Annotated in this window: 170 protein-coding genes, 3 tRNA genes and 5 pseudogenes (2 of these 178 running past the window's edge); 72 read left to right on the forward strand and 106 right to left on the reverse strand. The window is 49.4% G+C overall.

From position 1 onward, the window contains the following. The 4 genes from ACDC99_RS09920 to ACDC99_RS09935 all read right to left on the reverse strand — a co-directional run. Positions 1–130: the 5' end (the start) of an OmpA family protein gene (locus ACDC99_RS09920; protein WP_022316861.1), read on the reverse strand. Its footprint begins 722 nt before the window's first position; 130 of the gene's 852 nt are visible here — the first part of the coding sequence; it begins with the start codon at positions 128–130; its stop codon lies off the left edge, out of view. Between the two features lie 302 nt (positions 131–432). Continuing rightward, on the reverse strand, positions 433–1,200 hold the full coding sequence (locus ACDC99_RS09925; RefSeq protein WP_370756673.1) for a PDDEXK nuclease domain-containing protein: 768 nt from the start codon (positions 1,198–1,200) through the stop codon (positions 433–435). Positions 1,201–1,343: 143 nt separating this feature from the next. Further along, a complete protein-coding gene (locus ACDC99_RS09930; RefSeq protein WP_052484730.1) occupies positions 1,344–2,897 on the reverse strand; it encodes an IS1182 family transposase in 1,554 nt (517 codons plus the stop codon). A 393-nt stretch (positions 2,898–3,290) separates the two neighbouring features. Further along, positions 3,291–4,496, reverse strand: a complete 1,206-nt coding sequence (locus ACDC99_RS09935; RefSeq protein WP_042517111.1) for an ISL3 family transposase — start codon at positions 4,494–4,496, stop codon at positions 3,291–3,293. 137 nt (positions 4,497–4,633) lie between these two features. Between ACDC99_RS09935 and ACDC99_RS09940 the strand changes: the two genes are divergently transcribed. The 3 genes from ACDC99_RS09940 to ACDC99_RS09950 all read left to right on the forward strand — a co-directional run bounded on the left by ACDC99_RS09940 (position 4,634) and on the right by ACDC99_RS09950 (position 8,818). Then, positions 4,634–6,877, forward strand: a complete 2,244-nt coding sequence (locus ACDC99_RS09940) for an endonuclease/exonuclease/phosphatase family protein (protein WP_370756674.1) — start codon at positions 4,634–4,636, stop codon at positions 6,875–6,877. A gap of 53 nt (positions 6,878–6,930) precedes the next feature. After that, positions 6,931–7,116, forward strand: a complete 186-nt coding sequence (locus tag ACDC99_RS09945; RefSeq protein WP_278841424.1) for a hypothetical protein — start codon at positions 6,931–6,933, stop codon at positions 7,114–7,116. A 550-nt stretch (positions 7,117–7,666) separates the two neighbouring features. Then, on the forward strand, positions 7,667–8,818 hold the full coding sequence (locus ACDC99_RS09950) for an MFS transporter (RefSeq protein WP_370756675.1): 1,152 nt from the start codon (positions 7,667–7,669) through the stop codon (positions 8,816–8,818). 506 nt (positions 8,819–9,324) lie between these two features. On the opposite strand, the gene ACDC99_RS09955 is transcribed toward ACDC99_RS09950, so the two are convergent. Next, positions 9,325–10,305, reverse strand: a complete 981-nt coding sequence (locus tag ACDC99_RS09955; RefSeq protein WP_370755793.1) for an IS982 family transposase — start codon at positions 10,303–10,305, stop codon at positions 9,325–9,327. Between the two features lie 53 nt (positions 10,306–10,358). On the opposite strand from ACDC99_RS09955, the gene ACDC99_RS09960 reads away from it, so the two are divergent. The 4 genes from ACDC99_RS09960 to ACDC99_RS09975 all read left to right on the forward strand — a co-directional run bounded on the left by ACDC99_RS09960 (position 10,359) and on the right by ACDC99_RS09975 (position 16,179). Then, on the forward strand, positions 10,359–10,799 hold the full coding sequence (locus ACDC99_RS09960) for a hypothetical protein (RefSeq protein WP_022316858.1): 441 nt from the start codon (positions 10,359–10,361) through the stop codon (positions 10,797–10,799). Positions 10,800–11,127: 328 nt separating this feature from the next. Continuing rightward, entirely contained in the window at positions 11,128–14,916 is a 3,789-nt protein-coding gene (purL, locus tag ACDC99_RS09965; protein WP_044072897.1) for a phosphoribosylformylglycinamidine synthase, read from the forward strand. A 134-nt stretch (positions 14,917–15,050) separates the two neighbouring features. Beyond that, positions 15,051–15,593: a chromate transporter gene (locus tag ACDC99_RS09970; protein ID WP_022316856.1), complete on the forward strand. Its 543-nt coding sequence runs from the start codon at positions 15,051–15,053 to the stop codon at positions 15,591–15,593. A 10-nt stretch (positions 15,594–15,603) separates the two neighbouring features. After that, positions 15,604–16,179 (forward strand): chromate transporter, encoded by a 576-nt coding sequence (locus ACDC99_RS09975; protein ID WP_044064606.1) that lies wholly within the window; start codon positions 15,604–15,606, stop codon positions 16,177–16,179. 63 nt (positions 16,180–16,242) lie between these two features. Here ACDC99_RS09975 and ACDC99_RS09980 read toward each other — a convergent pair whose 3' ends face one another. The 7 genes from ACDC99_RS09980 to ACDC99_RS10010 form a co-directional block, all read right to left on the reverse strand. After that, positions 16,243–16,851, reverse strand: a complete 609-nt coding sequence (locus ACDC99_RS09980; RefSeq protein ID WP_370756676.1) for a phosphatase PAP2 family protein — start codon at positions 16,849–16,851, stop codon at positions 16,243–16,245. A 1,048-nt stretch (positions 16,852–17,899) separates the two neighbouring features. Next, positions 17,900–18,988: a transposase gene (locus ACDC99_RS09985; RefSeq protein WP_370756677.1), complete on the reverse strand. Its 1,089-nt coding sequence runs from the start codon at positions 18,986–18,988 to the stop codon at positions 17,900–17,902. Between the two features lie 58 nt (positions 18,989–19,046). Next, the gene (locus ACDC99_RS09990; protein WP_370756678.1) at positions 19,047–19,379 is read right to left on the reverse strand and encodes an ISAon1 family transposase N-terminal region protein; all 333 of its coding nucleotides are present in this window, start codon (positions 19,377–19,379) and stop codon (positions 19,047–19,049) included. 151 nt (positions 19,380–19,530) lie between these two features. Beyond that, on the reverse strand, positions 19,531–22,329 hold the full coding sequence (locus ACDC99_RS09995) for a M6 family metalloprotease domain-containing protein (RefSeq protein ID WP_288762139.1): 2,799 nt from the start codon (positions 22,327–22,329) through the stop codon (positions 19,531–19,533). 449 nt (positions 22,330–22,778) lie between these two features. Further along, positions 22,779–28,466 carry a carboxypeptidase regulatory-like domain-containing protein gene (locus tag ACDC99_RS10000; protein WP_370756679.1) on the reverse strand — a complete coding sequence of 1,896 codons (5,688 nt, stop codon included), beginning with the start codon at positions 28,464–28,466 and terminating at the stop codon, positions 22,779–22,781. 57 nt (positions 28,467–28,523) lie between these two features. Then, the gene (locus ACDC99_RS10005; protein ID WP_370755793.1) at positions 28,524–29,504 is read right to left on the reverse strand and encodes an IS982 family transposase; all 981 of its coding nucleotides are present in this window, start codon (positions 29,502–29,504) and stop codon (positions 28,524–28,526) included. 15 nt (positions 29,505–29,519) lie between these two features. Then, a complete protein-coding gene (locus ACDC99_RS10010; protein ID WP_370756680.1) occupies positions 29,520–30,491 on the reverse strand; it encodes a choice-of-anchor J domain-containing protein in 972 nt (323 codons plus the stop codon). Between the two features lie 264 nt (positions 30,492–30,755). Here ACDC99_RS10010 and ACDC99_RS10015 point away from each other — a divergent pair, with 264 nt between their 5' ends. After that, complete coding sequence (locus ACDC99_RS10015; RefSeq protein WP_370756681.1) at positions 30,756–32,261, forward strand: tetratricopeptide repeat protein; 1,506 nt, start codon at positions 30,756–30,758, stop codon at positions 32,259–32,261. 797 nt (positions 32,262–33,058) lie between these two features. Here ACDC99_RS10015 and ACDC99_RS10020 read toward each other — a convergent pair. Further along, positions 33,059–34,348, reverse strand: a complete 1,290-nt coding sequence (locus tag ACDC99_RS10020) for an IS1380-like element IS612 family transposase (protein ID WP_005814044.1) — start codon at positions 34,346–34,348, stop codon at positions 33,059–33,061. 145 nt (positions 34,349–34,493) lie between these two features. On the opposite strand from ACDC99_RS10020, the gene ACDC99_RS10025 reads away from it, so the two are divergent. Then, on the forward strand, positions 34,494–34,784 hold the full coding sequence (locus ACDC99_RS10025; protein WP_044080349.1) for a hypothetical protein: 291 nt from the start codon (positions 34,494–34,496) through the stop codon (positions 34,782–34,784). A 116-nt stretch (positions 34,785–34,900) separates the two neighbouring features. Here the strand turns inward: ACDC99_RS10025 and ACDC99_RS10030 are convergent, their stop codons facing one another. Continuing rightward, positions 34,901–36,838: a DEAD/DEAH box helicase gene (locus ACDC99_RS10030; RefSeq protein WP_288771880.1), complete on the reverse strand. Its 1,938-nt coding sequence runs from the start codon at positions 36,836–36,838 to the stop codon at positions 34,901–34,903. A gap of 188 nt (positions 36,839–37,026) precedes the next feature. Between ACDC99_RS10030 and dut the strand changes: the two genes are divergently transcribed. The 8 genes from dut (at position 37,027) to ACDC99_RS10070 (ending at position 47,084) form a co-directional block, all read left to right on the forward strand. Further along, on the forward strand, positions 37,027–37,464 hold the full coding sequence (gene dut, locus ACDC99_RS10035; protein ID WP_044072900.1) for a dUTP diphosphatase: 438 nt from the start codon (positions 37,027–37,029) through the stop codon (positions 37,462–37,464). Further along, positions 37,461–39,269 (forward strand): tetratricopeptide repeat protein, encoded by a 1,809-nt coding sequence (locus ACDC99_RS10040; RefSeq protein ID WP_370756682.1) that lies wholly within the window; start codon positions 37,461–37,463, stop codon positions 39,267–39,269. The genes dut and ACDC99_RS10040 overlap by 4 nt, the downstream gene beginning before the upstream one ends. Then, the gene (lolB1, locus tag ACDC99_RS10045) at positions 39,266–40,198 is read left to right on the forward strand and encodes a lipoprotein insertase outer membrane protein LolB1 (RefSeq protein ID WP_370756683.1); all 933 of its coding nucleotides are present in this window, start codon (positions 39,266–39,268) and stop codon (positions 40,196–40,198) included. Before ACDC99_RS10040 ends, lolB1 begins: the two co-directional genes overlap by 4 nt. Before the next feature lie 45 nt (positions 40,199–40,243). Next, on the forward strand, positions 40,244–41,887 hold the full coding sequence (locus ACDC99_RS10050; RefSeq protein WP_370756684.1) for a murein hydrolase activator EnvC family protein: 1,644 nt from the start codon (positions 40,244–40,246) through the stop codon (positions 41,885–41,887). 342 nt (positions 41,888–42,229) lie between these two features. Next, complete coding sequence (gene sufB, locus ACDC99_RS10055) at positions 42,230–43,678, forward strand: Fe-S cluster assembly protein SufB (protein WP_044064614.1); 1,449 nt, start codon at positions 42,230–42,232, stop codon at positions 43,676–43,678. Positions 43,679–43,722: 44 nt separating this feature from the next. Beyond that, positions 43,723–44,478, forward strand: a complete 756-nt coding sequence (gene sufC, locus ACDC99_RS10060) for a Fe-S cluster assembly ATPase SufC (protein ID WP_044064615.1) — start codon at positions 43,723–43,725, stop codon at positions 44,476–44,478. Between the two features lie 3 nt (positions 44,479–44,481). Then, positions 44,482–45,825: a Fe-S cluster assembly protein SufD gene (sufD, locus tag ACDC99_RS10065; RefSeq protein ID WP_044064616.1), complete on the forward strand. Its 1,344-nt coding sequence runs from the start codon at positions 44,482–44,484 to the stop codon at positions 45,823–45,825. 44 nt (positions 45,826–45,869) lie between these two features. Continuing rightward, positions 45,870–47,084 (forward strand): aminotransferase class V-fold PLP-dependent enzyme, encoded by a 1,215-nt coding sequence (locus ACDC99_RS10070; protein ID WP_042517947.1) that lies wholly within the window; start codon positions 45,870–45,872, stop codon positions 47,082–47,084. 165 nt (positions 47,085–47,249) lie between these two features. Here the strand turns inward: ACDC99_RS10070 and pnp are convergent, their stop codons facing one another. From pnp to ACDC99_RS10120, 10 genes are all read right to left on the reverse strand, one after another. Next, the gene (pnp, locus tag ACDC99_RS10075; RefSeq protein WP_044064618.1) at positions 47,250–49,595 is read right to left on the reverse strand and encodes a polyribonucleotide nucleotidyltransferase; all 2,346 of its coding nucleotides are present in this window, start codon (positions 49,593–49,595) and stop codon (positions 47,250–47,252) included. Between the two features lie 194 nt (positions 49,596–49,789). Continuing rightward, positions 49,790–50,665: an AraC family transcriptional regulator gene (locus ACDC99_RS10080; protein ID WP_044064630.1), complete on the reverse strand. Its 876-nt coding sequence runs from the start codon at positions 50,663–50,665 to the stop codon at positions 49,790–49,792. Positions 50,666–50,901: 236 nt separating this feature from the next. Next, positions 50,902–53,112: a M6 family metalloprotease domain-containing protein gene (locus ACDC99_RS10085; protein ID WP_370756685.1), complete on the reverse strand. Its 2,211-nt coding sequence runs from the start codon at positions 53,110–53,112 to the stop codon at positions 50,902–50,904. 216 nt (positions 53,113–53,328) lie between these two features. Next, on the reverse strand, positions 53,329–54,588 hold the full coding sequence (locus ACDC99_RS10090; protein WP_370756686.1) for a hypothetical protein: 1,260 nt from the start codon (positions 54,586–54,588) through the stop codon (positions 53,329–53,331). 90 nt (positions 54,589–54,678) lie between these two features. Further along, complete coding sequence (locus tag ACDC99_RS10095; protein WP_288762159.1) at positions 54,679–56,067, reverse strand: DUF4302 domain-containing protein; 1,389 nt, start codon at positions 56,065–56,067, stop codon at positions 54,679–54,681. A gap of 17 nt (positions 56,068–56,084) precedes the next feature. Then, on the reverse strand, positions 56,085–57,011 hold the full coding sequence (locus ACDC99_RS10100; protein WP_044072906.1) for a zinc-binding metallopeptidase: 927 nt from the start codon (positions 57,009–57,011) through the stop codon (positions 56,085–56,087). Positions 57,012–57,032: 21 nt separating this feature from the next. After that, on the reverse strand, positions 57,033–58,613 hold the full coding sequence (locus ACDC99_RS10105; protein WP_370756687.1) for a RagB/SusD family nutrient uptake outer membrane protein: 1,581 nt from the start codon (positions 58,611–58,613) through the stop codon (positions 57,033–57,035). 30 nt (positions 58,614–58,643) lie between these two features. Next, positions 58,644–61,955, reverse strand: a complete 3,312-nt coding sequence (locus ACDC99_RS10110) for a SusC/RagA family TonB-linked outer membrane protein (protein ID WP_370756688.1) — start codon at positions 61,953–61,955, stop codon at positions 58,644–58,646. Positions 61,956–62,558: 603 nt separating this feature from the next. Continuing rightward, positions 62,559–63,719 (reverse strand): thioredoxin-like domain-containing protein, encoded by a 1,161-nt coding sequence (locus ACDC99_RS10115; RefSeq protein WP_044080361.1) that lies wholly within the window; start codon positions 63,717–63,719, stop codon positions 62,559–62,561. A 90-nt stretch (positions 63,720–63,809) separates the two neighbouring features. Beyond that, the gene (locus ACDC99_RS10120) at positions 63,810–64,205 is read right to left on the reverse strand and encodes a VanZ family protein (protein WP_022316834.1); all 396 of its coding nucleotides are present in this window, start codon (positions 64,203–64,205) and stop codon (positions 63,810–63,812) included. 118 nt (positions 64,206–64,323) lie between these two features. Here ACDC99_RS10120 and ACDC99_RS10125 point away from each other — a divergent pair, with 118 nt between their 5' ends. Next, positions 64,324–65,685 (forward strand): sodium-dependent transporter, encoded by a 1,362-nt coding sequence (locus ACDC99_RS10125; RefSeq protein ID WP_042517935.1) that lies wholly within the window; start codon positions 64,324–64,326, stop codon positions 65,683–65,685. 815 nt (positions 65,686–66,500) lie between these two features. Here the strand turns inward: ACDC99_RS10125 and ACDC99_RS10130 are convergent. Together ACDC99_RS10130 and ACDC99_RS10135 are read right to left on the reverse strand one after the other, a co-directional pair. Beyond that, positions 66,501–68,624 carry a M6 family metalloprotease domain-containing protein gene (locus tag ACDC99_RS10130; RefSeq protein ID WP_370756689.1) on the reverse strand — a complete coding sequence of 708 codons (2,124 nt, stop codon included), beginning with the start codon at positions 68,622–68,624 and terminating at the stop codon, positions 66,501–66,503. A 6-nt stretch (positions 68,625–68,630) separates the two neighbouring features. Beyond that, on the reverse strand, positions 68,631–70,340 hold the full coding sequence (locus tag ACDC99_RS10135; protein ID WP_370756690.1) for a M6 family metalloprotease domain-containing protein: 1,710 nt from the start codon (positions 70,338–70,340) through the stop codon (positions 68,631–68,633). Positions 70,341–70,845: 505 nt separating this feature from the next. On the opposite strand from ACDC99_RS10135, the gene gpmI reads away from it, so the two are divergent. Further along, entirely contained in the window at positions 70,846–72,372 is a 1,527-nt protein-coding gene (gene gpmI / locus ACDC99_RS10140) for a 2,3-bisphosphoglycerate-independent phosphoglycerate mutase (protein WP_044064627.1), read from the forward strand. Between the two features lie 1,080 nt (positions 72,373–73,452). Then, positions 73,453–74,478, forward strand: coding sequence for an IS110 family RNA-guided transposase (locus ACDC99_RS10145; RefSeq protein WP_042517114.1), 1,026 nt, complete (start codon positions 73,453–73,455; stop codon positions 74,476–74,478). A 145-nt stretch (positions 74,479–74,623) separates the two neighbouring features. Here the strand turns inward: ACDC99_RS10145 and infB are convergent, their stop codons facing one another. The 7 genes from infB to ACDC99_RS10180 all read right to left on the reverse strand — a co-directional run bounded on the left by infB (position 74,624) and on the right by ACDC99_RS10180 (position 82,361). After that, entirely contained in the window at positions 74,624–77,455 is a 2,832-nt protein-coding gene (gene infB, locus ACDC99_RS10150) for a translation initiation factor IF-2 (RefSeq protein WP_370756691.1), read from the reverse strand. 186 nt (positions 77,456–77,641) lie between these two features. Then, the gene (gene nusA / locus ACDC99_RS10155) at positions 77,642–78,904 is read right to left on the reverse strand and encodes a transcription termination factor NusA (RefSeq protein WP_042517916.1); all 1,263 of its coding nucleotides are present in this window, start codon (positions 78,902–78,904) and stop codon (positions 77,642–77,644) included. Positions 78,905–78,907: 3 nt separating this feature from the next. Further along, positions 78,908–79,375: a ribosome assembly cofactor RimP gene (rimP, locus tag ACDC99_RS10160; RefSeq protein WP_370756692.1), complete on the reverse strand. Its 468-nt coding sequence runs from the start codon at positions 79,373–79,375 to the stop codon at positions 78,908–78,910. A gap of 333 nt (positions 79,376–79,708) precedes the next feature. After that, the gene (gene gyrB, locus ACDC99_RS10165) at positions 79,709–81,682 is read right to left on the reverse strand and encodes a DNA topoisomerase (ATP-hydrolyzing) subunit B (RefSeq protein ID WP_042517912.1); all 1,974 of its coding nucleotides are present in this window, start codon (positions 81,680–81,682) and stop codon (positions 79,709–79,711) included. Between the two features lie 67 nt (positions 81,683–81,749). Then, positions 81,750–81,908, reverse strand: coding sequence for a hypothetical protein (locus ACDC99_RS10170; protein WP_370756693.1), 159 nt, complete (start codon positions 81,906–81,908; stop codon positions 81,750–81,752). 98 nt (positions 81,909–82,006) lie between these two features. Continuing rightward, positions 82,007–82,261, reverse strand: a complete 255-nt coding sequence (gene rpsT, locus ACDC99_RS10175; RefSeq protein WP_022316040.1) for a 30S ribosomal protein S20 — start codon at positions 82,259–82,261, stop codon at positions 82,007–82,009. Between the two features lie 28 nt (positions 82,262–82,289). Further along, positions 82,290–82,361: transfer RNA gene (locus tag ACDC99_RS10180), tRNA-Glu, on the reverse strand. Between the two features lie 149 nt (positions 82,362–82,510). Here ACDC99_RS10180 and recO point away from each other — a divergent pair. The 15 genes from recO to ACDC99_RS10255 all read left to right on the forward strand — a co-directional run bounded on the left by recO (position 82,511) and on the right by ACDC99_RS10255 (position 101,435). Further along, entirely contained in the window at positions 82,511–83,236 is a 726-nt protein-coding gene (gene recO, locus ACDC99_RS10185; protein WP_042517908.1) for a DNA repair protein RecO, read from the forward strand. Between the two features lie 903 nt (positions 83,237–84,139). Beyond that, the gene (gene mraZ, locus ACDC99_RS10190) at positions 84,140–84,637 is read left to right on the forward strand and encodes a division/cell wall cluster transcriptional repressor MraZ (RefSeq protein ID WP_370756694.1); all 498 of its coding nucleotides are present in this window, start codon (positions 84,140–84,142) and stop codon (positions 84,635–84,637) included. A gap of 20 nt (positions 84,638–84,657) precedes the next feature. After that, on the forward strand, positions 84,658–85,587 hold the full coding sequence (gene rsmH, locus ACDC99_RS10195) for a 16S rRNA (cytosine(1402)-N(4))-methyltransferase RsmH (protein ID WP_278841127.1): 930 nt from the start codon (positions 84,658–84,660) through the stop codon (positions 85,585–85,587). A gap of 18 nt (positions 85,588–85,605) precedes the next feature. Further along, positions 85,606–86,208: an FtsL-like putative cell division protein gene (locus ACDC99_RS10200; protein ID WP_052484710.1), complete on the forward strand. Its 603-nt coding sequence runs from the start codon at positions 85,606–85,608 to the stop codon at positions 86,206–86,208. Next, a complete protein-coding gene (locus ACDC99_RS10205; RefSeq protein ID WP_022316035.1) occupies positions 86,205–88,364 on the forward strand; it encodes a penicillin-binding protein in 2,160 nt (719 codons plus the stop codon). Before ACDC99_RS10200 ends, ACDC99_RS10205 begins: the two co-directional genes overlap by 4 nt. Positions 88,365–88,476: 112 nt before the next feature. After that, positions 88,477–89,931 carry a UDP-N-acetylmuramoyl-L-alanyl-D-glutamate--2,6-diaminopimelate ligase gene (locus tag ACDC99_RS10210; RefSeq protein ID WP_022316034.1) on the forward strand — a complete coding sequence of 485 codons (1,455 nt, stop codon included), beginning with the start codon at positions 88,477–88,479 and terminating at the stop codon, positions 89,929–89,931. 101 nt (positions 89,932–90,032) lie between these two features. Then, on the forward strand, positions 90,033–91,304 hold the full coding sequence (locus tag ACDC99_RS10215; RefSeq protein ID WP_022316033.1) for a phospho-N-acetylmuramoyl-pentapeptide-transferase: 1,272 nt from the start codon (positions 90,033–90,035) through the stop codon (positions 91,302–91,304). Positions 91,305–91,354: 50 nt separating this feature from the next. Beyond that, the gene (gene murD, locus ACDC99_RS10220; RefSeq protein WP_370756695.1) at positions 91,355–92,686 is read left to right on the forward strand and encodes a UDP-N-acetylmuramoyl-L-alanine--D-glutamate ligase; all 1,332 of its coding nucleotides are present in this window, start codon (positions 91,355–91,357) and stop codon (positions 92,684–92,686) included. Positions 92,687–92,736: 50 nt separating this feature from the next. Further along, entirely contained in the window at positions 92,737–94,041 is a 1,305-nt protein-coding gene (locus ACDC99_RS10225) for an FtsW/RodA/SpoVE family cell cycle protein (RefSeq protein ID WP_022316031.1), read from the forward strand. A 136-nt stretch (positions 94,042–94,177) separates the two neighbouring features. Continuing rightward, on the forward strand, positions 94,178–95,296 hold the full coding sequence (murG, locus tag ACDC99_RS10230; RefSeq protein ID WP_044080369.1) for an undecaprenyldiphospho-muramoylpentapeptide beta-N-acetylglucosaminyltransferase: 1,119 nt from the start codon (positions 94,178–94,180) through the stop codon (positions 95,294–95,296). Between the two features lie 104 nt (positions 95,297–95,400). Then, positions 95,401–96,780, forward strand: a complete 1,380-nt coding sequence (gene murC / locus ACDC99_RS10235) for a UDP-N-acetylmuramate--L-alanine ligase (protein ID WP_042517901.1) — start codon at positions 95,401–95,403, stop codon at positions 96,778–96,780. A 64-nt stretch (positions 96,781–96,844) separates the two neighbouring features. After that, positions 96,845–97,999: a cell division protein FtsQ gene (locus ACDC99_RS10240; protein WP_370756696.1), complete on the forward strand. Its 1,155-nt coding sequence runs from the start codon at positions 96,845–96,847 to the stop codon at positions 97,997–97,999. Positions 98,000–98,042: 43 nt separating this feature from the next. Then, a complete protein-coding gene (gene ftsA / locus ACDC99_RS10245) occupies positions 98,043–99,557 on the forward strand; it encodes a cell division protein FtsA (RefSeq protein ID WP_022316027.1) in 1,515 nt (504 codons plus the stop codon). 72 nt (positions 99,558–99,629) lie between these two features. Continuing rightward, entirely contained in the window at positions 99,630–100,961 is a 1,332-nt protein-coding gene (ftsZ, locus tag ACDC99_RS10250; protein ID WP_044074240.1) for a cell division protein FtsZ, read from the forward strand. Between the two features lie 27 nt (positions 100,962–100,988). Then, on the forward strand, positions 100,989–101,435 hold the full coding sequence (locus ACDC99_RS10255; protein ID WP_022316025.1) for a GatB/YqeY domain-containing protein: 447 nt from the start codon (positions 100,989–100,991) through the stop codon (positions 101,433–101,435). A 209-nt stretch (positions 101,436–101,644) separates the two neighbouring features. Here ACDC99_RS10255 and ACDC99_RS10260 read toward each other — a convergent pair whose 3' ends face one another. Next, the gene (locus ACDC99_RS10260; RefSeq protein WP_370756697.1) at positions 101,645–103,582 is read right to left on the reverse strand and encodes a helix-turn-helix domain-containing protein; all 1,938 of its coding nucleotides are present in this window, start codon (positions 103,580–103,582) and stop codon (positions 101,645–101,647) included. A gap of 73 nt (positions 103,583–103,655) precedes the next feature. Further along, complete coding sequence (locus tag ACDC99_RS10265) at positions 103,656–104,180, reverse strand: NUDIX domain-containing protein (RefSeq protein ID WP_042517895.1); 525 nt, start codon at positions 104,178–104,180, stop codon at positions 103,656–103,658. 199 nt (positions 104,181–104,379) lie between these two features. Here ACDC99_RS10265 and ACDC99_RS10270 point away from each other — a divergent pair, with 199 nt between their 5' ends. Next, a complete protein-coding gene (locus ACDC99_RS10270) occupies positions 104,380–105,207 on the forward strand; it encodes an alpha/beta hydrolase (RefSeq protein ID WP_044072919.1) in 828 nt (275 codons plus the stop codon). An 18-nt stretch (positions 105,208–105,225) separates the two neighbouring features. Here the strand turns inward: ACDC99_RS10270 and ACDC99_RS10275 are convergent, their stop codons facing one another. Then, on the reverse strand, positions 105,226–105,756 hold the full coding sequence (locus ACDC99_RS10275; RefSeq protein WP_288762103.1) for an LOG family protein: 531 nt from the start codon (positions 105,754–105,756) through the stop codon (positions 105,226–105,228). A gap of 206 nt (positions 105,757–105,962) precedes the next feature. Here ACDC99_RS10275 and dgt point away from each other — a divergent pair, with 206 nt between their 5' ends. Beyond that, complete coding sequence (gene dgt, locus ACDC99_RS10280) at positions 105,963–107,300, forward strand: dGTP triphosphohydrolase (RefSeq protein WP_044072920.1); 1,338 nt, start codon at positions 105,963–105,965, stop codon at positions 107,298–107,300. Positions 107,301–107,464: 164 nt separating this feature from the next. Here the strand turns inward: dgt and ACDC99_RS10285 are convergent, their stop codons facing one another. Further along, complete coding sequence (locus ACDC99_RS10285) at positions 107,465–108,073, reverse strand: ribonuclease HII (protein ID WP_042519778.1); 609 nt, start codon at positions 108,071–108,073, stop codon at positions 107,465–107,467. A 288-nt stretch (positions 108,074–108,361) separates the two neighbouring features. Then, positions 108,362–109,006 (reverse strand): hypothetical protein, encoded by a 645-nt coding sequence (locus ACDC99_RS10290; protein ID WP_370756698.1) that lies wholly within the window; start codon positions 109,004–109,006, stop codon positions 108,362–108,364. 935 nt (positions 109,007–109,941) lie between these two features. Between ACDC99_RS10290 and ACDC99_RS10295 the strand changes: the two genes are divergently transcribed. Next, positions 109,942–110,238, forward strand: a complete 297-nt coding sequence (locus ACDC99_RS10295; protein WP_022317374.1) for a hypothetical protein — start codon at positions 109,942–109,944, stop codon at positions 110,236–110,238. A 133-nt stretch (positions 110,239–110,371) separates the two neighbouring features. On the opposite strand, the gene ACDC99_RS10300 is transcribed toward ACDC99_RS10295, so the two are convergent. The 9 genes from ACDC99_RS10300 to ACDC99_RS10340 all read right to left on the reverse strand — a co-directional run bounded on the left by ACDC99_RS10300 (position 110,372) and on the right by ACDC99_RS10340 (position 122,243). After that, positions 110,372–112,498 (reverse strand): S46 family peptidase, encoded by a 2,127-nt coding sequence (locus ACDC99_RS10300; protein WP_022317375.1) that lies wholly within the window; start codon positions 112,496–112,498, stop codon positions 110,372–110,374. Between the two features lie 122 nt (positions 112,499–112,620). Continuing rightward, positions 112,621–114,120: an oligosaccharide flippase family protein gene (locus ACDC99_RS10305; RefSeq protein WP_044072944.1), complete on the reverse strand. Its 1,500-nt coding sequence runs from the start codon at positions 114,118–114,120 to the stop codon at positions 112,621–112,623. Positions 114,121–114,223: 103 nt separating this feature from the next. Beyond that, complete coding sequence (locus ACDC99_RS10310) at positions 114,224–115,453, reverse strand: nucleoside recognition domain-containing protein (protein WP_287072640.1); 1,230 nt, start codon at positions 115,451–115,453, stop codon at positions 114,224–114,226. A gap of 89 nt (positions 115,454–115,542) precedes the next feature. Beyond that, positions 115,543–116,475, reverse strand: coding sequence for a helix-hairpin-helix domain-containing protein (locus ACDC99_RS10315; RefSeq protein ID WP_370756699.1), 933 nt, complete (start codon positions 116,473–116,475; stop codon positions 115,543–115,545). An 86-nt stretch (positions 116,476–116,561) separates the two neighbouring features. Next, entirely contained in the window at positions 116,562–117,068 is a 507-nt protein-coding gene (locus tag ACDC99_RS10320) for a CYTH domain-containing protein (RefSeq protein ID WP_022317379.1), read from the reverse strand. Positions 117,069–117,085: 17 nt separating this feature from the next. Further along, complete coding sequence (locus ACDC99_RS10325) at positions 117,086–117,226, reverse strand: hypothetical protein (RefSeq protein ID WP_156132550.1); 141 nt, start codon at positions 117,224–117,226, stop codon at positions 117,086–117,088. Positions 117,227–117,332: 106 nt separating this feature from the next. Continuing rightward, positions 117,333–118,457, reverse strand: a complete 1,125-nt coding sequence (gene prfB, locus ACDC99_RS10330) for a peptide chain release factor 2 (RefSeq protein ID WP_278841152.1) — start codon at positions 118,455–118,457, stop codon at positions 117,333–117,335. Between the two features lie 30 nt (positions 118,458–118,487). Beyond that, positions 118,488–120,299, reverse strand: coding sequence for an AMP-dependent synthetase/ligase (locus tag ACDC99_RS10335; RefSeq protein ID WP_278841154.1), 1,812 nt, complete (start codon positions 120,297–120,299; stop codon positions 118,488–118,490). Between the two features lie 207 nt (positions 120,300–120,506). After that, positions 120,507–122,243, reverse strand: a complete 1,737-nt coding sequence (locus ACDC99_RS10340) for a S41 family peptidase (protein ID WP_370756700.1) — start codon at positions 122,241–122,243, stop codon at positions 120,507–120,509. Between the two features lie 360 nt (positions 122,244–122,603). Between ACDC99_RS10340 and ACDC99_RS10345 the strand changes: the two genes are divergently transcribed. Beyond that, positions 122,604–122,677 (forward strand) — tRNA-Asn (locus ACDC99_RS10345). Positions 122,678–123,007: 330 nt separating this feature from the next. Next, positions 123,008–124,039, forward strand: coding sequence for a Holliday junction branch migration DNA helicase RuvB (gene ruvB / locus ACDC99_RS10350; RefSeq protein ID WP_042519782.1), 1,032 nt, complete (start codon positions 123,008–123,010; stop codon positions 124,037–124,039). A gap of 16 nt (positions 124,040–124,055) precedes the next feature. Here the strand turns inward: ruvB and ACDC99_RS10355 are convergent, their stop codons facing one another. The 3 genes from ACDC99_RS10355 to ACDC99_RS10365 form a co-directional block, all read right to left on the reverse strand. Then, positions 124,056–124,844: a CPBP family intramembrane glutamic endopeptidase gene (locus tag ACDC99_RS10355; RefSeq protein WP_370756701.1), complete on the reverse strand. Its 789-nt coding sequence runs from the start codon at positions 124,842–124,844 to the stop codon at positions 124,056–124,058. A 73-nt stretch (positions 124,845–124,917) separates the two neighbouring features. Then, positions 124,918–126,486 carry a riboflavin biosynthesis protein RibF gene (gene ribF / locus ACDC99_RS10360; RefSeq protein WP_370756702.1) on the reverse strand — a complete coding sequence of 523 codons (1,569 nt, stop codon included), beginning with the start codon at positions 126,484–126,486 and terminating at the stop codon, positions 124,918–124,920. Between the two features lie 57 nt (positions 126,487–126,543). Further along, positions 126,544–129,171 (reverse strand): calcium-translocating P-type ATPase, PMCA-type, encoded by a 2,628-nt coding sequence (locus ACDC99_RS10365; RefSeq protein ID WP_370756703.1) that lies wholly within the window; start codon positions 129,169–129,171, stop codon positions 126,544–126,546. Between the two features lie 238 nt (positions 129,172–129,409). Between ACDC99_RS10365 and ACDC99_RS10370 the strand changes: the two genes are divergently transcribed. Then, a tRNA-Ile gene (locus tag ACDC99_RS10370) sits at positions 129,410–129,483 on the forward strand. Between the two features lie 143 nt (positions 129,484–129,626). On the opposite strand, the gene ACDC99_RS10375 is transcribed toward ACDC99_RS10370, so the two are convergent. The 5 genes from ACDC99_RS10375 to ACDC99_RS10395 form a co-directional block, all read right to left on the reverse strand. Further along, the gene (locus tag ACDC99_RS10375) at positions 129,627–130,031 is read right to left on the reverse strand and encodes a hypothetical protein (RefSeq protein ID WP_370756704.1); all 405 of its coding nucleotides are present in this window, start codon (positions 130,029–130,031) and stop codon (positions 129,627–129,629) included. Next, the gene (locus tag ACDC99_RS10380; protein ID WP_370756705.1) at positions 130,028–130,504 is read right to left on the reverse strand and encodes an RNA polymerase sigma factor; all 477 of its coding nucleotides are present in this window, start codon (positions 130,502–130,504) and stop codon (positions 130,028–130,030) included. Before ACDC99_RS10380 ends, ACDC99_RS10375 begins: the two co-directional genes overlap by 4 nt. A 7-nt stretch (positions 130,505–130,511) precedes the next feature. Beyond that, entirely contained in the window at positions 130,512–130,961 is a 450-nt protein-coding gene (locus ACDC99_RS10385; protein ID WP_370756706.1) for a hypothetical protein, read from the reverse strand. Positions 130,962–131,082: 121 nt separating this feature from the next. After that, positions 131,083–131,988: an ORF6N domain-containing protein gene (locus tag ACDC99_RS10390; RefSeq protein ID WP_370756707.1), complete on the reverse strand. Its 906-nt coding sequence runs from the start codon at positions 131,986–131,988 to the stop codon at positions 131,083–131,085. 57 nt (positions 131,989–132,045) lie between these two features. Further along, entirely contained in the window at positions 132,046–133,497 is a 1,452-nt protein-coding gene (locus tag ACDC99_RS10395) for a phage integrase SAM-like domain-containing protein (RefSeq protein WP_302749060.1), read from the reverse strand. A 720-nt stretch (positions 133,498–134,217) separates the two neighbouring features. Between ACDC99_RS10395 and ltrA the strand changes: the two genes are divergently transcribed. Next, on the forward strand, positions 134,218–135,624 hold the full coding sequence (ltrA, locus tag ACDC99_RS10400; RefSeq protein WP_044075172.1) for a group II intron reverse transcriptase/maturase: 1,407 nt from the start codon (positions 134,218–134,220) through the stop codon (positions 135,622–135,624). A 101-nt stretch (positions 135,625–135,725) separates the two neighbouring features. Next, a pseudogene (locus ACDC99_RS10405) lies at positions 135,726–136,071 on the forward strand (nucleotidyl transferase AbiEii/AbiGii toxin family protein); the annotation flags it as partial. Positions 136,072–136,126: 55 nt separating this feature from the next. Here ACDC99_RS10405 and ACDC99_RS10410 read toward each other — a convergent pair. The 3 genes from ACDC99_RS10410 to coaD are packed head-to-tail and all read right to left on the reverse strand — an operon-like array spanning position 136,127 to position 138,402. Further along, complete coding sequence (locus ACDC99_RS10410; protein ID WP_370756708.1) at positions 136,127–137,488, reverse strand: DUF4421 family protein; 1,362 nt, start codon at positions 137,486–137,488, stop codon at positions 136,127–136,129. A gap of 20 nt (positions 137,489–137,508) precedes the next feature. Continuing rightward, on the reverse strand, positions 137,509–137,934 hold the full coding sequence (ybeY, locus tag ACDC99_RS10415) for an rRNA maturation RNase YbeY (protein ID WP_370756709.1): 426 nt from the start codon (positions 137,932–137,934) through the stop codon (positions 137,509–137,511). Positions 137,935–137,964: 30 nt separating this feature from the next. Continuing rightward, a complete protein-coding gene (gene coaD, locus ACDC99_RS10420) occupies positions 137,965–138,402 on the reverse strand; it encodes a pantetheine-phosphate adenylyltransferase (protein ID WP_022317392.1) in 438 nt (145 codons plus the stop codon). A gap of 550 nt (positions 138,403–138,952) precedes the next feature. On the opposite strand from coaD, the gene ACDC99_RS10425 reads away from it, so the two are divergent. Then, positions 138,953–139,378, forward strand: coding sequence for an Hsp20/alpha crystallin family protein (locus tag ACDC99_RS10425; protein WP_370756710.1), 426 nt, complete (start codon positions 138,953–138,955; stop codon positions 139,376–139,378). A 91-nt stretch (positions 139,379–139,469) separates the two neighbouring features. On the opposite strand, the gene ACDC99_RS10430 is transcribed toward ACDC99_RS10425, so the two are convergent. The 5 genes from ACDC99_RS10430 to ACDC99_RS10450 form a co-directional block, all read right to left on the reverse strand. Beyond that, positions 139,470–140,735 (reverse strand): class I SAM-dependent methyltransferase, encoded by a 1,266-nt coding sequence (locus ACDC99_RS10430; protein WP_022317394.1) that lies wholly within the window; start codon positions 140,733–140,735, stop codon positions 139,470–139,472. Between the two features lie 104 nt (positions 140,736–140,839). Then, the gene (locus ACDC99_RS10435; RefSeq protein ID WP_370756711.1) at positions 140,840–142,450 is read right to left on the reverse strand and encodes a calycin-like domain-containing protein; all 1,611 of its coding nucleotides are present in this window, start codon (positions 142,448–142,450) and stop codon (positions 140,840–140,842) included. A 36-nt stretch (positions 142,451–142,486) separates the two neighbouring features. After that, positions 142,487–143,098 (reverse strand): calycin-like domain-containing protein, encoded by a 612-nt coding sequence (locus ACDC99_RS10440; protein WP_278841170.1) that lies wholly within the window; start codon positions 143,096–143,098, stop codon positions 142,487–142,489. Positions 143,099–143,250: 152 nt separating this feature from the next. Next, entirely contained in the window at positions 143,251–144,003 is a 753-nt protein-coding gene (locus ACDC99_RS10445) for a porin family protein (RefSeq protein WP_044072931.1), read from the reverse strand. A gap of 58 nt (positions 144,004–144,061) precedes the next feature. Further along, positions 144,062–145,213, reverse strand: coding sequence for a PCMD domain-containing protein (locus ACDC99_RS10450; RefSeq protein ID WP_370756712.1), 1,152 nt, complete (start codon positions 145,211–145,213; stop codon positions 144,062–144,064). Between the two features lie 348 nt (positions 145,214–145,561). On the opposite strand from ACDC99_RS10450, the gene dapB reads away from it, so the two are divergent. From dapB to ACDC99_RS10470, 4 genes are all read left to right on the forward strand, one after another. Beyond that, entirely contained in the window at positions 145,562–146,320 is a 759-nt protein-coding gene (dapB, locus tag ACDC99_RS10455) for a 4-hydroxy-tetrahydrodipicolinate reductase (protein ID WP_022316102.1), read from the forward strand. 155 nt (positions 146,321–146,475) lie between these two features. Next, entirely contained in the window at positions 146,476–147,912 is a 1,437-nt protein-coding gene (gene lepB / locus ACDC99_RS10460; protein ID WP_022316103.1) for a signal peptidase I, read from the forward strand. A gap of 91 nt (positions 147,913–148,003) precedes the next feature. Continuing rightward, a complete protein-coding gene (locus ACDC99_RS10465) occupies positions 148,004–148,681 on the forward strand; it encodes a S26 family signal peptidase (protein ID WP_022316104.1) in 678 nt (225 codons plus the stop codon). A 36-nt stretch (positions 148,682–148,717) separates the two neighbouring features. After that, positions 148,718–149,356 (forward strand): WbqC family protein, encoded by a 639-nt coding sequence (locus ACDC99_RS10470; protein ID WP_022316105.1) that lies wholly within the window; start codon positions 148,718–148,720, stop codon positions 149,354–149,356. Positions 149,357–149,785: 429 nt separating this feature from the next. Here ACDC99_RS10470 and ACDC99_RS10475 read toward each other — a convergent pair whose 3' ends face one another. Next, positions 149,786–150,958: an ATP-binding protein gene (locus tag ACDC99_RS10475; RefSeq protein ID WP_303221729.1), complete on the reverse strand. Its 1,173-nt coding sequence runs from the start codon at positions 150,956–150,958 to the stop codon at positions 149,786–149,788. A 442-nt stretch (positions 150,959–151,400) separates the two neighbouring features. Here ACDC99_RS10475 and ACDC99_RS10480 point away from each other — a divergent pair, with 442 nt between their 5' ends. The 7 genes from ACDC99_RS10480 to ACDC99_RS10510 all read left to right on the forward strand — a co-directional run bounded on the left by ACDC99_RS10480 (position 151,401) and on the right by ACDC99_RS10510 (position 158,843). Beyond that, positions 151,401–151,805 carry an acyl-CoA thioesterase gene (locus tag ACDC99_RS10480; RefSeq protein WP_022317473.1) on the forward strand — a complete coding sequence of 135 codons (405 nt, stop codon included), beginning with the start codon at positions 151,401–151,403 and terminating at the stop codon, positions 151,803–151,805. A gap of 10 nt (positions 151,806–151,815) precedes the next feature. Further along, complete coding sequence (gene dprA, locus ACDC99_RS10485) at positions 151,816–152,949, forward strand: DNA-processing protein DprA (RefSeq protein ID WP_022317474.1); 1,134 nt, start codon at positions 151,816–151,818, stop codon at positions 152,947–152,949. Between the two features lie 58 nt (positions 152,950–153,007). Further along, on the forward strand, positions 153,008–153,982 hold the full coding sequence (gene dusB, locus ACDC99_RS10490) for a tRNA dihydrouridine synthase DusB (protein WP_044065649.1): 975 nt from the start codon (positions 153,008–153,010) through the stop codon (positions 153,980–153,982). Between the two features lie 128 nt (positions 153,983–154,110). After that, the gene (locus ACDC99_RS10495) at positions 154,111–155,124 is read left to right on the forward strand and encodes a uroporphyrinogen decarboxylase family protein (protein WP_370756924.1); all 1,014 of its coding nucleotides are present in this window, start codon (positions 154,111–154,113) and stop codon (positions 155,122–155,124) included. 963 nt (positions 155,125–156,087) lie between these two features. Beyond that, on the forward strand, positions 156,088–156,825 hold the full coding sequence (locus tag ACDC99_RS10500; RefSeq protein WP_022317477.1) for a (Fe-S)-binding protein: 738 nt from the start codon (positions 156,088–156,090) through the stop codon (positions 156,823–156,825). After that, positions 156,822–158,195, forward strand: coding sequence for a lactate utilization protein B (locus tag ACDC99_RS10505; protein ID WP_370756713.1), 1,374 nt, complete (start codon positions 156,822–156,824; stop codon positions 158,193–158,195). The genes ACDC99_RS10500 and ACDC99_RS10505 overlap by 4 nt, the downstream gene beginning before the upstream one ends. Positions 158,196–158,219: 24 nt before the next feature. Further along, positions 158,220–158,843 carry a LutC/YkgG family protein gene (locus ACDC99_RS10510; RefSeq protein ID WP_044072938.1) on the forward strand — a complete coding sequence of 208 codons (624 nt, stop codon included), beginning with the start codon at positions 158,220–158,222 and terminating at the stop codon, positions 158,841–158,843. A 143-nt stretch (positions 158,844–158,986) separates the two neighbouring features. Here the strand turns inward: ACDC99_RS10510 and ACDC99_RS10515 are convergent, their stop codons facing one another. The 5 genes and pseudogenes from ACDC99_RS10515 to ACDC99_RS10535 all read right to left on the reverse strand — a co-directional run bounded on the left by ACDC99_RS10515 (position 158,987) and on the right by ACDC99_RS10535 (position 169,113). After that, the gene (locus ACDC99_RS10515; protein ID WP_370756714.1) at positions 158,987–160,591 is read right to left on the reverse strand and encodes a sodium:solute symporter; all 1,605 of its coding nucleotides are present in this window, start codon (positions 160,589–160,591) and stop codon (positions 158,987–158,989) included. 94 nt (positions 160,592–160,685) lie between these two features. Next, a pseudogene (locus tag ACDC99_RS10520) lies at positions 160,686–163,700 on the reverse strand (homocysteine S-methyltransferase family protein); the annotation flags it as partial. A gap of 148 nt (positions 163,701–163,848) precedes the next feature. After that, on the reverse strand, positions 163,849–166,101 hold the full coding sequence (locus tag ACDC99_RS10525) for a glycoside hydrolase family 31 protein (protein ID WP_370756715.1): 2,253 nt from the start codon (positions 166,099–166,101) through the stop codon (positions 163,849–163,851). Between the two features lie 35 nt (positions 166,102–166,136). Then, positions 166,137–167,981, reverse strand: a complete 1,845-nt coding sequence (locus ACDC99_RS10530) for a right-handed parallel beta-helix repeat-containing protein (protein ID WP_288745208.1) — start codon at positions 167,979–167,981, stop codon at positions 166,137–166,139. A 220-nt stretch (positions 167,982–168,201) separates the two neighbouring features. Then, a complete protein-coding gene (locus ACDC99_RS10535) occupies positions 168,202–169,113 on the reverse strand; it encodes a helix-turn-helix domain-containing protein (RefSeq protein ID WP_052485427.1) in 912 nt (303 codons plus the stop codon). Between the two features lie 510 nt (positions 169,114–169,623). Here ACDC99_RS10535 and ACDC99_RS10540 point away from each other — a divergent pair. Further along, entirely contained in the window at positions 169,624–170,319 is a 696-nt protein-coding gene (locus ACDC99_RS10540; protein WP_042518115.1) for a vitamin B12 dependent-methionine synthase activation domain-containing protein, read from the forward strand. Between the two features lie 687 nt (positions 170,320–171,006). On the opposite strand, the gene ACDC99_RS10545 is transcribed toward ACDC99_RS10540, so the two are convergent. The 8 genes from ACDC99_RS10545 to topA all read right to left on the reverse strand — a co-directional run bounded on the left by ACDC99_RS10545 (position 171,007) and on the right by topA (position 180,873). Then, positions 171,007–172,005, reverse strand: a complete 999-nt coding sequence (locus ACDC99_RS10545) for a GNAT family N-acetyltransferase (protein WP_022317487.1) — start codon at positions 172,003–172,005, stop codon at positions 171,007–171,009. Positions 172,006–172,082: 77 nt separating this feature from the next. After that, positions 172,083–172,907 carry a glycerol acyltransferase gene (locus ACDC99_RS10550; protein ID WP_042518113.1) on the reverse strand — a complete coding sequence of 275 codons (825 nt, stop codon included), beginning with the start codon at positions 172,905–172,907 and terminating at the stop codon, positions 172,083–172,085. 207 nt (positions 172,908–173,114) lie between these two features. Next, complete coding sequence (locus ACDC99_RS10555; RefSeq protein ID WP_044072967.1) at positions 173,115–174,344, reverse strand: M16 family metallopeptidase; 1,230 nt, start codon at positions 174,342–174,344, stop codon at positions 173,115–173,117. 365 nt (positions 174,345–174,709) lie between these two features. Continuing rightward, positions 174,710–175,177: a pyruvate ferredoxin oxidoreductase gene (locus tag ACDC99_RS10560; protein WP_370756716.1), complete on the reverse strand. Its 468-nt coding sequence runs from the start codon at positions 175,175–175,177 to the stop codon at positions 174,710–174,712. After that, complete coding sequence (locus ACDC99_RS10565) at positions 175,167–175,682, reverse strand: RNA polymerase sigma factor (RefSeq protein ID WP_042518111.1); 516 nt, start codon at positions 175,680–175,682, stop codon at positions 175,167–175,169. The genes ACDC99_RS10560 and ACDC99_RS10565 overlap by 11 nt, the downstream gene beginning before the upstream one ends. A gap of 242 nt (positions 175,683–175,924) precedes the next feature. Next, entirely contained in the window at positions 175,925–177,817 is a 1,893-nt protein-coding gene (gene speA / locus ACDC99_RS10570) for a biosynthetic arginine decarboxylase (RefSeq protein WP_022317492.1), read from the reverse strand. Between the two features lie 184 nt (positions 177,818–178,001). Continuing rightward, a complete protein-coding gene (locus tag ACDC99_RS10575; RefSeq protein WP_044065675.1) occupies positions 178,002–178,529 on the reverse strand; it encodes a shikimate kinase in 528 nt (175 codons plus the stop codon). A gap of 19 nt (positions 178,530–178,548) precedes the next feature. Next, complete coding sequence (gene topA / locus ACDC99_RS10580; RefSeq protein WP_288772104.1) at positions 178,549–180,873, reverse strand: type I DNA topoisomerase; 2,325 nt, start codon at positions 180,871–180,873, stop codon at positions 178,549–178,551. A gap of 238 nt (positions 180,874–181,111) precedes the next feature. On the opposite strand from topA, the gene ACDC99_RS10585 reads away from it, so the two are divergent. Next, complete coding sequence (locus ACDC99_RS10585) at positions 181,112–181,777, forward strand: uracil-DNA glycosylase (protein WP_042518107.1); 666 nt, start codon at positions 181,112–181,114, stop codon at positions 181,775–181,777. 65 nt (positions 181,778–181,842) lie between these two features. Beyond that, entirely contained in the window at positions 181,843–182,469 is a 627-nt protein-coding gene (locus ACDC99_RS10590; RefSeq protein WP_370756717.1) for a DUF3109 family protein, read from the forward strand. A 659-nt stretch (positions 182,470–183,128) separates the two neighbouring features. Here ACDC99_RS10590 and ACDC99_RS10595 read toward each other — a convergent pair. The 3 genes from ACDC99_RS10595 to ACDC99_RS10605 form a co-directional block, all read right to left on the reverse strand. Then, on the reverse strand, positions 183,129–183,884 hold the full coding sequence (locus tag ACDC99_RS10595) for a succinate dehydrogenase/fumarate reductase iron-sulfur subunit (RefSeq protein ID WP_022317193.1): 756 nt from the start codon (positions 183,882–183,884) through the stop codon (positions 183,129–183,131). A 94-nt stretch (positions 183,885–183,978) separates the two neighbouring features. Further along, entirely contained in the window at positions 183,979–185,961 is a 1,983-nt protein-coding gene (locus ACDC99_RS10600) for a fumarate reductase/succinate dehydrogenase flavoprotein subunit (protein WP_022317194.1), read from the reverse strand. A gap of 36 nt (positions 185,962–185,997) precedes the next feature. Then, positions 185,998–186,675 carry a fumarate reductase cytochrome b subunit gene (locus ACDC99_RS10605; RefSeq protein ID WP_022317195.1) on the reverse strand — a complete coding sequence of 226 codons (678 nt, stop codon included), beginning with the start codon at positions 186,673–186,675 and terminating at the stop codon, positions 185,998–186,000. A gap of 326 nt (positions 186,676–187,001) precedes the next feature. Between ACDC99_RS10605 and mnmG the strand changes: the two genes are divergently transcribed. The 8 genes from mnmG to ACDC99_RS10645 all read left to right on the forward strand — a co-directional run bounded on the left by mnmG (position 187,002) and on the right by ACDC99_RS10645 (position 197,243). Further along, entirely contained in the window at positions 187,002–188,873 is a 1,872-nt protein-coding gene (gene mnmG / locus ACDC99_RS10610) for a tRNA uridine-5-carboxymethylaminomethyl(34) synthesis enzyme MnmG (RefSeq protein WP_370756718.1), read from the forward strand. Positions 188,874–189,078: 205 nt separating this feature from the next. Beyond that, positions 189,079–189,609, forward strand: coding sequence for an adenine phosphoribosyltransferase (locus ACDC99_RS10615; protein WP_042518100.1), 531 nt, complete (start codon positions 189,079–189,081; stop codon positions 189,607–189,609). A 2,133-nt stretch (positions 189,610–191,742) separates the two neighbouring features. Then, positions 191,743–193,575 (forward strand): excinuclease ABC subunit UvrC, encoded by a 1,833-nt coding sequence (gene uvrC / locus ACDC99_RS10620; protein WP_370756719.1) that lies wholly within the window; start codon positions 191,743–191,745, stop codon positions 193,573–193,575. Positions 193,576–193,645: 70 nt separating this feature from the next. Continuing rightward, positions 193,646–194,098, forward strand: coding sequence for a D-aminoacyl-tRNA deacylase (dtd, locus tag ACDC99_RS10625; RefSeq protein WP_370756720.1), 453 nt, complete (start codon positions 193,646–193,648; stop codon positions 194,096–194,098). A 57-nt stretch (positions 194,099–194,155) separates the two neighbouring features. Further along, positions 194,156–194,404, forward strand: a complete 249-nt coding sequence (locus ACDC99_RS10630; RefSeq protein ID WP_370756721.1) for a hypothetical protein — start codon at positions 194,156–194,158, stop codon at positions 194,402–194,404. Further along, a complete protein-coding gene (locus ACDC99_RS10635; protein WP_022316886.1) occupies positions 194,401–194,769 on the forward strand; it encodes a nucleotide pyrophosphohydrolase in 369 nt (122 codons plus the stop codon). Before ACDC99_RS10630 ends, ACDC99_RS10635 begins: the two co-directional genes overlap by 4 nt. A gap of 41 nt (positions 194,770–194,810) precedes the next feature. Beyond that, positions 194,811–195,749 (forward strand): deoxyribose-phosphate aldolase, encoded by a 939-nt coding sequence (gene deoC, locus ACDC99_RS10640; protein WP_042518125.1) that lies wholly within the window; start codon positions 194,811–194,813, stop codon positions 195,747–195,749. A 105-nt stretch (positions 195,750–195,854) separates the two neighbouring features. Then, positions 195,855–197,243: a hypothetical protein gene (locus tag ACDC99_RS10645; protein ID WP_370756722.1), complete on the forward strand. Its 1,389-nt coding sequence runs from the start codon at positions 195,855–195,857 to the stop codon at positions 197,241–197,243. A gap of 143 nt (positions 197,244–197,386) precedes the next feature. Here the strand turns inward: ACDC99_RS10645 and ACDC99_RS10650 are convergent, their stop codons facing one another. Further along, positions 197,387–198,364 (reverse strand): polyprenyl synthetase family protein, encoded by a 978-nt coding sequence (locus tag ACDC99_RS10650; RefSeq protein WP_044065683.1) that lies wholly within the window; start codon positions 198,362–198,364, stop codon positions 197,387–197,389. A 206-nt stretch (positions 198,365–198,570) separates the two neighbouring features. Here ACDC99_RS10650 and polA point away from each other — a divergent pair, with 206 nt between their 5' ends. From polA to ACDC99_RS10665, 3 genes are all read left to right on the forward strand, one after another. Beyond that, on the forward strand, positions 198,571–201,336 hold the full coding sequence (gene polA, locus ACDC99_RS10655; protein WP_370756723.1) for a DNA polymerase I: 2,766 nt from the start codon (positions 198,571–198,573) through the stop codon (positions 201,334–201,336). A 160-nt stretch (positions 201,337–201,496) separates the two neighbouring features. Continuing rightward, positions 201,497–201,832: a hypothetical protein gene (locus ACDC99_RS10660; protein WP_022316891.1), complete on the forward strand. Its 336-nt coding sequence runs from the start codon at positions 201,497–201,499 to the stop codon at positions 201,830–201,832. 54 nt (positions 201,833–201,886) lie between these two features. After that, a complete protein-coding gene (locus ACDC99_RS10665) occupies positions 201,887–203,371 on the forward strand; it encodes an oligosaccharide flippase family protein (RefSeq protein WP_044074427.1) in 1,485 nt (494 codons plus the stop codon). 55 nt (positions 203,372–203,426) lie between these two features. On the opposite strand, the gene ACDC99_RS10670 is transcribed toward ACDC99_RS10665, so the two are convergent. The 4 genes from ACDC99_RS10670 to aroQ all read right to left on the reverse strand — a co-directional run bounded on the left by ACDC99_RS10670 (position 203,427) and on the right by aroQ (position 208,425). Further along, positions 203,427–204,434, reverse strand: a complete 1,008-nt coding sequence (locus tag ACDC99_RS10670) for a glycosyltransferase family 2 protein (RefSeq protein WP_370756724.1) — start codon at positions 204,432–204,434, stop codon at positions 203,427–203,429. Between the two features lie 121 nt (positions 204,435–204,555). Further along, entirely contained in the window at positions 204,556–205,110 is a 555-nt protein-coding gene (locus ACDC99_RS10675) for a GNAT family N-acetyltransferase (protein ID WP_370756725.1), read from the reverse strand. 7 nt (positions 205,111–205,117) lie between these two features. Continuing rightward, on the reverse strand, positions 205,118–207,745 hold the full coding sequence (gene mutS, locus ACDC99_RS10680; protein ID WP_044065687.1) for a DNA mismatch repair protein MutS: 2,628 nt from the start codon (positions 207,743–207,745) through the stop codon (positions 205,118–205,120). Positions 207,746–208,008: 263 nt separating this feature from the next. Next, the gene (gene aroQ, locus ACDC99_RS10685) at positions 208,009–208,425 is read right to left on the reverse strand and encodes a type II 3-dehydroquinate dehydratase (RefSeq protein ID WP_042518082.1); all 417 of its coding nucleotides are present in this window, start codon (positions 208,423–208,425) and stop codon (positions 208,009–208,011) included. A 169-nt stretch (positions 208,426–208,594) separates the two neighbouring features. Here aroQ and xerA point away from each other — a divergent pair, with 169 nt between their 5' ends. Next, a complete protein-coding gene (gene xerA / locus ACDC99_RS10690; RefSeq protein WP_042518080.1) occupies positions 208,595–209,512 on the forward strand; it encodes a site-specific tyrosine recombinase/integron integrase in 918 nt (305 codons plus the stop codon). Between the two features lie 335 nt (positions 209,513–209,847). Here the strand turns inward: xerA and ACDC99_RS10695 are convergent, their stop codons facing one another. The 19 genes and pseudogenes from ACDC99_RS10695 to ACDC99_RS10780 all read right to left on the reverse strand — a co-directional run bounded on the left by ACDC99_RS10695 (position 209,848) and on the right by ACDC99_RS10780 (position 227,766). Then, entirely contained in the window at positions 209,848–210,384 is a 537-nt protein-coding gene (locus ACDC99_RS10695) for an RNA methyltransferase (RefSeq protein ID WP_042518078.1), read from the reverse strand. Beyond that, positions 210,381–210,809 carry a SufE family protein gene (locus ACDC99_RS10700; RefSeq protein WP_044074431.1) on the reverse strand — a complete coding sequence of 143 codons (429 nt, stop codon included), beginning with the start codon at positions 210,807–210,809 and terminating at the stop codon, positions 210,381–210,383. Before ACDC99_RS10700 ends, ACDC99_RS10695 begins: the two co-directional genes overlap by 4 nt. Before the next feature lie 54 nt (positions 210,810–210,863). Beyond that, positions 210,864–212,117, reverse strand: a complete 1,254-nt coding sequence (locus tag ACDC99_RS10705) for a peptidase U32 family protein (protein WP_370756726.1) — start codon at positions 212,115–212,117, stop codon at positions 210,864–210,866. Between the two features lie 113 nt (positions 212,118–212,230). Next, on the reverse strand, positions 212,231–212,791 hold the full coding sequence (locus ACDC99_RS10710) for a hypothetical protein (RefSeq protein WP_370756727.1): 561 nt from the start codon (positions 212,789–212,791) through the stop codon (positions 212,231–212,233). A 130-nt stretch (positions 212,792–212,921) separates the two neighbouring features. After that, the gene (locus ACDC99_RS10715; protein WP_022316903.1) at positions 212,922–213,923 is read right to left on the reverse strand and encodes a 2-oxoacid:ferredoxin oxidoreductase subunit beta; all 1,002 of its coding nucleotides are present in this window, start codon (positions 213,921–213,923) and stop codon (positions 212,922–212,924) included. 26 nt (positions 213,924–213,949) lie between these two features. After that, positions 213,950–215,800 carry a 2-oxoacid:acceptor oxidoreductase subunit alpha gene (locus tag ACDC99_RS10720; RefSeq protein WP_044073565.1) on the reverse strand — a complete coding sequence of 617 codons (1,851 nt, stop codon included), beginning with the start codon at positions 215,798–215,800 and terminating at the stop codon, positions 213,950–213,952. Between the two features lie 684 nt (positions 215,801–216,484). Next, positions 216,485–217,573 (reverse strand): transposase, encoded by a 1,089-nt coding sequence (locus ACDC99_RS10725; protein ID WP_288967559.1) that lies wholly within the window; start codon positions 217,571–217,573, stop codon positions 216,485–216,487. After that, positions 217,563–217,940, reverse strand: a complete 378-nt coding sequence (locus tag ACDC99_RS10730) for an ISAon1 family transposase N-terminal region protein (RefSeq protein ID WP_303221763.1) — start codon at positions 217,938–217,940, stop codon at positions 217,563–217,565. Before ACDC99_RS10730 ends, ACDC99_RS10725 begins: the two co-directional genes overlap by 11 nt. A gap of 63 nt (positions 217,941–218,003) precedes the next feature. Next, the gene (locus ACDC99_RS10735; RefSeq protein WP_370756728.1) at positions 218,004–218,405 is read right to left on the reverse strand and encodes a hypothetical protein; all 402 of its coding nucleotides are present in this window, start codon (positions 218,403–218,405) and stop codon (positions 218,004–218,006) included. 15 nt (positions 218,406–218,420) lie between these two features. Further along, entirely contained in the window at positions 218,421–218,651 is a 231-nt protein-coding gene (locus ACDC99_RS10740) for a hypothetical protein (protein WP_288967562.1), read from the reverse strand. Positions 218,652–218,956: 305 nt separating this feature from the next. Beyond that, the gene (locus ACDC99_RS10745; protein ID WP_370756729.1) at positions 218,957–220,351 is read right to left on the reverse strand and encodes a leucine-rich repeat domain-containing protein; all 1,395 of its coding nucleotides are present in this window, start codon (positions 220,349–220,351) and stop codon (positions 218,957–218,959) included. A 188-nt stretch (positions 220,352–220,539) separates the two neighbouring features. Further along, positions 220,540–223,200 carry a C13 family peptidase gene (locus ACDC99_RS10750; RefSeq protein WP_370756730.1) on the reverse strand — a complete coding sequence of 887 codons (2,661 nt, stop codon included), beginning with the start codon at positions 223,198–223,200 and terminating at the stop codon, positions 220,540–220,542. A gap of 398 nt (positions 223,201–223,598) precedes the next feature. Next, positions 223,599–223,760 (reverse strand): annotated as a pseudogene (locus ACDC99_RS13120) (IS256 family transposase, variant Zn-binding type); the annotation flags it as partial. A 193-nt stretch (positions 223,761–223,953) separates the two neighbouring features. After that, on the reverse strand, positions 223,954–224,664 hold the full coding sequence (locus ACDC99_RS10755) for a hypothetical protein (protein ID WP_370756731.1): 711 nt from the start codon (positions 224,662–224,664) through the stop codon (positions 223,954–223,956). Positions 224,665–225,020: 356 nt separating this feature from the next. Next, positions 225,021–225,389 (reverse strand): annotated as a pseudogene (locus ACDC99_RS10760) (MvaI/BcnI family restriction endonuclease); the annotation flags it as partial. 12 nt (positions 225,390–225,401) lie between these two features. Continuing rightward, entirely contained in the window at positions 225,402–225,803 is a 402-nt protein-coding gene (locus ACDC99_RS10765; protein WP_370756732.1) for a hypothetical protein, read from the reverse strand. Positions 225,804–225,815: 12 nt separating this feature from the next. Then, positions 225,816–226,940, reverse strand: a complete 1,125-nt coding sequence (locus ACDC99_RS10770) for a type I restriction endonuclease (protein ID WP_370756733.1) — start codon at positions 226,938–226,940, stop codon at positions 225,816–225,818. A gap of 18 nt (positions 226,941–226,958) precedes the next feature. Beyond that, a complete protein-coding gene (locus ACDC99_RS10775; RefSeq protein WP_022315542.1) occupies positions 226,959–227,531 on the reverse strand; it encodes a DNA cytosine methyltransferase in 573 nt (190 codons plus the stop codon). A 10-nt stretch (positions 227,532–227,541) separates the two neighbouring features. Next, positions 227,542–227,766, reverse strand: a complete 225-nt coding sequence (locus tag ACDC99_RS10780) for a helix-turn-helix transcriptional regulator (RefSeq protein ID WP_022315541.1) — start codon at positions 227,764–227,766, stop codon at positions 227,542–227,544. A gap of 171 nt (positions 227,767–227,937) precedes the next feature. Here ACDC99_RS10780 and ACDC99_RS10785 point away from each other — a divergent pair, with 171 nt between their 5' ends. Together ACDC99_RS10785 and ACDC99_RS10790 are read left to right on the forward strand one after the other, a co-directional pair. Continuing rightward, complete coding sequence (locus tag ACDC99_RS10785; protein WP_288176820.1) at positions 227,938–228,318, forward strand: protein NO VEIN domain-containing protein; 381 nt, start codon at positions 227,938–227,940, stop codon at positions 228,316–228,318. 8 nt (positions 228,319–228,326) lie between these two features. Further along, a pseudogene (locus ACDC99_RS10790) lies at positions 228,327–228,492 on the forward strand (IS982 family transposase); the annotation flags it as partial. Positions 228,493–228,997: 505 nt separating this feature from the next. On the opposite strand, the gene ACDC99_RS10795 reads toward ACDC99_RS10790, so the two are convergent. Together ACDC99_RS10795 and ACDC99_RS10800 are read right to left on the reverse strand one after the other, a co-directional pair. Beyond that, positions 228,998–230,131 (reverse strand): glycosyltransferase family 4 protein, encoded by a 1,134-nt coding sequence (locus ACDC99_RS10795; protein WP_370756734.1) that lies wholly within the window; start codon positions 230,129–230,131, stop codon positions 228,998–229,000. Continuing rightward, positions 230,128–230,686, reverse strand: the 3' portion of a protein-coding gene (locus ACDC99_RS10800; protein ID WP_370756735.1) for a lysophospholipid acyltransferase family protein. 380 nt of this gene lie beyond the right edge of the window; 559 of the gene's 939 nt are visible here — the last part of the coding sequence; the start codon falls outside the window, past its right edge — the gene reads right to left on this strand; the stop codon is at positions 230,128–230,130. The genes ACDC99_RS10795 and ACDC99_RS10800 overlap by 4 nt, the downstream gene beginning before the upstream one ends.

Below are 230,686 nucleotides of genomic sequence, written 5' to 3' on the forward strand. Positions count from 1 at the left end.
TGGAATCCTGATAGTTCTTTGTCAGCTCCTTATTCTCGTTCTGACAGTTCTCAAGGTCTTTCTTGCTGGCACAGCTACCCAACACGAGACAGCCAACAGCAAATGTCATAGCTAAAATTTTCTTGTTCATAGTTATTTTCCTTTCTTTTTTTGTTATCAATGTTTTGTGGCTTTCCCATCCCTCAAAAGGCCTCAACGGGGGATGACACGGGAATCGCGCCACGAATTTATTAATAAAGACGTGCATAACCGCTTTTTATTTACTCTGCTTAAAACATTTTAACCTGAAAACGATTAAGTTATCGTATATTAACCAAAAAAGGAGGGCTTATCCCGAATCAATCATTAGGGCTTGCCTGTATTTTGCTCTTTTAGAAGAGTGGTTTTAAATCTATAAACTTATATATCTTTTTGGCCATAAAATTTTTATTTCTACATTAACTCTTTCAGTCCTTCCAATCCTCCAAGGACTTCTCCATACTCTTCCGGCAGCTCATTTGCAGCCCGATATGTTGCAACGCCCATAGGCTTTCTTGTGTCTCGCAGAGCATACTCCACCGTCCGTTGCTTTTGTCCTCGACAAAGAATAATTCCGATGGACGGATTTTCATTGGGCAAGCGCACAAGGTCATCAAGGGCAGAGAGGTAGAAGTTCATCTTTCCAACAAATTCAGGCAGAAACTCTGTCCACTTCAACTCTATCGCCACCAAACATCTTAATCTACGGTTGAAGAAAAGGAGGTCTATGAAATATTCCTTGTCATCAACGATTAATCTGTACTGGTTGCCCATATAAGAAAAGTCGGCACCAAGAGCCATGATGAACCGCTTTATATTTTCAACGATCTTGGTTTCCACTTTGTGCTCATCCCATTCATCTACATCATCAATCTCTATGAAATCAAGTTTGTAGTTCTTGCGAAACGCCCTCATTGCCTTTTGTTTCTGTTCGCCATCATGCAAAGTTACAGCAAAATTATTGGGCATTGTGCCTTCCTTCAAATACAGTTGCTCACGTATATTATATTTAAGTTTGTCAACACTCCAAAACTCACTTGCAACACGCCTTATATAAAAAAGATGTTCATTAATTGACTCTGATCGTCTAAGTATCTCATAATGATGGGTAAACTGCACTGTAAGGAAAGCTTCCAGTGTTGCTTTATCAAATGAGGGTGTGTCATAATTGACTATGGTCATTTATGGTGCACCCTCCTTTTGTATATCGTTTAGCGAGAGCAAAACCAAAGTTTTTTATTTATTTTTGTTATATGGTGCCCCATTGTCTTAAAATTGCCATCCAGACACTCTACGAAACAGAAAATATGGCAAACACAGGCCCATTATACCGCCTTTTTCAACTTTCTACACATTTTCTTCAGATTGAAGGCAATGGCAAAGAAGGCAAAGTCCATTTCGACCTTGTCTTTTCCAAAATGTCTGAATCGTTTGTAGCCGTAGTCAGCCTTCATCTGCCCAAAGACCGCCTCTGGTTCGATGCACCTACGACCTCGATGCTTTATTCCATCCTCAGATGTCAGCCTTTCTGATGCTTTGCGCTTGTATTCCTTCAAGCGGTGATTGACTTCTATGACTCTGTTGCCTTTAGCCTTGAAACAAGATCCTCTAAGCGGGCATCCTTCGCAGTTTTGGGCTCTGTACCTTACGCTTTCCGTCTGGTATCCATTTGCTGTCTTGTCGAGCTTGGTGCCAATGCGTTCCATGTGCTGCCCCATCGGGCATACATAATAGTCTTGTTCGGCATTGTAGAAGAAGCTGTCCTGATGAAATGGACTTGGAGCATAGTGCATACGCTGCTCCTTGTGGAACATGTTGTATTTGACGTAGGCCTCGATACCGTTCTCCTCCATAAAGCGGTAGTTTTCCTCAGAACCGTAGCCAGAGTCAGCAACCTCAGTACTTGCCAGATGTCCATAGCGTGCAGCAAAGGAGTACATGAATGGAATGTATGTCAGAGTGTCTGTGGGATTGGGGAACAAGGCGTAGTTGAGAATGAACTGATTCTCGGTGCCTATCTGCAGATTGTATCCAGGTTTGGTCTGTCCATTGTTCATCGCATCCTCCTTCATGCGCATGAAGGTGGCGTCGGGGTCCGTCTTGCTGAAGGAGTTTCTCTTGCCGAGCGTTTCCTTCTTCTGTTCATAATCTGCAAGAGAGACCGCCTTTTTCTCTATCTCCTTTATCTGCTTCTTTTTCTCACGCAGTGCTTTCTTCGCCTCTTTTGCCTGTGGCGCCTCTTTCGATAACTCCTCTTTCAGACGTGATGTTATCTCGCAGATAATGGCTGGGGTTATCTCGATTGACTCGGTCTTGATTGCATTGTCCTGGGCTATAGCGTCGTCTACCTGAGACAGGAGCACGGCAAGCTGACGCTTGAGCTTGTCTATATTGCGTTCCACGTTCTTGCGCCAGACAAAGGTGTACTTGTTGGCCTTGGACTCTATCTTCGTGCCGTCGACATACTCCACATCAAGTGTGATAAAACCTTTCTCTGCCAACAGAAGAACCAACTGTGTGAACACGTTTGAAATCTCGTCTTTCACACGGTTGCGGAAGCGGTTGATGGTGATGAAGTCAGGCTTGTTGTAGCCTGCAAGCCAAATAAAGTGGATATCGCGTTTTAGCAATTCCTCTATGCGGCGACAAGAATAAATATTGTTCATGTAGGCGTAGATGATCACCTTGAGCATCATACGGGGATAGAATGCATTACGCCCTTTTACATGATAAAGTTTCAATATGTTGCTGATATCAATCTTGTCAAGCACCTTGTCGATAATGCGTACTGGAGCGTCATCGGCGATATCTTCGTCGATTCTTGAAGGAAAAAGCAGGATTTCCTTGCTTAGATTGGGAATAAATTGTACCTTTGACATATTAGAAATTTCTTTCCATAAAGGTACAAAAAAAATATGGAATAGCAAAGCCCGAGCTTGTGAAAGTTCGGGCTTTGTGATATTTTAAAAGAGGGTGTGAATTTTGACACACCCCCATTTTGTTTTCTCCTCATTCTTCGTTTTCTCTGCGTGGCGTAGCCCGAGCAAGTTGGGCTCTTTACCTTTAGCTCAACCAAAACAATCTTGTCTCCCTCATGTTTCCTTCATGTTACGTTCGTGTTACATTCGTGTCCCGTTTGTGTAACTTTTTTCATCTTTTCCGCTTATCTGCTTGCGAGATTTTGCCAATATATGTAACTTTGCAGTTGGATTAATAGTCATCAAAAATGTGTTCGACCCGTGAAGGGCCCCTGCAAAAAAAAGGTTCTTCCGTTAAATGCGTAGACGCTTGTCGTGTAGAGCGTATAGCTTTAACGTGAAGAATTCATCATTTCTGAATCCATACATTTGTCTTTTCAGCACTTTAATCTTGTTGTTTATACCTTCAGTAGGGCCATTTGATATCGGGTAGTCATACCATGCAAGTATATATGGCTTGTAGGCCCGCAAGGTAGCAGCCATTTTGACCAATGGCTGTATTTTTGAATCCATGGCCTGCCGCACCCATTCGTTTAGCACCAATTCTGCATCATCCTTGTTGGTTTGGTTCCATATTTCCCTCAAGTCTTCTTTCAGGTAATATGCAATCATCAACGGTTCATTCAAGTTCAGCACATTGTCAAGTCTTGTCTTGTATTTTGCGTCAAAGATGTCGTTGCCGTTTCTCAGCAATATCCAGCGCGTGCCCTTGATTACCTTACGCTTGTTAACGTCTTTCTCAGCATGCCACAACTGGCGGCGCAACTGGTCTATCCTTTCATTCATGAGCTTTACCACATGAAAATGATCCACGACAAGAGAGGCATTGGGGAGATTTGCCGTTACCGCCCCCGTATAAGCAGACGACAAGTCTGTGCATACGGCTTTTATGTCATTCTTTCTGTCTCCGAGCTTGTTCCAGAATTCCTCAAGCGAAGCCTTGCCGTTACCGTCACCTACAAAGACAATCCGCCCGGTTTCCAAGTCTACGACTATCGTCTTGTAAACTTGTCCCTTGTGGGTAGCGAACTCGTCTATGGATATGTATCTGAGGTTTGAAAGGTCAGGGCTGCCATACTCCTTTTGCAGGAACTCCATCTGTATGTTCCGCACCATGTCCCAAGATACATCCAGGAACCATGCAATGTCCTGTATAGTTGCAAAGCGCGACAAGTCTATAACCATATTGGCGAAAGCGGTCGTATGCCTGCGCTTGCCTTTTGCGAAATCGACATCCTCGTTCTTTATGCAGCCACAATCAGAACATTTGACACGTTGGATCTTCATCTCGACGAAAGTCTTTGAACAACCTATCGGCACGCTCACAAAGCGTCTGGCCGTGAAACCATTACGGACTACATTATGGCTTCCACACTCCGGACAGCAAAGTTTGTCTGATGGAGTTTGGATATTCAAAACTATTTTATTACTTTCGCAACGCATATCCAAACATTCTTGCAAGGATATGCCAAAAGCTTTATGCATTATGCTGGCATTCATTTATCATTGAGTTTGGTCACTACAAAGATAGATGATGCCAGCTTTATTTTTATCATAATATAAAATTTTTTTTTCTATCTATGCATTTAACGGAAGAACCAAAAAAAAGAACTTTAGAATACTATAACTATAAAAAGATGAACTTAACTATCAAAAATGTGTTTCGCAAGGCACGGCGTGCCTTGTTGACTGCCGTAGCCTTGCTTTCCGTTGCAAGCGCTTCAGCGCAGACCACCGTGCAGACCACCTTCAAGGTGTGCCCGCTCAATGTGGACGGTCTTCCCCAGAAATTTGCAGGAATCAATCTCAACCCTGACGGACCGGGTTCCGAGGGAACGCAGAAGATTGCCCAGTACATTGTGAAGAGTGGCATCGATGTGCTCGGATTGAGCGAGGATTTCAACTACAATGGCGACCTGAAGGTGGGTCTCGATGGCCAATACCAGATGGGCACATGGCGCGGACGCATCGCGCTGAACAACGAGGGTAACGTCGACCTGATGAAGCTGCGTTTCCCTACCGACGGCCTTCAGTTTCTCGTGAAGAACAGTTACTCGTTCGATGCTGAGAGGTGGGCTCCGTGGAACCAGAACTATGGTCACTTCTCTGATGGCGCCGACGAGCTCATCACCAAGGGCTACCGTTACTACCGCGTCAACTTCGGCCAGAACATCGTTGTGGAGTTTTATATCATGCACATGGATGCTGAGACCTCCGATGCCGACAACAAGGCGCGCGCCTCACAGTGGGAGCAGCTTCGCGATGCCATCATTGCCAACAACAGCGGTCTTCCGAAGATTGTGATGGGCGACACCAACAGTCGTTACACTCGCGACGACATCCTCAACCTCTTCACCAATCCCATCGTGGCCGATGGCAACTACACCGTGAGCGATGTGTGGGTGGAGAAGTGCAAGGGCGGCCTCTATCCTGAGCTGGGTAGCGAGGCGCTTGTCGTTCCTGAGGCCGACCGCACCAAGTCGAGCGCTTATGTTGCCAACGAGATTGTGGATAAGGTTCTCTATCTTAACCCCACCCACGGTGGCATGCAGCTCACCCCCAACTCCATCGTGTTCGATGCCGACAATTATCTCAAGGCCGACGGCACCCTGCTGGGCGACCACGTGCCTGTGGTCGTTGAGTTCCGCGCTGAAGGCACAACCTACGCTCCCGCCACCTCCGATTCGTTCTGGCGCGGTGAGACATGGGTGGGCAACGATCAGGCGGTCTATCTTTATAATGTGGGTAGCCACTATTTCGTGTCCAACGACTTTGCCCCCGTGGTCACCAACATCACGCAGGCTCCCATCTGGCATATCTATGGGGGCGATCAGTTTACCATCAGCAATGAGGATGGTTATCGTCTGCAAATGGGACAGTTGAAATCACACCAAGGTGTGGTGTCAGAAACTGGTGCCACCACGTTCAACAACCACGAGCCAGGTATTACCGCTGGTAGCCACCGCATCGGATTGAAGGATTTTGGGACTTTTTTAGATACGCGCACCCACTTCTTTACCGTTGCCACGGAGAAAGGAAAGAAAATATATACCGCTGCTGAGACCAAAGATGTCTACAACGACTGGCTTCTCATCTCTGAGGAACAGAAGCAGGCTTATCTCACCTATGTGGGCCTCTACAACAAGGCGCTCAGCTTGCTCGGCACTCGCGAGGACCTCGACGCCCTGCTCTCATCCGTCCTTCAAGACACCCAAAACTCCAACTACTCTCGCAGCGCCGACGACATCAAAAAGTTGCAGGATATGATCGCCGAGTATGAGCGTCTCAACGTGAAGATCACCGACGCCAAGTTTGCCACCACATGCCTGCCTTGGAACGGCATCGTGCCTGCGGGTGTCAAGGTGTTTACCGCCACGAAGTACGACGACAAGGCCACTCCCTGCTCGGTGATCCTTAAAAGCTATGAGGGCGACGTGCTGCCTCAGGGCGTTGGCGTAGTGCTCTTCTCTGAGACTCCCGGCACCTACACCTTCACACGCACCGACGCTGAGGCTGCGGCTCCCGCCGACAACATCCTGAGTGGCACCTACAAGCGCATCGCAGGCGGCAACCTCGATTTTGAGAACCACAACTATATGTTGCTTGGCAACAAGACCGCTGGCGTGGGCTTCTATCGCTTGGCCGAAGATTCCTACATTCCTGCCTATCGTGCTTACATCCTTCGCGACAAGACGGCTGCGAGCCTCATGGCCAAGGTGGTTTTCAGCGACGCCACGGGTGTGGCCCAGGTGGAAATGCCCACCAACGCCAAGGCCACAGGCGTCTATGGCATTGCCGGCGACAAGCGCAGTAAGATGGTGCGCGGCATCAACATCGTTCGCATGAGCGACGGCTCGGTGCGCAAGCTACTGGTGAAGTAACTTCCATCTCATGAAATTAGGATAACATCAAGCAAACTATAGCATCATTGGTTATGAATAATAAGAAAACATATATCTGCCGCCCTCAGACCGTAGTGGTGAGAGTGGCCGTAAGCAACATGATATGCACGTCGATTCCTTCACACGACAAATCTACCGACGAGACGATCAAAGGTGAGGAGTCGCTCTCCAAGGAGAACGTCAACGCATGGAACATGTGGGACGACGAGTCCAAATAATATCTAATAAAGATCCCTTTTTTCCAATGGCATCTCCAATCCCCGGGGATGCCATTTTTTTCATTTCATTAGTAAGCAGTTTGTGTCAAGCACAATCTTTCTCATTTGCGAGAAGCTCGTAAATGTTCATTTCCCCATGAAGGAGCGTCAAAAGGCAAATTACGCGGGCTGAAAGCCCAATGACCTCCATAGCCCAGGGCGTCGCTTCGCTTGCCCTGGGCTATGAACTTCTGTCCCTTCGGGACGTGCTGGTTTGACTTTCGACACACCCTCATTGTAATTTCATCATTGTCTGCCGAAACAGGTGAGATTTTATTTGATGTTACACTATTATTCCCTTTAAAGAATATTATTCCAACATACTATATAGCCGGTACCTTCACGTGTCTTTGAGGATAATGGGCGACACGGGAAAACATTCTTCCGCCTGGTGCCTCGTTTTTGATAGTTTTGTCGTAATTTTGCAGCCGGTAAGAAGACAGCGCCCTGAAAACGACAACAAACTACAGCCGGGGCGGAATGCAAAATCGGATAACAACAACAAAAGACAATGAAAAAGAGTTTGATAGCCCTTGCCTTCGGAACGCTGGCACTGGGAATGACGGAGTTTGTGATGATGGGCATCCTGGCCGACGTTGCCAATGCACTGGGCATAACCATTCCGCAGGCCGGACATCTGGTGTCGGCATACGCCCTGGGAGTGACCTGCGGCGCACCGCTGCTTGCCGTGGCGAAACAGTTCCGGCCCAAGAGCATACTGCTGTTTCTGGTATGCCTGATATTCATCGGAGCGCTGATATCATCGGTGGCACAGAGCTATGAGATGCTGCTCGTGGCGCGTTTCATCTCCGGACTCCCCCATGGAGCATACTTCGGAGTGGCATCTATCGTTGCCGTGCGCCTTGCCGACGAGGGTCACAAGACGGGTGCCGTGTCTACGATGATTGCCGGCATGACGGTGGCAAACCTGCTGGGAGTGCCGCTCGAAACGGCGCTCAGCGCCCACATCTCATGGCGCATGCCGTTTATAATCATATCTTTCTACTCGCTGCTCGTGATATATTATATATGGAAATGGGTGCCTCAGCTGGAGGTGACACCCAGCAACGGATACAAGGGACAGTTCCGCTTTCTGAAGACCGGTGCGCCGTGGCTCATTCTCGGTGCCACGATGCTCGGCAACGGCGGCGTGTTCTGCTTCTACAGCTACGTCACCCCGATACTGACCAGCGACGGCGGCATACCATACGAATATATGTCGGCGATAATGATTCTCGCCGGTTTCGGCATGGTGGTGGGCAATCTCGTCAGCGGAAAGCTCAGCGACCGCTACACTCCGGGCAGGGTGGCCACGGCGATGATGCTGTTTGCCGCCGCATCACTGATGTCGGTATTCATCTTCGCCCACAACGGCTGGGTGGCAGCAGCGTTCACCGTGTTCTCGGTGCTCAGCATGTTCGCCATGAGCAGTCCTCAGCAGTATCTCATCCTCAAACACGCTCCCGGCGGCGAGATGCTCGGCGGCGCCTGCATACAGATGGCGTTCAATATGGGAAACGCTGTGGGGGCTTTCCTTGGCGGACTGCCTATAGAGGCAGGTCTCGACGACAGGTATGCGGCGATTGTGGGAGCTCCGATGGCACTTGGTGCGGCTGTGCTGATGACGGCGTTTTGTGTAAAGTATGAAAAGAACAAAGTCTGAACATCATACTTTTACCTGTTTCCCCAAGACGGAATGAAGATACTTGAGTCTCAATGTTTTTTATGAGTAATAGTTGCCCATATCGCTGAATCTCAGCAAAATCGAGAATTTCTGAAAAACTGTCAGATTGTCTGGTTTTTTACTGTAATATTCTGACAAACAGAAAGTTAACCGTCTGGCGATTGTCAGGCAATTGTCTGGATGGTTTACTGATGAGAGGAATTGTCAGATGGATGGAATTGCATGCGTTGGCTGAACTCCGTAAATGGGAATGTATCGGGCTGGTATCGGAAACCAAATCTGCCCATCCGGGGCAAGCAGCGTGCCCATGATGAGAAAGCAGCTTACCCCAGTTGGGCAAGCAGCGTGCCCAATTTTAACCAGAATCGGTCATTAGAATTAAGCATGCACTAAATTGATTCCGCCAACGGGTTATCCTGTTAAGGATATTGACTGGTTTAATAATTTAAGGCTTAAAATGGCCAATTCTCTACCTGTTGGCGGAATTAATTTAGTGCATACTTAATTCTGCCAATGGGCTTGTCGTTAATGAAGTTTACGTATTGCAGAATGGTAAGTGCACTAATTTTGCCAATGATTCTGGCAAACAAACCATTCGTTATTTTCGCGTAGTTCCTGATGACCAGAAACTGGTCTGTAAGTTGTGAGAATATTGTCTCAATCCTCTTTCTTGCCTTTGCAAACGGGATGAATGTCGGTTTCCAGTCCTTTTGGTTGAGCCGATACGGACACTCCAGTCTTATGTGTGCGGTTTCGAACAAGTCAAGCTGTACGTCAGCTCCAATATACCCTTTGTCACCATAGATGCTACAGTCGTGATAAGTATGTTTTACATCCTTCATATAATGGAGGTCAGCCACACTTGCCTTTGACAGATCATAGGAATGGATAACTCCACTTAACCCACAGAGAGCGTGTAACTTATAACCAAAATAATACGTATTCTGCGAAGCACAGAAGCCGAAGTCGGGAGCTTGCGAGAAATTTCCGGTACGTCCCATCTTGCAACGTTTTCCTCTTGCAACCCTACAAACCTTTATCGGCTTGGAGTCAACAAAGAATTGTTCCTCTCCGCCATCCATTTCCATGGCAATCCTCTTGCGCAGTTCCTCACACAGGCCTGCCGTTTTCTTCCTGCGGTCATTGAACTGTCTCCTTGATATGAGATTGGGAATGTTGTCCTTGTATTCTTGCAATTTATAGTCGAACAACCACTTCTCACTATCAATGCTCTCGGTCTCTGCCGTCAAGGATAGCGCCACCACTTCCAAATCCGAAAACTTGGGAACAGGACCACGACGTGGAACATTACCCGATTCATTGACGAGATTTTCAGAGAATTGCTTGCATATCTCAAGTATTTTGACGAATTTTGTATAAAGGTTGTACATACGATGGTTTGAACTTAATGTTTTGAGCACCACTAAGTTACTAAAAATCAGCGATATGTACAACTTTTTACTCATATTTATCAACTTAAATTAATTCCGCCAACGGGTATTCTCTATATTAAAAGAAGATGAAAAATATATTTATTGCATTCTTTATTTTCACAATAATTAGTTGTTGCAGCTGGTCTACGACAATATGTGTTATAAACAAGTCAAGAAATAATTATCTTGGATGTTATTCCTATACCGATTCTTTTGGCAATAACAATATGGGGTATGACAATATTGCAGAATTTGACACATGCAAGCAGAAATCACTTGAATGGCTTAGATTTGCACATAAATATTGTCACAAAGGCGATACTTTATATTTAAAATTCCAAACACGAAGTCTTGACGAGATTTTTGAAAAATCAATAGACGGGAAAGTACGTTTCTTTTTTATCAAGGATAGTGTCTATCTGAATACCCCTTGGGATTCAATCGTAAAATATCAAATATGTGATAAAAAATATATATTCAACAAAAAAGAATTTAATCAGATCGGGCAGAAGATTGTATTAAAGTAATCAGAAATTACTGGAAACCATGGTAAATATACTATTTCATTAGTGTCCCGTTAAAATCAGGACACTAATGATGGAAAATATGAAAACAAGCATCCGATGATAGTTGTAGGTCTTGAAACAGAACGGAAGATGAAGGATTTTGGATTGAAAGGCATTGATTTTGATAATGTTTATGGCTGATAATGTATTATCAGGAAAATGTATATGGAGGTATAAAGCACATTTTCTTGCCACCAATTGTTTCAGTCTGCAATATTTTTTTTACCTTTGCACGCATAACATTTGTTAGTAAGACAAACAAACATATTAAAAGATATCTATAAACGTTATGATTCTTTTTTTCAGAACTCCTTCAAAGAGCGTGATAGCAACACAGGTTGACCATCAGCTCGACAGCAATGAGATTAACGAACTTTGTTGGCTCTTCGGAGACGCCGTGCTCGAAAAGGCAGACAGCCTCGAGGGTTTCTTCGTGGGACCACGCCGTGAAATGATTACTCCTTGGAGTACGAATGCCGTTGAGATAACACAGAACATGAATCTCCACGGCATTTCGCGTATTGAGGAGTATTTCCCCGTGAGCTCGGCCGACGCTGACCACGACCCGATGCTGCAGCGCATGTACGACGGCATCGGACAGGACGTGTTCACCGTAAATCACGAGCCGGAGCCTATCAAGCGCATCGACAACCTCGAGGAGTATAACGAGCAGGAAGGTCTTGCCCTCTCGCCAGAGGAAATAGAATACCTGCACAAAATCGAGAAGCAGCTGGGCAGACCGCTGACCGACTCTGAAGTGTTCGGCTTCGCACAGATCAACTCGGAGCACTGCCGCCACAAGATTTTCGGCGGTGTGTTCATCATCGACGGCAAGGAGATGGAAAGTTCGCTCTTCGCCATGATCAAGAAGACGACAAAGGAGAACCCCAACAAGATTCTCTCGGCATACAAGGACAACGTGGCGTTCTCGCAGGGACCGGTTGTGGAGCAGTTCGCACCGGCAGACCAGTCTACGTCTGACTACTTCCAGGTGAAAGACGTGGAGAGCGTTATCTCGCTGAAGGCGGAGACACACAACTTCCCTACTACAGTGGAGCCTTTCAACGGTGCCGCTACGGGTACGGGCGGTGAGATCCGCGACCGTATGGGCGGCGGTGTAGGCTCATGGCCTATCGCCGGAACAGCCGTTTACATGACAGCCTATCCTCGTCTGAAGGAAGACGAGCTAAGCCTCAAGGCGAGCAAGGTGGCACGTGGCGAAGACGCCGCCAAGGAATACACCGGCGAGCGCGACTGGGAAGACATCATGCCGGTGAGAAACTGGCTGTATCAGTCGCCAGAACAGATTCTCATCAAGGCATCAAACGGCGCTTCCGACTTCGGAAACAAGTTCGGCCAGCCGCTCATCTGCGGTTCGGTGCTCACATTCGAGCATCAGGAGCCTACCACTACCGACGAGGCAGAAACGAAATATGCCTACGACAAGGTGATCATGCTTGCCGGCGGTGTGGGCTACGGCACCAAGCGCGACTGTCTGAAGAAAGAACCACAGAAGGGCAACAAGGTTGTCGTTGTGGGTGGCGACAACTATCGCATCGGTCTCGGTGGCGGTTCGGTATCATCAGTAGACACCGGCCGCTACAGCAACGGCATCGAGCTGAACGCCGTACAGCGTGCCAACCCGGAGATGCAGAAGAGAGCCTACAACCTCGTGCGCGCGCTCTGCGAAGAGGACACCAACCCTGTTGTCAGCATCCACGACCACGGATCGGCAGGCCATCTGAACTGTCTGTCGGAGCTGGTTGAGGAATGTGGTGGACGCATCGACATGACCAAACTGCCTATCGGCGACAAGACGCTGTCGGCAAAGGAGATAATAGCCAACGAGAGCCAGGAGCGCATGGGACTGCTCATCGACGAGAAACACATCGAACACGTGCGCAAGATTGCCGAGCGCGAGCGTGCTCCGCTGTATGTTGTCGGCGAGACTACCGGCGACGCACACTTCTCATTCGTGCAGGGCGACGGTGTGAAGCCTTTCGACCTGGATGTGGCTCAGATGTTCGGACACTCTCCTGTGACATACATGAACGACGTGACAGTGGAACACCACTATCAGGACGCCACATACTCTCTGAAGTCTATCGACGAATACGTGGAGCGTGTGCTCCAGCTGGAGTCGGTGGCATGCAAGGACTGGTTGACCAACAAGGTAGACCGCTCCGTTACCGGCAAGATCGCCCGTCAGCAGTGTCAGGGCGAGATACAGCTGCCACTCTCCGACTGTGGTGTAGTGGCTCTCGACTACCGCGGCCACAAGGGTATCGCAACAGCTCTCGGACACGCTCCGCAGGCTGGACTCGCCAACCCGGAGGCAGGTTCAGTATTGTCGGTGGCTGAATCACTGACCAACATTGTGTGGGCTCCGCTCGCCGACGGCATGGACAGCCTCAGCCTGTCGGCAAACTGGATGTGGCCCTGCCGCTCACAGAAGGGCGAGGACGCCCGTCTCTATGCTGCCGTGAAGGCGCTCAGCGACTTCTGCTGCGCTCTACACATCAACGTGCCTACAGGAAAGGACTCTCTGTCGCTCTCTCAGCAGTATCCTAACGGCGAGAAGATCATCTCTCCGGGAACTGTCATCGTGACGAGCGGCGGCGAAGTGAGCGACGTGCGCAAGGTGGTATCGCCGGTGGTAGTGAACGACAAGAATTCTTCTATCTATCATATCGACTTCTCGTTCGACGAACTGATGCTCGGCGGAAGTGCTTTCGCACAGAGCCTCGGCAAGGTGGGCGACGACGTGCCTACGGTGAAGAACCCGGAGTATTTCGCCGATGCATTCAACGCCGTGCAGGAGATGATAAAGAGGGGCTGGATAATGGCAGGCCACGACATCAGCGCCGGTGGTCTCATCACCACACTGCTTGAGATGTGTTTCGCCAACGCCAAGGGCGGTATGCACATCAACCTGCACGACATAGCAGGCGACGACGTGGTGAAGATGCTTATGGCTGAGAACCCGGGAGTGGTGGTACAGATTTCTGACGACCACAAGCAGGAGTTCAAGGAATTCATGGACGAGGCAGGCGTAAGCTTCGCCAAGATCGGATACCCTACTCCTAAGGAGCGCACCATCACGGTGAAGGCTGGCGACTACAAGCATGAGTTCGACATCGACAAGCTGCGCGACGTATGGTATAAGACTTCTTATCTGCTCGACCGCGACCAGAGCATGAACGGATGTGCTGCAGAGCGCTACAACAACTATAAGGAGGAGAAGCTGGAGATGAAGTTCAACAAAGACTTCACCGGCAAGCTCGAGCAGTATGGCATCTCTGCCGACCGCCGCACGGCGTCTGGCGTGAAGGCTGCCATCATCCGCGAAAAGGGAACAAACGGTGAGCGCGAAATGGCTTACTCTCTGTATCTCGCCGGATTCGACGTGAAGGACGTGATGATGACCGACCTCGTGAGCGGCCGCGAGACTCTGGAGGATGTCAACATGATTGTGTTCTGCGGTGGATTCTCTAACTCCGACGTGCTCGGTTCTGCCAAGGGATGGGCAGGTGCATTCCTCTTCAACCCTAAGGCTAAGGAGGCACTCGACAAGTTCTATGCCCGTGAGGACACCCTGTCGCTCGGTATCTGCAACGGATGCCAGCTGATGGTGGAACTCAACCTCATCAACCCTGAGCACAAGCAGCGCGCACGCATGCTCCACAACAAGTCGCACAAGTTCGAGAGCAACTTCCTCTGTCTCACCATACCGGAGAACAACAGCGTGATGTTCAATACTCTGAGCGGCAACAAGCTGGGTATCTGGGTGGCCCACGGCGAGGGCAAGTTCTCGCTGCCTGAGGCTGAGTCGGAATACAATGTGATTGCCAAGTACAGCTACGCCGGATATCCTGGCAACCCTAACGGTTCGGACTACAACGTGGCTGGTATCTGCTCTAAAGACGGCCGCCATCTGGCTATGATGCCTCACTTGGAGCGTGCCATCTTCCCATGGCAGAACGCCTGGTATCCTGCCGACCGCCGCAACGACGACGTGACGCCATGGATCGAGGCATTCGTGAACGCACGCAAGTGGATTGAGAACAAGACGAAGTAAGAGGAAACGAATCTTACGGACGGAACCGCAGCGCGCGGAATAACCGCACTACGGTTCTACTGACATAAGGAAACGACGACCCTCCCCTCGAAGGCTAACACACTGAGGGGAGGGTTCTTTTAATAATACAAGATATGAACCTGTATCTGACCTTTTTCAAGACTTTCTTCAAGATAGGACTGTTCACCCTCGGTGGCGGATATGCCATGATTCCGATAATAGAGAAGGAAGTGGTGGACAACTACAAATGGATAAAGAGGGAAGACTTCATCGACATCATCGCCATAGCGCAGAGCTGTCCGGGAGTGCTAGCCATAAACATGAGCGTGTTTATCGGCTATAGGCTGAAGAAACTGCCCGGCGCCCTCGTGACGTGTCTTGCCACGGCACTGCCTTCGTTTATCATCATACTGCTCATCGCGATGTTCTTCCATCAGTTTGAACACAACAAGGTGGTGGAGGCGATGTTCCGCGGAATACGCCCTGCCGTGGTGGCTCTCATTGCCGCCCCTACATTCAAGCTGGCGAAGTCGGCTAACGTTACGCTTAACAACTGCTGGATTCCGATCGGATGCGCCTTGGCGATATACCTAATGGGAATATCACCGATATTGATAATACTGCTCGCCGGAATATGCGGATATGTCTACGGACAATATATCAAGCCCACGGAATAAAAATAATATTATGCTATACCTGAAACTATTCATAACGTTCTTCCAGATAGGACTCTTCGGATTTGGCGGCGGCTACGGTATGCTGTCGCTGATACAGACGGAGGTGGTACACAACCATCACTGGCTCACGACAGCGGAGTTTACCGACATCGTGGCGATAAGCCAGATGACACCGGGACCGGTGGGAATAAACTCGGCTACCTACTGCGGATACACGGCGGCTCACAATGCCGGATACGGCGAGGGAATGTCGGTGCTCGGAAGCGTAACGGCAACGACGGCTCTGGTATTGCCGTCGCTGATACTGATGATACTGATAGCGAAGATGTTTCTGAAATATATGAGCACCACTCCCGTGCAGAGCGTGCTCAGCGGACTGCGTCCTGCCGTGGTGGGACTGCTCGGCGCTGCCACATTGCTGCTGCTGTCGAAAGAGAATTTCAGCACTCCCGACATCAACCCATGGCAGTTCGGCATCAGCTGCTTCCTGTTCATCGCCACTTTCATTGGCACATACTTCATGAAGATAAACCCGATAAAGATGATAGTATATGCAGCTTTTGCAGGACTGGTGCTGCTGTATTAACCCCAATCGGTCATTAGGGCTTTGTCTGATGACCGATTCGGGTTTACTATTGTCCGCCTCCGGCTATAGCTTTATCACCATAGCCAGACCATCGGGCGACACACCAATCTGCACCTTCTGTTCATCGTCGGCTGGCACCACGCCATCAACCTTCTTTTTTTTCTTTCCGGCAATCTTCTCCACTATCCAATAGCCAGCCTCAGCAGAGAGGAAACCGATGGCTGCTCCTGCCGCCACGTCTCCCCAACGATGACGGTTGCGACGCACGCGGTCTACTGCCGTTGCCGTAGCCACTGCATATCCTGCAACGCTGATCCAGGGACTCACCTTTCCATATTCCTTATGCAGCACCGTAGCGCCACAGAAAGCCACTGCCGTGTGACCAGAAGGGAAAGAACGGTTGTCTGTGCCGTCGGGACGGCGTGAGTGGATAGTATGCTTCAGAGCGTATGTCGTGCCGGCACAGAGAAGAAAAGTGGCTCCAGACTTATATATGCGCTGTTCCCACGAACTGCGGCTCGGCACGCCAGCCATCTTGAGGATAAACGAAGCTGCCATCGGAGTATATTGCAACACATCATCGATACCGTCGCCGTGGTATCTTTTGTTTTGTGCCGTAGCGCCAAGACAGACGCTGAAGGCAAAGAATAGTAAGATCAGTCTATTTTTCATGTCGGCAAAGGTAGTGCAAAAAACTGATTAAGCGAGAGAAATGGGAATTTATTCACATTTCCGAGCGAGAAGTTTTTATCCAAATCGAGAGCAATGCAAAATAAATTCATTAATTTTCATTGCCGGGATGCAGCCTACCTTATCTAAAGGTAATCCAAAAAACTGATTAAACGAGAGAAATGGGAATTTATTCACATTTCCGAGCGAGAAGTTTTTATCCAAATCGAGAGCAATGCAAAATAAATTCATTAATTTTCATTGCCGGGATGCTACATACCAATATATATGAATAAAATAAGCCCGGCACAATACCGGGCTCATTATTATAAAGAAGTTGATCAGATATTTATCTTACCACGATTTTCTTGCGCCAGTTCACCGACTATTAGCATAAACTCAGGTGACTGCGGCAGTATAATCTTTCTGTTGATTAAACTCAAAATACAAACAAGGTCTAATGACCGATTTGGATTAAAATTGGGCACGGTGCTTGCCCAACTGGGGCACGGTGCTTGCCCATCATGGGCACGGTGCTTGCCCCTGTTGGGCAGATTTGGTTCCCGATACCTGCCCATTTACGGAGTTCAGCCAACACATGCAATTCCATCCATCTGACAATTCCTCTCATCAGCAAACCATCCAGACAATTGCCTGACAATCGCATGACAGTCAACTATCTGTATGTCAGAATATTACAGCAGAAAACCAGACAATCTGACAGTTTTGACGATTTTCCATGATTTATTTGCAAATCTCAATTATTTTTCCGAATATTGCAAAAACAACCTTAATTCATATCGTTATGTAAAAACATAAATGAATATTTCACAGAGTCTGCCACACAATCTTCCAACGGCCGCAACCAGTACATGCGAGAAAGCATGTGCATCATAAAGAAGCCGAACGGAGAGGTGAAGACCTTCATCGTGGGCGACTCAATACTGATGAATGATAATCTGCTTGAACATTACTGATCATCACAAGCGGATGAGGGGAAAATAGAAATTTTCTGGCGCCACCGACAAACCCTGTGGAGTGCGTACAGTCGCTAACCCAAAACTGTTGCTAAACGGTACATGAAGAAAGGGATATCTCTAACTCCTTTCACCTGCGACCGGAAGCATTTGATCTTTGAGTTGAGTGACTCAGCTGATGCGTTTGTCTTTCGCCCATTAAAGTAGTTCAATATCTCATCCTCATAAAACTTGATAGTATCGCGTACGGACTTGATTTCACGTAGGGTGCATCGAGCAACTTTCTCATACCATTCTTCAAACTTCTCCTTTGCGGTTTCCTTAGTGAGTTTCTTGTTGCGGAATATGGCTCTGAGGGAACCCGTCAGGTTGTATGCCTGTTCCAGCTTTGGGTATAGCTCAAAGAGTATCTTGGCTCGCTTTTCTTGTGTTACACTCCATTTCTCACGGCTCATGGACAGTTGCTTACGACACCTCGTCAATGCCTCTACGAGTGTCTCTGCGTTTGCAAGCCTTGGAGGCTCAAAGCGGGTGTTCAGTCTCTTGGGCTTCCTGCCACGCCTGCTTTTCTTCCACTTCTTTCCGTGTTTCTCTTTCATTCTTTTTCGATAGGACTTTCTCTGCGCAGCCAGTCCTTCGAGATATTTGCGCCACTCAGCCTTCTGCCTGTTCAGTTCCTTTACTGCCTCTCGTTTCAGGTGCAGACGTATCTCCTCGCATCCTTCGCCGCCTCGTTTGACGACATGGAAGCAGTCACGGACAACTGTGGCTTTAGGGAATGCTTCTCTTGCGATGGCACGCATACAATCAGAAAGATCCATCGTGATGCTCTCAACCATTTCCCGCTTGTCCTCAGGAAGTTGCATGAGCACTCTCAGCACATCTGCAGGGTTTGTTCCCTTGACAACCGCAACGATTGCTCCCTTGCGACCATGGGCTTCCTTGTTGTGGACAATGGTGTACAACTCGCCTTGGAGGGAGGTCTCGTCTATGCCATGTTCCGTGCCAATGTTTTGCGGAAGCAGAATCCATTCGGAGGCATGCTTCTTCTGTTCCCACGTCTCGAAGTCACTCAGGGCGTCCTTGTATCTCTTCGCGAACGTGGCACCGTTAATCATGTATGTATAGCCTATCTGACGGGCGGTTACCGTCTCATTGTCCATCCGCCTTCTTTAAAAAAAGCGCGAAGTCTTTAGAGTATCGCGTGCCGGGATGCTTCAGCTATATCTTCCTGTCGAGATCCACAGACTTGGTTGTACCGTCTGGCATTGTCCAACGACGCCTGCGTACATGGAGGACTGTTTTCCTGTCACGTGTGGGAAAATCCAGAAGGCATGACTCTTCGCCAAAACCATCACTTACTGAACCTCTCATCTCAGGAGTGCGATTGTCACGTTCATCAAGATAAATGTGAAGCTCGGTTGTATACAGAACTTCGGTGTCCTGTGTCGGAACCTCAGCGAAATCAGTCACCTCAAAGTACTCCAAGACACCAGTAGGAAGGAAATATGAGGCAAGACCCTCATACATATTTATATTGCCGCTACGATTCATGACGCAAAGGTAAGAACTTTTCTCCAATCATGTACCGTTTAGCAACATGTTTTTGGGTTAGCGACTGTACGCACTCCACAGGGTTTGTCGGTTGCGCCGGATGTTTCTGCATTTTGATTTTTTCGGCAGAATTTTTATCTTACCACAATTATTATCTTACCACAATTTTTCTCCCTCTTATTATGTACACACCTCTAGGCAAAACTGCTTCCGGTCGTATGCCGTTGCCTATTGTGCCTACTTGTCGCCCTTGCAGGTCAAATACAGCCATGGAGGATGATGTATCTATGGCTATCCCTCTGATGGCATCTACCACGCCAGTAGTGTCGACACTGACTGTATCCGACATAGGCGATAAGCGGCTGTCGTAGAAGGCAATTATGCTGTAGGCATAAGCAGTATCAGGGTTAAGGTCGTTGACAGTGTAGCTCAGTACCGATCCATCTGCTGACGGTTGAGGTGCATGATCTCCATTCACAGTAGTACTAATGGTTCTCAGCAGATGGAAGTTGTCGGACATATAGCAAGCGTATACATCATCGAGGAGGATATATCCTCCTGTCACACCCTCAGAACGTGTTATCATGAATCGCAGGCTGTCCACTCCGTCGGTGAAAATATTCTTTGTCGACTTCATTTTCTGTTCTGATTCATACTGCCACAGATTGTTCCATGTATGATCTTTATAGCCATCAACACTGAGAATGAGTCCAGCCTTACTCTCATAATGCCAGAAACTTACGGAGTCGATCTTGTTTCCTGGAATAGAAACTATGAGCTGTGCGCTGTCGGCACGCAGTCGGATGGACGGAGCATCTTTGCCATAGTCCACATCATTGCGCCCCTGTTTGGCTGTTACCGACCATCCCTCGGGCAGTCCAGGCACAGAAGTCGTGAAGTTGTCGAAGCCAGTCCCCACCACTCCCTTCTTATCGTGGGTGCGAGTATAAATATTTATGTCGTACCTGTCAGCATCAGTCACCGGTTGCCACCTTGCTTTGAACGAGCGTCTTGTAACATCAGAAGGTTCGAGGGCAATGGGTTTCTGCTCCTCTATCTGCAGAGGTAGGGTAGTGAATGTGAGGCTCACGGTGTCGGAGTGCACGGTATTGAGCGTTGCTACCACACAAGCGGTGTATTCAGTCTGCGGCGTCAGATCAGTGAACATGGCACTACCTGGTTCTCTAGAAGAGATAGAGTCGACACGTTCGCAGCCCTTATAGAGCATTACGTTGTAGGCAGTAGCCAGATTGCTGGCAGTCCACGCCACCCTCGCTTTTGTGCCCATGATACTGTCAACGGCTATGGACGGCGACGGCAGACGGTAGTTGGAATTGGAAAGAATGAATGATGTCAGCCCTCCGGCATCCTCGTCTACCCAGTCGAAGCCGAAGACGGTAAGACCATTCCACTGAGTGAAACTGAAGTTTCTCACGTTAGCTGCCCCCGGGAAGGGATCAGTGGCAAGACCAGTGGCAGAAGGCGTGCGTCCTGCCTCCACGATATCCACGTGCTGGTGGTTCTGGTCGGCGTTGGGCTGGTTCTTGTCCCATAGGCTCTGGTTCTCGTCGATGTGCCAAACGAGCACGCCGTGGCCCGGCAGAAATTCATCCCACGATTTCTGCTGGCGGTTTTCGATGAGGAAATACTCGTTGCTCTTGCCCGGCACAGAGATGCGGTAGCTCAGTCCGTTGTCCTCATACGGTGACAGGGCGACCAGGGAGTCGATGGTAGCTGAAAGCAGCACAGGCGTAGTCCATCCGAGGCTGTATCGCTCGAAGGCAGAATAAGTAGGCGGACAGTTCTGGTCGTCGTTGTACGATCCGCTAGCCATGAGGTCCCAGTTGCCCACATTATTGGTATATCCATAAGCCGCCGTCGATCCATTGTTGTAGTGGTCGGCAAGTCCGAGCACGTGTCCGAACTCATGCACGAAGGTCCCTATGCCCACAGGAACTTTTGTTTGTCCGTTCACCTCTTGAGAAACAGTGTATCGGTCAATCTTCACACCGTCCTGGAAGAAAGACCGGTCTTGTCCTGAGCTCTGGGCGAGGTTGGAACTGTGGGGCCAGATGGTTCCAGAGTTGCCCGTGTCAGCCTGTCCGTAGCCGGCATAGATGCAGTAGACATTGTCGCATACACCGTCGCTGTCGGTATCAAAAGATTTGAAATCGATGTTGTAGAGACTGTCGGCAAGCGGTATTGCCTCTTGTATGAGCTTGTAGGTCAGCGCAGAGCCGTTGACGCCCGCATAATCGGAAGCCTTCCCGCTGACAGTGACAGGACCATATACCTTGAACTGCGGGTCGTATTTATCCTGCGAAGCGAAGCGGTAATAGTCGTAGACAGAGCCGCGTGCGCCATGCTCAGAAAATCCTTTTTCGTGGAAGAAGCGGTCGTAGTAGGCAGCAGGGTCGGTCATGACGCTGTTGTCTGTGAACTTCGCGTCGGAGAACTGAACCAGAATCACGCATACATCATGCTGTCCGAGAGTTGGCACGGAGCTGATGCGCACGATATGAGAAGGAGCCTTCGAGTTCAGCTTATTACCTTCTGTGTTTTTCAGTCTGCCATTCAGAGCCTTCGTGCGAGCCTCAGTCCATTCTTCATAGAAATGCTTCAAGGCAGCATCCTTGTCCACTCCGGCAAGCAATAGCCTTGCAGCATTATTACGATAAGTGGCCTCTGTGGCAGCCATACCGCTTGCCTTGAGGCCTTCGGAAGTCTCTGTGGCATACTCGTAGTTGTGGGATACAGGGTTGAAGATTAGCGGATAACCATCTGCTGTCACTGCCATGTGGGCGTATTCGTCGCCTATGAGCTGAATAGTAAGCTCAGTACCATCTGCCTGCTTAGCCTTCATCTTGCCCGGATAGGCAGGAACAGCCCGCATGGCTGCGGGTGCTAGCAGAAGCAATGAAGCAGTGAGAAATTTTATGAATGAATTCATATTATTATTCATGTTTTATTATTATTAATGCTGTCCGATAAAATTTCAGATATTCCGGGAAGGGTTTATTCCCACCCGCGAAACATGTGTTTATTCCACCCGCGAAATTGCATGTCCCGCGGTGAATCATTATTGGTTTTACACACATCGCCGCCCGAACCGCGGCAGCGGTGTGTGTTATGATCCACCGTGGGATTCAAATACGTTTATGGCGGGGTTTATTCCCGTCCGCGAAATTGCATGTCCCGCGGTGAATCATTATTGGTTTTACACACACCGCCACGGGCGGTTCGGGCGGGGATGAACCCCGCCCCTACGGTGGGTCGCCACGTGTTTTTTTTCTCAGCGGTTGTGCGATCCCCTCCCGCCAAACTGTAAAAGACAAAAGGGACCGTGGGCCCACATTCCTGTGAGTCCCCGATCCCTTAACTTGTTTAGTCCACAAGGAGTTACTTAGCCGCAACCTTCTGCACTTTGTGGAATCCATCAGCGTTGGCATTGAAAATGAATATACCACGAGGAGCATTCAGTCTCACGGTGTTCTTTCCAGCCTGGAGCTGTCCGCGGAAGACAAGTGCGCCGGCTGCATTGGCAACCGTGAGAGTGGCAGAGCGTGGGGAGGAAACCTCGTAGACGCCCTCGCAGACATACTTCACGCTAAAGTTGCTAGCCACGGCTTCGTCGATGCCATCAGTCCCGTCGCTATTGAATACGTCGGTGAGCACAGCATCAGAGTTTCCGCTTACGTATGCAGCCTTCACAGCCCAGCGATATTGCTTGCCCGAGATGACGGAGCTCCATCCGTTGTCGGTGTAGCTCGTGGCTGTGGTAGGCTCAGCGGTCAGTGCAGTCCACTTAGACTCGTCGCCCTCGTCGCCGGCAGTGATACGATACACGTAGTATCCCTGAACAGGATAGTTGTATGCGAGCATCGGGTGGCTTGCCACGGCTTTTGCCCTCTCGGCCGACTTCATAGGAGTGATGCCGCCGGCAATGGCAGCCTTGCCACCGATCTTCTCAGCATGGGCAATAGCAGGAGCCACTGCCTTTGTGGTGATATCAGCCTTTGAGAGATATGTATGGATGAGGATGTTGTAGTCGAAGTTGTTTACAGAGCTTCCAAGGTTTGACCATCCCGAACCAAAATTAGCCCAGTCGGCCTTGCCGGTCACAAGAGGTCCGGCGTCGATACCGAACGGAGAGCCTGTGCCATAGAACGTATATCCTATGAGGAGGTCTTCGTCTCCGCTCACATAGTACGGAGTGGTGAGCGTTACTGTGTTCCAAGCCGGCTTCTGTACGTTGTCGACAGGCTGAGAGTAGACCTCGTCCACAGTCCCGTTGTTGTTCACACGCCATATCTTTGCTTCCCACCTAGCGCCGTCGAGTACCGGGTTGTTGCCAGGATTGGTAGTGAAGAATGCTATTTTGGTAATGTCTAGATCCTTCATGCCCTTCTCCGTCTGGTCGGCAGTAGTGAAGAGTTGTGCTACGGAAGCAACGCCAGTAGAAGTGCCAAAGCCACCGTAAACCGAGTTGGTATCCCAGTAAGCCCATCCTTGCTTAGCAACGTAAGAGCCAGGAGCCAGCCAGCTGATAGTCATGGCGGAGTTGTCGGCAGCAGCCTCTGCGGTCAGTCCTGCCGGCACAGCCTTGATTTCGGCGAGCTGGAAGGAGAGAGTATCTCTGTCGGCAGTTATCTTGCGTACAATATTGATAGTATCGTAGCCTTCCTTAGCCAGGCTTATTTCGTATTCATTGCCCTTGGCAACCTCTGGCAGCACAATAGAGCCATCATCGCCAGCAGCGGCTTTGTAGCTGAGTGATCCCGAGTGCAGGCGCAGCACAGCCCCAGCGGCAGGAAGGTTATTGTTGGTAGTGATGTTGGCAGTGAGCAGAGTCACAGAGCCCTTAGCCATCTCCTTGCCGAGCGTAAAAGCCGATAGCGTATTGCCGAAGAATACGCTTCTCACGGCATAGCGGAAGGTAGTGTTGCCGGCAAGGTCTTTCCATGTCTTGTCGGTATATTCTGTCGACGAGACAGGCGAGGCGTTGAGCTTTGTCCACAATGTAGTGTCGGCAACGTCAGCTTCGTTCATACGATAGATATCATACTTCACGTTGTCAGCCAGTGCCTTTTCCGGATCCGTTATGTCGGTGATATGTGCGCGTACCATCCAGTTGCCATAGTTGGACACGTAGAACCATCCGTACTTATTATTCTTCTGATCCCAACCGTACATCAAACTGCCATAAGAATCGGAATATCCATGGTTGTCGATAGCCATAGGGAACTGTCCTGTGGCACCAGTGACGGCATATCCCACGACGTATGTTTTCGATGGATCGATCTTGATCGGGTTCTGCAGCTTCAGACTGTTCCACTTGCCCACTTCGTCTTCGGAGACAGCGTAATCCTGGCGGAACATCTGTACCGTCTGATCGGCATCGGGTCCTTCCCAGATGAGCGGTGAGTAGGTAGTGGCGGCATTGGCATAGAAATCGATGCGGTCGATATAGAAATCGTTGTAAGAATAAGGAGACAGCATGTCGGGTGTAATCATCTGGCCGCAGATATACTCAGTGCCAGGCTGGAAGCCATAAGCGTTGGACATGGTGTCGGTAGAGAGAGTCAGATAAGCCGTGTTTGCAGCAGAAGGAGCGGTCCAGCTGAGTCGAGCCTCGCTGATATAGTCGGTCGAGATGAGCGACTCCGGCGCCTTGCTGTGGAATGCGAGGTTCACAGTGTCGGCAGCCTCCTTGGTCATAACGGTTATATCCTTAGAGTAATAGTCGTAGAGCGGCTTGATAGCAGAGAGCTTGTAGTAAGTGAAACGCACATTATGGAATGTAGCCTTTCCATCTTTTACACTGCTCGTGTAAACCTTGTTGTCGCCTTCAAGACGCACGCTGGCTCCCTCGGCATCACCCTTGTCGGCATTGACGTTGACGGTAAGGGTAGCATAGTGGCCCTTGTCGACTCCGTCAGAGAATGTTGCGTCAGAGATTACTCCTTCGCCCCACTCGCTTGGATTGCCGTAGAAAGAGCGTACGGCATACCGGTATGTGGTGCTGTCGGCAGAGTTCCAGGTAGTGTCGTTGTAGCTGGTTGTTGTGACAGGCTCACTGTTGAGCTTAGTCCAATTCCATGTGCTGCTCTCCTCTCCGGCTTTCATGCGATAAACATTGTAGCCCTTTATGGCGTTCAGAGGTTCCAGCTTGGCAGGAGCCACAGGTCTAACGCTCTGGGGGAGTGTACGGACAGCATAGTGGGCAGAAGCCACCTGAGGCGCTGCTTGCAGCAGACGGCCGGCAACAGAGTCAACAGATATAGTGTTGAAGCTGTTTGTGAGTTTGGAAACATTAGCTGTGGTGTTAACCCAAGGCACTGCAGCAGAGTTGTTGTCGTTGCCCAGTGTGGCCTTGATGGCCCAGTTGTAATTCATAGAAGAAACAAGCTCGTGGGCAGTAGACCATTTATTGTTTGTCGGATCGAAAATCACATCTCCGCCGTCTACTAGCGGTCCTGCATCGATACCTACAGGGAAGGCACCAATGTTTGACTCCACGGTGTAGCCTATCACGAGGCTCTTTGTCGGGTCGATCTTATATGGTCTGGATAGGTTGACGGTAATCCATGCTCCGTATTTCTCTGGAGTGAAGTTCTCGTCATACACCTTTTCCTCGTTGCCATCTTCACCTTGCCATATAGATATCTTGAAGGCAGAGGATGACATAGGTACGAGGCTGAGCGACTTGACGTAGTAGAGGCTGTCGGCGCCAAGGGCTTGCAGCTCGGAAGCAGTGTATCGATGACCTATGGCCATTTCGTATGCTCCGCCAAACTGGCCGACGATATTGTCGGAAGCCTTTGTAAGGGAGATGTTCTCGATAGGTTTACGCCATGTGATAACGGCAGTGTCGCCCTTGTCAACGGCGTTCACGCTGTAGGGCGATGCCGTTGTCGGTGTGATGTTGATGTCGTATGAGGCAGTACTGTCATTGTCGGAATAGAACTGCAGAGAATATCCTCCATAATTATCGAAGAGCTGATATCCAGGTGCGGTGACCTTGATGGTGTAGTTCTTCTGTGCATATACGCCGCTGATGTTGTACTTGCCATCAGCGTCGGTAGTGGCAGTGAAGCTGTTGTCGCCTTTGATAGCGATCGTAGCACCTGCCACCGGAGTTGCATTGTCGGTGGCACTCGTCACAGTACCCGAGAGGGTTACGGCCTTGCACTTGCTCAACTGGAAGTCGGCAGTTGTAGTCTTGCCAGCATAGACATTTACGTAAGCGCTTTCGTCGGCATATCCTTTTGTCGTAGCTGTATAGTTGATGTCCCATGAGCGAGATGGCACATATTTAATAAAGTATTTGCCATCGTCATCAGTTGTGGCCTTGATGTTTTCGTAGCCGCTATAGTTGTCCCCACAAACTGTGACGCCAGAGAGCGGATTGCCATCAGTATCTGTCACGGTGCCGGCTAGAGAACCACAGTTGGACGGGTTGAAATAGAATATAGCATTAGGCACGTAACTGTAGAATGAGCCTTTGGTATTATCGAGGTTGTCGGGATCCTCCGGATAGCTTGCATCTGTAGACCATATACGGGAAGCCTCGAGACCGTATTCAGTGACGTAGGTACCCATGCCGTAGCCTTGCTGGAGGAAGAGAGTATTGTCAGCCGGACCCATTACGAGTACAGCAAGATTGCCTCCTGTGTAGCTGAACGGGTTGTCGAAACGGATAGTGAGGTCATAGCTTCCTGTTTTCATATCGATATTGCCGTCGAATACCTTTGTCATAGAGCCAGACTGAATCCATCCGGTGCTCATGCTCTCCTGTTCGGTATTGGCGAGATATATCTTGAATGGCACGTTGAGGAAGTCGCGCTCCATACCGAAGCGGACCTTGAACGATAGCGAGTCGATATTGCCTGCCATGCCTTGGAAGTCGCTGGAGCGATAGATGCTTTCGCTGATTATGCCTCCATTGTATGAGAAAGGTACGCTCCGGGATACTTCCGAGCCAGTGCCGATGGTCACTGCCCGGAGGCCTGTGCCCTGTACGTTTAGGTAGTCAGGCTCGGTCTCGTTGTCTGCAGAGCACTGGTCATTGTTCATGATTACCTTTCCTCTCACAGCAAACGAGCCTTCCACATCCGGTACTGTCCACGAAATATTGGTTGTATCTGTGGCACCGGCAGCAAGCGTGGCGGCGACGCTGGAGCTTCCGAGTACGTTGTTGTCGTTGTCGAGCAGCTGCACCGTGAAGTGGGATGCGTTCTTCGAGCCACGGTTTGTGTATGCCACGGCGGTGCTGATCTTGTCGCCAGCAGTGGGCGCCGTATTCAGATTGCTCAGTCCTGTAGCCTCGAGGTTGTTGTCAAACAGCTCTTCGATGCGGAAGTTGTCGAAGTAAACGTAGGTGGATGGCGTGTCGTGGAGCCACCAGGAGATGAAGTAGCGTCCTGACTTGCTCACCTGGAAAGTATCAGCCATCTGGGCATAACCACCCCCGGAAGTCACGTCGGAGTATGTCATGATAGTATTGGTCTGGGCGTCTTTTGTAGCAGCGGAACCATACGTGATGTCGAGAGAGAAAGATGAAAACGGGTTGCTGTTTACTAAGCACGATACCTTGTATTTCTTTCCGGCAACGAGTTCCACAGGAGGAGCATAGAGAGACTCGTCCTTATCCTTGCCGACATTCTGGCCATAGAAATGCCAGCCGATAGCCACCGCACTGTTGTAGCCGTTGGAATGGTCTACAGTGAAAGTGCTGCCGTCGGCATTGTTGTCCACAACCTGCCATGTGGCATAGGTAGTGCTGTCTTCCCAGTCCTGACGAATGGGCAGCGTAGCCGATTGACCGGCAAGCACACCCCGGGATGTGGCTGTGGCACCGAGACCCGAGTTGGTGCGAGTTGTTATCTGGTAGACGTAGTTGGCATAGTCGTCGATGTCGTCGTCTTCATATTGGCGGCTCGTGAGGTTGCTGGTCAGTACCTTGTTGCCCGGTTGCCGGACGACACGGTAGGAGATTCCGGCAGGATCAAACCAGCCCCCCTTCTGTCCGAACTGTGGCTGGTCCCAGTCGAGAGTAATAATGCCGGCATCAGCATCGTAATCCACAGAGAGATTCTCCGGGGCTCCCGGCTTGTCGACACCTATATATACCTGTTGGCGGAATTAATTTAGTGCATACTTAATTCTGCCAATGGGCTTGTCGTTAATGAAGTTTACGTATTGCAGAATGGTAAGTGCACTAATTTTGCCAATGATTCTGGCAAACAAACCATTCGTTATTTTCGCGTAGTTCCTGATGACCAGAAACTGGTCTGTAAGTTGTGAGAATATTGTCTCAATCCTCTTTCTTGCCTTTGCAAACGGGATGAATGTCGGTTTCCAGTCCTTTTGGTTGAGCCGATACGGACACTCCAGTCTTATGTGTGCGGTTTCGAACAAGTCAAGCTGTACGTCAGCTCCAATATACCCTTTGTCACCATAGATGCTACAGTCGTGATAAGTATGTTTTACATCCTTCATATAATGGAGGTCAGCCACACTTGCCTTTGACAGATCATAGGAATGGATAACTCCACTTAACCCACAGAGAGCGTGTAACTTATAACCAAAATAATACGTATTCTGCGAAGCACAGAAGCCGAAGTCGGGAGCTTGCGAGAAATTTCCGGTACGTCCCATCTTGCAACGTTTTCCTCTTGCAACCCTACAAACCTTTATCGGCTTGGAGTCAACAAAGAATTGTTCCTCTCCGCCATCCATTTCCATGGCAATCCTCTTGCGCAGTTCCTCACACAGGCCTGCCGTTTTCTTCCTGCGGTCATTGAACTGTCTCCTTGATATGAGATTGGGAATGTTGTCCTTGTATTCTTGCAATTTATAGTCGAACAACCACTTCTCACTATCAATGCTCTCGGTCTCTGCCGTCAAGGATAGCGCCACCACTTCCAAATCCGAAAACTTGGGAACAGGACCACGACGTGGAACATTACCCGATTCATTGACGAGATTTTCAGAGAATTGCTTGCATATCTCAAGTATTTTGACGAATTTTGTATAAAGGTTGTACATACGATGGTTTGAACTTAATGTTTTGAGCACCACTAAGTTACTAAAAATCAGCGATATGTACAACTTTTTACTCATATTTATCAACTTAAATTAATTCCGCCAACGGGTTATATATGTATTCACAGAGGCAGCATCGCCGTCGCCGGCAGTGTTGCCCACGAGTACGCTGTAGGTGTGCTTTCCTATTGTAGGCTTAGGATCAGTCCAGCTCATCTGCCTGCCAGGAAGCACACTGTCGGTGAGGACAACGGAATCCTTGCCGTCGATATATATCTTTGCATAGTTGAGGAAGTCGAGCTGCTCGCCTTTCTTGCTGTGAGTAGGGTTCTTCCATTTCAGCGACATTGCGGTATCGCCGTTTGCGCCCGGCACTTGTGTAAGACCGGTAGGAGCTGTTGGCAGGGCATTGTTGCTCACAGCTTCCACCTTTATGTCGTCTATCGTAGCACTGTAGCTCAGGGCCGTTTCGTTGTGCCGATAAGGCGTATTGTCGAAGAATGCAAGATAGTATGTTCCGTCGGAAGGTATTTCCACGTCAGCACTGAAGTTGTCGGTGATAGACGACTCCTTGACGATGTCGATCACCTTGATGCGCCCTGTCACGGTGTCGGTGGGCGAGGTGAGCAGGTAAACATGATGCACCGGAGCAAACCAGCACTGGAACCAGAAGGAAATTCTGTAGGTCATGCCCCCCTTGAGGCTCAGCCCGGGAGATATGAGCCACGTGTTGAGGCCTACTGCATGATTCTGATACACCACGGCAGCACCCTTGTAGTCGGGACCTCCCCACTGATAATGCTGCCATACATCCTGATCGCTGGAGGAGAGCCATGTCTGGTTGTCGATCTGCGACCACTCTTTCCACTTTACAGTGTCATTGAAATTCTCATTGTAGGGGATGCTCTTCGCCTCCGCCTTCAATGGTTTAGCCTTGGCTATCGTCTGCTTGGGCGATGCCAGCATCTTCTGCTGTATTGCCAGAGCACTCTGAGCCTGCAGCCCTATAGGCAATGAAGCTAAGAGTACGACGACTAAAGCTAGGAAATGAATAATTTTTCTCATAAGCTTTGATTGATTTGTGAGAAATGTAATGAAATTTTATAAAACCTAATGCAAAGTTAATCAGATTAATACTTATTCCACCATTTTATGAATTGATATGCTTATAATTTCAAGAAAATAAAGAAAAAAAGCTCTTAATAGTCAATAAAATTGTATCTTTGCAGCATGACTTCAGCTCATTCATACTCATATTGTCTATCATTGGTATCATCGCGCCGGTACATGTATGCGATGCTCCTTATGTTGGCGTTGATACCATCATGTATGTTTGGACTTGACAGGAAGCCGGGGGACGGAGTGCGCCTGAAGGCTGAGGCTGACAAGTATTTTGCCAACGAACAGTTTTCAGAGGCCCTCACTCTCTACACACAGGCGCTGGAGGCGGCACAGACCGACGGCGATATCAATACGCAGCTGAAGAGTCTTGGTAATATAGCCAATGTGTATGCGTTCATGGGCGATTTCGACAAGGCACACTATTATTTCAAGAAAGTATACAACATGGCGACTGAAAGCCACACGATGGAGACTCAGCTGAAGGTGGCTATCAATCTTACACAGGTTTGTTGCCTTAAGGGTGACCCGGCAGAGGCGCGCCGATGGTATAAGATACAGATGAGCCTGCCATACCGTGCCACTCCGCTATACCGCTATTACGCCCTGGCAAACAAAAGCCTGATAGCGAAGACAGAGGGCAGCTTTGCACCGGCGCTGTTCTATCAGCAGCAGGCACTGCAGCTCGTGGACGACGAGAATCTGGGACCGCGCTATCAGACCCTTGTACATCAGGAAATGGCTAACATACTCTACCGTCAGAAGCAATATGCCCCATCGATAGAAGAATACAAGAAGAGCTACGAGATAGCTTACAAAAATAATGACATCTCGGGCGAAATATCCATCTGCCAGGACCTATTTGTCTTATACCGATATCTGGGTGACTCTGCGAGCGCAGACCAATACAAGAAACGGTATCTTGAGCTCAACGATTCGCTCTTCGGTCGTCAGCGCATGAATGCTGCGCTCAACGGGCTCTTCGACTATGAAAATCGGCAAAACGATGCTATAATCGGTGGACTTACGCGACGTAATCAGTGGCTTACCGGATCCATACTCGTTTTCCTGCTCTTCTCGATTATCGTCGGAGTACTATATGCAAAGTTGCGTAGGCGCACACGTCGGCTTCTGGAATCGCAGAGACTGCTCGTGGCAAAGAATGAGGAGCTGACAAGGCAGAACGATAATGCCCAACAACTGCGCAATCAATACCTACAGGTTGTGGAGCATTCTCAGACGGTGAAGCCTGTCACCGCACAAGCAGTCAAGCCGGATAATGCTGAGGCTTCTGGGGATGTCCCGGCAGAAGGTTCATCAAGCGTAGATACTACGCACGACATGGGATTGAGCGAGGAGCAGGTCACCAGATTGCTTGAAAAGGTAAACAGTGTGCTGGAAGACGTGAGCGTGATAAGCCGGGACGATTTCAGTCTTGCAATGTTGGCTAAAATGGTAGGGTCAAATACGAAGTATGTTTCCATGGTAATCAATGATACTTACGGCAAAAACTTCAAAACCTATCTCAATGAGTTCCGCATCCGTGAGGCTTGCCGACGTCTCAGCGATACCAAGCATTATGGCAATATGACGATACAGGCTATCTATGAGGAACTTGGCTACAAGACAGCCTCCAGCTTTGTCAAAGCTTTCCGCAAAATAAATGGTATGACGCCTTCGCAATACCAAAAACTCAAAAGTCAGTTGGCAGAATAAAAAGTTAAGATGCTGTTTTATTCTTGACAGTCGCCCCGTGTCCACCTTGCGTATTTATAATGTCTGTGTCAATGTGGAATATGCTCATCCACCGTGTTATGTCTATTCTTTGTTGCATCAGAAAGGCTGACCATGATTTTCCTACAATCTTTAGGTAGTAAAACGTCTTTTTTGAACCCTTAGCCGTTTTAGACAGTCTTCGTTGAAATGATTTTCCTACAATCTTAAAGTGGTAAACGCCTATGCCTGTACTCATTCCTCTTGAGGGAACAAACCTTGGATTTCATCCTTCGTTGTCTCGCATGACAGGGATCAAGCTCCTTGTCTCTGCTCATTTATTTATATATGCTCGGTAAATGTACGACAATGCTCGTTATCTTATCAACGTACATCATCGTACATTGTACATACAACGAAAACGTTCAATCTATGTGTCCTCCAACCACCATCCACGGAAAATATCCGCTGTGCCAATTTTCTGTTTATTCTCTAAATAAATATACACTTTGAAAGCAATAATGTTTACATTAGTATTAAATAGTCATTAATTTACAAGTTTTTCAAACAACTTATCATTTAAAATACCTATTTTTGTAGTAGTTTTCTTATCAACTTAAAATATATGATCCTAAAATCCGCAACTATCATCCAATACACGATTAAGGGTAGATTTATGAGTCGTTAGTAGCAGCTTTCAGTAAAAAGCAACAGCACAACATCAATATGTAGCCACCATCCCCTTACCCCACGATGCGACTTGAGGTAATACGCAGATTCAAACCGGAAAGAAAGGATTCTTATCCGAATTCTGTTTTGAAGGGTTTTGCATAAGCTCGGTTCTCTGTGTAGATATTCAGCACGTATTGCCTTGCAGTCATGATCCACTTGGCAGGTACGGAGATGAATCTGAAGACAAAAGCCTTTATGCGACTCGTTTTCTTGAGCCCAAAAGCCTTGGTGTCAAGCCTGCTCATGATGGTCTTGTAGAAATTGTGTATCAATGCAGTAAGCAGAAGAAAGACAGTATTCTCCGCCATGAATGACTTGGGGAGCCTGCTCCAACCGAATCCGTTGTTCATGTCGTCAAAGATACGTTCCTTGCCGCCACGCAGATTGTAGAATTCAACAATGTCCCTTGTCGATGACTTGTAATCGTTGGTCAGAATACAACGGTAAGTGTATTCGCCTTCCCACAGGTCAAGGTCGCCACTGTTGCGTCTTTGTCTCTGGATGACAAGACGATAGCACTTGCCTTCCCATTTCTCAACGAGAATGGAATTGAGTTCGAACTGGATGCCGTTAATCTCCTCCGTCTTCCATCCTCTCAGAGCAAAGATGTCATTGTAGAGCGAACTGCATCGGTTGGCACGGATGTAGAAATGTTTGCAATGCTTCTCTATCTCACTGACGATTTCCTTCGAGCAGGAACCGCAGTCTGCCCTGAAGCGATTTACACGGATGTTCTGGGATTCCAGAAGAGCGAAGAATCTCTTATGGGTGTCTGCCTGATGAAAACGCACATTCGTGTTACCATCGCTGTTCTCGATATAGACTATCTTGTCACCGATAACATATACGCCAGGCCTGTAGCCGAGGAACTTTTTGTAGGTCGGTTTTGCATCATACTTCTCCGTTTCAAGGAACTGATGGTCAAAGTCAACATCGTATTCCTCAATTTCCTTCAACTCGCCTGTAGAAACCAAAGCGTTTATAAGCAATGTGTTGAGTTTGTCTGCAGTATTGAAATCATAGGTCTTGCCTTGGTCGGAAGTATAGGAGATGTTTTCCTGTGTCAGTTCCTTGATGGCTCTGAGGATGGTATCAGAGCTGCATGTACGAAGGGTAGGATGATACGAGAGATGGCGCATCAGTTGTGACGTTACATCTTCCACGCATGAGCCGCCACAGAAATAAACGCTCATCAGCGAACGGACTATCTCGCTGAACTGATATCCGAAGATACTGCTGCATCTCTGACCCAGTGTTGAGTCGATAACGGGTGAAAGCATGGAGTCAAATTTCTCCATGATTGAAAAAATTCCTCCAAAAGGTGTGAGTTTCTCAGATTTAATTTGTATTTTTGCCATGTCATATTAGAGTTTTGCTTGTTTTCTTTTTGCAACACTAAGATAAGTGAAAATTCTGACATGGCAAAATCCTGGGCAACTTTTTGTTGCTCAGGAACTTATAAATAAAGTTAAATTATAGTGTTGCGGAATTAAGGATGATGTTATGACTACTACCAGGGAAAATATCAGTGGAGTGATCAAGGTATTGGATGAATACATGATTCGCTCGGGAAAGGAAGAGATTAATGAAATGGAGGCTAACCGCGAACTTGCCAAAGCCGGACTGCTTGCCGACGAACAGGCTCACCCGGGAAGACCACTCAGAGAATGGCTTCGCAAACTGCGCGACTCCAACATCCTGCCTCAGAACATTAGGCAGAAATGTGGTGCTTGGACGATAAGGATTTCGAGCACGATAGCCAAAAAGCCTACCATCGCCGGACTGTTCGGCTGACTGAATACAAATCGCCCCATCTTGAATGGCCATCGGTAAGACGAGGACCTATACAAGATGGGGCGAATTGTATCAATTAAGCTCCGCAACATATTGTAATACGGAGAGAGAGAGTATCAGCTCTTCTTCGGACGACGGCGTGCCCATCCCTCTTCAGAGAAGTCCGGCTCTTCGCCTACGAGCTTCACATCGTCTTGACGGAAGAACTGGCGCCAGTCGCTTTCATTGCCGTTGTCATTGAAACCACCGTTGTCCGCCTTGTTGTTCTTACGCTTCGATTTCTTCTCAAACTTACCGAAATCATCGTTTTCATCGTGTTTTTTCCTGCCTCTTGCGGTGCGGTCGGATGATTTTCCTGCCAGTCCTCGCGAGCCGCGTCCCGACTGCTTGCCGGCTGGGCGTCCGGTATCGTCAGCGTCATTACAGCGCACGCTGCGTCCCTTGTATGTAGTGCCGTCGATGGCACGCATCACCTTGGTGGCATCCTTCTCAGGCACCTCGATGTAGCAGATGCGGTCGAGCAGGTCGATATGTCCCACTTCCTGACGGCCCTTGATATTGCGGTTGAGGAACTGCATTATCTCTCCAGGATAGAAACCGTCGGTCTTGCCGAGATTGATGAAGAGTTTCTGGTATCCCGGCTCCGCCTTGTGTGGCTCGCGCTTGCCGCCTTCGCCGCGCTTACGGGTAGAGCGTTCCTTGCGGTCGCCACGGGATGATGCCGACGGCGGAAGAATCTCTGGAGCATCAGCATAATAGGCAAGGAACTTGCCGAACTCCATGCTGACGATCTTCTTTATTATATCCTCCTTGTCGACATATTCAAAGTAGCGGTTGATGTCTGCCATGAACGGTTCAATCTCCTCCTCATTCACGTCGGCCTTCACTATCTGGTCCATCACCTTATAGAGCTGCTTCTTGCATATCTCCTCGGCTGTAGGAATCTTTCCCTCCACGAAATCTTTCTGTATCACCTTCTCTATGGCACGCATCTTTCCGCGCTCACGGGTGTGTACGATGGCTATCGAAGTGCCGTTCTTGCCGGCTCTTCCCGTTCGTCCGCTTCGGTGGGTATAGCTCTCGATATCATCGGGCAGTCCGTAGTTTATGACGTGTGTCAGGTCGTCGACGTCGAGTCCGCGGGCTGCCACGTCGGTAGCCACGAGCAACTGCGTGAGGTGCTGACGGAACTTCTGCATCGTCAGGTCGCGCTGCTGCTGCGACAGGTCGCCATGCAGCGATTCGGCGTTGTATCCGTCGTGTATCAGTTTGTCGGCAATCTCCTGGGTCTCTTTCTTCGTGCGGCAGAAGATGATGGCGTAGATCTTGGGATAGTAGTCCACGATACGCTTCAGAGCGAGATATTTGTCCTTGGCGTTTACCATATAGTATATGTGGTTCACGTGTTCGGCTCCCTCGTTGCGGCTTCCCACCACGATTTCCTTGGCGTCGTGGAGATAGTTCTGGGCTATCTTCTCTATCTCCTTGCTCATGGTGGCAGAGAAGAGCAGCGTGTTGCGGTCGCCCGACTCCATGCCGTCGAAAATTTCATTTATGCTCTCAGAGAATCCCATGTTCAACATCTCGTCTGCCTCGTCGAGCACCACGTTCTTCACGTTGTCGAGCTTCGCCGCACCGCGGTTCATCAGGTCGATAAGTCGTCCCGGAGTGGCAACGATCACCTGTGCGCCGTGTCTGAGCGAGTGTATCTGGTTTTGTATCGACGTGCCTCCATACACCGGCACCACGTTGAGTCCGCCGATATATTTGCCGAAGTCATTCAGGTCGTCGGAAATCTGCAGGCATAGTTCGCGTGTCGGCGACAGGATGAGCGCCTGTGTGGAACGGTCGGATGGATCTATCTTCTGCAACACAGGTATACCGTATGCTGCCGTCTTGCCCGTTCCGGTCTGGGCGAGGGCGACGACGTCGTTTTTGTTTCCAAGCAAATAGGGGATCACTTCTTCCTGTACTGGCATGGGCGATTCAAAGCCCAGTTCTGCGATGGCGCGGCGAATCTCTTCGCTGACACCAAGTTCTTCAAATGTCTTCAAATTAAATACGTATTTATGATTTGGCTTGCCCAAAATGTGGCAGCCCTTTGGAATTCGGGTGCTAAGTTACTAATAATTTGCGAATTACGCATCGTTTAGATACGGCAAAGATTGGATATTAGTTGAAAAACGCTAAATTATTGACTTATATGGCGCTTATTTATAAGGAAATGGTTATTTTTGCAGTTATGATTAAAATTAAGATAATAAACAAGGGACATCACCCACTGCCCGAATATGCCACGCCTCTGAGCGCAGGCATGGACCTGAGAGCAAACATCGACGAACCGATAACGCTGAAGCCGATGCAGCGGATGCTGATTCCTACAGCGCTGTATATGGCGCTGCCGGCTGGCTACGAGGCACAGATAAGACCGAGAAGCGGACTGGCTCTGAAGCATGGCATCACGGTGCTCAACACTCCGGGAACTATCGACGCGGACTACCGCGGCGAACTGAAGGTGCTGCTCGTGAACTTCTCCGACACCGACTTCATCGTGAACGATGGCGAGAGAATCGCACAGATGATTATCGCAAAGCACGAAAACGCTGATTTCATCGAAGTGGAGGAACTTGACGACACTGAAAGGGGAACCGGCGGATACGGACACACGGGAGTAAAATGACAATATCAAGACATACCACATTGATTACGATGGCGGCATTGCTGGGCGTTGCCACGCTCATAGGCTGCGGCACGGGGCGTACTGCCTCGGGCAACAAGACCATTGTCGCTGAAAACAGGACAAGCGACAAGGAGGCAAGCACACCATCCGCCGACACTTGTCTCAACACGAAACTGCGACTGCGCTACTTCTATGAGGAAGCGGCAAAGCAGCAGGCGCTCGGAAACTACGACGATGCCTACATGCTGCTGCTCCACTGCAAGAGAATAGACCCCAATGCGGCAGAGGTGCATTATGCACTGTCTAACTACGACGAGTCGCTGAACTCCAAGGAGATGGCTATCGCCGACATCAAAAGGGCGGCTGAGCTGAACCCCGACAACAACACATATCTGGAGAGGCTCGCCATGACATACATTAGCACCAAGGACTACGACAACGCGATAAAGTCTTACGAAAAGCTGTATACCGCCAACCCTGACCGCACGGAGGTGCTGGAAATTCTCCTCAAGCTCTATAACGAGAAGAAGAACTACTCCAAGATGATAAACACGATGGAGAGGATGGAGCTTGCCGACGGCGAGAGCGAAAAGACGGTGCTCACCAAGATGCACATCTATTCCATGCAGGGAAAGACGAAGGAGGAATACAACACGCTGCGCAAATTCGTGGACCGATACCCTAACGACTTGTCGTATCAGGTGATGACAGCCAACTGGCTCCTGCAACACGACAAGAAGAAGCAGGCTCTCTCGATACTGGAAAAGGTATTGAAAGAGGAACCGGAAAATGAACTGGCAAAGCTATCGATGGTGGACTACTACAGGGCTGAAAAGCTCGATTCCATCGCAAATATCACAGAAGAGGAACTGCTTGTTTCTCCACAGACCGCCACGGACACGAAGGTAACGATACTGAGGAATATAATATCTAAGAGTGAGGATGCCGGCGGCGACAGCACCAAAATCCTGAACATCTTCAACAGACTGCTCTCCCAGAAACAGAAAGACACGAAAATAGCCGAGATCTATGCTGCCTACGTGTCGCTGAAGAAGATGCCACAAGACAGTCTGGTGTCGGCGCTGAACAGGATTCTCGAAATCGAACCTGACAACAAGGGGGCGAGAATAGAACTCATACGCACGCTATGGGACAAGGAGGACAAGGACGAACTGATAAAGATCTGCAAACCGGCAGTGGAATATTGTCCCGATGAAATGGTGTTTTATTATTTCCTCGGCTTCGCATACATACAGAAGGAGGAGGACGAAAAGGCTCTCGACATATTCAGAAAGGGTGTGGCACAAGCCACCGACACAAGCGAACCGTCAATCGTGTCTGACATGTATGAATATATAGGAAACATCCTGCACGAGAAGGGTGACACCGACGGTGCCTATGCCGCATTCGACAGTTGTCTGCAATGGAAGGAAGACAATGTGGAATGCCTCAACAACTATGCCTATTACATCAGCGTGAGCGGAGGCGACCTCTCAAAGGCGGAGCACATGAGCTACAAGACGGTGAAGGCGGAACCTACAAACAGTACGTTCCTCGACACCTATGCCTGGGTGCTCTTCTGCATGGAGAGATATGCCGAAGCGCAGATTTACATCGAACAGGCGATTGCCAACGACACCACAAACAGCGATGTGCTGCTCGACCATGCCGGTGACATATATATAAAGCTCGGCGAGACGGACAAGGCTATAGAAATGTGGAAAAAGGCAATAAGTGCCGGAGGCGATGCGCAAGCGATAGAACAAAAGATCAGATACAAGAAATATATCCCAACGGAAAAATGAGAAAATACGGTAAATTCACAATCCTCGGTGCGGCATTGACAATAGCCGCACTCACCACATCATGCGGAACGAAGAAGGCTGTCACCAATGACGGCGCTGATATAAGGAACACTACGGCAACCGTCGCCGGCAACTCCCACGGCAAGAACGCCAAGAGCGAAAGGGCGATGGAAACGGCAAAGATGGACTTCCTGAGAAAGGTGACCGACAATGCGGCATACGCCAGGAATATCGTGTCGAAGATAAAGTTCACCATGAACACGGGCAGCAAGGACATCACCGTGGCCGGGTCGCTACACATGAGAAAGGACGAGGTGATAAGAATACAACTCACTCCATTCGGCATCATGGAGGCAGGAAGACTGGAATTCACCAAAGACTACGTGCTTCTCGTGGACAGAATACACAAGGAATACGTGAAAACCTCGTATGACAGCGTGGATTTCCTTCAGCGCAACGGACTCGACTTCTATGCGCTGCAGGCATTGTTCTGGAACCAGCTTTTCGTGCCTGGAACGCAAAAAACAACGGATTCATCGCTGAAAAACTTCAACGTGACGCTCAATGTCGGGGCTTCCAACAGCAACCATGTGGCGCTCGCCTACAACAAGATGTCATACGAATGGACTGCCGACCCGAACACGGCTCTCATCAATTCGGTGAAGGCGAATTATAACGCCAACAAAAGCGATGCAGCATCGGTGACATGCAGATATTCTAACTTCAAGCCACTCGGTACAAAGAAATTCCCTACCGACATCCTCCTGACAATGAGCACCAAGGCGGTGCGCAACGCCAACAAGATGTCGCTCCGTCTGCAACTCAACTCTCTGGACACCGACGACAAATGGGAGGCAAAAACAACGGTTTCATCGAAATACAAGCAGGTGAGCGTTGAGGATATCATGAACCAGCTGAGCGGACTGTAGGAGGATTGGATAAACAAAAAAAAAGATAAGATATACCAAAGGAAAATGTATCGTTTCATCATTTTAATATTGGCTCTCACCGTGGCGAACATGCCGTTTGCCACCTCTGACGCACAGACGAAGAAGAAGACCACGACGACTGCCGTGGCCAAGAAGAAGCCCGTACGCAAAGCCTCCACTGCGGCTAAAGGCGGGAAAAGGACTGCGGCAAAAGGCGGAAAGAAACGCACCGCAAAGGGAAAAAAGAAACCCACATACACAAATGCATCGATACGCGGACTGCAGAACCAGCGCGCGGCTGTTCAGAAGCAGATTCGCGAACAGGAACAGAAGCTGCGTGCCAACATGGCTGACGTGAAGAAACGACTCGACGACCTCATGACCATCAACGGCGAGATTGACCAGCACCAGAAGACAATCGACGGCATACAGAAGGATATCACCCATATCGAAGGTAACATCTCTATGCTGAAAGCACAGCTGTCTACCCTGGAACAGCAGCTCGACGACCGAAAGGCGAAATACATCAAGTCGATGCGCTACCTGGCAAGAACCCGTACGATACAAGACAAACTGATGTTCATCTTCAGCGCCAACAGTCTCACACAGATGTATCGCCGACTGAGATTCGTAAGGGAATACGCCGCATACCAGCGTGCCCAGGGCGAGATGGTGAAGAACAAGCAGAACCAGATAACCAACAAGCACAAGCAGCTGGAGACCGTGAAGGGCGAGAAGAACACAATGCTCTATAAGGGACAGCAGGAGAAGACTGCACTGCAAGGAAAGCAGACAGAGCAGCAGAAAATGGTGAACTCGCTGCAGAAACAGCAGAAGACGATACAGGCCATAATCAACGAACAGCGCAAGAAGGACGCTGCGCTGAACTCACAGATTGACCGTCTCATCGCCGAAGAGGTGGCTAAGGCGAAAGCGCGTGCCGAAGCGGAAGCAAGACGCAAGGCTGCCGCTGCCGCAGAGGCGAAGCGCAAGCGTGAGGCTGAACTGGCACGCAAGAAGGCGGAAGCGGAGGCGGCTGCCAGAGAGAACGCCCGTCGCATCAAGGAGGCAAAGGAGCGTGAAGCTCGCCTCAAGGCGGAGGCTGCGAAGGCGGCTGCCGAGAAGAGGGATGCCGAGGCGCGTGCCAAGGCGGAGGCGGCTGCCCGCAGGGCGGAAGCTGACCGTGAGGCGGCTGAGCGCAAGGCGGTTGCCGACAAAAGGAGACACGACTCTGAAGTGGCAAAAGCTAACGAGGAGAGCAGGGTGGCTGCGTCGGTGAGCAGCGCTGACCGTGCGCTGAACCATAATTTCGAGAGCAACCGCGGTCGTCTGCCTATGCCGGCATCGGGCCGCATCATCACACATTACGGACAGTATAACGTGGAGGGTCTCAGCAACGTGAGACTCGACAGCAAGGGCATCAACATAAAGTGTGGCGCCGGAGCCGGCGTGAGGTCGATATTCAACGGCGAGGTGAGCAAGATTTTCACCGTGATGGGTGTTAAGGGCGTAATGATACGCCACGGACAGTATATCTCGGTATATTGCAACCTTTCTTCAGTCAACGTACACGTCGGCCAGAGCGTGTCCACCGGACAGTCGATTGGAGCAGTGGACGGCAACGGCGTGTTGCAGTTCCAGCTACACAAAGGATTTACAAAACTCAACCCGGAGGCTTGGTTGAGATGACACAGCATACCGTTTCCTTATCCCATGCTGATTGGTGTGGGATAAGGAAACTTTTTCATCTTGCCGTATTATTCCGCTTTTCTAAAGCTGGCGAGTCGGTCAGCACAGATTCTACCCTACCCTTATTTTCATCTCTAACCCCAACCCGCAAATCTATTGCCCCATTCACCCACAATAGGTCATTATGACTGAAAAGTGCGACTGAAAAAGAGGAAAAAGCACCAGATATCAGAAAGTGTGTCGGCAAAGTGGTAAAAAATCATCAAACGCTGCAAATAAAGAGGCAATAATTAGTAACTTTGCAAATTCAACATATAATAATGTGTGAACATCAAAAGAAGTATGGAAACTAAAGATACAAAAAACGAGTTTGTAAAGCAGGTGGCGGAGCAGAAATATGAATTCGGCTTCACCACCGACGTGCACACAGACGTCATCGAGAACGGTCTGAACGAGGACATCGTGAGACTCATCTCAAAGAAGAAGGGCGAACCGGAATGGATGCTCGAATTCAGACTGCGGGCATACAACTACTGGAAGACGCTCGAACAGCCAACATGGGGACACGTGAAATTGCCGGAGATTGACTATCAGGCAATATCATACTATGCCGACCCGCTGGCAAAGAAACCAGTGAACAAGGAGATTGACCCGGAACTGATGAAGACCTTCGACAAGCTGGGTATTCCCCTCGAAGAGCGTCTGGCGCTGAGCGGAGTGGCAGTGGATGCCATCATGGACTCCGTGTCGGTGAAGACCACCTATAAGGCGAAACTCGCCGAGAAGGGAATAATATTCAGTTCTATCGGCGAGGCGATAAAGGAGCACCCCGACCTGGTGAAGGAATATCTGGGAAGCGTGGTGCCATACCGCGACAACTATTTCGCCGCCCTCAACAGTGCCGTGTTCAGCGACGGTTCGTTTGTTTTCATCCCCAAGGGCGTGAGATGTCCGATGGAGCTGAGCTCTTATTTCAGAATCAACGCGAGAAACACGGGACAGTTTGAGCGCACGCTTATAATCGCTGAAGACGATGCCTACGTGTCGTATCTGGAGGGCTGCACAGCACCGATGAGAGACGAGAACCAGCTGCATGCCGCCATAGTGGAAATCATCGTGAAGGACAATGCTGAGGTGAAATACTCTACCGTGCAGAACTGGTATCCGGGCGATGAGAACGGAAAGGGCGGCGTGTTGAACCTCGTGACGAAGCGCGGCGACCTGCGCGGAGTGAACTCCAAACTATCCTGGACACAGGTGGAGACGGGTTCGGCTATAACATGGAAATATCCGTCGTGCGTATTGCGCGGCGACAACTCGCAGGCTGAGTTCTACAGTGTTGCCGTGACGAACAACTACCAGGAGGCTGACACAGGCACCAAGATGATACACATCGGAAAGAACACCAAGAGCACCATCATCAGCAAGGGTATATCTGCCGGACACAGCCAGAACTCATACCGCGGACTGGTGCGCGCCACGGCGAACGCCGAAAACGCCCGCAACTACTCATCGTGCGACTCACTGCTGCTGGGCAGCGACTGCGGAGCGCACACTTTCCCGTATATGGACATCCACAACGACTCGGCAGTGGTGGAACATGAGGCAACGACGAGCAAGATAAGCGAGGAGCAGCTCTTCTACTGCAACCAGCGCGGCATACCGACAGAACAGGCTGTAGGACTGATAGTAAACGGATATGCCAAGGAGGTGCTCAACAAGCTCCCGATGGAGTTTGCCGTGGAGGCACAGAAGCTGCTGAGCGTATCGCTCGAAGGCACCGTGGGATAATGACTTGCAAAAAACATAAGGAAACAAAAAGAAAGAACGATAATATGTTAGAGATAAAAAACCTGCACGCCAAGATCGGCGACAAAGAGATACTTAGAGGCATCAACCTTACGGTGAAGGACGGTGAGACCCACGCCATAATGGGACCTAACGGTTCGGGAAAGAGTACGCTGAGCGCCGTGCTCGTGGGCAATCCTCTCTATGAGGTTACTGAAGGCGAAGTGATTTTCAACGGCAAGAACCTGCTGGAGATGTCGCCTGAAGACCGTGCACACGAGGGACTGTTCCTCTCATTCCAGTATCCGGTGGAAATTCCGGGAGTGTCGATGAACAACTTCATGAAGGCTGCCATCAACGAAAAGCGCAAATATGAGGGCAAAGAGCCGCTGACAGCGGGAGAATTCCTCAAGCTGATGAAAGAGAAACGCAAGGTGGTGGAGCTGGACAGCAAACTGGCAAGCCGCTCTGTGAACGAGGGATTCAGCGGCGGAGAAAAGAAACGCAACGAGATTTTCCAGATGGCTATGCTCGAACCGAAGCTGAGCATTCTGGACGAGACGGACTCGGGACTCGACGTTGACGCAATGCGTATCGTGGCAGAGGGCGTGAACAAGATGCACACGCCGGAGACTTCCACCATCGTCATCACACACTACGAGCGACTGCTCGACATGATAAAGCCAAGCGTTGTACACGTGCTCTACAAGGGACGCATCGTGAAGACTGAAGGACCGGAGCTCGCCAAGGAAATTGAGACCCGAGGATACGACTGGATAAAGGAAGAAATAGGAGAACTGTAAGATATGCAAAGCGAAAAACAATATATCGATCTCTACGGCGAATGCCGCGACATGCTGCGGAAACACAGCTGCGAGGTGATGAACGCCGTGAGGGACGAGGCTTTCGAGAACTTCAAGCGTCTCGGATTTCCTACGAAGAAGGTGGAAAGATACAAATACACCGACATTCCATCGCTGTTTGAACCGGACTATGGTCTGAACATCAACCGTCTGGAAATCCCGGTTGACCCTTACAAGGCTTTCAAATGCGATGTGCCGAACCTTAGCACTTCGCTATACTTCGTGGTGAACGACAGTTTCTACGACAAGGCACTGCCCAAGAAGGAACTGCCAGAGGGAGTGATCGTTGACTCTCTGGCAAGAATCGCCGCCGAGAAGCCGGAGCTGATAAGCAGATACTACGCCAAGATAGCGAAGACGGAGGAGGACGGCATCACGGCGCTTAACACCATGCTGGCGCAGGACGGTCTGCTGATATACGTGCCGAAGGGCACTGTGGTGGACAGGGCGATACAGGTGATAAACATACTGAGATCTGACGTTGACCTGATGGTGAACCGCCGGGTGCTGATCATCGTGGAAGACCGTGCTGAAATAAAACTGCTCTTCTGCGACCATGCCGCCGACGACCGCCGCTTCCTCGCCACACAGGTGATAGAGGCTTATGTGGGAGAGAATGCCGGACTTGACCTCTACTGCCTGGAGGAGACTCATGCCAAGAACGTGAGGGTGAGCAACGTGTTCATCAGCCAGCAGGCTAACAGCAGGGTGAACCACAACGTGATAACGCTGCACAATGGTACGACCCGCAACCGCACAGACCTCGCGTTCGAGGGTGAGGGTGCCGAATGCAACCTCGCCGGATGCGTGATAGCCGACAAGGACCAACACGTAGACAACAACACGCTGATTGACCACAAGGTGGGCCACTGCACAAGCAACGAGCTATACAAATATGTGCTCGACGAAAATGCCGTGGGAGCCTTCGCCGGAAAGGTGCTCGTGCGCCACGGTGCACAGCACACCACATCGCAGGAGACAAACCAGAACCTATGCACCACCAAGACGGCACGCATGTTCACGCAGCCTATGCTGGAGATTTATGCAGACGACGTGAAATGTGCTCACGGCAGCACCGTGGGACAGCTCAACGACGCTGCCCTATTCTATATGCAGCAGCGCGGAATAAGCAAGAAGGAGGCTAAGCTGCTGCTGGAATTCGCCTTCATCAACGAGGTGATAGACCACATGAAACTGGAGCCGCTGCGCGACCGTCTGCACTATCTCGTGGAAAAGCGCTTCAGAGGCGAACTGAACAAATGTGAGGGCTGCAAATTGTGTAAGTAGAAGAGCCAGCTCGTCTGGCTTATGAAATAAAGCTATAAACGACAATGTACGACATTAACAAGATACGCCAGGATTTCCCTATTCTGGGCCGCGAGGTGTACGGCAAGCCGCTGGTATACCTGGACAACGGCGCAACGACACAGAAGCCGCTCTGTGTGCTCGATGCGATGAGAGATGAATATCTCAACGTGAACGCCAATGTTCACCGTGGTGTCCACTACCTGTCGCAACAGGCCACCGACCTGCATGAGGCGGCACGAGAGAAGGTGAGAGCGTTCATCAACGCAAAGTCTACCAACGAGGTGATATTCACCAGAGGAACTACCGAGGCGCTGAACCTCGTGGTGTCGTCGTTTGCCGATGAGTTTATGGGCGAGGGCGACGAGGTGATAGTTTCCACCATGGAGCACCACTCCAACATCGTGCCGTGGCAGCTGCAGGCGGCAAAGAAGGGCATCTGTCTGAAGGTGATACCGATGAACGACAAGGGTGAAATCCTGATGGACGAATACAGGAAGCTCTTCAGCGAACGCACCAGGATAGTGAGCGTGGCGCATGTGAGCAACGTGCTGGGAACGATAAACCCGGTGAAGGAGATGATAAGCATAGCCCACGAACATGGTGTGCCATTTATGCTTGACGGTGCGCAGAGCGTTCCTCACTTCAAGGTGGACGTTCAGGATCTGGACTGCGACTTCATGGCGTTCAGCGGACACAAGATGTATGGTCCTACTGGTGTGGGAGTGCTCTACGGCAAGGAGGACTGGCTCGACCGCATGCCGCCGTATCAGGGTGGCGGAGAGATGATAGAGAGCGTGAGCTTCGAGAAGACGGTGTTTGAGAAACTGCCGTTCAAATTTGAGGCTGGCACTCCTGACTATGTGGCGACACATGGTCTTGCCACTGCCATCGACTATCTGCAGGGCATAGGAATGGATGAGATACAGCGCCATGAGACTGACCTTACGGAGTATGCGATGAAACGGATGAGGGAGATAGAGGGCATGCGTTTCTTCGGAGAGGCTGACCACAAAGACGCCGTGGTGTCATTCCTCGTCGGCGACATCCATCATCTCGACATGGGAACGCTGCTCGACCGCCTGGGAATTGCCGTCAGAACGGGCCATCATTGCGCTGAACCGCTTATGATACGTTTGGGCATACAAGGCACGGTAAGGGCGTCGTTCGGCCTCTACAACACAAGAGAAGAGGTTGACACACTTGTTGAAGGCATAAAGCGTGTGAGCAGGATGTTCTGACAATCCTGATGTTCTGACACCCAAAGAAATCAGAATATAAGATAATTCAACCTTTGAACTGTTTGAGGATTACCTCTATCAGTCACTACCATCAAAGAAAATCCCCACGATTATCCGTTACGGACATCGTGGGGATTTTCTTTATACTAAATTATAGAATTTCTCTTAGTCGAGGTGATCGAGAGAGTCATTGAAGTCTTTTGGCTCACGCTCCGCCATTGGATCGTGGAAGTCGTTAGACTCATTGCTCTTGTGCTCGAAACGACGTGGCTCGCCATTGTTGAAGCGGTCGCCACGTGGACGACGCTCGCCGCGCTCCGGACGAGGACGACGCTCACCACGCTCTGGACGCGGACGGCGCTCACGTTCTACGTATCCCTCTGGTTTCGGAACGAGTACACGGTGTGAGAGCTTATACTTGCCGGTCTTAGGATCGATCTCCATGAGTTTCACCTGAATCTTGTCGCCTTCCTTCAGACCTGCCTCCTCTACTGTCTCCAGACGCTTCCAGTCGATTTCTGAGATATGGAGAAGTCCGTCCTTGCCTGGCATGATCTCTACGAAGCAGCCATAAGGCATGATAGAGCGGATAGTTCCCTCGTAAACCTCGCCGACCTCTGGGATGGCAACGATGGCACGGATTTTTGAGATTGCCTTGTCGATGCTTTCCTTGTTAGGAGCACTGACCTGAACCTTGCCCTTGCCGTCTGTCTCGTCGATGGTTACTGTAGCACCCGACTCTTCCTGAATCTGCTGGATGATCTTGCCACCAGGACCGATAACGGCACCGATGAACTCCTTCGGAATATCGAATGCCTCGATACGTGGAACCTGTGGCTTGAGCTCTGCACGTGGCTCAGCGATAGTATCGGTGAGCTTGCCGAGGATGTACTCACGGCCTTCCTTAGCCTGCATGAGTGCCTTCTCAAGGATGTCAAAGCTCAGACCGTCACACTTGATATCCATCTGTGTGGCAGTAAGACCGTCCTTTGTACCGGTGGTCTTGAAGTCCATATCGCCCAAGTGGTCCTCGTCACCGAGGATATCGCTCAGCACAGCATACTTGTCTTCTCCCGGGTTCTTGATGAGTCCCATAGCGATACCTGATACAGGCTTCTTCATAGGAACACCGGCATCCATGAGCGCCAATGTGCCGGCACATACTGTTGCCATTGATGAAGAACCGTTTGACTCAAGAATCTGAGAAACGAGACGCACTGTGTATGGATAGTCTGCAGGAATCTGTCCCTTCAGCGCACGCCATGCCAGATGGCCGTGGCCAATCTCACGACGGCCTACGCCGCGCTGTGCCTTGGCTTCACCAGTACAGAATGGAGGGAAGTTATAGTGGAGGAGGAAACGCATGTAGCTCTTGTCGAGCACATCGTCAACCATCTTCTCGTCGAGCTTTGTACCGAGGGTACATGTGGTGAGCGACTGAGTCTCGCCACGTGTGAAGATAGAACTTCCGTGTGGCATTGGCAGTGGGCTGACCTCACACCAGATAGGACGGATCTCGTTGGTCTTACGGCCGTCGAGACGTATGCCCTCGTCGAGGATGCAACGGCGCATTGCGTCACGCATCACATCGTGGTAGTATTTCTCCATGAGTGCCACCTTCTCCTCAAGCTCCTCTTCGGTGAGGTCTGCATGAGCGGCAGTGTAAGCCTCCTGGAAGTCGGCTATGATCTTGTCGAAAGCATCCTGACGAGCCTGCTTGTCGAGAGCCTGCTTCGTAACGTCGTATGCCTTTGGATAAAGCTCGTCGTTGATCTGCTTGCGCAGGTCTTCGTCGTTCACCTCATGGCAGTATTCACGCTTCACGTCAGTGCCGAGTTCCTTTGACAGTTCTGTCTGAAGCTCGCACATCGGACGGATAGCCTCCTGGGCAGCCTTCAGAGCGCCGAGCAGATCCTGCTCCGACACTTCCTTCATCTCACCCTCTACCATCATGATGTTCTCAGCAGAAGCACCTACCATGAGGTCCATGTCTGCCTCTTCCATCTGTGCGAAGGTTGGGTTGATGACATATTCGCCGTTGATGCGTGCCACACGTACTTCAGAGATTGGGCACTCGAAAGGAATATCTGAACATGCCAAGGCGCATGATGCAGCGAAACCTGCCAGAGCGTCTGGCTGGTCTACTCCGTCGGCAGAGAAAAGAATCACGTTGACATATACTTCAGCGTGGAAATCTGCTGGGAATAGTGGGCGCAATGCGCGGTCTACCAGTCGGCATGTAAGAATCTCATTGTCGCTTGCTTTGCCTTCGCGCTTTGTAAAACCGCCAGGAAAACGTCCTGCTGCGGCATACTGTTCTCTGTACTCTACCTGCAAAGGCATGAAATCTGTTCCGGGAACTGCATCTTTTGCGGCACAAACGGTGGCGAGCAAAACGGTGTTGCCCATACGGAGCACACAAGAGCCGTCAGCCTGTTTTGCCACTTTCCCGGTTTCAATGCTGATGGTTCTGCCATCAGGCAATTGAACTGTTTTCGTAATTACGTTCATCTAAAAAAACTTATTGTTTTAACAACATCTGTTATATAATATCTTATACTTGATAATCACATCACATAAATCTTGGCAAAGTTAGCGAATTACTTACAATAATCGGGACAATTGTCTGATTTATTACCTTTTTTTATGACATTAAACCTCTGAAAAGCAAAATATTGCTGTATCAGAGGCATTTATGGGGCTTGTCAACTCTTGCGATATGCCGAAGGAGACATACCTACATGCTCCTTGAAATATTTGCCGAGGAACGACTGGTTGGGGAAATTGAGGTCTTTGGCGATTTCCTTTATGCTCTTCGACGTGTTCTTGAGCTGCACACGCAGTTCGAGGGTCACATATTTGTCTATCCATTCGTTTGGCGTGCGGTGGCTGATGGTCTTCACGGTCTCAGAGAGGTACTTGGGTGTGATGCAGAGGCGCTCGGCATACCAGGACACGCGGCGCTCGGCTCTGAAGTTCTGCTCCACCAGACGGATGAACTCTGTGAAGATAGACTCCGCACGGGTCTGCTTGCGTTTGTCGCCCTGCTGCACTCCATACATCACATGGCTGATATCATAGATCATGGCTGCCATGAGGGAACGTACCACATCTCTGCGGAAATGGTGGTCGGTGGTCTCCACTTTATGCTTTATGATACGGAGATATGTCATGAGAGTTTCCACTTCTTCGGCAGAGAGTTCGAAAACGGGATGGCTGCGGGAGAAGAGGAAGAGTGAGGAGAGGTCGTGAACGCCTTTTATCACTTCGTTGAAGAAATCTTCCGACATCATGATGGCGATGCCTGAAAGGTCGTCGCTGAACCAACTGTTGTTGAGCACCTGTCCTTCGCTGATGATAATTACATCGTTTGCCTTGACGGTGCGTTCCTCGGTGTCTACTGTATAATGTGCTTCTCCGCCGAGACATACGGCGAGGAAAATACAGTCCATACGCTTGGGAATGCCGATAACTGGAAGTTCTTCAAAGTCGTCGAAAACCAGCAGGTCGTGGTCGATGGAGGGCCCGTTGTAAACCTGCATGGCTGACTCTACGGAAATGTGGTCTATTTCGTTTATCATAGGTGAATAGATAATCATTGGCGGTGATAAAGCCGATGATTTTGCAAATCTACAAATTATATCCGACATACGCAAGCGTTTCCAGGCATAGAAATTTCTGAAGACGCAATGGTGGGAGGATATATATACGAAAGCTCCCGCCATGGATTCCTGTTTCGGAACCAAAGCGGGAGTTGGATTATGTCATTATATGCCTGACGCCACGGAGGTGGCCAAGGCGTTATAATATCAAGGAATTACTTCTTCATGAACTTCTTGCCGTTCTGGATGACGATACCCTTGTAGTCGTCACCCACCTGCTGACCGGCGAGGTTGAACATGCGGTTGTCTGCCGGCTTCTCGTCAACTATAGCATTGCTGATGCCGTTGGAACCTTGAATCAGACGATAAATCTGGAAGTCACCCTGCATACCGGTGTTGGTAGAGAAGAAGAGTCCGGTAGGACTGAAAGCTAAGTTGTTGTTGTCATATCTTGTCTTGGTGAACTGGATAGTGGCATCACCTCCTTCAATGTTGATAGAAGCGAATACGTTCTTGTCAATCTTCGTTGTAGATCCAACGCCAGAAGATGTGGCGCAGAGATATTTGTGGCCGGTAGTGTTGTAACGGATATACCAGTCTGAAGTGTTCTTGGTGAGCTTGAACTCCTGAACCATGCTGTTGCCATATAGTTTGCCGTCCTCGAACTTGGTGTAAACTGCAGTGAAGAGTGTCTTCTTGGCATCTGCTGTTGCAACGCCTGTTGCCTCATTTGCAAATACCACCACGTCGTCTGTATTAAGCTGGCTTACATCGGTAATCTTCTCATAGACACCACCATCTGCTATAGGCTCCGGCTTGGCGTTCTGGTCCTTGAAGCTGATGACGATGCTTCCGTCCGGCTGCTTCATGATGCCGTATACAGGACGGTCGTTCTCTGTGCTACCGTCAAGGTATCTATATTCTGTCTTGTAGTTCACTCCATTGCCGAAGAGTGTGTACTCACTGCCCTGGTCGTCAGATAGCAATGCTCCATCTGCAGGAACTACCATCGCACGCTTCTTTGTCTGGTTGGTGTTTACCGAGTTATACATCCATGCTGATGGACTATAAGAGATACGGGTGAGCAGGACTCCTGAACCGGAGTCCTCTGGATACCATGTGCCGGGCTGACGGTTCTCGAAGATGAAATACTCCATGGTGTTTTTAGGATTGCGGAACATTACCGCCATATCGCCCTCTGCAGAATTAGGGTTGGCGAGAGTAACGAGACCTGACTCCGGCACTTCCTTGATGTCGAGCCATCCCATGAAGCTGCGCTCATAGGCATTGTATCCGATTGGAGCGTAGGCATAGTCTACGTATGCTCCACCGTCCATCACTGACCAATAGCCGAAAGCCGAATCGCCCTGGTAAGAATATGTCGGATCGTAGAAATCCGGCAGACCCATGGCATGACCGAACTCATGAACGAGCACTCCGATACCCATTGGCAGATACTGCTCTGTTGTTCCGTAAAGCTCATTGCCCACGAAATATGAGCTGAAGATATGTCCGCTCATGTTACCATATGACAACGGAAGGTCGAGCTCGTGTGGCCAGATGGTGTTGTCGTCGCCACCTGTTGCCTCACCGCAACCTGCATAATATACAACTACGTTAGGAATCTTTCCATTTACCTTGAACTGGTCGAAATTGGCTCCGTTTGCTACTGCCAGCGAAACAGCCTCTTTTACCATTGCGAGTGCGTTGACATCGCCGGTTCCATGGGCACCGCCTGAGTTCTTGCCATAGTATGCGTATCCTTGAGAGAGCTGCACCTTGTCCAGCACTACGAATTCCGGAGTGAACATTCCACGGCTCTGTGCCTTGAAATAATCACGAACGGAACCTTTCTCCCATTTGTTGTCTTCGGCATATCCCTCGGCATTGAGCATCTTGTCGAGCTTCTCGATGGTCATCTCGGGCTGGAACTTGGTGTCGGTGTACTCAACCATAATTACAGGTATCTTGATGTTGCCGATTGTCGGAATAGGGCCAGTAGCGCTGGTACCGTATTTTCCGAGACCGTCTGAAGTAGACGAGCCTCCGACCTTCTGTGCGCCGGCAAGTCTTGGCCTTGCAGAAGCAAGCTTGGCGAGTGCCTGGTCTGTAGGCTTCAGCGTATTCGACTGGACGAAAGCGATTTCATCAGCTGTGCGGCTGGTGATGTCGTGAACTACAACGTCGGTAGCAACAAGGTCTGTTCCCACAAGCTTGGCATAGCAGAGTGTGCCGTCGGCATTGCGTACAACGACCTGATGGTCTTCTGTGGTGTAGAAAGCGAGATGACCGTCACCGTTCTTATAGAGCATCACGGTGGTACCATCGCTTTGTTTTACTGGAAACGCCTTGTGGATAGGGCGGATTGCCTGTGCCGACAATGCAAGAGCAAGCGACACAATGGTCAAAGCAAATGACTTTTTCATATTTTTAATTGCAAATTATTATAGATTGCGAAAATAAATTACTCGGCAATATAACATGTTCTTCATTTCAATTTACAAAGATAGCAAGAAATGAGATACGTCAAAATAATTTTAAGCAAAAATAACAAAGAAGAAGAAAAAGAGCACAAAAAAGCCCGTGACAGACGCCACGGGCAATATACTTTTGCCATTTAAGGCAAATATCAGCAAGACTGATTACTTGTTGAAGAACTTCTTGCCGCCACGGATTACCAAGCCCTTGGTAGTAGCTGGAACCTCCTGACCGAAGAGGTTGTAAGTCTTAACGTTCTTTACAGAAGTCTCTGTAACGCCATTGATTCCAGTAGAACTTGGATCAGCCTTGAATACTCCCTCGTCGAGAGTGATAACATAGTTCAAGTACCAGAAACCATAAGCAATCTGCTCACCTGTTGCAGGGTCATTCCAGAAGTTTGTGAATACAGGGAATGAGTCCATAATGATCTTGTTACCAGAGAGCTTACCATGAACGTAAGAAGGATCACCAGTATCAACCTCTACATAGCCTTCCTCTGCTGCAGGCTTAGTTCCGCAGATCTTGAAATATTTACCAGCTCCTTCATCCTTGATTCCAAATGGTGCTACAGAGAATGCATTCTGTGGACCTGTAAGGAGAACATTCAAATCCTTGTCAATGTCAAGAGGAGTAATAGTGCTCAAACCCATACCGCTTGAAGGCTGGAACCATCCGAAACCGTAAACAGAAACGTTATTAGTATAATCCTCTACGTATGCAGCGTGAACGTAATCGTCATAAGTTCCCTGCTGACGACCCTTTCTGCTATATGAGATAACAGCATTGGCTGGCTTCAACTCGAGGCTGAAGAAGAAGTTCCAGATTTGGTTCACACCCTCGATGATATTTGCGAGAGCACCGCCATCCTCAATGTTGAGCAGGAGAGTACCATCCTCATCAACTGTGAATACGAATGGATCCTCAGAGAATGTGAATTGGTCACCAGAAGGAAGGAGAGTACCAACAATGAACTTATAGTCTACAGGACCCTGAGTACTATTGCCTGAGTATCCACCGCTGTACTGAGCAGGACAAGTAATTGTACCAGCAGCAGCATCATACACACCATAGAACTCAGTAGGAGCGTTCTCAGAGCAGAATTTGAACTTAGTGTTGTAAGTTGTATTAGTCTCCTCGTCTTTAACATTTACCTTCTCTACGATAACGCTGTCGCAGCTCCACTTGTCATCGAGTTCAGTGTAACCTGAAATATAAAGACCATAGATACCGTCGTGAGCGATGCGGGCAGGAGCTGCCTTCTTAGCGTTAGACTGTACGTTCTTGATAGCCTTGACAGAAGTCATGTCATCAAACTTAACGTTGTTATTCAACACTGTCTTGCAGAGAGGTGTCTGCAAAACCTGTGCGCTTGCTGCGAGTGAAACCACTGCTGCGCAAGCAGATAGTAAAAATTTTCTCATAATACTAAAAATTAATTTAAATGTTTTTTTTGCTTTTTGAATAGAGTGAGCGAAACGCGGGTCTCGCCCACCCTATTGTTTATTCACTGATTATTCTTTCTCTTCCTTGTCGCGGTCGCCGAATGGGTAGCCCTTAGACTGAGCCCAAACCTTAATCACGTTAGTAGGATCGTTCAAGTCTGTCAGGATGAGGTAAGACGGATGACGTACATTGTCTGTAGTGATCTGGAATGTGTGGCCAAAGCCACCGCAGAATGGGTCGATTGCCGACATACCACCATACTTGTCATTCTTGTAGTACTTCTTACCAGGGTTGTTACTCTTACCGACATTTGACTTCATCTCAACACGGTCTCCATAGTAACCACCGTTGCCATCAGAAACGGCATTGAATGTCATACCGATGATAACCTGAGACTCAGTGGCTGTAGCCATAAGTAATCCAGCAGGATACTTGTCAGAAACATAACCTACAGCAGCATAGTAGAGGCGTGCACGTTTCTTGTCATTGTCAGCCTTACCGAGCTTCTCGAAGAGAGTCTCCCACTTGCTCTGGCCGTATGTTCCCATGTCATCGTATGTGAGATACCAGAGACCACGCTTGAATGTATCGAACAATGTAGGAACCTCTGTGAAGAGCTTCACGTTCTCAACACCTGTAGCCACGAAGAAGTCCTGAGTGTCACCCTTGGTGAAACCGTTCAACTTGGTATCCTTTACAGTAACCTCCTTATAGAACTTGTATCCCTCTGGAGTTACGATGTAAGGAGCAGCAACAACCTCAACCTTGCCATCATTGTCAGTTGTGTAGAAATTCAGACAACGATAGGTAGACTGGGTATAGATAGCGTTTTCTGTATCCTCACCCCACTGCAGAGTGTATGTACGTGAAGTCATGAACTCCTCAGCCTCGTCAACCTGCTTCATATACTCACCCCATGACATGTCAGCAGCCATAGGATACATATAGATGCGGGCGCCATGCTTCTTGCCCTTCAACTCGATCTTCTCTGCAGAAGCAGAAACGACGCGGAACTCGAAGTCACCCTCGAAACCGGTACCTGCAGTACCGAAGTCATCATTCTTAGGCTCTGCGAAGTAATGGAAGATGCTGTTATAGTCGTCGAGAGAAAGAACGACACCCATACTCTGCTCCAGCTTGAAGTGAGACTTGCAAGTCAGTGCATTTCCGTTTTCATCATAACCGGCAGCCTGACCCTTGCCAACCTTCTCGCTGGCTACAGTCACGCTGTCACCCTCGAACTTCATGAATACATTGTATCCACCGTATGTGACATCACCATAATATTCAACTCTCCATCCGTTTGGAGCCGACTCCAAAAGAGTCTTTGTCTCTGTAAGAGCTTTCTGCGCACGGTTTGCCGCGCTGTCGCTGAACACGTCGTCTACATCAGACACACATGAAGAGAACGCGAACACTCCCATGATGAAAGCCAAAAGACTTAAAATCTTCTTCATATTTTTATCCTCCTCCATTAATCAAGTTTACGTAAATCAAGAGAAGTTACCTCGTTTGAACGACGGAGAACGACAGAACGCATCGTATCCAGATCGATATTCCAGCTATTGAGGAAATAACTTCTTACAATATCAAGCTTCTTGTTGATGATCTTTGCTCCATTCTCGCCAGCCTGTTCGATGATCTTGTTCCAACCCTCTTCAGACAGTGTTACATAGTAAGCATAGATCTCGGCGAAGTCCTCGTTGTACTCCTGGCTTGCATATCCAGAAACGAATCCCTCTGTAGCAGCATCCTTATCCTTTACGTTGACCCAGTCAGTTGAGTGGTAACCACCGGCACTGATAGTCTGGAAATCAGTTGAGTAGTTCTTGGTCTGAGTAAGGATATGGCAGAACTCATGGTGCATAGTGTGGAAGAACCAGTAGTTCAGGTCAAGAGGCTTTGTGCCCTTTGACTCGTATGGATCAGTAGTGTTCACACGAACGTTGTCGATATCAAGCTCGTTAACGCCGTAGAACATCACCTTCATACCCTGCTCTGCAGTACCGAGCACGATCTGACCGTTGGTGTCATACTTATAAGAACCAGAAAGCTGGATAACTCGTGGAGTATAGGTCTTCAGGAAGTCAGCGCCGGCTACCTCTACATAAGCTCCGAGCCACATGTGCTGCATGAGCTTTGCGATAGCGATGGCCTTGTCTGTCTGTGCAGGAGTAACGTTATAGTTCTGGTCAGCCTCCTTGTCGTTGTAGTGATAGAGGAAGTTGATGTTGAACTCCTGAACATAGTTCTTGAGCAACCAGTTATCGAATTCGGAACGCTGGATAGGATTTGTATCGAAGATGCTCTTTGAGTCGAGGTCGTCCTCACTACATCCCACGAAAGATGCAGTTGCAGCGAACATCATCAGCAGCATTCCTAAATATTTAATCTTTTTCATATTTCCAATTAATTATTTTAATCAACGTGGGTTTGCTGGCAGACCAGCCTTAATAACATCGTTTGGCAACTGAACGGCACCTCTCAGGTCACCTGTCTGGAAGACGAGTGGGTCCGCACGCTGTACGAGGTGAGAGAATGCGATACCGTAACGCTTCAAGTCAGGGAAGCGGAGTCCCTGGAAGATAGTCTCCAGACGACGCATGTGGAGGATGAGGTTGATCATGTTCTCCTGGGTTCCTGTCTCAATTTCGAATCCCTGTGGGTGAAGCTCCTTGCGGATTGTAAGGTCACTCCAGTACTCCAATGTTACAGGAGTATAGTCGAGCTGCTCCATGAACTCGTTGATCAACTCTTCTGTCATCACAGGACGAACCTCCTCACCGCTCTGAGCACGGCAGTGGTTCTCAATCCAAAGATTGATGTCGGCTACAGCCTCAGTGTACATCTTCTTGCGGGCATAAGCCTCTGCACGGCAGAGAAGAGTCTCGTCACCAGTGAAGATCGGGTCAACAATGTGGAGATAACCTGTCTGGTTGATCTTGTCGGTGATCTCCATCTGTGGCAACATCTTTGGGAACTGAACAGCAGTGCTGCTACCGTATATCATGTTAGCATAGTAGAGCAGTGCCTTCTGTGCGTCAGTACCTGAACCCTGGCCCCAAGGAGCCTTAGCCCAGAATGTACCGTAAGAGCAAACGCTCTGGTTATGCTGGAAACGTGGATATACAGGGTAGATTACCATGTAACCCTCAGAAGAGTAAGAAGCCAACAGCATGAGGTTAGCCTTCTCGCCAGACTGGATATACTTGTTACCGATATCCTGAGCACCGAACTGAGTGTACTGCTCGAAGTCACGCAGTACAGAACGTGGGTCAGAGCCGAGAACCTCGTTAGCATACTCGATACACTTGTCCATGTTGTTGTAATACAGGTTGAAGCGAGCTGCGAATGCGTAAGCTGCCTTTCTGTTGAAGTGATACTTAGGAACAGTGTAGATAGACTCGTCAATCTTTGGAAGTGCCTCCTCGATATCCTTGTCGATGTTTGCATAGAGCTGACGGAGAGTTCCGCGGTCATACTGGCCGCCGATGAACTTGGCAGGCTCTTTCGGATAAGGAAGACCCATATACTCATCAGCCTTAGACTCGTCCCAAGCCATACAGAAAGTAGTGGCGAGCTGGAACATAGAGTAAGCACGGATCATCTTAGCCTCAGCCTCTACAGCTGCAGACTCCTCAGTAGGAGTAACCTGTCCGAGATACTCGAGCGCCTGGTTGGCAGTAGCCACCGACTTGTAGAGCTGGTTCCATACAAAATATGGAGAGTCGTTACCAGTATCGTCAACGTCCTCGAAGCGATACAGCTCGTCCTTCAACGGAGTAGAAGCATAAGAAGTACCGTTGTCAGAAACGTTGTCCGACATAAGCTCCATAATGGTATTGTTGTTTCCCTCAGGGTATGCAGACGTAAGCAGCTCTTTAACCTGGCTTACCGTCTTCACCTCTGCGCGGTCGTCCGGCAGTCTGTCGAGATAGTCATTACAAGAAGTAAGTGACATTGCGCAAAGCGCCGACACCGCTAAATACTTTATATATTTCATATTATAATCTTATTAATGTATACTAATTGATTAGATACCAAGACGCAATGTGAATGTGAACTGCTTAGACATAGGAGCTGCAACACCACCGGCATTGAAGAACTCTGGGTCCTGACCGTTCAGCTTGTCGTCGCAATAGATCAAGAAGAGGTTTGTAGCCTGCAGCTTAGCGCTTGCGCTTGTAAGACCGATCTTGCTAATCCACTTGAGAGGGAAGTCGTATGCGAGAGAAATCTCCTTCATACGGATGAAGTCACCCTTTGCAACGCGCTCTGTAGAGAGGTTGTATGCGTTGTAAGCTCTGTTCAGATATGTATCGCTCTGGATTGTTCTGAGGTCGGCGATAGCTGGGATAGTAGTTCTCAGCTCGTCTCCAGGAACCACCCATCTGTTCTTGAACTCCTTAGGCATAGCCGAGAGGTCAGAATATGAGTAAGCGAATGATGGGTCAAGACGTGTAACGTTACCGAACGAGTATGTCATGAAGATGTTCAGGTGCCAGTTCTTGTAAGAGAACACGTTACCGAGAGATCCGGTGATTGTAGGATCTGTAGGACCCTCATACTTCAGATGAGACAGGTCGTAAGACTGGAAGTCGATGTCGCTTGTAGTGATCTCGCCCTTCTCGTTTACGAATGTTGGGAGACCTGAGTTGTTCAGGCCCTTGAAGTCCATAGAGAACAAAGCTCTGTAAGGATAGCCCTTCATTGTAAATCCGTTACCGTAGATAAGGTCGTAGATACGTGTCTGAGCGTCGAGGTCAGTCACACGGCTCTTAGTGTGAGAGAAGATGAAGTCAGTAGACCATGTGAAGTCCTTGGTCACAATGTTACGTGTACTGAGTGTGAACTCCTCACCATGAGACTTCATGGATGCTACGTTGGCATAGTTGAGGATAGAACCCTCTACACCAGTTGTACGCTTCGGACCGATGAGGTCGTAGTTGTCACGAGTATACCAGTCGAACGAGAAGTTGATTCTGTTGTTGAGGAAACCGAGGTCGATACCGAGGTTGAGCTCGTGCTTCTTCTCGTATGTCAGGTCAGGGTTAGCGAAGCTGTTGATCTGCAGACCAGACTCCTTGTCAACAGTGTAAGGACGCCATACGTTGTAGCTACCGATGATTACGTTAGCATTTGTGATGGCAGGCTTGTCACCGGTCAGAGAGTAACTTGCCTTAACAGTAGCGTGAGAGAGAACCTTGTTCAGTTTCTCGAACCATGTCTCCTCATGAGCGTTCCATGCTCCAGAGATGTTCCATGTAGGCAACCAGCGGGCGCTTGTAGCCTTACCCAGACGGTTAGAACCCTCGTAGCGTACAGTACCGTTGATTGTATAACGGCCCTTCCAAGAATATGTAGCAGTACCGAAGAAAGAAACCTCACGGCTGTAGCCGTTGCCTACAGAGTAGTACATTGAGTTCTCCTCGCTTGCCTGCTTGAAGTAGCGGTAGTCGTAGCTTCCGAGCAGACCATTGCCGAAGTTCATACCAACACCGTTGAAGTATGTGCTGTTACGGTCAACGTTGTTGATCTCCATACCACCATATACGTTGATGATGTGGTCGTCCTTGATTACGTCGTTATAAGATGCTGTAGCACGGAAGTCCCAGCTGTTCATCTTATACTTTGTCTCCTGGTAGAAACCACCAGATGGCAATACTGTGATAGGCAGTGAGTTTGCGCTGTCCGGGTCTTTGTACAACCATGAGTTGTTGTCACGGATTGTAGCGTCGTCCATAGCACGGAATGCAAGTGCCTGGTTAGAGTTCTCAGTGATTGTCTGCACCTGTGTGGTGGTAGAGAACTTGTAAGCACCCAAAACAGAGAGTTCCACTGTGCGGATAGGCTTGTACTTGAGTTCAGCCTGGAGTTTGATGTCAACAACGTCGAAGTTGAGGTAGTTGTTGTCGAGCTCGTGGAAGATGTTGAACGGAGCGTAGTTTCTCTGATACTCTGCATTTGGATCGAGAGTACGAGAGCTGTTCAAAGCGTAAGAATATGGGTTGATGTCGAAGTAACGCGACACGTCACCGGTCACACCGTTGATACCGCTTGAGTTTGTGGTACCAGGAGCCTGCTGCTTACGGTAAGCAGCATTACCGATCATGTTCAACGAAACCTTCTTGCTGATGTTGTACAGAGCGTTGATGTTAGAAGTATAACGCTTAACGTTGCTCTTCTTGTACCAACCTGGATCATCCATGAAGCTGAATGAAGCATAGTACTGAGCCTTCTCTGTACCAGAACTCATACTGATAGAGTGGTTCATCGAAATCGAGTTGTTGAACAACAGGTCGAACCAGTCAGTGTTGCGATACTCAGCCTGCTGGAGGTAAGCGTTCATAGCCTCTGGAGTGTTGTCGAGACCGAACTTGCCGGTTGCAGGGTCGTACTGGTTCATGAGGTGGTACATATTACCGAACACACCTGAGTTGCTTGCGCGGTATGAGCTTACGAACGAGAAGAAACCGTTGTTCTGCATCTCCTTGAAGATACCCATCTGCTCCTGAGAGTTCATGATGTTGAACTCCTTGTAGCTTGGCTTCAGGCGATAAGAGAACTCACCGGTATAGCTGATCTTAGAGGTACCTGCCTTACCACGCTTTGTGGTAACAACGATCACACCAGCCATGGCGCGTGCACCATAGATAGATGTAGCGGAACCGTCCTTCAGGATCTGGAAGCTTTCGATATCGTCAGAGTTCAGACCAGCGATGGCGCTTGAAATAAGTGTTGCTGCATCACCAGAAGAGAGAGCGTCGGCGTCTACTTCCGTCACGTCCTCCATGATGACACCGTCAACCACCCACAGTGGCTTTGACGAACCGTAAATAGAGGTAGCACCACGCACGCGGATCTTTGGCGCGGTACCGAACGTTCCGGATACGTTCTGCACAGATACACCGGCTGCACGGCCTTCGAGCGAGCGGCTGATATCAGCCACACCGTCAAGTTTTGCCTTGTTTGCATCAATCTTAGTTGTGGCACCAGTAAACAGACGCTTGTCCATCTTCTGCATACCTGTAACTACGACCTCGCCGATCTCTTGTGCATTAGACTCCAAAACAATTTTCATGTTTTTCTTGCCCTTCATGGTTACATCCTTCATACCGACATAAGTCACTATGATGGTTGGATTACTTTGGGTTGATGTCAGCGAGAATTTACCGTCGATATCCGTAACGGTACCTGTCTTAGTGCCCTTCAACATGATTGTAGCACCAATAACGGGTTGACCATCATCGTGAGATATCACGGTACCCGAGACTTCTGTTTGAGCCAGAGCCATTCCTACGAAGAGGAACAGGGAGGCCAACAGCATTGTTAGTCTTTTTTCCATAAATACTCTCTTCCCTAAATTAATGAATGAATAAATTATTGTTACGTTTTTGCAAATTTATATATTATTTCCATTCCAAACAAAACTAAAGGTAATAAAAACTGCTTTTCCCCAAAAATTTAACTAAAATAGAGGTATAAACGTATATTTACAATCATAATTATTCACATTACGGTCCTATTTCTTACACACTGATAGCAATAAGTGTACAACGATAACGGACATATATACACTTATTAATATAACAGATGTCACACGGCTGTAATGGGTGTGAAACAATTGTTTTTGCAGTGTCACAGACTAACAGAATCCAGCTTACCAAGATATTAAGATGCCACGACAGACTGGAGAAAATATGATGACAGCGAAAAAACAAAAAAAATCGTCAGATTGTCTGGTTTTCAGTATAGCGTATTGACATACAGGCAGTTAGCGACCAGACAATTGTTTTCGATTGTCTGGATGGTTTGATGTCAATGGGTAGTTTGTACAAATAATATAAGGTATGCGCGCGCATACCTTATATATATAGTCAGTTGAATTGTCTGTCATTTTATTTGGAGCGGGCGCATTCGCCGCTGCTCCCCGCCAACGAAGATACTATCAGAGTATCTTCTGGATTTCAGCATCGAGGTCTTTGATCTGCTCGTCACGCTTATAGAGGGTGTTCGTCTTGTCTACGAGGAAGAAGGTCGGCAACTTCTGGATGTTGTAGAGCATTAGGAGCTTGGAGTCCACTCCATCGGCATCACGCACGGATATCCATGGCAACGCTGCGGTCTGTGTCTTCCAGAAATGTTCCTCTGGATCGAGCGACACCTGGAAAATCTCCAGTCCGCGAGAGTGGTATTTGTTGTAGAGTTCCCTTAGTTTCATGATGCGCTGTGTGGAACCTTCGGATGCGAAGACATGGAAATCGAGCAACACTGCCTTGCCTGCCAGGTCGGTGATGCGGCGCATATTGCCATGGTTGTCAGGCAGAGCAATCTCTATGATATTAGAGGTGTGCACCTTCGAGGGGTCGATGCCCTGCTGGCTTTCGGCGAGCTTGTTCTGCATGATTCTCACATTCTTCATTCCCTCGATGGCAATGTTGTGGAGATTTTCGCCACGAAGCGAACCGGGATAGTATGTATCCCAGCTTGTGGCAACGGCAGCGAACGCCTTGATGTCTTCCTTGCTCTCACGGGGATTGAAGATGAGTCGCTGTCCCAGAGCCTGGAACAGGGCGAAATATGAGGATGCCTTCATCGGCTGCTTGTAGATATAGTTGCGCTTGATAAAATCCTTATACTGTTCTATCACCTTACGGATGGTATCCTCGGCGGCGTCGTACCCGATGGCTGGGTTGTTCTCGATGCCGATGACAAACGACTGGAGGTTTATCTGCTTGATAGCCAGGTCTTTGATGGTGGCACATTCCTCACTTCCGCTCACGGTATATCCTGTTGACATCTTGGGATAGGATGCCTTCACTGTGATGGTCTCGGTGGAGTCTACGCTGAGGTTTATGATCTGGTTTGCTATGCGCAGGCGATAGAATTCCGGCGCTGTCGGCGCATCGTCGCTAAAGCTGAATGATCCGTCGGCAGAGAGTTTCACGGAGTCTATGGCAACCGGTCCGTCGAGACTCATGTTCTCGAAATAGAGCATTGAGTCTTTAGCTTCCGTTATATTTCCGTTCACATGGAATTTCTTTCCTCCGCATGATGCGAGGAATATCACTGCCATAAGTATTGCGAATGATGATATCGTTTTCTTCATAAGTGTTTTTAGCTGATTAATATACGTGCAAATGTACTACAAATAATGCTAATATCAAAATATCGGGGTTAAGATTTCAAGTTGTCCCGCTCATCTGTTGTACTTCACCCTATACGCCAGATATCCCAAAAGACAGCCCAGGGTAGCTCCGGTGGCGTTGGCAAGGAAATCGAGCCAATCGCCACTCCGCCTGCCTCCCGTGCAGTATGCCTGGAGAAGTTCTATCAGTCCGCTCATCATCACCGGAGCGAGCCAAGCCCAGAGGAGCAGGCGGCGCGGACTGGCAGAGGAGCGGTAGCGGCGCAGGTGTTCGAGCCATATCACACTACACGTTCCGGCATACATCGCGATATGTGTCCATTTGTCAATGAACGGCACATCGTCGAGTGATGTATGTGGCGGAGTGCAGAAGCACGCCACCCAGATTATGGCTATGCAGAGCCACGACAAGGGGTAAAAACGCATTAATTGTGGGATTCGTCTCATTTTAATTGATATTTTAATGCAAAAGTAAAAAATATTTGATACATTTGCGACCATTAACTAAATCAATATTACAATTAGGATAGCATATTCATTTCTAAAACCAAAAGAAAGCACAGTTATGGAAAAAGGGAACAGAGCTAATTTCGGTAGTAAACTTGGATTGATACTCGCCACGGCGGGTTCGGCAGTGGGTCTCGGCAACGTATGGCGCTTCCCGTATATGGCGGGACAGAACGGCGGTGCGCTATTCATCATCGTCTATGTGGTCTGCGTGCTTGCGCTTGGCATACCATGTATCATGAGCGAATTCATAATCGGCAGACATTCCGCCTCAAACACGGCGAGGGCTTACCGCAAACTTGCCGGCAAGACACCTTTCGGACTGGTGGGATATCTGGGAGTGCTGACGGGACTCCTCGTCAACGGCTACTATGCCGTGGTGTCGGGATGGTGTTTCGAATATATCTACGCATCGGCGGCAGGACAGCTGAACGGGGACCCGCAGTTTTTTGCCGACTTCTTCAACACCTTTGAGAAAGACCCCGTAAAACCGATATTCTGGGCTGTGACATTCCTGATTGTCACACATCTTATCATCATCAGAGGAGTGAAAGACGGCATCGAAAAGGCTTCAAAGATGATGATGCCGGCACTGTTCGTGCTGCTGATAGTACTTGTGGTGGCATCCTGCATGCTGCCAAACGCATGGGCGGGTGTGGAATACCTGTTCAAGCCGGACTTCAGCAAGGTAACCAAGGAGCTGTTCCTCGGCGCACTGGGACAGGCATTCTTCTCATTGAGCATCGGCATGGGGTGTCTGTGCACCTTCGCCTCTTACTTTTCGAAAGAAACAAACCTTACGAGTTCTGCGATGCAGATAGGCATTATAGACACGGTGATAGCGATTCTCGGAGGACTGATTATCTTCCCTGCAGCATTCAGCGTGGGCGTAAGCCCCGACAGCGGTCCGTCGCTGATATTCATCACTCTGCCAAACGTCTTCCAGGAGGCTTTCGGGGGCATTCCTGTTGTGGAATATCTGGTGGCACTGTCATTCTATATCCTGCTGTCGCTGGCGGCTCTTACATCACTGATTTCCATCCATGAGGTGAGCACGGCATTCGTAGAAGAGGAGTTCAATGTGTCGCGCAACCGTTCTGCTACCATCGTGACGGCTGTCAGCATGGTGATTGCCGTATTGTGCTCTCTGTCGTTGAGCGATCTGGATATCATTTGTCTGGGCGGCAAGTCGCTGTTCGACTGGCTCGATTCCATCACAAGTCAGATATTGTTGCCGTTGGGCGGATTCTTCACCTGTCTGTTCTTGGGATGGTATGTTCCCAAGAAGATAGTGAAGGACCAATACACCAACTGGGGCACGATGCCGGGCAAGTATTTCGGCGTGTATATGTTCTGCATGAAATTCCTCTGCCCCATCTGCATCCTGCTCGTGTTCCTACACCAGTTCGGAGTGATTTAACCCCAAACGGTCAAAAGACACAAGGGCTGACATTTCTTTGTTATGTCGGCCCTTGTTTTCAACCAAAAACTTCATGAAATGGGCAAGCTGCTTGCCCAAGTGGGGCAACGTGCTTGCCCATCATGGGCAACGTGCTTGCCCCTGTTGGGCAGATTTGCTTTCAGACATCTGCCCAATAAGTTCATATTGTAACACCCATATTCCTGTTTCCCGGATTCTGCCAACGCAGGCAATTCCTGTAGTCTGAATTCCTCACACCTGAGAATTCTTTTCACCTGATAATTCTTTTCATCAGCAAACCATCCAGACAGTTGCCTGACAATCGAAAGACTGTCAACTGTCTGTTTGTCAGAATATTACGGCTAAAAACCAGATGGTCTGACGGTTTTTTGGAAATTCTTGGTTTTACTAAGAATCAGCGTTATTGGAAACTTTTAACCCAAATCGGTCATTAGGACGTTTAAATTGTAATTTTAATAACTGCTTGCAGTCTTTTGTTTTTTATAAGGTGTCTTTTGCTTGTTTTTAATTCGCAATAGCTCGCTATTACTCATTAAAAGCCAAACAAAATCCACTCTTCTAAAATAACAAAATCCAAGCAAGCCCTAATAACCGATTTGGGTTAAAAGCCAAACAAAATCCACTCTTCTAAAAGAACAAAATCCAGGCAAGCCCTAATGACCGATTTGGGTTTAATCATATTGACCAACACCAAATAATAAAAGGATTGGACAACCGGAGAGTCTCAGCTTCTCCAATTATCCAATCCTTGTTTTATGTGCAGACACGAGGTCTGAATGGAATGTTTCTGAATGTTACTTCACGAGCTTCTTACCGTTCATCACATAGATGCCAGGGCGAAGATCGCTGACTGACTTACCCATGTAGCGACCGTCGATAGAGTATATCTCGCCGTTCTTTGGCGACTGGTCGGCAGTGGCAGAACTGATACCGGCAAGGCTCACAGGAATTACGCACACATTGTCGATGAACACGCCCTTGTCGTTGGTCTTGAAGCGGATAGCGGCATCACCAGAACCGGTGACATTAGCCTTTACCTCTGTCCACTGACCAGGAACGAGAGCGAACTCTGTGACATCAAGCACGGCGTCGCAACCATAGTTTGCAGCCAGAATCAGCTTGTTGTCTGAGCTGCCTGTGTATGGGGCTGCGAGGAACGAAATCACTACCGGTTCAGAGATTTTGAACGATGGTGTGACGGCGTTTGCCTTACGTGTAGCGTTACCGAGGAGCGCACACTTGTTGGCACCGGTCTTCGGAGTGCCGGACCATCCGTCATTGTCAGGGAAGAAGTCTGCCAATCCCACGTTGTCGCCATCCCAGATGCCGTCATTACCGCCGATGCCGCTGCAGTTGTCGAATGTTTCATAGAGCAATGCTCCCTCTGGCTTGTCCTGCTTTGTGGCGCTCTTTGTGGTATACTCAAACGAGATTGTGCCGTCGGCGTTCTGTTTGATGTTGAGCAGATATTTGTTCATGTAACCCGTGCCGTCGGTATTGGCGTTGTACACGGTGCAAGCCGGACGGGAATAGTTCGTCAGGCTGTTGTTGCCCTGATAAGGCCATGCGTCGCCAGCCTTGTCCTCATCGGTAGAACCGAGGGTGTTGTCGGCAGGAATCACAGTCATGCGCTGACGGGCAGCGTTGTAGTTCACCTGATTGTCTTCCCAGGCGCCCTTGCTGTAGTCCACGTGGAGCACGATGAGTCCCTCGCCTGGCAGTGCGGCGTCCCAACCGGTCTTCTGACGGTTTTCGAGCATATAATACTCGTTCTCGTTTCCGTCGTTATAGAAGATGTATGTATCGCCACCGGCAGCGAGAGCCTTCATGCCTTCGATCTTCTGCGGTTCGGCGTTGAGCACTATAGGCTCCTTCCATCCACAGAACATCTTCTCATAGCTGTTGTATTCAGCAGGGAGGAATGAGTTGCCGTTGTAGCATCCGAAACACATGATGTCCCAGAATCCTGTTCCATATCCCCTACCGTTGATGTCGTAGTGGTCTTTGAGTCCCATACAGTGTGAGAATTCATGGCAGAAGGCACCGATACCGTCGATTGCCTCTGTGGCGCCCAGCTCGCTGCTGCAGGCGTAGACGCTGACCTTCACTCCGTCGGCAACGGTCATAGGGTCGATGGCAGACTTGTGAGGCCATACGAGGTCCGGATCCTGAGGATATTTTGCCTGTCCGTGTCCGGCATAGAGGACGAACACCTCTTCAACGAGGCCGTCGCCGTCCCAGTCATACTGCTTCCAGTCTGTCACCTGGTCCTTGGCGAGGTTCACAGCATCCTCCACCATAGGATATACGAGTGCCGCCTGGTCTCTGCCCGAGGCGTCGTTCTTGCCATATCCGGCATATCCCTTCGGCAGGTCTACCGGACCTACCACGTCGAAGTCGATCTCGAACTGTCCGCCACTCTGAGCCTTGAAGTAGTCACGCACGCTACCCTTGAATCCGAGCGTCTCGTCGGAGTAGTTCTCTCCGTTGATGATCTGCTTGTAGAGGTCGAGCGTATGCTCCGGCTTGAACTTGGTGTCGGCGAAGTTGGCAAGGATGACAAGACATTTCTTCTTGCCCTGGAATTTGCTTCCCTCTACCTTTTTCACCGGCATTGATGTGCGTGCCGACTCCAGGATGGCTTTCTCACGGGCTGCCTTCTGCGCCACCACTGCGTCGTATTCACTCTGCAGAGCGGAAAGCTCCACCTTAGAGAACACGCCAGCTGACGGTGTCTGTCTGTAGCAGGCACCGTCGGCAGTGCGCCAATATGTGAGATGCTCGTCGCCCACGAGCTCAGCTTTGACTACCGTGCCGTCGGCGAGAGTGATGTTGCGACATATTCCCGGCTTCACCGGCATTGCCTGGATGGCGATGGCAGCGAGAACCACGGATATGGATAATAGGATTCTTTTCATTTTCTGTTATTTAAGGATTTTCTTTCCGTTCACGATATACATACCGCTCTTGAGCGCCTTCATGTCGGTGCCGAGGAAACGGCCGTCGAGTGTATAGATGCGGTTGTCTGACTTAGCCTGTGTAGCAGCGTTGACCTCAGCGATGCCGTCAACAACCAGGTTGTCCCATGGATTCGGAGTGTTGCTCAGCTCCACCTCACGCTTGAAGGTGAATCCCATTGTGCCGTCGGCATTTCTGTGGATATCGGTGATAGGCTTGCCCATGAGTTTCTTGCCGTTCACGTTGGCGTGGTTGAGTGTAGCGGCAGGCTCAGAATTGTCTGTCAGACTGTTCACGCTGCCGTATGGGAAGCAGTTGTTGTCTGGATACTGGTCATAGTTGTAACCGTCGGCACAGATGATGGTGTATCTCGCATAGTCGCCGTTGGCGTTAGGAGCCATTCCGGTCCACACTCTCTCATCGTAGTCTACATAGTTCACGAGCAGACCTGTACCCTTGCGCTTTGCGTCCCAACCTACGTTCTGATGGTTTTCGAGGATATAGAACTCATTCTTGTAGCCTTCGTTATAAACGATGAAGAACTCGCCTCCCTCTGAGATAGGGCCCATATTGTTTACAATGGTGTCGTTTGCCAACACCTTGGCGTTCTGCCATCCGGCAATCATACGCTCCAGACCTGTGTAGCAAGAAGGTGTGAAACCGTTGTCGATGTAAGAACCAACGTCCATGAGGTCCCAAGTGCCCATTCCGAAACGTGTCTTGGTTGGGTCGTAGGTATCAGGGAATCCGAGGCAGTGTGAGAACTCGTGGCAGATGGTACCGATACCGCAGATGGTACTGCCTCTCTGCAACTCGCTACTGCAGGCGTAGGTATCGATCTTCACACCGTCGAGGTTGATGGCCTTCTTGTAGTCTGAAGCGCTGAGCTTAGACTCATGTGGCCATATTGTTGTTGCTGATCCGCCATCGTGCTCACCGAGTCCGGCATAGAGCACGAACACCTGGTCAACTTCTCCGTCGCCGTCCCAGTCGTAGTCGGCATAATTTACATCTGCATCTGCTGCCAATACTGCCTCAGCAATCATCTCTCCTGGCTTGGTGTCGTGGGAATAACCCTGGTTGGTGCCGTAATACCAACGCTTGTGGGCAAGCATGTATGGACCTACAACATCGAACTCGATATCGAGCTTGCCGAGACTCTGAGAGCGGAAATAATCCGCCACGCTACCAGTGAAGCCTAATTCCTTGTTGGTGTAGTTCTTGCCGTTGGCAACTTCCTGGAGGAGTTCTCTGGTGTGCTCCGGCTGGAACTGTGCTGACTTTCCGTCAGGATAGTTGACGAGGATGATGAGTCCCTTCTTCTTGCCTCCGGAGATTGCCTTCTTGTGAGAAGTGCTGGCCTGGAGCTGGTTCTGGTTGTAGAGTTTCTTCAGACGGACGGCACGGTCTTGTGCTCTCTGAAGTCTCATCGGCTCTGTTGCCTTCAGCATACGAGCCACGTCAACCGGTTTGAAAATACCGGTCTCACCGTCTTCCACGTATGTCTTGCCATCGGCTGCCTGCCAATAGCTTCCCCATTCGTCGCCCTTAAGCTCTACTCTAACTTCGGTACCGTCAGCGAGACGTACCGTTTTCCATTGTCCCGGTCTTGCGGGAGAAGCAAATGCCGTGAGAGCGGCAAATGCCAGTGCGCATAGTGTGTATATCTTCTTCATACTAAAAAAAAGGTAATGTTTGGGTACAAATTTACTGTTTTTTTAATTACCCTCCTACTTTTCAGCGATTTTCTTACTAATTATTTGACTTTGAGCTGATTTAGACGGAAGGAATGGAGAAGAAAAGAAGGACGGACTGACGAACCGGAAAGAAGACTGACGGACCGGAAAGAAGGAAAGATGGCGAACAGGACAGAAGCCGGGGCTGTGCAAGGAGAAAAACGTCAAAACAGAGAACGGACAAGCCTTCAAGGAGTTTTGCCAACTACGATTGACAATGGGGATAGGTATATGTCAAGACATTAGGCAGTTAAAGCTATTTAGCAGTTTTCTTCTTGTATAATATAAACAGATATTGTAATTTTGCACTCAAAAGAAACGGGATGTCTACAAGACATGCATTCTGTTATACCCGTTATACGGGGTGATGACAGGGACAAGCCTTCCGGTCAACCCGTCAAACTCATCAACTGTCAACCATTTAATATAACACATAAAAATTATCATGGCAAAGAAAGCTTTATTGATGATACTCGACGGATGGGGTATCGGCAAACATGGAAAGGGAGACGTGATCAACAACACTCCTACTCCTTATCTCGATTATCTTACGGCAGTAAGCGCCCATTCACAGCTCATGGCTTGTGGTGAGGACGTGGGTCTGCCTGACGGACAGATGGGCAACTCTGAGGTGGGTCACCTCAACATCGGAGCGGGCCGCATCGTATATCAGGACCTCGTGAAAATCAACCGCGCCTGCGCCGACGGTTCTATTCTGAAGAACCCTGAGGTGGTGAACGCATTCTCTTACGCACAGAAGACAGGCAAGCGCCTTCACCTCATGGGACTGACTTCCACCGGAGGTGTGCACTCTTCTCTTGACCACCTGTTCAAATTCGTGGAAATCTCAAAGGAGTACGGACTGAAGAACACCTTCGTACACTGCTTCATGGACGGACGCGACACCGACCCTAAGAGCGGAGTGGGATTCATCAAGGAGCTGACTGACCACTGCGAGAAGAACGACGCCCACATCGCAAGCATCGTGGGACGTTTCTATGCCATGGACCGCGACAAGCGCTGGAACCGTGTGAAGGAGGCTTACGACCTGCTCGTAGAGGGCAAGGGAACAAAGGCTACCGACATGGTGAAGGCTATGGAGGAGAGCTATGCTGCCGACGTGACCGACGAGTTCGTTAAGCCTATCTCAAACGCCAACGTTGACGGAACGATACAGGAGGGCGACGTGGTGATATTCATCAACTACCGCAACGACCGCGCCAAGGAGCTGACCCAGGTGCTCACACAGCAGGATATGCCTGAGGAGGGAATGCATACTATCAAGGACCTGCAGTATTACTGCATGACTCCTTACGACGCTTCGTTCAAGGGCGTACACATCCTCTTCCCGAAAGAGAACGTGCAGGACACTCTCGGTGAGTATCTCAGCAAGCAGGGCAAGAAGCAGCTGCACACTGCAGAGACTGAAAAATACGCTCACGTGACATTCTTCTTCAACGGCGGTCGCGAGACTCCATTCGAGGGCGAGGACCGTATCCTCGTGCCTTCGCCGAAGGTTGCCACATACGACCTGAAGCCTGAGATGAGCGCATACGAGGTGAAGGACAAGCTGGTGGGTGCCATCAACACTCAGGAGTATGACTTCATCGTGGTGAACTTCGCCAACGGCGACATGGTGGGACACACCGGTGTCTACAATGCCATCGCAAAGGCTGTTCATGCTGTGGACAACTGCGTGAAAGACGTTATCGAGGCTGCCAAGGCCAACGACTACGAGGCTATCATCATCGCCGACCACGGCAATGCTGACAATGCCATCAACGCTGACGGCACTCCTAACACGGCTCACTCTCTGAACCCAGTTCCGTTCATCTACGTTACAGACAACAATTCGGCTACTGTCAAGGACGGCCGTCTTGCCGATGTGGCTCCTTCTATCCTCCACATCATGGGTCTGGAGCAGCCTGCCGACATGACAGGCGAGAACCTCATCGAGGACAACATCCACTAACAAGACAGACTACACAATATTCCCCAAAAGGCGCATCCGGTAATGTTCCGGATGCGCCTTTGTTTTGCGTTGGGGATTGTGGGAAAATATTGTGACTCAAATAAATATTGATTTCTATATGAAATATTTTGAGAATAGGGAAAGAAATTCTAGCTTTGCAATATAACGATAAAATCAAGACATTATGGCAACTTCAGTTTTAAATCCCACTCAGCAACATTTACCCCAAAACGGTCATTAGGCCGTTTATTGTATTTTATATTTACTGCTTGCAGTCTTTTGTTTTTTATAAGGCGTCTTTTGCTTGTTTTTAATTCGTAATAGCTCGCTATTACTCACTAAAAGCCAAACAAAATCCACTCTTCTAAAAGAACAAAATCCAGGCAAGCCCTAATGACCGATTTGGGTTTACTGAAACTGTTTTCCTATGATAACAGTGAAGAATACGCCCGTGAAGTACAAGCTGTTCTGACAAAGCATTTCCAACAAGAGCTCGATGCCGAATCAGACAAGTTATGGGACGACGGTGTGCTCGACGCTAAACGACTTGAGGAATTAAGATATACTGATTTTCATAAATAACACCATAATCGGACTTGATGACTTTATAAAACAAATTTAACCCAAAACGGTCATTAGGCCGTTCAATGTAATATTTTATAACTGCTTGCAGTCTTTTGCTTTTTATAAGGCGTCTTTTGCTTGTTTTTAATTCGCAATAGCTCGCTATTACTCATTAAAAGCCAAACAAAATCCATCCTTCTAAAAAATCAAAATCCAAGCAAGCCCTAATGACCTCTAAGTTTGCAGAAGATTGCGACGAAGTCGCATAAACTCCAAAATAATCAAGGTAAAACTATGATTGCTAAAGACAGTTTCGTACCTTTGTTGTAAAAAGGTAGAATCGGTCTGTCGAAGAGGTAAACCAGCTAATGACCCAGCCGTAAAGCTATAAATCGTTTAGGTCCTCATCGACATAGTTGCAAAGACCAGATAGAAAGTTATCGGCTCTGAGCCTTGTTAGAGTGTTAGTCCATACAACTATTGACCAATTCTACACAATATAACTCGTACAAAGTTATGAAGAATTTATTTATCGGAGTTGATTTTTCGAAAGAAAAAGTTGATGTGGCTATCCTTTTTGCAGACGGACTGGCAGAAACCGCTGCTAGAGTGTTCAACGAGTTCAAGACAACCGTGTCTGGCTATAGGCAGTTGGTCAAGTGGGTTGAGCAGAATTCCTGCGGTATCGACTCGTCCTTGTGGCTCTTCTGTGGCGAGAACACGGGCGACTACAGCAAGGGACTGTGCAACTTCCTCTACGGTAAAGGCTACGACATGTGGCTTGAGAACGCAAAGAGCATCAAAGACGCATCTGGTCTTAGACGATTGAAGTCTGACCGTGCTGACGCCTCGATGATTGCAGAATACGCCATGAGGAATTACGATAAAGCCGTTATGTACGAGCCTCTTAGCGAGTCGCTTACACAACTGCGTGAGCTGTTCCTATACCGTCAGATGATCGTAAGACACAGATGCAGTTTCCAGGTGCGTAGAGGCGAAAAGCGACTCACTATGGAGAAGTCGCCAGTCAAGACAATGATTTCGCAGAGCGGACGGCACATCGTCTCTGAACTCAATAAGGAGATAGAGAAGATAGATAAGCGCATTGCCGATCTCATCAAGTCGGACGAGGAACTCACCGAGGTGTTCACCATCGTGACCTCGGTGCCTGGCATAGGAACGCAGAACGCTGTGTGCCTGATGGTGTACACCGACAACTTCCGGCGTTTCAACTACGACTCACGCAAGATTGCCTGCTATTACGGCCTAGCTCCATTTGGCAAAGATTCGGGAACCAGTGTGCATTCCGATCCGCATGTACATTATATGGCTAACCGCCAGATAAAGGCCATGCTGACGCAAGCGGCACTAGCTGCCGTCAACTTCAATCCCATTATGGCGAGGTACTACATGCGCCTCGTAGAACGAGGAAAGAAGAAGCAGGTTGCACTGAACAATGTCAAGAACAAACTTGTACATTTGGTCACAGCCATGGTCAGAAATCGCCAAACATTCACCCCTGAATATAAAATCTCAGCATAAATTGAAAATAATGGTCAAAACATTTGGATATTAACATAGAAAGCGATTTGGGTTTAAGAATCATTTTTAAATAAAATGCGCCAGCTATCGTAATGACAGCCGGCGCATTTTCATTTATTATAAATCAGTATGTAGTCCTGGGGGGTTACAGTTTCTGCTTAACCTCAATCTCTGTGAACGTCTCGATGACGTCGCCCACCTGGATATCGTTGAAGTTGACGAGCGAGATACCACACTCGAAGGTGACTCCCACCTCCTTGACATCGTCCTTGAAACGCTTGAGGGCGTTGATGGCTCCAGTATGGATAACGATACCGTCGCGGATAAGACGAGCCTTGTCTGTGCGGTGAACCTTGCCCTCGGTGACCAAAGCACCGGCAACCGTTCCGACCTTCGAGATCTTGTATACCTCGCGAACTTCCACCTGACCGGAGACAACCTCCTTGACAACCTTGTCGAGCATACCCTCCATGGCGGAAGTGACATCCTCGATGGCATCGTAGATGACAGAATAGGTGTTGATCTCTACACCCTCCTGGTCGGCGAGCTTGCGGGCCGCTGCCGAAGGACGTACCTGGAAGCCCACGATGAGAGCATCCGAAGCGTCGGCGAGAGTAACATCGCTCTCTGAAATCTGACCCACAGCCTTGTATATGACGTTGACCTTGATCTTCTCTGTAGAGAGCTTGATGAACGAGTCGCTGAGAGCCTCGATACTACCGTCGGTATCACCCTTGACGATGATGTTGAGCTCCTTGAATGATCCGAGTGCGATACGATGGCTGATGTCGCTGAGGGTAAGACGCTTCTGAGTGCGCAATCCCTGCTCACGCTGCAACTGCAGACGCTTGTTGGCAATCTCACGAGCCTCCACCTCAGTGTCGAGAACGTGGAAGGCATCACCTGCCGTTGGAGCACCGTTGAGACCCAGGATGATTGCAGGCTCTGCCGGCTTTGCCTCCTCGATACGCTGGTTACGCTCGTTGAACATAGCCTTGATACGTCCGTAGCTTGTTCCGGCAATCAGGTTGTCGCCCACACGGAGCGTTCCGTTGCTCACGAGAACAGTAGAGACATAACCGCGACCCTTGTCGAGCGACGACTCTATGACGCTACCCGTAGCCTTGCGGTTTGGATTAGCCTTCAGTTCGAGCATATCGGCCTCAAGGAGCACCTTCTCAAGAAGTTCGTCAACGCCAATGCCCTTCTTGGCACTGATCTCCTGACACTGGTACTTTCCGCCCCACTCCTCTACAAGGAGGTTCATATTGGCGAGGTCTTCCCTGATCTTGTCGGCATTGGCACCCGGCTTGTCAATCTTGTTGATGGCGAATACCATCGGCACGTTGGCAGCCTGTGCGTGGGCGATTGCCTCACGTGTGGTAGGCATCACGCTGTCGTCGGCAGCGATGATGATGATGGCGATATCGGTGACCTGGGCACCACGGGCACGCATGGCTGTGAACGCCTCATGACCTGGAGTGTCGAGGAATGTGATATGTCTGCCGTTCTGCAACGTCACGTTGTATGCACCGATATGCTGGGTGATACCACCTGCCTCACCGGCGATGACGTTGGTATTGCGGATATGGTCGAGGAGAGAAGTCTTACCATGGTCTACGTGTCCCATCACTGTAACGATAGGAGCGCGTGGCAGCAGATCGTTCTCATCGTCAGGCTCCTCATTGATAGCCTCCGAAACCTCGGCACTAACGTATTCTGTCTTGAAGCCGAACTCCTCAGCAACGAGGTTGATGGTCTCTGCATCGAGACGCTGGTTGATAGACACCATGATGCCGACGCTCATACAGGTACCGATGACCTGGTTTACAGAGACGTTCATCATGTTGGCAAGTTCGCTGACGGTAACGAACTCCGTAAGCTTCAGTATCTTGCTCTCTGCCTTCTCCTCGGCGCGCTGCTCCTTGAGATGTTCCTGGGCGGCGTCGCGCTTCTCCTTGCGGTATTTGGCTCCCTTCTTGTTCTGTCCCTTGCTGGTGAGGCGCGCAAGCGTCTCCTTTACCTGACGTGCTACATCCTCCTCGCTTACTTCAGCAGGCTTCTGTCCGCCGCGCTTGCGGTTCTTCTTCTTGTTTGAACCTCCGGCGTTCTTCTGACCGCCCTGGGCGTTGTTCTGCTTGGCAGCTGCAGCGATGTCTACACGCTCCTTGCCGATGCGCTGACGCTTCTTGCGCTCGCCATTGGCGTTTGCTCCGCCATGCTGTGCCTTCTCCTCACGCTCCTTGCGGCGCTCCTCCTTGCTCTTCTTCTTAGGACGAGTGCTCTGGTTCAGAGAGTCGAGGTCGATCTTGCCCAACACGTTAACCTTGGGAGCGAGTTTCTTCTCGCTCTTCAGCGTGAACACCTTTGAGTCGTTGTCAGCAGCAGGCTGTGCCGCACTTGCCGGTGATGCCTCTTTAGGCTCCTTCTTTGCAGCTGGCTGTGCTGCTGGCTGTTCTGCCTTCACTTCCGACTTTGATGCCACCGGCTCCGGCTTAGGCTGGGCTGGCTTAGGCTGTTCTTGACTTGGCTGCTCTTTGGCAACCGTTTCCACTGGTTCCTGTGCCACGGGCTTCTCCTCGGCTGGCTTGCTGACGGCAGCAGCATTTGCCTTTTTCTCTTCGGGCTTTGCAGTAGAAGCAGCAGATTTCGCTGATGGCTTCTTGCCCAGACTGTCGAGGTCTATCTTTCCTAATGGTGTGTACTTCTGCTGAGGTCTTGGCTCTGTGCTTCGTCCCTCTTTCTTGTCAGAGCGTTTCTTCTCCTTAGGACGCTTCTGCAAGAGCTTCTCTGCCTGTGTGCGCTCCTCCTTGTCCGACTTGTATGCCTCTACGAGAGCATTATACTGTCCGTCGGTGAGCTTGGAGTTAGGACCCTCAGGAGCCTCTCCCAGTTCGCTTCTTTTTTTCAGGAAATCAACTGCCGTTTGAAGTCCTATATTCAATTCACTAATCGCTTTGTTTAATCTGATGCTCATACTATATGTTTTACCCTTCTTCTTTCTTTTCTGTTATTATTCGGCTTGTCCGGAGCGTTCTGACTGCGGAATCATCGTTCTCCGCCCTTGCTTGCGGTCCGCCAGTTTCCGGAACATGCCATTCCCGAATGCTTACACATGCGGCACACCGTTCTGGGGAGCGGCGTGCCGTATGGACTGTATGTATTATTCGAATTCCGCTCTCAGCACCTGGAGCACGTGGTCTACCGTCTCCTCTTCGAGGTCGGCTTTCTCTACGAGCATTTCGCGTGGTGCCTCAAGCACCTTCTTTGCAGTGTTGAAGCCGATAGACTTGATGGCATCGATTACCCACTGGTCTATCTCGTCGGCAAACTCGTCGAGGTAGATGTCTTCCACCTCCTGGCCATCCTCCATGTCACGGAACACGTCGATGGTGTATTCTGTCAGCATACTTGCCAACTTGATGTTCATACCGCCACGGCCGATTGCCAATGATACCTCTTCCGGCTTGAGGAACACCTCTGCCTTGTGGTTCTCCTCGTCTACATTGATGTTGAGGACCTTTGCCGGACTGAGGGCGCGCTGGATGAAGAGCTTGGTGTTTGCGGTGTAGTTGATCACATCGATGTTCTCGTTGCACAGTTCTCTCACGATACCGTGCACGCGGCTACCCTTCACTCCCACGCATGCTCCTACCGGGTCGATGCGCTCGTCGTAGCTCTCAACGGCGATCTTGGCTCTCTCTCCCGGCATACGTGCTATGCGCTGCACGGTGATGAGTCCGTCGGCAATCTCTGGCACCTCCTGTTCGAGCAGGCGCTGCAGGAACACCGGACTTGTGCGGCTGAGGATGATTTTCGGGTTGTTGTTCTCGTTGTCCACACGCAGGATGACAGCCTTTACGGTCTCTCCCTTGCGATACTGGTCGCGAGGAATCTGCTCTCCCTTAGGAAGGATAAGCTCGTTGTTCTCGTCGTCAACGAGGAGCACCTCTCTCTTCCACACCTGATAGACCTCAGCTGTGATTACCTGTCCCACACGGTCTTTGTATTTGTTGTAGAGGCTGTCGTGCTCGAGCTCGAGCACCTTTGAAGCCAAAGTCTGACGCAGGTTGAGGATGGCACGGCGTCCGAACTTGCTGAAGTCCACCTTCTCGCTCACGTCCTCACCCACCTCGTAGTCTGCCTGTATCTTGCGAGCCTCTGTGAGTGTTATCTCTTTGTTGTCGTCATGCTCCACGCCGTCGGCAACGACGGTACGGTTGCGGTATATCTCGAAGTCGCCCTTGTCGGGGTTCACGATGACGTCGAAGTTCTCGTCGCTGCCGAAGATCTTCGCGATGACGTTGCGGAAGCTTTCCTCGAGCACGCTCATGAGAGTCGTTCTGTCGATATTCTTCGTTTCCTTGAATTCTTTGAAGGATTCGAACATGCTTACTGTTTCTTCTTCTTTCTTCAATGCTGCCATAGCTTATTTGAAACTTATTAAGTATTTTGTATATTTCACTGTGTTCATGCCGAAGGTCTTGTCAACGTCTTCTATTACCGGGCGCTTGGCTCCTTCCTTCTTCACTTTCTCTTTCACGGTGATGGTGAAATCGTCTCCATCCACACTCTTGAGCAGTCCTTTCCATTTCTTTCCGTCGGCGTCGAGCACTTCCACTTCTTTTCCGATGAAGTTGAGATACTGCTGTCTCACTTTGAAAGGCTGTCCGAGGCCGGCGCTGCCAACCTCCAATTCGTAGTCCTCGTCATCACGGTTGAGGTTGTCTTCTATGAAGCGGCTGAGCTGCACGCAATCCTCAATCCACACGCCATCTGCATGGTCGATCTCCACGACGATTCTGTCGTCTGGACTAATCTCAATGTCAACGAGGAAATAGTCTTTGTTCTCGAGCCACTGGTTAACTAATTTTTCAACTACGTTTTTGTCTATCATAAATAAAATAACTTGTGGTAATTCCCTTGAGGCGGCAAGAGAATGTCATCCATCAGAAAGTGTCGCCTGTCGGGGATTTAAAATAAAATGAGGAGCTCCTTCGGGGCTCCCCATTCCACTGAACGCTGCAAAGTTAACAATTATTATTAACGTGCGCAACGTTTTATGCATAAAATATGTGGTTTGTATCTGCTTTTTCTTCGTTTTTTAGCATTCTGCCATGAAGTATAGGCATTACCAACCATCAGATTCCGTCTTATTGCCGTTTTCCGGTCCGTTTCCTTTCCGGGGAACCGGATGTTTCCACGTACCGTCCCGACACCTTCCGGCTGTTTATGCGTCGATGTTGGCGTATGTGGCGTTCTGCTCTATGAACTGGCGGCGTGGCTCCACGTCGTCGCCCATAAGCATAGAGAATATCTCGTCCGCCTCGGCGGCATTCTCTATGTTCACCTGCTTGAGCAGACGGGTCTTAGGATTCATTGTGGTGTCCCAGAGCTGCTCCGGGTTCATCTCTCCCAAACCTTTATATCGCTGTGTGTGGATATTCTTGTCGTCGTCCACGCCGTTGCCGTATTTGTCGAGGAACGCCTGACGCTGCTGCTCGGTGTAGCAGTATTCCTTCACTTTGTTCTTGAAGGTGCAGAGATACAATGGCGGAGTGGCGATATAGAGATGTCCCTCCTGTATCACCTTCGGCATGAAACGATAGAAGAGCGTCATGATGAGCGTGTCGATGTGAGAACCATCGACATCGGCATCGGTCATGATGATAATCTTGTCGTAGCGCAGCTTTTCGGTGTTCGCCTCCTTGTCTTCTTCGCCGTCCACTCCGAAGCGCACGCCGATACTCTGGATGATGTTCATCACAGACTCGCTCTCGAACACCTTGTGCCACATCACCTTCTCCACGTTCAGGATCTTACCTCTGAGCGGCAGGATTGCCTGGGTGTAGCGGTCGCGGCCCTGCTTTGCCGAACCTCCGGCGGAGTCTCCCTCGACGAGGAATATCTCGCACTCCTTCGGGTCACGGTTGGAACAGTCGGCGAGTTTTCCCGGCAGTCCGCCTCCGGTCATCGGGTTCTTGCGCTGCACGCTCTCACGTGCCTTGCGTGCCGCGATACGTGCCGTAGCTGCAAGGATGACCTTCTCGCAAACCTGCTTCGCCTCTTTCGGATGCTCCTCCAGATAGTTTGTCAGCGCCTCCGACACGGCCTGCTGCACGGCTCCGGTAACCTCGTTGTTTCCGAGCTTCGTCTTTGTCTGTCCCTCAAACTGCGGCTCTGCCACCTTTATCGAGATTACGGCGGTGAGTCCCTCGCGGAAGTCCTCTCCGGCGATTTCTATCTTCGCCTTCTCGATCTGCTTTGAAATCACCGGGTCGCTGTCGGCGTATTTCTTCAGCGTGCGGGTGAGTGCCATACGGAAGCCCACAAGGTGTGTTCCTCCCTCTATGGTGTTGATATTGTTTACGTATGAATGGATATTCTCGCTATAGTCGGTGTTATACATGATAGCCACCTCGATTGGAATACCCTGCTTCTCGGTCTTCAGATAGATGACATCATCGAAGAGGTGGGTGCGATGGCGGTCGACGTAGCGCACGAACTCCTTCAGTCCCTCCTTGGCATGGAACACCTCCTGACGGGTCTTTCCCTCCTCGTCGGGACGCATATCGGTAAGCGTTATGGTGATGCCGGCATTCAGATATGCCAGCTCTCTCATTCGCTTGGCTATGATGTCGTACTTATACGTGGTGGTGGTGAATATGGTTGGGTCCGGCCAGAACTGCTGGCGTGTTCCCTGCTGGTCGGTCTCTCCCACTACCTTCACGGAATAGAGAGGCTTTCCCTTTTCGTATTCCTGCTGATAGATCTTGCCGTTGCGGAACACCTGCGAGAGCATCTTTGTGGAGAGCGCGTTCACACAACTCACACCCACTCCGTGGAGTCCTCCGCTGACTTTGTATGATCCCTTGTCAAACTTTCCTCCTGCGTGGAGCACCGTCATTACCACTTCGAGTGCCGACTTGTGGAGTTTCTCGTGCATGTCCACCGGAATACCACGTCCGTTATCCTGCACCGTGATAGACTCGTCCTCGTTGATGGTAACCTCGATGTGCGTGCAATAGCCTGCCATCGCCTCGTCGATGGAGTTGTCCACGGTCTCGTTCACAAGGTGATGGAGACCTTTCTCACTGATATCGCCGATATACATGGCCGGACGCTTGCGCACAGCCTCAAGACCCTCCAGCACCTGAATGTTACTGGCGGAATAGTTGTTCTCGTTTATCTGATTGTCTGACATTGTTGATTTCTTGATTTTTTCAAGGGGCAAAGATAGTCAATTTTATTGACATAGGGAAATTTTCGGTTTAAAAAGTGTCGCCGTTCCTCTTCACCCTCGACATATTGGGGTTATTTCCAAACTGGCCATCAGATTCCGCATCTGTCAGGCCTTTGTTTTCATACACATAACGCTGCATCATCCTCACGCCACCATCGGCATGCAAAACGGCGATATGCCATAACATAACGATACGCCATAACGCAGAAATGCCACAATCTTCCGATTGCAGCATTCCGTATGATTCAATAACATTTTACATCGCCCCATAGTGCGACTCTTGACTTAGGCAAGGCTATTGATGTGCTGTGCCAAGCTTGACTTGATGTTAGCAGCCTTATTCTTGTGGATAAGGTTAGTCTTAGCCAGCTTGTCAAGAATCTTCTGTACGCTTGGGTACATCTTAACAGCCTCTTCCTTGTCTGTCATAGCGCGCAGTTTACGAACTGCATTACGCATAGTCTTTGCATAATATCTGTTGTGCAAATTCTTTTTCTTATCCTGGCGGATTCTTTTTAGTGATGATTTGTGATTTGCCATCTTGTTATTATCTTTTTATTTTTTATTGTAGTCCCTAGGAGAGTCGAACTCCTCTTTAGAGAATGAAAATCTCTCGTCCTAACCGATAGACGAAGGGACCATAATCGGATTTTGCGGTGCAAAGTTACGTCAACTTTATCATATACACAAATATTTTCAAGAAAAAATATTGAAATTCGTGCTTTTCTTGTTGTTTTTAAGGATTTTACGCCCTTCGAATGAGGTTTTTTGATAATTTTGCCGACAAATATGACTTTCAACATCAATTGCATAGTGCTCCACGCCTTCATGTTCAACGATTCGAAAATGATGGTAGACGTGCTCTCCAGAGAGGAGGGCAGGCTGTCGTGCGTGCTAAACATAGGGCGGTCGAAGGCGGGCCGCGGGCGCCGCCAACTGTTCCAACCCCTGTCGATTCTCGAACTGACTCTCGACCGCAAGGCACCGGGACTACTCGCCACAGTGAAAGACGCTCATGTGGCAGTGGCATTCGCCAATATCCCCTTCGACCCCTACAAACTCGCCATATCGATGTTTCTCGCCGAATTCATTGCCAACGTCACGCGGTCAGAAAAGGAATCGGAGGTTCTCTTCGACTACATATCTGAGAGTCTGCAGTGGCTCGACGGAGCGAGAAAGGATTTTTCGAACTTCCATCTTGTGTTCATGATGCGCCTGACGAGGTTTGTGGGATTCTTTCCCAACCTTGAGGACTACAGCGAGGGATGCGCCTTCGACATGCAGAACGGATGTTTCGTGGACTGGGCACCGCAGCAGAGGGGATTCCTCACGGGCGACGACGCCACCAAGATGCAGACTCTGATGCGAATGAACTACGACAACATGCGACTCTTCAAGATGTCGCACGCCGACCGCAACCGATGTCTCGACGTTATAACAGACTACTACAGGCTGCACGTGGCTGACTTCCGCGAAATGAAGTCGCTCTCCATTCTGAGGGAATTGTTTGCCTGACCTTCATTCCAAGCACCGGTTTTGCTCTTCTATTACCTATTATATATAGAGACGCACACATGCACGGCAATCGGAAAAGGACGGAACATGACACAGCATCGCTAATGCCCCACCCTTCCGGACATACCAGACAAATACATCTGAAACATAATCGTCAGCACTGAAACCGGACAAGACACAAGACTCGTCACCAATCCCAACCATTGCAGCAAGGGAAAACAAACAATGCTTTGGAATTAGGATATTTTAACTCTTTACGGTGCTTAATTGTTAAATCATACAGTTGACAAATATGTATAAAAGTTATACATATTACTGATTCTTAATGACCAGATGGGACCTCAAGCATTTAGTCCGGACCATCAACAGCCAGAGGAGATCTCACTCCATTTTACTCCAAATTCCATATTGGCAAAAAACAATCGCCACAAAACCATCAGGCCATCTGTTTTCAATGCAATACCTACACAAACAGACTACTGACAACCAGATTGTTAACAGCCAGATGATTATCCGCGAGTTATCCGGATGATTCGCAGACAGGAGAAGCTGCCAGACGACAGGAATCTGATGAATTGAATCTGGATGGCAGAAATCAAAACAAAATTCAAATAAGGTCAAATGACCGATTTGGGTTAAAACCGGAATATGAATATTGTGACATACCCCAATTGGACAAGGCGTCTGATATGTTAAATAATATATCTTCATTTGTGAACTCTTATTAATTTATTTAGTTCCAAAAGCCTCATCTACCCACCTCGCCACCTGCCCTCATTAGACACCAAGTAATGAAGAGAAATCAAAAAAAAATACTGAAAAGAGGAAAATTGTGGGGAAAAGTGGCGGAGTGTGGGGGAAAATGTGTAACTTTGAAGCCCAATAACCCATTAAGATGTACGTATGCGATTTTTAGGTAACATAGAGGCAAAGATCGACGCGAAGGGACGTGTGTTCCTCCCCGCAACTTTCCGCAAGGTATTGCAAGCCAGCGGAGAGGGAAACCTCGTGTTGCGCAAAGACGTGTTCCAGCCATGCCTCGTGCTCTACCCGGAAAGCGTATGGAACGAGCAGATGGACGAGCTGCGGTCAAGGCTCAACCGCTGGAACAGGGAGCATCAGCGCATCTTCAGACAGTTCGTGAGCGACGTGGAAGCGATATCGCTCGACGGCAACGGCAGATTCCTGATTCCAAAGAGATACGTCGACATGGCTGCGATAAGCGGACAGGTGAAATTCATCGGCATGGGCGACTCGATAGAGATCTGGAGCGAAGGAAACACCGCGGACCCGTTTATGGAGCCCGACGAATTCGGCGCCGCTCTGGAGAGCATTATGGGTGACCCCTCGCCGGCGGATGCCGACAACGGGAAAGTGAATGACAATATTGCTGGAAACTAAAGAAAAAACTAAATAAAACAATGGCTACCATCATCGATACATATCACGTGCCGGTATTGCTCGAAGAGAGCGTCGGCGGACTTGACATCAAACATGACGGGACATACGTCGACGTGACGTTCGGCGGTGGCGGTCACAGCCGCAGAATACTGCAGGAGCTGGACGGTGGCGGACACCTGTACAGCTTCGACCAGGATGCGGATGCGGAAAAGAACGTGAGTCCGCAAGACAACTTCACATTCGTGAGGAGCAACTTCAGATATCTCAAGAACTGGATGCGCTACTACGGAGTGGAAGGACTCGACGGACTGCTTGCCGACCTGGGGGTGTCGAGCCACCATTTCGACGACGAGACGAGAGGGTTCTCATTCAGATTCGACGCACCGCTCGACATGAGGATGAACAAAAGGGGCGGAGAGAATGCCGCCGACCTCGTGAACGAGAGGTCGGAAGAGGAACTCGCCGACATGTTCTACCTCTACGGTGAACTGAAGAACTCAAGGCGAATAGCAAAAGCCATCGCCAAAGCGAGGGAGCAGAAGCCGATACTGACGACACAGGACCTGATGGATGCCACGCTGCCACTGTTTCCAAAGGAAAGGGGAAAGAAGGACATGGCGAGGATGTTCCAAGCGCTGCGCATCGTGGTGAACCACGAGATGACGGCACTGAAGGAGATGCTCGCCTCTGCCACGGAACTGCTGAAACCGGGCGGCAGGCTGTCGGTGATAACATACCACAGCCTGGAGGACAGGATAGTAAAGAACTTCATGAAGACGGGAAATGCCGAAGGCAAGACGACACAGGACTTCTTCGGAAGGGTGGAGACACCGTTCAGACTTGTCAACAACAAAGTGATAGTGCCATCCGACGAAGAACAGCAGGTCAACCCGCGAAGCAGAAGCGCAAAACTGAGAATTGCAGAGAAAAGAGAACCGGCCGACAAATAGTGGAGACGAACAAAAGAAATGAAAGAAGACTATACTGACATAAACGCCGAAGAGGGAACGACACCGACACTGACAGATACGGACGGGCACCGGACGGAACCTCTCGCCAGCCAACACGACGCCAACACCGACGCCGCAACGACTGACACTGCCGACACGACAGCATCCGCCGACACGACGGAAAAGAGGAAGACGGACGTGGAGGCTACCGGCGAAAGCCTGGAAAGCCAAGAGGCAAGAAAGGAACTGAAACGCATTGTGGAGGAGATTGCCAGAGAGGACGAACGGCCGATGTCGTCGAACTTCTCGCTCAAGAAAATCCTCGGCGGCGAATTCCTGCAGGCAAAGATAATAAAGCAGTACAAATGGCTCATCGTGATAATCGTGGGCTTCATGATAGTATATGTGTCAAACAGATACAGCTGCGACCAGAAGAGAATACAGATTTCAAAGCTCAACAAGGAGCTGGAAGAAGCGAAGTTCAGGGCGATGACGACAACAAGCGAACTGACGAAGATAAGCCGCGAGAGCAACGTGCTGCAGATGCTGCAGAACTGCAAAGACAGCGTGCTGCATATTCCTAACCAGCCACCTTATATTATAAACGTACCGGAACAATGAATACAAACAGACAGCAAAACTTGGCCAAATCGGTGAAGAGATACAGGATAATAGCCTGGATTGCCGTGCTTATCTGCCTGTTGATCATCGGAAAGGTGGTTTATGTGGGCACTCTGAAGCGTGAATACTGGATGAAAGTGGCGGAACAGAAAAAGGTAAAGGAAAAGCCGGAACCTGCCGAACGCGGAAACATACTGAGCTGCGACGGAAGGCTGCTGTCCGGAACACTGCCGGAATATGACCTTATAATAGACTTCAGCGTGTGTCAGGAGTGGCGCGACTCCATGTGGAGAGCCGATTTCCCGAAAATCTGCGCCGGGCTGCACCGTATATTCCCTGACAAAAGCGAGGAGTATTTCCGCGACAGGCTGCAGGAGGGATACGACAAGAAGAACAAGAGCTGGAGAATAATAAAGAGGAAAGCCACCTTCGAGGAGATGACGGAGGTGAAACGGCTGCCGGTGTTCAGAGAGCCAAGACTGAGAGGAGGATTCCACGAAGTGGAGCATACGACGAGGAAGAAGCCCTTCGGATCGCTCGCAAGCCGAACAATCGGTGACCTGATATGGAACGGGCAGCCGAAATGCGGACTGGAACAGTCGTTCAACAAATACCTGAGCGGCACACCGGGAAAGAAGCGCATACGCAAGGTGTTCGACAAGACGATACCTGAGATAATCGTGCCGCCGGTGGCCGGATGCGACATCATAACGACAATCGACGTGGGAATGCAGGACCTCTGCGAGAGGGCGCTCCTGGAGAAGCTGAAGGAAATCAACGGCAACGTGGGAGTGGCTATCGTGATGGAGGTGAGCACCGGCGACATCAAGGCAATGGTGAACATGTCGAAACTCGCAAGCGGCGACTATGCCGAGATAAAGAACAACGCCGTGTCTGACCTGCTCGAACCGGGTTCGGTGTTCAAGACGGCATCGATAATGGTGGCGCTCGACGACGGAGTGGTGGACACCACTTATATGGTGGACACCGGAGGCGGAGTATGGGACATGTACGGAGCGAAGATGAGAGACCACAACTGGTCATCAGGCGGTTATCAGACGATATCACTGCCTCGCACGCTGGAGGTGAGTTCCAACATCGGAGTGAGCCGGATTATCGACAGATACTACGGCAAGAACCCGGAGAAATTCGTTGAGGGACTACGACGCATCGGAATGGGAGCACCGCTGAACCTGCCGTTCAAGGGAGCGGGAAAGGCGCAGATACGCATGCCGAAGAAAAACAAACGTGGGCAATACACCAACTGGTATGGCACCACGCTGCCGTGGATGAGTATCGGATATGAGACTCAGGTGCCGCCGATATACACGCTGACCTTCTACAACGCCATCGCAAACAACGGAAAGATGGTGGCGCCGAGATTCGTGAAGAGCGTGGTGAAAGACGGACAGGTGGTGAAGGATTTCCCCACCGTGGTGGTGAAGGAGAAGATCTGCAAGGAGAAGACTCTCAAGGAAATGCAGACAATCCTATACCACGTGGTGAGTCAAGGACTGGGCAAAGCTGCCGGTTCGGAATCGTTCAAGGTGGCCGGCAAGACAGGTACTGCACAGATTTCAAAAGGACGGTCGGGATACAAGAGCGGACCGATGAACTATCTCGTCAGCTTCGCCGGATATTTCCCTGCCGACGCTCCACGATACAGCTGCATCGTATGCATACAGAAACCGGGACTGCCTGCATCGGGAGGAAGACAGAGCGGTGCCGTGTTCCACAAGATATCGGAGGGCATAATGGCTCAAAGCCTGAAGCTGCTCGCATCCGATGCACGCACACCGGACGCTCTGCTGACGCCGGAAGTGAAAAACGGCAACATGCTTGCCGCCGACTATGTGCTGGCACATCTCGGTGTGAAGACCAACGAGGGATGGAACGGCAGCTATGCAAACGGAAACCCGATATGGGGAAAGGCCGAGAGCAACAACAGGATGGTGACGCTGACCAAGGGAAAGGCGTATGCCAAAAACCTGATGCCAGACGTGATAGGAATGGGAGCCCGCGACGCCGTGTACATCACGGAGACAAGAGGTCTGAAGGTGACTATCTACGGCAGAGGAAAGGTGTATGAGCAGAGTATAGCAGCTGGCTCGAAGATAAGGAAGGGACAGCGCTGCGTGATAAAGCTCAGGAACTGACGTTGACACCCTAATGAATGAAGTTTGACACCCTAATGTACAGAAGGGCAGACTACGGAGGGGGAAATCAAGGACAATAAAGAAAACAACATAACATATATAAAGAAAGACTATGGTACTGGAAGAACTTATCAAAGGACTGAAGACGGTCAGCGTCTGCGGTCAGACAGACATAGAGATAACGGGCGTGAACATCGACTCACGCCGAATCAAGGAGGGACACCTGTTCATCGCACAGCGCGGAACCCAGGTGGACGGACACAAGTTCATACCTAAGGCTATCGAACTTGGCGCAAAGGCTGTACTCTGCGAGGTTTTGCCAGAGGAGAAAGCCGAGGGAGTGACTTATGTGCAGGTGGAATCCACTGAGGACGTGGCAGGAAAGGTTGCCACGATATTCTATGGTGACCCATCGAGGAAACTGAAACTCGTGGGAGTGACGGGAACGAACGGCAAGACGACAATCGCCACATTATTATATAATATGTTCCGCAAGTTGGGATACAAATGCGGACTGCTGTCTACCGTGTGCAACTACATCGAGGACGAGGCGGTTCCTGCCGACCACACCACACCGGACCCTATCGAGCTGAACTATCTGCTCAGCAGGATGGTAGACGCCGGATGCCAGTATGCCTTCATGGAGTGCAGCTCCCATGCTATAGCACAGAAGCGCATCGGAGGACTGGACTTTGCTGGAGGACTGTTTACAAACCTGACACGCGACCATCTGGACTACCACAAGACGTTTGAGAACTACCGCAATGCAAAGAAGGCATTCTTCGACCAGCTGCCGAAGACAGCGTTCGCCATAACGAATGCCGACGACAAGAACGGCATGGTGATGGTGCAGAACACGAAGGCTACGGTGAAGACATACTCCACACGCACAATGGCTGACTTCAAGGCAAAGATCCTTGAATGTCACTTCGGCGGCATGTATCTCGAAATCGACGGCAGAGAGGTGGGAGTGCAGTTCATCGGTAAGTTCAACGTCAGCAACCTGCTCGCCGTATATGGTGCTGCCGTGATGCTGGGCGAGAAACCGGAGAACGTACTCCTCGTGATGAGCACGCTGAAGAGCGTGAGCGGAAGACTCGACCCTATACAGTCGCCAGAGGGCTACACGGCTATCGTGGACTATGCACACACTCCTGACGCACTGGAGAACGTGCTCAATGCCATACATGAAGTGCTCGAAGGAAAGGGCCATGTGATAACGGTTTGTGGCGCCGGCGGAAACCGTGACAAGGGCAAGCGTCCTTTGATGGCGCAAGAGGCGGTGAAGCAGAGCGACAAGGTGATAATAACGAGCGACAACCCAAGATTTGAGGAGCCGCAGGATATAATCAACGACATGCTTGCCGGACTGGACGACCAGCAGATGAAGAAAGTGGTAAGCATCGTTGACCGTCGTGAGGCCATCCGCACCGCCTGCATGCTGGCACAGAAGGGCGACGTGATACTCGTTGCCGGAAAGGGCCATGAGGACTATCAGGAAATAAAGGGAGTGAAACATCACTTCGACGACAAGGAGGTGCTGAGAGAGGCTATGGGCATCAAATAAGGATGCGGAAAGCCAAATACTCACATCATCGAAGCAATCCTTGACGCCTGACGGAAGACAGACTACGGGACAAACAAAAAGTGAAACGAATATAATATATCATGTTATACTATCTATTCAGATTCTTAGACCAGTTCGGCATTCCGGGAAGCCACATGTGGGGATACATCTCGTTCCGCGCATTGCTCGCCCTGATTCTCTCGCTCGCCATCTCGGCATGGTTCGGAGAGAAGTTCATAAAATACTTGAAGAGCAAGCAGATAACAGAGGTGCAGCGCGATGCCAAGATAGACCCGTTCGGGGTGAAGAAAATCGGCGTGCCTTCTATGGGAGGCATCATCATCATTGCCGCCATACTGCTGCCGGTGCTGCTGCTCGGACGAATGAGGAACATTTATCTCATCCTAATGATCATCACGACGATATGGCTGGGATTCCTCGGCGGACTCGACGACTACATCAAGATTTTCCGCCACAACAAGGAGGGACTGCCGGGCAAGTTCAAGATCGTGGGACAGATAAGCATCGGACTCATCGTGGGACTGGTGTTGTGGCTGAGTCCTGACGCCAAAATAAACGAGAATCTGAGCATGAAGAAGATGAACGGCACGGAGGTGGTGGTGAAACACCGCCCTGAAGCACAGAAGTCACTGAAGACGACGATACCGTTCGTGAAGGGTCACAACCTGGACTACTCCAACATCATGTCGTTCTGCGGCAAATACAAGACGGCGGCAGGATGGATTCTCTTCGTGATAATGACAATCCTCGTGGTGACGGCTGTTTCCAACGGTGCTAACCTGAACGACGGAATGGACGGCATGTGTGCGGGAAACTCCGCAATAATAGGTGTGGCGCTGGGAATATTCGCCTATGTCAGCAGTCACATAGAATATGCGGCATATCTGAACATCATGTATATACCGGGCTCACAGGAGCTGGTGGTGTTCATGTGTGCCTTCGTGGGAGCGCTGGTGGGATTCCTTTGGTATAACTCGTATCCGGCCCAGGTGTTCATGGGCGACACGGGATCGCTGACCATCGGCGGCATCATCGGTGTATGTGCCGTAATTATACACAAGGAACTGATGCTGCCGATTCTGTGTGGCATATTCTTCGTGGAGAGCCTCAGCGTGATACTGCAGGTCTACTACGCCAAGTTAGGAACAAGGAGAGGTGTGAAGCAGCGTCTGATAAAGCGCGCTCCTCTGCACGACACGTTCCGCACTACGGACGACCAGCTCGACCCGAACATCAAGTATGTGTTCAAAAAGCCGCACACGGCTATCCATGAGTCGAAGATCACCATCCGCTTCTGGATAATGACAATCATCCTGGCTGCAATGACAATCATCACGCTGAAGATGAGATAAAAAGGGAGAAGAAAAGAATAAAATAGAAGGTATTATATAGCAAAAGTAATATGAAAAGAATTGTTATACTTGGAGCTGGCGAGAGTGGAGCCGGAGCTGCCGTATTGGCAAAGAAAGAGGGTTTCGACGTGTTCGTGTCTGACATGTCGGCCATCAAGGACAAATACAAGAAGCTCCTTGACGACCACGGCGTGGAATGGGAGGAAGGCCACCACACCGAGGAGAAGATTCTCAACGCTGACGAGATAATAAAGAGTCCGGGCATACCGAAGGAGGCGCCGATGATAAGAAAGTGTATGGAGAAGAACATACATATCATCAGCGAGATTGAGTTCGCCGGAAGATACACACACTCCAAGATGGTGTGCATAACGGGAAGCAACGGAAAGACGACTACAACGTCGCTTATCTATCATATATTCAAGAACGCAGGTTATGACGCCGGACTGGCCGGCAACATCGGAAAGAGCCTGGCGCTGCAGGTGGCGGAGGAGCTTCATGAATACTATATCATAGAACTCAGCTCCTTCCAGCTTGACGACATGTATGACTTCAGGGCAAACATCGCCATCCTGCTGAACATCACACCAGACCATCTGGACCGCTACGACTTCTGCATGCAGAACTATGTGGACGCAAAGATGAGGATTCTGCAGAACCAGACACAGGAGGACTCTTTCATCTACTGGAACGATGACCCTGTGATAAAGAAGGAACTCGACAAATATGACATCAAGGCTGTGAAGTGTCCGTTCTCTGAACTGAAGGAGAAGGGTTCCATCGGTTATATCGAAGAGGGACAGTACAAGATTGAATACCCCACTCCGTTCAACATGGAGCAGGAGGAACTGAGCCTCACGGGCAAACACAACATTTATAACTCTTTGGCTGCCGGTATCGCATCAAACATCGCCGGCATCAAGAAGGAGGAAATACGCAAGAGCCTGAGCGACTTCCCCGGTGTGGAGCACAGACTGGAGAAGGTTGCCACCGTGGGTGGCGTGCTCTACGTGAACGATTCGAAAGCTACCAACGTGGATGCATGCTGGTATGCCCTCGAAAGCATGAAGACACCTACCATCCTCATCATCGGTGGAAAGGACAAAGGCAACGACTACAACGAGATAAAGGATTTGGTGAAGAAGAAATGTGCGGGCATCGTATATCTCGGTGCTGACAACAAGAAACTGCATGATTTCTTCGATGGAATGGGTATTCCGGTGGCTGACACGCATTGTATGAAAGACTGCGTGGAGGCATGCGAGAAGATGGCAAAGCCGGGATATACGGTACTGCTGAGCCCTTGCTGCGCAAGCTTCGACCTGTTCAAGAACATGGAGGACAGAGGCGAACAGTTCAAGACTCTCGTCAGGAACTTGTAAATTCCATATATTACACAATAAACTGATAGCATAGGAGACATAGGCAGAAAATGGCAGAAGAGACTACGACAGAGAAAAAAGTTGCCACAAGGAAGATAAAGGGCGACCCTGTGATATGGGGAGTCTTCATCATGCTGTGTATAATAAGCATCATCGAGGTGTTCAGCGCTTCGAGCAACTTGACCTACAAGACTTCCAACTACTGGGGACCGATATGCAAACATGTGTTCCTGCTCGGATGGGGAGTGCTGTTCATGCTGGCAACGATGAATCTGAAATGCAAATATTTCAAGCTCGTCATGCCGCTGGCATTGTTCATATCGTTTGTATTACTCATAATCTGTTTTTTCGTAGGTGCCGTGAACGACGGCCACAGATGGATTCCCATACCGGTAATCGGCATGAAATTCCAACCCTCTGAAATGGCTAAAGGAGCCGTAGTGCTCGCCGTGGCAACGATACTGAGCGCAATGCAGACGGACACGGGTGTCGACAAGAGGGCATTCAAATTCATCATCACCGTCAGCGGCGGCTTCATAGTTCTCATAGGATTGGAAAACCTCTCTACGGCAGCACTGCTGGGTGCTGTGGTGCTGATGATGATGTGGATAGGAAGAATTCCCAAGAGGCAGTTGGGCAAACTGATGGGATCTCTTGCCATTTTGGCAGTGGGTGGATTGATCATCGTAATGGCCTTCGGACACGACAAGGAGAAAGAGGCTGAAGAGGACCCGAGGATGGCTATGGTGGACAAGAACAAGGTCAAGGCAACAGACAAAGAAGATAGCAAAGAACCGAAATTGTTCCACCGCCTTGACACTTGGAAGAGCCGTATAGACAAGTTCCTCGACGGCAAAGATGTTCCGCCAGAGAAATTCGACCTCAACAATGACGCACAGGAGGGATATTCACAGATTGCCATAGCATCATCTAACATGATGGGCAAAGGACCGGGAAACTCCACGATGAGAGACTACCTGCCACAGGCTTTCAGCGACTTCATCTACTCCATAATCATTGAAGAGATGGGACTGATAGGTGCCGTGGGTGTGTGTCTGCTGTATATAATACTGCTGTTCCGCACCATGACGATAGCGAGCAGATGTGCCAACACCTTCCCGGCACTGCTGATAATAGGAATAGCACTGATGCTTGTCACACAGGCTCTGTTCAATATGGGCGTGGCTGTGGGATGGCTGCCGGTGACCGGTCAGCCGCTGCCGCTGATAAGCAAGGGCGGAACTTCTTCTATAATGAACTGCGTGTATATCGGAATGATACTGAGCGTGAGCCGGTCGGCAAAGAAGAAGAACGAAACAGCTCACATTCCCACAGCAACGCCGATAGCAGCATAAGCATTGAAACGACCGGCAAAGGTCATGAAAAAGATCAAAGGGAAAGATAACCGGTAAAGGTTGATAAAGGAAAAGACATCTGCGAGACAGCATATCTACTGCGGATGAAGTAACAAAGAAACAAAATTTCTGAACAATGGATAATGAACTGAGGATTGTAATCAGCGGTGGCGGCACTGGAGGCCATATATTCCCTGCCGTATCTATCGCAAATGCCATAAAGGCGAAGCGCCCGGAGGCAAAGATTCTGTTTGTCGGAGCACTTGGCAGAATGGAAATGCAGCGTGTGCCGGCAGCAGGATACGAAATCAAAGGTCTGCCCGTCAGAGGACTGATACGTCCACTGTGGTCGCCGAAAAACATCGGTGTGCTCATAGATTACCTGAAGAGCAAGGGTATGGCGAAGAAGATCATCAAAGACTTCAAGCCGATGGCTGCAGTGGGAGTGGGAGGATATGCAAGTGGAGCGACTCTCGACGCGGCACATGCCCTGGGCATCCCAAGTCTTATCCAGGAGCAGAACTCATACGCAGGAAAAACCAACAAGATGCTTTCGACGAAGGCTGACAAGATATGCGTTGCCTACGACGGCATGGAGCGTTTCTTCCCTGCTGACAAGATAATGATGACGGGAAATCCCGTCAGACAGAATATCGTGAATGCGGAGATAAGCCATGAGGATGCGGTGAAACAGTTCGGACTCGACCCGGAGAAGAAGACGATACTCATAGTGGGTGGCAGCCTCGGAGCACGCACCGTGAACGAGAGCGTATTGGCTCATCTCAAGGAGATAAAGGAGTCGGGAGTGCAGTTCATATGGCAGACCGGCAAATACTACCACGAGAGCATCATGCAGAAAATGGCATCCCACAATGACATGCCGATGCTGAAGGTGATGGACTTCATATCCGATATGGGAGCGGCATACAAGGCTGCCGACCTCGTGATAAGCCGTGCCGGAGCAAGCAGTATCTCGGAATTCTGTCTGATAGGCAAACCTGTGATACTGGTGCCATCGCCAAATGTGGCTGAAGACCACCAGACAAAGAACGCCATGGCACTGGTGGAGAAGGACGCCGCGCTGATGGTGAAAGATGTGGAGGCAAAGGACAATGTTATAAAGCTCGCACTGACAACAGTGGGCGATGCGGCAAAACTGGTGAGCCTTGCAACAAACGTGAAGAAACTCGGTCTGCCCCACTCCGCCGACATCATTGCCGACGAGGTGTTGAAACTGGCGGAAAACAAAAAATGACAAACAAATACAAATCCCTGACAATACAGTAGCTGAATCGGAAGGCTAATTCCTGAAAGCAGCTTGGAAAGGCTGACGCTATTGTGGAGAAAAACAAAGAAGCAATGGAACTGAAAGATATAAAAGCAGTATATTTCGTAGGAGCCGGCGGCATCGGTATGAGCGCCATAGCTCGCTATTTCATACATAAAGGACTCGTGGTGGCCGGTTACGACAAGACACCATCGAAACTGACAGAACAGCTGGAGAAAGAGGGTATGCTCATCCACTATGAGGAAAACGTGGACGAGATTCCCCATGCATGCAAGAAACCGGCATCGACTCTCGTTGTTTACACACCAGCCATTCCGCAGGAACACAAGGAACTGGTATATTTCCGCGAGAACAACTTCGACGTGGAGAAGAGAGCACAGGTACTCGGTATGCTGACACGCACTCACAAGGGGCTTTGCGTTGCAGGCACTCACGGCAAGACAACGACATCAACGATGTGTGCCCATATCATGCATCAGAGTTCTATAGACTGCAACGCTTTCCTCGGCGGCATATCAAAGAACTACGGCACAAACTATATCCTCAGCGAAAAGAGCGACTACGTGGTGATAGAGGCCGACGAGTTCGACCGCAGCTTCCATTGGCTCCGTCCTTGGATGAGCGTGATCACCTCTACCGACCCTGACCACCTCGACATATACGGCACCAAAGAGGCTTATCTCGAAAGCTTCCGTCACTACACCACTCTGATACAGCCAGGAGGCGCACTCATAATCCACAAAAACCTGGAGATGAAGGCTGACGTGCAGGATGGAGTGAAGGTGTATACATACAGCCGCGATGAAGGTGACTTCCATGCGGAGAACGTGAAGATCGGAAACGGAGAAATCACTTTTGACTTCATATCGCCGGTGGAAAGCATCAAGAACGTGAAGCTCGGACAGCCGGTGCCTATCAATATAGAGAATGGTGTGGCTGCTATGGCTATGGCTCAGCTTAACGGCTGCAATGCAGAGGAACTGAAATACGGAATGAAGACTTATCATGGAGTGGACCGCCGGTTCGACTTTAAGATAAAGACCGACAAACTCGTGTTCATGAGCGACTACGCACATCACCCTAAGGAGATATACCAGAGTGCGAAAAGCATGAGGGAACTATATAAGGACAAGAAGATAACTGTTATCTTCCAGCCTCATCTCTATACAAGGACAAGAGACTTCTACAAGGACTTCGCCGACAGCCTCAGCCTGCTCGACCGCGTGGTGCTCTGCGACATCTATCCTGCCCGTGAGGAACCGATACCTGGTGTGACATCGAAACTGATATACGACAATCTGAAACCGGGAGTGGAGAAGGAGATGATACACAAGGAGGACGTATTGAAGTTTGTAGAAGACAACGATTTCGAGGTGCTCGTCGTACTTGGTGCTGGCGACCTTGACAACTACGTGCCTCAAATAGAGAAGATACTGGAGAAAAGGAAATAAACACTACCTGCCGGCGAGCGTCCCTGACTGTCAAGGAAGCGGCTCGCTGGCAGGCTGAATGGAAATGCGACCAAAATACAAGAAACTAATACTGCTGATGCTCGATGTCATACTCTTGGTGTATGTCTTCGTAGCGATGATCTCGTTCAACAAACCGGACGAGAGCAAAAACGTGTGCACAGAGGTGAATATCGTTATCGCCGACCAGAATGCCAACGGCTTCCTCACCGCCAACGAGGTGAAGAAGATGATGAAGGACAGCAGGATGTATCCTCTGAACTTCAAGATGACGGACATACAGCCAAGGCTGATAGAAGACCTGCTGTGCAAGAGCCCGTTCGTGAAGACAGCGGAATGCTACAAGACGAAAGACAACAAGGTGTTCGTGAGCATCACGCAGCGACTGCCGGTGATAAGGATAAAGAGCGAGAGGGGCGACGACTACTATCTCGACGACAAAGGAGGAATAATGCCCAACACCAGCTATACCTCTGACCTGATAATAGCCACGGGCAACATCAGACAATCGTTCGCACGCAACTACATCGCGCCAATGGCAAATATCATAATGGCAAACGACCTGTGGAAGAACATGATAGAGCAGATCAACGTGCTGTCGGACGGTGGAATAGAAATAGTGCCGCGAATCGGAGACCACGTGGTATTCCTCGGATACATGCCTCAGACAAGATATGCATCCAAACGGAAGGAGAAGATTGCTGCATTCGTGGATACGAAACTCACACGACTGGAGAAATTCTACAAATATGGTCTGAGCCAAGTGGGATGGAACAAATATCCGTATATAAGCCTGGAATTCGACAACCAGATAATCTGCAAGAAGGACAGGAACGCCAAAGGCAATCAGGAGACCGCCCCGCAAGCGCCTCAGCAGGAACAAAAGCCTGATGCCAACACTCCTGCCGCCCAGCAGCCTGGCGACAGCCATCAGGAAAAGCCGCAGAACGACAGACAAAAGACCGAAAAGAACGAGGCTGAGAAGAACAGTCATAATACAAAGGACAAAAAGACTGAAAGGAAGGAGAACAACCGGAAAAAGTCGGATAAAGCTGCTGACAAAAAGAAGACCGACAGCAAGAGGTCGGACAGGAAGAAAGCTGCAGACAGGAAGTCTTCCGAGAAGAAAGCAGACAAGAAGAAGTCTGCCGAGAAGAAATCGGGAAGCAAAAAGTCTACCGACAAGAACAGACGGTCATAAACCAAGAAACAAATAAAAGCAACCCCATAAAAAAATAAGCAATATGCCAGCAAAGGATTTTATAGTAGCAATAGAACTGGGCTCGTCGAAGCTAAGAGGAATAGCAGGACGAAAGAACAATGACGGAAGCATCAGCGTTTACGCCATGGCCAGCGAAGACTCCTCAACGTATATCAAGAAGGGAACGGCACACAACCTGGAGAAGACAATCCAGGGCATCACCAACATCATCGGAAAGCTGAAAGCCGCCCTCAACAGGGAGATTTCGCAGGTGTATGTAGGAGTCAGCGGACAGTCAATCTTCAGCGTCAAGAACGAAATCGTGCGCGACCTGCCGAAAGACACGCTCATCACACAACAGATGGTGAACGAACTGATGGACACTAACCGCAACAAGACATATTCAGACAAGCAAATCCTTGATGTTGCCATACAAGAATACAAAGTGGGCAATGACTACGAGAACGACCCCGCAGGAATTCAGGCTGACCAGCTGACTGGAAACTTCCTCAACATCCTGTGGCGCAAATCGTTCTACGACAAGCTCACCAACTGTTTCGACAAGGCAGGGATAAAGATTGCCGAACTCGACATAGCTCCGCTGGCACTTGCCGACTGCATTCTCGATGATACACGCAAGAGGGCTGGCTGCATGCTTGTGGATATGGGTGCGGCAACGACCACAATGCTCGTATACCACAAGAACATACTGCGCCACATCGCCGTGATTCCTCTCGGAAGCAGCAACATAACCAAGGACATCGCCTCGGCAAACATCGAAGAGGATGTGGCTGAGAAGATGAAGATAAAATACGGCAGCGCATATACCGAACTGGAAGAGCGAGACAAGACGATGGAATACTCCGTCACACCGGAGCAGACCATCTCAAGCGAAAAGTTCCAGCAGATTGTGGAAGCCCGCATACAGGAGATAATAGAGAACGTGTGGGCACAGGTGCCTACAGAATACAAGAAGAAACTTAATGGCGGCATCGTAATCACCGGCGGTGGTTCCAACATGAAGAACATCACCAAGGCTTTCAGCAAGAAGACGGAGATTGACAAGATAAACATCGTGCAGTTCATCAACGACACCGTGACGACGACCAAGAACATCAACCTCCCCCACGACGGTACGCTGAACACCCTGCTGGGACTGCTCATGAAGGGCGACCAGAGCTGCGACGGAGGCGAGATAAAGACTTCTCTCTTCAATGAAAGCAACCAGCCCGAACAACCTGCTCTGACAAAGACACAGCCTACGGAGCCAAACTATGTGGCTGGTGGAACGGCAGGAGTGAGGACTCCGGCAGAAATTGCCGCTGCTGCGGAACTGCAACGCAAGCAGGACAACGACGAATGGACAAAGGCCGTTGCCGACAACACCATCGGTGCATACCAGAGCTACAAGGAGAAATATCCTAACGGACTGCACACCGAAGAGGCTACAAAGATAATCGAGGAGATTCAGAACAAAGAATCCAAGCCGAAAGACAATATAATCAAGAGGGGCATCTCGGTATTCAAGAGGTGGATTACTGAAGAAAACGAAGAATAATACTACCGACATAAACGAGACATAAGAGAGAGAAAAGACAAAACTGGTAAACAACGAAAGTATATAAGAGATATGGCAGACGATAAGAAAATAGGCATGATGGCATCAGCCTTCGGCGAGCCGGACAAGCCAAGCAGCATAATAAAAGTCATCGGAGTGGGCGGTGGCGGCGGCAATGCCGTAAACCACATGTACCGCGAAGGTATACACGACGTCACATTCGTTCTCTGCAACACCGACAAGAAGGCCCTTAACGACTCTCCTGTCCCCGTGCACCTGCAACTCGGAAAAGAGGGACTGGGAGCCGGAAACAAGCCTGAGAAGGGACGCCAAGAGGCAGAAGACAGTGAGGAGGAGATAAAGCACATGCTCAACGACGGCACCAAGATGGTGTTCATCACTGCCGGAATGGGTGGCGGCACCGGTACGGGTGCCGGTCCTGTAGTGGCACGCATCGCCAAGGAGATGGGTATCCTCACCGTGGGCATCGTGACCATCCCGTTTGAATGGGAAGGCAAGAAGAAGATCCTACAGGCACTCACCGGTGTTGAGAAGATGGCACAGAACGTGGACGCCCTGCTTGTGATAAACAACCAGCGCCTCTTTGACATCTATCCTGAACTATCGCTCATCGACGCCTTCGGCAAGGCAGACGACACACTGAGCGTGGCGGCAAAGAGCATCGCCGAGATAATCACGATGCACGGAATCATAAACCTCGACTTCAACGACGTGAAGACCGTATTGAAGGATGGCGGAGTGGCTCTGATGAGTACCGGCTTCGGCAAGGGAGAGGACCGTCTGAAGAAGGCCATCGAAAATGCCCTCCATTCTCCGCTGCTCAACGACAACGACGTGTTCAACTCGAAGAAAATCCTTCTCAGCGTATCGTTCTCTTCGGAGGGCGAAGACAAGAAGAACGAGCTGATGATGGACGAGATGAAGGCCATCAACGAGTTCATGGACGGCTTCGACGACGACATAGAGACGAAATGGGGAGTTTCCATCGACCCGGAACTGAAGGAGAACGTGAAGGTGACCATCCTCGCCACCGGCTTCGGCATGAAGGTGGAAGACGGCAAGATGAACATCACCGACAAGAACGAGCAGAGTGTGGAGGAGATGCGCAAGTCCCGACAGAAGAAGGACGCCGAGGATGCTCTCATCGACAGCTATTATGGCAAGGGCAGCAACAACAAGGAGAGACCACAGGTGCGCTGCTTCATCTTCGGCAACGACGATCTGGACAACGACAACCTCATCTCTGCCATTGAGTCGATGCCTACCTACAGCCGCAGCAGAACGCAGAACAACGAGCTGATAAAGCTCTCTAAGGGCGATGTAGACAGCGTTTCGCAGACGAAGGTGGGAACGACAACTTCGGGCACTATAAAGTTTGCATAGAATTCAAACACAAAAAAAACAATAACAATGTTATACGATCAAGTAAGCAACGACATCAAGGAGGCAATGAAAGCCCGCGACAAGGTTCGCCTGGAAACCCTCCGCAACATCAAGAAAGTATTCATAGAGGCTAAGACAGCACCGGGTGCCAACGACACTCTTGAGGACGCTGCCGCCCTGAAGATTCTCGCCAAACTGGCAAAACAGGGCAAGGAGTCTGCCGACACCTTCATCGCCCAGAACCGTCAGGACCTCGCCGACGAGGAACTGGCACAGGTAAAGGTGATCGAGGAGTATCTGCCTAAGCCTCTCAGCGCCGATGAGATTGAAGGCATCGTGAAGGGCATCATCGAGCAGACCGGTGCTTCGAGCATGAAGGACATGGGCAAGGTGATGGGAATGGCAAGCAAGCAGATGGCTGGCAAAGCCGACGGTAAGGTGATTTCAGACATCGTGAAGAAACTGCTGGCTTAATCACAAAGTCACGTACAAACAGAATATATGAGTTTCCCCTCATATCCCGGACAATATCACAAAGGAAGCATCACTTCCATGATTCGTCGGGGATATGAGGGGAAATCTGTATCCGGACCATCTAAGGACAATCATTCATCTGATTTACTATAGACCATAATTCATCTGATTATCTTATAGACTATAATTCATTTGACTATCCATTACAATCATTCATTTGTCCTCAAGCCAGGATAACTCTCGCGGAACTCTGCCGGTGTCATGCCATAACGATCCTTGAAAAGGCGCTGGAAGGTGCGCACGGTGGAGAATCCCGATGCCTTGGCAATGCTGTCGATGGTCTGCTTGCTGTCCAAGTCGCGCAGCAGGCGGTAGGCATATTCCAGTCTGTAGTTGTTGATATAGGCTGAGAGATTGGAGAAACCGCTGAAATCCTTTATCACACGCCCCACCCTGTTCCTGTCTGAATGGAACATGTCAACAAGCGTCTGGCGCTGGAAGTCGGGATTAAGATACAATCTTTCGTCGCGGATGGTGCGGTCTATCTGTTCAAAGAGGCTACTTGCATCTTCAGAGTTGTCAGAAGATGCGTCATTTGCGTTTTCAGCCTCTTTGGCAGCCACTGCTGACAATTCCTCGTCCAGACCGGCATTGTCGTCTCTAAGGGCGATTTCCTTGCCTTTTGCGGTTCTCTGTATGGCAACTCTCATCATCTCACTGTTGCGTTCAGCTTCGCACGCCCTGTTTTCAGCATCTTCAAGTGCCCTTTCTGCCATCTCATACCTGTCTTTATATTCCAATGCCTTCTCTATGGAACTCACAAGAGCCTTGTTCTTGAGCGCCACCACTTGTTTCTGCTTATACAGGCGGAACATATATACCACTACGAATAACACTATTGTCGCAAGCGCCACCAGTGCCACGAGCATGAGCTTGGCGGCAGCCTTGGCATCCTGAGCCTTCATCTGCTCGTCCTGCACCTTGTATACTGACAGCGTGTGTGCCATCAGCGCCATGTTCTGTGCTTCATGCAGCGTGTCTTCAAGATTCAGCGCCCTCCTCAGGTAATGACGCTCCAGCTCGCGGTTCCCCTTGGCAGAAGCGGCACTCGCCTTCAGTTCGAGTTCATCCCTATAGCTTTCGGTTATAGTGTCACCACCGTCTTCCTTGTCAATCTTAGCATATACTGCGAGCATCCTGTCGAAGAGCTTCAGTTCTCCGAGAGCCGGCACTATCATACGCTGGCTGTCGAGGGATTTCGACTGTTCCGACTGGTCAAATTCCTTCAGGCTCTGCATAGCCAGGTCTCTGTTTCCCATTTCGGCATGGGCATAAGACAGGAAAGCCAGCATCTGGGTGCGGTAGAGTTTCAGCATCACGGCGAAGGACTCCTTGTCTTTCTCCCATGCCAGCGGCTTGTCCTTTATTCCTTCCGGATGGGCTATACCCTTGTCGAGCAGGGCAATGACCTTTTCGCACAAGTCCACCACATCAGCCGGTCTGTTGAGAATATGCAGTGCCACCACCTTGATTTTAGATGCTATCAGATAACTGTTCAAGCAGTTCCACGAATCGTATTTCATCAGATCGGCGAGAGCCTGCTCTATCATCTTCAGTCCTTCTTCAGAGTTGCCGAGAAGCACCATACCATATCCCACAGTGGCCTTCATCTCGAATTCCTTGTCCTTGCGTCCCAGTTCCTGGGCGAGCGTCTCTGTGGCTGAGGCATACTGCAGCATCGCCGCATTGTTTTCCGAAGCCACTGCCGAGTTTGTCATGAGCGCATAGATGCAGTATGTCAACGTCTTGTCGTTCTTGGTGTCTGAAGCGTCAAGAGCCTGCTGGCAAATTTCCATCACGGAGTCGAAGCGTGCCTCAGCCCGATACACCACGATGGCTTCGAGATATTTCTTCTGTCCCTCGCCTATTCTCTCCTCGTCGTATGCCTTCTTTATCATCCCTTTGGCATGCGACAGGTCGGCGCTGGTCACGATAGTTTCATAAATATGGTTGAAATCGGTGTTCACGTCAACATATGGCGACGTTCTTCTGCCGTTGCCTCCGCAAGCGGCAAGAAGCACCATTACCATCGAGAGCACTGCCAGTGGCAACATTCTGAGGTCCATGATCTTCAGTCTGTTGATCATTGCTCAATAATCTCCATAAGTTAATAAAACACTATTGATATCTGATAAAAGGCAAGTCTTGCCTCTGTGGGCATCAACCCAACACTCCGTCGAAGAATGTATGGAGTGCCTGGCGTACGGAGCGTAGTCCGAACTGTTCGGTATGTATCTCCGACAGTGGCAGCCAGAAACATTCGGCGGCATCGTCGGAAGCCTTGAGCTGCGTCTCGTCTGCCACCTTGCAGAGGAAGAACATGTCAAGGGTACGTACGTCGAAACCTGAGAATCTATAGACGTTCGGCTGACTGAACTGGTATTTCATATCCACCACGTCGAGTGCCGTCTCTTCCTTTATCTCTCTTTTCATCGCCTGTTCCACGGTCTCGCCCATGTCGCAGAATCCACCGGGCAGGTCGAGCATCCCCTTGGCTGGCTCCAGCTTGCGACGCTCCACGAGGAGCTCGTTCTTGGAGTTAAGGATGAAGGCGGCAACTGCTGCAGCCGGATTGAGATAGAATTCAAAACCGCAATTTTCACACTTTCTGCTCTTTTCACTTGCTTCCACGAAATGCGAACTGCCGCATTTCGGACAGTATCTGAATTGTTCCAATACGTGCATAATGTATGTTTTTTAAGTGATGCTGACAATGGCCGTCGTAGCCTTTGCGACTGCAATATTACAAAAAAAATGTTTAAATCAATGTGAATGGAGGGAGTTTCTTGCGTATGTCAGTTTTTTTTGCGAATATTGCATTAGCAAACTGCTACTCATGTCGTCTTCCGACATGGGGAATAATCAAAATACGACAACTACGGAAATGAAAAGAGCAAGAATGATTCTGACTGCCCTCCTTGTGGCAGGCACGGCTTGTGTGGCCAACGCCCAGAAGGGCATCAGCATGAACTTATGGAACAACAATGCACCGAACGACAACGGTGACGCCCAGGACACTGCAAAGGTGTGGGTATACAAGCCGGCAAAGGCTGACAACACCGGCAGATGCGTGGTGATATGCCCGGGCGGAGGATATTCGCATCTGGCAATGGAGCACGAGGGACACAACTGGGCTCCGTTCTTCAACAATATGGGCATTACGGCGGTGGTGCTGAAATACCGCATGCCTCACGGCAACTGCGAGGTGCCCATAGCGGATGCAGAAGAAGCGCTGAAACTCGTGCGCAGAAACGCTGCGGCATGGGGAGTGAAGGCTGACCAGGTGGGTATAATGGGATTCTCTGCCGGCGGACACCTTGCCTCCACTATTGCAACTCATTCAAAAGGTGAAGCCAGACCCGACTTCCAGATTCTCTTCTATCCCGTGATAACGATGATGCCTGACATCACTCATCAGGGCAGCCACGACAACTTCCTCGGCAAGGATGCCAAGAAGAAGGATGAGAAACTGTATAGCAACGACGCCCAGGTGTCGCGAACCACACCACGTGCCATCATCCTGCTTGCCGACGACGACAGGGCCGTGCTACCGGCAAACGGAGTGAACTACTACAACGAACTATACCGCCACGATGTGCCGGCAAGCCTGCATGTCTTCCCGTCGGGTGGCCACGGCTTCGGAATAAGGGAGTCGTTCAAATACCACACCGAAATGGAACTCATGCTGAAGGCGTGGTTGAGAAGTTTCTGACACCAACGGCAGGAAACGTCAACCCAGCAGCTGCTTCAGCTGCTCGAAGGAATCTGCAATCTCGATGTGCCTGTGGTAGTCGCCGCGGATCATTCCGCGCTGCTGCAGGTCGTCGAGCAGTGCGATGAGGGTGTTCCAGAAGCCGTTGATGTTATAGAGTATCACCCTCTTGTTGTGATAACCTATAGTTGAAGAAGCTGCCACGGTGAAGATCTCGTCGAGGGTGCCCAGTCCGCCGGGAAGCGCCACCACTACATCGCTCTTGAGCAGCATCAGGTCCTTGCGGTCGCTGAGATTGTCGCAGGGTATCTCCACACTGAGGTATTGGCTCACGTGTCCGTTCTCTTCTATTTTCGACGGCACCACACCGATTGTCATGCCTCCGGCTTCATAGGCTGCCTTGGCTACACACTCCATCAAGCCCATGTCGCAACCGCCAAACACGATGGAATCGCCGTTTTTTGCAAGCCATTCCCCTAACTCTCTCGTTTTCTCAAAATAAACCGGCTCTATATTCTCATTTGCCGAACAGAATATCGCTACTTTCATATTTCCTTGTTTTTTCCTTTGTGCCGTCTGCGGATGTGCCCATTATCTCCAAGCGGCAGGGTATCCCACCGGAGAATACTTGCTCCGCATCCCCACAGTAACGGCTAAGATTTTGTTGTCGGGTGTAAAGGTAATACATTTCTTGCTGATATGGGCACGCTTTTCTCCACGTTTTTGTAACTTTGCACAAAATAACCGTTTTCTATATGAATTGGAAAGAACTGATTTCTAACAAGCGCCTCGGACAGGAAGACCGCCACATAGAGCGCCATGACGACCGCAGCGAGTTCAAACGCGACTACGACCGTCTGATTTTCTCTGCTCCCTTCCGCCGCATGCAGAACAAGACTCAGGTGTTCCCGCTGCCGGGAAGCATCTTCGTTCACAACCGTCTCACACACAGTCTGGAGGTGGCGAGCGTAGGCATGTCGCTGGGCAACGACGTGGCGGCGGCGATAATAGGAAAGCAGCCGGAACTGGACAAGACGCTGTTTCCGCAGATCGGCACGATAGTGAGCACGGCATGTCTCGCCCACGATATGGGAAACCCGCCGTTCGGACATTCCGGTGAGAAGGCGATACAGACGTTCTTCACAGAGGGCAAAGGGGCTTTCCTCAAAAACGAGATCAGCGAGGGTACATGGAACGACATAACCCACTTCGAGGGTAATGCCAATGCCTTCCGTCTGCTTGCCCACAGATTCAAAGGGCGTCGCGACGGTGGATTCGTAATGACATACTCCACGCTCGCCTCGATAGTGAAATATCCGTTCGAATCGGCTCTCGCCGGAGACCACGGCAAATTCGGATTCTTCTGCACGGAGAAGGAGATATATCAGAAAATAGCCGATGAATTGGGCATTATCCGTCATTCTCAGTCTGGCGCTCCGCTTGCCTATGCCCGTCATCCGCTGGTGTATCTGGTGGAAGCGGCTGACGACATCTGTTATGAGATAATGGACATTGAGGATTCTCACAAGCTGAAGATTCTTTCGTTCGAGCAGACAAAGGACCTCCTGCTCGGATTCTTCGATGAAAGCGTGAAAAACAGTATCGAAAAGCGTATCAAGGACGAAGGAATCACCGACGACAACGAGAAGGTGATTTACATGCGTGCCTGCGTGATAGGCAAATTGGAGAACGTGTGTGCGAGGGCGTTCATCGACCACGAGAAGGAGATTCTCGACGGCACTTTCAAGGGATGTCTCATCGACCACATCCCGGAACCTCAGCGAGAAGCATACAAAAGGTGCACAGAGGTGTCGTTCAACAGGATATACAAGAGCAAACCGGTGCTCGACGTGGAACTGAGCGGTTTCAAGATTATGGAAACGCTGATGGAGATAATGACCGAAGCTGCAGTGCATCCCGACAGGTTCTACTCCAAGCAGCTTATAAGCAGGGTGAGCAGCCAGTATGACATCACGTCGCCGAATCTGGAGACGAGAATCATGGCGGTAGTCGACTATATCAGCGGCATGACCGACGTGTATGCTCTGGACATTTACCAGAAGATCAACGGTATAAGCCTGCCTATAGTATAGGCATTCGAAAGACTAGTGAATTGGTAGTCTAATGAATATTTTGCACCTTTATATGTAAAAACCAAACAGTTACAAAGATATTACCCCAGTTCGGGATAAGCAACCTCAACCCCATTCATCAGAAATCTTCAGAAACCATCAGGCAATCTGGTTTCCGGATGATTTCAGAATTCAAAGTCGAGTGTCAGCTCTTCGGGAGGCAGGAGAGTGAAAGAACGGCGATGGAATGGTGTAATACCACATTCACGGATAGCCTGACGGTGTTTCTTAGTTGGGTAGCCCTTGTTGCTCTTCCAGTCATACTGCGGATAGTCTTCCGCCAGACGGTCCATATAGTCGTCGCGGTATGTCTTGGCGAGGATGCTCGCCGCAGCGATGGAGAGGTATTTGCCGTCGCCCTTCACGATGGTGGTGTATGGAAGGTCGCGGTAGGGTTTGAAGCGGTTGCCGTCTACTATCATCGCTTCGGGACGCACCTTGAGCTGGTCTAAAGCACGGTGCATGGCGAGGATACTCGCATTGAGGATATTTATCTCGTCAATCTCTCCAGGCTCCACGATGCCCACAGCCCAGTCCACGGCATCGTGTTCTATTATCTCACGAAGCTGCTTGCGCTTGCGGTCGGTGAGTTTCTTCGAATCATTGAGCAGTTCGTTCTCATAATCGGGTGGCAATATAACGGCGGCAGCAAAAACGCTTCCGGCAAGACAGCCTCTGCCGGCTTCGTCACAGCCTGCCTCAACGAGACCTTCGTAATAATGATTTTCCAGCATTGTATACTTCTCTTTTTGTTTCGGACAATATCTTTATATCTTTCAAAGTATAAAGGTACGAATTATTTCCGACATATCAAAAAGATACACAGCGAGTTTTATCTTTTAGCCCGAATGACCGATTTGGCGTTAGTCTTGTATAAGAAACCTGTAAGATTAGCCAAATAATAAAGGTGACAAAAATACATGCCAGAAATCCCCCCACACCGTGGAAACGGACCCCCCTAATGTGGGGTTTGATTCCCCACGACAGGGGGAAATTTCGAAGGTTATGCTTAAGATGACAAATTATGGCTCTACGTCCCACTGAATAGGCACGTTCTTCATCGTGATGTATCCTCTGATTGCCGCATCAACATACAGTCCGAGCTTCAGCACCTGCATCACCTTGGCGGTCTTCTTCACATTCTCGAATCTTGTATAGGTACCATCGAGCTTCAGTTTCACATAAACTCCCTCACTGACGTCAAAAGAGTCGGATGTAGTGCCGCCGTCTGGCGTATAAGATTCACCGTCTTGGTCAACGAACATTGTTACGCTGCGAAGGTCTGAATTAGGAAAATCTCCAACACCGCCGAGACTGATACGCGACTTGTCGGCTATCATCTTCACTTTCAGCACGAGGGTCACGGTGCCGTAGTTCTCTGAGGTGCTCTTGCCATAGGCACCTACCAACTGGATGTCTACATCCTTGGCAAAAGGATTGATGACGGTGGCTCCAGACTCTGATGTGGTGGTAGTACCAACGAACTGTGGCGGCATATCCTTGCTGGCTGCAGGATCTGTCCGTTTGATCTTGGCGTCCTTCTTAGATACCGTGTCCAGAGTTTTTGTCACCTTCTTCAGGATATTCCCAAACTGTGCGTCTGCCGGTTGTGCAGCAAAGAAGAAAGCTGCGAATGCCACGAAGATTCTGAATAGATTTCTTTTCATAATAATATAGTTTTTAGTTTAACAATAAAGTTGTGAAGTTTGACTTGATTTATATTTGATTGTTCTTGTATTGACAATGGGTATTCATTTCTTGCCGGCAAAATTAACGGAAGAATATGTTTTTCAGGGTTTCAAAGAGTAAATAGATGTGTCATTACGTACAAAGTTCTATGCGTATTGTCCTGTTTTTCTTCTATCTCTATTGAAATATAACGACACCAGCCAACTCATTGACCAATAAATTGACCACAAATGGGCACGATGCTTGCCCAAGTGAGGCAAGGTGCTTTCTCAAGTGGGGCACGCTGCTTGCCCCTGTTGGGCAGATTTGCTGTCAGACGTCTGCCCAATAAGAGAATGTTGTAATACTCATTTTCCGGTTTCAGGATACTGTCAACGCATACTATTCCTGTAGAATGAATTACTCACAGATGACATTCCTTTCATCAGGTATTTCCTCACATCTGACAATTCCTTTCATCAGCAAACCATCCAGACAATTGCCTGACAATCGCCAGACAACCAACTGTCTGTCTATCAGAATATTACGACAAAAAACCAGATGATCTGACAGTTTTTTTGAAAATTCTTATTTTTTACTAAAAATCAGCGTTATGGGCAACTTTTACTCATATCGAGTAACTTAAACCCCAACCGGTCATTAGGGGTTACTTGGATTTTGGTTTTGGAAAAGTGGACTTTGTTTGGTTAAATTAATTCCGCCAACTGGCAATATGTTATATCATATTTAACAGAAATAGTTTGTCTTGTGAACTTATTGTGCAAAAACTCCATATATCTTTGCAACAGGAAGAGGAAAACAGGGCTATCTGTCCCGAACCGGTCATCATAGGTTTGGATAAGCCCAAGACCCTACGGGGCTTCTTCGGGAGAGAAAGGACAAAGTAAAAACAGAAAATAAAAAACTTAAGGATATGGAGAAGAAAATGATTTTGACAACTGGCGTGAATGAGAATGAGAACATTGATTTCACGGAGCTTATCAGCAAGATAGGCGCATGGGCATCAGAACCGGTCCGCCTGTTGGGCGAATACTACTCGAGCGTGCTGGAAAGAAAGCTGTCTATCGGTCAGACATGGCGCCTGATAGAGGTGCAGCTGGCATTCTTCGCCTGCATATTCCCTGCCGACCTGTCGGTGGCTGTCCGTCTGTTAGCCGTTGCATGGCTCGGTTCGGCAGTGACAAGGTGCAGGAAGGCAATGAAGAAGTAATACCATGGAAAACACCTTATATACTTTCAATTTCACAAAATGACGAAACGGCGACAGACCTCAAGCGTGAGGCTGCCGCCGTTTATTTCGTTATCGTTTCAACCCAAATCGACCGTTTGGGGAGGGTGATTACTTATTTGTCGATTCCCATCTCCTTGAGCAGACGGTCTGCATGACCCCACTTGTCCATGAGATAGATTACATAGCGCATGTCAACGCCGATGCAACGGGCAAGTACCGGATCGAAACGGATGTCGCTTGAGAGTGAATCCCAGTTGCCGTCGAAGGCGAGACCGATGAGGTTTCCGTTGCCGTCGAACATCGGTGAACCGGAGTTACCACCGGTAATGTCGTTGTTGGTGAGGAAGCAGAGCTGCATCTTTCCGCTCTCCTTGTCGGTGTAGCGACCGAAGTCTTTTGCCGACATCAAGTCTCTCAGCTCTGGCTCAGCGTAATAATCCACTACCTTGTCGCCAGTGTTCATCTTCTCAACGATGCTCTCTGAAGTGGTGTAGTAGCCTGCTGGCTTACCGCCGACTACGAGGTCTTTCACCTGTCCGTAGCTCAGGCGCATAGTGAAGTTGGCGTCGCTATAGTGTGGCAGGTCTTCCTCCATACGCACCTTGGCGTCGCAGAGATAGCGCTCCTGCTGCTTGATTTCCGGAGCGAGGGCACGGATCTTCTCGATCACTTCGTCATAGATAGCCTTGATGTCAAGACCATACTGCACACCCGGGTCGTTCTTGTAGTTCTTCTTGTTGAAGAATATCTTCTCACCGCTCTTCATGAGGATAGACTTGGCGTAGAGATAGTCAACGAACTTCTTGTAGTCGCCGCCGAAGTCCTTGTCGATCTTGGCATAGCAAGCCGGCAGATACTTGGCGTCTACATGTTCACGGTAGTTCTTGAGCAGAGCTGCCATAACGTCCTTGTCGAGAGCCTCGTCCCAAGCATTGCTGTTGTCCTCGAACTGCACATACTGCTTTGCCGGCTTGTCCTTAGGACCCTTTACTTCCATTCCTCCGAGCACCTGCAAAGCACGTGTATTGAACTCGCTGGTGCGGTTGAAAGCCTCAATCCAGTTGGTGAACACATACTGCACGTCGAAGCGCTTGGCGTAGAGGTCTTTCATCTTGTCGAAATCAAGTTTGCCCTTCAGATAGCCGGTGCTGTCCTGATAAGCCTTGATGCGCTGCTCGAACTCCTGCTTCTGACGGATAATACCGATGGAATCGATACATTTGTTCATTCCGATGGAGTTCTTCCAGTAGTTGGAGCTTTGTGCATACTTGGAATCATACTTGATTCTCACTGCCTCGTCGGCACGCATGTGGCGGATCATGATCTGCTGCTTCACGCCACGCACCTGTGCACGTGGGGCATTGTCGGCATCGCGACGCTCCTTGATACCGTATGATGAGAGGTAACGGTTGGTAGTGCCCGGATAACCGATTGTCATGGCGAAGTCGCCATCCTTGTATCCGTCGAGCGACACCTTAGTCCAATGCTTCGGACGATAAGGCACATTGTCCTTAGAGTATGCTGCAGGACCGTTTGTCTTAGGATCGGCATAGATACGGAAGACAGAGTAGTCGCAGGTCTGGCGCGGCCACATCCAGTTGTCGGTCTCGCCACCAAACTTACCCATAGACTTAGGCACGGTGAAGACGAGGCGCAAGTCGGTGAAATCGCGGTATGTCGTGGCGTAGAACTTGTTGCCTTCGAAATATGGCTTGATTTCAAGACGGAGTGTAGGGTCTGCTGCCTTCACCTCCTTAGACATCACATTCTCGATGGAATCGAGGAATTCTGACTGTTTGTTGATAGGCAGGTTGTAGAGTCCCTTCTTGGTGAGCTCGTCAGTGATATCCTTCTGCTCCACCATGAAGCTCACGAACATGTTCTCGTTTGGCAACTCCTCCTCATAGCTCTTGGCATAGAAGCCGTTGAGCATATAGTCGTGTTCTACAGTAGAATGACTGCGGATAGCCTCGAAACCACAGTGGTGGTTGGTGAAGACGAGTCCGTCTGGCGACACCACTACACCGGAACAGAATCCGGAGAAGTTGACAACAGACTTCATGATGGCGTCGTCGCCACTGTAGAGTGCGTCGTAAGGCAGGTTGAAACCGTAGGTCTTCATCTGCTCATACACTGCCTGGGGAAGGTTGTAGAGAGTCCACATTCCCTCGTCAGCCTTGGCGCTGCCAGCAGACAGAGCCAACAGTCCTGCTAACAGGATTGATGATTTCTTTCTCATTTTTCGTATATTTAATTTAAAGTTTCGGCAAAAATACGATATATTTTCCAACTGTACTTGCTTGTGGATGAAAATATCGCTTTTTAATCCTCATAATTTCTCAATTTCTCCGCTGATGCCTGTCATTTGCGGAAATGCCTGCCAATCACGGGCAATCCGCTGAGCGGAAAATCCTTCTTCACGATATATGCTATGAAGAGGACGCCAAGCACTGTATTCACCGTCAGGGCGAGCGGTGTGGAGAGTCTGGCATTTGCCGTGGTCATGCAGAAATACAGCACTACGGTGATCAGGACATAAACGGAGATGTCTTTCATCGGATAGGCAATGGGATACTTGCGCTGTCCCACGAAATACGAGAGCACCATCGCCGTGGCGTATCCCGCGAAACCAGCCCAGGCACATGCCATATATCCGTAGCGAGGCACAAATATAACGTTGACCGCTATCAGCACGGCGCATCCCGCACCTGAAAAATACGCTCCCCAGATGGTCTTGTCGATGAGCTTATACCAGAATGAGAGATTGAAATACACTCCCATCATTATCTCTGCCGCCATGACGATAGGCACCACACGCAGTCCGTCCCAATAGTCTCTGCCTATGATATGGCGCAGCACATCCATATAGCCCACCACCACGAGGAAGGCAAGGAGGGTGAAGATGATGAAGTATTTCATCGCCTTGGCATAGGTCTCACGGTTGTCCTTGTCTTTAGACTTGCCGAAGACGAACGGTTCGTAGGCATAGCGGAACGCCTGTGTTATCATAGCCATGATCATGGCTATCTTGCTTGCCGCGCCATAGATGCCGAGCTGCGAATGGGCATCGCTTCCTTTATATATATAAGGGAAGAGAATCTTGTCGGCTGTCTGGTTGAGGATGCCGGCGATGCCAAGCACGAGGATGGGCCAGCTATAGCTGAGCATGCGGCGCAGGAGCGCTTTGCTGAACGAATATTTCTGTGCTACGAGTTCCCGCCAGAAGAAGAACGTGAGGATGGCAGAACAGAAGAGATTGACATAGAACGCATAGCCTGCCCCGACAGTAGGGTCGTAGATGGCGGATATGAACCCGGTGCCGCCGTTTGCCTCGTAGATATTGGGCAGAATGAGGAAGAACACGATGTTGAGGACTATCGCCATGAAGATGTTGAGGAGTTTCAGGGCAGCGAACTTTATCGGGCGCTTCTTATACCTGAGGTATGCGAACGGTATGCACTGGAAGGCATCGATGGCAACGGTAATCGCCATCACCCATATATACGACTGGTGGTCGGCATAGCCCATAAAGGCGGATATGGGATTGATGAAGAGCAGCACGAGGGCTATGAACATCAGTGAGGTGAAGCCCACACTGATGAGTGTAGTGGTATATACTGTCTGCGGATTCTCTTCTTCTTTGTTGGCGAAGCGGAAGAAGGTGGTCTCCATTCCGTATGTCAGTATCACCATCAGCAATGCCGTATAGGCATAGACATTGGTTATGACACCATAGCCGCCGCTCGCTGCCGACAGCTTTGCCGTGTATAGCGGCACGAGAAGATAGTTGAGGAATCTTCCTACGATACTGCTCAATCCATAGATTGCCGTATCCTTAGCGAGTGATTTTAAATTTGCCATTTGCTTATGTTTGTTTGTCAGCGGCATGGTCAGGATGCCTTGCCGCTATGCTGTTTTCTGTTTCTTGTTGACGTGTATGCAGGTCTTATGCCCCTATGCTGCATCAGAAGAACATATAGCATATCGCTATCGCCGCGATTACTCCGGCAAGGTCTGCCAGAAGTCCGCATGCCACGGCATGTCTGGTGTATCTGATGCCCACGCTGCCGAAATATACGGCGAGGATATAGAAAGTGGTGTCGGTGGAGCCCTGGAACACGCTGCTAAGCCTGCCTACGAAGGAATCGGCACCGTATGTCGTCATGGCGTCTACCATCATTCCACGTGCTCCGCTGCCGGAGAGCGGCTTCATGAGTGCTGTAGGCAACGCTCCCACGAAATCGGTGTTTCCGCCCAACACTCCTACTGTCCATTTTATTCCGTCGATTATCATGTCCATGGCTCCCGACGCACGGAACACTCCGATGCCCACGAGTATTGCCACGAGGTATGGTATTATCCTGACTGCGGTCTGGAATCCTTCCTTCGCTCCTTCGATGAAAGCGTCGTAAACGTTGATTTTCTTCCTCACTCCTGCCATAATGAACCCCACGATAATAGTCATGAGCAGGATATTCGCCACCGTGGTGCTCACTATGTTCATCTGGTCTTTGTCGAGCTGTCCGAATCCCCATATAATGCCTGCCACGGCGAGCGACATGCCGCCGACGGTGAGCAGCATCACCTTGTTGAGAAGGTTGATGCGCTGATAAAGGCTCGTGATTATTATTCCTGCCATAGTAGAGAAGAATGTGGCAAGGAGGATGGGGATGAATATGTCGGTGGGCTGTGCCGCTCCGAGCTGCGCCCTGTATACCATGATGCTGACGGGAATCAGCGTCAGTCCGCTGGTATTGAGCACAAGGAACATTATCATCGGATTCGTTGCCGTGTCCTTCTTCGTGTTGAGCTGCTGCAGCTGTTCCATTGCCTTCAGTCCGAGCGGCGTCGCCGCATTGTCGAGTCCGAGCATGTTGGCGGCTATGTTCATGAATATGGAGCCAGTAACGGGATGCCCCTTAGGTATGTCGGGAAAGAGCTTGCAGAACACCGGCGAGAGCAGCCTTGCCAGTGCATTCACCATTCCGCCCTTCTCTCCCACCTTCATTATGCCGAGCCACAGCGAAAGGACGCCGGTCAGTCCGAGGGAAATCTTAAAGGCTGCCTTCGACGACTCGAACGTGGACCCCATCATCTCCGGGAACACTTCGAAGTCGCCCATGAAGATCAACTTCACCAACGCTATGACGAAGGCTATGACGAAAAACGCTATCCAAATGTAATTCAGCACCATGCTTGATAATGTTTTGGTTATTTTATGTTGTATTGTCTGTTTTCCCTGTTGTATCTGTCCTTGCCGGTTATTTAGCGGAAAAACATCCGTCAGTAGGTCACATAATGGCTGAGCCTTTCTATGTCTGCCGGCGTGAACGATTTCAGCAGGCGCAGGTCTTTGAGTGACTTTATATCTCCGCGCAGCCGACGGTAGTCAACGATATCGCGTGCCTGGTAGTAATTGATGTATGGATGCTGACGGAGTTTTGAGAACGACAGCTTGTTGATGTTAAGCTTCGTCACCGCCCCTTCGTCCACGCTGACATACTGGAGAGCCTGTTCGGGCAGTCCATCTATCTCGAGCAACTGCCTTGCGGAATAGAAGCCTCCCAGCCGCTCGCGCTTTCTCACTATAGCGATGGCGTATCCGCTACCTATTCCCGGCACCCGTTTCAGCAGTGTAGTGTCGCTGGTGTTGAGCGGCACGGTCTCTCCGGGGCGCAGCTTACGGGGAAATTTCAGTGTGTCTCTCGGCGGAGCGTCATTGTATTCTGCCGATGGCGAGCCATGGCGGTCGTAGGCGGAACGGTCATCGGTATACAGCTCCGATGCCGGTCTGTAGTCAGCACTGATGCGGATATATGGTTCGAGCGCTCTGTACTGCTTCACGGTAAGTCCGTAGAGGCGCGCAAAATCCTTCGGCTCCCGGTATACTCCTCCGGAAGCACGATAGCGGTATATATTTCTCACCATCCATTGGCTCAGTCCGAGCCTCAACAATTGTGTGCTGTCTGCCGTATTGGGATCAAAGGGGAAGAGTTCGGCTTTTCTTCCCTCCACATTATAATATTCTTTCTCTCCAGCGCCAAGAGCCTTCCCGCCAGCCACCGCGGTGCTGTCGGCAGGGGTTCCGACGAAGAAATCATCGCCGGAACAGACCACGAAATATGATGTCACCGCCAGAATTATGACGAGACTGACGATGAATATCGTCGCTATGCGGTCTGACTTCGTGAAATAAAAGAAATCTCCTAATGGCATCCCTGGCTTTTTTATTGTATTGTCAGCAAGACTATCCCTCCCGCAGATTCGTCAACGGGAAGAAATCGGCATTTGCTGTCGGTTGGTCAACGAAACTCCTCCGGCAATTGGTTGCGCCACAGCACAAAAGGCATCTGGCGAAGATAGGAGTTATAGAATCTGGCGTCTCCGGTCACTTCTTTTGCGATGAAACCAGGCTTTTCGAATGCCTCGTCTTCACTCTGAAGCTCCACTTCTGCCATCACGAGTCCTTCGTTATCACCATAAAACTCGTCTACTTCGAAGGTATGTCTGCCACTCTTCACAAGGAACCGCGTCTTGTCGATGATTCCCGGTTCACAGAGTTGCATCAGGTGTTCCGCCTCATCGAGGGTTATCTCCTTCTCAAACTCATAGCGCGAGAGTCCTCCGTCTACCGACGGTCCCTTGATGGTAAGGTATCCCTTCTCGTCGCGGATGCGCACACGCACCGTGCGGCCATGACCGCTGCATATGTACCCCTGCTTGATGCGCGACGACGAATAAGCCTGTCGCTTGTATTCGTCGTCGCGTTTGTGCACGAGGAACTTTCTTTCTATCTCAAGTCCACTCATCAGCAGTCTTTCCTTGATTAACCTTGTGTCGCGAAATAGATGATGAATGCCAATGCTCCTATGGCGAGGGCACCCAATATCCAGTTGAACACCTTTACTCCTTCTTTAGCCTGGCGCTCCTGATAGCGCTCGCGGCGGTCTTTTCCTTTCTTGCTCATAGTACAAAATTATTTAGATCCATAATCATATTGCCGTTATGCGAAGAATCCTTGCCGACGACATGCGATTACATTAATGATATTATTTGCGATTACAATAATAGTATTATTGCTGTTCGTCGTTCACGGGGAACTCCATGAGATACGCCTTTATGAATCCGTCGATCTTGCCGTCCATCACTCCGTCCACATCAGAGGTCTGGTAGTTGGTGCGGTGGTCTTTCACACGACGGTCATCAAAGACATAACTTCTTATCTGGCTTCCCCACTCTATCTTCTTCTTTCCTGCCTCAATCTTCGCCTGTGCTTCGAGACGCTTCTTCATGGCGCGGTCGTAGAGCTGCGACTTGAGCAGTCGCATGGCGTTGTTGCGGTTTTCGAGCTGCTTGCGGCTCTCGGTGTTCTCGATGAGGATTTCTTCCTCCTCGCCGGTATCCGGGTCGACATACTGGTAGCGCAGACGCACTCCGGTTTCCACCTTGTTCACGTTCTGTCCTCCGGCTCCACCGCTTCTGAAGAGGTCCCAGCTCACTTTCGACGGGTCTACATACACCTCTATGGTATCATCGACGAGCGGCGACACGAACACACTGGCGAAGCTCGTCATTCTCTTGCCCTGCGCATTGAACGGCGAGACTCTGACGAGGCGGTGTACTCCGTTCTCGCTCTTCAGATATCCGTAGGCGTATTCGCCGCCTTCTATCTCCATGGTGACGCTCTTTATTCCGGCCTCGTCGCCCTCCTGCAGGTTGCTAATCGTAACTTTGTGGCCATGCGACTCAGCCCATCTCATATACATACGCATGAGCATCGATGCCCAGTCCTGGCTCTCCGTACCGCCTGCTCCCGAGTTTATCTTCAGCACACAGTCCATAGGGTCTTCCTTCTGGCGCAGCATGTTCATAAGTTCCAGGTCTTCAATCGCCTTTATCGCCTTGGCATAGTCTTCGTCCACTTCCTCCTCGGTCACCATATCGTCATGGTAGAAGTCGAAGGCAAGCTTCAGCTCTTCGGCATAGGTACGAACCTCCTTGTATCCGGTGATCCATTTCTCAATGCCCTTCACCTTCTTCATCTGTTCCTGCGCCCTCTGCGGGTCGTCCCAGAAGTCAGGGGCCTGCGTGCGGAGCTGTTCTTCTTCAAACTCCACCTTCTTCTTGTCGATTTCCAGATACTTGTGCAGAGCGTCGGCACGCTCCAACACGTCTTTCAATTGATCTTGCGTTATCATTATTCTTCTTGTATATGGTATGGCGAGGAGTTACTCGGCATACATTTTTTCTATTTCGTTCTTATAATGCTCATTGATCACCTTTCGGCGCATCTTCAGGGTGTTTGTCAGCTCTCCGCTCTCCATAGTGAACGGCTTGGGCAGCAGCGTGAATCGCTTTATCTGCTCATAGTGGGCGAGCTGCTGCTGCAGCGTTTCTATGCGTTCGGTTATCATCTGGTGTATCTTGCCGTTGCTGCAGAGGTCTCCTCTTGACGTGAAGCTGATGCCGTTGGCCTGGGCGTATTTTTCGAGGGCACCGTATTCGGGAATGATGAGTGCCGACACGAACTTGCGCTGGTCGGCGATAATCACTATCTGGTCGATGAACTTGTCGACGAGCAGTTTCGCCTCTATCATCTGTGGTGCGATATATTTTCCGTTGGATGTCTTGAAGAGGTCTTTTATCCTGTCTTTCAGGAACAGCTCACCGTCTTTCATATATCCCGAGTCGCCAGTCTTGAAGTATCCCTCGTCGTCGAACGACTGTGCGGTAATATCGGGTCTGTTGTAGTAACCCTTGGTGATGGTAGGGCCTTTGAGGCACACCTCGCCCTCATCGCTGATCTTTATCTTTATGTTGTGGATAGGTCTGCCCACCGACCCTATGGTATAGGGTTTCTCTCCCACTCTGTCGCAGGTCACGGTGGCAAGGCTCTCCGTCAGTCCGTAGCCCACCACCATGGTGAGTCCGATGGAATGCACGAATTCCTCAACATATGACGACACGGTGGCTCCTGCCGTCGGGAAGATGTTGGTGTGTTCGAGTCCCAGCTCGTGGCGCACGAGACTGAACAATGTCTTGTTATACATCTCATACTCCATGTGCAGTGCCAAAGGCGGACGCTTTCCGCGGCTCAGATATTCGATGTTGTGCTTTCTGCCCACGGCAAGGGCGTGTTTGAAGAGTTTGCGCTGTATGGGGTTCGCACTGTCTATCTTCTCCTTCACTCCTGTATAGACCTTCTCCCAGAAGCGCGGCACGGCGCACATGCTCGTGGGATGTGTCTCCTTCATTGACTTCTGCACTTCGTGCGGATCGGTGTTCACAATCAGCGTAGCACCCTCCGAGATACACAGTATCGTCCATCCCTTCTCAAAGATGTGGGCATATGGCAGGAAGTTGAGCACGCGGTCGTTCTCCGTCACCTTCACCGCCCTGTCGTTGGCTTCAATGGCGGCACTATACTGCAGATGACTGAGCATCACTCCCTTGCTGTCGCCTGTGGTTCCGCTGGTATACAGGATATTGGCGAGGTCGTCGGGCGACGCCTCCTTATATAGTTTTTCCACTTCGGTCTGGCGCGGCAGGTTCTCGCCGAGCTTCAGAAAGTCGTCGAAATATACGGCGTTGGAATCGTTGGGGTCGATCTTCACGTTGTTGTCGAAGATGATGATACGCTCCATCGTAGGACAGTGAGAGAACACGCGGTGTGCCTTGTCATACTGCTCCTGCTCTCCCACGAAGAGGAAACGTACCTGAGCATCGTTTATCATGAACTGTATCTGCTGCTCGCTGCTTGTGGCATAGAAAGGTATTGTCACGGCACGCACGCCCCACGCTCCGAAGTCGCAGAAAATATACTGCACGGAGTTCTGCGAGAATATTCCGATGTTCTCCTGCGGTTTGACACCGAAGTTGAGCAATGCGTTGGACACGACTTTCACTTTGTATGAGAATTCGTTCCATGTGTATGACTTCCATGTCTTGCCTCCGAAATCCTTGTATACAAGCACTTCGCGGTCGCCATACTTCTTTGCCTGGTCGTGAACCAAGACTGACAAATGACTTTTAGTCTGCATAATTGTTCTGTTTTTCGGGTGCAGCGCCTCGTCGTACGGCGAGACTTCTTCCACCTATATTTATGCAAAGATAATAAAGTTTTTTCATACGGCACAAAAAATCGGATATGATTTACCCCAAACCGCCCGATTAGTCGGTTTGGGGTATATATATGACGTGTATTGCACACATGTTGCTGTCGCTGCAACGCAGCGTCTGGCATCGGATTATCTGTTGTCCTTGGTGCTCTGTTTCTTGTCTTTCTTCTCTTGTTTTTTGTCCTTGGCATCCTGCTTCGTGGCTGGAGTCAGGATTTTCGTGTATTCCTGCCGGTCGTTGATGATGCGGCATGCCTCCATCATCTGCTTGTCGTAGTTGAGGTTGTTTTCTATCGCTCCCGCCTGGAAATAGTATGCCGCCACAATGTCGGCGGATATTATCTGGTTTATCAACTGCTTGTTACGGTCGAGGTCGGTGGCGAGGTTGTGGCGGAATTTCTTCTCCAGCGCATCGAACTCCTCCTTGGCATCGTCGTAATAGCCTTCAAACTTCGCTATCTTCTTCAGCTTGTCGAGTTCCTTGCTGCTTTCGGCGTCGTATTTGAATCCGCTCTTTATCACCTGCTGCTTGAAATCCTCATACTCCTGGTCGGTGAGTTTGAACTCTCCTGCCGGTGCTATAGTGGGATGCTTGGCGATGTAGTCAATCTCGTAGTTGAGCATCACTTCGGTGGAGTCGAGTCCCGAAACGCTGAGATAGTATGCTATATTCGGCAGCGAGTCGGGTTTCACTTCCACGTCAGGCTTTATTCCTCCGCCGTCGCGCACCTCTCGACCTGACTTGGTGTAGAACACGTGGGTGAGGCTGTCGGCGACATGTTCGGTGTATCCGCCATGGGCATGCTTGTAGTTGATTGCCTGTATGCAACGGTTGCTGGGGATATAGTATTTTCCTGTCGTCAGTTTGAGCTGGCCGTTATAAGGCAGGTCAACGGGCGCCTGAACGAGACCCTTGCCGTATGTCCTCGTGCCGAGCACCACGGCGCGGTCGAGGTCTTGGAGCGCACCTGAGGTTATCTCGCTTGCCGACGCCGTCTCGCCGTTCACCAGCACTACGATAGGCATCACTGTGTCGATAGGCTCCACGGTGGTCTTGTAGTCTGTGTTCATGCGTTTCATCTTGCCGCGGGTCCTCACGATGGTGAGGTCTTTGGGCACGAACATGTTTACTATCTGCACCGCCTCTTTCACCGATCCTCCGCCGTTTCCTCTGAGATCGAGCACGAGACCCTTGGCCCCCTTGTGCTTCAGGTCGATGAAGGCACGGCGCACGTCCTTGGCGCATCCGTCAGTGAAACTGTTCAGATTTATGTATCCTATGCCGTCGGGGCGCACACCGTAATATGGCAGGTATGGCAGCGTGATGGCACGGCGCTTGATGCGCATCTGCATCTTCTTGCCTGTTGACGGGCGCTTTATCTTGAGCATGAAGGAGGTGCCTGGGTCGCCGCGCAGATGGGAGCTGACGAAGGCAACGGTCTTGTCGGTCATCGTGGTGTCGTCGATGCTCAGGATGATGTCACCCTTCTTGAGTCCGGCTTCTGCGGCTGGACTTCCCTCGTATGGTTCGTCGATGACCACTCTCGACAAGGCTGTGTTATAGCGTATCATGGCTCCTATGCCTACGTATCTTCCGGTGAACATCTTCTTCAGTTTGTTCACTTCGCTCTCGGGATAGTATTCGGTATAGGGGTCGAGCGAATTGAGCATTGCATTGATGCCATTGCCTATCACCTCGTCGGCATTCAGTGTGTCAACATATATCATGTCGAGGTAGCGATAGATGTCGCTGAACACTTCGATGTTCTTCGACACGGTGAAGTTATGGTCTTTGTCGTTCTGCGCCTTAATAGTGACGGAGAAAACCGACAGCAGGATGGCGGATAATAATAATATTCTCTTCATTCTTTTCCGTTGGATTTCATTATAATCTGCAAACTTACACAAAACTTTCGATTTTCACCTTATTTACTTTCATAAATATTGTTTCATGGCGAGTTTTACAGCTCATACACACATATAGCAATTATATTTATCCTCATTCAGAGCCAATCTGTTTAATCCTATAATATAATTTGCTTAATCTTATAAATAATCTGTCCAATCTTATAATATAAGGTAGAGAGTCCTCGGAAAAGATGACAAATCAGGGAATAGAATGACTTTTTTGAAGAAAAATCAAAAAAAAAGACGGAAAATATTTGGAGGTTACATAAAAATGCCTTACCTTTGCACTCGCAATTAAGCAATAACGCTTTTAGCAATGCTTCAATAGCTCAGTTGGTTAGAGCACCTGACTGTTAATCAGGGGGTCGTTGGTTCAAGCCCATCTTGAAGCGCAAAGAGGAATCACTTACGAGTGGTTCCTTTTTTATTTTCATATAGTTTGAATATCGGCACCATTTTTGGGGTGGACACATTTTTCTGACGAATTATCATTAAAAGTACACACTTTTCCTGACGAATACTTGCCAATGATTATACTTTTCCCAATGAATAATCAAGAAAAGACCACGTTTTTAAGCATAAAATACAAGAAAACACTAATGACCAATTGGGGATACAAAAAAAACAAAATGAGCGCAAGTCTTGGGGAATAGCCTATTTTTTAATATTTTTGCACGAATATGGATGCCGCACATTACGGCAGAGAAACTAAAGACAAGGATATGGACAACGATTTCGATATAAGACAAGAGACATTGTCGTCGGCGGAAAAAGAATACGAAAACGCCTTGAGACCGCTACGTTTCGGTGACTTCAGCGGACAACAAAAGGTGGTGGAAAACCTGGAGGTGTTCGTAGAGGCGGCGAAATACCGCGGCGAACCGCTCGACCACACGCTGCTGCACGGACCGCCAGGACTGGGAAAGACGACGCTCAGCAACATCATTGCCAACGAACTGGGAGTGGGATTCAAGATAACGAGCGGTCCGGTGCTCGACAAACCTGGCGACCTCGCCGGCATACTGACATCGCTGGAGCCCAACGACGTGCTCTTCATCGACGAGATACACCGTCTGTCGCCTGTCGTGGAGGAATACCTGTATTCCGCCATGGAGGACTATCGCATAGACATAATGATAGACAAAGGACCGTCGGCAAGGTCGATACAGATAGACCTCAACCCATTCACGCTCGTGGGGGCCACGACACGCAGCGGACTGCTCACGGCACCGCTGAGAGCGCGATTCGGAATAAACCTGCATCTGGAATATTATGACCCCAAGACGCTGATGCGCATCCTGAAACGTTCGGCAAACATCCTGAAGGTGCCCATCGACGACGATGCGGCAATGGAGATAGCACGACGCTCGCGTGGCACGCCACGTATCGCCAACGCACTGCTAAGAAGGGTGAGAGACTTTGCCCAGGTGAGGGGAACGGGAAAGATAGACACCAAGATATCCCACGTGGCACTGACGGCGCTGAACATCGACCAATATGGTCTCGACGAGATAGACAACAAGATATTGCTCACCATCATCGACAAGTTCAGAGGCGGACCGGTGGGCATCACCACCATCGCCACAGCTATCGGCGAGGATGCCGGCACAGTGGAGGAGGTTTATGAACCGTATCTCATCATGGAGGGATTCATAAAGCGCACACCACGAGGCAGAGTGGTGACAGAACTCGCCTTCCAGCATTTCGGCAGAAACCTGACATTCGGAAATCCTGCAGAACCGTCGCTGTTCTGACGGTTCTGCAATCGGGTCAGCCCCGTCTTGCCGTGCGCGTCACCAACTGATAGAGCGCCGGCAGGAGGATGAAAAAGGAGAATATGATGGCCAGTCCCATCCGACGGTGGTCGCCGCCGAACAGATCCGTCATCCGCACATCTGACATTTGATGTGGCATAAGGCGAATCATGAGATATGCCACCGTATTGTTAACCCAATGGCATAGCACTCCCGGCACGATGCTACCCGTACGACTGTATATCCAACCGAGGAAGATGCCGACAACGAAAGCGTATGGCATCTGGGCGGGGTTCATATGGATCAGGGCGAAGAGAAGGGCTGAAATGACTATCGGCAACCATGTCTTGCCCTTCATCACGGAGAGCAGCGTGCGCAATATCGCCCCGCGGAATATCATCTCCTCCACAAGCGGAGCGAAGAGGCATATCGTTACATAGCCGAAATTGCTGCCTACAAGCAGCGTCAACTCATCTTCCACAAGATTCGGCAGCTCTGGCATCGCCTCTTCGAGAAACGCCATGGGAATGATGGAGCCCAGAGTGAAAACCACTGTCCAGAACAACACGTCCCAATGTTTGCCTCGCACATAATCGGGCGACAGCGGACACCACTTCAATCTATAGAACATCACGAAGAGCACTATACTGTATACCGCCGAAGTGAGCACCAGTTCTGTGGCCTTGTCGGCTGCCGGGCCGGCGATGAGACGATACAGTGGGGGTATCATGAATCCTGCTACCACCTGGATGATTACACCCCAAAGGAGATAGGTGAACACGTCTTTATTCTTTGCTTCTTTCATATCGGGAAATCATTTGTTTTTCTTTTTTCTAATACAAACCAGTAATCAATAATGACCGTTGGGTGGGTATCCATCATCCCAAGAGGTCGAGCACCTGCTGGCGGTCGGATTGCAACTGGCGCATCAGCTCCTGCTCAGAAGCGAACTTGCGCTCAGAACGGAGCCGCTTCACGAAGCTTACGCTGATTTCGCTGCCGTAGAGATCGCCCTCATAACCGATGATGTGCACTTCCAGAGTGGTGGTCTCACCGTCGAAAGTAGGACGGCAGCCGATGTTCATCATTGCCGGCCTTTCCTTGCCGTCGCCCACATTGGCTGTCATGACATATACTCCCGGTGCGGGAATCATGGTGCGGACGGACGAAGGGGCGATGTTTGCCGTAGGGAAACCCATCCTCCTGCCCTCTTTCACTCCTCCAACGACCTTGCCTCGCAACGCATAGCGATATCCAAGGCATTTGGCGGCAAGATCTACCTCGCCCCCGGAGAGGAAGGTGCGGATGACGGAAGAACTCACGTTGACTTCGTTGAGGACGAGAGCCTTGGCGCGTATCACCTCAATGCCGATCTGCTTGCCGAATACCACATAGTCGTCGAAACCTTCAGAACGGTTATGACCGAAGCGGTTGTCGTAGCCTATCACAAGATACTCCACACCGAGACGGTCTTTCAACACCATGCGCATGAAGTCGAAAGCCGAGAGCGACGCCGTTTCTTCGTTGAAAGGCAACACCTCGCAGCGGTCAACGCCTGTGGCACGGATTCTCGCCACTTTCTCGTCGAGCGTACTGAGCATCTGCGGCATATAGTCGCTATGCAACACCTCACGAGGATGCTTGTCGAAGGTCACTACAACAGACTGCAGTCCGTGTCGCTCTGCTACTTCCTTCACCTGGTCTATAAGATAGCGGTGACCACGATGTACACCGTCGAAAAAACCGATGGTGGCAACAGAGCCTGCACCGTGACAATGATTGGTGACGGACTCTCTGCCAACAGAGTTTTCATCGTCTGGCGAGAGGATATCGAGCCACTCGTCGCCATGTGTGACATGCAGCGTGCGGATGCCGAAGGCTTCTGCCGCCTTGCAGTTGGCAAGGGAATCGTCAACGAAGAGCGTCTCCTCTGCCACGGCTCCTGTCTCCTGGAGCAACGTCTCGAAAATCCGCGGGTCAGGTTTCACCATTCCCATATTATACGAAATGAATGTCTTGTCGAAATAATACTCCGGACCATGGCCTGAGAGCGGGAAGAAATGTTCCACCGCCTTGTCCCAATGCACGGAGTTACTGTTGCTGAGCATATACACTTTGTGGGTCTTGTGCAGACGTTCCACCGCCCTCATGCGCCTCACCGGGATTTGCTGCAGCAGTTCGCCCCAGGCATAGCGTATCTCCTCATTGCTGGCTTCACAGCCTGGAGCACGGCGGCGAATCTCATCGCAGAACTCCTCCACACTGATCTTTCCCAGTTCCAGATCGAGAAACATGTCTGCCTGCTTGCATTCATCCACATAGCAGGAAATCTTGTGGGCACCGATAGCGTTGAGGGCCTCGATGCACTTATGCCTGTCGAGGTCTACCAAGACGCAACCGAAGTCGAAGACTATATTCTTTATTCCGTTGAGTATATCGTTTTTCATCACTGATTGTTTATTTCTTTATCCAAATCGGTCATTAGGAATACCACATTAAACGGCCTAATGACCGTTTTGGGTTATCAATCTCGCCACAAGGCGCCATATCTCTCCTGCCCACAGCACAAGGGATGTGGCTGCCACCACATACACCCAGTCGAGAAGCGAGAGAGGCACCGCGCGGAACATCTTTCCGCCGAAGGTCACTATCACCCACTGTCCCACGAAGACCGCGACGAGTATACCTGTGAGCACCTTGTCATGACACAGTCCGCGGAAGGCGGAATGGTCGGTGCCGAGCGCCTTGGCATTGAAGAGGTTCCAGAACTGCAGCATGACGAAGGCGGTGAAGAACATCGACAGTTCGTGTGTCTGCATTCCTCCGCCCGTGTTGAAGCAATGGATGAGATATATGAACATCACGGCAAACATCGCCACACCGATTCCCATTATGCCTCTCACCATAGAGTGATTTATGATGAAATCGGACTGCTGCCGCGGTTTGTCGTCCATCACATCCTTTGTTGGCGGCAGTGAGGCGAGTGCCATGGCGGCGAAGGTGTCCATGATGAGGTTGACCCATAGAATCTGAGTCACCGTAAGCGGCAGTTCGGTGCCTATCACCGCTCCACCGAGAACAAGCAGCAAGGCTGCCACATTGACCGTGAGCTGGAAGAAGAGGAAACGCTGCAGGTTCTTATACAGCGACCGTCCCCACATCACGGCATTGACGATGCTTCCGAAGGAATCGTCGAGCAGCGTCATGTCGCTGGCACCCTTGGCTACACTGGTTCCGGAACCGAGTGAGAGTCCCACATGGGCATGGTTGAGGGCAGGGGCATCGTTCGTTCCGTCTCCGGTAACGGCGACCACCTGACCGTGTTTCTGAAGCATAGCCACAAGGCGCTGCTTGTCGGCAGGACGGGCACGACACATCACCTTGAGACCAACAACGCAGTCATAGGCCTCATCATCAGAGAGGGCGGCGAAGTCGGGACCGGTTATTACGGCGTCGGCGGCCGACTCCTCGTTTATTATTCCTATCTGGCGGCCTATCTCACGGGCAGTAGCGGCGGTGTCGCCAGTCACAATCTTAACTTCTATTCCGGCTCTTTGGCATTCTGCCACAGCACCAGGCACATCGCTGCGAATCGGATCGGAAATGCCCACAATGGCCTGTGCCTGCAACTGCCCTATATGCATGGCGGCACGCTCCGCATCGGCTGGCGTGGCATCAGCCGGCAGCTCTCTGTAGGCAAAGGCAAGGGTGCGCATTGCCTTGGTCTGCCACGAGGTGAGCCTGCCGGATATCTCATCCGCTTCCTCTCCGGCAATCCGGCAAGCGGCGAGAACTATCTCCGGCGCTCCCTTCACGAAGAGGTATTGGCGGTTGCCAAGGCGTGCTGCAGTGGCCATGTACTTGCGTTCGGTGGAGAATGGCAACTGGTATATGATATCCTCGGCATGGCGAAGCTTACGGTAGTCATCTCCCTCTCTGCCGAGCCACAAGAGGAGCGCCACTTCTGTGGGATTGCCGATTCCATTGGTGCCTGCCTCCGTATCAAGATGAGCCGTGGTGTTCAGGGCGAATGCCTTGGCGAGGAGATCATCGCTGCCATACAGTTTCCGGATATCGGCAACCTGCATGCGGTTCTCGGTGAGCGTACCGGTCTTGTCGGTACATATCACGGTGACGGCTCCCATCGTCTCACAGGCATGCAGCTTTCTCACGAGGTTGTTGCTCTTGAGCATCCTGCGCATATTGAGGGCGAGGGCAAGGGTGACTGCCATAGGGAGCCCTTCGGGAACTGCCATCACTATCAGTGTCACCGCCATCATGAAATAGCGGAGCACGATCTCTGCCATGCGGAAATAGTCGTCGCCTCGCCACACGCTGTCGGTAACGACATCGTGGACGAGGAATATCAGGAAGGCTGCAACGGAGATGCCGATGCCGAATTTGCTGACGAGCTTTGCCAGCTTGTCGAGCTGCACGTTGAGGGGTGTCTTCACCGATGTCAGTTCGGTACTGCTGCGTGCCACCTTGCCTATCTCCGTGGCGTCGCCCACGGCAGTGACTCTGTATGTGGCGCTGCCGTTCATCACCATAGTGCTGCGGAGCAACATGTTGCAGGGATAAGCGGCATCATCTGCGGTTGACGATTCGGAACCGGCTACGCTCTTGGTGATTATCGGTTCTCCCGTCAGCGACGACTCGTCCACCTGCAGACTCGACGATCTGACGAGGAGTCCGTCGGCAGGTATCTCATCGCCTACTTCCACCAATACGATGTCGCCGACAACAATGTCGCGACGTGCCACTTCCACCACCCTGCCCTCTCGGCACACCTTCACGGGCTGCTCTTCGCTGAGGGCGGTGAGCACATTGAATTTCTTCGCCGCATCTCGCTCGAAGATGAAGCCAATGGTTGTGGCAAGGAAGATGGCAATGAATATGCCTATCGTCTCTACAAAATCACCATCCACGAATGCCAGCACGAGGGATATCACCGCTGCCACGAGGAGAATCCGGATTATAGGGTCCTGGTATTTCTCCATATACAGTTTCCACATGCTCACCGGTTTTGGCGGCGTGAGCACGTTCTCGCCATGTTCTCTGCGGCTCTGCTCCACCTGGCTGGCAGAGAGGCCGCCAACGGTGACGGCGTCTGTATCTAATGTTTCTTTCATAATGTTTATGTCAATAATGCCGAAGCACCGCTTATCCGATGCTTAGGCAATGCAAAGGTAATAAAAAGACAATGATTAGTGACTTCACCACCAATCCGCCCACCGCTTTTTATGTATATTTTGCAAAAAAAGACAGGACAAGAAGCCTGCGAATATCTTTTTTTGCGATAAAATTTGGAATTTAGACAAAAACTTCTTATCTTTGCAGTCGCAAACTTGACCACTTAAGTGTCAAGCCGGGCTTTTAGCTCAGTTGGTTAGAGCAACAGACTCATAATCTGGAGGTCCTAGGTTCAAGCCCTAGATGGCCCACTTTGAAAATCAAGCAGTTAAGCCACAAACTTAGCTGCTTTTTCTTTTGCTTTGCGAACACATTGCGAACACAGAGACTTTCGTGCAGCAACGTGCTTTTCGCACATTTTCATGCTTTTTTATCTTGCGAACACGTATTTTCATCAGATTTCATTCCCTAATTGCACTCTCATTTGGACGATATCCAATACGTTGCTAACAATGCTGATAATACCAAGACCCATTATTAGTGATAGGACAATCGTCGCTATCGTCCTGGAATATTGTTCAATTGCCAACAAGATGCCAGATGATGCATGGAAAGTAAACAATGGCAATTCCGATGGCGTGGACAGAACAAAGGCAAACAATGCTCCGCCAGCGATGAAGCCCGCCACAAATGCAGCTATCATAGCATATTTGTAGCGACGAAGGTTTGCCTCCTCATACTGACGAAGGTATTCTACGGCATCGAGTTTTTGGGTTAGGCGTGCCATAAACTCATCCTTATCGTCAAATTTCGGACGCTGGGCAAGGAAGAGTTCCTCAAGTGCTTTATCTTTCATCATAACTTCAATCTTGTTTTCAGTTTGTCACGTCCTCGCGTGAGTTGCTTCTTCACGGCATCTTCGCTTGTGTCTGTTATCTGAGAAATCTCTTTTACAGAATGTCCGTCAAGATAGAACAACACAATGGCTGCTCGTTCTTTGGGAGGCAAAGTGGCGAGAGCAAGGTAGAGATCCTGATAAGCATATTTTGCATCAGCATCACTTGTGCCTAAGACTGTTTTTGCCTCTTCTATGCTTTCAAATGTCCGTTGGGCTGCCTTATGATTAAGGAATGTGTTCTGTGCAATCTTGAAGAGCCACGATTGGAACTTTCCTTTATTCTGATAGCCTGCCGAGGCAAGATACGCCTTGACCAAAGCATCCTGAGCAATATCGTCAGCATCATCCTTGTTGCCACAGCAGAGGGCGAGCAAGAATCCACGAAGTGCCTCCTGCTCGTCACTGACGAGTTGTATGAACTGTTCTCTGGTCATCTACTCTTTATGCCTGTCGCAAGTTCCGTTCCTCTGCTTCCATTTCCTTGGCGAGCATCTTTCTGCCTACGATATAGCTAATAATGAATGCTATGCCGACAGCAAGTAGAACTGCACCACCGAATCCGAGTGTGTAAATGTCCTTGGGATGACCGCCACCTACATATCCCATACATCCAGCAGTAGCTATTGCCCCCACTCCAAGGAAAGCCGTAACAAGTCCCCACTGCAGTTTATTCAGTAGTTTCTCCTTGAGCAACTTGTCAGGAGCATTCATCTTTCTTACCAATTCCTCAATGTCAATGTCAGCATTCTTTTCGAGTGCAGCAAGAATGATTTCCTTTCTATTCCTTTCCGAAGCCATCTTACCTCTTAATGCAAGAAAAATAATTGTAATTGGGAGAATAACGGCTGTTCCAAGCACAATAAAAAGGCCTACGATATCATGACTTTCCATATTTTTAATTGTTTTATTGGTTAAACTTCTTGTTAATTATTGAACCGATTCACTATAACAACAAGTGAAAGTAGGAAAAGGTGACGTCCCATCTGTGTTTTTTCAAAATTATCTCAAAAAACTACACTAAAGACAAAACAACATCTGGCGACATCTCCATCTTTGTTATAGCGCAAAGGCTGGTACCCATATCTTTGACACTTGCACCCATCAGGTACACATCATCATCAACAACCAAGAAACGGTCATGGGATTTATGGGGCAACTGTACGAACACCACAGTATCGTATTGCTCATTGTGCTTCTCCAGATCCAACTTGAACTGTTCGGTATAGCGAGAGTGTATCGTAGCCGACACCCCTTTTTCTCTTTTGGTCAGCAAAGTGAGAACTCTTTCATCCACGAAGTTATCAATGAGGACAATTCGTTGTTTGGCACTACGAACCAGTTGAGACACATAACTCCAGGCATCCCACACGCAACCTGTAGCAAAGATTTGTTCAGGTGTCACCGCTGGAGCCAGTTCATCCATGCGCTGCAGAACTTGCTCCACCTTCTGGTCAGTAAGTATCTGATGTTGCTCCAATCTCTCTATGCGCTGAAACATACCTGCATTGGCTGAGAGAAAACGACGCATAGCAACGAAGGCATCCATAATCATAATGCTAACCTCTACGGCTTTATCACTTCGAAGCACGGAAGATAATTGGGCTACACCTTCCTCAGTAAAAACGTAATGTGGTACAGGAGAAAACTTCAGAGGTCTAAGGTGGCCACAATTTGTTACCACCTCTGATAACTCTTCCTTGGTAAGCATAAATCTAAAACGCTCAGGAAATCGACTCAAGTTGCGTTTTACAGCTTGGTTAAGAGCTTTTGTTTCAACTCCATAGAATTCTGCTAGGTCTCTATCTATTACAACCTGCTTGTCTCGGATAGTAAGAATTCTCGATTGAACTGTTCGCTGTTGAAGGTGGTCACGATTTGTGACCACCTTAACGGTATCTGATGTATTTTTCTTTGCCATAATCTTCAATTTGCCTACAAAGTTATTATTTTGATTTGACAACAGGGCAAAATTTCTTTATTTCCCTATCATTCTCTTAATAAACTCCTTCATTTCCTCTGGAGTCATACTGTCAACATCCACCTCTGGTTCTTGATTCTCTTTCAAGTTCAGAAGTTTGTTGTTGAACTCAAATCTCATCTCCAATGGATACATATCTTGGTAGCCTCGGGTAATATTGTTGCCTTGGGAATGTCCCATACCCTCCGAAACGTATTCCTCAGGAACTTTCAACATCTTAAGGTTGCTTGCAAAAGCATGGCGAGCCCAGGTACTTGATGGCTCCTTTTCCCATCCCAAGACTTCTTTACACACGCGTATCACGCGATCCTTAATATTGGAGTTTTCCTGTACACACAGCTTACGCATCACCCTTTCGTCGTTTGAACCCTTGAAAATATCAGGGAAAACGCGTGCGCCTTTACTTGGCTTGGCAGCAATCTGATCAAGTATGTTTTGCAGTGGAGTAATGATTGGCACAATAACTGTTGCCTCTCCGTTTACATTACGATGTGTCTTGTGCCGTTCAAACTTCAAGCAACGTCCACCTTCTGCATAGTAAGTTCTGTCATAGGTTATGCGACCCGCATCAGCAAGGTTGAAGCCGTTACATAGATACTGTGCCAGGAACAAACCCAACGAATAATGTACACGATGTTTGTATGCGCTTCCCCACGTATCTGGGTAACGTCTTTCCATAAACACATAGTACAGTTCTGTCATCTCGTCAATCGACAGATATGATGTTTGCCTTTTTGCTCCACGAGGTATAGACAGCTTTGACTTCTCTTTGTTGGAAAAAGGGTATTTCTCTTCTGGAAGGAGTCCTTGCTTAATGCATTCGTTCCAGGCCACACGGCATGCGCGATAATACATTCCCTTTGTAGCAGCTTTAACAGGAGCCACAATCTCCACGCCATCCTTCGTGATTCCATTGGTCAAGACATCGTCCCACTTCTTCATGATGTTCACATCAATCTTGAAGCCATCAACTTTGCCAACAATTCTTTTGAAGGAGTTCAGTGCGCATGCATAATTATCTGCCGTACCTACTTGACCGTTTGCTTCATAACTCTTGATCAAATCCTCCCAGAATGTGATGAAGTTCTTTGGGTTGGCAGTAGACGTTGTCACACCAGCCATTGCCGACTTAACGACATCAAGAGTCAAGTCCTGATTCTTCTTGAGTTTGACAAGTTTCTGGCGATAGTCCTCCAGAATCTTTTGCCACTCCTTTTGAATTGGCATCAGGCTACTGCGAGAACTGGTCACGCTGCACACTTCATTGAAATACCTTTCCTTTTGAAAAGGCATGTCTGTCAGTTTGTGGTAGTAACGTTTGCGATTGATAGTGAAACATATCGCCATTGGGTACTCGTCAGTTGACTTGTTGGTACGTTTATCCAGCACAAGAGTCAGCGAACAATTATCCACTTTGTTACAGTTGAGAGAGGTCTTTTGTGCGTCCATTCTTAAAAGAGTCTATTGCTACTTTTGGGTGGGTCTGTCTGTGTTCTTGCGAACACGTTGCGAACACATTGCGAACACCAAAGCCCATTTCATAGCATTTCGCATGATTTTTACTTTTCGGGTGAAAAGCTACAAAATATCTATGAATCAACGCAATATAATTAAAAATAAAATTACTTGAAACACAAAGAAATTTTATTCTAACAGACTCATAATCTGGAGGTCCTAGGTTCAAGCCCTAGATGGCCCACTTGCAACAGAAAGCAGTTACGGATTCCGTAGCTGCTTTTTTTGTTGTATGCTCGGCACGAGCATTGTCTAACGGGTGCAAGTCCCGAGTAAGCCTTAATAGCGGGAATTACATAGCCAAAGGCAAGGGTGTTCATCGTGAGGTGAAATCTGAAAGAAGCCGGTGGCAAACATCTGACCTAACGTACAGAAACTTCATACAAGGCATATGACCGTGGGTAAGGTTGCAACACAGACCAAAGCCCCATAGCTATTCGGAACGGTCGGTGTAAATGAAGTGGGTATAAGATGGAAAGACAATGCCCTTATCCGAGGAGGTCTCACGGACGCTTCAAATAGTTTTTTTTTACGAAAGAAGCGGAGTAAAGCTTACCGTGAGAAGTCAGCAGACGCCATAGTAGTGCAATAGTCGATAACGTTGCACGAAGGGCTGAACCTAACAATTAAACGATAGTAATTGAAACATACCTCATGAAGGAAAGAATGCAGAAAACATTATCCCAAGTTAATGGCTGCCCCCAAAGAGATAGGTCGGAAACCGAATGGTATGGGGGAGTGCAGACCTTCATGTGGATGTGTGAAGACAACATCGTGGAAGTACCATTCGACAAGGAGCACCTTTTCGAGCAAATCCTCAGTCCTTCCAATCTCAACCGAGCCTACAAGGCTGTTATGAGAAACAAAGGCTGTGGTGGTATCGACAAGATGTCATGCGAGCAGTTGCTCCCATGGCTCATGACCAACAAGGATGTGCTCATCCGTTCCTTGATGGACGGCTCTTACCGTCCGAACCCAGTGAAAAGGGTAGAAATACCCAAAGACAACGGCAAGATGCGCCTGTTGGGAATACCTACAGTAGTAGACCGTGTGGTGCAACAAGCCATCAACCAAGTACTGACTCCCATCTATGAGAACCAATTCTCCAAGACAAGCTACGGCTTCCGACCGAGAAGAGGATGCCATGATGCACTGCGTGGAGCGCAAAGGATAATCAACGAGGGCTACACCTATGTAGTAGACCTTGACCTTGAACGCTTCTTCGACACCGTGAGCCATAGCAAGCTCATAGAAATCCTCAGCCGTACGATAAAAGACGGCAGAGTTGTCAGTCTTATACACAAATATCTCCGAAGTGGTGTAATGAACAAAGGCTTGTTTGAAGCGAGTGAGGAAGGAACTCCCCAAGGAGGACCGCTAAGTCCGTTGTTGAGCAACATCATGCTCAATGAATTGGATAAAGAACTTGAACGCAGAGGGCTTCCCTTTGTACGCTATGCAGATGACTCGATGATATTTTGTAAGTCCAAGAGGGCAGCAATGCGAGTGAAGGAGTCTATAACCCGATTTATAGAGAATACTCTATATCTCAAAGTCAACAAGGAAAAGACCGTAGTGTCGTATGTGCGCGGAGTGAAATACCTCGGCTACTCCTTTTATGTGATGAAGGGCAAATGCCAACTCACAGTGCACCCAAAGTCCAAAGCCAAGATGAAATCAAGGTTGAAAGAATTGACAAGTCGCAGCAACGGATGGGGATACGCCAAGAGAAAGCAAAAGCTGAAAGAATACATAAGAGGGTGGGTCGGCTATTATCATCTTGCTAATATGAAACGTCTCTTACTTGATACTGATGAATGGTTAAGACGTCGAATACGCATGTGTATATGGAAAGCTTGGAAGAAAGTCAAGACAAAAGTGGCAAACCTCATCAGATGTGGCATTAATAAATACCAAGCATACGAATGGGGTAATACTCGCAAGGGCTATTGGCGAATAGCTGACAGCCCTGTTCTAAAAAGGGCGATAGATAACAATAAACTACGCTCCGCAGGGTATGCTACTTTAATGGAGGCATATCTCGAATGGTATCCAAAATAGGAACCGCCGTATGCGGAACCGCACGTACGGTGGTGTGAGAGGTCGGAAAACGAAAGTAGGAAGAAAACTGCTTCGTTTTCCTCCTACTCGATTTTAATGAAATGCTTTCGGGCTATGACATAACGACGGACAGCAAAAGCGGAATGCTATTTTTGAGGTCAACCAGCAGATTGTTCTTGCAGGTCTTTATAATGGTGTTTTTTTCAACGAAGCTGCTTTCTACGGTGGAACTTGTCTGCGCATATTCCATGGATTGCAGCGTTTCTCAGAGAATTTGGATTTTTCTCTTCTTGCTCCTAACGATAATTTTGAATTTACGCAATATTTTCAGCCTATAGTCGACATATTCGCTATGGTCGGCAGAGAGGTTGAAATAAAAAAGAAGGACAAAAAAAGAATTTTGGCAAGGTGGAGTCTGCATTTCTGAAAGACAACACAGATGTATATCTTTGTTAAAGGATAGTTTCCTATTGTCATCTGTTGTTGATTACAAGCTTCTCCATCAGAATCTGAAGCCGAAGAACATTCTCACCCGCCATTTATTTCTGTGGAGCTGCAGGTGGGCATCGTCGCCGGCAACGGAATAGTTGCATATCGCTGTGGCTCCGGCAAACTTGTTGCGCCAGGAATATACCACGGCAGCACGGCCGGTGATGATGACTGAAGGGAAATGATACTCCATACTGTTACGATAGGTATATGAGCCGGTAGAGGAATCTGTTGATTCATCGGCAGAGACGTCCGGAGAGGTAGAGATGGCAGAGGTGGTTGTAGCGCCATCGCTGATGGCGGCATCAGCCGCAGCGGCAGATTCCTCGCCGGTGGCTGAAATCCGGGTCTTGGTGTAGTCATGGGAATATATGGTGACGGTGGGCAGGGCGGAGAGATGGAAGAGCCAATGGCGGTGTACAACGAGGTTATAGGCATATCCTCCACCAACGGCAAACTCGTTGAGACGGATGGTCATATCTTTCATCTCCGTCTTCGACCCGTCGAAGCTCGCCCCTATCATCCAGCTGCCGGCGCTGCGCTTCTGCACATAGCTCTGGCTGAAGGCGGCAGGGAATGAGAAGCGGCGACTGTTGAAGGCGTAATAGAAATTGAGGTTCAGGGCATTCTGCGACACCTGTCCCCTACCCACGTCCACTCGCTTGCCATCAACATAGCGGTGGCCATGAAAGGTCTTTGACGACAGATACACCACATCAAAGCCATAGCGGTTGCTGTATGAATTGAGGTTGAACTCATAGTCCTTGTTCTTTCCAGCGAGTTTGGCAGGATTCACAGAGAGGCTGAGCCCCAGTCCGCGATATGCCGCCGCCACACTGAACGTGCCCCGGCAGTCTGCCATCACATGCGTACGGCGCTCCAAAGCATCCGTCTTCGTCACGGTCTGCATGTCGGCACCCGACAACACACCAGTAAGCTTCACCGTCCACCGTGCATCAGGACGGGCGATGTATGCCGTGTCATATTTTATCTTGTTGTATTTGGCAGCCAGGAGGGAGTCGCCGCGGAACAGGAGCCTGTCGTAGCGCTGCATGCGCGCCTGGCGCTTGTGGTATTGTCTCAGCAGTCGTTGTTTCTTCTTCTCGCCCATATTGCTGCGGAGCACCCTGTCAATGAAGAGGGAGTCAGCCCAGCGCAGCATCTGGCCTCTGTCAGCCGACTGCCGGAGCTGGAGTCTGAGACTGTCGGCAATCTGCAGTTTTTCTCTGAATGTCTTGCGTTGTTTCTTCTTTTGGGCGAGGGCGGTTGCCGGTGTCATAAGCGACAGTACGACGAAGAGCAGTATCACCTTGATGGTTGCGATACTGCTCACGGGAACTATTCTTGATGATATTCTTTGTGGAATTCTTTGCATATCCTTTGATATACAGGTTGTCAACGCTTCATTTCCTTCAGCAGCGCCAGTGCCTTGTTCTCGGCAGCTTCCATGATCTCGCGCTCGCCGGGACCTTTGTCGTTGATGCCGCAGAGATGCAGGATGCCATGGATCATCACGCGGTGAAGCTCGTCGTCATATTCCTTGCCGAAGAGTTCGGCATTCGAGCGCACCGTGTCGAGCGAAATCACTATATCACCGCTCACCACATCATCCTCGTCGTAGTCGAAGGTGATGACATCCGTATAGTAGTCGTGACCGAGATATTCGCGGTTCACCTCCAGAATCTTCTCGTCGTCAACGAACATATATCCTATGTCGCCCAACCGACGCTTGTATAAAGCCACTACAGCCTTAATCCAAGCCGTCGTCTCGCGCTTCTTTATCTTTGGCATTGCTATGCCCTCTGAATCGTATGAAATCATAATCAGAAAATTTATTGTTGTCCGTTTTTGTCAGGGCAGGAATCGCTTCACGTCCTTTCCGAAGTGTGTCAGCTCCCTCACCACGCTCGAGCTGATGCTCTCCATTCCGGCTTCGGCAAAGAAGAGCACCGTCTCTATTCCCGTTAGCTGCCGGTTGATATCCGCCTGCTCACGCTCATATTCGAAGTCCTTCACGCTTCTCACTCCCTTTATGATGAACTCCGCTCCCTCGCGGCGGGCGAAGTCTACGGTGAGGTCGTTATACTGCTTCACCTCTATCTTCTCCTCCTCTTTGTATATCTGGCGTATTGTTTCCACGCGCGTTTCCGTGGTCTGCATGTATTTCTTGCGTTCGTTGTAGCCCACTCCTATCACGATTTTGTCGAAGAGCGGCAGAGCGCGTTTCACGAGCGAGTCATGGCCTATGGTATAGGGGTCGAAGCTGCCCACGAGTATTCCTATTCTCATATCTGTATATTTGCAATGGTATGATTCCAGTCCTAATGACTGATTTGGGTTATATCGTTGCAAAAGTAATATATTCATTTTTCTAATGCAAGAAAAACGTTGTCATTTAACCCAAATCGGCCATTAGGGCGTTTGGGAAGAAAATAAAATTGAATATCTTATAGTTGTAATTATTCAGTGAACACTAATTAATAGCAAGCCCTATTTATTATCATCCAAATTTCCCCCCACGTCATAGATAAAATCCAAAGAACACAGTTTAGAATTCTGCAGTCAGCGACATAATGTCAGAGAACGGTTAATATTTTTAAACTTTTCTGACGATTTGTCAAGCCACAATAGTCATAATGACAAAATATGTAAGCGGCACAGGAATTGCATCTCCATTAGCGAAGGCTGAAAACCGAAGGCGGAAGGATTCGAAAGAAACCTGAAGCCGAGAGGAGAAAGCCGATGAAAAGACTGCTGGTCAAAGCCGATGAAAAGAGGCAGAGATCAACGGAAAAAAACAGATAAATAAAAAACTAAAATAAAAATGGAGGTATTTGATATGTTACCAGTAATGAACAGAAATCTTTGGATGCCAGAAGATTTTAATGACTTTTTCGATACTGACTTCATGCCACGTGTAAGTGCTACGGCACCGGCAATCAACGTTAAGGAAAGCGAGAAAGACTACACAGTGGAACTCGCCGCTCCTGGACTGACAAAGGATGACTTCAACGTCAACATCGACAACGACGGTAACCTGCACATCAAGATTGAGAACAAGAGCAACAAGAAGGATGAGGACAAGAAGAGCCACTATCTGCGTCGCGAATTCTCATACAGCAAATACGAGCAGACATTGCTCCTTCCTGACGATGTGGAGAAAGACAAGATCGCTGCCAGCGTAAACCATGGCGTATTGACCGTAGAACTTCCAAAGCTCGTGAAGGCAGAGGAGAAGACAGCACGTCAGATTGAAATCAAATAAGGCGTGAGAGAGAAGGAAGCATAGAGAAAGGAGAATGTTTTAGATTACATAAACCCACATAGTTGGTGTTGGTTAAGTGAAGGCGCTTGCCCTATTGGGCAGGTGCCTTTTTCGTTATTATCAGCACATGGCGCGAGTCGGCAAGCGTGGTGGCAAAGATATACGTGTCGCCACCGTCTTTGATCTTCAGCTTCTTGCGCAGGTCTGCCACTGAGAGAGGGAAGTTCCTCACGGTGACGTTTGCCCTGGCAATGCCTGATAGAGCCTGCCGCAACGCCTTCTTGTTGAGCTCCGTAACGGCACACACCTGGAACCGTCTGCCGGGGAAAGCCTCAACGAGACTTTCGGAAAGGAAGAGATGACTGTTTTGAGCCACCTGCGGCATCCCGTATCTCGCCGAAAGCATGGCGAAACAGCCTGCCTTCATTATTGATGCGTTAGGCTCGTAAATCCAACATCCGGGCTGCAGAAGGGCTGAAGGGGAAACGGCAGATGGAGAACTGCATGGAAGCAGAGCACAGATGTCGCCGCCATCGGTATATTCCTCTGAAACATAGTGCCAAGAGCCATCAGCCAGCTGCTGACAGTCAACACAACATACATGCAGCGGAGCACCACCCTGTCTGCCGCCACCAGCAGAGAGCACGAGCAGGAGTTCCTTGCACTCGTTCTTCACGGAGATGATATGCACCTCTGAAACATTGCCGAGGTCTGCCACCGCCTTGTGCCAGTCGAGCATCGGCGACAGCTTCACCACCACATAGTCGGCATGAGCAAGAAGCTCACCCTTGAGCGCCACCACATCCGGTGTGCAGTCGGCGATGGCGAAGGTGCGTCCGCCATGGTCGTCGCGGCGTGCCGGGTCGATGAATATCGTCGTGGCATGGGGCATGTTGAGGAGATATTCCTCGGTGTCGCCACAAACGATTTCCGCATCCTTCACGCCGAGCAGCGGCATGTTGTGGGCCACTACCCTACAGAGCGTCTCCTGCCTCTCCACATACGTCTTGTGGCGGAAGCCTCTCGACATGAAGGAGAAGTCCACTCCGAATCCTCCCGTCAGGTCTACGTGTCTTTCTGCATTGCCGTCAGCCAGACGCTCAGCCAGTCGCTGCTTGTATACGGCAGTAGGCTCCGACGAACATTGTTCCATGGATAGATGCGGCGGGAATACCAGTCCGTCGGTGTCTGCCCATGAAGGCAGTTTCCGTCGTGCCGCCTGCCATCCCGCAATCTGTTCCAGTGCGTATGCCATGTCAACGCCATCGGGTCTTGACTTGAGGGCGAGCTGGCGCACGTCGTCGGTCTTGTGTATGGATATGAACGAGAGGGTCTCGCCGTTGGGTATCAATGTCATATCAATATGTATTCTTGAGTAAACGAAAAGGCTCCGTGCCTTCCCTTTGTGTAGAATGCCCGGAGCCTTGTCTTTGTGTATGTATGCAGTGAAAAGCTATGCCATTATTTCTTCACCACCTTCACCATCTTGCCGTCAGCAGTCTTCACAACGTATATGTTGCCGCTCTGCATCTTGCTCACCTGCTGTCCGCTAACGGTGTAGATCTTGGTAGCGTGGATGTTCTGGTCCATCTTGGTCTCTACTGTAGAGATGCCGTTGGTCACCTTTCCTTCCTTGATGTCAACAGTGTAGCGGGTGATGTTCTTGCTGTCGGCAGAAACCACGGTGATTGTAGCCGTAGAAGCCTTAGGGTCGGTAGAAGAACGCTCTACTCTCTTTGTCACAGTAGCGCCGGCGCCGGCTGTCACCTCAATCATGTCTACAGTCATCTTCTTTGAAGCAGGCACCTTAGAGTAGTAGTATGTTCCAGGTTCGAATCCGTTGATTTCCTGTCCGTCAATCTTGATGGAGCTGAGCTGTGAACTGTACTCGAGTTCCACATCGTCTACATAGAGCTTGTCGTCAGCGCTTCCCTTACCAGGAGTAGCGTTTGTAGAGATGGTCACGAGGATAGCGTTAGGGTCGGCACCGTTGGCGATGTAAGAATCATAGTCGAACGGAATTGTGATCTTCTGCCACTCGTCCTTGCTCTCGATGGTCTTGTTCTGAGCCTTTGCCACTACATTTTTGTATTCTGTTCCCTCTGCCTCTGGATCCTGATACTTCTTGCCGTCGGTGATCACCGCGCTGATTGTGGCATAAGGATAGTCTTTGGCGAGGTCGCCGCCGCCCTGCTGGAACTTCACCCACACGCTGATAGCGTCCGGCTTGGCGTCTACAGTAGCATAGAACGGATCGCCGTTGGCGTCGAGAGCCTCGTTGCTGAAATCGAGGAATGCGTGGTTGCCGGTGTTTGCAGCCTGTGCAGCACCTGCGTTCATCTGTCCTGTAGTGATTGTTCCGTTAGGAATCTGTCCGAAAATAGCCTCTCCTGTTGTGATGAGCACACTCTTCTTTCCTGTAGTTCCGGGACGAGTTTCGTTGCTCTCCTCTGTGTGGACAGCGCTCTTCACCATTGAAGCCAGCGTACCGGTAGCTGTCATGAACGAATGCCATGCGTTTGGCTCCTGGCTTGTTGCAGAACCGGCTGTGGCTGTATGGAATTTCTCGAAGCCAGAGTTAGGAATCTGTCCGATGGTATAGTCTTCGTCGCCGAGAGTGAGCTTCAGCGAGCGTCTGATAGCCTTGAAAGTATCGATGATGAGGTTGCCATAGAACTTGCCGCCGCGGATTTCTCCGTTGAAGTAAGCCTGCAGCTTGCCGCCGTTGAGGGCAGTGTAGCCAGGACCCTGCCAGCTGATATTCGTGTCGTCGCCTTCAACGATTTCGATGTCCTGAACAGAGCGCAGGATGGTATATACGCCGGCGTTTGTCATAGGAACGTTCTCGATAACGATGTTTCCTACTGGCTGCTCCTGCATATAATACTCGTATTTCACGTTCTTGATGGTCACGGTGCATGTGCCGTCGCCGTTTGGCTGAACCTGAACAGTTGATTTAGGATACTTCTTGGATCCGGAACCGGCGTTGATGTCCAACGTGGTCACATAGTCGGTTGCCTGTGCTGTGAGTGCTGCGGCAGCCAGGATGAATGAAGATAATAATTTTTTCATGTGTAGTATTATTTTAACGATTAAATGATTTCTCCATTATTTGTTCATCACCTTCACGGTCTTGCCGTTTGTGAGCTTCAGGATGTTGATGCCGCGCACCATAGAGTTCACGCGCTGTCCGCCGAGAGTATATACGGCAGCCACCTTGGCATTCTGGTCAATGGTGCCGGCAGAGATGCCGTCGGTACCGAAGTTGTTGTCGCCGAATACGGCTTCCACGTCACCCACGCCAGGCACGGTGAGGCTGATGAGAGCATAGAACTTGTCGCCCTTGCTGCGTGAACCTTCCTTCACGGTAACGTCGATCTTGCCGCCGAGCATCTCCTGGATTTCAGCGCCATTGGTGATGGTAGCTGTCTGTGTGGTGGCATAGTTGGTGAATCCCTCTGAGTCGTCGTCGCCCTGAACATCGGTCATGGTAACGTCGCCGATGAGCATTCCTATGAAGCTGAACTGGTTGAGCTTGATGGTGTATTTGCCTTCCTCTGCCTGCTCGGTGATAGTGATGGAAGCCCTGTCTGTGACAGGCTCACCCAGATTGGCAACAGTGATTACGATATTGTCCTCATAAGTTTTCTCGTTGTTTCCTTGTGCCATTGCTCCCATGGCGATCATTGCCATGGCGATAAGAGTAAAAATTTTCTTCATAATAAAAATGATAATGTTTTTAATTTAATGTTTTCCTAAATTATTTTTGCCTTTATTTAATTGTCTTGTCTATTCATCAGAATCCTGACTGCCAATCGGGGAGGAATCTGTCAGCAGAGGTTGCCGCCGCCGGATTGAATACAAGTACAAGGTCATTTCATCCTATACGAAACGCCGACAGTGCCATACACCGGATACATCGTCTGCTCGATGGTATCGAAATTGCCTTTGAATATCCCCGTGAAGCCCCATGAGAGGTCAACGAATATTCCCCAGGAGTGATGGAAATGCCAGTCGGCTCCCACCATCATTCCCCATTGCAGCTTGCGCATACTGTCGGAAAAGTCATAGGTTCCGCGGCTTCCGTCAGTGGTGCCGAGTTCCACTTTCTCTCCCGTAGGGTCGCCCACTCTGAGGTACCCGTCGTAGGCGGCTCCCTTGAAGGTGCGGGTGCGCACATAAGAGAGATAGGGACCAGCCTTGATCTGCCACTTGTCGTTGAAGCGGTAGGTTGCCTGTAGAGGCATGGTGAGCATCCATTGCACAGCCTCCGACTGGTTCTTTCCGGTGAACATACCCTCGAGTTCCTGTCCGCCGCGCACTATCCTCATGTGGTAGTTCTTCACCGTGGCGTCAATGTCCATTCCCTTGTTCTCGAGTCTCAATCCTGTGGTCAGTCCCCATTTGTCTGTCAGCGGCTTGTAGACGCCGAGTCCCAGCATCACGCTCAGCGTCGGTCTGTAGGCATCGAGCGAACGGATAGAGGCCGGCATTCCCATCGGCATCGTTCCACCGATATTGTATCCTGCCCTGAGGTCATATTTCAGGTCATCGAGTATTCCTCCGGCATGAACTGAGAGTGCCGATGCGGCAAGGAGTGCCAGTGATAATATTGTCTTCTTCATTGTTGTCTTTCTTCTTGTTTATCGTAAGAGTTGGTTTCTGCCATGCGGTGCCGTGGCATCAGTCCTCGCAGATGAGTTCGAACTCATCCACATAGAGTGTGCTGCCCACTGCCCCCTGGAAGGTGGCTCCCTCATAGCTCGAGGTGCACACGATGGCAATGCTATATCCATTGGCACGCAGCAGGTCGGGGTCTACCACACCGGTGTATTTGAACTGCAGGTCAAACGGTGTCCATTCGCTGGTGGCGTTTATCTCGCCGATTTCTGCCAGCGCCACGATATATGGATTTGTCTTCACGTCGTTGCCGTTGAGAACGAAAGCCTCTCCGTTGTCGTCGTGGTTGCGATAGAGCACGGCATAGATGTCGCCATGGTCGGTCTTTCCCTCTACCGGCTTTCCTGCCTTGTCCTGATATGTCTCGCCGGGAGCATACTTGTAGTAACCCGTTAATCGCAGCGGCTTCTTGTCGAACGGCAGTCCGAAGCGTGTCGCCGCCATGGTATTGGTGAGAGCAGGCTTGGTGTCGAATTCTCCGATGAAGAGGTTTCCGGCGGCGATGCGCATATTTGACATCACTCCGAAAGGTCCCGTGCTGCGTGTGGTAAGCTTCACGCATCTGCCTCTCACTCCGCCTTCTACGCTCACCGTGGGATAGTCCTCATAAGGTGCCTTGCCCATACTGAGCTTGAATCCGCCGTTACCGGTTGCCCAATCGCGGTATATCTTGCTGTCGCTGCCACGGCTGTAGTCATACCACTGATGGTATTTCTCCGTGCCGTCTCTGTCGATGAAGAAGTCGATGTTCTCAAAGCTGTACTTCAGCGGCAGCAGCTTGGAACCGAAGCCCACGTAATATTCCCTTGTCCACGCACTGTCTTCGGATGTCACGGTGTATTTGTGTCTGGCATTGTTGGAGAAATCGAGTTCCGTACCGCTTGCCGGACTGATGGTGGCGCCGGGTGTGAGCTGGAACTGCGGCGACATCTTGCTGATATCGGCATTGTCTTTCACCTCAAAGGAGATCTGCGAGGTGTTTGAAGGCACGTCGATGCTGGCGTCGGTCTGGTTGTTGAAGACCGCGTCCCAGTTGTCCATCACGACAAACGCCTTCTGTATATCACATTCGGCATTCGGGGCCTCATCCTTAAAACAAGAGGTCAGCATAGTGCAAGCTCCGATTGCTGAAAGGAAATAAATAGAATATTTCATCAAGACTAAAATAATAGTTCACGTGGCATCATGCGCCACGCCTTTGTGTTACAAAAACTTACCCATCTGCAAGTACAGACCATCACAAGCGTGGCTGTCAATTGGCGTATGGATATAATATACCGGGGCAAAGGTACGCTAAAAACCTTTAACTTGCAAGATTTCAGCGTTAAAACGAATAATTTAGACTACTTTTCATTCCAATATATACCATAAAAAACGCCACGAGAAGCCACAAAACGTTGCGCATTATGGAAATTTAAGCGGAAAAAGGACCGAGGGAAAAGTAAAATCATTATATTTGCACGTTAAAAGCAACATTAATTAAACAAATACAAAGCATTTCTTATGAAAATAGCATTGATCGGCTACGGAAAGATGGGCAGGATGATAGAACAGATAGCCAAAGACCGTGGTCACGAAATAGTTTGCGTCATCGACGTTGACAACCAGCAGGATTTCGACAGCGAGGCGTTCAAAAGTGCCGACGTGGCAATAGAATTCACTAACCCTACAGCGGCATACGGCAACTACCTCAAGGCTTTCAGACACAACGTGAAGGTGGTGTCGGGCTCTACGGGATGGATGAAGGAACATGGCGACGACGTGAGGAGGATGTGTTCTGCCGAGGGCGGACAGACACTGTTCTGGGCATCAAACTTCTCTGTCGGCGTGGCGATTTTCTCTGCCGTGAACAGGTATCTCGCCAAGATAATGAACGGATTCCCGCAGTATGACGTGCGCATGGAGGAGACTCACCATATCCACAAGCTCGACGCTCCGAGCGGCACCGCCATCACACTGGCAGAAGAGATAATCAGCGACGTTGACCGCAAGAAGGAATGGGTGAAGGGTGTGCAGAGACTTGCCGACGGCAGCGTGGAGGGCAGCAACGATGTGGCTGCAGACCAGCTCGCCATCGAGAGCATCCGCCGCGATGAGGTGCCGGGAATCCACTCCGTGGTTTACGACAGCGACGCCGACTGCATCACCATAACCCACGACGCCCACTCGCGCAAGGGATTCGCCATGGGAGCGGTGCTCGCGGCAGAATACACCAAGGACCACAGCGGACTGCTGACGATAAGCGACATGTTCAAATTCTGAACCGCCGGCGGAAAAGAAAGACGAAGACAGGACTCTAATGGCCTGTCATAGACCGGACACGAATCGGGATAATAGTATCAACAGAAAGGCGAATCCTGATACTCCGGATAATTGAATCAACAGAAAAAAGATAAATCTTGAAAATTGACAAGAAAATGATTGACAAGGAAAAAGCAAAGCTGAACATGAAAGTGCAATGGGCTAAGTTCATCGGCGTGACCGTGCTATACCTGTTGTTCCTCGTGTGGGTAAAGAGTTGGCTGGGACTCGTTGTAGTGCCATTCATCTTTGACGTTTACATAACGAAGAAAATAAAATGGCAATGGTGGAAAGACGCCGAAGGCCCCACAAGATTCATAATGTCGTGGGTTGACGCACTGGTGTTCGCACTCGTGGCAGTGTATTTCATCAACCAGTTCTTCTTCCAGAACTATGTCATCCCATCATCTTCACTTGAGAAATCACTCCTCACCGGCGACTACCTCTTCGTGAGCAAAGTGAGCTACGGACCCCGCATCCCGGAGACTCCGCTCACCATGCCGCTCACGCAACACACGCTGCCGGTGATAAACACAAAGTCGTACATTGAATGGCCACACTGGGAATACCGCCGCGTCAAAGGACTGGGCAACGTGCAGCTCAACGACATCGTGGTGTTCAACTATCCTGCCGGCGACACCCTGGTGGAAAACTATCCCAACGCCGACTTCTACCGCGACATCTGCTATGCCACAGGCTACCAGCTGCTCGCAAACCAGTATGTGGACCTGAGCAAGATGACACCCCAGCAGAAATACGACTATTTCCAGAAGGTATACAAGACAGGACACGACTATGTGGCTGCATCGCCACAGCAGTTCGGAAACATCATCAGCCGACCCACCGACCGCCGCGAGAACTACGTGAAGCGCTGCGTGGGACTGCCTGGAATGACTCTGCAGATAAAGAACCGCATCGTTTACCTCAACGGCAAGCCGAACAAGGAACCGGAGAATGTGCAGTATACATATAACGTGCAGCTCAACCAGCCTATCAGCGACGACCTGATGAAGGAACTCGGCATCAGCATGGAAGATCTCGGAAGCCTCAACTCCAACGGATACATGCCGCTTACAAAGCGTGCAGCAAAGGCACTCGCCGCCAACAAGACATTGGTGAAGAGCATCAAGCTGGCACCTGAGATGAAGAACGACATCCTGTATCCGCTCGACGCCGTGACAGGATGGACACGCGACAACTACGGACCAATCTGGATTCCGAAGAAGGGAGCTACGGTAAAGCTCGACATGAACAACATCGCCATCTATGAGCGCCCGATACGTGCCTATGAGCACAACAAGCTCGAAGTGAAGGGCGGCAAGATATACATCAACGGAAAACAGACCGACCGCTACACGTTCAAGATGGACTACTACTGGATGATGGGCGACAACCGCCACAACTCTGCCGACTCACGCTACTGGGGATTCGTGCCTGAAGACCACATCGTGGGCAAGCCGATATTCATCTGGTGGTCGAGCGACCCTGACCACAGAGGATTCTCCGGAATAAGATGGAGCAGACTCTTCAGATTCGTTGACAACATAAAATAACACGTTGACGGAATAAAATCCCATACATACAGAGAGAAGACCGCCGGCGGGAGACGCACCCTCTCCCACCGGCGGCAACTCAAGGAAACAGATGAGAAACGCCATAAAGTTCATAATCGCCATCATCATTGCGGGACTGCTCATGATTCTCTTCCGCTGCGTGGCATTCACCATCTATATAGTCCCCAAGACGGGCATAAAGCCATGGCTCGTCGATGGCGACCGTGTGCTGGTGAACAGATGGAGCTATGGACTGAGGACGGGCAGCGACAAGACATTCCCATACAGCCGGTGGTTCCGCAAGCCGGTGGGCAAAGGCGAGCTCGTGGCTTTCAACTATCCGCTCGACACCATGCACACCGTGACGAACAGAAGCGTTCACGCCGCTTTCTGCATGGCAGGACCGGGCGACACCACATACATTGACCACCACCCCATCATTCCGCCGAAGAGATGCCGCATGGTGGAAGTGAAGCCATGGAACATAAAACTCCTCTGCAACACCTACCGTATCCACGAGGGACGGAAGGCGGACATCAAGGACGGGAAACTCATCGTGGACGGAAAGGCGACACGCTACGCCTATTTCTCAAGAAACTATTATTGGATGAGTTCTGTCGACGGCGACACAACGCCGGACAGCAGATATTACGGTTTCGTGCCCGAAGACCACATCATAGGACGCATCGTCATGGTGGTTTATTCCAGAGGCAACAGCGAGTCGTTCTTCGGCAGCTTCAGAAACGCCAGATGGCTGATGCCGCTATAACGGAAACATCCCGCTCATCCACAAAACTCACCCTGAATGACAGCTTTATTATCTTCAACATACTTCGGACCCATACAGTGGTATCAGAAGCTCAACCGCTATGACAGCATATTAATCGAGCAGCACGACAGTTTCGTGAAGCAGACCTACCGCAACCGCTGCATAATAGCGACGGCTAACGGGAGCCAGGCTCTCAGTTTGCCAACATCGCCCGGCAACAAGGACAAAGGCGATGAGGGGATGCCGACGACGGTGAACTCCACCATAATCAGCGACCACGGCAACTGGCGCCACGTACACTGGAACGCATTGAAGAGCGCATACGGTGAGTCGCCTTTCTTCGAATACTATGCCGACGACATCAAACCGTTCTTCACCGGGAAATGGACTGACCTGTATTCCTTCAACATGGACATCTGCCGGAAGATGTGCGAACTGCTCGACATAGAACCGAACATTTCGCTCACAGACCATTATATCAGCAGAGAGGAAGCTTGCGACCTCGGCATCGCGGACTTCCGCGACGCTATCCGGCCCAAGCATCCGTTGCCAGACCCCGACTTCGAACCACGGCGCTATTATCAGGTGTATGAACAGCGCCACGGCTTCCTGCCTAACATGAGTATTATCGACCTGCTCTTCAACATGGGAAACGAGAGCGTGCTATGGTTATAGATATGAGTAAAAGTTGCCCATGTCACTGATTCTTAGTAAAAACAAGAATTTCTGAAAAACTGTCAGATTATCTGGTTTTTTGCTGTAATATACTGACAGACAGATAGTTGACTACCTGGCGATTGTCAGCCAATTGTCTGGATGGTTTGCTGATGAGAGGCTTACTTACAATTATCAGATGAGAAGGAATTCAGGCGACAGAATTGCATACGTTGGCAGAATCCTGAAAACAGGAATATTAGTATTACAATACGAACTTATTGGGCAGACGTCTGACAACAAATCTGCCCATCCGGGGTAAGCACCTTGCCCCACTTGAGAAAGCACCTTGCCCCAGTTGGGCAAGCAGCGTGCCCAATTTTTAACCCAAATCGGTCGTTAGGGCTTGCCTGTATTTTGCTTTTAAAAAGAGTGTTTTTTTGGTGGGGGTTAATAGTTCAATCCGAAGCACCACAGCGGAATGATATTGCCGAAGCCTGTTTCTATATCGTCCTTCACGATATAGCCATTGTCCAAACCTTCTATCTGCTGTTTGCCCTTCTTGCGTCCGCCAATCTCAAAGGTGTACTTGCCAATGACGAAATCGGACTGACGTGAGGCTGTCACCGCATTGCGCACACGCATCTGATTGTAGAAGAATGTCTCGCGCAGATTGCCTATATCGGGCGTACCACCGGCAAGAACCGTCATCAGACTCGGATTGTCAATATATACTTTCTCTATCTTTCCAAGATTGCGTATGCCCGAAGTGTCGTCGCGCAACAGTCCTATCATACCCGACTTCTCAAGATAAGCCAGATAATCGGGTATGCTGTTCTTGCTTGCGCCTATCTCCGACGCCAGACTGTCTGCTACGGGCTTGTATGGAGCCAGGTGCGAGAGGATGGCAAGCAGCTGCTTCAGCTTACGGGCTGTAGAGGCTTTCATGTCGGCATACTGCGGTATGTCCACTTCTATAGTCTGCGTCACCACTTGCTCCATACGCATCGGGAAATCGCCCTGGACGGAGAAGGGATAATAGCCACGACTCATATAGTCGCGGAAGAGTGGCAGCGGATGTTCTACGGCATCAAGCACTGCGCGGTTGCTGAGGATGTCGTCGAGAGTGTAAACCGGACTCTCTATGCCATGGAAGAAAGACAGATACTCTCTGAATGACAAGCCGTACATGAAATAGAGCAAGGCTCGACGGCTGAGGTCGGACTCGCCACGATATATATCGAGCACCGAAGAACCGGTAAAGACGATGTGAAGCGAAGGGTGCATATCATACATCAGTTTCAATTCTCTGCTCCAGCCGCTATACTTGTGTACCTCGTCGATATACAGATGCGTACCACCCTCCTTCACAAACTTATCGGCAAGGTCGTAAAGTTTATGGTCGGCAAAGTACATGTTGTCGGCTGTGATGTAGAGGCTATGGTTTTCGGGCGTGTTCTTTATACGCTGCAATATCATTGTAGACTTGCCGATGCCTCGCGGACCAAGTATTCCCACCAAACGACTATCCCAACTGATATCGTCATACTTATAACGCACGAATGTGGTGGGTGTCTGCTTGAGCAATTCGCGCATGTATTCATAAAGTTTCAATTCTATCATAGCTTGTAGACGTTTGATAACAATGCAAAGATACGAAAAATCCCTCAATGAGGGACGCTTTTGGCTTAAAACGTCCCTCATTGAGGGAAATATTTGGCGAATTTGTCCCTCTTAGAGCTTTTTTACAAGATGCCTTTTGTCCGTTTTAAATCCGCAAAATGCCTTGCCTGCACAATAAATTCCTCAGAAAGGAGTGTTTATCTCAGTTTTTATATTTACCTTTGCCATATATCAGATATTCTTTATCTAAGTTTTCAGCAGCACTTGGACAAGTGGATTTCCTGACCGATGCAAGCATCGGATAATTCTACGTTATCCAATGACTTGCTTTTTTGTAAGATTGCAAGTCTGTTGATTTAAGGTAAAGACAGAAGATAGCGAGACCTGATTTTATCGATGAATACGGGATTTTTTAATCATAAGAAACCATAACATAACAAATATGGATTATATATTTGAGACCAAGATGATGGTGCGCGACTACGAATGCGACATCGAGGGAATAGTAAACAACGCCAACTACCTGCACTACGCCGAACACACAAGACACCTGTTCTTGCAGAAATGCGGACTCAGCTTCGCAGAGATGCACAGAAGAGGAATCGACGCCGTGGTGGCAAGGATGAACCTGCAGTTCAAGACTCCTCTCAGATGCGACGACGAGTTCTTCTCCCGTCTGAACCTCACCAAGGAGGGAATAAAATACGTGTTCCATCAGGACATCTACCGTGCGTCGGACAACAAGATATGCTTCAAGGGAGTGATTGACCTGGTCTGCATCGTTGACGGCAGACTCGCCAACAGTCCCGAATACGACGATGCCTTCAAGGAATATATAAACAAATAAGACGATTCGGATGGATACAGCACAGCAAGAAAGACTCAATGCCCTGACGCTGTCGAGAATGGGATTCTACAATATCCCGGCGATGAGGGAACTGCTCCACAGGGCAGGTTCGTTCACAAACATTGCCGACCATCATGACAACATACTCGACATCGTGCCCGACTGTCCGAAGCGTCTCGCCAACTCGCTTAAAGACATCGCCCCACTGCAGCAGAGAGCGGAGGAGGAACTGGAATATGCGGCTGCCCACGGCATACAGGTGCTGCTGATATCCGACGACGACTATCCGCAGCGGCTGAAAGAGTGCAACGACGCACCGCTCGTACTCTTCTATAAAGGCAATGCCGACCTCAATGCCAAACGGGTGATCAACATCGTGGGAACACGCCACGCCACACAGTATGCCGACGACTGCATACGCAAGTTCATTGCAGACATCAAGGTGTTGTGTCCCGAGATCCTCATTGCCAGCGGACTGGCATACGGTGTGGACATCATGGCGCACAGACACTCGCTGGAAAACGGCATACCCACTGTGGGAGTGCTTGCCCACGGACTCGACAACCTGTATCCGCCACGCCACAGGGAGACGGCAGACAGGATGGTGGGATGCGGTGGACTCCTGACGGAGCATTTCACGAATACCAATGCCGACAAAGTGAACTTCGTGAGGCGCAACCGTATCGTGGCAGGCATGTCAGACGCCACCATACTCGTGGAGAGCGCTGCAAAGGGCGGAGGACTCATCACTTGCTCGCTGGCAAACTCATACAACCGCGACGTTTTCGCATTCCCCGGCAGAATTGGCGACAGCCTCTCTGAAGGATGCAACAAGATTATCCGCAACCGGTCAGCACAGATGGTAATATCGGCGGAATCATTCGTCAGCGACATGGGATGGGAGACTGACGCACAGCTCGCCACAGCCCAGAAGAACGGTATAGAGAGAAGTCTCTTCCCCGAAGTGGAAGGCGACGCAAAGACAATAATCGACGCTCTCGCCAAGAACAACGACCAGCAGATGAACGTGCTTACGGTATCCACGGGATTGCCTATAAACAGGCTCACCGCCCTTCTCTTCGAACTGGAGATGAAGGGAATGGTAAAGGCACTGGCTGGAGGAATGTATCATTTGATTAGTTGACAAGTTAACGAGTTGACAAGGAGACGAGTTGACAAGGAGTAAAGTAGACAAGTAGACAATGAAAATAGGAAACATACAATTTGGAGATCACCCTCTGTTTCTCGCACCGATGGAAGATGTCACCGACATCGGATTCCGTATGCTATGCAAGAGATACGGGGCATCTATGGTATACACCGAGTTCGTGAGCGCAGAGGCTCTCGTAAGATCGGTGAAAAGCACCGTCAACAAACTCACCATCAGCGATGAGGAGCGCCCCGTGGGCATTCAGATTTACGGACGCGACGTGGAGTCGATGGTAGAGGCGGCAAAGATAGTGGAAGACCAGGCACATCCCGACGTGATAGACATCAACTTCGGCTGCCCCGTGAAGAAGGTGGCTGGAAAAGGTGCCGGAGCCGGCATGCTGCAGAACGTGCCGCTGCTGCTCGACATCACGAAAAACGTGGTGAAGGCGGTAAGCACTCCCGTCACGGTGAAGACGCGACTGGGATGGAGCAACGACAACCTCATCATCTGCGACCTCGCCGAACAGCTGCAGGACTGCGGCATACAGGCTCTCACCATACACGGAAGGACGAGGGCACAGATGTATACAGGTTCTGCCGACTGGACGCTGATAGGCGAAGTGAAGAAGAACCCGCGAATTAACATCCCCATCATCGGCAACGGCGACATCACATCGCCGGAGGAAACGAAACGGGCTTTCGAGGAATATGGCGTTGACGCCGTGATGATAGGGCGAGCCACCTTCGGACGGCCATGGATATTCAAGGAGATACGTGACTATCTCGACGGCAAGGAGCCAGACCCCGAGATGACGTTCAACTGGATGCTCGACGTGCTCGAAGAGCAGCTGCGCATCAATGTGGAACGCATCGACGAATACCGCGGCATACTGCACACAAGGCGCCACCTCGCCGCAAGTCCGATATTCAAGGGAATACCAAACTTCCGCCAGACCCGCATCGCCATGCTACGTGCAAACACGATGGACGAACTGATGGGAATCCTCGAAGAACAGAGAAAATAAACCCGAATTCTGTTATCTATTCGGGGCAACCCCGGATAGCTCATAATGCCTATTCGGGGGCAATGATTACACTTCATGCAAATACGCGTCATGATATTGAGAAACGTATATAAAAAGGAGACCACAATATTATGAACATTTCCATGAAAGAATGGATAACGGGCGTTATCCAGAATCATAAGACCGTCGCCGTGCCCGTGATGACGCATCCCGGCATAGAACTGACGGGGAAGAGCGTGAGGGAGGCTTGCTGCGACGGACAGACTCACTTCGAGGCTATCAAGGCTCTCGCCGGGAAATACCCTACGGCGGCAGCCACCGTAATCATGGACCTCACAGTGGAGGCAGAGGCTTTCGGAGCAGACGTACACTTCACCGAGGATGCCGTGCCTGCCGTTATCGGACATCTGCTGAACGATGCCGATGACATAAAGGCTCTCAAGGTGCCGTCGCTGAAGGCTGCCAGAGTGCCTGAATATCTCAAGGCGAACCTGCTCTCGGCAAAGGCAATCAACGACCGTCCGGTGCTGGGCGGATGTATCGGTCCGTTCTCGCTCGCCGGCAGACTCTACGACATGTCGGAGATTATGGTGCTGATATACCAGAACCCCGACGCTGCCCACACGCTGCTGGCAAAATGCACGGAGTTCATACTGAAATACTGCAAGGCGCTGAAGATGACGGGCGTCGACGGAGTGGTGATGGCAGAACCGGCGGCAGGACTGATGTCCGACGACGACTGCAAGCGCTTCTCTTCCGACTACATCAGATATATCGTAGGACAGGTGCAGGACGACTCCTTCAGCATCGTGCTGCACAACTGCGGCAACACTGGCCACTGCACAAAGGCGATGGTGGCTACAGGAGCGGCAGCCTACCATTTCGGCAACAAATGCGACATGCGGCAGGTGATAAAGGATGTGCCGCCGACGGCTCTCGCCATGGGAAACATCGACCCCGTATCGGTGTTCAAGGAGGGCACACCGGAACAGATGTACGAGACGACAACACGACTGCTGCAGGAAATGAAGGAGTATCCCAACTTCGTTCTCTCCAGCGGCTGCGACACACCGCCACACACTCCGATGGAGAACATCGATGCCTTCTTCAAAGCTCTCGACGACTTTGACAAGACCATTTAACCCAAATCGGTCATTAGGGCTTGCCTGGATTTTGTTCTTTTAGAAGAGTGGATTTTGTTTGGCTTTTAATGAGTAATAGCGAGCTATTACGAATTAAAAACAAGCAAAAGACGCCTTATAAAAAACAAAAGACTGCAAGCAGTAAATATAAAATACAATAAACGGCCTAATGACCGTTTTGGGTTTAAGTCATTTTACAGCCTCCAAAACATTGGTTTAGAATGTAGTCATCAGCGCAACTCACATAAAACCCAATCGACCATTAGGCCGTTTTATGTGATATTTTAAACTGCTTGCAGTCTTTTGTCTTTTATAAGGCGCCTTTGCATCCCCTCTACCAACGTTGTCATTTCATGAATACTTTGGGCACGGTTTGGACACAGATCGTGCCCACTTGGGGCAAGCACCGTGCCCCACATGGGCAAGCACCGTGCCCCACATGGGCAAGCACCGTGCCCAATTCTTGTCGGTTTTGTTATCCTTGCCTATGATTGTGAGTCGGCTATTTGGAAACAAAGACCAACCAGAGAAATGACTGTACTTTTATGGGGCTTGCAAAAGTCTTACCAGACAGCACAATAGCTCCGATGATACTTTATGATACTTCTATGATACTTTTCTGTAAAGAATCCAGAAAAGTATCATTACACCTAACTCGTTCAGCTGATGCACTTTAGATACATCCAGCACCCCCGAAAATGATACTTTGGCACTTTTCTTCAGGAAAAAAACATATTGTTATTCCCGGATTTTTCGTTGTGTCTTGATAACATTTCATCGAAAATTCTTGTGTATCTCAAGTATTTTATAGAATTTTGTATAAGAGTCTTACGAACGCTGACTGACACGGGATGGCATATACGCCACTAAAATCCTATAAATCAACGGAGTAACGGACTCGACAAATGTATAATCATCTAAAAACAATTCCGCCTACGGGTTAACATTAACAATACAACCATTATGAGAGTAGGATTATTCGTCCCCTGCTATGTGGACGCCCTGTATCCAGAGGCTGGTGTAGCCACATACAAGTTGCTCAAGCACTACGGACTTGACGTGGAGTATCCTGAGCGGCAGACATGCTGTGGACAACCGATGGCAAACGCCGGTTTCCAGGACAAGTCGATGAAAGTGATTGAGTCTTTTGATGAACTTTTCAAAGACTATGACTACATCGTCGCCCCTTCTGCATCGTGCGCCGCATACGTGAAAGTCTATTATCCCAAAATTCTGAAGGGCAAGCACGAGTGTGTCTCTTCAGGCAAAATCATGGATATAGTGGAGTTCCTCCACGACGTGCTGAAGGTGAAGGAGGTGCCGGGAAAGTTCCCCCACCCTGTCAGCGTGCATAACAGCTGCCACGGAGTGAGAGAGCTGAACCTGTCGTCGCCCTCGGAATGCAACGTCAAGCCATTCAACAAGATTATCGACCTCTTGCAGCTCGTCGACGGCATCACCATCCATGAGCCGGAAAGAAAGGACGAGTGCTGCGGCTTCGGCGGTATGTTCTCCATCGAGGAGCCTGCCGTTTCCACCCGTATGGGAGAAGAGAAGATAAAGAGACACATCGCCACCGGGGCGGAATATGTCACGGGACCCGACTCTTCGTGTCTCATGCACATGGCTGGCATCGCCAAGAAAGAGAAGATGCCTATCAAATTCATTCACGTAGTCCAGATATTAGCAGCAGGGTTATGAGCACAATACATTCCAAGAGAGCCGCCCGCTTTGTGGCGGATGCAGAGAAGACCAGTTGGCACGACGCCACCTTCTGGTCGGTGAGAGAGAAGCGCGACAAGATGGCACAGCAACTGCCGGAGTGGGAAGACCTGCGCGAGCATGCCTCGCAGATAAAGAAGCACACCATCACTCATCTGGCGGATTATCTGGAGCAGTTCTCGAACTCTCTGGAGAGCCGCGGAGTGAAGGTGCATTGGGCGAAGGATGCCACGGAGTTCAACGAGACAGTACTTTCCATTCTGCAGAGCCACGGTGTGACAAAGATGGTGAAGTCGAAGTCGATGCTCACCGAAGAGTGCGAGATGAACCCCTATCTGGAACAGCACGGCATCGATGTGGTGGAGACCGACCTCGGCGAGCGTATCATCCAGCTCCTGCATCAGAAGCCGAGCCATATCGTGATGCCTGCCATCCACCTCAAACGCGAGGAAGTGGGCAGGATGTTCGAGGAGAAGGGAATATCGAAGGAGAAAGGAAACTACGACCCTACTTATCTCACCCATTGCGCCCGTCTCCATCTGCGCGACCAGTTCATGCAGGCTGGTGCCGGCATGACGGGATGCAACTTCGGCGTGGCTGCCACCGGCGACTGCGTGGTATGCACCAACGAGGGCAATGCCGACATGACAACATCAATGCCTAAGCTGCATATCGTGGCGATGGGAATCGAGAAACTGGTGCCCGACTACAAGTCGCTTGCCGTCTTCCAGCGCTTGCTCTGCCGCAGCGCCACAGGACAGCCCACCACAGCCTTCACATCCCACTTCCGCCAGGCACGTCCCGGAGCAGAGATGCACGTGGTGCTCGTGGACAACGGCAGGAGCGATATGCTGGCTGACACCGAACACTGGCAGACGCTGAAATGTATGCGCTGCGGTGCCTGCATCAACACCTGTCCGGTATACCGCCGTTCGGGAGGCTACAGCTATACGTATTTCATCCCAGGTCCTGTGGGTGTGAACCTCGGCATGCTGCGCGACCCACGGAAATACAGCGACAACGTTTCGGCATGCACTCTCTGTCTCTCTTGCGACAATGTATGCCCGTCGAAGGTAGGACCTGGTTCGCAGATATACGTATGGCGACAGAGTCTGGAGAAACTGGGAAAAGCCGACAAACTGAAGAAGGCGATGTCGGCAGGTATGGAATATCTGTTCGACCGCCCTGCCCTCTTCACCACAGCCTTGAAATTCGCTCCGCTCGCCAACTATGTTCCTGACTGCCTCACCAACATCGGCAACATCAACGCATGGGGTATCGGACACGCCATGCCTGAATTCGCAAAGAAATCATTCCATGAACTGTGGAAGGAAGGAAAAGTGAAGTAAAAGAAGGATTCATTTGAAAAAAGTATGAAGAAAGAAGATTTTTTGAATAAGTTGCGCCAGAACACGCACTTTCAATACGATATGCCAAAGGAGGAGATAAAAGGCATCGAATACGAAGACACCTTTGAACAGTTCGTCAGGATGACCGAAACGGTAGGCGGCCATGTCATCAACGATGTCCGGAAGGATGCCGACCTCAATGAACTGGTGCGCAGAGCTTATCCTGACGCTAAAGTGTTCTGCTCTAATCTAAAGGGAATAACGCTGGAGGGACTGAAAGGCGGCAATGATTCCACAGCCTTAGAACTTCGTAATCCGGATACCGTGGCAGAGGCAAACGATCTGAACGGCACCGATGTAGCCATTGTGCAAGGCACGGTGGGAGTTGCCGAAAACGGCTGTATATGGATTCCGCAGACGATGAAGGAGAAAGCATTGCTTTTCATCTCCGAGTATCTCGTAATAGTGCTCAACAGGAAGAACATCGTCAACAACATGCACGATGCCTATGACCGCATCGGGATGGATGACCGGTACAATTTCGGAACGTTCATCAGCGGTCCGTCAAAGACTGCCGACATCGAGCAGGCTCTTGTAATCGGTGCACAGGCAGCCCGCGGAGTCACCGTGGTGCTGGTGGACGAATAAGTATTTTGACACTAATCCCAAACCGGGCCTTATTGGGGGAGGGTAACAAAAGCAGAATGTTGGTTTTATGGGGTTGGCATCCAACCGTCATAAAACCAACATTCTTTATAATCCTATCTTATATTTTCCGTGCTACTATCTTATCAGTTGCCGTTGAAAAACACATAGAGGGCTATCATCACCACGGCAAGCGACACCCATGCTATGATGACGCTCCTTGCCGGTTTTTCATTCACAGCCACGATGACGTGTTTCTCGTTGGCATTCATGTCATACAGACTTACCACTATCATCATCGCTACCAGACCGATGAAGATGAAGAACGAGAGGAGCATGAAATGCACCATCTCAGAAAATCCCGGTATCACCCAAAGATAGAGTATTCCTGTGCCGATGCTGAGCACCGTGCCGAACGTCAGCGTCATGTTGGCGGCAAGTGTGGTGCAGCGCTTCCAGAACACTCCCATCAGGAACACTGCCGCCATCGGCGGAGCGATGAAGCTGAGCACAGACTGGAACACATTGAACAGGTCCATACCCTTGATGCCGTCTACGGCAACCGTGATGACGATAGACACCAAGGCACCGAGAACGGTAACGACACGTCCCGTCTTGCGGATTTCTTCGGGAGATGCCTTCGGACGGATGTTCTTTACATAAATGTCCATGGTGAACACCGTACTCAAGGCATTCAGGGCAGAGCCGATAGTACTTATCAGAGCCGCCGTAAGCACGGCGAGCACCAATCCCACCATACCGGCAGGGAAAAGCTCATAGACAAGCTTTAAATAGGCATCATCGGCATTTACCTGCACATTACCGAAGAATCCTGTCTTGACCATGGCGAAGCATACCACTCCGGGAAGGATGTATATCGCTACATCCAGAATCTTCAGCCAGCCGGTGAAATTGGCTCCCCGCTGTCCTTCGCTCAGGTTGCGCGCTGCAAGCACCGGCTGCACCATAGACTGGTCGGTACACCAGAACCACACACCCATGATGGGATAGCCGAGGATGATAGGCAGCCACGGATAACCGGGGTCGGTATTAGGACGGAAAAGGTTCCAATAGTCTGACGGCACCACATCGGGATTGGCAAGCACCGCTATGCCATGAGAGAAAGACTCGCCGCCGAGCTTCCATATTCCCACTACCGTAAGCGTTGCCGACACGATGATGAGCAGCACCATCTGATAAACGTTGGTGTAGGCAACGGCTTTCAGTCCGCCGAGCATAGTGAAAAACGCTGATATGGCGAGAAGCAGCATTGCCGAGAGCCACATCGGCATGCCGAACACCTGGCGGATTATGATTCCTCCGGCAAAGAGCGTGAGGGCAAGCCAAGAGATGAGTATCGTCACTATGGTATACCATGCCAGGATATTGCGTGTGGAGTCGCCGAAACGCAGTCCCATAAACTCCGGCAGCGTGGAGATGCCGGTGCCAAGATATCGTGGAGCGAACACGAAGGCGAGCAGGGCGATGAAGACGAAGGCGTACCATGCGTAGTTGCCAGACACGATGCCGGTGGAGAAACCGGCACTGGCTGATGCGATGAGCATCGACGGACCGACATTGGTGCCCCACATGGAGAAACCGATGTGGTGCCAGCGCAGAGAGCGGCTGGCAAGAAACATGTTTCCGCTTTTCTTTGCCTTAGAGCTTGCCCACATTCCTATGGCAATGAGCACCACAAAGTAAGCGACAAGGATTATCCAATCAAGTGCATCAAGATTTTGAGTATTCATAGGTTTTGTAGTTTTAAACCCATCCGGCTCCCATCGGGGATGGCAAGGGTGGGTCTTATTGTTTTATTCGTTTTATTTCCTATCTGTATTCGTCTTATTTTCCCATCAGCTCCTTGGCTACGGCAACGGCAGAGTTTGCGTTGTCGCTATAGCCGTCGGCACCGATTTCGTCAGCGAAGTTTTGTGTTACGGGAGCACCACCAACCATCACTTTCACGTTCTGGCGTATTCCGGCATCTTCAAGAGCCTGGATAACATCCTTCATATATGTCATGGTGGTTGTAAGCAGCGCACTCATGCAGAGAATGTCGGCATTATAGTCTTTTACAGCCTCAACGAACTTCTCGCTCGGCACATCGATGCCGATGTTCTTAACCTCGAAGCCGCAACCCTCGAGCATAGAGGCAACGAGATTCTTGCCTATGTCGTGGAGATCGCCCTTCACGGTTCCTATCACTATCCTGCCCAGCGTAGTGGATGCCTGTCCGGCGAGCAGCGGCTTCAGAATCTCAAGAGCCGCCTTCATGGCACGTCCTGCCATCAGCAGCTGTGGCACGAAGGCTTTACCGTCCTGGAAGCGTTGTCCCACCTCACTCATGGCGCGTATCATCTGACCGTTTATGATGTCCTGCGGAGCCACGCCTTCATCAAGAGCACGTTTGGTGGCATCGGCAGCCTTGTCGCCTTTGCCGGCGAGGATTGCCTCAAAGACTTCCTCTGCAGCATTGCTCTCCGGCTTGGATGTGGCTACAGGGGCGGCATCGTGGTCGATGCCGCAGGAGCATTTCTTCTCTTTCACAGGAGCGCTAGAACCTCTAGAAATGCTAGAAAAGCTAGAAATTCTAGAAAGACTAGAATCACTAGAAACGCTAGAATTTCCAGCCCCTCCAGGATAGTGAGGAGTGATGAACAATCCTTCTATCGGCTGCACGAGCTTTGCTATCTCACGGATATGCAAATCGTCAGTACCGCAGCATCCACCAACCACGTTCAGCAGATGAGCCTCAACGATTGGCCATATCTCGGCCTGCATCATCTTTGGAGTGTCGAGGTAGTGACCGTGTTCGTCCGGCAATCCCGCATTCGGGAACATACTTATATAATAGCCGGTCTCGGCAGCCATACGCTGGATGATAGGAGCCATCTTGGCGGCATTGAGCGAACAGTTAAGTCCTACGCTGAACACGCTGTCGTCATTAAGACTCTTGACAAAGTCCACTACCGACTGTCCGAGCATGTTGTGTCCATCCTCGCTTGCCACAGTGAAGCTCATCATTATAGGCAGACGGAAGCCTTTCTTCAGCATCACTTCCTTGCAGCACCGCAAGGCCACCTTGGCATTCTCTATGTCGAATATTGTCTCTATAAGCACGGCATCCACGCCGCCGTCTATCAAAGCCTCTATCTGCTCATAGTAGGCATCATGAAGGATATCTTCGTTGAACTCCGCACTTTCTCCGATAGACAGGGTCTTGCTTGTAGGACCGACACTACCAAGCACATAACGGGGCTTACGCGGATTCATCAATGTATAGGCATCAGCCTCTTTCCTTGCCAGTCGGGCAGCTTCAAGGTTTATCTCCCTTGCATAGTCCTGCAGATGCTTGTCGGCAAGCGAGACGCGCTGTGAATTGAACGTATTCGTGGTGATGAGGTCTGAACCTGCTTCAAGGAAACGGCGGTGCATACTTGTCACAATCTCCGGATAAGTAAGAGCAAGCAGGTCGTTTGTTCCACGGACCTCCCCGTCGAAGTCTTTGAATCTCTCCCCACGGAACTCCTCTTCTGTGAGCTTATACTGCTGGATGGTGGTTCCTGTAGCACCGTCGAGAACGAATATCCTTTCCTTTGCCACGACATCCATCGACGGTCTGCCGAGAGTAGCAGCCTTGAGAGGCAGGGCTTTCATCTTGTCGTCAGCGGCAGAAGCGGAATTGGCATCCCCGCTTTCTATCTTGTCGATGATAGCCATCACCTCCTCGTCGGGAGTCATGGTCTTGTTGATACGGATAGTGTTGTCGGCGGCTTCCGGCTCGTCGGCACTCTCCTGGTATTCCTCTACTATGCGCAATGCCTTCTCCACCTCGTCCTCGTTGTGGAAATCCATCTCGATATGCACTCCGTCGCCACCGATATTGTCGAGCAGCGGACGCAGTTCGTCGAGGGTCACCCAGCATGCCATGATGCTTTTTCCTCCTGCAAGAATCTTCTTGTAGAGGTCATACCACTTGGGCGATCCGCCCTGTGGCTCTCCCACTCCCGGCGTCCACTGTATGGCGTTGAGCTCTTCTATCTCAAGCAGGGCTGGCAGATGGTGCATTGCCCCCACACCGTCGAGATGATACAGCGTGTAGTCTATCTTCTGACACTGCTGACGGATGAAGGGCTGCACAAAGCGGCGGTAATCCTCCACGCTGATCATCGTGGAGATGTCGCTCTGCAGCTTTGTCATCTTTCCAGGTGCCCACGATGAGAAATAGCAGAATGCCATCTCGTCGCCCTCGCGGATAATGTCGTACAGTTCGTCGAAGACCTGGAAGTATATGTCGTTTATCTGCTGCATCTGCCGCTCCAGCACTTCAGGTTGCATCACGGTGTCGAGCAGCACCTTGTCGGTGCCCTTCATGGCGGCGAGCACATCCATGCCTTCCATCAGGTCGGGCATGCCCACATAGTAGTTGCCTTTGGCTTTCTTCTTGCAGGCACGCAGCAGATCCTTGTGAAGCTGCCAGTTCTTGTTGGCAGGGTCGTTGATGTCGAACTTTATGTCGTCGGTGTAGTTGGGGTCCGGATGTATCCAGATGGTATCCTCTCCGCCCTCAAACACGCCGCCGAGGATGGCTGCAAGCGAACCGGGACCGAGCTGCGTGTTGGCAACAGGCAGCATGTCGGCTTTCATCGAACTGTGTGCCACATACCAGTCGAGATATTCGGCACGCCATTCCGGGTCGAACCATTTCTGGTCGAGCGACTTCGGTGCCGGCGGCATGGGCACGTCGGCATGGGGCTTGACGCCTTCCTGGAAGTGTTCCCACATATTGAGCACGATGCCCTTATGGTTCCACCAGTCTATATAGTGTTTCTTGGTTTCTTCTAAATTGGGTTTCCACATAATTGTTATGATTTATAATTTTCTTGGGAAAGGGGATGGGAGGAATGGGAAGAATGGGACAAATAGGAGAAATAGGACAAATAGGAGAAATACCACTCCAAACTACTCAATCCAGACTCCTCTCTCCTCATTCCTCTCTCCTCACTCAAATCTCAAATCCCTTAAACTCCTCGTTGATGATGAGATTCTTCACCTTGCTCATACCCATGTCGTCGGTGCTGTCTACATCCTCCGGATAAACGGGGATTACGGCACCCTTGCGCACAAACACCGGCATACGGTCGAGCGGTGTCTCTATGTCCTTCAGCCATCTGCCGCCGTCGCTTACCGAGAAGCGGTCGCCGGTGAAGAACTCTACCCATTCTCCTTCCGGCAGATATATGTCGCGACAGTTGTCGCTGCTCATTACGGGAGCCACAAGGAAGTCGTCGCCGAAATAGTATTCATCATCGATATGCCAGCAGTTGTTGTCTTCGGGATGGTGGAAGATAAGTGCCTGCACGATGGTTGATCCGCTGTGTGTTGCCTTCTCGCTCTCGCGGAGGATATATGGAATGAGTTTGTAGCGCAGCTTCCACCAGCGCTTCACCATCGGTGCGATGTTGGGATAATGCCATGGCTCACGTTTGTTGGTGCCGTGGTATCGGATATGCGAGGAGAACACGCCGAACTGTGTCCAGCGCATATACACATCATCGCTGACAACGGAGTTCATGAAGTTTGGCAACGTATGGAATCCCGGCACGTCGTGGCTCCAGAAGGCAAAGCCGGAGAGTCCGAAATGGAGTCCGCCACGCAGCGAACCGGCGAGTCCCTCCCACGAACTGCAGGAGTCTCCGCCCCAATGCAGCGGATATCTCTGGCATCCTGCCCATGCGGAACGTGCCCACACGATGCCGTCGCCTGTCACCTCCTTCGTTATCTCGTATGCCGCCTTCTGATAGAGCAGCGAGTAGAGGTTGTTGAGGAGTTCCGGCGACATGTTCTCGTATTCGGCATCCATGTGGATATTCTCTCCGAAGTCGGTCTTTATACATTTCACTCCCATATCGAGAAGATTCTTCAGCAGACCTTTATACCAGTTTGTCGCCTTCTCGCTGGTGAAATCAATGGTGCCGGCATAGTCGAGGGCTGAGAAGTTGGAGCCTTCTGAATCCTGCTTTCTGGTGAGCTTGCAGATATAGTTGTTCTTGCGTGCCTCGTCAATCTGCTCTGCATCTTCTGCCACATACGGCAACTGCCACAACGACACCTTGAAACCTTTCTTGAGCAGTCCCTGCACGAAGGCTTTTGGATCGGGGAAGCGTTCCTCGTTGAATTTCCATTCGCAGAGCCAGTCGGTTTTGAACCATCCCGTGTCGAGATGTATCACGTCGCATGGATAATGCTCCTTGCGCAGACGGTCGCAGATGCCGTTCACCTCGTCGGCACTGAAATATGTCATACGGCTCATCCACACTCCGTAGCTCCATAGCGGCGGCATGGAGGGATAGCCGGTGAGGTCGCGATAGCCTCTTGTAATCTTCTCCACGGTGTCGCCGCCGATGATAAAGGCGTCGATGAGAGCCTGGTCGCTGAGAAATTCCACCGACCGCGTTGACACTCCGGCGAGCGACAGCTTACTGTATGCCGTGGTGTGATAGAACACGCCATACATGCGGCTGGAGATATAGAACGGTATGTTCTCGTATGTGCGGCGGTTGTTCACTCCCTGTCCGTCCTGGTTCTTCAGGAAGAAAGTCTGTCCGCTGAGATCCATCTTCCCGAAGCGCTCTCCTGTTCCGACGAAGCACTCGTTAAGCTTGCATTCGAACGACAGCGTGGCACGCTCTCTCCTGCCGTTCAGCTTGCAGTAAGCCAAAGGCAGGGCATCATAGCGTGGTGGCGAGAAGTGGTCGTAGGCGGCGAGTCTCACCTCATGCTTCCCGTCGGGATACAGTCGCATGTCGAGTGTCTCCTGCGGGTCGGGCAGCAGCTCGCTCCATCTGTCGAGCACCGGCTGCTGCATGTTTATCACCGCCCTTCTCACACCAGCGCCGTCGGTAATGATCCATTGGTCATCCACGAACTCCGCTTTCAGCGGCAACCGCTTCACACGAGCGCTCATCTGCAGCATCTCCGAGGTGTCTGAGGGCTGTTCTCCCCCGCATCCCATGAAGAGGCGGAGGATTCCGGGTTCATATTGTCGTATCACGAGAGTCTGTGTCTCCTGCGGCACATCGGTGTCGGGAGCCATATCGTTGGCAAGCTGCTGTTTCTGGAAAGGCACCTCCACGAGGATGTCTCCATCCTTCTCTCTGACGGATGTCGGCTTGTATGCCTTCCACAGCGACTCATCTCTTTTGAGGTCTGTATCGAAATCCATGAAATCGAACAGATGGTAGTTTGTTGGTCTCATTGTGTATTGTTGTATTCTATTGTTTTAGTAGTGGATTATCGCCTCAGTCTGCCGGCGGCTTCCTTCGTAGCCTTGTCCACCTTCGGTCCGTTGCCTTTTATCAGCATGTTCTTTCCCGGCTGGTTGTAGCCGAAGAGTTCCTTCGGACACCAGTTGCCGGTAACGGTATATCCGTCGGTGGCCTCATCGAAATAGATGTAGAAGGCGCGGTCGTTGGTGGCGTATGGAGCCTTATGAAGGTCTTCTATCCTATTGTTCTTTATTTCTGATCCCGGCTGCGACGACAGGGTGTATATCCCTCCCACATCATAGAGCTGGCGGGCGAAGTCGTGCACGTAGTTGGCAACTATCCTGTTGTTGCGCATCCCGCTCTCCCGTGGGGTCCATCCCCACCCCACGCAGATGCCGGAGTAGTTGAGATGGTGCACCTCGTTATGGCTTATCTCGATATTGCTGACGTAGCCGGCTGCTATTCCCACACAGCTCCAGTCCTCGTTGGCGGCGTCGCTCACCTCATTGTCGGTAATCGTTATGGCGTCGCAGAGATCAGATGACACGAGCGGTTTGAAGGGCACATGGGTCTCGAAGCCTCCGTCGGGGAAATGTCCCACAAGGATTCCGGTGCCGCCGATGTCTGAGAAGGTGCATCCGCTGACCGTGGAACGGGATGCTGCCAACTGATAGTCGAGTGCTGTCGCTCCGAGATGGACGAAGCGGCAGTCCTTGAAGTCTATGCCGCTGGCATGACGGATGCTGACGGCAGCTTCAGGACGGGCTATCCAAGCCTGGTTCTCAAGCGATGCCTTCTCCGGCAGTCCCGGCTTCTGCAGCTTGTAGGCGTCTGTCATGCGGAAACCGCCCTGCAGCGTCACCAGTCCTTCGTATAGCGGACGTGTCCATGCGGAGTGGGCGAAAGTGATATTCTGGAACTGTATGTCGTGTACCGTGCGCTCCCTCGTGCCGTCAACGGAAGCCAACGTTTCCATCACCGGCACTATGGCCTCGACTGTAGTCATGTCTTCTCCCTCTCGTGGCAGATAGTATATCCTGCCGGAGGGATAGTCCTGATACCACTCTCCCGGAGCATCGAGCAGCTGTGGGGCGTTGACGAGGCAGAACGATGAACAGCCTTTCTCACCGTCTATCACAGGTTGTGGCCATGGGTGTTCGAATTCAAGCTGACTTTCAGGTTCATGGAATGACACCTGAGTGTAGCCATTGCCGAGGGGCCGCATTTCCTTTACTCTCAATATTGCTATCGCCCACCGCTGATGAACGAGCATTTCGAGTTCTCCTGCGCCGGAGAGGTCTTCTTTTGGCGTGGGTATAGTGATGGTGCGTGATGCCGCATCGAAGTCTTTCATGCGAATCATCTCGCCATAACGGCCCTGCTGTGCCCTGACCGCCTTGTTGCCGTTTACCCACAGCTGGCGGCAGTATACTATCCTGTTTCCGCTTCTTGGAGCGTCTGCCACCCACACGCGGCTACGGACATTCTCAGGAATCCTCGTGTCTGAACATCCCTTATGCCAGCCGTCGAGAGGCATTCCTCCGCTTATCACCGTCGGTTTTCCGCCGTCATCACCGCATATCACAGTGGGTGAATCCGGTGTGCCGGAGTCTTCGGGGCGCAGGAACAGCGGTTTCTGCAGACGGTAGTCGCCGCCACTGAGGTGGATGCGGATGCCTCCAGCCGTTTCCTGTCTGTTGAGCCGGCGCCACTCCCTCGCCATCCTGATGGCGGCGGCAGGAGTGAGCAGAGGGGCACTGACTGTGCCAGGAGCGGTGTCGCTGCCTGTAGGAGCCACATATATGTCGCCTGCCATGACGGGTGTTCCCATAAGGAACAGCAGGAGTGATGAGAATATTGTCTTTATCATTGTCTTGTAGGTAGTTTTTTACGAAGGGAAAGGACACAGTATAATAATCCTCACCCTATATATCAAGACGTTGGCACACGCCTCTTTGTAATGCTCTTTATCATGAAAAAATCCGACAGACAGGTTTTCGCTGCAAGCCGGAACTGGAATGTATGAAGAAAGCGGCAGACTAATCCCCAAACGGTAATCAGAACGTTTGTGGTTAATGCCGCCGCACTCCTCACTTTGCATCGTCTTTCGGAACGGAATTCTGCAGTATATATCTGTACTCCTTTGGCGACGCTCCGAAACGGCTCTTCACGAACTTTCCGAAGAACGAGATATTGGGGAATCCCAGGCTGTCGGCGATTTCCTTCACCGACATGTCGCTATATTTGAGTTTCTGGGTCACCTGCTCGGCTATATACTCGTGTATCCACTCCAAGGCTGTCTTGCCGCTCACCGACTTGCACACCGTTGAGAGATATTTCGGAGTGACACAGAGCCGCTCGGCGTATGACTTCACGGAGCGGTCGCTACCGTTGACATTGGCAAGCATCTCTATAAAGCGGTGGAACAGGAGTTCGCCCTGTCTGAAACCGGCATCCATCCTCTTGACATCCAGATTGGGGGCGATGATGGCGGCAAGCTCATAAAACATACAGTGGAACAACGACTGCATTATCTCCTTGTGGTAATAGCCGTGGGGATTGTCTATCTTGTAGCGTATGAGCGAATAGTATTTGTCGATGAGAAAGCGTGACTCGCCGGAGAGATGGATGACGGGGTTTCTCGCCACGTATGCCATGATGTTCCACACATCGCGGTTGATAATGAGACTCTTGCGCATCGCCTTGTATGACAGGGCCATGAGTTTCACCTCATAGTCGGGAGAACACTTGCTCTTGTTTATAAACGAGTTTGGCGGACATATCACCAAGTCGCCTGCCACAGCCTTCACGCTGACACCGTTGATGTCGCACTGCATCTCTCCCTTCTCCACAAAGCCAATCGTCACCATCTCGAGTCTCACCGTGCGTTCCACATGGGCACGGTCATTGCTGTTGAGCAACACGATGTCGCCATCGGTATAGTTCACCAGACCTTTCTCCACGAGATAGTCGATATTCACGTTCAGCTCTTTCTCTTCCATAAATATATCTGTCGTTAGATAAATAATTCTTTCCTAAGTGAAGGTAAAAGCATACCAATTTATTTTTTCACCGTCTCTAAAAATGTTCAGACCGCAAATATAGTCATATTTTCTTAAAACATTCTTTTTTCCAAAGAAAAGTGTTCAAAATATCCACAACTTGGAAATTAGGAACAGTATATCTGGCCGCTCGCTATTACTCATTAAAAGCCAAACAAAATACACTCTTCTAAAAATACAAAATACGAGCAAGCCCTAACGACCGATTCGGGTTTAAAATGGGCACGATGCTTGCCCAACACAGGCATATATTCCCATGGTCGTGTTTACAGAGTTCTGCCAATACAAGCAAATTCCTGACATCAGCAAAACATCGTTTATTTTTGCAACCAAAATGACTGCCAATAAAAAAAGCCACCCTCGTGCTCTCATATTACCTTTTTTTCATACTTTTGCATCTATAGACACAGCACAGACAGTCTGTGTGGCACGATAATAAATTACAACATCATGTTTGAGAAACATCTGACATACGACGACCTCGACATCACCGACCGCGAACTGCTCATACAGATGGGCTACGGGGAGGCGGAGGCTGACGACGACACCAGACTGGAGATTGAGAGGATGAGAGAGAGGGTGAGGGATATACTGAAGCCACGATTCTGCTTTCACATCGAAGAGGAGGGAGAACTGGACTGCCACTCGAAGACGCTCACCACCGGCGGACACACGTTCGGCATCGGACCGATTATCACCTCACAGCTGCGCGGATCGGAGGCTTACGCATTTTTCGTGGCTACGAGCGGCATGGAGTTTGAAAGGCTGCAACGCCAACTGGAAGAGGAGGGCGACATGGTGAGGGTGTTCATCGCCGATGCCATGGGAAGCGTGATAGCAGAGAAGACCGCCGACATCATGGAGCGCTGGCTGCAGGTGTTCATAAACGGCAGAGGATGGAAACACACCAACCGGTTCAGTCCGGGCTACTGCGGATGGCACGTGAGCGAACAGCAGATGCTCTTCAGTATGTTGCCGGAGAAAGACCCTTGCGGAGTGAGGCTCACCGACTCGTCGCTGATGATTCCGATAAAAAGCGTGAGCGGTGTGACAGGACTCGGCAGGGAAGTGAAAAAGCTGGAATATACATGCGGATTGTGCAACTATGCCAAGTGTTACAAACGAAGGAAAAGGGAGCGGAAATAAGCGTTTGTTGTATGCATCCCACTTCTAAAGGTTTTTTCTATCTTGAGTTAAAGATAACAAAAGCGAACAAAAAAAACGGTTTGAAAAAGACAAGGGATTGACTTTATTGCTATATTCGCAAAATACATAGAGATACACATTCTCAATCTATTGCTAATAGGTTACCATGCCGGGAGGCATTGACCTATGTGTATCATTTTTTAGCAAAAAAAGTGGTAATAGATTGTTTGTAGTTACTGACGACGGCAAGTCGTTGCCGCATTGGGGTGTCATAAGGTTAAAACTATTAAAGGATAACTATAAAATGACACCCCATTTTTTTATTTTATCCCCCATAGCTTCTTACTGTGCAGATGATTCCGCTGGCATCAGCCACCTACCTGAGCAAATGATTCTACTGTCATCAACCACCTACCAGTACAAATGATTCCGCTGACATCAGCCCCCACCTATCCTCCCCCGTAGGGGAGGGACTGATTACACTGGAGTATCGATTATTCTGAAATATCAATTGCTCTGGAGTATCTGAATTTCAACAACTTACCCACAAACCGGAGTAACCTGCATCTCACCTACGGGGGAGAACGAGAGGGGGCTGAAGTTCAGTTGCAGAGTAACTATTTTCCCTCCCTTTGGGAGGGCCAGGGTGGGTTCCCAGAGTGGGTTGTGTGGGTTGCCCTGCCATCATCACTCTTTCTCCGTTTCCTTATATATGATAGGATTTGCACCGCTGGTAAGGGCGAGGGCCTCAGGATGGTCCTTGATATAGGAGTCGATGTGGCGCATGCGCTTCTCCTCAAGAATCTCGTCAACGGCAATGAGGATTCCCGTCTCCTCCACGTCGCCGAAGCCATCATTGATGGCGGTGCCGAAGAGCTTCATCGTAGGACTGAGGTTCATGTATGCGTTTACGAGCGGCGGGATATTGTAGCCCATCTTTCGTATCTCACGGTTGAGAATCCTGTAGTCTGCCTTGAAATCATCCTCGCAGAATATCTCTTCGAGTTCCTTCGGGTCTGTCTCTATCTTGAGCGGCTCCATCGGTATCACGAGGTTCTCCTTGTCGTCGAAATGCTTCTTCAGAAAATACAATATCATATCCCTGCCCTTGCGGATATACGAGGGATACATGGTCATCTTGCCGAAGAAATACTTCACGTTTGGCATTATCACGGTAAGCGCTCCCAGTCCGTCCCACAGGTTGTCGAGGGCAAATAGGCTCTTGGCTCCCATTCTGGAGCTCTGATAAGGAAGCGCCACGAAGGAGCGGCCCAGCTCAATGGTCTGCGGCATGTATTCCTTCATGAACTTGTCGGAAAAATGGAACATGTGGCTCGTGGCGAGCACGGGCTGTCCGTTGGCGTCAACATCAACGTCGGTGCCAAGGATATAGCGATAGCCGCCGATGATCTCTTCAGCCTCCGGATTCCACACGATGAGCTGCTTGTAGCTGTTTGGCATGGTGTCGAACTCATCGATATCCATACTCTTGCCGGTGCCGCCGCCAGCCTCTCTGAAGGCTATCTCACGAAGACGGCCGATTTCCTTCATCACGTTGGGCGCTTCATGAGCCGTTACGATATATATTTCGTTGTTGCTCTTGTTTGTCATTCGCAGCTGGCGCTCTGGAGTGAGCTCCTGCTTGAGCAATTCCTTATCTATTGGCTGGATAATCTCTTGTTCCATTTTCTGATGATATTGTTGTAAGAATATCTGTTCTTTCTTGTTACTGACTTGTCTTTGTTTCTCTCCCCTCTCTTCCATTACAGCTCATACACCTTGTCCTCTACGTAGAGTGCCCATTGCTTAGGTGTCTTGCTCTTGTCGAAGGTCTGCCACGGTATCGGCTTGCCTATCTTGATGGTGAATTCCTTGTGGACGTTCTTATACATCTCGTCGACGAGGAACAGCATGGCGATATTGAACTTTATGCCGAGCCGCTTGCTGATGTTGGCAAGATTGTAGAAGAAGTTGGAGTTCTGCCCTCCGAAGTGTATCGGCACTATGTCGCGGTGGTATTCCACGCTCTTCGTCACGAAGGTCTTCGTCCAGGGAATGTCGTGGATCCTGCCTTTTATACGCCTTGAACAGAGTCCGGCGGGAAACATCAGCATGTGGTTGTCGCTGTTGAATCCAGCCTCCACCATGGCGGGGAAATTGCGGCTCTGATGTCCGGTCTTGTTTATCGGGATACAGAGCGGGGCGAGTCCCGGCAGGTTCATGAGCAGGTCGTTCACGAGATATCTGAAGTTGCCGTCGTAGTGTTTTCCTATCACGGCTCCGAGCGCCACTCCGTCGATGCCTCCGAGGGGATGGTTGCTGACGAAGGTGTAGAGCTTGCCGTCGTTCTTGTCGGGCAGGTTCTCGGCGCCTTCAATCTTGAGCGTCATGTCGAGATACTTCACACAGTCTTCGAGCCACTCCACACCGATGTGGTCCTTGTGCTCCCACAAGAACGCGTTCACCTCTTTCTGGTGGATTATATGCCTAAGCCATCTGGTGAGCACTCCCGGCACGTAGCGTGCCTTGTCGCCCATCTTGTCCTTAAGTATTTTGTCTATGTCAATCGTATTCTCTGTTACTTCCATCTAATCCGGATTCTTTTCTCTTTTCATAAAAAAAACTAGGTCGAGAAGTGGCCTATCTTTTATGCTTATGCAAAAATAAGCTATCTTTTTCAAATATGTTACTTTTTTAACTAAAAAGTTGTCCAAGTCATATATTTATTACGATATAGTAACACTCGGGAGTTTATTTTCATCCCTGCAACGTGCAGAATGCGACAAAAGCGCATCTCATTCATATATCAGCGTGGTCATCCTGTCGGGGTCGAAGATGTCGAGTGCCGCCTGCTGTATTTCCCGCGCCGTTACATTGTCGATGTCTGCCATCAGCTTCTCCACGTCTTTCAGCCAACCGTAATGAAGGAATGCCTTGCCGAAATCGAGGGCGAAGCTCTCCCTGTTGTCACATGCCACGCCTATCTGTCCCTTTATCTGGCGTTTGGCTGCCTTGAGCTGACTTTCTGAGAGGGGACGGTCCATAACGCGGTCGAGCTCGCGGCGCACGAGGCGAAGGCATTTCTTCACGTCCTTCGGGTCGCAGCCGAAATAGGTGCACCAGAGTCCGGTGTCGGAATAGCTCACCATGGAACTTTCCACCGTGTAGACAAGGGCGTTGCGCTCTCGCAGCGAGATATTGAGGCGTGCGTTCATGCCTGGTCCGCCAAGGATGTTGTTGAGCAGATAGAGGGGCAGACGGTGGTTGTCGTGTGCGCTGTACGCCCTGTTGCCCACCATGACATGTGCCTGATGGGTTCCCTTGTCGTGTACGATATGCTGGGGCTGGTATGGGGGCAGCGTTATGGAGGGTGTCACGTCGATGAGCGGCTGGGCGGCAGGAAATGCCGATGTGGCTCTCTTGAGCTGTCGCACCACGCTCTTGAAGTCTACGTCACCATATACGAAGAACACGGTGTTCTCCGGCCTGTAGTAGCGCTGCGTGAAGCGCAGGGCGTCGGCAGTGGTGTATGTACGGAGGGTGTCGGCAGAACCGAGGATATTGTGCCCCAGGGGATGTCCGGCGAAGATGGCATTCTCGAAATCGTCGAAGATGAGCTCTGCCGGCGAGTCGTTGTAGCTCTCTATCTCGTCGCATATCACTTCCACCTCCTTGTCTATCTCCGCCTGCGGATAGGTGCTGCCGAACACGATGTCGGTGAGGAGGTCTACGGCACGCGGGAAATGGTTTTTCAGAATGGCGGAATAGTACACCGTGTCTTCCTTGTTGGTAAAGGCGTTGAGGTCGCCTCCCACGCTCTCCAGCCTGTTGAGTATCTGCATTGCCGAACGGTGGCGGGTGCCCTTGAAGGTGGTATGCTCGCAGAAATGTGCCATGCCTTCCTCGCCTTCCTTCTCATCGCGTGTGCCGGCACACACTTCATATCCACAATACACCACGGGGGATGCTGACGGACAGTGGATAGCACGCAGTCCGTTGTCGAGAGTCGCCGTATTATATTTCATGTTGTCTGTCTCCATCTTTTAGTCGTGCAAAGGTAATGCAAAAAAGCGACTAAAATGAAAGAAACGGGATTTTATCCAAAATCGATCATTAAGGGGTTGCCTGGATTTTGGTGTTTTTAGAAGAGTGGATTTTGTCTTTTTATCACAAATCGGGAGGCTTTAGACTGTTTTTTCCGGAGGGGGCATCATGCCGCTTGGGGGCATGGAAGACCAGTATTCCGGCGGCATAGCGCAAAAAAGGCCGCTGCGACTATTGTCCAGCGACCTTTTACATCAGTATGTTATGAAAAATTTGAGAGAATGAAGCTTCACAGCTTCGGAGTTGTTTTAATAATATTGTTTTGAGAAAGCATAGAAAAAAATTCTTATTTCAGTATTGCGGAGACAGCCACGGTTTTCTTCAGCGTGTCCATCTTCACGGAGTCGCCCATCGCCACCGACGGACCGTTGTGCACCTTCGGTGTCACGGCAACGGCAGCTGGCATCTCGTCGCCCTCTTCGTTGAATGCCATCTGCGAGGCATTTCCGAGGGTCAGGATTATAGCCACCACGGCGGCGGCCTTGAATAGCGGCATCATGCGCTGACGCAATGTCACCACCTTTGCCTTCACCGTCACAGGCTCGCCAATGAGAGCCTCCATCCTTGCGTCGAAGTCATCACCGAGCACGTTCTCCTCCTCAGCCTTTGCATAAGTAAACAACGGCTTGTATGGGAGAAGGCTTGCAGGGATGTCGTCCTGACAGAAGAATGCTTTCAGGATAGCCTCCTCCTCAAGGGTGGTCTGGCTGTTCCAGTAGCGCTCCAATAGCTGTTCGATGTATTTATAATCCATATTCTGCATTTTCGTTGAACTTTTGTTTTACTGCCTGTCTCGCACGGTAGATATTCACCTTTACCTGTTCTTCGCTGATGGAAAGCACCTCGGCGATGTCTTTGTAGCTCTTGCCTTCGAAATCGCGCAGCTGCATACAGGTTTTCTGCTTCTCCGGCAGCCCATCCACGATTCGCTTCACCATCTCCAGCATGTCGCGCTGTTCGGTGCGCTGGTAGGGAGTAGCCATGCTTGTGGCACGAGGCTCCAATGTGTCTTGGTCGAGCGACTCTTCGCGCCACGACGAGCGCTTGGTCTTGTCGAGAGCTATGTTCCTGCATATCGTCAGGCTGAACGCCTCTATCGAGTCGATGTCTTGCAGGGTGTCCCGCCGGTCCCAGACTTTCATCAGCGTATCCTGTACGACGTCTTCTGCTTCCTCCTTGTTCATCGTGATGCGGAGGGCAAGGCGGAAGAGCACGTTTTTCAACGGCAGCACATCGTTTCGGAAACTGACTATTTTCATTTGCCTCTATTTTTAAGACGATTAGGTTTTGAAGAAGTTACAGGAATGGGCAACTTTTCTATGCTTTTAACTTTTATTCAGATTCTACGGGTCGTTTGGCGTCCTTTTCCGGATATCATCTATATCCCGGTTTTCCTTAGCCAAACTATCCCACCCTACCCTCTTTTGCGTAAAGGTATGGATGGGATAATCATGGTATGCTTGGTGTATTATCCCAAAACGCCCTAATGACTGATTTGGGATTATTCCAGATAGGTGTATCCGTAGAGTCCTGACCTGTAGTTGGAGAGGAATTCCTTGCCCTCTTCCAATGAGATCTTGCCTTGCTTCACGCTCTTTGTCACCCAGCGCTCAAGCTGTCTGACGAGCTCTTTCGGCTTGTACTGCACATAGCTGAGCACCTCTTCTACGGTCTCGCCGTCGAAAATCTGGTCGATGCTGTATTTACCGTCTTTCACTGAGATATGTACGGCATTGGTATCGCCGAAGAGGTTGTGCATATCACCGAGGATTTCCTGGTATGCTCCCACAAGGAACACTCCGAGATAGTATGGCTCGTTCTTGCGCACGGTGTGTACGGGCAGGATATGCGATATGTTGCGGTTTGTCACGAAGTTGGCTATCTTGCCGTCGCTGTCGCAGGTGATGTCCTGTATCGTGGCGCTGCGCGTAGGTCTCTCGTTGAGTCTCTGCAGCGGAACGATCGGGAAGAGCTGGTCTATGGCCCAGCTGTCGGGCAGCGACTGGAAGAGGGAGAAGTTGCAGAAATACTTGTCGGCAAGCAGCTTGTCGAGTTTCTTCAGTTCCTCTGGCTGATGCTTGAGGGTCTTTGCCATACTGTTTATCTCGCGGCATACGCTCCAGTACATCCTCTCTATCTCGGCACGTGTCTGAAGGTCTACCATGCCATGGCTGAAGAGGTCGAGTGCCTCCTCGCGTATCTGCTCGGCGTCGTGCCAGTCTTCCATCATGGAGCGTGGGTTGAGGTTGTCCCAGATTTCGTAGAGGTCTTTCACGAGCTTGTGGGCACCATTCTCCGGCTCGAACTCCTCGTTCATCTCCGGCAGTGATGCCGTTTCGAGCACGTCGATGACGAGCACCGAGTGATGGGCAGAGAGCGACCGTCCGCTCTCGGTGATGAGGTTGGGGTGATGTATGCCGTTGGCGTTGGCTGCCTCAACGAAGGTATAGAGACAGTCGTTCACATACTCCTGTATGGAGTAGTTCACGCTGCTCTCGCTGTTTGAAGAGCGTGTGCCGTCGTAGTCTACTCCCAGTCCGCCACCGCAGTCAACGAATTCCACGTCGTATCCCATCTTGTGGAGCTGAATATAGAACTGCGATGCCTCTCTGAGGGCTGTCTGAATGCGGCGTATCTTGGTTATCTGGCTACCGATATGGAAATGGATGAGCTTGAGACAGTCTTTCATGTTCAGCTTCTCCAGCTTCTCCAGTGCGGCGAGGAGCTCCGAACTGGTGAGTCCGAACTTGCTGGCGTCGCCGCCGCTCTCCTCCCATTTTCCGCTTCCCGACGAGGCGAGCTTGATGCGCACGCCGAGGTTAGGACGCACACCGAGTTTCTTGGCTGCCTTCGAGATGATGTCTATCTCGTTGAGCTTCTCCACCACGATGAAGATGCGCTTGCCCATCTTCTGTGCGAGGAGGGCGAGCTCGATGTAGCTCTGGTCTTTGTATCCGTTGCAGATTATGAGCGAGTCGCTCTGACACTGCACGGCGATGACGGCATGGAGCTCCGGCTTGGAACCGGCCTCAAGACCGAGGTTGAACTTGCGGCCATGGCTGATGATCTCTTCCACCACGGGCTGCATCTGGTTCACCTTGATAGGATATATCACGAAGCTCTCTCCCTGGTAGTCGTAGGCCTTGGCTGCCTTCTCAAAGCAGCTTGAGGTCTTCTCGATACGGTTGTCGAGGATATCGGGGAAGCGGAGCAGCACTGGCGGTGTGATGTCTCTCAGGGCAAGTTCGTCCATCACATCACGAATGTCTATCTGTGTATTGTCCTTACACGGAGTGACATATACGTCTCCCTTGTCGTTGATGCCAAAGTAGGATGTGCCCCACCCAACCATATTGTACAACTCCTTGGAGTCGTCAACAGTCCATTTCTTCATTTGTCTTAGCTTTCTACTATTATTAAAAATATATTTTTCATGACTCGTCCCTGCCATTTTCCTCCTGCATCACAGGGGGGAATGGCCAGGGGACGAAAGGATTAACTCTGATTATTGTCTGTTTCTATTTGATTATGCATTACGATTTCTGCAAGCCGCCTGCCTCTGTCGTGTCTCCATGGGTTCAGCATTTCAGCATCCGGCGTATCTTCCTCACCGACACTCTCACCTTGTCTCTGGAATCGAGCACGTTGACGTCGAGCACGTGTTTCGCCTTGCTGTAGTATGGTTCCCGTTGCTGGAGCTGCTGTTTGACGAAGGCTTCCACTTCTTCGGGAGTCTTGTTCAGCAGCAGCGGCCTCACGCTCTTTCCCATCTTCAGATGGGCATAGAGCACTTCGGGGGTCGCCTTCAGATACACCGTCTCGCTCTGGAGGTTCAGATAGTCCATGTTGTCGAAGAAGCAGGGGGTACCTCCGCCGCAGCTTATCACCACGTTTTCAAACTCTGCCACCTCGTGGAGCATGTTGCGCTCTATCCGGCGGAACCCTTCCTCGCCTGACTCCTCGAAGATCTGTGCCACGGTGCGGCGCATGCGGCTGGTGATATACCAGTCGAGGTCGTAGAACATCAGTCCCATGTCTTTGGCAAGCATACGTCCCACGGTGGTCTTGCCGGCTCCCATATATCCGATAAGGACTATTCTGTGCATAGGCTCTGTATTGGGATGCTTATTTCTTCACTGCATTGTTGATGATGTCCATACACTCCACATAGGTCAGCTCGGCGGCACGCTCATGCATTGCCTTGGGCAGACGGTAGTTCTTGCCGTCGTAAACGAGGTATGGTCCGTATTTGCCCTTCATGACCTCAAGCTGCGGATCTTCCTCAAACTTCTTCAGATGGCGCATGCTGTCTTCGATGCGGCGGCGCTCTATGAGTGCCACTGCCGTTGAGAGCTTGATGCTGAGGGGATCTTCGGTGGATGGCAGCGACACATACTTCTTGTTGTGCAGGATGTATGGTCCGAACCGTCCGGCGCCTATCACCACCGGTGTACCTTCGAAGTCGCCGAGCGTACGTGGCAGTTTGAAGAGTTCGAGTGCCTCGTCGAGGGTTATTGCCTCCATGCTCTTGTCTTTAGGCAACTGTGCGAAGCGTGGCTTCTCCTTGTCTTCTGCCGTTCCTATCTGTATCACCGGACCGAAGCGTCCGATCTTCACGAACACCGGTTTGCCGCTCTTTGGGTCGGTGCCGAGCTCGCGTTCTCCGGCTTTGTGCTCCTGTCGGCTGTTCATCGTCTTGTCCACCTGCGGCTCGAAGTCTTTGTAGAAATCCTGCAGCATGTCGGTCCACTGCTCCTTGCCCTCGGCGATGGTATCGAATTCCTGCTCCACCTTGGCGGTGAAATTGTAGTCGAGCACATTGGGGAAGTGTTCGAGCAGGAAATCGTTCACCACGAGTCCGATGTCTGTAGGCAACAGTTTGCCCTTCTCGCTGCCCACGGTCTCTGCCTTCTCTGTGGCTGTGATGGTGTTTCCCTTCAGCGTGTCGATGGCGAATGTGCGTTCGTCGCCCTTGCGGTCGCCTTTCTGCACGTATCCTCGCTGCTGTATGGTGCTGATGGTTGGTGCGTAGGTTGAAGGGCGTCCGATGCCCAGCTCCTCCATCTTGTGTACGAGGCTTGCCTCGGTATATCGCTGCGGTCCCTGGCTGAAGCGTTCTGTCGACACCATCTCGCCTCGCTGCAGAGTGTCACCCTCTGCCATTGGCGGCAGCTGGTTTGTGTTCATCTCACCTGAGTTCTCATCATCGTCAGACGACTCTCTGTATACCTTCAGGAATCCGTCGAAGGTCACCACTTCGCCGTTCACGGTGAATTTCTCGTGTGCCACGGTGCCGTCGGCATGGCGTATCGTGATGCCCACGGTGGTCTTCTCTATCTGTGCGTCTTCCATCTGGCAGGCTGCCGTGCGCTTCCATATCAGCTCGTAGAGCCGGCGCTCCTGTGCCGTGCCCTCCACTGTCTTGGCGTTCATATACGTAGGACGTATTGCCTCGTGGGCTTCCTGCGCTCCCTTCGAGTGGGTGTGATACTGGCGTGTCTTGTGGTATTTCTCTCCCCATGTAGCCTCTATCTCTTCCTTGCAGGCATTGATGCAGAGGGATGAGAGGTTCACGGAGTCGGTACGCATGTATGTTATCTTTCCGTTCTCATAGAGATGCTGTGCGAGCATCATGGTCTGCGACACGGTGAATCCCAGCTTGCGTGCTGCCTCCTGCTGCAGTGTGGAGGTGGTGAATGGCGGTGCCGGTGTGCGTCTGAGGGGCTTCTTCGTCACGTCGCTCACGCTGAATGCGGCATCCTTGCAGTTGTTGAGGAATGCCAGCGCCTCGTCGTGTGTCTTGAAGCGTGTGTCGAGCTCTGCCTTCACCTCTGTCTTCTTGCCGTCGGGACCGATGGCGAAGAATATGGCGTTCACTCGATAGTATGGCTCCGACTTGAATGCCTGTATCTCTCGCTCTCGCTCCACGATGAGTCTCACTGCCACGCTCTGCACTCGTCCGGCAGAAAGTGCCGGCTTCACCTTGCGCCACAACACGGGCGAGAGCTTGAAGCCCACGATGCGGTCGAGCACCCGGCGTGCCTGCTGGGCATTCACGAGGTTCATGTTGAGGAATCGCGGATGCTGGATGGCGTCGAGGATGGCGGGCTTGGTAATCTCGTGGAACACAATGCGGTTGGTGTTCTTCTCGTCGAGTCCGAGCACCTCGCACAGATGCCATGAGATGGCCTCTCCCTCGCGGTCCTCATCGGATGCCAGCCAAACCTTGCTGGCTTTCTTGGCGCTCGACCTCAGTTCTGACACGAGTTTCTTCTTCTCATCTGGTATCTCGTAGTCGGGTTCAAGGGTTTTCAGGTCGATGCTTATTTCTTTTTTCTTTAGGTCGCGGATATGTCCGTAGCTCGACATCACCTTGTAGTCCTTTCCCAGGAATTTTTCGATGGTCTTTGCCTTTGCGGGGCTCTCCACTATGACTAAATTCTCTTGCATTTCTTATATGTTTTTTATTCCGGCACGTTCCTCCCACGTGCCCCTGTTTCACAATTTGGCGGCAAAAGTAAGAAAAAGTTTCACACAACACATTATATAATGTATTAATTTTCTATTTTTTTATCAAAAAACCTATACCCACATGTATGTTGACACGCTCCTGACACAAGAAAAAAGGGTGACGTTATTGCGAATAAGGATTATTCTTATTACTTTTGTTCTAAATTTGCATATTATCATGAACGTAAACATTGAACAGTCGTGGAAGGACCATCTCGGCGAGGAATTCGAAAAGCAGTATTTCGTCGACCTCACAGAGTTCGTGCGCTCTGAATACCTGCGCACCACGTGTTATCCTCCCGGTAAACTCATCTTCAATGCCTTCAACCTGTGTCCGTTTGACAAGGTGAAGGTGGTAATCATCGGACAGGACCCGTATCATGAACCGGGACAGGCACACGGACTGAGCTTCTCTGTGGCTGACGGGGTGGCTTTCCCGCCATCGCTGCAGAACATATTCAAGGAGATACAGATGGACACGGGGGCTCCGATACCGTCGTCGGGAAATCTGACCCGCTGGGCTGAACAGGGTGTGCTGCTGCTCAACGCCACACTGACGGTGAGGGCACACCAGGCGGCGAGCCATCAGCGCAAGGGATGGGAGCAGTTCACCGATGCGGCGATAAAGGCTCTCAGCGCAGAGCGAGAGAATCTGGTGTTCATCCTCTGGGGAGGATATGCCAGGAGCAAGGCTCCGCTCATCGACACGTCGCGCCACCTGATATTGCAGTCGGTACACCCCTCGCCTCTGTCTGCCAACCGTGGCGGATGGTTCGGCAACCACCATTTCTCGCGCTGCAACGAATATCTCAGAAACCACGGCATCGAGGAAATAAAATGGTAAGCGGCATCAACTCGTCTACTTGTTAACTTGTCAACTCGTTAACTTGTCAACTAAAAAATACTACAATGGCAAATGATTCATCAATAAACGGCTCCAATGGAGCTTACATACCTATTCTGCAGGTGGGCGACGTGCTGATATCGTCGGACATCATAACGGAGCGCTTCTGCTGCGACCTCGACGCATGCCACGGCATCTGCTGTGTGGAGGGCGATGCCGGAGCACCGGTGACCATCGACGAGATTTCTAAAATCGAAGACTCGCTCGACACCGTGTGGAACGACCTTTCGGCATCGGCACAGGCAGTAATCGACAAACAGGGAGTGGCGTATGCCGACCGCGACGGCGACCTCGTGACGAGCATCGTGGGGGGAAAGGACTGTGTCTTTACGTGCTACGACAACGGATGCTGCCTGTGTGCGCTGGAGAAGGCGTGGCGGGACGGCAGACTGAAGGATTTCTGCAAGCCTATCAGCTGTGCCCTGTATCCTATCAGGGAGAAGACGTTCGACAATGGTCTCGTAGGACTGAACTACAACCGATGGGAGGTATGTCGCGATGCCGTGAAGAAGGGCAGGGAGATTGACCTGCCGGTATACAAATTCCTGCGCGGACCGCTCGTGCAGCGATTCGGCGAAGAGTGGTATAAGGAACTGGAAGAGGTGGCAGAGGCGTTCTGCGGAAAGAAATAGCCTGACGGCGACTATCCCAACCCGTTAGTTCGCTGCCGCCACATATCATCATACGCGAAAGCAGCACTATCCTGACATACGGATAGCTGGAACTAACAGGCTGAAAAAGCAGGTGTACAAATACGGCAGAAATACGACAAAGAGATATGTCGGTATTACACTATGACGAATCTGTTACTGAATTGCGATTTCTGCAAAAAAAAGATATTCTGCCATTTACAAAGATTTCAGAAACTTGTCGAACTCTTCGCTGGTACAGTCTTTCCCCAACAAACGCCTTTGGAGCTTGGATTTTGCCTTGGAGATTGTGCTCCGCCCTCTGCCAAGAAGGACAGCTATCCTTGAATCTGACAAATCGCTTACTTTTATCAAAAGGCACATCAGAAAATCCTGCGCACTCATTGTGCATATAGAAAAAAGACTTAGTTTGAAAGACGGGAACAGCATATATCAATTAAAGTTGTTTGAACAATACTTACCACTGTATTTTACAGTGCAAAGATAATTACGAAAAAAGGGAACAACTGAATTTCGTTGTTGAATTTTTGTTGAATTCTTATAATGCTCTGTAACCCAACATATTACAATAATAAAATCGGGGCCGCTGCCAACTTTGAGCAACGACCCCGATATAGAAAGCTATGATTATTATGCTGTTTTTAGTCAGCCAACTTAGCCTTGATGAACTCACGGTTCAAGCGGGCGATGTTTGAGATAGACTCGTGCTTAGGACACTCGGCCTCGCAAGCACGGGTGTTGGTACAGTTACCGAAGCCCAGCTCTTCCATCTTCATAACCATCGCCTTGGCACGCTTGGCAGCCTCCGGACGGCCCTGTGGAAGGAGAGCGAACTGGCTCACCTTAGAGCTTACGAAGAGCATGGCAGAACCGTTCTTACATGCTGCCACACACGCACCGCAACCGATACATGTGGCGCAGTCCATTGCCTCGTCGGCAGCCTCCTTTGAGATGAGGATGGCATTTGCGTCCTGAGCCTGGCCTGTGCGAACGCTGACATAACCGCCAGCCTGCATAATCTTGTCGAAAGCGCCACGGTCTACCATACAGTCCTTGATGATAGGGAAAGCGGCAGAACGCCATGGCTCAACAGTGATAACGTCGCCGTCCTTGAACTTACGCATATAGAGCTGGCAAGTGGTGGCTCCTGTGTTTGGTCCGTGTGGATGACCGTTGATATAGAGTGAGCACATACCGCAGATACCCTCGCGGCAGTCGTGGTCGAAAACGAAAGGCTCCTGGCCTTCCTCGATGAGCTGCTCATTGAGAATATCGAGCATCTCGAGGAACGAGGTGTCGGTAGGAATGTCCTTCATCTCACGTGTGTCAAAGTGTCCCTCTGCCTGAGGACCATTCTGACGCCAGAATTTCAGTGTGAATGATATATTATTTTCCATTGTTGTTGTTGTTTTATCGATGACGAGAAGACGATAAGAATAAGGAGAGTATATTTCCTTGTCTGCCCGTCTACTCGTTTACTCGTCTACTGTATTAATTCTTATAGTTACGTGTCTGAACCTTGATAGCCTCGTAGTGGAGAGGTTCCTTGATGAGCTCAGGAGCTGTCTCGTCGTCGTTCTGATACTCCCAGCATCCAACGTAGAAGAAGTTCTCGTCGTCGCGCTTAGCCTCACCTTCCTCGGTCTGATACTCCTCACGGAAGTGACCTCCGCAAGACTCGTTACGAGAGAGAGCGTCGTAAGCCACGAGCTCGCCCATCAGCAAGAAGTCACGCAGGTGGATAGCCTTGTCGAGCTCCACGTTGAGACCATCCTTGCTTCCTGGGATGAAGAGATTGGTGTTGAACTCCTTGCGCAGCTTCTTGATAAGCTCCAGGCCCTCTTTCAGTCCCTCTGCTGTACGTCCCATTCCGACGTGCTCCCACATGATGTGTCCGAGCTCCTTGTGCAGAGAGTCAACAGAGCGCTTGCCCTGGATTCCCATCAAGCGGTCGATTTCAGCCTGTACGCCCTTCTCAGCCTCTGCAAACTCAGGCAGGTCGGTAGAGAGACGAGGCCAGATGGCCTGGTCGGCGAGATAGTTCTGGATGGTGTATGGCAATACGAAGTATCCGTCGGCAAGACCCTGCATGAGGGCAGAAGCACCGAGACGGTTTGCTCCGTGGTCAGAGAAGTTACACTCACCGATAGCGAACAGACCTGTTATTGATGTCATCAGCTCGTAGTCAACCCAGATACCACCCATTGTGTAGTGGATGGCAGGATAGATCATCATCGGGTTGTAATACTTCACGCCGTTTATCTCGTTTGCCAGCTCTCCTGGATTAACGTCGGTAATCTCCTCATACATGTCGAAGAGGTTGCCATAGCGCTGACGAACCACGTCGATGCCGAGGCGCTCGATACTCTCTGAGAAGTCGAGGAATACGGCAAGTCCGGTGTTGTTCACTCCGTAACCCTTGTCGCAACGCTCCTTTGCTGCACGAGAGGCAACGTCACGAGGCACGAGGTTACCGAATGCCGGATAGCGGCGCTCCAGATAGTAGTCGCGGTCTTCCTCCGGAATGTCAGAACCCTTCTTTGTTCCAGCCTGCAGAGCCTTGGCGTCTTCAATCTTCTTAGGCACCCAGATACGTCCGTCGTTACGCAGAGACTCCGACATAAGAGTCAGCTTAGACTGCTTGTCGCCGTGTACAGGGATACATGTAGGGTGAATCTGCACGTATGACGGGTTAGCGAAGTAAGCACCCTTGCGGTAGCACTGTACGGCTGCCGTACAGTTACATCCCATGGCGTTTGTAGAGAGGAAGTAAGCGTTTCCGTATCCACCGGTAGCGATAACCACAGCGTTTGCAGAGAAGCGCTCCAGTTTGCCGGTAATGAGGTTCTTGGCGATGATACCACGGGCACGTCCGTCGATGATCACCACGTCCTCCATCTCATAACGGGTGTAGAGCTTCACACGGCCTGCGTGAACCTGTGCGCTCAATGAAGAATAAGCTCCGAGCAGCAGCTGCTGACCTGTCTGTCCCTTTGCATAGAATGTACGAGACACCTGTGCTCCACCGAAAGAACGGTTGGCGAGCATACCGCCGTACTCACGTGCGAAAGGCACACCCTGAGCCACACACTGGTCGATGATGTTGTTAGACACCTCAGCAAGACGGTAAACGTTTGCCTCGCGGGCACGGTAGTCACCACCCTTCACGGTGTCGTAGAACAGACGGTATACCGAGTCACCGTCGTTCTGATAGTTCTTTGCTGCATTGATACCACCCTGTGCCGCGATAGAGTGAGCGCGGCGTGGAGAGTCCTGTATGCAGAAGTTTAAAACGTTGAAGCCCATCTCTCCGAGGCTTGCCGCTGCGCTGGCACCAGCCAGACCAGTACCAACTACGATAATGTCGAGCTTCAGCTTGTTCTTTGGGTTCACCAGGCGCTGGTGAGCTTTATAGTTAGTCCATTTTTCGGCCACTGGGCCTTCTGGAATTCTTGAATCTATTGTCTTAGCCATAATTATGTATTACTAAATTATGAATTAATAATGTTATTAGCAGCAGCCGCAAAGTCCTTTAGCAGCGAACCACAGCACTACAACGAGGAAGCCGAGGCAGAGGAGCGTAGAATACGCGATACCGATGACCTTCCAGCGGCAGTACCAAACCTTTCCGTTCCATCCGAAAGTCTGCATAGCGCTCCAGAATCCGTGTGTGAGGTGGAACCAGAGAGCCACGAGCCATACGATGTAGAGCACTACATACACCGGACAAGAGAATGTGTCTACGATGTAGGCATAACCGTCGGCAGGATGGTGAGCCACTGCGATGCCTGTCAACTCGGCAAACATCATGTTGTACCAGAAGTTGAAGAGGTGGAGCAGCAGTCCGAGGATGATGATGATACCAAGCACGAGCATGTTCTGAGATGCCCACTCCACGCCCTGAGGACGGGTAGTCACGGCATAGCGCTCATTACCGCGGGCCTTTCTGTTCTGCATCGTGAGCCAGAAGGCATAGACGATGTGAAGCACAGCCAGGGCAGCAAGGCCGGCTGTAGCTACAAGAGCATACCAGTTGGCACCGAGGAACTCGCAGATCATGTTGTAGGCATCCCCCGAGAAGAGGGCTACGATGTTCATTGACATGTGGAACGTCAAGAACAGGATAAGCGCAACACCTGTTACAGACATCACGACTTTCCTTCCAATAGATGAATTACATAACCACATAAATTGAATGAAATTTAAGTATTAAAAGTTTGAATTAATTGATATTCTGCCATAATACTGCACACCCCGCCCGCCGACAGACAGAGCATACGATTTAAACCCACAATACTTTATAATAGGTATTGCAGACCGTTAACTCGACTGCAAATATACTCCAAATTAGCGATAAATCAAAGCAATCGTGTAAAAATTCAATTTTAATGCTTAAATTTGCGCCTGTTTGAGTGAAGCCAATCTCACGACACCATGCAATTATAAAAGTCGGCTTTGCAAATAGGCTATAAACAGACCGTTTGCTCACCGGCAGGTCAAGTAAACAAAAATATATGAATTTCAAATACGACGTTTTAGTGATCGGCGGAGGACACGCCGGATGTGAGGCTGCCGTGGCGGCGGCAAACATCGGGGCGAAGACATGCCTTGTCACCATGGACATGAACAAGATTGCGCAGATGAGCTGCAACCCGGCTGTGGGAGGAATAGCGAAAGGACAGATAGTGAGGGAAATCGATGCCCTCGGCGGAGAGATGGGCCGCGTGACCGACGCCACGGCGATACAGTTCCGCATGCTGAACCGCTCCAAAGGACCGGCGGTATGGAGCCCTCGTGCACAATGCGACAGGGAGAAATACATCTGGCAATGGAGGACGGTGCTCGACGCCACTCCCAACCTGGACATCTGGCAGGACCAGGCTTCAGAACTCATCGTGGAGAACGGAAGGGCTGTAGGCATAAAGACGGTTTGGGGAGTGGAGCTGAGGGCGGGCAGCGTGGTGATCACGGCAGGCACGTTTCTCAACGGACTGATGCACATCGGCCGCCACAAACTGCCGGGAGGACGAATAGCGGAACCGGCTGTGGTGGGATTCACGGAGAGCATCACAAGCCACGGCATACGGTCGGCAAGGATGAAGACGGGCACCCCGGTCAGGATAGACCGCCGCTCGGTGCATTTCGAAGACATGGAGATACAGGAGGGGGAAATGGATTTCCACCAGTTCAGCTTCATGGGAAACCACAGGGTGCTGAAACAGCTGCCCTGCTGGACCTGCTACACCAACAAGGAGGCTCACGCCGCGCTGTTGAAGGGACTGCCGGACTCACCGCTCTACAACGGACAGATACAGAGCATCGGACCGCGCTACTGCCCTTCGGTGGAAACCAAGCTGATGACTTTTCCCGACAAGGAGCAGCATCCGCTGTTTCTGGAACCTGAAGGGGAATCGACAAACGAGATGTATCTGAACGGATTCTCGTCGAGCATGCCGATGGAGGTGCAGCTGGAAGCGCTGAAGAAGATTCCGGCACTGAGGGATGTGAAGATATACCGTCCGGGATACGCCATAGAATATGACTTCTTCGACCCCACACAACTTGAGCACACTCTGGAATCAAAGGTGATAGAAGGTTTGTACTTCGCCGGACAGGTGAACGGCACCACGGGATATGAGGAGGCTGCCGGACAGGGAATGATTGCCGGAGTGAACGCTGCGCTGAAGAGCAGCGGCGGCGGTGAGTTCATACTGCATCGCGACAAGGCTTACATCGGAGTGCTGATAGACGACCTCGTGACGAAGGGGGTTGACGAACCGTACCGTATGTTCACGAGCCGTGCCGAATACAGAATACTCCTCCGACAGGATGACGCCGACGCCAGACTAACGGAGAAGGCTTATAATATCGGATTGGCAAAGAAGGACCGCTACGACTGGTGGATGCAGAAAAAGGAATATATCGACAGAATCATCGAATTCTGCAAAAACGCTCCGGTAAAACCGAGAGAGGTGAACGCCTTCCTTGAAAGCATCGGCACTACTCCACTGAGGGAGGGATGCAAAATCTTCGACCTCATCGCCAGACCGCAGATCAACATGGCGAACCTATCGGAGATTTCTTCCCAACTGAAAGAGCTGCTCGACGCTGCTCCTAACCGCAAGGAGGAGATTACAGAGGCTGCCGAGATAAAGATGAAATACAAGGGATACATCGAAAGGGAGAAGATTATAGCCGACAAGATGCACCGTCTGGAGGACATCAAGATAAGGGGCAGATTCAAATACTCCGAGATGCTGCAGCTCTCCACCGAGGCTCGCCAGAAACTGGAAAAGATAAACCCTGAAACTCTCGCACAGGCAAGCAGAATACCGGGCGTTTCACCGAGCGACATCAACGTTATGCTCGTGTTGCTCGGAAGATAAGAGCGGATGGAACGGATTAATGTTTCACGTGAAACAAATTTCGATAAACGGTTTGAAAACTAACAAGTTATGGAAAATGGCGAAAGTGTTTTCATCATCCGTTTTCACCGTGGAACAACAACTGAAACCGAACGAAAGCAACGGCAAAAGATATCATCAGAGAAAAAGAAAACAATAAAAGAATAAACAAATAAAACCGCAAGAAATGAACAACGAGAAACTTTTAGAGAACCTGAGATGCATACCGGATTTTCCTCAGAAGGGTGTCAACTTTAGAGACGTCACTACCCTATTCAAGGATCCGGAATGTCTGAAGATAATGGTTGACGAGCTTTATGAGCTGTATAAGGACAAGGGTATCACGAAAATCGTAGGAATAGAAAGCCGCGGATTTGTGCTTTCATCGGCTCTCGCCCTGAAGCTGAACGCCGGAGTGGTGTTGTGTCGCAAACCGGGAAAGCTCCCTGCCGAGACTATCCAGGAGAGCTACAGCAAGGAATATGGCAAGGACACCATAGAGATACACAAGGACGCTATCACCGAAGACGACGTGGTGTTGCTTCACGACGACCTCCTCGCCACTGGCGGCACGATGCGTGCGGCATACAACCTGGTGAAGAAGTTCAATCCGAAGAACATCTACGTGAATTTCATCATCGAACTGGTTCACGAGAATCTCAACGGCAGGGCTAACTTTGAGGAAGGAACGGATATCACATCTCTTCTGAAGGTATAACCCCATCGGCACAAAGAAAACGGGAGAACCGCAATATATCGCAACAGACGCCCTGCAAGGCGAAAAGCAGAAGACAACGACGCTTTTCTCTTGCAGGGCGTTTTTTGTACCATTTCAGATGTCGGGATAATCTTTCTATCTATAGTATGGCGCCTATATATACTTTTTAAAAATCACCGAAAAAGTATCAAAGTATCATTTTTGCCGTTAATTTCCCATTTATACATTTAGCACACAGCATTTTAGACGAATGATACTTTTCTGAGAAGCTTACAATAAAGTATCACAGAAGTATCATTGAAGTATCACAAACAGCAATAAAACGGCATATAATGCGACGGGAACAGAAACAAACACCACCTATTTCGTCGGGACTAAGCATATCTCAATGGAAAACCAACGTTGGTTTTATCTTTTAGGGTAGTGAATGGTTTCTTTTGGGTAGCAAACATATTCTTTTTGGGGTAGTAACCATGTTTCTTTGAGATAGCAACCACGTATCTTTTAGTTAGTAAACCAGTATCTTTTAGGTAGTAAGCCCGTACCTTTTAGGCCGAAAACAATACATTTTTGGGCATAAATCCCACCAAGAACGTGCCCATTGGGTAATGAATACCGAACGCTGATTCCCACAATGGCTCAAGGCGAACTAGAGAACAAAGCGGAGAACAAACAGCCAGAAGAGGAAGTGCTACAGCACTTGCAAATTCTGCTAAATCCAAAACAAAATCCAAATATCACTGACGAAATATTATCAAAAAATGGATCCGTGAAAGACCGATCCGTGTAAAGTCTGTGCTATCCGCTTTCATTTTTGATTTGTGTCCCTGCCGCAGGCTGGGGACACCACACCTTACCACGGTATAACAATATCAGTGAGCATATAGCGCCCATCTGCCTACGGCGATGGGCACAGGTCTAAAATAAAACACGGATAGCACAGATTTTACACGGATTAGTCATCACGGATTATTTTAGACCTGTTTTCTTTGGATTTTATAAGGATTTCCGTGGATTTGCGAGTGCTTATGGCACTCCCTTTTTCTGAAAGGCATCAGTAAAGGCTGTAGTTGCCCGTCCTATGACATCAGCCCCCACCTATCCTCCCCCGTTGGGGAGGGACAGATACCATTGACTGTCTGGATACCATTAACCGTCTGAATACCATTAACCGTCTGAATACCATTAACCGTCTGGATATGATAGACTGCCTGATTGACTATGATTTATCAATGACCAGAGTAACCGGCATCTCCCCTTCGGGGGAGAACGAGAGGGGGCTAATGTTCATTGGCAGAGTAACTTGTTCCTTCCCTTGGGGAAGGTTAGGATGGGTTTGAGAACGAGAGGGGGCTGATGTTCATTGGCAGAGTAACTTGTTCCTTCCCCTGGGGAAGGTTAGGATGGGTTTGAGAACGAGAGGGGGCTGATGCTCATTGGCAGATGTAACTTGTTCCTTCCCTTGGGGAAGGTTAGGATGGGTTTGAGAACGAGAGGGGGCTGATGCTCATTGGCAGAGTAACTTGTTCCTTCCCTTGGGGAAGGTTAGGATGGGTTTGAGAACGAGAGGGGGCTGATGCTCATTGGCAGAAGTGAACACCCGATAACAATTGTGCATCGCAAAGCATATCGAAAATAGGAAGTGACCCAGCACTTGCAAATCCTGCTCAATCCAAACCAAAATCCAAGAATCATTAGCTAAATAACATCAAAAAAAGATCCGTGAAAGACCAATCCGTGTAAAGTCCGTGCTATCCGTGTTTTTTTTGATTTGTGTCCCTGCCGCAGGCCAGGGGCACAAAGACAACACGGAATAACAATATCAGTGATAAGCCCCATCCACCACCCATCAGCATCCACACATCCTCACAGATAAATTTCCCTCAAACTCTTGTAAGAACCAAACGAGATGCTTATCTTTGTATGGCTGCACGAGACAACAGAGAGGCCCGCAGACGGAACACAGGAGCCATACAGCAGACAACACAAATCTGCACTCCAAAAACTGCGGAAGCCATACGGCAGACAAGAGGCGCACAAGGCGCATCGACAAACAAGAATAAAGAAGGGATATTAAAGTTTCACGTGAAACATTATCATCCAAAAGTTCTATGAAACAAGAAGTTAGAGAAAATGACAAAAGAAGAAAATGAAAAGCGGTTGGAGCATCTGAGGGGCATAGTCAGCAATCTGCCTGGCAAGCCCGGCAGCTACCAATACTTCGACAAGGAGGGCACCATAATCTATGTGGGCAAGGCAAAGAACCTGAAGAACCGTGTGTCGTCATACTTCCATAAGGAGGTGGACAGATACAAGACGAAGGTGCTCGTGAGCAAGATCTGGGACATCACATACACAGTGGTGAACACGGAGGAAGACGCTCTGCTTCTTGAAAACAATCTGATAAAGAAATACCAACCCAAATACAACATTCTGCTCAAGGACGGCAAGACCTACCCTTCTATCGTTATCACGAAGGAGTATTATCCGAGGATATTCAAGACAAGAGTGATAAACAAGAAATTCGGCACCTATTACGGTCCGTTCAGCCACATCGGTACGATGTATGCGCTGCTTGATATAATAAAGAAGGTGTATAAGCCCCGCACCTGCCGACTGCCGCTCACGGAGGAGGGCATAAGACAGAAGAGATATTCTCCCTGCCTGGACTACCACATAAAGAACTGCTCCGGGGCGTGTATAGGCAAACAGACGCACGAGGAATATATGAAGAACATCGAGCAGGCACGCGAAATACTGAAAGGAAACACGCGCGAGGTGCAGAAAATACTCTTTGAGGAGATGCAGAAGCTTGCCGAAGAACTGCGTTTCGAAGAGGCGGAAGAGATAAAGAGGAAGTATATATTGCTCGATAATTTCTGCTCCAAGAGTGAGGTGGTGAGCCATACCATCAACGATGTGGACGTGTTTACTGTGACCGACGACGAGAATATCGCCTTCGTGAACTATATCCATGTGACTAACGGCAACATAAACCAGGCGTTCACCTTTGAATTCAAGAAAAAACTGCATGAGAACGAGGACGAGATCCTACCTGTCGCCATCATGCAGATAAGGGAGAAACTGGGCAGCAAGTCGAGGGAAATCATCGTGGCACACGACATCGAACTGCCTCTCGACGGCATCACGCTGACCATTCCGCAGAGGGGCGACAAGAAGAAACTGCTGGAACTCTCTGAAATGAACGGCAAACAATACCGTTTCGACCGTCTGAAACAGGCTGAAAAACTAAACCCTGAGCAGAAGGCGGTGAGACTGATGAAGGAGATTCAGGAGGCGCTGAAACTGCCCAAGATGCCGTATCAGATAGAGTGTTTCGACAACTCCAACATCAGCGGAACAGATGCCGTGGCAGCGTGTGTGGTGTTCAAGAAGATGAAACCAAGCAAGAAAGACTACCGCAAATATAATATAAAGACCGTGGTGGGACCCGACGACTATGCCTCTATGAAGGAGGTGGTGAGAAGGCGCTATTCACGACTCATGGAGGAGGAACAGCCACTGCCCGACCTCATTATAACCGACGGTGGAAAGGGACAGATGGAGGTGGTGAGAGAGGTGATAGAAGACGAGCTGCATATCGACATACCTATCGCCGGACTGGCTAAAGACGACCGCCACCGCACCAACGAACTGCTGTATGGATTTCCTCCGAAGGTGATTGGAATGAAGACGGACAGCGAACTGTTCCGGCTGCTGACCCACATCCAGGACGAGGTGCACCGCTTTGCCATCACTTTCCACCGCGACAAGCGGTCTAAACACGCCCTGCATTCGGAACTTGACGACATCAAAGGCATCGGACCAAAGACAAAAGAGACACTACTGAAGGCTTTCAAGACGGTGAAGAAGATGCGTGAAAGCGATGTGGAGAGCCTGGCAGAGGTGGTTGGCAGACAGAAAGCGGAATTGTTAAGAGAATATTTCGACAGTAAAAAGCAGTAATTTATAGGGGAATATTTTGCGGTAATTCAATAAAAAGGTAACTTTGTAGACAGAATAAGAACATAAAAAGATGAAAGTTGTCATACAGCGCGTGGGCCACGCATCGGTAACGATAAACGGCACAGTGAAATCAAGCATCGGAAAGGGTTTTCTGATACTCCTCGGAATAGGCTGCGAGGACACCCAGGAAGACATAGACTGGCTGGTGAAGAAGGTAGTTAACCTGCGCGTGTTCGACGATGAGAACGGCGTGATGAACCGTTCTATCCTCGATGACGGCGGCGATATAATAGTGGTGAGCCAGTTCACTCTGATGGCATCCACAAAGAAAGGCAACCGCCCTTCGTGGATTCATGCCGCTCCACACGAACTCTCGGTGCCGCTATACGAGAAGTTCTGCAGCGATCTCAGCACAGCACTCGGAAAGTCCGTCGGCACGGGCGAATTCGGTGCCGACATGAAGGTGGAACTGCTCAACGACGGACCGGTGACCATCTGTATAGACACAAAGCACAAGGAATAGCAGCAAAAAGAAACCATAATAAGATTAATGGGAAAAGAACAAACAGAAATAAAAGGAATGGAAAAGAAGAAGCTGAAAACGCTTCCTCTGGCGCTTTTCATCATGTTTGGAGCAATCAGCATGGCAGACAAGCTGTGGCTGCAGAACGAATACGTGAGACTGGCAGCATGGACGTGTCTCTGCGGATGCATAAACGCCGACTTCTTCCTGTCGGAAAACAAAACGGCAAAAGCAATAACATTGGTCCTGAGCATAGCGTGCGACGCTATACAGATATGGGACATATACCAAATCATTACAGCATGACGATAAAAGAGGCACAAGAGACCGTAGACAAATGGATAAAGACGTATGGAGTGCGCTATTTCTCGGAGCTCACGAATATGGCTTGTCTCACTGAGGAGGTGGGCGAACTGGCTCGCGTGATGGCACGCACCTACGGCGACCAAAGCTTCAAGAAGGGAGAAAAACCAAACCTGGGCGAAGAGATGGCAGACGTGTTGTGGGTGCTCATCTGCCTTGCCAACCAGACGGGCGTGGACCTGACGGAGGAGCTGCAGAAGAGTCTGGAAAAAAAGACGCAGAGAGACCACGACAGACACCGCAACAACCCCAAGCTGAAGTCGGCTTCTACCCCACCCGACAACGGACAGGAAACGGATAAGGAATAAGAAAACAGAATAGGAAACAGAATAAAAACAACTTTATTATGATGACAGAAAAAGAAACACCAAAGGCGGAGAGCACCCTGAAAGCAGCTACACCAAAGGCGAGCAAATATGAAGAGGCTCTGAGCAAGTATAATACAAACCTCGACGACAACGAGGTGCGCGAGGCTGTGAAGAAGATCATCACGGAGAAAGTGCATGAAAACGACAACTTGGACGTGAAGAGATTCCTCATGGGAAGCATCGAACTGACAACCCTGAAGACCACTGACTCTGAGGAGAGCGTACTGGCTTTCACAGAGAAGGTGAACGAGTTTGACGAGGCGTTCGGCGACCTGCCACACGTAGCCACAATCTGCGTATATCCTTGCTTTGCAAAGGTGGTGAGCGAGACTCTCGAAGTGGATGGCGTTGAGGTGGCTTGCGTATCGGGCAGCTTCCCGTCATCACAGGCTCTCATAGAAGTGAAGGTGGCTGAAACTGCACTCGCCGTGAAGGATGGAGCTACGGAAATCGACATCGTAATGCCGGTGGGCAAGTTCCTCAGCGGCGACTACGAGGGCGTTGCCGACGATATCAGCGAGATGAAGTGTGCATGTGGCGACAAGCCGATGAAGGTGATTCTGGAAACGGGCTGCCTGAAGACCGCCTCTAACATCAAGAAGGCTTCAATCCTCGCCATGTATGCCGGCGGAGACTATATCAAGACATCCACAGGCAAACTGGAGCCTGCTGCCACACCTGAGGCTGCCTACGTGATGTGTCAGGCTATCAAGGAGTATTACGACGAGACTGGCATCCAGATCGGTTTCAAGCCGGCAGGAGGCATCAACAGCGTGATGGACGCCCTCATATATTACACCATCGTGAAGGAGGTGTTGGGCGAGAAATGGCTTACAAACAAGTGGTTCCGCCTCGGTACCAGCCGCCTCGCCAACATGCTGCTCAGCGAAATCGAAGGACAACAGATAAAGTTCTTTTAAACCACAATCGGTCATTAAGACTAAAACAGACAGGTAGACTGGGAAGCGAACGGTTTCCTTGTCTACTTGTCCACAATAAATATCCACATTTTAAACCACAAGATTATGAAAATTGTACTCTTTTCATCTGCCATGATGGCGTTAGGCACCATCACAGCAAGTGCACAGATGCCAAAGCTGAATGCTGGCATCATGTCGAAAATCAAGTCTGCTATGGCTAAAGTTATCAAGAAAGAGTCAACCATCGTGGGTAATGTAGCCACAACGGGCATGGATCTGAAGACCACAAAACCCTGCAAGACCACAAGCTACGACTATGTAAACGGAGCGTGGCAATGGGACGACACCACACAGACAGAATACAACAGCAAGGGATATGTCACGGCAACGGTGACAGAAGACGGTGACGGCAAAATCAGAACCGAAAACACCTACGACGACAAACTGGATGGCTTCGTGACCAAGGTGACGGAATATACATGGGATGCCGCTACCAGCACATGGACAAACCCAACGGTTGTGATGTCGGTAGAACTGACTCGCGACGAAAAGGGACACGTGACAAAAGAGACTATATACTCCCTGGATAAAGACACGAAAACATTGGTGAATGAGGGGGAATACAACTTCGTATATGACTCCAAGACAGGCGAACTCTACTCTCTATCCACCGTGATAGAAGAGAAGGACGAAGAGTCTGGAGAGGTAACATCGGTGCCATTGTTGATAAGTGTACAGAAATGGTATAAATACAATCCCAACAAGATTTTCGACTTAGGAATAAGCGACCTCGAAGGAGACATGTTAGGCGATACAGAGAACATGATAGAGAAAGGTACTATCAGCATAACTGTCATGAACATTCCTATAATAGGAACTATCAGGGGCGAATATACAGATAATAAAAGCACCATCACCGTTAAACTCAATGGTATCCTGAACGTCACGATGTCAAACGAAAAGCTCGATGACTATGGCAGCAACAGGACAGATATGACCATCTCCAGCGGTACATACAACACAATGGTGGAGACCATCACGGAGACCAACAACGAGCATGGCGACTGCATAAAGGTAGTGAGCGAACAAGCAAGTACCACTGGCGCAAAAGCTGCCGGCATCGGAGATATCGATACGGATATGGATGGCAACTACACCTTGACCATGGACTACGAATATCTGGAGACTACAAGCAAACCGGCATACGACTTCATGACCGGCAACAACGGTTTCATCAAGAAGAGCATGGTGGTGAACAGACTTGACGCACAGACGAATACTTTCTCACCTATACAGAAAGTGACATACGACGAGTATGTTGACTATGTATCAGGCGCTACCGGCATCGACAAGGTGACAGGAAATGCCTCTGAGAACCAAAACAAGACGTTCTATAGGCTCGACGGCACTAAGGTGGGCAACCAACTGAACAGCGGCGAGAAAGGCGTTTATATCGTAAAAGAAGGCGGCAGGACCTATAAAGTGGCAAAATAAAATGATTGCCATACAATAGAATAGCATAATGCTACGATATATAAGGCGCATCTGGAATCGGTCCGGATGCGCCTTTTATATTTGTTTTAAACCAAATCAGTAATTGGGGGTTGCGTGATATTGATTTCTTAGGAGAGTGTAAATTACTTCTCCCTGCGTATCACATAATCGAGATAAGCCACAAGACTCTTTCTTAGAACCTCAGAACGGACATGGGTATCAATGAAACGGATTGCTTCGGCATGGAAGTTCCACATCTGTTTCTCGGCATAGTCGATACCACCGTTTCGTTTGGCGAAATCCACAAGCAGAGCTATCTCATCAGCAGTCGCCGTGCGTTGCTTTACCTTATAGGCGAGTGCAGTCATCGCATCGTCGCATACGGTGTTGAGGGCATAGATTACGGGCAAGGTCAACTTACCCTCCGCCATATCGTTGCCCGTAGGCTTACCGATATCCGAAGAGTCGTAATAGTCGAAAATATCATCACGTATCTGGAATATAATACCGAGATCTTGTCCGAATTTCTTCGCACTTTCTATCTCCTGTTCACTGGCTCCTGCCGACAATGCTCCGATGGCGCAGCATGCCTCGAAGAGAGCTGCCGTCTTCTGCTTAATCACCTGATAATAAACATCTTCGGATATCTTCTCGTTGGCGATATTAGAGAGCTGGAGTATCTCTCCACTTGCCAGCGTGCGACCCAGTTCGGCGAGGTATTTCACAATCTGCGTGTTCTTGGTGTATGCCACATGCAGCAATGCCGTGGACAGCAGATAGTCGCCAACGAGTACTGCCACCTTGTTGTCGTATTCGGCATTCACCGAAGCCTGCCCCCTACGCTCGCTGCTCTCGTCCACCACATCGTCGTGAACGAGACTGGCGGTATGGAGCAGTTCAAGACCTACGGCGGCATTCTGTGTGACATCGGTCACATCGCCGAAATTGCGTGCCATCAGCAGGATGAGCATCGGACGCATGCGCTTGCCGGTGCGCTGACGGATATATGCAAGGGCTTGCGACAATAGTCCGTCGGTATGCGACAACGAGCTATTGAACAGGTTGTTGAAATCATCAAGGTCGCCCTCTATCGGCTGCTTTATTAGTGATAAATAGTCCATTACGTGAAATTTGATACAAAATTACATTTTTTATCCGATTAATCAGAAAAAATAAGTAATTTTACACGATATTCTTGATGAATGGAAAAAAAACAGTGTCTCTTTAGGTCCTGAGGGCTGATTACAGGGCACAACCGGCGGTGTGGCAGTATAAGAAACAGGTAACACCGCCTACATAGCAACAACTAAGAAAAAGAACTGAAAGAATGGACAAACTTTTCCTTCTCGACGCATACGCGCTGATATACCGGTCATACTATGCGTTCATAAAAAATCCCAGGATAAACTCCAAGGGCATGAACACGTCAGCAATAATGGGCTTCTGCAACACCCTACACGAGGTGATGACAAAGGAGAAGCCCACACACCTCGGTGTGGCGTTCGACCCACACGGACCTACGTTCCGCAACGAGGCTTACAAACAGTATAAGGCTCAGCGCGAAGAGACTCCGGAAGACATCAGGGCTGCCGTGCCTATCATTAAGGACATTCTCGGAGCTATGCACATTCCGGTGCTCGAAGTGGCTGGCTATGAGGCTGATGACGTGATAGGAACTCTCGCCAAGAAAGCCGGAGAGATGGGACTCGACACATATATGCTCACACCAGACAAGGACTATGGACAGCTCGTGGGAGGAAACGTGAAGATGTTCAGACCAAGACACGGAGGCGGATATGAAACTCTCGACGAAGAGGGAGTGAAGGAAAAGTATGGCATCGACTCTCCGCTGCAGGTAATCGACCTGCTCGGACTGATGGGCGACTCTGCCGATAATATACCGGGATGTCCGGGAGTGGGAGAAAAGACGGCAGTGAAACTCATCAACCAGTTTGGCGGTATCACTGCCCTACTCCAACGAACCGACGAACTCAAAGGCGCTCTGAAAAAGAAGGTGGAGGAAAACAAAGAACAAATTGAGTTCTCAAAATTCCTTGCCACAATAAAAACCGATGTCCCCATCGAACTCAATCTCGACGAACTGAAGGTGAAGGAGCCGGACGAAGAAAGAATAGTAGAAATCTTCAATGATTTGGAGTTTAAAACCTTTATCCAGCGATTCCTTAACAAACCTAAACCACAGCAAAAAAGTGTTTCAAATCAGCTCAATCTCTTTGCCGATTTTCCAGACGATGGGAAGGAAATGATAAAAAACGGCGCTTCTCAGAGCCTGAAAACAGCGGCTCACAAATACGAACTCGTTGATAAAGAGGAGGATATAAAGAAACTGTATGACTTTTTAATTACAAACGGTTTTGTTAGTTTTGACACAGAAACGACTTCTACCAACGCTATAGATGCAGAATTGGTAGGATTGAGCTTCAGCGTGAAGGAAAAAGAGGCGTATTATGTTCCGGTGTCAAGCAATCGTGAAGAAGCAGAAAAAATAGTTAATATATTTAAACCTCTCTACGAAAGCGAAGAAATTCTCAAAATCGGACAAAACATGAAATACGACATCGAGGTGCTCGCCAACTATGGTGTGGAGGTGAGAGGCAAGATGTTTGACACCATGATTGCCCACTATCTCATCCAACCGGAAACGAGACACAACATGGACGACATGGCGGAGACGTATCTCGACTACAAGACGATTCGCATAGAGGAACTTATCGGTCCGAAAGGAAAAGGTCAGAAGAGCATGCGCGATCTGCAGCCAAGCGAGGTGTATGAATATGCCGCCGAGGATGCGGACATCACATTGCAGCTGAAGAACAAGCTGGAACCGGAACTGAAGAAGCGCGGCGCCTACGATCTGTTCTGCAACATAGAGATGCCGCTGATGCCGGTGCTCGCCGAAATGGAGATGAACGGAGTGCGCATCGATACGCAATCGCTGAAGGAAACATCCAGGACTCTCACTGAGCGCATGCACGAGATAGAACAGCGAATCCATGAGTTGGCTGGAATGGAATTCAACATCGCATCACCGAAACAGGTGGGCGAGGTGCTGTTTGAAAAGATGAAAATCGTGGAGAAGGCGAAGAAGACAAAAACAGGACAGTATGTCACCAACGAGGAGGTGCTGCAGTCGCTGAAAGGCAAGCACGAGATTGTGGCTGACATCCTGGAACACAGAGGGTTGAAGAAACTCCTCGGCACGTATGTGGATGCTCTGCCGAAGCTTATCAATCCACGAACGGGGAGGATTCACACATCGTTCAACCAGACCGTGACTGCCACGGGACGCCTGTCGTCGAGCGATCCCAACCTGCAGAATATTCCTGTGAGGGGCGAGGACGGAAAGGAGATAAGAAAGGCTTTCGTACCGGAACCGGGCTGCGAATTCTTCTCTGCCGACTACAGTCAGATAGAGCTGAGAGTGATGGCTCACTTGAGCGGCGACGAGAACATGATAGAAGCGTTCCGCGAGGGACACGACATCCACGCTGCCACGGCGGCGAAGATATACAAAGAAACCATCGACGAGGTGAGCAGAGACCAACGCACAAAGGCAAAGCGTGCCAACTTCGGCATCATCTACGGCATTACGGTGTTCGGTCTGGCGGAACGACTGGAGATAAGCCGCGACGAGGCAAAGAAGCTGATAGAAGGATACTTCGAGAACTTCCCGAAGGTGAAGGAGTATATGGACAAGAGCATCCAGATGGCACGCACCAACGGATATGCCGAGACGCTGTTCCACAGACGGAGATACCTTGCCGACATCAATTCACACAATGCCACGGTGAGGGGTTTCGCCGAGCGAAATGCCATCAACGCTCCTATCCAAGGCACTGCAGCCGATATTATAAAGGTGGCTATGATAAATGTATACCGCCGCTTCAGAAAGGAGGGCATCAAATCGAAGATGATTCTGCAGGTACACGACGAATTGAATTTTTCCGTTCTTCCCGAAGAGAAGGAGAAGGTGGAGAAAATCGTATTGGAGGAGATGCAGAACGCACTGAAGATGCAGGTGCCGCTGGTGGCTGACTCTGGATGGGGGAAGAACTGGCTGGAGGCACATTAAGACTGACACCTGACACCTGACACCCACCCTAACCCTCCCAAAGGGAGGGGACTGGAAGCTGAAAAAAAACAAAGACCCACCCTAGCCCTCCCTAAGGGAGGGAACTGGGGACTGGGTTTATTGTAAACAACTATAACAATTAACATTTAAGACTATCATTATGGAAAACTATGAATGGGCAAAAGAGATGAACTGTGCCGTTACGGTGTGCGACGCCGAAGGCATCATCATCTACCAGAACGACAAGGCGGTGGAAACATACAAGAAACATGGCAACCTGATTGGAAAGAATCTCTACGAGTGTCACTCGGAGAGGTCGAAAGAGATTATCCGCCATCTGCTCGCCACCGGCGGCAGCAACGCCTATACCATTGAGAAACAAGGCGTTCACAAAGTGATTTACCAGACGGCATGGAAGAAGGACGGCAAGGTTGCCGGCATCGTTGAGATATCAATGATTACTCCTGCCGATATGCCTCATTATGTGAGAGGATAACATTTCTTTTCAAAATTAAATAATATTTGAGTCCTTCTCACGTTAGTTAATTTGATGGAAAACAGCAACAACAGCTACTCACACATACTGAAATACACGAGCCTGTTCGGCGGCGTGCAGATGCTCAATATCCTTATCGGACTGGTACGCAACAAGTTAGTTGCCGTATTGCTCGGTCCGGCGGGTATGGGACTCGTGGCTCTTTTCTCATCAACGATAAAGCTCGTGGTGGACTCAACGAACTTCGGTCTCCACATTAGTGCCGTGAGAAACATATCCATGGCATTCGACAACGGCGACGAGAAGTGGCTCAGACACGAGATTGAGGTGTTTCGCCACTGGATTCTCATAACGGCATTGTTCGGTCTCGTGGTCTGTGCCGCACTCAGTTCGCTGCTCAGCGACTGGACTTTCTCATTCGGCGACCACACGTTGCACTTCGTGCTGCTGTCGCCCGTCGTGGCACTCACCACACTGACCGTAGGAGAGACCGCCATACTGAAAGCCACACGACGACTGAAAGCCCTCGCCGTAACTTCTATCTACGGGGCAATCGGTGTGTTCGCCATCTCGGTGCCTATATATTGGATATACAACTATAAAGGCATCGTGCCATCGCTCGTGCTCATGGCACTGGTGCAGGCAATAATAGTGCTGCAGTGTTCCCTGAGGCTCTACCCCCTACAGATGCGGTTCCGCCTCGACTGCATAAAGGAAGGCACGGCATTCCTGCGGCTCGGCATAGCTTTCGTGGTGGCAGGAATGCTCGGCAGCGGTGCGGAACTCGCCATCAGAGCGTATCTCAGCAACGCTTCGGATGTGGACACCGTAGGACTTTACAATGCCATGTATGTGATGATTTTCACATACGCCGGAATGGTGTTCACGGCAATAGACACCGACTATTATCCTCGTCTGTCGGCTATAAAGACGCACGGCGGTAAACTAAACGACACGGTGAACAACCAGATTGAAGTTTCTATGAACATCGTGTCGCCACTCATCGTCCTCTTCATCCTCTTCATGCCCATCCTCCTGCCATTGCTGTATAGCGGCAAGTTCAACGCCGTGATACCGATGCTGCAGGTGGCAGCGCTCTCGATGTATGGCCGCGGAGTGTTCCTGCCGCTGGAATATATAGCACTGTCGAGGGGCAATTCCATGACTTTCCTCACGATAGAGATATTCAGCGACGTGGTACTGGCGAGCCTCGTCATCCTGGGCTTCAACATGTTCGGACTGCTTGGCATCGGCATTGCCATAACAACGGCATATATGCTGGAAATGCTGTTCGCCAGGATGGTATGCAGGATAAAATACAAATACAGGATGTCGTCCACCGTAGTGCGAACCATCCTCTTCCATCTTGCCGTAGGCATCTGCGTCTACGCCTCCACCCACATCGAGAGCAACCTGCTGTATTGTATTGTCGGAACGCTGATATTCTGTGCCGACGCATGGTTCTCACTCAACGTGGTGAAAAAGCATACGGCTATAATGGAGAAACTGAAAGGAAAATTCAAGAAGTTTGTCGGATAGCACAACAAAAGAGGGAGGATTATTCTGGCGGTGATAAAGCCGAACTGCATTGGCATTATTTACCCTTATAGATACGGAACAACGATTTCATATTGCGACACGTGCCGAAAAAGAAATACCATACGGCGAAACATCTCTCCAATGGCGATAGGCGACGCAATACCGCCATTCTATAGCCACCAAACTTGATATTGCGCTCAAAGCCACGGAAATGCGCTATAACGGCTTTTCTCTCGTCAGGGCTTATATTTGCCCACTCACGCATATACAACACGCTGAGGGTGATGTAAATGGCCATAAGCCAGGATTTCAGCTTGGGGAATGACTTGCGGTCGTGGAAAGTATCAGAAAACAGTTTGTCGATCATTACGGCAGTGTCGAGGCGCTGAAACCATCGGATGGAGAAACACTTGGTGATGGCATTCTCGTTGCCTTGATAATAATAGAAAGTGGAATCGCAAAAACCAACCCTTCCGGCGGCGAGGAACTGTAGTCGCGTGTTATATTCGTCACTGTCGTAATGGTTGGTGTCCTGCCTGTCTTCGTCAATGAGCCTTCTGTTTATCAATGCGAAGCCATGGATAGAAAAGTCTATGCTACGATAGAAAGCCTCCTTGCCGGAGAACACCAAGGAATGGTCGCCATTCGGAGGATAAGAACCTTGTACCGCAGAAGTCGTTCCGTCAGCATATTCGAGCAGCATATCGGGTATCACGATGTCGAGACTGCGCTTTTCCGCCTCGCCCACAGCCTTTTCAAGCAAATCAGCATCTATCCTGTCGTCTTGCGACATATAGAAGAAATATTCTCCCTGCGCCCATTTCTCCATCATCGCCAGATTGCGGGCTGTATTCCCCTTGCCGTCGTTATGCTTTGAGAACACACGAATCCTGTTGTCCCTTCTGGCTAACCCGTCGAGAATGGCGCGACTGTCGTCTGTCGACTCATCATCGAGGGCGATAAGTTCCCAGTCAGCAAAGGTCTGGCTGATCACCGAACCGATGCTGCGCTCCAGATATTCGCTGCCGTTATATACCGGCATATAGATAGAAACCTTGGTCATGATGGTGGTTTTTATATGTTGACGAGTTGACGAGTTGACAAGTAACAAGTTGACGAGTTGACAAGTTAACGAGTGGAGGAACAGACAAGCATACATCCCTATCGGAACAGCATACTATTCATCACAGCAACAGCTGCATATCCACAACATCGAGACGCCTGCCAAGTTTATAGCCCACCTGCTTGAAACAGGAAACTTCTTCGAATCCCATACTCCCATGAAAGGCTATGCTGCCCTTGTTTTCTGCCGTTATGCAGGCTATGAGAGAATGGCAACGGCCGGTCTGGCGACATGCCTCTATCAGGAGGTTCATCAGCTTAGAGCCTGCGCCATGCCCCGTGTGCTGCGCATCGAGATATATTGTCACCTCCCAGGTATGCGAATAGGCAGCCCGCTCCTTCCAGAGATGGGCATAGCAATACCCCACTACCCTACCGTCTTGCTCTGCCACAAAACAGGGAAACTCGGCAGCGATATGCTTCACGCGCTCTGACATATCGCCAGTAGTAAGAGGCTCGGTCTCAAAACTGACGGTGGTTTCAGTGACATAATGATTGTATATCCGTGTCATTTCCTCTACGTCGGTAGGACTGAAAGTACGGATAGTGAGTCCGAAAGATGCCGTCGAACCGTTTTTATTCCGGTTTCTCTCTGAAAATTCTTCTTTCCCGTTCATGTTTTCTTTATTTTCCTCCCACAATCGTCTTTATGTCGTTCAGTTTGTTCAGCGCCTCCATCGGCGTGAGGTTGTTTATGTCGAGACCGAGAATCTCGTCGCGCACCTGACACAACACAGGGTCGTCGAGCTGGAAGAAGCTCAGCTGCTCACCGCTGCCCGGCACCGAGATATTGTCTACTGCCGCCTTTCCGGCTGCCCCCACGCCACTGTTGTCAGCCTCAAGCTGCTTGAGAATCACGTTCGCCCTATTGATGATACTCTTCGGCATACCGGCAATCTGCGCCACGTGGATACCGAATGAGTGTTCCGATCCGCCACGCTCCAGTCGGCGCAGGAATATCACCTTGCCGTTTATCTCCTTCACGCTGACGTTGTAGTTCTTTATCCTGCTGAAGTTCTTCTCCATCTCGTTCAGTTCATGATAGTGTGTGGCGAAGAGGGTGCGCGCTGCCGCACGCGGCTGCTCATGCAGATATTCCACTATTGCCCAAGCTATCGAGATGCCGTCGTAGGTACTCGTTCCGCGGCCCAGCTCGTCGAAGAGCACAAGACTGCGCGGCGTCACGTTGTTGAGGATGTTCGAAGCCTCCGTCATCTCCACCATGAATGTGGATTCTCCCATTGAGATATTGTCGCTCGCCCCCACACGTGTGAATATCTTGTCCACGATACCAATCTTGGCACTCTCTGCCGGCACGTAGCATCCTATCTGTGCCATCAACGTTATGAGTGCCGTCTGGCGTAGCAGGGCCGACTTACCCGCCATATTCGGTCCGGTGATGATCATTATCTGCTGCTTCTTGTCGTCAAGATATATGTCGTTGGGCACATACTTCTCTCCCACCGGCATCTGTGTCTCTATCACGGGGTGGCGGCCCTGACGGATATCTATCACGATGTCGTCTTGCAGAATCTGTGGTCTTACGTACCGGTGTTCCTCCGCTGTCTTGGCAAAGGAGAGCAGACAGTCGAGCTGCGCTATGATATGCGCATCCTTCTGAATGGTGTGTATGTAATGCTGGGTGTTCTGCACGAGTTCACCGAAGAGCTTTGTCTCCAGCTGCAGTATCTTGTCTTCGGCTCCGAGAATCTGCTCCTCATATTGTTTCAGTTCCTCGGTGATATATCGTTCCGCCTGTGCGAGCGTCTGCTTCCTTATCCATGTGGCAGGCACCTTGTCTTTGTGGATATTCCTCACTTCAAGATAATATCCGAACACATTGTTGTAGCCGATTTTCAGACTTGATATGCCGGTCTCCTCTGTCTCCCTCTCCTGGATTTTCAGCAGATAGTCCTTGCCGTTATATGCTATGTCGCGCATGCGGTCGAGTTCCTCGTCCACTCCGCTGCGTATCACGTGTCCTTTGTTCACGAGCTGTGGCGGGTCTGGCTCTATCTCCATCTCCAGTCTGTCGCTGAGTTCCTTGCAGGCGTCAATCCTGTCTGCCATCAGCGCGAGAGTCTTGTTTTCCGACCGCTCGCAGGCATCCTTGATAGGCTGCATGCAGAGCAGGGCATTCTTCAGCTGCACCATTTCCCGTGGCGACACACGTCCTGTGGCAACCTTTGCTGTGATGCGTTCCAGGTCGCCCACTCCATTGGTGTTCTCGTCGATGATTTCCCTGAGTGACGTGTCCTTGAAGAATTCCTCCACCACGTCGAGCCGCTTGTTTATGTCGGCGGCATTGCGCAACGGGAAGCACACCCATCTGTTGAGCATTCTGGCTCCCATCGGCGAACAAGTGCGGTCTATTACGTCGATGAGCGAGCATCCGCCGTCCTGCATCGAACGTGTCAGTTCGAGCGAACGCACGGTGAAGCTGTCGAGTCTCACATATCGCTCCTCGTCTATCCGGGATAGCGACGTGATATGGCTGATATGTGTATGCTGCGTGAGTTCCAGATATTGCAGGATGGCTCCGCATGCCACGATACCGCATTTGAGATGGTCTACGCCGAAGCCCTTGAGGTTTTTCACCTCAAAATGCTTGTGCAGTTTCTGGCGGGCGGTCTGTTCATTGAACACCCATTCGTCGAGTTCGAAGGTGAAATGCTTTGTTCCGAAGAAGCGTTCGAAGTCTGCCTTCTTGCCTCTTTCATATAGCACCTCCTTTGGCTGGAAGTTACCTATCAGCTTCTGCACATAGTCGTATGGTCCTTCGGTGGTGAGGAACTCTCCCGTAGAAATATCGAGGAACGCCACTCCGCAGGATGCCTTGCCGAAGTGTATGGCTGCGAGGAAGTTGTTCTCCTTGTAGTTCAGCACGTTGTCGGTCAGGGCAACACCCGGCGTTACAAGTTCGGTGATGCCTCGCTTCACGAGTTTTTTCGTCAGTTTCGGGTCTTCGAGCTGGTCGCAGATAGCCACTCTTCTGCCTGCCCTGATGAGCTTTGGCAGATAGGTGTCGAGGGCATGATGGGGGAATCCAGCCATCTCGGTAGACGGTTTCGTGCCTGAGTTGTTTCTCTTGGTGAGCGTGATGCCGAGGATGCGACTTGCGTCAACGGCGTCGTCGCAGTATGTTTCATAGAAGTCTCCACACCTGAAGAGCAGCAGTGCGTCGGGATGTTTCGCCTTGAGCGAAAAGAACTGCTGCATCATAGGCGTCAGCCCATTGTCGTTTTTTGCCATATTATATGTGAAACTATTGTCGTTTTTGTCTTATGCCCCTGACCGTCTCCTCGCTGCCGCATCACGACGGTATGGATGTGACAATGGGGGCAAGTTGCAAAATTACGTCTTTCGGATTTAAATACCAAGAACGGAAAAGATTTTTTATTCCAAACCGGTCATCAGGAACACTACATTGAACGACCTATGACCGTTTTGGGATTATGGTTGCTTGGCTCATAAAAAAAACGGTGCTCCGCATTATGTAAAGCAACCGGAACAGGTCAGTCCAGCAGTCCTTCTATCGCCAGTCTGTATGAATTGAGTCCGAAGCCGCATATCACTCCCTTACAGGCGGCGGAAATAAAGGAATGGTGGCGGAAGTCTTCACGCTGGTGGACATTGGAGATATGCACCTCTACAACCGGACATTTTATGGCGCGTATGCAGTCGTGCAGGGCAATGCTGGTGTGGGTGTAGGCTCCGGCGTTCAGCACTATGCCGTCGAAAGAGAAGCCCACCTCCTGTATCTTGTTTATCAGTTCTCCCTCAACATTGCTCTGATAGTATTCTATCTCTACGTCGGGATACTGCTCACGCAACTTGGGCAGATAGCTCTCGAAAGACTCACTGCCATATATCCCCGGTTCTCTCACGCCGAGCAGATTGAGATTGGGACCATTCACTATTTGTATCTTCATATTTCTGGATTAGTTTGTTTGTTGCAGCCTTTTTATTACCTTTGCCTTGTATTTCTCTCCTGCCTGGGCATAGCATACTCTGGCGGAGGAGTGCAGGCACTTGGGTGGCTGACATTTGCAAAAGTACAAAATAATAATCATTCGGACAACTATTGACTCGCAAACTGACATGAACGACAACGGCAACTCCAATGCGGAGATGATAAAGCAATACCGCAGATATCTGAAACTGGGAAGAAACTACTCCGAGAACACTCTCAAGGCATATATGGACGACCTGCAGAAGCTGCTCAACTATGCCAACTGCGAGGGACTGGCGCTGACGGAGGTGAAGCTGGATGACCTGCGCAACTTTGCCGCTGCCATCATCGACATCGGCATAAGCCCGAGGTCGCAGGGAAGGATTCTGAGCGGCGTGAGGGCGTTCTACAAGTTTCTGCTCATAGACGGATATATCCAGGAAGACCCTACAGAACTGCTGGAATGGCCCAAGATAGGGGAACATCTGCCAGAGGTGCTGTCGGTGAAGGAGATTGACATGATGGAGGCTGCCGTGGACATGGAGAAATGGGAAGGACAGAGAAACAAGGCAATCATAGAGGTGCTCTTCTGTTGCGGACTGAGAGTCAGCGAACTGACAGACCTGAAGATGTCGGATCTCTTTCTCGACGAGAAGTTCATACGTGTGATAGGAAAGGGCGACAAGGAGAGACTGGTACCGATATCCGAAAGCGCCATACAGGAGCTGAGGTTCTGGTTTGTAGACCGCAACGTGATGAAGATAAAGCCGGGAGAGGAAGACTACGTATTTCTGAACATCCACGGCAAACATCTCACAAGGGCAATGATATTCACCATCGTGAAGAGGCTCGCCGCTGCCGCCGGGATAACGAAGAACGTGAGTCCGCATACGCTGCGCCATTCCTTTGCCACATCGCTCCTTGAAGGCGGTGCCAACCTGCGTGCAATACAGGAGATGATGGGACACGAAAGTATCGGAACGACTCAGATATACACCCACATCGACATGCACACGCTGCGGGAGGAAATACTCGAGCATCATCCAAGAAACATGATGGACAAATAAAATCCACTCTCCTAAAAAGACATAATCCAAGCAAGCCCTGATGAGCGGCTCTGGATGATGCAGGATGATTCAGATATCTGATTTGCAAAAGAATGTCCGCATCATTTGCTCCCTCCAGCAATGATACGGACTGCAAGTTCTCGTTTAGATTTCGTGTTTGATAAAATTCTTACCACTTTTCTTGCTTGCAAAGGTATTCAAAAACATCTGCATCTGCAAGCCCATATTTCCAGGTTATGGTACGAATGGGCCGTATTTTGGATTAAACGACATAAAATAGCAAGATGTGATGTATAAAAAAAGCGATATTTAAGGTATAAAAATACTGACACTCATCAGAGCATCAGTCTTTTTGCAAATTCCCATATCACCATACCTGCCGTGACAGAAACGTTGAGCGAGTGTTTGGTGCCAAACTGTGGTATCTCGAGACAGCAGTCGCTCTTGTCCACTACTTCCTGATGCACTCCCTTCACCTCGTTGCCCATTATCACGGCGAAGCCCTTATGCTTGCCGATATCCGGAACAAAGTCCTGAAGCATCGTGCTGCCCTCACACTGTTCCACGGCACACACCTGATACCCCATGGCATGAAGCTCATCCACGGCATCCGTGGCGTTGTCGAAATACCGCCAGTCCACACTGTCTTCCGCACCGAGCGCCGTTTTGTGAATCTCCGGCATCGGCGGAGTGGCGGTAATGCCACACAGCCATACCGCCTCGATACGGAAGGCATCACCGCTGCGGAACACCGACCCCACATTGTGCAGCGAACGCACATCGTCGAGCATCACGATGAGCGGCATCTTGTCACTCTGCTTGAAGTCGCTCACCGTCATACGGTGCATCTCTATCGTCTTGAGCTTTCTCATTGCTCCTCACTCTTTACCTTATATGCCAACGCATACATGCGTATCTGCTTCACCATGGCGAGCAGACCGTTGGAGCGGGTTGGCGAGAGATGTTCCTTAAGACCGATCTGGTCGATGAAATAGAGGTCGGCAGCGAGGATTTCCTGTGGGGTATGACCGCTCAATACTCTGATGAGCAGCGCTATGATGCCTTTCACGATGAGTGCGTCGCTCTCTGCCGTGAATATTATCTTTCCGTCCACATAGTCTGCCTGCAGCCATACGCGGCTCTGGCATCCGTCGATGAGATTGCTCTCTGTCTTGTATTTGTTGTCGAGTGGTTCCTGCTCGTTGCCCAGGTCTATGAGCAGCTGGTATTTGTCCATCCAATCGGTGAAGTCGGAAAACTCCTCAATCACTTCATCTTGTGCTTCGTTGATTGTCATTGTAGTGTATTTTATTGTTGTTGAAAATCCATTTGAGCGTTGCGGCGTATATGCTTACTCCTCTAACCGCTCCAGTTTGAAGAGCTTGTCGCTTGGTCTCACCTTTGACGGCACAGGCATTGACACGCGCTGTCCCTTGCGGGCTTCTTCCACGGGCTCCAGGTCATAGCGTATCTCGTCGGCATTCATATAGATGACGCCTGTCGTAGGTCCGGTAATGAGCAGCTTGTCGCCCTTCTTGAAGTCGGCTGCCTCGATGGCAAATTCTGCCACGCCGAGCTTTGAGAAGTATTTCACTCCCTTGCCCACATACACCTTCTTCTCCGTAGCACAAGAGCCGTAGTTCTTGTTCCATTCTCCGAGTTTCTGTCCCAGATAGTATCCATCCCAGAAGCCGCGGTTGAAGACGGTGGCGAGACGCTCGTCCCACCGGTCTTTCTTCTCCTCCGTAAAGGTTCCGTCGATAACGCTCTGTATGGCTTCCTTGTAGCATTTCACCACGGTGTAGACATACTCCGGACCGCGTGCCCTGCCTTCTATCTTGAACACTCTGACTCCGCTCTTCATCATCTTGTCGATGAATCGCACGGTCTTCAGGTCTTTAGGACTCATCACGTATTTGTTGTCAATCTCGAGCTGAGTGCCGGTCTCATTGTCGGTCACGGTATACGAACGGCGGCAGAGCTGTATGCACTCTCCGCGGTTGGCTGAACGGTTGGCATTGTCGAGACTGAGATAACACTTGCCGCTGATTGCCATACACAAGGCTCCATGGCAGAACATCTCTATGCGCACGGGCTGTCCTGACGGTCCGCAGATGTTCTGTTCCTCTGCCAGTCTGTGCACCTCTGCCACCTGACTCATGTTGAGTTCACGGGCGAGCACCACTACATCGGCAAACTGCGCATAGAACTTCAGTGCCTCCACGTTAGAGATATTGAGCTGTGTGGAGAGATGAACCTCCTGTCCCACCTTGTTGCAATAGGTCATCACCGCCACGTCGCTGGCTATCACTGCCGAGATGCCTGCCTCTTTGGCTGCATCCACAATCTCGTGCATCAGCGGTATGTCCTCGTTGTAAATGATGGTGTTCACGGTGAGGTAGGTCTTTATGCCATGCTCATTGCAGGTGGCGGCAATCTCGCGAAGGTCATCGATAGTGAACGTGCTGGCAGAGTGTGCCCTCATGTTCAGCTTCTCGATGCCGAAATAAATGGAGTCTGCCCCTGCCTGTATCGCTGCGGCGAGGCTTTCTCTCGACCCCACCGGCGCCATGATCTCAAAGTCGTTTATATTGTAATTCGTCATAATCATTTTATCATATATATTGGCATTAGAGCGCAAAGACGCGCTCTATGCCAATTTACTCGGCAAAAGTAAATAAAACATACCAAAGCGCCAACTTTATCATCGCATTTTCGTCAATCTTCCCAAAACTGGGTGTATACGCCCTTGAAATTATTGTAGTGTTCCATGGTTCTCTGCCTTATTCTCTCATACATGGCATCTGAGTCTATGCCATTCTTCTTGAGGAATGTGTCGAACCACACCTTCGGTGTAGACCATTCCACTTCGCGGCGCTCCGCCGGTTTCATTACCACACCTTCGAAATAGCCTTCTGCCAAGCCTCCATTGTCTACCTGCGTCACCATCTTTGAAGAAACAAACTTGGTGCTGTAGAGCCGGCGGTCCTGTCCTTTCACCCATCCGAACTGCGGCGAGAACGCCTCAAGCTTGCCTAAGGTGATGGAACCGTCTGCTCCCACACCCGTGATCTGTACGCGATACGTCTTTTTATCCATCTCTATTGAAGAGAAGCCGTCGAAATAAAGTCTGGCGAACTGTAGTCCTGCGAATGGATTGCTCTTTGTATTGGTGTCTACCTTCAAGCCGCCTGCCTTTCCGCCTCCGCCGCTGATTATCATCCATTTCTTGCCTTCGTCCATCGTTGCCGCAATAAATGATTTGATGTAGTGTGTCATATCTAAAAGTCTTTGGTTTAGCAAAAAGTCCAGTATTCCATCTGTTATAAAAAAAGCCAAAATGCCATATCCCGCATATATTGATATGAGGAATATGGCATCATATAAGAATAATAAAAGCGTATGCCCTTTATTTCACTTCCCAAATGTCGTTGGTTTCGAGGAGCTCCATGAAGTTGTGATATTTCTTCTTACCCTTCACCTCTTCGATCTGCTCAGCAACGGCAGTCTCATAGGTAGGAGCCTCTACGTCGCGGATTACGCCGAGAGCCACTGGGAATCCATGCTCGTTGTCCATCATGGCGAGCTTCAGCTGCAGGGTGTTGTCCTCACAGTGAGCGTCGTGAACGAGGATGTCCTTCTCTGTGATGCCATTCTCGCCGATCTTCACTACCTTCAGACCGAAGCCCTCCTGCACAAGACCGAACTCGTTGTTCTCACCGAAGATCAGCGGCTCGCCGTGCTTCACGTAGATGGCGTTCTTCTTTCTGCCCTCGCTCTTGTAGATAGAGTCGTAAACACCGTTGTTGAAGATAACGCAGTTCTGCAGAATCTCGCATACAGAAGCACCCTTATGCTGCTTTGCAGCCTTCAGCACCTCTACAGTTCCTGCAGCGTCGGTGGCTACGGCACGTGCGAAGAAACGACCTCTTGCACCGAAGCAAAGCTCTGCCGGACGGAATGGGTCCTCTACAGTACCGAATGGAGAAGACTTGCTGACGAAACCGCGTGGACTGGTAGGAGAATACTGTCCCTTTGTGAGTCCGTAGATACGGTTGTTCAGAAGTATCATATTCAGGTCGATGTTACGACGCATGGCGTGGATGAAGTGGTTACCACCGATAGCAAGACCGTCGCCGTCACCGCTGATCTGCCAGATGGTGAGGTTCGGATTGGCTACCTTGGCACCGGTAGCGATGGCAGCAGCACGTCCGTGGATGGTCTGCATCGCATAGGTATTAACATAGTATGGCAGACGGCTTGAGCATCCGATACCGGAGATTACCGCTGTCTCGTATGGCGGAACGCCTAATTCTGCCATCGCCTTATGTAGCGAAGCCAAGAAGAAGTGGTCGCCGCAACCAGGACACCAACGTGGCTGTCCTTTCTTATAATCTTGTATTGTGAACATTGTCAATGAAAAATTAGACGTTTATATTACTTGTTAATGATTTCCTCAAAGCTTTCCACCAACTCGCTTACAACGAATGGCTGTCCCTTCACCTGGTTGAACTGATATGGCACGAAGCCGTCAACCTTGGCACGCAGATAGGCAGCAAGCTGACCGAGGTTCTGCTCTGCCACTACCACCTTCTTGTATTTCATGAGCACCTCTGCGGTGTTCTTTGGCAGCGGGTTGATGAACTTGAACTGTGCAGCAGCCACCTTGTGACCCTTCTTGCGCAGCTCTTCCATAGCTGAATAAAGATGTCCGGCAGTACCGCCGAAACCTACAATGAGCAGTTCTGCATCGTCCTTGTCGCCCAATACCTCAAGGTCTGGAACAGGGATGCGAGCCACCTTGCCTGCTCTCAGGCGACACATCTTGTCGTGGTTCTCAGGATCTGTAGAGATAGCTCCGGTGTCGCTGTCCTTCTCCAGTCCGCCGAGGATATGAGTGAAGCCCTCACGTCCAGGGATACCCCAATAGCGAACAAGAGTCTCCTCGTCTCTCTTATATGGAGTGTAGTTGCCCTTCATGCTCTCTGGAGCATAGTGAGGATGAATCTCAGGAAGCTCAGCGATGTTAGGGAGTTTCCAGGCTGCAGAACCGTTGGCCACGTATGCGTCGGTGAGGAGCAATACCGGTGTGAGGTGCTCAACGGCAATCTTTGCTGCGCTGTAGACAGCGTCGAAACAGTCGGTAGGACTTGTAGCTGCGATTACAGGCATTGGAGACTCACCGTTTCTTCCGTAGAGAGCCTGCAGCAAGTCTGTCTGCTCGCTCTTTGTAGGCAGACCTGTAGAAGGACCGCCACGCTGCACATCGATGATGACGAGAGGCAGCTCGTCGATAACGGCGAGGTTGATGGCCTCTGACTTCAAGCAAACGCCAGGACCTGAAGTTGATGTGGCTGCCATAGCTCCGGCGAATGATGCGCCGACAGCACTTGCACAACCGGAAATCTCATCCTCACACTGCACGGTGGTCACTCCGAGAGACTTGTGCTTTGCGAGCTCATGGAGCACGTCGGTAGCCGGTGTGATAGGATAAGAACCGAGGAAGAGCTTCATGCCAGCCTTCTCGGCAGCGGCGATAAGACCGTAGGCAGTAGCCTTGTTGCCGGTGATGTCCATATAGCGGCCTTTCACCTTATTCTTTGACTCGATGCGGTATGTAGCAGGCACACCGGCATGAGTATTGTGTCCGTAGTTGAAACCTGCGTTAACCACCTTGATGTTGTTCTCGGCGATCTGAGGCTTCTTGGCGAACTTCTCTCTCAGGAAATTCTCAACGAGAGTGACATCGCGGTTGAAGAGCCAGCATACGATACCAAGAGCAAACATGTTTCTACACTTCATGATGGCCTTGTTGTCCATGCCGGAGTCGGCAAGACAATCCTTCACCATCTTTGTGATAGGACAAGCCACTACTCTATCCTCATCGATGCCCATCTCTGCGAGATAGTCGGCTGTCTTGAATTCAGCCTTCTCCAGATCCTTGGGACCGAAGCTGTCGGTGTCGATGATGATTGTAGCCTGTGGTTTAGCATGCTTGTACTGTGTCTTCAATGCAGCGGCGTTCATAGCCACCAGTACATCGCACTTGTCACCAGGGGTATAAACCTTTCCCTCACCGATGTGAACCTGGAAACCAGATACGCCGGTCAGCGATCCTTGCGGGGCGCGGATGTCTGCTGGATAGTCAGGGAATGTTGAGATTCCGTTGCCGATGGTGGCTGAAACCGTGGAGAAGATGTTACCGGCGAGCTGCATACCGTCGCCTGAGTCGCCTGAGAAGCGTACTACTACCTGCTCCAACTCTTTTACTTCCAAATTTTCTGCCATAGAATTTACAGTATTGATGAATGATTTTTCATTTATTAGTCTTAATCCAAGAAGCTCCGGCTATGCACAGGACATAGAAAGAGCCATGCTTTTCAACAAAGTAATGCAAAGTTCGGAAACTTTAATGAAAGTTCAAAGCTTTTTCCCAAAATAATTTCATTACATATTGAAAACCACGTGTATTTTCACTCTCAATGCTGAATTTGTGTCATTATCCCATACCGATATATATATACAACGGAGTTGTCAGCCTTACACATTGTCAGATATATATCATACAGCATCTGACTTCAAAAATGTCTTCATGAAGTTTAGGACATTCTTTTATATACTGCGCACAATTGTATATGTCTTCCTTATATGAGAACCTATTTCATTCTAACCATTCTACACCATTTTAATACACCATTATGAATTTTGTCAAACACTCCCTTCAAATCAAAATGTACTTATACGAATCACACAGCAATAATTATAGTAAGGACTTTGGAGTGAACTTTCAGCGAACTTATAACGAACTTTCAAATTAAAGTATTACCTTTGCGCAGAAAAATGAAATTATAATTAAGAATCAAGATGTTAAGTACACCCGTTGGCGGAATTAATTTAAGTTGATAAACGCAAGTGAAAAGGTTGTACATATCGGGCGCAACCGACAAACCCTGTGGGGAGGGTGTACGGACGCTAACCCAAAACTGTTGCTAAACGATACATGAAGAAAGGTATATCTCTGACTCCTTTCACTTGTGCCCGGAAGCATTTGATTTTTGAGTTCAGCGATTCTGCTGAGGCATTTGTCTGACGTTCGATGAAGTAGTTCAGTATCTCATCCTCATAGAATTTAATGGTATCGCGTACGGACTTTATCTCTCGCAGAGAGCATGCTGCAACTTTCTCATACCACTCTTCCAGCTTCTCCTTTGCAGTTTCCCTGGTGAGTTTCTTGTTACGGAATACGGCTCTGAGGGAATTGATTAGATTGTATGCTTCCTCCAGTTTGGGATATCGTTCAAAGAGAATCTTCGCACGCTTTTCCTGTACCAGGCTCCATTTCTCCCGGCTCATGGATAGTTGCTTGCGACACCTGGTCAGTGCTTCTACGAGTGTTTCTCCGTTAACAAGCCTTGGAGGTTCAAATCGGGCGTTCAGCCTCTTTGGCTTCTTGCCACGTTTACTTTTCTTCCACTTCTTTCCGTATTTTGCCCTCATCCTCTCCCGATAAGCCTTTCTCTGCGCTGCAAGTCCTTTGAGATATTTGCGGAACTCAGCCTTCTGCCTGTTCACCTTCTTTACAGCTTCTCGTTTCAGACGCAGGCGTATCTCCTCGCATCCCTCTCCGCCTCTTTTGACAACATGGAAGCAGTCACGTATAACAGTGGCTTTGGGGAATGCTTCCCGTGCTATGGCACGCATGCAATCAGAAAGGTCCATCGTAATGCTCCCGACCATTTCACGCTTATCCGCAGGCAGTTGCATGAGCACCCTCAGGACATCAGAAGGATTCGTTCCCTTGTCTACCGCAACGATTGCGCCCTTGCGGCCATGGGATTCCTTGTTGTGGACAATGGTATACAGCTCGCCTTGGAGGGAGGTCTCGTCTATGCCATGCTCCTTGCCTGCGTTTTGCGGAAGAAGAATCCATTCAGAGGCATGACCCTTCTGCTCCCACGTCTCAAAGTCACTCAGGGTGTCTTTGTATCTCTTCGCAAACGTGGAGCTGTTGATCATGTATGTGTAGCCTATCTGACGAGCGGTTATCGTCTCATTGTCCATCCGCTTTCTTTAAAAAAAGCGCGAAGTCTTTCGAGTATCGCGTGCCAGGATGCTTCAACTGTATCTTCTTGTCGAGATCCACAGACCTGGTTGTGCCGTCTGGCATCGTCCAGCGACGCCTGCGGACATGGAGGACTGTTTTCTTGTCACGTGTCGGGAAATCAAGAAGACATGACTCCTCGCCGAAACCATCGCTCACAGAGCCACTCATGTCTGGAGTGCGATTGTCGCGTTCATCAAGATAGATATGAAGCTCGGTTGTGTATAGGACTTCGGTGTCCTGTGTCGGAATCTCAGTGAAGTCTGTCACTTCAAAGTACTCAAGGATACCTGTAGGGAGAAAATATGAGGCAAGGCCTTCATACATATTTATGTTGCTGCTACGATTCATAGTGCAAAGGTACTAACTTTGGGGGCAATTATGTATCGTTTAGCAACAGTTTTGGGTTAGCGTCCGTACACCCTCCCCACAGGGTTTGTCGGTTGCGCCTATCATTCCCGTAAACAAGCCATGCAAGCCTTCTGCAAGGGCAAACTGGTCGGCATTGCACCATATAGCTACGATGTTTTCACCATGCTTACGTAGATGATAAGCGTGGGCATGACTAACAATGACCTTATCATACTCGTCCTTGCTGTCATCCGCACGAAAGAACAGTCCTTCGTCTGAGCCATGCCCCAGCAACATGATGCGCTCCTGTGTAGAGACATGATGCAGCAGATGCCCCATCTCTTTAGTCGAACGATAGTTGTCAACAACTTGTGCTTCCAGCCCGTCATACAAGGCTGAAAGCATCGCCGTGGTCTTATCTTTTGGATGTATCACTAACATGCTCCTTACCTGTTTTTATTTAAAAGTGAAATTGATAATTCGTGCTACAGCTTGCACATCACTTATGGAGAGCGTTTGATGAACACCCACAAAAAAAGTTGTGTCTGCCATATTGATAGCATTTTGTTGAACTTCGTAATCTATAAATTTCCCAAAAGCCGGCTGTGTACAAGTTGCGCCTCCCATCAGAGTACGTATTTCCACACCTTTTGGCGATAGTTGTTCCCAAGCGTCTCTTACATTCATCCCGTTTACCAATTGTATGGGAAACACAAATACCCTAATTGATGGATTGAACAGCGTTATGTCAAAATAGTACCGAATTAAGAGAACTGAGTAACTTCAACTTATGTTCAGCCAGTAATCCCAATTATATAGATGCCATAAGCAAAAATTCCTTTCCATTTGTGATGCATGGAAGGGATTTATTTTATATGCCGTAGTTATCGGAATACCGCGACGTGTATCATTTGACGATATATCTACTGCTCAAAAACAATCTTGTTTATCCAAAAGATTAGATAACCGGCGTGAAAATCCATTAAGGATTTTTATTTTATCAAGATTTTCTTCCCATTACAGATATAGATGTTTCCCGAAGTTGGATTTTCTACTTTTCTTCCTAATAAATCGTAGTAATTACCGTTATCTTCTTTCCCATCAATTATAACACTGTCCGTACCGGAAGATGGGAAATCGTCTGTTTCTATGAAATTGGTAAAATAATTCCATCCGTAAGCAGAAGCATACAAATGGGAAGTTCCAACTGGGACATAAACTGGAATGTTGTTTGGAGTACACAAATGACCGGGCTGACCTGATATGGGCCCGAATGTATGGTTACGTCCTTTATTTGATGGATCCTCATCGCATATAGGTGGAGTTAGTGCGCTACAATATATTGCTTCCAATGACTGAAGATATTGACAAGAAGCACCGCCTAAATATGTTAATGATGAGGGGAATACTAAGTTTTTGAGTGCGCTACAGTACCAGAATGCATTAGATTCAATCTCTTTTAATCCTTCGGATAATGATATCTCGGATAATGCCATACACGCAGATAATGCGTCTGCCCCAATTATATCAATGGTGGATGGAATATCAAATTCCAATAAATTAATATCGTTATATACAAAGCAGTTTGGTATAGCGTTTACTCCGTATGGCAAGTTTATTTTTTTTAATCTGTGATTTAGTGCGAATTGATGAGTGCCTGAAAAATCCAGGCAAGAGGCAGGGAGTAAAACTTCCTCAAGGTCAGACGAGTAAAATGCAGCATTGCCTATTGACAGCAAGCCATCGGGGAAATTTATACGCTTAATTTTAGACCGATAAAATGCCCCTTCTCCTATGTGTTTTATTGTGGTCGGGAGTTTTATTTCATCTAATGACTCGCAATTCATAAAACACATTGCAGGTATATCCATCAAACCTTCAGGTAGTTGCATAGGATTAGTCGCTAATGACATACAATCGGAAAAGCAATATATTCCAAGATTTTGCAATTTAGACGGGATATTGATGGATTCTAAGTGTATCGCATATGAGAATGCAAAATCTCCAATGGTTTTAATTTGGTTTGGCAGGATTATTTTTCTAAGGGAAATTACGTATATTGTCCCGTCATCTTGTAATTGTTCATCCTGATGCCAGAATGCTCTTGACGGAATAATATCATTTTCAACAGCGGCACCTTCCAGATTAATGACCGATAGGTTTCCATTAAATGTTGCACTCCAGAGAGCATTGAAATCTCTGTCGTTAATAGTCCCCTTTATAACAATAGAATCAATATCGTTTATATTAGAACCAATAATATCTGATAATGTTCCGGGAACCGTTACAGTTACCTCTCTATAGTTTTGATTGTTAAAAGCCTTTAATGGTTTTCTGGAAACGATTCCCTTTTTTAATGGAATCATATTGACGATGCTATCTGTCATATTCGGATACGAATTATCCTTATATAGGTTTTCGCCACAATTGAGAGTGATGTTTTGTGAAGCACCAGATAAAATCGACAAAATAAATAAAACAAATGTAATAAAACGTAACATGTTAGAAGTCATTTCAAATGACAACTTTTCCCAACCCTATTTGTGGATTGGGAAAAGTCGTTTAAGCACATATATTATCTTATATTGATTTTCTTTTGATCTACTACCATTCCATCAATGGTATACACTACTACGTATACACCTTTCTCAAAATTGGCAACATCAATAGATATATTACTCTCGCCTGTAACAATGTCTTCCATCACTTTGGTGTTTCCATCAAGGATGGATATGATCGAGATAGTTGAATTATCTACGGCTTTGTCATTCAATTCAATATCAATCTTATTAGAATCCGTTGATCTTGAGACGGTTTTAATGCCTGATGCAGCCTCTAAAGAGATTGATTCTGTTGAGACATCCCCGTCCTTTGTGGATGCAGCAACTGTATATTTATTGTTGTTATATGTTGGGGTTACAATAATATTTTCTGAATGACCGATGGTATTGCCTTGGCTATCAAACCATTTAAATCGACTAAAATCAGCATTGTCAACTGATAATTGCAACCAGCCTCCTCCTATTGGTGTCGGCTTGATTTCAATAGGCTTAAGAGTTAGTATAGGGGATTCCACAATAAACGTTTCACCTCCTATAATTTCTCCATTTTCGTCTCTTTGAATAAGGTCGAAAGTATAAGTAGCACTCTTGAGTGAGTATTTTTTAAAGTCGAATTTGAGACTAACTACATCAAATTCATTCCCTAATAGATGAACGGCTTGCAACTTACTCTTAGGAGACATAAATATAACTTTCCTAAGATTGGCATCATTTGAATTACTCGTTGGCAGTGATATGTCCTCAGATTTAAATCCACCACGTTCCCACGCAGTATAAATCGTTGGACTTAGCTCTAATTCAACATATGCCCTGTCGTATATAGCCGCGTCATTAGATGTTCTTGGAACTAGTTCTAAAGTATAACTCTTTGCTTGATTGTTCGCATTGCGAACAAATACTAAAGTGCCATTAGAAACATCTTCTTTAGGTATTATTGAAACATTCTTCTGAGCCTGATCATTGAATCGCCTTAGGTCAAAATACGATTTCCCTTCTTCATATTTCTCATCAATATGAGTGGGCAAAATTTTAGTTTTTAAACAAAAATGATGTTTATCGTTATCTGTAGCTCCAATTAAGATTGGGGGAAGTGCCCATGTTACTTTGACCGTAGTAGAGTCTCCAGCTTCTATTGCTGGTATATGAACCGCATCAAGATGCCCTCCTGTTACAAATTCATTCTTATATAGCTCTCTTCCTTTCCATGCTTTATCGCTAAAAGCGGTAGATGCTTTGGCCCAATATACATGAAGCCATTGACCTCCTGTATATTTTTCTTTCCCTCTATTATGAATTTTTACATATACTATTGAGGCCAAATGATTTGGCGAATATACTGGATTTTCATGGATCTCGATTCCGTCATCTTGATTTCTAACCCATATTGAAGGACTTTTCCAAAACTCATCAGTTGTCATATTGGGTTTCTTACCAGTGTCTTCAGGGTTGTCTTTTATGTATATGTCAACAGCTGGCGCAAGGTAATTGAAGGCCAAATCTTCCCCTACAGACAGCGGCGTGGAAACATATTGAGGATGTTCTGCACTACGACGGTCATGATTTTTAGCATAAATAAACGCTTCATCCATAGTGATACGACCATTCTTGTCAGTATCAGGGTATACTTTCGCACCTCGGTGGTTAGCACCGTTTATTGCAGTTGTCCATTGATATACAAACTCATCGTAAGGAATGTCTCCGCAGGCCCAAGAATACTCGCTGCCAGTAGAAGCAGTAGCCACAACGCAACCAGCTTTTGTAAGATCATCAATAAAACCTCCGGAAAAGCACTGACCTAAAACGACGTTTACGTTCACATTTTTCTGCGTAAACGGAGACAACATAGAAGCCAGCTGATAGTCGTGGAGATTTTCTCCACCCCATAGGCATATGTATGATTTAGATTGATTGTCAGTAGAACCGCCATGGTCTATAACATAGAAGAAGAGATGGTCATCTTCTCCAAGTTTTGTTTTCAATGAATTGAGAGTAGATTGAATGTTGGCTTTGGTTGCAGCCAGTTTTATATCAGCTACACCATCATTATCCAAATCAAGAGGCTGGGATTTGAATCCTCCGGTTGTCAATCTCATGTCTTCGGCAGGATTGTTGCCATCCGACATAATTGGGAAGATGTTTTCTTTGGGAACTCCATATTTGTTAACCAAAGTCTGGTAGATAAACGAGCAGTCATTCCAATAACGCTCGTAATTGGACATTTTGTTGACACCACCGCTTAGGATAAGCGCATAGGTCCTGTGTGCAGCTTCTTGTGCAGCATTTGACTGTGACACCTTGACAACTGTCGGTTTTGAGTTCGCATTGGTTCCGTAGCGGTTTTTGACCGACAATGGAGCGAAGTTGCCGGATGGTGGCAGTTTTCGCTCTACCTTGCTTGATGGTACCGCCGCATTGACTGATGTCGTGATGGTTTTGGGAACCGTGAGCACATAGCACTCATGCTCCCATCCTTTCATCGGTTCGGCATCGACAAATATAGTCCATGCTGTTTGGCTGTTGTCTTGGAGGATGAAGTAGTCAACATCCTTCCCTTGAAATTGCCGTTGGGCAATCGTCAGTGCTTCTGCTTTAGAAACACTGTGAGTCTGAGCGAATGCCGCAGAAGACAAGATGCAACACATCAACAGACTTAGAAGAGTAAGTTTTGCTCTCATTGCGCTTGTGCTTGGGTTAATGTATCGGTTTAATTTTCACTTAGTTGTTAGGAAGTATGGTTCTCTCAGAAATTAACGTCAAGCTCTATACTCATCGAACTTGTTGCAAAATTAATAAAATAATTTGTAACAAGCTTTATATTTTGAAAGAAAAAATTTGGCGTATAGGTCAAATTGCGTGGTAATCTAACCATACTATGTCTCAATGGGTCAAATTGCGTGGTAAGTTTGCTGCTTATTCATTTGTCGGTTAACAAATGGCTCTGTACCTTTGCATCGCAGTCTGAAGCATAGCAGAGCTCTGCTGGGGAGCAACTCTGTGAGGAATAGGATTGTATATACCAAATTGCATTATGCGATGGCGGATTGGACTTGTTGTCTGGTCCGCTTTTTTTGCATTATGCAAGTGGTTTTATCAATGCCAAGAAAAACCCACAAATGAATCGCTTGCGATTCTCTTCATTCATTCCGCTGTGGTTGTTCAGGTTCTTCTTTAAATATGTGAATGTACCCTCCAATTTGTTATTCGTGTTAGGCATTCCCTCACAGCCTTTTTCCTGACATACCCGTTGGCGGAATTAATTTGGTCGATATGAGCAAAAGTTTCCCATATCGCTGATTCTCAGTAAAAACGAGAATTTCTGAAAAACTGTCAGATTGTCTGGTTTTTTGTTGTAATATTCTGACATCCAAGCAGTTGGCTGTCTGGCAATTGTCAGCCTATTGTCTGGATGGTTTGCTGATGAAAAGGGTTTACGGCAAACTTAATTTATCAAGTCTAATTCTGACGAGGACGGACAATCCCAATTCTCTATCATAGTTTCTCTTTCCTAAGTCTGTTAAATCTGTTCTTCTAAATATAATAATAGGGCTGTCCCCACAAATTATTTTAGATGTTTTTAAGTCATATTGCTTTAAAATATTATCAAAATCTTTTTTTAAGGAAGTATTGTTTATAGCTTTTTCTACTTCTGAATAAGTAGGCTTTCTTGTATTGTTATTTTTTATTATACTTTTTGCAACTTCATAAGATTTGTCTTGAAAACAAGTAAGCTCAAATAATATTTGTTTTAATTCTGATAATTCATATTCAGAAGATGCCCTTTTCATGCAACAAGAAAATTCATGTAAAAAAGTATTGTAATCATTTTTCTTATACTTCGTTCTTTTGGCTTTCTGGAACTTAGATACTGCTGTCGTGTCATCAGGCAAAACCTCCGCCTCTTTGTCAGATTCTTTACTATCTAAATCACAATGAATAGACATTCCTAACATTGTCGGTCCATACTTATAAAAAACAAAAGAATATGCAGAAACTGAATCTTCAGATTCTACATAGAATTCCATCCTTCTTGTCAAATCGCCTAAATCAGGTAACTGCTTCACTGCAACATTATCCTGTGAATGCAGATTCGTGTTTAGAAAAATGAACAATACACACATTATATATTTAAAATACTTCATAATCATTATATATTTAAAATACTTCATAATCAATGATATATGGCTCATTCGGTATTTGGAGTGATGAACGATTAATGGTGGACATCAGCAATTTAGAAAATTCCGTTTCCACAAAACCCTTAATATACAAAACTAAGAGAACATAAAATCTTAATTTGCATATAATGTAAGAAGATATTGTTTTAACAGCCCATGTATTGAGTAATACTCTTTGCTGTAAACAACTTATACGAGATAATTATAAAAAATTATAGATATATTTAATATGCCATCACTCCAAATTCTTGAAGACCCTAAATTAATTCCGCCAACAGGTTATTGATACTTGATTTCAGCCATAGGCAAATTCTTTAAAGCTACAAATTATATATCACGCTCTCAGGGAAAAGTAAGGGCATTCCTTTCTTTTTGATCTTGAAAGAATATGTATCACCATGTCCACTTGGACGACATAGCAGTAAGTCTACCGTTATGATATTCTGCTCAATAAGCACATCAAACTGTCCGACATTAGGATTCTTTGTGTGCTCAATCTGCTTATACCTAAAGTATTCCTTGCCGTCATGTTTCTCGTTTTCCACTTCAATCCAAAACGTTTCGTGATGCTTCGTTAGCAATCTTTGGTGCAACTTCATCAATCGCCATGCAGCAACATCTTCCAATCTCTTCATCTGTGCCTGGAGTTCAAGTTTTTCCACTGTCTGATTTACATTCAAGAAGAGGAATTGATTATTGGGCTATATCAAATTGTTTATTTGTGGAAGTATTTTGTTCATAAAAAACGAATAATTATTTTTACTTTGCCAAAATGGCTTCACTGATGGGTGAGCCGTGGCCTCTATATACAATTCCAATATTTCATCATAATCGAGCCAAATTACTTTTTCTCTGAATTCTTCGTATCCGAGATTGAGCGAAAGCACAAAATGTTTCTCCCATAAAGTAAATTTATGAGCGATTTCTCTTATTATGACTTCTTCTAATCCAAGCTCATTTTCTAAGTTGTATTTTCTTAAGAAAGAAATGTTAATGTCAAAATTACTTCTCCGTCTTTCCTTCCTCATAGGATATAGATAAAGAATCCTCTTCTTTTCTTCAATACAATCTTTCAATGACTTATTCTTATTGTATTTATACATTATCACGTCTGTTTATGGTTTTTTGCTTATGTCTGTTACAATCCATCCCATTCCCTTTATATGGTCAAGGAAATTGATGAAATTGTAAGCACCCCATTGATTGGAAACTACGAACTTAATGCCATCAGAACTTGTTAGTATAGATTTTTCTGATGACATAGTATAACGCGACATCAAATCTTTCTTGTTCTGTGAAGAAGAGGCTATGTCGGACATCGTACGCAATACTCCATAGGAACCTTGTAAGTTGTCAGGAAAAATTTGCGAAAGTTGCTCGAAAGTTAAATTTGGATGCTGCTTTATAAAGCAAGCTACTATCTCTCTGACAATGCGCCCTTTTCCCAAGAATACATGACCTCCATCTATCGAATATTTCGAATTGTCACGTTTGCTTTTGTTATACGTGACGTTTTTAACCCAAATTGTTCCAGACGAATGGACGGGTACGGACAGATTGGTGTGTAAAGTTTCTGCTTCTTTTGTTGCAAAAGTCAATTTGCTTAGTGTGGCATTTACAAGTTCCTTATTACATCCTTTCAAAGATACCAAGTACTCAAATACAACTTTCCTTATTGTGGAATTGCTATCAATAGATAAATCATATTGAAATTCTTTTATCGTCTTGTCTGTCTTTATTGTAACAGCCTTTGTTCTACAAATGTTTTCTAAACGCTGTTGATTAAAAGTTTCATACAGAAAGAAATCAATAAATTCTTCACCATTTTCCGCATTCAAATCTATCTCTGTTTTCCATACCATTGTTGGAACATCCTCATTCGTATCATAAAATAGCCTTATATCGCTGCCTATGTATAATCCTAAGAGGGTCTTGCACAAACGCATATATGATAAGAGTTGTTGCTCTTGTCTAAGTGTAATGCTATTATTCGGACGTTTCAGTTCTATTACAAAAACAGGAATGCCGTTTGTCTTTATTGTTATGTCTGGTTCTACTTGGTTGTGTGAGCCTACGTTTATCCTTTCCTTGGGACATATTTCTCCCTGTACCTTGCTCCATCCTAATTGGCGCAAGTTCGATTCCACAATATCTTGGTATTTATCTTCCAATACATCGTTTTTGCGTACCTCTATCAAATCATAGCAGAATTCTTGCCAAATGTCTTTTTTCTGTTTCATTACTTTCCAAAACTTGACTTATGCGCATTTTAGCCTGTTAATATTTACCTTCAGATGGTCATTGAGAAATGCCAGCAGAGTACTCATTTTAGCATCATCTACTATAGAACGGATTTCTCTTAGTATACGTTCTTTTATTCTACCCTCATCTTTGGTTAAAATACCTTTGACATTCTCCATTACGAAATACTTCGGACGAAGAGCCTTGATAACTTTCAAATAATGATAAAATAAATCATCACGTTTATCAAGTTTCTTACGTCTTCCTGCCAAACTGAATGATTGGCAACTTGGACCGCCTGTAATTACATCAATCTCTTGTCCGTGTAAACGTTCCATCAAATTCGGAAGAAACGAATCTTCCATAATGTCTTGACACAAAAAGTCTGTATCAAGTCCCAACATCTTGTTATATCTTACACGATGCGTAAGTTCACAATTCTCATTAATATCGCTTGCAAGGCGAAAATCATAGAACTTATCATCTGTATATGCCTGCATAAATCCTTCGCTGAAGCCTCCAGCACCAGCGAATAAATCGAGATAATTCACACCTCTACGAGAGGCGAGGAATTCTTTTTTTTCAGCCATTCTTTATCTTTCAGTTGTTTTTGTTCAAAAAATCAGCCCTTACAAGTTCTGTATAATTTACATCCAATAGCTCTGCTATTTTAAGTAAAGTTTCAAGCGATGGCTGCGAAGTGTTTGTACACCATTTGGATATAGTGCAAGGGTCTTTCTGCAGCTGTTCCGCCAGCCACTTATTGCTGCGCTTTTTTTCTACCAGCACAACCTTTATTCTATTTATATCTTTATAATCTTCCATAAAGCAACTTTTTGCAAAAATACCATTTATTTTTTATTTTCACTGATTTTTCAAAAATAAAGTGATTTAAAAATCAATTTTCTTCTTTTATCACAAATATCCAACTGGTATTTGTGCCATTTTGAAATTAAGAAAGAACGTACCATGCAAGTGCCAAGGGCGAAAGCCTCCATGAATAAAGGTTTCATGGGACAGTCAAACATTTGGTATGCCGATAGCGACACCAAGGAAGTAATGTGTTTCCGCCAGAAGGTTATTGACTATATTGAGAATTACGTCAAGCCTCTAACACATAAAACAAAACCTAACATTGATGTTGATGCAAAAATCGCTGTTGAGAAAGCTGCCGTATCAGCAGCTACAACATTTTATATGAAGCAAGGCTACAATGTCATTTCTGTGGAGGACGAAAACAAGGGATGGGACTTGGAAGCTACCAAAGGCAAGGCGTTTCTCTGTATAGAGGTCAAAGGCTTGGCTGGTTCACAAATCTCTGTGCATATTTCCAAGAATGAGTCTTCCAAGATGAACCCGTTGGCGGAATCAATTTAAGTTGATAGATGCAAGTGAAAAGGTTGTACATATCGCTGATTATACCAACTTAGTGGTGCTCAAACATTAAGTTCAAACCATCGTACGTACAACATTTATACAAAATTCATCAAAATACTTGAGATATGCAAGCAATTCTCTGAAAATCTCGCCAATGAATCGGGGTATGTTCCATGTATATAGTCGAGGAATCGGGTAGCGCTACATGCCGTAGTACTGTTCCAGAGTCTTCTGACTTGGAAGTGTGCAAAGACATGCAACACATTGATTTGTCACACCTCTACAATTCTTCAATAAATGGGCACGGTGCTTGCCCATGTGGGGCACGATGCTTGCCCATGTGGGGCACGGTGCTTGCCCCAAGTGGGCACAACCAGTATCCAAAATGTGCCCAAAGCGGTTCAAAGACGAAACGCCAGAAAAGGGGATGATAAACGATCAAAGTCCCGATGATACTTCGATGATACTTCAATGATACTTTTCTGTAAAGAATCCCGAAAAGTATCATTAAGCCAACTCGTTGGTACAATGGACTTTATATATATGGAGAAGCCGGAAAATGATACTATGACACTTCTCTATAGAAAAAATGAGAGTATGCCAAGAACATGACACACCCTCAATGACACTTGTTTAGTGACGGTAAAATAATAACTTGGTACGATTTGAGTAAGTAATGTCAACGACACACCTTGTTGTAGACATCCAACACTTTCTGCGCCACGTTGTTTCCCTCGAAGCGTTTCACGTATTGCTGGCTTCTCTCTATGCGCTGCTCTCTGCCCGGCGCTCCACACAACACCTGCTTCACGGCTTCTGCCATTCCGCACACATCGTCGGGGTTGACGTATATGGAGTCGTTGCCGCCGGCTTCTTCAAGACAGCTGCCAGTGCATGCCACAACAGGGAGTCCGCTCTGTATAGCCTCGATGACGGGGAGTCCGAATCCCTCATAGCGCGAGGGGTAAACACATGCCTCTGCCATCTGGTATATTGACGGGAGGTCTTCGTGGGGCACGCCATGGAGCATCTTCACACGGTGCTGCATGTTGTTTGCCTCTACATACTCTTTCACCTTGTCGGCATACGGTGTGGGGCGTCCCACGATGACGATGCTGACCTCTTCGGGCAGCATGTGCATGGCTCTCACGGCAAGCAGCACGTTCTTGCGCTCCTCGATGGTTCCCACATTCACGATGTATCTCTCCGGCAGCATATATTTGGTGTGCACCTGCTGGAGCTTCTTTTCGCTCTCTCTGGTCTTGAATTCTGTGCTGCAGCTCTGGTATATGACGTCTATTTTCGACAGGTCAACGCCACCGAAGCGCATGATGTCTCTCTTGGTACACTCGCTGATGGCTATGATGCGGTCTGCCTCGCGACAGGTCTTGTGGAATTTCCATGCGTATATCTTGGTGTCTATCCAGTTGTAGTATTCGGGATGACACATGAATATGAGATCGTGGATGGTGACGACGGTCTTGATGCCGGCCTTCCTGATGCCGAGAGGCAGTTCGCCAGTCAGTCCATGATAGAGGTGCACACCGTCTTTCTTCAGGTCTTCCACTATTCCCTTCATTCTCCACAAGTCTCTCGACAGCTTTGTGTAGCAGTCATGCGGATAAACGAATTTGAGGTTTGAGGATTCTTTCACCTGTCCCCGCAGCTCATCGCGTCCCATGTCGGGAGCGTAGAGTCTCAGCTGCGTTCCTTCCGGCACTATACGTTGCAAATCCCCCACAAGGGTCCTGGAATAGTTTCCGAGTCCCGAGGCGTTCCTCACTATGCGCTTTGCGTCAAATCCTATTATCATAATTCTACGTCTTTTCTTTTTATGACATGCCCGTTCTCCATGACATAATATTTGTCGAAATGCTCATGGTTTCTCTTCCATCTGTCGTGGGTCCAGAGATATAGTCTGGGATCCCTCTTTATGGTGTCCTCAAGCATCTTGAAGAAGTGTGTCGTTATCTCGTTCTCCTGCATCTCGGCTGGTTTGTCGGTAATCAGTCTGAAGGTACAGATGTATTTGCCGCGTTCCGGTCTCTGCATGTCAACATAGAACACGGCGTCGTTCATCTTCTTCATTATCTTCTCGCCGCCGGTGAATACTGGTGTGTCGTGGTTGAGGAACGGCAGCCAGCAGTGTATGTTCAGGTATTTCGGCGACTGGTCTGAGATGTATCCGAAGAGCCACATGCGTTTCTCGCGTTTGTATCTCACGAGGTATCTCAGTATTTCCTGTTTCGGAATGCAGACTCCCCCCTTGCTCTGGCGTATATCCTTGAAGAGCATGTCGAATATTTTGCTCCTGAGCGGATGATATATAAGTCCGCACACCGCCTCTTTGTGACGTTTGAAGGCGAGT

This window comes from Prevotella pectinovora, assembly GCF_041323955.1.
GTDB lineage: Bacteria > Bacteroidota > Bacteroidia > Bacteroidales > Bacteroidaceae > Prevotella > Prevotella pectinovora.

Bases quoted from the DNA above. Each gene is read 5' to 3' on its own strand.
- ACDC99_RS10635 (WP_022316886.1), top strand. From the start codon at position 194,401: ATGACGATAAAAGAGGCACAAGAGACCGTAGACAAATGGATAAAGACG.
- ACDC99_RS10375 (WP_370756704.1), bottom strand. From the start codon at position 130,031: ATGATGAAAGATAAAGCACTTGAGGAACTCTTCCTTGCCCAGCGTCCG.
- ACDC99_RS10445 (WP_044072931.1), bottom strand. From the start codon at position 144,003: ATGAAGAAGACAATATTATCACTGGCACTCCTTGCCGCATCGGCACTC.
- ACDC99_RS10395 (WP_302749060.1), bottom strand. From the start codon at position 133,497: ATGGACGCACAAAAGACCTCTCTCAACTGTAACAAAGTGGATAATTGT.
- ACDC99_RS10215 (WP_022316033.1), top strand. From the start codon at position 90,033: ATGTTATACTATCTATTCAGATTCTTAGACCAGTTCGGCATTCCGGGA.
- murC (WP_042517901.1), top strand. From the start codon at position 95,401: ATGGAACTGAAAGATATAAAAGCAGTATATTTCGTAGGAGCCGGCGGC.
- ACDC99_RS10130 (WP_370756689.1), bottom strand. From the start codon at position 68,624: ATGAAAAGAATCCTATTATCCATATCCGTGGTTCTCGCTGCCATCGCC.
- aroQ (WP_042518082.1), bottom strand. From the start codon at position 208,425: ATGAAGATACAAATAGTGAATGGTCCCAATCTCAATCTGCTCGGCGTG.
- rimP (WP_370756692.1), bottom strand. From the start codon at position 79,375: ATGATAGACAAAAACGTAGTTGAAAAATTAGTTAACCAGTGGCTCGAG.
- ftsZ (WP_044074240.1), top strand. From the start codon at position 99,630: ATGGCAGACGATAAGAAAATAGGCATGATGGCATCAGCCTTCGGCGAG.
- ACDC99_RS10275 (WP_288762103.1), bottom strand. From the start codon at position 105,756: ATGAAAGTAGCGATATTCTGTTCGGCAAATGAGAATATAGAGCCGGTT.
- ACDC99_RS10465 (WP_022316104.1), top strand. From the start codon at position 148,004: ATGAGAAACGCCATAAAGTTCATAATCGCCATCATCATTGCGGGACTG.
- dut (WP_044072900.1), top strand. From the start codon at position 37,027: ATGATTAAAATTAAGATAATAAACAAGGGACATCACCCACTGCCCGAA.
- mraZ (WP_370756694.1), top strand. From the start codon at position 84,140: ATGCGATTTTTAGGTAACATAGAGGCAAAGATCGACGCGAAGGGACGT.
- ACDC99_RS10720 (WP_044073565.1), bottom strand. From the start codon at position 215,800: ATGGCAGAAAATTTGGAAGTAAAAGAGTTGGAGCAGGTAGTAGTACGC.
- ACDC99_RS10120 (WP_022316834.1), bottom strand. From the start codon at position 64,205: ATGAGACGAATCCCACAATTAATGCGTTTTTACCCCTTGTCGTGGCTC.
- ACDC99_RS09975 (WP_044064606.1), top strand. From the start codon at position 15,604: ATGCTATACCTGAAACTATTCATAACGTTCTTCCAGATAGGACTCTTC.
- ACDC99_RS10295 (WP_022317374.1), top strand. From the start codon at position 109,942: ATGGAGAAGAAAATGATTTTGACAACTGGCGTGAATGAGAATGAGAAC.
- ACDC99_RS10205 (WP_022316035.1), top strand. From the start codon at position 86,205: ATGAATACAAACAGACAGCAAAACTTGGCCAAATCGGTGAAGAGATAC.
- ACDC99_RS09970 (WP_022316856.1), top strand. From the start codon at position 15,051: ATGAACCTGTATCTGACCTTTTTCAAGACTTTCTTCAAGATAGGACTG.
- ACDC99_RS10565 (WP_042518111.1), bottom strand. From the start codon at position 175,682: ATGAAAATAGTCAGTTTCCGAAACGATGTGCTGCCGTTGAAAAACGTG.
- ACDC99_RS09950 (WP_370756675.1), top strand. From the start codon at position 7,667: ATGAAAAAGAGTTTGATAGCCCTTGCCTTCGGAACGCTGGCACTGGGA.
- ACDC99_RS10785 (WP_288176820.1), top strand. From the start codon at position 227,938: ATGAATAAAGGTTTCATGGGACAGTCAAACATTTGGTATGCCGATAGC.
- ACDC99_RS09945 (WP_278841424.1), top strand. From the start codon at position 6,931: ATGAATAATAAGAAAACATATATCTGCCGCCCTCAGACCGTAGTGGTG.
- ACDC99_RS10630 (WP_370756721.1), top strand. From the start codon at position 194,156: ATGGAAAAGAAGAAGCTGAAAACGCTTCCTCTGGCGCTTTTCATCATG.
- topA (WP_288772104.1), bottom strand. From the start codon at position 180,873: ATGCAAGAGAATTTAGTCATAGTGGAGAGCCCCGCAAAGGCAAAGACC.
- ACDC99_RS10225 (WP_022316031.1), top strand. From the start codon at position 92,737: ATGGCAGAAGAGACTACGACAGAGAAAAAAGTTGCCACAAGGAAGATA.
- ACDC99_RS10435 (WP_370756711.1), bottom strand. From the start codon at position 142,450: ATGAAAAAATTATTATCTTCATTCATCCTGGCTGCCGCAGCACTCACA.
- speA (WP_022317492.1), bottom strand. From the start codon at position 177,817: ATGAAGAAATGGACTGTTGACGACTCCAAGGAGTTGTACAATATGGTT.
- ACDC99_RS10335 (WP_278841154.1), bottom strand. From the start codon at position 120,299: ATGCAGACTAAAAGTCATTTGTCAGTCTTGGTTCACGACCAGGCAAAG.
- ACDC99_RS10505 (WP_370756713.1), top strand. From the start codon at position 156,822: ATGAGCACAATACATTCCAAGAGAGCCGCCCGCTTTGTGGCGGATGCA.
- ACDC99_RS10290 (WP_370756698.1), bottom strand. From the start codon at position 109,006: ATGAAAAGAAATCTATTCAGAATCTTCGTGGCATTCGCAGCTTTCTTC.
- ACDC99_RS10355 (WP_370756701.1), bottom strand. From the start codon at position 124,844: ATGAAAGAAGCAAAGAATAAAGACGTGTTCACCTATCTCCTTTGGGGT.
- ACDC99_RS10715 (WP_022316903.1), bottom strand. From the start codon at position 213,923: ATGTTCACAATACAAGATTATAAGAAAGGACAGCCACGTTGGTGTCCT.
- ACDC99_RS10090 (WP_370756686.1), bottom strand. From the start codon at position 54,588: ATGAGAAAATTTTTACTATCTGCTTGCGCAGCAGTGGTTTCACTCGCA.
- ACDC99_RS10695 (WP_042518078.1), bottom strand. From the start codon at position 210,384: ATGAGAAAGCTCAAGACGATAGAGATGCACCGTATGACGGTGAGCGAC.
- ACDC99_RS10540 (WP_042518115.1), top strand. From the start codon at position 169,624: ATGTTTGAGAAACATCTGACATACGACGACCTCGACATCACCGACCGC.
- ACDC99_RS10675 (WP_370756725.1), bottom strand. From the start codon at position 205,110: ATGAACGGGAAAGAAGAATTTTCAGAGAGAAACCGGAATAAAAACGGT.
- ACDC99_RS10475 (WP_303221729.1), bottom strand. From the start codon at position 150,958: ATGATAGAATTGAAACTTTATGAATACATGCGCGAATTGCTCAAGCAG.
- ACDC99_RS10645 (WP_370756722.1), top strand. From the start codon at position 195,855: ATGAAAATTGTACTCTTTTCATCTGCCATGATGGCGTTAGGCACCATC.
- murD (WP_370756695.1), top strand. From the start codon at position 91,355: ATGAAAAGAATTGTTATACTTGGAGCTGGCGAGAGTGGAGCCGGAGCT.
- ACDC99_RS10255 (WP_022316025.1), top strand. From the start codon at position 100,989: ATGTTATACGATCAAGTAAGCAACGACATCAAGGAGGCAATGAAAGCC.
- ACDC99_RS10770 (WP_370756733.1), bottom strand. From the start codon at position 226,940: ATGAAACAGAAAAAAGACATTTGGCAAGAATTCTGCTATGATTTGATA.
- ACDC99_RS10470 (WP_022316105.1), top strand. From the start codon at position 148,718: ATGACAGCTTTATTATCTTCAACATACTTCGGACCCATACAGTGGTAT.
- ACDC99_RS10660 (WP_022316891.1), top strand. From the start codon at position 201,497: ATGGAAAACTATGAATGGGCAAAAGAGATGAACTGTGCCGTTACGGTG.
- ACDC99_RS09935 (WP_042517111.1), bottom strand. From the start codon at position 4,496: ATGAATGCCAGCATAATGCATAAAGCTTTTGGCATATCCTTGCAAGAA.
- ACDC99_RS10285 (WP_042519778.1), bottom strand. From the start codon at position 108,073: ATGCTGGAAAATCATTATTACGAAGGTCTCGTTGAGGCAGGCTGTGAC.
- ybeY (WP_370756709.1), bottom strand. From the start codon at position 137,934: ATGATTTCATACGATTCAGAGGGCATAGCAATGCCAAAGATAAAGAAG.
- xerA (WP_042518080.1), top strand. From the start codon at position 208,595: ATGAACGACAACGGCAACTCCAATGCGGAGATGATAAAGCAATACCGC.
- ACDC99_RS10590 (WP_370756717.1), top strand. From the start codon at position 181,843: ATGGCAAATGATTCATCAATAAACGGCTCCAATGGAGCTTACATACCT.
- ACDC99_RS10705 (WP_370756726.1), bottom strand. From the start codon at position 212,117: ATGACGAATTACAATATAAACGACTTTGAGATCATGGCGCCGGTGGGG.
- ACDC99_RS10015 (WP_370756681.1), top strand. From the start codon at position 30,756: ATGTTTGGACTTGACAGGAAGCCGGGGGACGGAGTGCGCCTGAAGGCT.
- ACDC99_RS09990 (WP_370756678.1), bottom strand. From the start codon at position 19,379: ATGAATCGTAGCGGCAATATAAATATGTATGAGGGTCTTGCCTCATAT.
- ACDC99_RS09985 (WP_370756677.1), bottom strand. From the start codon at position 18,988: ATGGACAATGAGACGGTAACCGCCCGTCAGATAGGCTATACATACATG.
- ACDC99_RS10200 (WP_052484710.1), top strand. From the start codon at position 85,606: ATGAAAGAAGACTATACTGACATAAACGCCGAAGAGGGAACGACACCG.
- ACDC99_RS10560 (WP_370756716.1), bottom strand. From the start codon at position 175,177: ATGGATTATAAATACATCGAACAGCTATTGGAGCGCTACTGGAACAGC.
- ACDC99_RS10615 (WP_042518100.1), top strand. From the start codon at position 189,079: ATGAACAACGAGAAACTTTTAGAGAACCTGAGATGCATACCGGATTTT.
- ACDC99_RS10750 (WP_370756730.1), bottom strand. From the start codon at position 223,200: ATGAGAGCAAAACTTACTCTTCTAAGTCTGTTGATGTGTTGCATCTTG.
- ACDC99_RS10535 (WP_052485427.1), bottom strand. From the start codon at position 169,113: ATGGAAGAGAAAGAGCTGAACGTGAATATCGACTATCTCGTGGAGAAA.
- ACDC99_RS10700 (WP_044074431.1), bottom strand. From the start codon at position 210,809: ATGACAATCAACGAAGCACAAGATGAAGTGATTGAGGAGTTTTCCGAC.
- ACDC99_RS10005 (WP_370755793.1), bottom strand. From the start codon at position 29,504: ATGAGTAAAAAGTTGTACATATCGCTGATTTTTAGTAACTTAGTGGTG.
- ACDC99_RS10305 (WP_044072944.1), bottom strand. From the start codon at position 114,120: ATGGCAAATTTAAAATCACTCGCTAAGGATACGGCAATCTATGGATTG.
- sufD (WP_044064616.1), top strand. From the start codon at position 44,482: ATGCAAAGCGAAAAACAATATATCGATCTCTACGGCGAATGCCGCGAC.
- ACDC99_RS10390 (WP_370756707.1), bottom strand. From the start codon at position 131,988: ATGGCAAAGAAAAATACATCAGATACCGTTAAGGTGGTCACAAATCGT.
- lolB1 (WP_370756683.1), top strand. From the start codon at position 39,266: ATGAGAAAATACGGTAAATTCACAATCCTCGGTGCGGCATTGACAATA.
- ACDC99_RS09940 (WP_370756674.1), top strand. From the start codon at position 4,634: ATGAACTTAACTATCAAAAATGTGTTTCGCAAGGCACGGCGTGCCTTG.
- ACDC99_RS10480 (WP_022317473.1), top strand. From the start codon at position 151,401: ATGGATTATATATTTGAGACCAAGATGATGGTGCGCGACTACGAATGC.
- ACDC99_RS10430 (WP_022317394.1), bottom strand. From the start codon at position 140,735: ATGACATTGATACCCAACGGCGAGACCCTCTCGTTCATATCCATACAC.
- ftsA (WP_022316027.1), top strand. From the start codon at position 98,043: ATGCCAGCAAAGGATTTTATAGTAGCAATAGAACTGGGCTCGTCGAAG.
- ACDC99_RS10585 (WP_042518107.1), top strand. From the start codon at position 181,112: ATGAACGTAAACATTGAACAGTCGTGGAAGGACCATCTCGGCGAGGAA.
- uvrC (WP_370756719.1), top strand. From the start codon at position 191,743: ATGACAAAAGAAGAAAATGAAAAGCGGTTGGAGCATCTGAGGGGCATA.
- ACDC99_RS10780 (WP_022315541.1), bottom strand. From the start codon at position 227,766: ATGGAAGATTATAAAGATATAAATAGAATAAAGGTTGTGCTGGTAGAA.
- ACDC99_RS10210 (WP_022316034.1), top strand. From the start codon at position 88,477: ATGGTACTGGAAGAACTTATCAAAGGACTGAAGACGGTCAGCGTCTGC.
- ACDC99_RS10010 (WP_370756680.1), bottom strand. From the start codon at position 30,491: ATGAGAAAAATTATTCATTTCCTAGCTTTAGTCGTCGTACTCTTAGCT.
- ACDC99_RS10095 (WP_288762159.1), bottom strand. From the start codon at position 56,067: ATGAAGAAGATTTTAAGTCTTTTGGCTTTCATCATGGGAGTGTTCGCG.
- sufC (WP_044064615.1), top strand. From the start codon at position 43,723: ATGTTAGAGATAAAAAACCTGCACGCCAAGATCGGCGACAAAGAGATA.
- ACDC99_RS09960 (WP_022316858.1), top strand. From the start codon at position 10,359: ATGAAAAATATATTTATTGCATTCTTTATTTTCACAATAATTAGTTGT.
- ACDC99_RS10325 (WP_156132550.1), bottom strand. From the start codon at position 117,226: ATGAGCAAGAAAGGAAAAGACCGCCGCGAGCGCTATCAGGAGCGCCAG.
- ACDC99_RS10340 (WP_370756700.1), bottom strand. From the start codon at position 122,243: ATGAAGAGAATATTATTATTATCCGCCATCCTGCTGTCGGTTTTCTCC.
- prfB (WP_278841152.1), bottom strand. From the start codon at position 118,457: ATGATAACGCAAGATCAATTGAAAGACGTGTTGGAGCGTGCCGACGCT.
- polA (WP_370756723.1), top strand. From the start codon at position 198,571: ATGGACAAACTTTTCCTTCTCGACGCATACGCGCTGATATACCGGTCA.
- ACDC99_RS10745 (WP_370756729.1), bottom strand. From the start codon at position 220,351: ATGACAGATAGCATCGTCAATATGATTCCATTAAAAAAGGGAATCGTT.
- rpsT (WP_022316040.1), bottom strand. From the start codon at position 82,261: ATGGCAAATCACAAATCATCACTAAAAAGAATCCGCCAGGATAAGAAA.
- ACDC99_RS10730 (WP_303221763.1), bottom strand. From the start codon at position 217,940: ATGTATGAAGGCCTTGCCTCATATTTTCTCCCTACAGGTATCCTTGAG.
- recO (WP_042517908.1), top strand. From the start codon at position 82,511: ATGACTTTCAACATCAATTGCATAGTGCTCCACGCCTTCATGTTCAAC.
- infB (WP_370756691.1), bottom strand. From the start codon at position 77,455: ATGAGCATCAGATTAAACAAAGCGATTAGTGAATTGAATATAGGACTT.
- gpmI (WP_044064627.1), top strand. From the start codon at position 70,846: ATGGCAAAGAAAGCTTTATTGATGATACTCGACGGATGGGGTATCGGC.
- ACDC99_RS10025 (WP_044080349.1), top strand. From the start codon at position 34,494: ATGACTACTACCAGGGAAAATATCAGTGGAGTGATCAAGGTATTGGAT.
- ribF (WP_370756702.1), bottom strand. From the start codon at position 126,486: ATGAAAAACGATATACTCAACGGAATAAAGAATATAGTCTTCGACTTC.
- ACDC99_RS10555 (WP_044072967.1), bottom strand. From the start codon at position 174,344: ATGAAATATAATACGGCGACTCTCGACAACGGACTGCGTGCTATCCAC.
- ACDC99_RS10300 (WP_022317375.1), bottom strand. From the start codon at position 112,498: ATGAGAAAGAAATCATCAATCCTGTTAGCAGGACTGTTGGCTCTGTCT.
- mutS (WP_044065687.1), bottom strand. From the start codon at position 207,745: ATGGCAAAAAACGACAATGGGCTGACGCCTATGATGCAGCAGTTCTTT.
- ACDC99_RS10665 (WP_044074427.1), top strand. From the start codon at position 201,887: ATGGAAAACAGCAACAACAGCTACTCACACATACTGAAATACACGAGC.
- ACDC99_RS10710 (WP_370756727.1), bottom strand. From the start codon at position 212,791: ATGACACACTACATCAAATCATTTATTGCGGCAACGATGGACGAAGGC.
- ACDC99_RS10100 (WP_044072906.1), bottom strand. From the start codon at position 57,011: ATGAAAAAGATTAAATATTTAGGAATGCTGCTGATGATGTTCGCTGCA.
- ACDC99_RS10085 (WP_370756685.1), bottom strand. From the start codon at position 53,112: ATGAAAAAGTCATTTGCTTTGACCATTGTGTCGCTTGCTCTTGCATTG.
- ACDC99_RS10125 (WP_042517935.1), top strand. From the start codon at position 64,324: ATGGAAAAAGGGAACAGAGCTAATTTCGGTAGTAAACTTGGATTGATA.
- ACDC99_RS10545 (WP_022317487.1), bottom strand. From the start codon at position 172,005: ATGGAACAAGAGATTATCCAGCCAATAGATAAGGAATTGCTCAAGCAG.
- ACDC99_RS10600 (WP_022317194.1), bottom strand. From the start codon at position 185,961: ATGGCTAAGACAATAGATTCAAGAATTCCAGAAGGCCCAGTGGCCGAA.
- ACDC99_RS10270 (WP_044072919.1), top strand. From the start codon at position 104,380: ATGAAAAGAGCAAGAATGATTCTGACTGCCCTCCTTGTGGCAGGCACG.
- ACDC99_RS10265 (WP_042517895.1), bottom strand. From the start codon at position 104,180: ATGCACGTATTGGAACAATTCAGATACTGTCCGAAATGCGGCAGTTCG.
- ACDC99_RS10320 (WP_022317379.1), bottom strand. From the start codon at position 117,068: ATGAGTGGACTTGAGATAGAAAGAAAGTTCCTCGTGCACAAACGCGAC.
- ACDC99_RS10740 (WP_288967562.1), bottom strand. From the start codon at position 218,651: ATGAATGTAAGAGACGCTTGGGAACAACTATCGCCAAAAGGTGTGGAA.
- ACDC99_RS10385 (WP_370756706.1), bottom strand. From the start codon at position 130,961: ATGGAAAGTCATGATATCGTAGGCCTTTTTATTGTGCTTGGAACAGCC.
- ACDC99_RS10670 (WP_370756724.1), bottom strand. From the start codon at position 204,434: ATGACCAAGGTTTCTATCTATATGCCGGTATATAACGGCAGCGAATAT.
- ACDC99_RS10115 (WP_044080361.1), bottom strand. From the start codon at position 63,719: ATGAAGAAAACGATATCATCATTCGCAATACTTATGGCAGTGATATTC.
- ACDC99_RS10735 (WP_370756728.1), bottom strand. From the start codon at position 218,405: ATGTTAGTGATACATCCAAAAGATAAGACCACGGCGATGCTTTCAGCC.
- ACDC99_RS10040 (WP_370756682.1), top strand. From the start codon at position 37,461: ATGACAATATCAAGACATACCACATTGATTACGATGGCGGCATTGCTG.
- purL (WP_044072897.1), top strand. From the start codon at position 11,128: ATGATTCTTTTTTTCAGAACTCCTTCAAAGAGCGTGATAGCAACACAG.
- ACDC99_RS10050 (WP_370756684.1), top strand. From the start codon at position 40,244: ATGTATCGTTTCATCATTTTAATATTGGCTCTCACCGTGGCGAACATG.
- ACDC99_RS10365 (WP_370756703.1), bottom strand. From the start codon at position 129,171: ATGAAAGAAACATTAGATACAGACGCCGTCACCGTTGGCGGCCTCTCT.
- nusA (WP_042517916.1), bottom strand. From the start codon at position 78,904: ATGGCAGCATTGAAGAAAGAAGAAGAAACAGTAAGCATGTTCGAATCC.
- ACDC99_RS10530 (WP_288745208.1), bottom strand. From the start codon at position 167,981: ATGATAAAGACAATATTCTCATCACTCCTGCTGTTCCTTATGGGAACA.
- ACDC99_RS09930 (WP_052484730.1), bottom strand. From the start codon at position 2,897: ATGTCAAAGGTACAATTTATTCCCAATCTAAGCAAGGAAATCCTGCTT.
- ACDC99_RS10550 (WP_042518113.1), bottom strand. From the start codon at position 172,907: ATGGAAGTAACAGAGAATACGATTGACATAGACAAAATACTTAAGGAC.
- ACDC99_RS09955 (WP_370755793.1), bottom strand. From the start codon at position 10,305: ATGAGTAAAAAGTTGTACATATCGCTGATTTTTAGTAACTTAGTGGTG.
- ACDC99_RS10795 (WP_370756734.1), bottom strand. From the start codon at position 230,131: ATGATAATAGGATTTGACGCAAAGCGCATAGTGAGGAACGCCTCGGGA.
- ACDC99_RS10170 (WP_370756693.1), bottom strand. From the start codon at position 81,908: ATGTTATGGCATATCGCCGTTTTGCATGCCGATGGTGGCGTGAGGATG.
- deoC (WP_042518125.1), top strand. From the start codon at position 194,811: ATGACAGAAAAAGAAACACCAAAGGCGGAGAGCACCCTGAAAGCAGCT.
- ACDC99_RS10775 (WP_022315542.1), bottom strand. From the start codon at position 227,531: ATGGCTGAAAAAAAAGAATTCCTCGCCTCTCGTAGAGGTGTGAATTAT.
- dapB (WP_022316102.1), top strand. From the start codon at position 145,562: ATGAAAATAGCATTGATCGGCTACGGAAAGATGGGCAGGATGATAGAA.
- sufB (WP_044064614.1), top strand. From the start codon at position 42,230: ATGGAAACTAAAGATACAAAAAACGAGTTTGTAAAGCAGGTGGCGGAG.
- ACDC99_RS10315 (WP_370756699.1), bottom strand. From the start codon at position 116,475: ATGCCATTAGGAGATTTCTTTTATTTCACGAAGTCAGACCGCATAGCG.
- ACDC99_RS10440 (WP_278841170.1), bottom strand. From the start codon at position 143,098: ATGAAGAAAATTTTTACTCTTATCGCCATGGCAATGATCGCCATGGGA.
- ACDC99_RS10605 (WP_022317195.1), bottom strand. From the start codon at position 186,675: ATGTGGTTATGTAATTCATCTATTGGAAGGAAAGTCGTGATGTCTGTA.
- ACDC99_RS10725 (WP_288967559.1), bottom strand. From the start codon at position 217,573: ATGGACAATGAGACGATAACCGCTCGTCAGATAGGCTACACATACATG.
- rsmH (WP_278841127.1), top strand. From the start codon at position 84,658: ATGGCTACCATCATCGATACATATCACGTGCCGGTATTGCTCGAAGAG.
- ACDC99_RS10110 (WP_370756688.1), bottom strand. From the start codon at position 61,955: ATGGAAAAAAGACTAACAATGCTGTTGGCCTCCCTGTTCCTCTTCGTA.
- ACDC99_RS10595 (WP_022317193.1), bottom strand. From the start codon at position 183,884: ATGGAAAATAATATATCATTCACACTGAAATTCTGGCGTCAGAATGGT.
- lepB (WP_022316103.1), top strand. From the start codon at position 146,476: ATGATTGACAAGGAAAAAGCAAAGCTGAACATGAAAGTGCAATGGGCT.
- ACDC99_RS10080 (WP_044064630.1), bottom strand. From the start codon at position 50,665: ATGATAAACGAAATAGACCACATTTCCGTAGAGTCAGCCATGCAGGTT.
- ruvB (WP_042519782.1), top strand. From the start codon at position 123,008: ATGGACAACGATTTCGATATAAGACAAGAGACATTGTCGTCGGCGGAA.
- ACDC99_RS10380 (WP_370756705.1), bottom strand. From the start codon at position 130,504: ATGACCAGAGAACAGTTCATACAACTCGTCAGTGACGAGCAGGAGGCA.
- ACDC99_RS10240 (WP_370756696.1), top strand. From the start codon at position 96,845: ATGCGACCAAAATACAAGAAACTAATACTGCTGATGCTCGATGTCATA.
- dtd (WP_370756720.1), top strand. From the start codon at position 193,646: ATGAAAGTTGTCATACAGCGCGTGGGCCACGCATCGGTAACGATAAAC.
- ACDC99_RS10755 (WP_370756731.1), bottom strand. From the start codon at position 224,664: ATGAAGTATTTTAAATATATAATGTGTGTATTGTTCATTTTTCTAAAC.
- ACDC99_RS10260 (WP_370756697.1), bottom strand. From the start codon at position 103,582: ATGATCAACAGACTGAAGATCATGGACCTCAGAATGTTGCCACTGGCA.
- ACDC99_RS10425 (WP_370756710.1), top strand. From the start codon at position 138,953: ATGTTACCAGTAATGAACAGAAATCTTTGGATGCCAGAAGATTTTAAT.
- dusB (WP_044065649.1), top strand. From the start codon at position 153,008: ATGAAAATAGGAAACATACAATTTGGAGATCACCCTCTGTTTCTCGCA.
- ACDC99_RS10070 (WP_042517947.1), top strand. From the start codon at position 45,870: ATGTACGACATTAACAAGATACGCCAGGATTTCCCTATTCTGGGCCGC.
- ACDC99_RS10525 (WP_370756715.1), bottom strand. From the start codon at position 166,101: ATGAGACCAACAAACTACCATCTGTTCGATTTCATGGATTTCGATACA.
- ACDC99_RS10510 (WP_044072938.1), top strand. From the start codon at position 158,220: ATGAAGAAAGAAGATTTTTTGAATAAGTTGCGCCAGAACACGCACTTT.
- ACDC99_RS10020 (WP_005814044.1), bottom strand. From the start codon at position 34,348: ATGGCAAAAATACAAATTAAATCTGAGAAACTCACACCTTTTGGAGGA.
- ACDC99_RS10650 (WP_044065683.1), bottom strand. From the start codon at position 198,364: ATGGACTATTTATCACTAATAAAGCAGCCGATAGAGGGCGACCTTGAT.
- gyrB (WP_042517912.1), bottom strand. From the start codon at position 81,682: ATGTCAGACAATCAGATAAACGAGAACAACTATTCCGCCAGTAACATT.
- ACDC99_RS09925 (WP_370756673.1), bottom strand. From the start codon at position 1,200: ATGACCATAGTCAATTATGACACACCCTCATTTGATAAAGCAACACTG.
- murG (WP_044080369.1), top strand. From the start codon at position 94,178: ATGGATAATGAACTGAGGATTGTAATCAGCGGTGGCGGCACTGGAGGC.
- ACDC99_RS10450 (WP_370756712.1), bottom strand. From the start codon at position 145,213: ATGAAATATTCTATTTATTTCCTTTCAGCAATCGGAGCTTGCACTATG.
- dprA (WP_022317474.1), top strand. From the start codon at position 151,816: ATGGATACAGCACAGCAAGAAAGACTCAATGCCCTGACGCTGTCGAGA.
- ACDC99_RS10765 (WP_370756732.1), bottom strand. From the start codon at position 225,803: ATGTATAAATACAATAAGAATAAGTCATTGAAAGATTGTATTGAAGAA.
- ACDC99_RS09980 (WP_370756676.1), bottom strand. From the start codon at position 16,851: ATGAAAAATAGACTGATCTTACTATTCTTTGCCTTCAGCGTCTGTCTT.
- ACDC99_RS10515 (WP_370756714.1), bottom strand. From the start codon at position 160,591: ATGAATACTCAAAATCTTGATGCACTTGATTGGATAATCCTTGTCGCT.
- ACDC99_RS10500 (WP_022317477.1), top strand. From the start codon at position 156,088: ATGAGAGTAGGATTATTCGTCCCCTGCTATGTGGACGCCCTGTATCCA.
- ACDC99_RS09995 (WP_288762139.1), bottom strand. From the start codon at position 22,329: ATGAATTCATTCATAAAATTTCTCACTGCTTCATTGCTTCTGCTAGCA.
- ACDC99_RS10145 (WP_042517114.1), top strand. From the start codon at position 73,453: ATGAAGAATTTATTTATCGGAGTTGATTTTTCGAAAGAAAAAGTTGAT.
- ACDC99_RS10410 (WP_370756708.1), bottom strand. From the start codon at position 137,488: ATGCAAAGAATTCCACAAAGAATATCATCAAGAATAGTTCCCGTGAGC.
- dgt (WP_044072920.1), top strand. From the start codon at position 105,963: ATGAATTGGAAAGAACTGATTTCTAACAAGCGCCTCGGACAGGAAGAC.
- coaD (WP_022317392.1), bottom strand. From the start codon at position 138,402: ATGAGAATAGGAATACTCGTGGGCAGCTTCGACCCCTATACCATAGGC.
- ACDC99_RS10135 (WP_370756690.1), bottom strand. From the start codon at position 70,340: ATGAAGAAGATATACACACTATGCGCACTGGCATTTGCCGCTCTCACG.
- ACDC99_RS10310 (WP_287072640.1), bottom strand. From the start codon at position 115,453: ATGGTGCTGAATTACATTTGGATAGCGTTTTTCGTCATAGCCTTCGTC.
- ACDC99_RS10105 (WP_370756687.1), bottom strand. From the start codon at position 58,613: ATGAAATATATAAAGTATTTAGCGGTGTCGGCGCTTTGCGCAATGTCA.
- pnp (WP_044064618.1), bottom strand. From the start codon at position 49,595: ATGAACGTAATTACGAAAACAGTTCAATTGCCTGATGGCAGAACCATC.
- mnmG (WP_370756718.1), top strand. From the start codon at position 187,002: ATGAATTTCAAATACGACGTTTTAGTGATCGGCGGAGGACACGCCGGA.
- ACDC99_RS10575 (WP_044065675.1), bottom strand. From the start codon at position 178,529: ATGCACAGAATAGTCCTTATCGGATATATGGGAGCCGGCAAGACCACC.
- ltrA (WP_044075172.1), top strand. From the start codon at position 134,218: ATGAAGGAAAGAATGCAGAAAACATTATCCCAAGTTAATGGCTGCCCC.